Below are 230,686 nucleotides of genomic sequence, written 5' to 3'. Positions count from 1 at the left end.
GCGGTGTCCGAGTCGGGGCCCGGCTGCGGTACGAAGACGGCCTCGCGGTAGTAGCGCAGCTCGGCGATCGACTCGCGGATGTCGGCGAGGGCGCGGTGGTTGCCGTTCTTCTCGGGGCTGTTGAAGTAGGCGCGCGGGTACCAGCGGCGGGCCAGCTCCTTGATCGAGGAGACGTCCACGATCCGGTAGTGGAGATAGTCCTCCAGCGTCGGCATGTCGCGCAGCAGGAAGCCGCGGTCGGTGCCGACGGAGTTGCCGCACAGCGGCGCCTTCCCCGGCTCCTTCACATGCTCGCGGACATAGGCCAGGACCTGCTCCTCGGCGTCGGCGAGCGTCGTGCCGCCGGCGAGTTCGTCGAGCAGACCGGACGCGGTGTGCATCTGACGCACCACCTCCGGCATCGTCTCCAGCGCCGAGTCCGGCGGGCGGATGACGATGTCGACCCCCTCGCCGAGGACGTTCAGCTCGGAGTCGGTGACGAGGGCGGCAACCTCGATGAGCGCGTCGTCGGACAGCGAGAGGCCGGTCATCTCGCAGTCGATCCACACCATGCGATCGTTCATGCGACCACCCTAAAGCGGGCGCTCCCGTTTGGGAGGACCGGTGCCGCCCCCGGCGTACGCCGGGGGCGGTCCGTCGTCATGCTCCGCTGCGCTGGCCGGGCAGGCTCGCCCGGCCGCCGACGTACAGCTCGCGTCCGTGGTCGGCGGACGCGGGCGACCCCACGGAGGCGGGGGTGCGCCGGGTCTGCAGCGGGACCGGTCCGCCCTCCGGGTAGGGGGCGGGCGGCGGGCCCTGCGGGGTGTGGCCGGTGCCGACCGTGGGCTCCGGCTCGGTGGGCCGCTCGCCCTGCGGGCGCCGGGCCCGGTACGCCGCCCGGTACGCGGCCGGCGACGAGCCGAGCTGGCGGCGGAAGTGCCCGCGCAGCGCGACCGGGGAGCGGAAGCCGCAGCGTCCGGCGACCTCGTCGACCGAGTAGTCGGACGTCTCCAGCAGGCGCTGCGCCTGCAGGACCCGCTGGGTGATCAGCCACTGCAGCGGGGCGCTGCCGGTCAGCGAGCGGAACCGGCGGTCGAAGGTGCGGCGGCTCATGTACGCGCGGGCCGCCAGCGTCTCGACGTCGAACTGCTCGTGCAGATGCTCCAGCGCCCAGGCGACGACCTCGGCGAGCGGGTCGGCGCCGATCTCCTCCGGTAAAGAGCGGTCCAGGTAGCGCTCCTGGCCTCCCGTCCGGCGCGGTGGGACGACCAGGCGGCGGGCGAGCGCTCCGGCCGCCTCGTTGCCGTGATCCGTCCGCACGATGTGGAGACAGAGGTCGATCCCGGCCGCCGTACCGGCCGACGTCAGCACGTCGCCGTCGTCGACGAACAGCTCCCGTGGATCGACGTGGACCGACGGATAGCGCTTGGCCAGCGTCGGTGCGTACATCCAGTGGGTCGTCGCCGGACGGCCGTCCAGCAGGCCGGCGGCCGCGAGGACGAAGGCGCCGGTGCACAGCCCGACGATGCGGGCGCCCTCCTCGTGGGCCCGGCGCAGCGCGTCGAGCGCCTCCTCCGGTGGTGGGGAGGTGATCGAACGCCAGGCCGGCACGACGACCGTGCCCGCCCGTGAGATCGCCTCCAGGCCGTGTGGCGCGGTGAGTTCCAGGCCCCCTGTGGTCCGCAGTGGGCCTTCCTCGCCGCCGCACACCAGCAGTCGGTAGCGCGGCACGCCGGCGTCCTGGCGGTCTATACCGAACACCGACAGCGGTATGGAACTCTCGAAGATGGGGCCGCCGCTGAACAGCAGCACCGCGACGATCTCCTTGCGGCGTCGCCCGGAGAGTTTCCGGGCCGCGGCTTCCGGCGCGGCAGTGGAGTCGTGGCTCATCCTGCTAAGCCCCCCTCGGTGGTCGCGGCTCCTCGGTTGTGTCGCTCCTGCACGTTTCCCCTCGGTCCTGCACGAGTCCCCCGCCGTAGACAGTCAAGATCGAATCTACTGTGTCGCGCCGTGCCGCAGTGGCCGGTTCGGCACTCGGCACATTGTCGACTTGGCAACTTGGCGTGAAGCATTCGATCACGAAGCGTTGCACTCCCGCGCCGTGCAGGGAAGTACGCCTTGTGGCAGTGGCCGATCCCCATACGGTGCCCGGGGGCCTCCGGGTCCTTTTCGCGCAGGTGGGGCGGGGGTTGGGGGGTGTGGTGGGCAGGGGATGCCCGCGCAACGGAAGTTGGCCGAAAACCAACGTATGCGTGCGCGGAAACCGGTCAGCCGCCCGGTGTAATCCGTCCCGTGTGGCGTCCACCGCGATGCGCACCGGTCCCGGTGCGATGGTGACGGCCGCGACGGCGCGGGGAGGGGCCGGCGCGCTCCATGTCCCGGGCGCGGGCCGCGCCGCGCTCCGACTGACGCAGCAGCAGGCGGCAGGCGCCGGTGACGGCCGCGAGACCGAGGGCGGTGCCGGTGGCGCCGGCGAACGAGGTGCCGTACCAGAGGAGCACGACGGGGACCAGGACACAGCTGAAGGCCGCCCAGCGGACCACCTCGGTCACGCTGTCCTCGGAGGGGGTGCGGGGTCCGGTCATGCGTGCGTGTGCTCCTGGGGTCCCTGGCGGACGGCTCGCGGTGATCAACGCGGGGACCGGCCGTCGGTCACTGGTGGATGACCGGCTTCTCGCCGGGCGGGGCGGGCACCGGCGCAAACCGCCTGTACACCGCAGCAACCATTGCGTTACGGGCGCACCCTCGTGCATGCTCCCTGGAACCCGTACGGACCGCTGCGGGTATCTGGGCTAAGGAGGAGTGCCGCCGTACCCTTGGGGTATGGGCTTGGGAAGACCATTCCCGGACACCGCTCAGCCACAGACCGCCACATCCGTCAACGAGCTCCGCTCGCGAGCCCGTCCATAAAGGATCACAACGCCGAGACAGCCATGGCCGGTCACGAATTCTTCGAACACGCGGACCGCAAGCGGCCCGTCGCCGATCCCACGGCGGCCGATCCCCTCGCGGCGGAAGAGTCACGCCACCCCTGCGATCCCGCCTTCAAGCACGGCGTCGTGGTGGGCTTCGACGGTTCCACGTCCAGTGAGCGGGCTCTCGCCTACGCCATCGGCATGGCCCATCGCTCCGGGGCGGGCCTGATCATCGTCCATGTCGCCAACCGGCTGCCCACCACGGTGTGGGCGGGCTGCGAGCCGCCGGTCTTCGTCGACGTCCCGGACCACCGCACCGAGGTCCTCGGCCTCGAACTCGCCTGCGCCGACTACCTCGCCGAGGTCCCCTGGATCCTGGTCGAGCGCGGCGGCGACATCTGCCACGAACTCGAGGAGGTCGGGGTGGAGTACGAGGCGGACGCGATCGTCGTCGGCTCCACGCACGGCATCGTCGGACGCCTCTTCGGCTCGGTCGCCGGGCGGCTCGCCAAGCGGGCCAAGCGCCCGGTCGTCGTCATTCCCTGACGCGCCCTCCTCGCCCGGACCTTCGCGCCCTTCGGCGCGCACCGAACCCCTCGCACGCCGTGGCGTCACGAGGGGTTCCGTCGTGTCAGGGGCCGGTCCGGCTACTCGACGGTGACCGACTTGGCCAGGTTGCGCGGCTTGTCGATGTCCCGGCCCAGCGCCAACGCCGTGTGGTAGGCGAGGAGTTGCAGCGGGATGCCCATGAGGATCGGGTCCAGCTCGTCCTCGTTCTTCGGGACCACGATCGTCTGGTCCGCCTTCTCCTGCGGCTGGTGCGCTACCGCGAGGATCTTGCCGCTGCGGGCCTTGATCTCCTCCATCGCGGCGCGGTTCTTCTCCAGCAGGTCGTCGTCGGGGACGATCGCGACCGTCGGCAGGGCGGGCTCGATCAGGGCCAGCGGGCCGTGCTTCAGCTCGGAGGCCGGGTAGGCCTCGGCGTGGATGTACGAGACCTCCTTGAGCTTCAGCGAGGCCTCGCGGGCGACCGGGTAGCCCCGGACACGGCCGATGAAGAGCATCGAGCGGGCGTCGGCGTACTGCTTGGCCAGCTTCTCGATCTCCGCCTCCTGCTCCATGATCTCGGCGATCTGCGCGGGCAGCTTGCGCAGACCCTCGATGATCCGCTTGCCGTCGCGCACGGAGAGGTCGCGGGTGCGGCCGAGGTGCAGGGCGAGGAGCGCGAAGGCCACCGTGGTGTTCGTGAAGCACTTCGTGGAGACCACGCAGACCTCGGGGCCGGCGTGCACGTAGACGCCGCCGTCGGCTTCGCGGGCGATCGCGGAGCCCACCACGTTCACGACGCCGAGGACCCGGGCGCCCTTGCGCTTGAGCTCCTGCACGGCCGCGAGGACGTCGTAGGTCTCACCGGACTGGGAGACGGCGACGTAGAGCGTGTCGGGGTCGACGACCGCGTTGCGGTAGCGGAACTCGGAGGCCGGCTCGGCGTCCGCGGGGATACGGGCCAGCTCCTCGATCATCTGGGCGCCGATCTGCCCCGCGTGGTACGAGGTGCCGCAGCCGAGGATCTTCACGCGGCGGATCTGGCGGGCCTCGCGGGCGTCCAGGTTGAGGCCGCCGAGGTGCACGGTGGAGAAGCGGTCGTCGATCCGGCCGCGCAGCACGCGGTCCACGGCCTCGGCCTGCTCGTGGATCTCCTTGTGCATGTAGGTGTCGTGGCCGCCCATGTCGTAGGAGGCGGCCTCCCACTCCACGGTGGTGGGCTCGGCGGTGGTGCGGGTGCCCTCGGTGGTGTACGTCCGGAAGTCGTCGGCCTTGAGGGTGGCCATCTCGCCGTCGTCCAGGGTGACGATCTGCCGCGTGTGGGCGACCAGCGCGGCGATGTCGGAGGCGACGAACATCTCCTTCTCGCCGATGCCGAGGACGACCGGGGAGCCGTTGCGGGCCACGACGATGCGGTCCGGGAAGTCGGCGTGCAGGACGGCGATGCCGTAGGTGCCCTCGATGAGGCGCACGGTCTCGCGGACCTTGTCCTCCAGCTTCTCCGCCTCGGAGCGGGCGATGAGGTGGACGAGGACCTCGGTGTCGGTCTCCGACAGGAACTCGACGCCGTCCGCCTCCAGTTTGCGGCGCAGGTCGGCGGCGTTGTCGATGATGCCGTTGTGGACGACGGCGACCTTGCCCTCGGCGTCCAGGTGCGGGTGGGCGTTCACGTCGGAGGGGGCGCCGTGGGTGGCCCAGCGGGTGTGGGCGATGCCGGTGGTGCCCTTGAAGCGCGCCGGGACCTTGGCCTCCAGGTCGCGGACCCGGCCCTTGGCCTTCACGGTCTTGAGGCCGGCGGTCTTCGGGGAGGTGACGGCGATGCCCGCCGAGTCGTACCCGCGGTACTCCAGGCGCTGCAGGCCCTCCAGGAGCAGGGGCGCGACGTCACGCTTCCCGATGTATCCGACGATTCCGCACATATGAACAGGTACCCCTAGCCGTAGACGATCCGGCGCAGCTGCCGGAGCGAGAGCTCCGGCGGTGCCACCGCCCGGTATTTCAGGTCCGCCTCGATCCGTTCGAAGATCGTCGCGTTCACCAGGCCCTGGGCCTGGAGCTCGCGGTGGCGGCGACGGACGAACTGCTCGGTCGTCTCGTCGAAGTAGGCGAGCACGTCCTGGATCACCCTCAGCGCCTCGCCCCGGCTCAGGGGCGTGCTGCGGGTCAGATGATCAACGAGGTCGTCGTGCACTCGCTAGATCCTGAGGTATCGGAGATCGCTTCGCAAGAATTCTGCCCGATTTCGGGCAGGCGCGCATCCGCGGCCGAGCCGTCTGCTACAAGCGCTTCAGTACGGCCTGCTTGGCGGCCGTGAACTCCTCGTCCGTCAGGACGCCCGTGCGGTGCAGGTCGCCGAGTTCGCGCAGCCGGCGCAGCAGCACGTCGTGGTCCTCGCCGTCCGCCTGGCGCGGGACGGTGTCCCGGGGCGCGGGTGCGGCCGGATGGGGGATGCGGGCCTGCACGGCCGCCGCGACCAGGGCCATCAGCGGGTCCTTCTTGAAGCCCCACAGCTCCACCGCGTGCGGGTCGTACTTCGGCGGGGTCGTCGCGGACCCGTTGCGCACGACGAAGCGGAGGTGGCCGTTCTCCAGGCCCGCGGCCGGCTGCCACTCGACCGCCCGGACGTCCGTGACCGGGATCGTGCGGGGCCCGCCCGCGGCCTTGGCCTCGTCCGTCTTCCAGTTCCACTCCAGCCGGACCCGCTCCCCGTCGAAGGCGGCCGTGCCGTCCCCGGCGGAGAAGGACAGCGGCAGCGACGGGCCCGGCAGCAGATACCGGTCGACCGGGCCGGCCGGGACCTCGTCCAGCAGCAGCGCGTTGCGGACCTCGTCGACGACGTACTCCGCGACGCCGTACCGGTCGGGCTCCACGAGCAGTTGATACGGGTCGTGGGGCTCGGTCAGCCGGCCGCCCGTGGCGATCAGCAGCGGGTCGGCGCCGTCGCGCAGCCGCAGCCTGAGCCGCCCGGCCCGCTTGCCCTGCTCGAACGAGATCCCCGCCAACGCCTGGATTGGCACGACGAGTTCGCCCAGGGTGGCGCGCAGGAGGGCGACGCCCTTGTCACGGCCGGGGATCAGCCGCAGGGCGTCGCCGTCGAAGATCCACGTGCCGTCCTTCTGGATGATTTCCGCCATGGGGTGGATTGTTCCATCCGGGTCGCGAGAGAGTGGTCCAGACCTCTTGGAGCGTCAACTGCCCATGGAAGGGACGGTTTTGTGAGACACAGAACGCTGCGCCTTCTCGGTTCCCTGGTCCTGGTCGCCCTGGGCGTCTCGGCGACCGGGGCGGCCCCCACCCCCCGCCCGACGCCACCCACCCCGTTCGATCACGTCGTCCCCGCGCCCGCGCACGCCACCCCGGGCGGGCAGCCGTACCGCATCACCCGCGGCACCCACATCCGGGTCGACGGCTCCGGCGAGGCGCGCCGCGTCGGCGAGTACCTCGCCGGCCTCCTGCGCCCCTCCACCGGCTACCGCCTCCCGGTCACCGACCGGGGCGCCGGGGGCATCCGGCTGCGCCTGCACCAGGGCCCCTTCGGCGCCGAGGGCTACCGCCTGGACAGTGGGCCCGCCGGTGTCACCATCACCGCGGCGGCCCCGGCCGGCCTCTTCCACGGCGTGCAGACCCTGCGCCAGCTGCTCCCCGCCGCCGTCGAGAGGGACTCCGTGCAGCCCGGCCCCTGGCTGGTCGCGGGCGGCACCCTCGAGGACACCCCGCGCTACGGCTGGCGCGGCGCGATGCTCGACGTCTCCCGGCACTTCTTCACCGTCGAGCAGGTCAAGCGGTACATCGACCAGCTCGCCCTCTACAAGATCAACAAGCTGCATCTGCACCTCAGCGACGACCAGGGCTGGCGCATCGCCGTCGACTCCTGGCCCCGGCTGGCGGCCTACGGCGGCTCCACCCAGGTCGGCGGCGGCCCCGGCGGCCACTACACCAAGGCGGACTACAAGGAGATCGTCCGGTACGCCTCCTCGCGCTATCTGGAGGTCGTCCCCGAGATCGACATGCCCGGGCACACCAACGCCGCGCTCGCCTCGTACGCCGAGCTGAACTGCGACGGCGTCGCGCCCCCGCTGTACACGGGCACGGCGGTCGGGTTCAGCTCGCTGTGCGCCGGCAAGGAGATCACCTACGACTTCGTCGACGACGTGATCCGCGAGCTGGCCGCGCTGACGCCGGGCCGGTATCTGCACATCGGCGGTGACGAGGCGCACTCCACCAGCCACGAGGACTACGTGGCGTTCATGGACCGGGTGCAGCCCATCGTGGCCCGGTACGGCAAGACGGTGGTGGGCTGGCACCAGCTGACCGGCGCCACCCCGGCGAAGGGCGCGCTCGCCCAGTACTGGGGTCTGGACGGCACGGGCGCCGCGGAGAAGGAACGGGTCGCCGCGGCCGCGCGCAACGGCACCGGGATCGTCCTGTCCCCGGCCGACCGCGTCTACCTCGACATGAAGTACACCGCCGACACCCCGCTGGGGCTGTCCTGGGCGGGCCTGGTGGAGGTGCGCCGGTCCTACGACTGGGATCCGGCCGCGTATCTGCCGGGGGCGCCCGCGTCGGCGATCCGCGGCGTCGAGGCCCCGCTGTGGTCGGAGACGCTGACCCGGTCCGACGAGATCGAGTACATGGCGTTCCCGCGGCTCCCCGGTGTCGCCGAGCTGGGCTGGTCGCCGGCCTCGACGCACGACTGGGACGCCTACAAGGTGCGGCTCGCCGCGCAGGCCGGGCGGTGGGAGGCGCTGGGCATCGACTTCTACCGGTCGCCGCAGGTCCCCTGGCCCTCGGCGTAGGTCCGCACGGCACACGACGACGGGCGCCCCCGGAGGACCGTACTCCGGGGGCGCCCGCCCGTCCGTGGGTCAGAGCCCCGCGAGGGGGTTCTTCAGGGTGCCGACGAGCTGGAGGGCGCCCGCCGGGTCCGTGAGGTCCACCATCTGCCGGTTGTTCCGCAGCTGGAGGCGGTTGAGGCAGGACAGCGCGAACTCGGGGACGAACAGGTCGTACCGCTCGAACTTCTCGGCGAGCTCGGGCACCGACCGCTGGTAGTCGCGGGTCACCTCGGCGACCGTCCCCCAGAAGGCGTCCTCGTCGAGGACGCCCTCGGCGGCGAGGTTCGCCGAGAGGAAGCGGAAGAAGCAGTCGAAGACGTCCGTGAAGACCGACAGCAGTTTGGTGTCCTCGGGCACGTCCACGCGCACCCGCTCGACCGCCGGCGGCAGCACCGCGTCCGGGTCCATGACGGCGATCTCCTCGGCGATGTCCTTGTAGATCGCGCGCCGCACCACCCCGTCCTTCAGGACGAGGATGACGTTCTCGCCGTGCGGCATGTACACCAGGTCGTAGGCGTAGAAGCTGTGCAGCAGCGGGACGTAGTAGGCCCGCAGATAGTGCCGCAGCCACTCCGCCGGGTCCAGGCCGGACCGCTCGATCAGGGCGCCCGCGACCGACGCGCCCTCGTGGTCGACGTGCACGAGCGAGGCCATGGTGGCGAGGGTCTCGCCGTCCTCCAGACGGGCCACCGGGCTCTCGCGCCACAGCGCCGCCAGCATCTTGCGGTACGGCGAGTACCGGTCCGTCGCCGCCTCGTACTCCAGGTGCCGGTAGCCGACGGCGGCCCGCTCCCGGATGATGGACAGCCCCGTCGCGCGCAGCACCGGATCGCCGTCGACGAGCTGGGCCAGCCAGTCGTTGATGGCGGGCGTGGCCTCCATGTACGCGGCCGACAGGCCCCGCATGAAGCCCATGTTGAGGACGGACAGGGCCGTCTTCACATAGTGCTTGTGCGGACTGGTGCTGTTGAAGAACGTCCGGATGGACTGCTGGGCCAGGTACTCGTCGTCGCCCTCGCCCAGCACGACCAGATGCTCCCGGGCGACCTCGGCGGCGAAGGTGACGGCCAGCTTGTTCCACCACTGCCACGGGTGCACCGGGATGAGGAGGTAGTCGCCGGGGTCGAGGTCCCGCGCGCGCAGCACTCCGTGGAACCGCTCGACGGTCTCCGCGCCCAGCTCCTCGCGCAGGAACGACTCGTACTCGACGCCGACGCCGGCCGTGAAGGCGGCGCGCGAGCGGTGGGCCGCCAGCCACACCAGCCGGACCGGGCGCGCGGCCTCCGGGGCGTACTCCATGTACTCGTGGACGCCGAAGCCGAGCCGCCCGTTGTTCGCGACGAAGCAGGGGTGGCCCTCGGTCATCCCGGCCTCGATGGCCTGGAACCCGGACCCAGCCAGCTCGGCGGCCGGGACCTGCGGCTTGGTCAGCTTGTAGCAGGTGCCGGAGAGGGTGGAGGAGATCTCCTCCAGGTACACCGGCAGGATCTCGTCGCTCAGCCCCAGGGACTTCTGCAGCTCGACGAAGAAGTCCAGCGCCTCCAGCGGAAGTTCGGCGTCGTCGCGGTGCCGGGCGATCGAGCCGGCGTCGATCTGCCAGTGGTCCAGGGCGCGCCGCACGGCGGTGAACGTGTACCGGGTGCGCTCGTCGTCGCTGCGGACCGTGTAGCGGCCGTCGCCGGACGGCTCGGGGGTGAGCAGGCGCTCGTGGGAGAACTCGGCGAGCGCCTTGCGGATCAGGAGGCGGTTGGCCCGCGCCCAGCGGTCGGGGGACAGGTGCGCCACGGCGTCGGACAGGCTCATACGGTCGCTCCCCGGGCCGCCTCGAACTGCTCACGGGTGCAGAAGCTCAGCAGCGCCCTCTTCTCGGGCTTCTGGATCTCGCGCTCGGGCACGAACCCCACCGCCGCGTTCAGGGCGTGGACGGCCTTGTTGGCGACGTCCGGCTCCACCACGACCCGCCGGACCGCCGGGTCCTCGAAGAGGTGCTCCATCACGGCGGTGATGACGGCCCGCGTGAAGCCGTGCACGGGACGGTCGGTGGCCGGGGTGAGGAAGTGCATGCCCACGTCGCCCGGCAGCGGGTCGTACAGGCCGACCAGCTCGCGGTGGGCGGGGTCGTACCTCTCCATCAGGAAGGCGGGCGTCCCGTGCTCGTCGAGGCCGAGCAGGGCGTGGTGGTGCTCGTCGGCGGCGATCTCCATGTAGGCGCGCTCGACGTCCTCCAGCCTCGCGTCCCGCATCATCCAGAACGCGGCCTTGGGGTGGGTCACCCAGGAGTGCAGGAGCTCGGCGTCCCGCAGCGGGTCGAGGGGGCGGAAGGTGAAGGTGCGGGTGCTCATACGGCGAACTCCTGGAACGCGATCGTCTTCTCGACGGGGTAGTACTCGGTGCCGAGCAGCTCGCGGATGATGTACGCGTTGCGGTACGGCCCCATGCCCAGGTCGGGGCTGGTGATGCTGTGCGTGTGGACGCCGGCGTTCTGCAGGAAGATCCCGCGGCCGGTGACGTCGACGGCGTAGTTGCGGGCGACGTCGAAGTTGCCCCGGCCGTCGTAGACCAGTCGGTCGCGCACCGGGCGCAGGAACTCCGGCTCGGCGTACCGGTAGCCGGTCGCCAGCACCAGGCCCTGCGACTCGATCGTGAAGTCCTTGCCCTGCTCCTCCTGACGGAAGTCCAGGGTGTACGTGCCGTTCTCGTGGCGCGCGCCGGTGAGGGCGGAGTTGGTGAGCAGCCGGGTGGGGACCGGGCCGCCGAGGCTCTTCTGGTAGAGCAGGTCGAAGATCTCGTCGATCAGATCGCCGTCGATGCCCTTGAACAGGCCCTTCTGCTCGGTGGTGAGCCGGTAGCGGGTGTCCTCGGGCAGCGCGCGGTAGTAGTCGACGTACTCGGGGGACGTCATCTCCAGCGTGAGCTTGGTGTACTCCAGCGGGAAGAACCGCGGGGAGCGGGTGACCCAGTTCAGCCGGTAGCCGTGGACGTCGATCTCGGCGAGCAGGTCGCGGTAGATCTCGGCGGCGGACTGCCCGGAGCCCACCAGTGTGATCGACTCCTTCCGCTGCAGCTCCGCCTTGTGCTGGAGGTAGCGGGAGTTGTGCAGGAAGTCGCCGCCGAGGCCCTCGCACGCCTCGGGTATGTGCGGCGGGGTGCCGGTGCCGAGGACGAGGTGGCGGGCCCGGTAGGTGTCGCCGGCCTCGGTCCGCACGGCGTAGACCCCGTCCTCGTCCTCGTACGTCACCTCGGTGACCGTCGTGCCGAAGCGGACGCTGCTCAGCCGGCTCGCGGCCCAGCGGCAGTAGTCGTCGTACTCGACGCGCAGCGGGTAGAAGTTCTCCCGGATGTAGAACGAGTACAGCCGGCCCTTCTCCTTCAGGTAGTTCAGGAAGGAGTACGGCGAGGTCGGGTCGGCGAGGGTCACCAGGTCCGACATGAACGGCGTCTGGAGGTGGGCGCCGTCCAGGAACATGCCCGCGTGCCACTCGAAGTCGGGCTTCGACTCCAGGAACACGCCGTCGAGTTCGGCGATCGGCTCGGTCAGGCAGGCGAGGCCCAGGTTGAACGGGCCGAGCCCGATGCCCACGAAGTCGTGGATCACGGACGGGTTGTCAGGACGCGCGGTCAAGGGAGTCTCCCAGGTACTGCTCGGCGTGGCCGGCGATCAGGTCGAGGACGGCGGCGATGTCTTCGGTCGTCGTCTCGGGGTTGAGCAGGGTGAACTTCAGGTAGTGGCGGCCGTCGACCTTGGTGCCCGCGACCACGGCGTCGCCGGAGGCGAACAGGGCCTTGCGGGCGTACAGGTTGGCCCGGTCGATCGCGGCCGGGTCGGTGACGGCGGCCGGGATGTGGCGGAAGACGAGGGTGGACAGGCTGGGCTCGACGACCACCTCGAAGCGGGGGTCGGCGGCCAGCATCCGCCAGCCCTCCGCGGCCAGGTCGCACACCTCGTCGAAGAGCTGCCCGATGCCGTCGGCCCCCATGGTGCGCAGGGTCATCCACAGTTTGAGCGCGTCGAACCGGCGGGTCGTCTGGAGGGACTTGTCGACCTGGTTGGGGATGCGCTCCTCGACCATCCGGCGGGGGTTGAGGTACTCCGCGTGGTAGGTGGCGTGCCGCAGGGTCGCGGCGTCGCGGACCAGCACGGCCGACGAACTGACCGGCTGGAAGAAGGACTTGTGGTAGTCGACGGTGACGGAGTCGGCGCGTTCGATGCCGTCGATGCGGTCCCGGTACTTCACGGAGGCGAGCAGGCCGCAGCCGTAGGCGGCGTCGACGTGCATCCAGGTGTCGTACTGCTCGCAGAGCCCGGCGATCTCGGGCAGCGGGTCGATGGAGCCGAAGTCGGTGGTGCCGGCGGTGGCGACGACGGCCATGGGGACCAGGCCGTCCCGGGTGCAGCGCTCCAGCTCGCGGGCGAGCGCGACGGTCTGCATCCGCTGGTCGTGGTCGACGGGGACGGACACCACGGCGTCCGGGCCGAGCCCCAGCAGTTTCGCGGACTTCTTCACGCTGAAGTGGCTGGCCTCCGAGGCGAAGACGCGCAGTTTCGCCAGGTCGCCGGTCTTGGCCTCCTCGCGGGCCAGCAGCAGCGCCTGGAGGTTGGACTGGGAGCCGCCGGAGGTGAACACGCCGTCGGCGGCCGGGCCGAGGCCGATCCGGGCGGCCGTCCAGTCGACGAGCTTGCGCTCGATCAGGGTGCCGCCGGCCGACTGGTCCCAGGTGTCCAGGGAGGAGTTGACGGCGGAGAGTACCGCCTCGCCCACCACCGCCGGGATGACGACGGGGCAGTTGAGGTGGGCGAGGTAGCGCGGGTGGTGGAAGTAGACGGCGTCCCGGAGGTAGACCTCCGCCAGCTCGTCGAGCACCGCGGTGGTGTCGTGCAGCGGGCGGTCGAGGTCGATGGCGTCGACGGCGGGCGCGAGGTCGTCGGCCGTGACGCCGGTGAACGGACGGTCGGTGGCGGCGAGTTGGGCGGCCACCCGCTCGATGCCTTCGGTCACGGAGCGGCGGTACCGCTCCGCGGTCGTGTCGTTGAGCAGGTGCGAGCGCATGGGGAGGTCCTCCGGTGGGGACGGGGCTCTGGGGAGGCGGAGCGTGGTTCAACTTAGGTAAGCCTAACCTAAGTTGGCGTTGCGTATGCCGCGCTGGGACGTGACCGGGGTCACGGGGGGCGCGTGTCGGGCGCCCGAGGGTCACGCCGACGCGCGCAGCTGTTCCTCGCTCATGCCGTGCCGCCAGTAGCCCACGAACGTCACCCGGCGGCGGTCCAGGCCGCGTTCGGCGACGAAGTGCCGGCGCAGCGCCTTCACGCAGCCGGACTCACCGGCGAGCCAGACGTACGGCCGCTCGGCGTCGGGGAGATGGGCCGCCCGGACGGAGTCCAGGGCCAGGGGGGTGCCCTCGGGGTGCGACCGGTCCCGGATCAGCCAGGTGATCTCGGCGTCGGCGGCGGTCGGCAGGTCCTGGACGTCCCCGGCGTCCCGCACCTCCAGCCACACCTGGGCGCGCGTGCCGGCGGGCAGCGTCTCGAGGACGGCGGCGACGGCGGGCACGGCGGTCTCGTCGCCCCACAGGACGACCGGTCCGGTGTCGGCGGGCGGCCGGAAACGGATCGCCCGGTTGTCCGCGATCGCGGGGCCGAGCACCAGCACCCGGTCGCCCGCGGCGGCCCGCGCCGCCCAGGACGAGGCCGGGCCGGCCGGGGTGTGCAGCACGAAGTCGACGTCGATCTCGCCGGCGTCGCGGCGCAGCGCGCGCAGCGTGTACGACCGCATCACCGCCCGTACGCCGTCCGGCAGTTCGCGCCAGCCCTGCCACCAGCCGTCGCCCAGTTCGACGGGGACGCGGGGCTCGCTCTGCCCTGGGTGCGGCAGGAACAGCGACAGGGACTGGTCACGCCCGTCGGAGAGGAAGTGCTCCAGGTCCGCGCCGCCGAAGGTGACCCGGACCAGGGACGGGGTGAGCCGCCGGGTCCGTTCGACGTGGAGCGCGAAGAAGCGGAAGGGGGCTGCGACGGCGGTGGTCATAGGGGGTGACTCCCGGATCGACGTCGGTGTGCCTGCTCAGGGGGTGCGGGGTGACCGGCCGGTACCGGCCCGCGTCCGCCCCGCACCCCGGGTGGCCGCTTCTCAGGCGACCTTCTTGGCCTTCTCGATGGCCTCTGCCAGGTTCGTCAGCAGCGGTGTGCACTTGGCGTACGACAGGATCGGCTCGGGCGAGCGCGGGATGACCTGACCGGCCTTCACGGCGGGCAGCTTCTTCCAGGTGCCCTCGGAGATGTCGGCCGGCTGGATGGTCTGGGTGCGGTCGTCCATCATGATGATGTCGGCCGGGTACTTGTCGACGTTCTCCCAGCTCAGGCTCTCGTACCAGCCGCCGCCCTCCTTCTTGGCGCTCTCCGGCGGCTCCACGAAGTTCACGCCGAGGGCCTTGAAGTACTCCAGGTCGATGGAGAGGTTCGTGCCGGAGACGTAGAAGATGTCCTGGCTGGCGGAGCCGGCCATCACCTTGATCTCCGGGCGGGCCTTGGCGGCCTTGCGCAGACGCTCGGCGGCCGCCTCGAACTCCTTCTTGGCCTGGGCGGCCTTGCCGCTCTTCAGGTCGGCGCCGAGGGACTCGGCCAGCGCCCACACCCGCTCCAGCGGCTGGGTCAGCTGACGGTCGTAGACGGAGACGGCCACGCTCGGGGCGAGCTTGGCGATCTTGTCCTTGGACGCCTCGGGGACGTACCAGAGGGTGCCGGCGCTGTCGAAGGTCGTGGAGATGAGGACCTCGGGGGCGAACGCCGCGTACTTCTCGACGCTGAACTGGTCCCAGACGTTGCCGAACACCGTCAGCTTGCTGACGTCCATGTCGCCGGCCTGGACGTCGGCCTTGCCGTCCTTGGTCTTCGTCGGTCCGAAGACGCCCTCGACCTCGATGCCGTAGTCGTAGAGGGCGGCCGCCACACCGACGAAGGCGACGATCCTCGTGGGGACCTTGTCCAGCTTCACGGTGGTGCCGCGGTCGTCCTCGAACGTCCAGGGACCGGACTTCCCGGCGCCCGCGGCCTCGTTCGACCCCCCGCTCTTGGCGTCGTCGTCCCCGCAGGCCGTGAGCACGGCACCGAGGCCGAGGGCGCCACCGGCGGCGAGGATGCCGCGGCGGGTGAGACGGGTGGCTCTGGCGTTGGACATGGCTACGCTGCTTTCGAACAGGGCTGATCACCGCTGGACAGTTCAAAGGTAGGTTAGCCTAACCTCAGCTGATGTCCAGAGGGTGGGGCGCTCCGAGCGGCCCCGCGCCCGGCCCCGCACGCCGCGAGGCCCAACGCTCCGGCGCTGCCGGGACGTTGAGCCTCGTTCGGTTCGTGGCGCGGCAGGTCAGCCCGCGAGCCCCAGCTCCCGCGCGATCAGCATGCGCTGCACCTCGCTGGTGCCCTCGCCGATCTCCAGGATCTTGGAGTCCCGCCACATCCGGGCCACCGGGTACTCGTTCATGAAGCCGTAGCCGCCGTGGACCTGCGTGGCGTCCCGGGCGTTGTCCACCGCGACCGTGGACGAGTACAGCTTCGCCAGCGCCGCCTCCTTCTTGAACGGCTCCCCGGCCACCAGCCGGGACGCCGCGTCGCGCCACGCGAGGCGGGCCGTGTGCGCCTTCATCTCCATGTCGGCGATCTTGAACTGGATGGCCTGGTTGGAGCCGATCGGACGGCCGAACGCGTGCCGCTCCCTGGCGTACTTCACCGACTCGTCCACACAGCCCTGCGCCAGGCCCGTGGCCAGCGCCGCGATCGCGATGCGGCCCTCGTCCAGGATGCGCAGGAACTGCGCGTAGCCGCGGCCCTCCTGGCCCAGCAGGTTGGCCGCCGGGACGCGGACGTCCACGAAGGACAGCTCACGGGTGTCCGAGGCGTTCCAGCCGACCTTGGAGTAGGGGGCGGCGACCGTGAAGCCCGGGGTGCCGGCGGGCACGATGATCGAGGAGATGAGGGGCTTGCCGTCCGGCTTGCGGCCCGTCACCGCCGTCACCGTCACCAGACCGGTGATGTCGGTGCCGGAGTTGGTGATGAAGCACTTGGTGCCGTTGATCACCCACTCGCCCGTCGACTCGTCGAGCCGGGCCGTCGTCCGGGTCGCGCCCGCGTCCGAGCCGCCGTCCGGCTCGGTCAGGCCGAACGCGCCGAGCATCTCACCGGAGCACAGCTTCGGCAGCCAGGTGCGCTTCTGCTCCTCGGTGCCGAACAGATGGATCGGCATGGCGCCCAGCGAGACACCCGCCTCCAGCGTGATGGCCACCGAGGAGTCGACGCGGGCCAGCTCCTCCAGGGCGATGCCCAGCGCCAGGTAGTCGCCGCCCATGCCGCCGTGCTCCTCGGGGAACGGCAGGCCGAACAGTCCCATGCGGCCCATCTCCCGCACGATCTCGTACGGGAACTCGTGACGCTCGTAGAAGTCGCCGATCTTCGGCGCCACGACGTCGTGGGCGAACGCCTCCACCGTGCGGCGGAGGTCCTCCAGTTCGGGGGAGAGACGGTGGTCCATGGCTCTTTCACTGCTCCTTGTGGGAGAGGGCTCGTACGGTGCGGGAGGGGCTGGGCCGTCCCAGCCGGCCGGCCATCCACTCGCTCGTGGCGACGAGGTGGCCGAGGTCGACCCCGGTGTCGATGCCGAGGCCGCGCAGCATCCACACGAGGTCCTCCGTGGCGAGGTTGCCGGTGGCGGACTTGGCGTACGGGCAGCCGCCCAGACCGCCCGCGGAGGCGTCGACGGTGGTGACGCCGTGCTGGAGGGCGGCGTAGGTGTTGGCGAGGGCCTGCCCGTAGGTGTCGTGGAAGTGCACGCCGATGACGTCGGTCGGCACGCCCTCCTCGTTCAGCAGCGACAGCAGCGCGCGCACATGGCCCGGGGTGGCCACGCCGATGGTGTCGCCGAGGCTCAGCTCGTCGCAGCCCATCGCCACGAGCGCCTTGCACACCCGGACGACCTGGGGGAGCGGCACGGCGCCCTCCCAGGGGTCGCCGAAGCACATCGACACGTACCCGCGCACATGCACGCCCTCGCCCTTCGCGCGCCGCACCACCGGCTCGAACACGGCGAGGGACTCGTCCAGCGTGCGGTTGAGGTTGGCCTTGGCGAACGACTCGGTGGCGCTGGCGAACACCGCGACGCGCCGGGCGCCGAGCGCGAGGGCCCGGTCCAGGCCCCGGTCGTTGGGGACGAGGACCGGCAGCTCGACGCCCTCCAGCCCGGAGACGAGCGGGAACAGCTGCTCGGCGTCCGCGAGTTGGGGGACCCACTTGGGGTGGACGAAGCTGGTCGCCTCGATCGTCGTCAGACCGGCCGCGGCGAGCCGGTGGACGAACTCCGCCTTGACCTCGGTGGGCACGGTCGACTTCTCGTTCTGCAGGCCGTCGCGCGCGCCGACCTCGTGGATGCGCACCCGGGCCGGCAGACCCGGCGCCGGGACGGACATGGGCAGCGTCATCGGTCCTCCTCCGCCGGGGTGACGACCGCCAGGACCTGGTCCATGGCGACCGTCGTACCGGGTGTGACGTCGAGTTCGGCGACGGTGCCGGCGTGCGGGGCGGAGATGACGTGCTCCATCTTCATCGCCTCCACCACGAGCAGGCTCTGGCCCGCCGTCACCTCGTCGCCCACGGCGACCTTCACCACCGTCACCGTCCCCGGCATGGGCGCGGTGAGCGAGTCGGCGCCCGTGTGGGCGGCACCGGTGAGCGAGGCGGCCACCGGGTCGTGGTCGCGTACGTGCCAGGCGTCGCCGTCGCGGCCCAGCCAGTCGGCGGCCCGCTGGAAGGTGTGCCGGACGCCGTCGAGGGTCACGGACACCTCGTCGTCGGTGACGGTCGCCGAGCCGCGCGGGGTGTACTCCACGGGCTCCTGCACGCGCAGGTGGAAGCCCACCGGGCGCGGGGTGCCGCCGAGCCGCCAGCCGCTCGGCACCGAGAACGGGTCGGTCCAGCCGTCGCCCCCCGGGCGCAGCGCGTCGAGGCGGACGGCCGCCGCCGCCTCGTACACCTCCTCGGGCACCTCGGTGGTGACCAGGTCGTCGACCACGCGCTCCACCAGGCCGGTGTCCAGCTCGCCCGCCACGACCGCCGGATGCGCCAGCAGCCGCCGCAGGAAGCCCGCGTTGGTCGGCACGCCCAGCGTGACCGTCCCGGCGAGGGCCGCGCGCAGTTTCCTGAGCGCGGTCGCACGGTCGGGGCCGTACGCGATGACCTTGGACAGCATCGGGTCGTACAGGCTGCCGACCTCGGTGCCCTCGCTGAGCCCGGAGTCGGTGCGCACGCCGTCGCCCTGCGGCTCGCGCAGCCTCAGCACGGTGCCGCCGGACGGCAGGAAGCCGCGCGCCGGGTCCTCGGCGCAGACACGGGCCTCGACGGCGTGCCCGGTGAGCCGGATGTCGTCCTGCCCGAAGGCCAGCCGCTCCCCGGCCGCCACCCGCAGCTGCCACTCCACCAGGTCGATGCCGGTGATGAGTTCGGTGACGGGGTGCTCCACCTGGAGCCGGGTGTTCATCTCCATGAAGTAGTACGACGACGGGTCGCCGCCCGGCACGATGAACTCGACCGTGCCCGCGCCCCGGTAGCCGCAGGAGCGGGCCGCCTGCACGGCCGCCTCGCCCATCGCCGCGCGCGTGGCCTCGTCGAGGAGCACGCTGGGCGCCTCCTCGATGATCTTCTGGTGCCGGCGCTGCAGCGAGCACTCGCGCTCGCCGAGGTGCACGACGTCGCCGTGCCCGTCGGCCAGGACCTGGATCTCGATGTGCCGCGGCCGGTCGATCCACCGCTCCACCAGCAGGGTGTCGTCGCCGAAGGAGGCGCGGGCCTCGCGGCGGGCGGCGGCGATCTCGTCCGCCAGCAGCGCCGCGTCCCGCACCAGCCGCATGCCCTTGCCGCCGCCGCCCGCCGACGGCTTGAGCAGCACCGGCATGCCGATCTCACGGGCCGCGTCGGCCAGTTCGGCGTCGGAGAGTCCGCTGCCGCTGGAGCCCGGTACCACCGGGACCCCGGCGGTCTTCACGGTCTCCTTGGCCCGGATCTTGTCGCCCATCAGGGAGATGGCGTCGGCGGGCGGCCCGATGAAGGCGAGCCCGGCGTCGGCGCAGGCGCGCGCGAAACCGGCGTTCTCCGCGAGGAAGCCGTAGCCGGGGTGGACGGCCTGGGCGCCGGTGCGGGCGGCGGCCTCCAGCAGCCGCTCCACGGACAGATAGCTCTCGGCGGCCGGCGCCGGACCGATGCGTACCGCCATGTCGGCCTCGCGCACATGGCGGGCGTCGGCGTCCGCGTCGGAGAAGACGGCCACCGAGCGCACGCCCAGCGCGCGCAGCGTCCGGACGACCCGGACGGCGATCTCGCCCCGGTTGGCCACGAGTACGGTGTCGAACATGGTCCCCCTCACATCCGGAAGACGCCGAACTGGGGGTCACCCAGGGGCGCGTTGGCACAGGCGGTCAGGGCCAGACCCAGCACCTGGCGGGTCTCCAGCGGGTCGATGACCCCGTCGTCCCAGAGCCGGGCGGTGGCGTAGTAGGCGTTGCCCTGGCGCTCGTACTGCTCGCGCACGGGCGCCTTGAACGCCTCCTCGTCCTCGGCCGGCCAGGTCTCGCCGCGCGCCTCCAGCTGGTCGCGCTTGACGGTGGCGAGGACCGAGGCGGCCTGCTCACCGCCCATGACGGAGATCTTGGCGTTCGGCCACATCCACAGGAAGCGCGGCGAGTAGGCGCGGCCGCACATCGAGTAGTTGCCCGCGCCGTACGACCCGCCGACCACGACCGTCAGCTTCGGCACGCGGGTCGAGGCGACCGCCGTGACCATCTTGGCGCCGTGCTTGGCGATGCCGCCGGCCTCGTAGTCCTTGCCGACCATGAACCCGGAGATGTTCTGCAGGAACACCAGCGGGATGCCGCGCTGGTCGCACAGCTCGATGAAGTGGGCGCCCTTCTGGGCGGACTCCGAGAACAGGATGCCGTTGTTGGCGACGATCCCGACCGGGTGCCCGTGGATACGGGCGAAGCCGGTGACCAGGGTCTGCCCGAACTCGGACTTGAACTCCGCGAACCGGGAGCCGTCGACCACGCGCGCGATGATCTCTCGGACGTCGTAGGGGGTGCGGGAGTCGACCGGCACGGCGCCGTACAGCCCGGACGGGTCGACCTTCGGCTCGACGGCGGGCGTCACCTCCCAGGGGAGGTCGCGGCGGGCCGGGAGGGTGGCGACGATGTTCCGCACGATGCGCAGCGCGTGCGCGTCGTCCTCCGCGAGGTGGTCCGTCACCCCGGACACCCGGGAGTGGACCTCGCCGCCGCCGAGTTCCTCCGCGGTGACGACCTCGCCGGTCGCCGCCTTCACCAGCGGGGGCCCGCCGAGGAAGATCGTGCCCTGGCCGCGCACGATCACGGCCTCGTCGCTCATCGCGGGGACGTAGGCGCCGCCGGCCGTGCAGGAGCCGAGGACCGCGGCGATCTGCGGGATGCCCGCGCCGGACATCCGGGCCTGGTTGTAGAAGATCCGCCCGAAGTGGTCGCGGTCCGGGAAGACCTCGTCCTGCATCGGCAGGAAGGCGCCGCCGGAGTCGACCAGGTACAGGCACGGCAGCCGGTTCTCCAGGGCCACCTCCTGCGCGCGCAGGTGCTTCTTGACGGTCATCGGGTAGTAGGTGCCGCCCTTGACCGTGGCGTCGTTGGCGACGATCACGCACGCACGGCCGCTGACCCGCCCGATCCCGGCGATCACACCGGCCGCCGGGGCCTGTCCTTCGTACATCCCGTCGGCGGCGAGGGGGGCCAGCTCCAGGAAGGGGGAGCCGGGGTCGAGCAAGGTGTCGACCCGGTCGCGGGGCAGCAGCTTGCCGCGCGCGGTGTGCCGGGCGCGGGCCTTCTCACCCCCGCCGAGCCGCACCGCGGCCAGCTTGGCGCGCAGTTCCTCCCCGAGCGCCCGGTGGGCCTCCTCGTTGGCCCGCCAGGTCTCCGACGCGGGATCCGCCGCGCTCTGGAGCTCCGGTGCCTCGTGCATTCTCGCGGTCCCCTCACCTTGTTAATGAGCGTTAACGCATTTCCTTCAGGTTAACGACCGCTAACCTCCCTGTCTAGAATCGTTCCCATGGCCACCAGAACCGACGCCCCCACCCGCCGCGAGCAGATCCTCAAGGAGGCCGCGCGGCTCTTCGCCGAGCGCGGCTTCCACGGCGTCGGTGTCGACGAGATAGGCGCCGCGGTCGGCATCAGCGGCCCCGGCCTGTACCGGCACTTCCCCGGCAAGGACGCGATGCTCGCCGAGCTGCTGGTGGGGATCAGCGGCCGGCTGCTGACGGGCGCGAAGCGGCGTCTGGCGGAGGCGGACGGGGTGCCGGCGGAGGAGGTCCTCGACTCCCTGATCGAGGGCCACATCGACTTCGCCCTCGACGACCGCCCCCTGATCACCCTGCACGACCGTGAGCTGGACCGCCTGCGCGACAGCGACCGCAAGCTCGTGCGCCAGCTCCAGCGGCAGTACGTCGAGCTGTGGGTGGACGTGGTGCGCCGGGTCTACCCAGGGCTCACCGAGCCGGCCGCCCGCTCGGCCGTGCACTCGGTGTTCGGCCTGCTGAACTCCACCCCTCACCTGGGCCGTCCGGGTGCCCTGCCGGGACGCGGGACCACGGCCGGCCTGCTGCACCGGATGGCGCGCGGGGCCTTCGGAGCGGCCGCGGACGGGGCGCGCCCGCCGGGGGAGTGACGAGCGTTACGGTCGTTCCCGGTCGTTCCACCCTGGACGTTCTTCGCTACTCGCCGGTACCTTTGATGAGCAAGCGCTTAGACATGTACCGGTGGAGGTGGACGGCGTGCGCCGTACTGTGTTCAACGAGGACCACGAGGCGTTCCGGGAGACCATCCGCGCCTTCATCGAGGCCGAGGTCGTACCCGTGTACGACGAGTGGTTCGCGGCGGGCCAGGCGCCCCGCGACTTCTACTACAAGCTCGCCGAGCTGGGCGTCTTCGGCATCCGCGTCGACGAGGAGTACGGCGGCGCCGGCATCGACTCGTACAAGTTCGAGGCGATCATGTACGAGGAGACCGCCCGCGCCGGTGTGCAGTTCGGCGGCTCCGGTGTGCACGTGCTGCTCGGCCTGCCGTACCTGAAGATGCTCGCCACCGACGAGCAGAAGAAGCGCTACCTGCCGAAGTTCGTCACCGGCGAGGAGATGTGGGCGCTGGCGATGACCGAGCCGGGCACCGGCTCCGACCTCGCGGGCATGAAGACCACGGCCAAGCTCTCCGAGGACGGCACGCACTACGTCCTCAACGGCGCCAAGACCTTCATCACCGGCGGTGTGCACGCCGACCGGGTGATCGTGTGCGCCCGCACCGCCGCGCCCACCGCCGAGGACCGCCGCCACGGCATCTCCCTGTTCGCCGTGGACACCAAGTCCGAGGGCTACTCCATCGGCCGCAAGCTGGACAAGCTGGGCCTGCGCACCTCCGACACCGCCGAGCTGGCGTTCGTCGACGTCAAGGTGCCCGTCGAGGACCTCCTCGGCGAGGAGAACAAGGGCTTCTACTACCTCGGCCACAACCTCGCCTCGGAGCGCTGGGGCATCGCCTACGGCGCCTACGCCCAGGCCAAGGCCGCCGTCCGGTTCGCCAAGCAGTACGTCCAGGAGCGCACCGTCTTCGGCAAGCCGGTCGCCGCCTTCCAGAACACCAAGTTCGAGCTGGCCGCCTGCCAGGCCGAGGTGGACGCCGCCGAGGCCGTCGCCGACCGCGCGCTGGAGGCCCTGGACGCCGGTGAGCTGACGCCCGCCGAGGCCGCCTCCGCGAAGCTGTTCTGCACCGAGGTCGCCCACCGGGTGATCGACCGCTGCCTCCAGCTGCACGGCGGCTACGGCTTCATGAACGAGTACCCGATCGCGCGTCTGTACGCGGACAACCGCGTCAACCGCATCTACGGCGGGACCAGCGAGATCATGAAGACGATCATCGCGAAGGACATGGGCCTGTAAGGCCCCTGACATTCCCTGCCAGTAGAAAAGGTGCCATGAACGAGGCACTTCAGAGCCTCCTCGATCTGCTCGACCTGGAGCAGATCGAGGTGGACATCTTCCGCGGCCGGTCCCAGTCCGCCGTCGTCCCGCGCGTCTTCGGCGGACAGGTCGCGGCCCAGGCGCTCGTGGCCGCCGGCCGCACGGTGCCCGCGGACCGGCCCGCCCACTCCCTCCACGCGTACTTCCTGCGTATGGGGGACCCGGGCGCGCCCATCGTCTACAACGTCGACCGCATGCGCGACGGGCGTTCCTTCACCACCCGCCGGGTGGTCGCCGTCCAGCACGGCAAGCCGATCTTCGCGCTGTCGGCGTCCTTCCAGGCGTACGAGGAGGGCCTGGACCACCAGGCCCCGATGCCGCCCGCGCCCGACCCGGCGTCGCTGCCCACCTCCGAGGAGCGGCTGCGCGGCTACGGGCACCTCGACCCGGCGGTCGTCGAACGGTTCCTGGAGGCCCGCCGGGCGGTCGATCTGCGCTACGTCGACGAGCCGCCGTACGGCCGCTACGGCGAGCCGCGCGAACCGCACTCCCAGGTGTGGTTCCGCACCAACGGCAAGCTCGCCGACGACCCCTTGCTGCACGTCGTGCTGGCCACGTACGTCTCCGACATGACCCTGCTCGACTCCGTGCTGCTCGCGCACGGGCGGGGCGGCTGGGCCGTCGGCGACGTCGTCGGCGCCTCCCTGGACCACGCCATGTGGTTCCACCGCCCGTTCCGCGCCGACGAATGGCTCCTGTACGACCAGGAGTCCCCGTCCGCCCACGGCGGCCGCGGCCTCGGCCAGGCCCGCATCTACACCCAGGACGGCCGCCTCGCGGTCTCGGTCATCCAGGAGGGCGTGGTCCGCGTCCCGCGCAGCGCCGGCGACTGAATCGCGGGGCCTCCCCCGAGCCGGATACGTGATCTTCGCCTGATGTGGGCAGGGATGCGTCGACGGTCACAGCGACAGGGGGAACCTTGCCCAAAGACGCGAAGGAACTGGTCGACAAGCTGCTGGGCCAGCGGGAAACTCAGAAGAAGAGCAATAAGCCTGGGCCCCATCCCGACGAGATCTCATTGCTCCAGGTCGACGCCCAGCTCGCCCTGGCGAAGAGCAACGTCGAACTCGTCGAGGCGCTGAAGGCGTTCGCCGGTACCGCCGACAAGCACAGCGGAGCGCTCAATAACGCCATCGTCGAGCTGACCGCCAAGGTCGCCGCACTGCGCACACGCTGACGAGGCCGCCGTCACCCGGCCCGTTCGGGGCCGGGTGACGGCGGGAGCCGACCCGGGCGGGCACGCCTCAGGCGTCGGTCAGGCCCGCCTCGGACAGCAGGTACGCCGTCATCGGGTCGTAGTGGCGGGGGCTCGTCACGTGGTCGTCCAGGGGGACCGTGACCTGGAGGGTGCCCTCGGACTCGGCGAGGAACAGGGCCGGGTCGTTGCAGTCGGCGTAGCCGACCGAGTCCACGCCGTGCTGGCCCGCGTAGCCCGCCCAGCCGTGGTCGGCGACCACCAGGTCGGGCAGCGGGCGGCCCTCGCGCTCCAGGCCGGTGAGGATCGCCTTCATCGGGTCGCCGGAGTGCGTGTGCCACAGGGACGCGCCGTGCTCCAGGACGGCGACGTCGGCGAACTGCACGACGTAGCCCTCCTCGGTCTGCAGGCCCTCCGGGATCACGACGATCTCGCAGCCGGCGACGCGCAGCGCGGCGGCCGTCGCGCGGTGGACGTCGAGCAGGCCCCCGGGGTGGCCGGTCGCGAACAGCACCCGCTGCGAGCCGTCGGCCGCCTTGCGCAGCCGGGCCGCCATCCGCTCCAGCGCGGCCACCGTCAGCTCCGGGTCGATGGTGTCCTGGCCGTGCCGGTGCTCGGCGTCGTCGCTCACGCCGACGCGCTCCGCCATCACGGCCAGCACGTCCTGCTCGTCGGTCCAGCGGTCGCCGAGCTCCAGGCCGAGCCAGTAGTGGCGGTTGCCGTTCGCCAGCTGGCGGTAGTGGGAGAGGTTGTTCTCGCGGGGGGTCGCGACGTCGCCCGCGATGCGGGTGCGGACGAGGTGGTCGACGAGCTCGGCGCGGCTGGGTGTCCCGGGTATCGGCATGGTTCCCATTGTGAGGCAGACGACGGTCCGGCAGCCCTGCTCCGGAGCGCGTGCGACGCGGGTCACTGGCCCGAATCGGGCGCTTCGGCATGCCGCAGGGCGAACCACAGCTCCATCCGGACGTCCGCGTCGTCCAGGTCCGCCTCCAGCAGCGCGGCGCACCGGGCGATCCGCTGCCGCACGGTGTTGCGGTGCACGGACAGCGCCACCGCCGTGCGGTCCCAGCTGCCGTGCAGCGACAGCCAGGTGCGCAGGGTGTCCGCGAGGGGACCGGTCAACGGCGCGAGCAGGGCGTGCGCGTGCGCCCGCGCCGCGTCGGCGGACACCAGGTCGGCCAGGGCCGGCCGGTGCGTGCCGTGCCCGGCCAGCGGTGTGCGGGTGGCCCGCGCCCGTGCCAGCGCCCGGGTCGCCTGGGTGTCCGCCACGGGCCACTCCCCGGCCGGCACCGGGGCGCTCACCCCGAGCGTCCAGCCGGGCTGGGCGTCCGGCGGCCGGTCCGCCGGGACGAGGACGCGTACGACGTCCCGCCCCACGTCGACCAGGGGCGAGCCGAGGGCGGCGCCCAGCGCGGACGCGGCCACCGGGTCGCACGGGGGCGTGTCCGGCGCCGCGTGCACCACCAGCCAGGTCTCCGCGCCCAGCAGCGGGGCCACGGTGTGCGGCTCGGCCCCGAGCAGCAGTCGTACCAGCGCGGAGGAGCGGGCCGCCCCCGAGCCGCTCTGGTGCTCACCGGTGAGCAGGGACAGCAGGACGGCGGCGACGGAGGCGACGGTGTGGTCCCCGGACCGGTGCCGGGGCGCGGCCACCCCGAGGACGAAGCCGTGCCCGGCGCCCAGCGCGTAGGCGGCGAGACGGGTGTCGCCCGCCGTGTCGGTGGCGGAGGTGGGCGTGCCGGGCCCCGAGGGCCGTACGACCGCCGCGAGCGCGGCCAGCGCCTGACCGGCCGCCGGGTCCACCGCCCGGCCCGCCGCCGCGACCCGCGTCCCCTCGGGGCCGTACAGGACGGTGTGCCCGCCCACCCGCTGGGCGAGCTGCCGCAGCACCGCCCGCACCGGGTCGGGGCGCGCGGCGGCGGCCGCCAGGCTCTGCTGGGCCTCCGTCACCCGCCGCAGCTCGGCCAGCCGGGCCCGCGCCATGAGCTGCCACACCGCGCGCGCGACCCCGGAGAACGTGGTGCGCGGCGGCACCTCGAGCAGCGGCAGCCCGTGGGCGTCGCACGCCTCGACCAGGGCGCGCGGCACGGTGTCGTGCACGGGCGCGAGCCCGAAGCCGAGGGCGGCGCCGCCGGCCGCGACGATCCGCGCCACGTAGTCGTCGAAGTACGTCCCCGTCCCGGCCGCCTCCGGGACGTGCACGCCCGCCGACAGCAGCAGTTCGCCGCCCAGCAGATAGGGGTACGGGTCGGCCATCTCCGAGGTGTGCGCCCAGTGGATCACCGTGTCCGCGTCCACGGGCCCGGCGATCTGGCGCAGCCCGAGGTCCTCACGGGCCAGGAGCGCCGACAGCGGCACGGGCGGGGTGGGTGGAACCGCGTGGTCCGGCATGGATGGTTCCTCCACTCGCGGCATTCCGAATGGATGAAACGTACACTTCGCAGCCACTTTCCGGCCACCTACTGTCGGTGCAGTCCGGTGGCCGTGGGTACGGGCGGTTGTCCCCGCGGTCCGATGCCGGCGTCCCCACCCCCATCCGCACGACACGCCACCGGGATCAGCGCGAAGGAGGCCCACCATGGCCGTCGACTACACCGTGATCGTCGTCTATCTGGCCGGCATGCTGGCCATGGGCTGGTGGGGCATGCGCCGCGCCAAGTCCAAGAGCGAGTTCCTGGTCGCCGGACGCCGGCTCGGCCCCGCGATGTACTCCGGCACCATGGCGGCGATCGTCCTCGGCGGCGCGTCCACCATCGGCGGCGTCGGCCTCGGCTACCGGTACGGCCTCTCCGGTGCCTGGATGGTCTTCACCATCGGCCTCGGCCTGCTCGCCCTCTCCGTGTTCTTCTCCGCGCGGATCGCCCGGCTGAAGGTCTACACCGTCTCCGAGATGCTGGACCTGCGCTACGGCGGCCGGGCCGGCGTCATCTCCGGTGTCGTCATGTGGGCGTACACCCTGATGCTCGCGGTCACCTCGACCATCGCCTACGCCACGATCTTCGACGTGCTGTTCGACATGAACCGCACCCTCGCGATCGTCCTCGGCGGCTCCATCGTCGTCGCCTACTCGACGCTCGGCGGCATGTGGTCGATCACCCTCACCGACATGGTGCAGTTCGTCGTCAAGACGATCGGCGTGCTCCTGCTCCTGCTGCCCATCGCGGTCGTCAAGGCCGGCGGGTTCGCGGAGATGAAGGCGAAGCTGCCGACCGGATACTTCGACCCGCTGGGCATCGGCGGCGAGACGATCTTCACCTACGTCCTGATCTACACCTTCGGCATGCTCATCGGCCAGGACATCTGGCAGCGCGTGTTCACCGCCCGCAGCGACACCACCGCCAGGTGGGGCGGCACCGTCGCCGGCACCTACTGCCTGGCCTACGCCGTCGCCGGCGCGGTCATCGGCACGGCGGCCAAGGTGCTGTACCCGGACCTCGCGAGCGCCGACGACGCCTTCGCGACCATCGTCAAGGACGAACTGCCCATGGGTGTGCGCGGCCTGGTGCTGGCCGCCGCCCTCGCCGCCGTGATGTCGACCTCCTCCGGCGCGCTCATCGCCTGCGCGACCGTCGCCAACAACGACATCTGGTCGCGGCTGCGCGGGGTGGTCCGCCCGGACGGCGAGGCGCACGACGAGGTGAAGGGCAACCGGGCCTTCATCCTGCTGATGGGCGTCGCCGTGATCGGCACGGCCATCGCGCTGAACAACGTCGTCGAGGCCCTGACGGTCGCCTACAACCTGCTCGTCGGCGGGCTGCTCGTGCCGATCCTCGGCGGGCTGCTGTGGCGCCGCGGGACCGCGCAGGGCGCGCTCGCCTCGGTCGTCGTCGGCGGTGTCGCGGTGATCACGCTGATGGCCACGCACGGCATCCTCGCCAACGAGCCCGTCTACTACGGCCTGCTGTCCTCCCTCGCCGCGTACGTCGCCGTCTCCCTGCTGACGAAGCCCACCGACGAGGCCGTCCTCGCCGTCTGGCGCGAGCGCCTGGCCGGACGGAACCCCCAGGACCCCGAACGCGCGTCCGAACCGGTGCCGACCGGCCAGTAGAGTCATAGGCATATAACCCGCATACGCCATGAAGCGTAGGAAAGAAGGCATTTCCCCATGACCAGCAACGAGACGCCCCGCGGCCCCGTCGACTCCTCCCGCGTCCCGCGGTACGCGGGCCCCGCGACCTTCGCCCGGCTCCCGCGCCTCGACGAGGTCGGCCGCGCCGATGTCGCCGTGGTCGGCGTGCCGTTCGACTCGGGCGTCTCGTACCGGCCGGGCGCCCGCTTCGGCGGCAACGCCATCCGTGAGGCGTCCCGGCTGCTGCGCCCCTACAACCCCGCGCAGGACGCCTCCCCGTTCGCCCTCGCGCAGGTCGCTGACGGCGGCGACATCGCCGTGAACCCGTTCAACATCAACGAGGCCGTCGACACCATCGAGGCCGCCGCCGACGACCTGCTCGGCACCGGCGCCCGCCTGATGACCCTGGGCGGCGACCACACCATCGCCCTGCCGCTGCTCAGGTCCGTCGCCAAGAAGCACGGCCCGGTCGCCCTGCTCCACTTCGACGCGCACCTCGACACCTGGGACACCTACTTCGGCGCCGAGTACACCCACGGCACCCCGTTCCGCCGGGCCGTCGAGGAGGGCATCCTCGACACCTCCGCCCTCTCCCACGTCGGCACCCGCGGCCCGCTCTACGGCAAGCAGGACCTCACCGACGACGAGAAGATGGGCTTCGGCATCGTCACCTCCGCCGACGTCTACCGCCGGGGCGCCGACGAGGTCGCCGACCAGCTCCGCCAGCGCATCGGCGACCGCCCGCTCTACATCTCCATCGACATCGACTGCCTCGACCCGGCCCACGCGCCCGGCACCGGCACCCCCGAGGCGGGCGGCATGACCTCCCGCGAACTGCTGGAGATCCTGCGCGGCCTCGCCTCCTGCAACCTCGTCTCGGCCGACGTCGTCGAGGTGGCGCCCGCGTACGATCACGCGGAGATCACGTCGGTGGCCGCGTCCCACACGGCGTACGAACTGACCACGATCATGTCGCGCCAGATCGCGGCGGCGCGCGAGGAGGACGAGGGCAAGTGACCCACGACCACGACCTGGTACTCCGTCCGACGCGGGAGCAGATCACCGCCGCCCTGAATCCGCCGGCCGGCCGCAACGGCGGAGACCTGGTCGTGGAGACGCTGGCCGGGCTCGGCGCGACGACCGTGTTCGGGCTGCCCGGCCAGCACGCCCTCGGCATGTTCGACGCGCTGCGCCGCAGCGCCCTGCGCTACATCGGGCTGCGCGTGGAGAACAACGCCGGGTTCGCCGCCGACGCCTACGGCCGGATCACCGGCGAGGCGGCCCCGCTGCTGCTGTCCACGGGACCGGGCGCGCTGACCTCGCTGGCCGCGCTCCAGGAGGCCGCGGCCGCCTCGGCGCCGGTGCTCGCGATCAGCAGCCAGATCCCGACGGCGGGCCTCGGCGGTGGCCGGCACGGCTATCTGCACGAACTCCCCGACCAGGCGGCCTCGTTCCGGGGTGTCGTGAAGTCGGTCCACACCGTGCGCACCCAGTCCCAGATCCCGTCCGCGATCGAGGCGGCCTGGAAGTCGGCGCTCACCGCCCCGCACGGCCCGGTGTGGGTGGAGATCCCGCAGGACGTCCTGCTCGCCGCGACCTCGATCCCGGTCGTCACCGGCGGCGACGCCTTCCCCGAGGACCTGGTGCCGCGCCCGGAGCTGACGGCGGTGGCGGCCCACCTGCTGTCCCACGCCGAGCGCCCGGCGATCATCGCGGGCGGCGGAGTGGTCCGCGCGGACGCCTCGAAGAAGCTGCTCCAGCTGGCGGAGACCCTTCAGGCACCGGTGGTCACCACGCCCGGCGGCAAGGGCGCGTTCCCCTGGGAGCACCCGCTGTCGCTCCAGTCGTGGACCGAGGACCGGCACACCACCGACTTCCTGGAGGACGCCGACGTCCTGCTGGTGGTCGGCTCCGGCCTCGGTGAACTCTCCTCGAACTACCACACGTTCAGGCCACGCGGCCGGGTCGTGCAGATCGAGGCCGACCTCGGCAAGCTGGAGTCCAACCATCCCGCGCTGGGCATCCACGCCGACGCCCGCCTGGCGTTGCAGGCGCTCCTGGAGACCGTGTCCGAGCGCCACGACGAGAGCGCCCCCGAGCGGGTGCGCGAGGTGCTGGCCAAGGTGGCCGCCCGGATCGCCGCCCAGGACCTCACCCTGGAGCAGGAGGTGCTGGCGTCCGTGCGCCGGGCCCTGCCCGCCGGGTCCCCGTCCTTCTGGGACATGACGATCCTGGCGTACTGGGCCTGGTCGGCGTTCGACGCCAAGGGCCCCAACCGGATGCACTCCGCGCAGGGCGCGGGCGGTCTCGGCTACGGCTTCCCGGCGGCGCTCGGCGCGGCGGCCGCCGACCCGACCCGCCCGGTGCTCGCGGTGTCCGGCGACGGCGGCGCCCTCTACTCGATCGCCGAGCTCGCCACGGCCCGGCAATATGGGCTCGACGTCACCTGGCTGATCGTCGACGACGGCGGCTACGGCATCCTGCGCGAGTACATGACGGACGCCTTCGGCGAGGCCACGGCGACCGAACTGACGCGTCCGGACTATGTGGCGCTCGCCGAGTCGTTCGGCGTCCCCGGGGTCAGGACCACGCCCGAGGCCCTGGAGGCGGACCTGGCCAAGGCCCTGTCCGAGCCCGGCCCCTCGGTGGTCGTGCTCCCGGCGGTGCTGCGCATGTTCGCGCCGACCCACCTCGGGACGGAGTGATCCGAGGGGCCGCAGGCCGGGGGGCTACCAGATCGACTCGACCCACTCCGGGTGGTCGATGAACGGGTTGCGGTTGCCCTGGTACGACGCGTATATGACGTCGTTGCGGCGCTTCTCGGCGCTGTCCGGCGGGTCCTCGTCGTTCCACTGCTTCAGGACCGACAGGCGCCCGTGGTACGGGACGCTGCCGTTGATGGAGTCGTTGGCCTCCAGGTCGGGCCGGCCGTCGTCGCCCTCGTAGCGGACGGCCATGTAGAGGACCATCCGGGCCACGTCGCCCTTGACGGCGTCGCGGGGTTCAAAGGAGTCCGAGTCGGTCAGGCTGCCACCGGAGTTGGTGAAGCTGCTGCCGCCGTTGTCGAAGTCCTTGTTGCCGCGGATGGAGTTGACCTGGACGTCCTCGGCGCGCAGGTGGTGCAGGTCGGTGCCGGGTCCGGCCGAGGTGCCGAAGTCGCCGTGGGACTGCGCCCAGACGTGCTCGCGGTTCCAGTTGCCGGTGTTGCCGCCGTTCAGCGACTTGCTGCGGGAGATGCCGCTGTAGAGCAGCTTGACGTTGTTGCTGTTGGCCGGGTCCTGGTCGGTGACCTTCAGGGCGTCCCAGACGGCCGAGTAGGACAGCTTCGTCTGCTTGCTGATGATCCCGTGGAGGGCGCTCTTCAGCGCGGGCCCGGTCTTGCCGAGGGCGGCGGAGTAGTACGTGTCGTCGTACGCCGTGGTGGTCGCGGCGGCCGGGGCGGCGGTCAGCGCCGGGGCGGTGAGCCCGGCCAGGAGGGCGGCCGTGGTCAGGGCCACGGACGTCCAGCGCCGGGGGCGTGGGGATGTCGCCGGCATGGGGGGTCTCCTCTCGCGTGTCTACGCGGGTTGAGCGAAGGCGGCATCCGGAGCGTGACATGGGCATGTAGGCGTGTCGAGATCCGTCGTGTGTCCATCAGGTGAAGGAGTGGCGCAATCCGGCGGATAATCAGGCGAGTTGAGGCTCCGGGGCGCCAACTCGGGGTCGTATCCGTACAACCATTCGCACGCCCTCGTCGGTCAACCAGCCATGACTCACGGGACAGCGAGCGAGAACTCCACGGGCGCGGCCAGACGCGCGCGAGCGGTCGTCGCGGCGGGCCTGGGCGCCGGCCTCGTCATAGCACCCCTCGCCACCGCCGCACCGGCCGCGGCGGCGACCCCCACCGTCAGCTGCACCTCGGCCACGTCGGGGCTCGCGGCCAAGCTGAAGCGGGACATCACCGCCGCCCTGGCCAACCGCAAGGGCACCGTCGCGGTCGGCCTCTACGACCGCTCCACGAAGACCACCTGTACGCTCCGCGCGACCAGCGCCTACGACTCGGCCAGCGTCGTCAAGGTCACCGTCCTGGCCACGCTGCTCTGGGACGCCAAGAAGCACAACCGGTACCTCACCGACCGCGAGGCGTCCCTCACCAAGGCCATGATCACCAAGTCGGACAACGCGGCGACCACCACCCTGTGGAAGCAGCTCGGCATGACGAAGATCAAGAACTTCCTCAAGGCCGCCGCCATGACGAAGACCGTCCCCGACGCGAACGGCCACTGGGGGCTGACCCAGATCAACGTCACCGACGAGCAGAAGCTCCTCAAGCTCGTCACCGCCAAGAACTCCGTGCTCAGCGACAACTCCCGCGCCTACATCCTCAAGCTCATGGGCCAGGTCGTCTCCTCGCAGCGCTGGGGCACCCCCTACGGCGTGCCGTCCGGCGTCTCCGTGGCCGTCAAGAACGGCTGGCTGCAGCGCGCCACCCACGGCTGGCGGGTGCACAGCGTCGGCGCCTTCAAGGGCGGCGGCCACGACTACATGATCACGGTGCTCAGCCACGGCAACAGCACCATGAACTACGGCATCGCCACCATCCAGGCCGTCGCCAAGGCCGTCCACAAGGACCTCAAGGCGAGCTGACCGCCCCGCCGCGCCCCCGCCGGATTGTTGCGGCGGGATGAAATCCGAGCTCACCGGCGTTGGTGCCTTCCGGTAGACCAGGACCAACGGGAGGCACGGGCGTGGCAGCGCAGCCAGGATGGGCACGACGACTGTGGGGCTACGCCTGGCGCTACCCGAAGGACGTGATCCTCGCCCTCGGCTCCTCCCTCGGCGGCATGGCCGTCATGGCGCTCGTCCCGCTGATCACCAAGGTGATCATCGACGACGTGATCGGCGGCGAGCGCAGCATGGCCGTCTGGGCCGGGCTGCTGATCGCCGCCGCCGTCGCCGTCTACGTCCTCACCTTCGTCCGGCGCTACTACGGCGGCCGGGTCGCCCTCGACGTCCAGCACGACCTGCGCACCGAGATGTTCCGGACGATCACCCGGCTCGACGGGCGCAAACAGGACGAGCTGTCCACCGGCCAGGTCGTCGGCCGCGCCACCAGCGACCTCCAGCTGATCCAGGGCCTGCTCTTCATGCTCCCGATGACCATCGGGAACTTCATGCTCTTCCTGATCTCGCTGGGCATCATGACCTGGCTGTCGCCGCCGCTGACCCTGGTCGCCCTCGCGGTCGCCCCCGCCCTGTGGTGGATCGCCCGGCGCAGCCGCAGCAGACTCCACCCCTCCACCTGGTACGCGCAGGCCCAGGCCGCGGCCGTCGCGGGCGTCGTCGACGGCGCGGTCAGCGGCGTGCGCGTGGTGAAGGGCTTCGGGCAGGAGGAGCAGGAGACCGGCAAGCTCCGCGAGGTCGGCCGCCGGCTCTACGCGGGGCGGCTGCGCACCATCAGGTTCAACGCCAAGTACACCCCCGCCCTCCAGGCCGTCCCGGCGCTCGGCCAGGTCGCCATGCTCGCCCTCGGCGGCTGGCTGGCGGTCCGCGGGCACATCACGCTCGGCACCTTCGTCGCCTTCTCCACCTACCTCGCTCAGCTGGTCGGCCCGGTCCGCATGCTCGCCATGGTCCTCACCGTGGCCCAGCAGGCCCGCGCGAGCAGCGAACGCGTCCTGGAGCTGATCGACACCGAGCCCTCGATCCAGGACGGCACCCGGACCCTCCCGGCCGACGCCCCCGCCACGGTCGAGTTCGACGACGTCTCCTTCGGCTACGACGAGGAGCGCCCCGTCCTCGACGGGCTCAGCCTGGAGATCCGCGCCGGCGAGACCCTCGCCGTGGTCGGCGCCTCCGGCTCCGGCAAGTCCACCGTCTCCCTGCTCCTCCCGCGCTTCTACGACGTCACCCGCGGCGCCGTCCTCGTCGGCGGCCACGACGTGCGCGAGCTGACCCTGGACTCGCTGCGGGCCGCGATCGGCCTCGTCCCCGAGGACTCGTTCCTCTTCTCCGACACCGTCCGCGCCAACATCGCCTACGGCCGCCCCGACGCCACCGACGAGCAGATCGAGGCCGCCGCCCGCGCCGCCCAGGCCGACCGCTTCATCGCCGACCTCCCCGAGGGGTACGGCACCAAGGTCGGCGAGCACGGCCTGACCCTCTCCGGCGGCCAGCGCCAGCGGATCGCGCTGGCCCGCGCGATCCTCACCGACCCCCGCCTCCTCGTCCTCGACGACGCCACCTCGGCGGTGGACGCCCGCGTCGAGCACGAGATCCACGAGGCGCTCAAGCACGTCATGGAGGGCCGTACGACCCTCCTCATCGCCCACCGCCGCTCCACCCTCGGCCTCGCCGACCGCATCGCGGTCCTGGACGCCGGCCGGCTCGCCGACGTCGGCACCCACGAGGAGCTCCAGGAACGCTCCGCCCTCTACCGGCGGCTGCTCACCGACCCCGACGAGCTCGGCGGGGTCTCGCCCGGCCACACCCAGCCGCCCTGCCCCCAGGAGGACACCTCCGTCCGGGACGAGCTGGACGCCGAGTTCGACGCCGAGCGCGGGGTCACCCCCCGGCTGTGGACCGGCGACCGCGAGCCCAAGGACCTCGCGCTCGCCCAGTCCCCGGCCACCCCGGAACTGCTCGCCCAGGTCGAGGCGCTGCCCCCGGCGCTCGACGTCCCCGACGTCGACGAGGCGAGCGCGGTCCGGCCCGAGCGGTCGTACGGGCTGCGGCGGCTGCTGCGGGGCTTCGGGCGCCCGCTGCTGATCAGCCTCGCCCTGGTCGCCGTCGACGCGGGCATGGGCCTGCTGCTGCCGATCCTGATCCGGCACGGCATCGACGAGGGCGTCGGCCAGGCCGCGCTGGGCGCGGTGTGGGCGGCGTCCCTGCTCGGGCTGCTCGCGGTCGGCGCCCAGTGGGCCGCGCAGATCGGCGAGACCCGGATGACCGGGCGGACCGGCGAGCGGGTGCTGTACGCGCTGCGGCTGAAGATCTTCGCCCAGCTCCAGCGGCTCGGCCTGGACTACTACGAGCGCGAGCTGACCGGCCGGATCATGACCCGGATGACCACGGACGTGGACGCGCTGTCCACGTTCCTGCAGACCGGCCTGGTCACCGCGTTCGTCTCGGTCGTCACCTTCTTCGGCATCATGGGCGCCCTGCTGGTGCTCGACGTGCAGCTGGCGTTCGTCGTCTTCGCGACCCTGCCGCCGCTGATCGTCGCCACGTACTTCTTCCGCAGGGCGAGCGTGAAGGCGTACGAGCTGGCCCGTGAGCGGGTGTCGGTGGTCAACGCCGACCTCCAGGAGTCGGTCGCGGGTCTGCGGATCGTGCAGGCGTTCCGGCGCGAGCGCGACGGCGGCGCCCGGTTCGCGGAGCGCAGCGACAGCTACCGCCAGGCCCGGATCCGGGGCCAGTGGCTGATCTCGATCTACTTCCCGTTCGTGCAGTTCCTGGCGTCGGCGGCGGCCGCGGCCGTGCTGATCGTGGGCGGGGTGCGCATCGACGCGGCCACGCTGACGACCGGCGCGCTCGTGGCGTACCTGCTCTACATCGACCTGTTCTTCGCGCCGGTCCAGCAGCTCTCCCAGGTCTTCGACGGCTACCAGCAGGCCACGGTGTCGCTCGGCCGTATCCAGGAGCTGCTGCGCGAGCCGACGTCGACCCGGGCCGCCGAGAAGCCGCGCGAGGTGCGGGAGCTGCGGGGCGAGATCGCCTTCGAGGGCGTGCGCTTCGCCTACGGCGACGACGAGGAGGCGCTGACCGGCATCGACCTGCGCATCCCCGCCGGGCAGACCGTCGCGTTCGTCGGCGAGACCGGCGCCGGCAAGTCCACCCTGGTCAAGCTGGTCGCCCGATTCTACGACCCGAGCGAGGGCCGCGTCACCGTCGACGGCACCGACGTACGGGACCTGGACCTGACGTCGTACCGGCACCGGCTCGGGGTCGTGCCGCAGGAGGCGTACCTCTTCCCCGGCACCGTCCGCGACGCCATCGCCTACGGGCGCCCCGACGCCACCGACGCCGAGGTCGAGGCGGCGGCACGGGCGGTGGGCGCGCACGAGATGATCGCGACGCTCGACGGCGGCTACCTCCACGAGGTCGCCGAGCGCGGCCGCAACCTCTCCGCCGGGCAGCGCCAGTTGATCGCGCTGGCCCGCGCCGAACTGGTCGACCCGGACGTGCTGCTCCTCGACGAGGCGACGGCCGCCCTGGACCTGGCCACGGAGGCGCAGGTCAACCAGGCCACGGACCGGCTCGCGGGCCGCCGTACGACCCTGGTGGTGGCCCACCGGCTGACGACGGCCGCGCGGGCCGACCGGGTGGTGCTCATGGACCACGGCCGGGTCGCCGAGGACGGCACGCACGAGGAACTGCTCGCGCGCGACAGGCGGTACGCCGAGCTGTGGCGGACCTTCCTCGGGCAGGCCGAGCCGGAGGAGCCGGTCCGCGTGGGCCGCTGAGCCGGTCCCGCGCCCGCGTGACGGCCGTGCAACCATCCGGCATACGCCAGGCGTCCGTACACCAGTACGCTCATCGCCGGTGTGTACGGGGAGGACTTGACAGTGGACAAGGGTGGGATACGCCGACGACTGGCCGTCTGCCTGGCGCTGATGACCGCGTCCGGGCTGCTCGCGATCGCCGCTCCGGCACAGGCGCACGCCGCGCCGAGCCGCTGCGAGGGACGCAAAGTCAGGACGTACCCGTTCTCCACCGGGACGCTGTACGTGTACAGGAAGAACGGCTACGTCTGCGCGATCACGCTGCCGAAGAACCCCGGGCGCAAGCAGCCCATGATGGTCAGCGTGCGGGCCTACCGGGCCAACCCGGTCACGGACGAGGGCCGGTACACCCGCCGGGCCGGACCGGTCACCGTCCACGCCGGGCACCGCTGTGTGTGGGTCAAGGGCAAGGTGGGGAGCGGCTCGGTGAGCAAGGGCTGGATCCTGTGCTGACCCGCGGCGCGGGCCGCCGTCACAGCCGCCGGGCGCAGCCGACCGGCTTCTCGCCGCCCACCTTCACATAGAGGGCGGTCGACGAGGGGCACTGGGACCGCCGGTCCACCGTGCGCGTCACCTTGAAGCCCGGCTCGTGCTCGCCCGTTCCGTCGCAGGCCGTCTCCCGGACCTGCCCGTCGCCCGAGCCGTAGACGCAGTCGCCGACGATCGTGCGGGGGCCGCCCCCGCCTCCGGGATCGCCGGGATGCGGCGGGGTGAGGTTGCGCATACAGGCGTAGCCCTGCGGGACCGCCCCGTCGCCGTCCTCGTCGGAGGTCCGGTCCTGGGCGCTGATGTGCAGGACGAAGTCCGTGGTCCCCGGGCACGGCGGGCCGTCGCGGACCGTGCCGTCGTGCCGGGCCACGACCCGCGCGGCCGCCCGCTCGCTCGTGCACGGCACCTCGGTGAAGCTGGTCCGGCCGAACGAGCTGCACTCGTCCACCGCGAGGAACACCGCGCCGTGCCCGCCGGGCGCCGGCGCGGTGGCGCTCGTGCCCGGCGGGCCGTCCTGCGGGGACGGCGCCGGTCCCTGGCACCCCGTCAGCAGCGCGGCGAGCACCGCGCACACGGCCGCCCCACCTCGTCCTCCACGCATCGCACCCCCCGGTACCCCCGGTCCAGCGTGACCCGCGACCACGGGAACACGCCAGACATACGGGGTCCTTTGCGCCGGTCGGTGACGAGAGCGCCCGTTGTGTGACGTACAGGCGCTACGTCCGATGCGTCAGGAGGTCAATGCCCGCGGTACGACAGCCCGTGGCCGACCGGGAACAGCACCTGGGCCGGGTCGTCCGCGCGCTGCACCGGCACCGGCAGCCTGCCCTGCGGGGCCACCCGCCCGGCGATCACCCGGGCCGCGGCCCGCAGCTCGACGTCCGTCCAGGAGTAGGCGGCCAGGAAGGCCTTCACCCCCGGCAGATGGGCCACGTCGTACGGGTTGCGGACGGCGACCGCGACGACCGGCTTCCCGGTGGCGAGCAGTTGTTCGACGAGTGTCTTCTGCGTACTGGACGCCGTGACGTTGTACGTGCCGACCACCACCGCGTCCGCCTCGCGCGCCGCCTCGACGGCCCGCGCGATCGTCGCCGCGGACGGTGCCGTGCCGGTCGACAGGGCGGTCGCCGTGAAGCCCAGTTCGGTCAGGGCCTGCGCGAGCACACCGGTCGGCGGGCCCGTCGTGCCGGACGGGGAGGCCGGGTCGGCGCCGACGACCAGCACCTTGCGGTGGGACCGGCGCGACAGCGGCAGCAGCGACCCCTCGTTGACCAGCAGGGTCGTGGTGCGCTCGGCGATCCGGTCGGCGGCCTTGCGATGGGCGGGCGTGCCCACGGAGCGGTCCACGCCCGCCTGGCTGACGTACGGGTCGTCCAGCAGCCCGAGCTTCGCCTTCAGGCGCAGGATGCGCAGGATCGATTCGTCGAGCCGTGCCTCGGTCAGCTCGCCGTCCCGCACGGCCTTCAGGACCGCGTTCCACGCCACGTCCAGGTCCGGCGGGTTCAGCAGCTGGTCCACGCCCGCCTTCAGCGCGAGCACCGGGACCCGGTCGTCGCCGTACTTGGTGCGGACGCCCTCCATGCCGAGCGAGTCCGTCACCACCAGTCCGTCGTAGCCGAGTTCCCCGCGCAGGATGCCGGTGAGGATCGGGTGGGAGAGCGTCGCCGGGTCGCCGGAGTCGTCGAGGGCCGGGACCATGAGGTGCGCGGTCATGATCGAGTCGATGCCGGCGCGGACGGCGGCCCGGAACGGCGGCGCGTCCAGCCTCTCCCACTCCTCCCGGCTGTGCGTGATGACCGGGAAGCCGGTGTGGCTGTCGGTGGCGGTGTCGCCGTGGCCGGGGAAGTGCTTGGCGGTCGCCGCGACCTGACGCGCCTGCTGGTACCCGGCGACCTCGGCGGCGACCAGGCCGGCCACCGCGTCCGGCTCGGAGCCGAAGGAGCGCACGCCGATGACCGGGTTCGCCGCGTTGACGTTGACGTCGGCGACGGGGGAGTAGTTCTGCCGGATGCCCAGCGCCCGCAGCTCCTCACCGGCGAGCCGGCCGAGGGTGCGGGCGTCGGAGCGGGAGCCGCCGGCGCCGACGGCCATGGCGCCGGGGAAGAGCGTGGCCGGTTCCCCGACCCGGCACACGATGCCGTGCTCCTGGTCGGTGGAGATGAGCACGGGCAGACCGCGCGGCTGGGCGAGCGACGCCTTCTGGATGCCGTTCGACAGCGCGGCGATCTGGTGCGGGTCGCGGGTGTTGTGCGCCCAGGTGAAGTAGATGATGCCGCCCACCCGGTACTTGGCGAGCAGCTCGGCGGCCGTGCGGACGCCGAGCTCCTGGAGGTTGGCGTCGATGTCCGCCTGGTCCGGGTCGGTCGCGGAGTGGCCGTAGACCCGCATGACGAAGAGCTGCCCGACCTTCTCGGGCAGCGTCATCCGATCGATGAGGGCGCGCAGCCGCCGGTCGTCGTGCGGGGCGGCGTGCGCGGTGCCGCCGAGGGCCAGGGCGCCGGTGATGCCGGCGGTGGCCGCCAATACCAGGCGTCTCGAAGGCGATGCGGTGCTTCCCGTGCTGGTGTCGGGCACGTGCGCTCCTTCCGGAGGTGGCGCGGTGAAGGAAACTTCCAAGGAGTCACCAATATCCGGGAAGTTTCTGCCAGTCAAGGGAATGGACCGTAATCGAAGAGGGGCCGCCATCGGCGCAGTTGGAGGGGGGCGCGCCGATGACGGCGTGCTGCCGGCCGCGGCACGGCTGGAGAGGGTGGTCAGCGATCGCAGCCAGCAGCGAGGCCGACACCGCGCCACGGTGACTCTTCCGGCAGCCTGCCCTTTGGACGACGGGCGAACGGGCTGGGTTCCCGGGAACGGGCCCCGTCCGCGAAGTCGGGACACGGGGGACGGATGGGGCCGACGGGGCGGCCCTCAGTCCTCGGAGCGGACGCCGTCCCGGAGTTCCGGCGTGCTCGCCCCGACGTACGTCACCGCGAGCACGCACAGCAGACCGCCGAGGACGAGGGCGGTCGCCCCGGACGTCCAGCCGGCGACCAGGCCGCCGCGCAGATTGCCGAGGTGCGGGCCGCCCTGGCCGACGACCTGCTCGGCGGCCGTGACCCGGCCCAGCAGGGCGTCCGGGGTCCGGGTCTGGACGATCGTGACGCGGGAGACCACCGACAGGGAGTCGGCGCCGCCCGCCACCACCAGCAGCCCGAGCCCCGTCCACGGATCGCCCACCAGGCCGAACAGGGTCAGCGCCACACCCCAGGTGCCGGCCCCGCACAGCATCACCAGACCGGGGCGGCCCAGCCGGGTGACCGGACCCGACAGCGCCGTCGCCGTGACCCCGCCGACCGCCAGGGCCGACATGAACAGGCCGAGCGTGCGCGGATCGCCGCCGAAACGCTCCTCGTTGACGAGCGGGAAGAGGCTGACCGGCATCGCCAGCACCGTGGCCGCCAGGTCGGTGATCAACGCGCCGCGCACCACGCGGTTCCCGGCCAGGAAGCGCAGACCGTCCAGGACGCCGTGCACCCCGGCCCGCGACGGCTCGCCCTCGGGCGGCAGCGCGGGCAGCCCGAAGGCGCCGTAGAAGGCGAACAGGAAGGTCAGGGCGTCGATCAGATAGCAGGCGCCGACGCCGAGCCAGCCGAGGAACAGACCGCCCACCGCCGGGCCCAGCAGCATCATCGACTGGCCGGCCACCTGGTTGAGGGCGAGGCCCGCCGCCACCTGCTCCTTCGGCAGCAGCCGCGGCACGAACACCCCCGCCGCCGGGCCGCCGATCGCCGCGAAGCAGGAACCGGCGGCCACGAGCACGAGGACCCCGATCACCGGGACATGACCGGTGAAGCCCTGCACCGCCAGCAGCAGCGCGCAGACCGCCTGGCCGACGGTGGCCGTCAGATAGATCCGGCGCCGGTCGCCCCGGTCCACCCACGAGCCCGCGAGCAGCCCCACGACGACCATGGGCACGGCCTGCGCGAGACCGACCGCGCCGCTCCAGACGGCGCTGTGCGTCATGTCCCAGACCTGGTAGAGCACGGTCACCATGGTCATGAAGCCGCCGAGCATGGACACCGTCCGCCCGATCAGCAGCCGCCGGAAGACGGGGGAGGCGCGCAGCGGCCCCACGTCGATCAGGGCACGCGTGAGGCTCATGACGGCAGGGCGGAGTGGGGGGCGGGCTCAGGCACGAGGGGGTACGTTATAGCGCCCCGCAGCCGCCGGCCACCGAATTACGGGCCGGGCGCCCGGCCCGCCCGGCCGCACCTCCGCGGGGCCCGGCGCCCGGCCCGCCGCCGCGCGGCTACGCGGACTCGTTCAGCAGCCGCGACAGATGGTCGCGGCCCGTGTCGAGCAGGCCTTCCAGCGGGGCGGCGTCCTCGTGCCACCGCTTCTCGTACTCCCAGCACAGCCAGCCGTCCCAGCCGTGCCGGGACAGGACCTCCACGCACTCGGCGAGCGGCAGCACGCCGGCGCCGAGCGGCAGCGGAGCCGTGTCGTCGGTGGCCGCGATGTCCTTGACCTGCACGTACCCCAGATGGGGCGCGAGGGCCGCGTAGCTCTCGGCGGGCTGCTCACCGGCCAGCCAGGTGTGCATGACGTCCCACACCGCGCCCACGTTGCGGTGCCCGACCAGACCCAGCACCCGCATCGCGTCGGCGGCCGCCCGGTGCGAGTCGTGCGTCTCCAGCAGGACCCGCACCCCGCTGTCCGCGGCGTACTCCGCCGCCGTGCCGAGCCGCCGCGCGGCGATCGCGTCCGTCGCCTCGGAGGTCTGCTCCGGGTCGGCGCCGGGGAAGACCCGCACATAGGGCGCGCCGATGTCGTGGGCGAGGTCCACGAGCGTGCGGACCTCCTCGATGACCGGCCCGTCGTCCCCGGGCGCCGCGACCCGCGTGTACCCGGCGACGGCCAGCGGCTCCACGCCGGCCGTCTTGAACTCGGCGGCCACGTCCGCCCGTTCACCGGGGCCGAGACCAGGATGCACCGGCTCCTCGGGGTGGGCGCGCAGCTCCACGCCGTGGTAGCCGTGCGCGCTCGCGAGCCGCAGCACGTCGGGCAGGGGGAGACCGGGGACGCCGAGGGTGGAGAACGCCAGCTTCATGTACCTCACCTTGCCAGGGAAACGACGTCCACACCTCCGGGCCGGACCCGCGCCGCGCCGGGGCGCCGGCGGGGTGCGGGGGCGGGGCGGGGGTGCCGCCTCAGCCCCGGGGCACTCCGGAGGACCCCCGCACCATCAGCTCCCCGCGGATCGCCGCCAGGTCGCCCGGGGGCGGCTCCTCACGGCCCATGGCGATCCGGCCCGCGCGGGCGCCCGCGTCGGCGAGCGGCAGGCGGACCGTGGTGAGGGAGGGCACCGCGTCGATGCCGAACGGCAGGTCGTCGAAGCCGGCCACCGACACGTCGTCCGGGACGCGCAGGCCGGCCTCGCGCAGGGCCGCGCAGGCGCCCAGCGCGACGGAGTCGTTCGCGGCGACCACGGCCGTCAGGGACGGGTCGCGGCGCAGCAGTTCCAGCGTCGCCTCGTAGCCCGAGCGCCGGTCGTAGCGGCCGTGCACGATCAGGCGGTCGTCCCCCGGTATGCCCTGCGCCTCCAGCGCGGCCCGGTGGCCCTCCAGCCGGTGCCGGGTGGTCGTGCGCTCCAGGGGTCCCGCGATGTATCCGAGCCGCCGGTGCCCGAGGCCTATCAGATGCTCGGTCAGCTCACGGGCGCCCCCGCGGTTGTCGAAGGCCAGCGCGATCGCGCCGGTGTCCGGCGCGGGCGGCCGCCCGCACAGCACCACCCGGGTCCCGGCGTCCGACAGCCGGCGCAGCTTCGCCGCGACGGCCTCCGCGTGCGGCGCGCTCTCCACGGCACCGCCGGTCAGCACCACCGCGGCGGCCCGCTGCCGCTGCAGCAGGGTGAGGTACGTCAGTTCGCGCTCCGGCGACCCGCCCGTGTTGCAGACGACGGCCAGACGTTCGCCGCCCGCCCGGCCGCCGGGGCCCCCGATCTCCGACTGGATCGCGCTGGCCATGATCCCGAAGAACGGGTCGGCGATGTCGTGGACGAGGATGCCGACCAGGTCGGAGGTGGCGGCGGCCAGCGAGCTGGCGGGGCCGTTCAGCACGTAGTCCAGCTCGTCCACCGCGCGCAGCACCCGCTCGCGGGTGGAGGCGGCGACGGGATAGTTGCCGTTCAGCACGCGCGACACCGTCGCGGGCGAGACCTGGGCGCGGGCCGCCACGTCCGCCAGGGTCACCGTCATCTCGTCGTCCTCCGGTCGAGCATGTCGTGGAACCCCCCATGGGCCGCCCGTGTCCGGGCCGCCCCCTCGTAGACAGGCCGATCGCGGCCGCGGTTCCGTGTGTATGTCGAGCAGACCTTAAGGCCAACCAGCCCTGTTGTTCGTCCCCTCGAACAACTCAACCCCGTCACGGTCTTGTCTCCGCCCCTGCCCACGGCTAGCTTCCCCCTGCGGAAAGCGCTTGCCGTGACGCTGCGCGAGAGAGGGCGTACGCGGTGCGCGCACCCGCGCCGACGCGGCGCACGGCACCTACGGAGGGGACGACGTGACACGCAGGACGGTGCGTATCGCCATGAACGGGGTGACCGGGCGCATGGGCCACCACCAGCACCTGGTCCGCTCGATCCTGGCCCTCCGCGAACAGGGCGGCCTCGACCTGGGCGACGGCACCGTGCTGTGGCCGGAACCGGTCCTGGTCGGCCGCCGCGAACACGCCCTGAAGACCCTCGCCGATCAGCACGGACTGGACCCGGCGCACCTCTCCACCGACCTCGACGCGGTCCTCGCCGACCCCACCGTCGACATCTACTTCGACGCCCAGGTGACGGCCGCCCGCGAGGCGGCCCTGCGCCGGGCGATCGCCGCGGGCAAGCACGTCTACACCGAGAAGCCCACGGCCACCGGGCTCGCGGGCGCCCTGGAGCTCGCCCGGCTCGCGACCGCCGCCGGCGTCCGGCACGGCGTCGTCCAGGACAAACTGTTCCTGCCGGGCCTGCGCAAGCTCAAGCGCCTGATCGACGGCGGCTTCCTCGGCCGGATCCTGTCCGTGCGCGGCGAGTTCGGCTACTGGGTCTTCGAGGGCGACTGGCAGGAGGCCCAGCGCCCGTCCTGGAACTACCGCGCCGAGGACGGCGGCGGCATCGTCGCCGACATGTTCCCGCACTGGGAGTACGTGCTGCACGAGCTGTTCGGCCGGGTCACGAGCGTCCAGGCCCTCGCCGTCACCCACGTCCCACGGCGCTGGGACGAGAACGGCACGCCGTACGACGCCACCGCCGACGACGCGGCCTACGGCGTGTTCGAGGTCGAGGGCGGCGTCGTCGCCCAGATCAACTCCAGCTGGACCGTGCGCGTCCACCGGGACGAACTCGTCGAGTTCCAGGTCGACGGCACCGAGGGCTCGGCCGTCGCCGGACTGCGCCGCTGCCGCGTCCAGCACCGCGGCACCACCCCCAGGCCCGTCTGGAACCCGGACCTCCCGGCCGCGTACTCGTTCCGGGACCAGTGGCAGGAGGTCCCCGACAACGAGGAGTTCGACAACGGCTTCAAGGCCCAGTGGGAGCTGTTCCTGAGGCACGTGTACGCCGGTGCCCCCTACTCCTGGGACCTGCTGGCCGGCGCCCGCGGCGTCCAGCTCGCCGAACTGGGCCTGAGGTCCTCGGCCGAGGGCCGCCGTCTCGACGTACCGGAGGTCACGCTGTGACCCTCCACCTGCCCGGCGCGCACGGCACCCTGCGCGCCTACGAGCCCCGCACCGAGCCGCTCGCCCTCACCCCGGGCGCCCCCTCCCTCTCCCGTACGGTCTTCGCCGCCGCCCACGTCGTCGCCGACCCGTACGCCGACACCGCCCCCGGCTCCCCGGCCGCCGTCGACTGGGACGCCACCCTCGCCTTCCGCCGGCACCTGTGGTCCCACGGGCTCGGTGTCGCCGAGGCCATGGACACCGCCCAGCGCGGGATGGGCCTGGACTGGGCGGGCGCGGCCGAACTGATCCGGCGCGGCGCCGCCGAGGCGCGGGCGGCCGGCGGCCGGATCGCCTGCGGGGCGGGCACCGACCAGCTCACCGGTGGCCCGGCGACCCTCGCCGAGGTCCGCGCCGCGTACGAGGAACAGCTCGCGCTCGTCGAGGAGTCCGGCGCCCAGGCGATCCTGATGGCGTCCCGCGCCCTCGCCGCCATCGCCCGCGGCCCCGAGGACTACCTGGACGTCTACGGCCATCTGCTCCGCCAGGCCGCCGACCCGGTGATCCTGCACTGGCTCGGCCCGATGTTCGACCCGGCCCTGGAGGGCTACTGGGGCGCGGCGGACCTCGACGCGGCCACCGACACCGTGCTGCGCTTGATCGCCGCCCACCCCGGCAAAGTCGACGGCATCAAGGTCTCCCTGCTGGACGCCCGGCGCGAGATCGCGCTGCGCCGCCGCCTCCCGGAGGGCGTCCGCTGCTACACGGGCGACGACTTCCACTACCCCGAGCTGATCGCGGGCGACGGCCACGGCTTCAGCCACGCCCTGCTCGGCGTCCTCGACCCGCTCGGACCACTGGCCGCCGAGGCGCTCCGCGTCCTCGACACCGGCGACCGCGACGGCTTCCGCGCCCTCCTCGACCCGACCGTCGAACTGGCCCGCCACCTCTTCCAGGCACCCACCCGCTTCTACAAGACCGGCGTGGTGTTCCTGGCGTGGCTGGCCGGCCACCAGTCCCACTTCACGATGGTCGGCGGCCTGCAGTCCGCCCGCTCCCTGCCCCACCTCGCCCGCGCCTACGAACTCGCCGACCGCCTCGGCCTGTTCCCCGACCCGAAGCGGGCCGAGGACCGGATGAGGACCCTGCTGGCCCTGTACGGAGTGACGCCGTGAGCGACCTGACCCGCTTCAGCGTCAACCAGATGACCGTCAAGCAGCTCCCGCTCCCCGAGCTGGTCGCCGCCTGCCGCGACCTCGGCGTCCCGGCGGTCGGCCTGTGGCGCGAACCGGTCCAGGAGTACGGCGTGGAGGCGGCCGCCAAGCTCGTCCGGGACGCCGGCCTGACGGTCACGACGCTCTGCAGGGGCGGCTTCCTCACGGCGACCGACCCGGCCGGGCGGGCCCGGGCCCTGGACGACAACCGGCGGGCCGTCGAGGAGGCGGCCACCCTCGGCACGGACGTCCTGGTGCTGGTCTCCGGCGGCCTGCCCGCCGGCTCCCGCGACCTGCCGGGCGCACGGGAGCGGATCGCCGACGCCCTGGCCGAACTCGGACCGTACGCCGAGGCGCACGGCGTGAAGCTGGCCGTCGAACCGCTGCACCCGATGTTCGCCGCCGACCGCTGTGTCGTCTCCACCCTGTCCCAGGCCCTGGACCTCGCCGAACGCTTCCCGGCCCGGCAGGTCGGCGTCACCGTGGACACGTACCACGTCTGGTGGGACGAGGCCGCGCCCGCGCAGCTCGCCCGGGCGGGCGCGGGCGGCCGCATCCACGCCTTCCAGCTCGCCGACTGGACCACCCCGCTGCCCGCCGGCGCCCTGACCGGCCGGGGCCAGCTCGGCGACGGCGCGGTGGACCTGCGCCACTGGCGCGAACTGGCGGATGCGGCCGGCTACACGGGCCCCATCGAGGTGGAGCTGTTCAACGACGCCCTGTGGACCCGCGACGGCCGGGAGGTACTGGCGGAGACGGCGAACCGCTTCATCCGGCACGCGCTCTGAGCGGCGCCCGCTTGCTCTGGGGCGCCGGCACCGCCGCCGGCCCGGTTCACCCGCCACGCCGTCCGAGACACACGTCCACCCGTGGCGTCGGCACCAGCTCTCCGGCACCGGCGTCGCGGGGCCGCGGCCTCAGTGCCCGGTCGCCCGGTGGTCCAGTGCCGTCAGGACCGCCGGGACCACCGCGTTCACCGTCCGGGCCACGGCCGGCCGGGGCAGCCCCGTCCTGGCGGCCACCTCGGTGGTCAGCGGGCCCGCCTCCTCGGCGAGCAGGCCGGCCATCAGACCGCCGGTCGCGGGACCGCCCACGGTGGCCACACCGAGCAGCGGGGCGGCGGGCGGGATGGCGACCGTCTCCGCCTCCCCGGACAGCGCCGCCACGGTCGTGCAGATCACCTGCCGCGCCCCGGTCTCGTCCGTGCCCAGCAGCAGCGCGATGTCCCCGACCGCCTCGTCGCCGAGCTCGTCGAGCACGTCGTCCTGGAGGGACACGAGGGGATTCTCGTCCAGCTCCTGCATACCCCAAACGCTACGTCCGCCCAGGTGGAACGGCATGCCGAGGGCTGGCACGAGCACGCCGTGAAAAATCTTCGGGGAACCGTGCAACCCTCCCCGCACCTCGCGGGTCGTACTTCGCGTCAGGACCTTTGGAGGGGGATCTGGGGGGATCGCGGGGGTTCTGACGGGAGGGGACGCGAGGGGCCCGGTCGACGGACCGGGCCCCTCGAGACGTCCTCCGAGACGTCTTCGTGGACGCTTCAGAAGAAGACGCCGCAGCGCAGCAGCACGTTCGCGTACGGCCGGGCCTCACCCGTGCGCACCACCAGCCGCGCCTCCGCCGTCAGCTCCTTGAGCCGCTCGTGCGGCACCAGCTCCAGCGCGGGACAGGTCTCCGCGAGCAGCGCGGCCGCCTCCGGGTTCGCGTCCCGGACCTCCGTCGCCGCCGTCGCGCCCTCCACCACCAGCTCGGCCAGCAGCCCGTCCAGCACCTCCGCGAACGACGGCACCCCGGCCCGGAACGCCAGGTCCACGACCCGCGGCCCCGCCGGGATCGGCATCCCCACGTCACATACGAGGACGCCGTCGCCGTGCCCCAGCTCGGCCAGCGCCCCGGACAGTTCCCGGTTCAGGATTCCGGCCCGCTTCACAGCGCCTCGACCTCCGCCGCCGTCGGGAACGACACCTGCGCGCCCTCCCGGGTCACCGCCACCGCACCGACCCTGGCCGCGTACGCCGCCGCCTCGGCGAGCGTGGCGCCGGTGCCCAGCCGCCAGGCCAGCGCCGCCGTGAACGCGTCGCCCGCACCGGTCGTGTCCACGGCCCGTACCGTCACCGCCGGCACCCGTACGACCCCCTCGGCGGAGGCCACCAGCGCGCCCTCGGCGCCCAGCGTCACGACCACCGAGCGGGGCCCCTTGGCGAGCAGGATGCGCGCCCAGTCCTCGGGGGAGTCGCCGACCGCTGCGTCACCGAGGATCACCCGCGCCTCGTGCTCGTTGACGATGAGCGGGTCGCAGGCCGCGAGGACGTCGGCCGGCAGCGGCCGGGGCGGCGACGGGTTGAGCACGAAACGGCTGCCGTCCGCCAGACTGCGCACGACCTCCGCGACCGTCTCCAGCGGGATCTCCAGCTGCGTCGAGACGACCCGGGACGCCTGGAACAGGCTCGCGGCGGCCCGTACGTCGGCCGGGGCGAGCCGCCCGTTCGCGCCGGGGGAGACCACGATGCTGTTGTCCCCGGACGGGTCCACGGTGATCAGCGCGACCCCGGTCGGCGCCCCGCCGACCAGCACCCCCACCGTGTCCACGCCGGCCGCGTGCTGCGAGTCCAGCAGCAGCCGGCCGTACGCGTCGTCCCCGACCCGCGCGAGCAGGGCCGTACGGGCGCCGAGCCGGGCCGCGGCGACGGCCTGGTTGGCGCCCTTGCCGCCCGGGTGGACGGCCAGATCGGAGCCGAGCACGGTCTCGCCGGCATCCGGCCGGCGCTCGACACCGATCACCAGGTCGGCGTTGGCCGACCCCACGACCAGCAGGTCGTAGTCGTACATGAGGTTGCTCCCCTGATTCCGGTCCCCGTGATGATGCCGGGACGGGCGGTCGCCACCGGATCCATGCTCCGGCAACGACCGCCCACCCGTGGGACGTTCGGCCGATGTCAGCCCTTGAAGCCGGCCACGTTGTCCTTCGTGACCACCTTCACCGGCACCTTCACCGTCTGCTGGACCTTGTCGCCGTCGAGGGCCTTGAGGGCGTTGTCCACGGCGATCTTCCCGAGCTGGCTCGGCTGCTGGGCGACGGACGCGTACAGCGAGCCGCCCTCCACCGCCTTCAGGCCGTCCGGCGTCCCGTCGAAGCCGACCACGGACACCGACTTCCCGGCCTTCGACCCCAGCGCCTTGATGGCGCCGAGGGCCATCTCGTCGTTGGCGGCGATGACGCCCTGGACGTCCGGGTGCGCCTGGAGCAGGTTCGACATGACGTCGAGACCCTTGGTGCGGTCGAAGTCGGCGGGCTGCTGGGCGACCACCTTGATGCCCGGGAAGGCCTTCAGCCCGGCGGCGAAGCCCTGCGCCCGCTCACGGGCGGCGGACGTGCCGGCCTGGCCCTGCAGGATCACGATCTTGCCCTTGCCGCCCAGCTTCTCGGCGATCGACTTGGCGGCCAGCTCACCGCCGGCCACGTTGTCCGAGGCGACCAGCGTGGCGGTCTTCGCGTTGTTGACCCCGCGGTCGACGGCGACGACCGGGATGCCGGCCTTGTCGGCGGCCTTCACGGAGTTGCTCGCCGCGTCCGAGTCCACCGGGTTGACGACGATCGCGCCGACCCCGGAACTGGTGAAGTTCTGCAGCTGGTTGGCCTGCTGCGAGGCGTCGTTCTGGGCGTCCGTCACGGTCAGGTCCACGCCCAGCTTCTTCGCCTCGGCCTGGGCACCGGCCCGGATCTGCACGAAGAAGGGGTTGTTGAGCGTCGACAGCGACAGCCCGATCCGCTGGTCCGACGCCTTCGAGCCGTCGTGCAGGAACGAGGTCGCGCCGACGATCGCCACGGTGACGACGGCCGCGAGCGCGTACGTCCCCGCCTGCTTGCCCTTGCCGCCGCCCGAACCGGTGCCGGCCGCGAGCGGCGTGGCGCCCGCCTTGCGGCGCAGCGTGTCGAAGAGGACGGCCAGCGCGATGACGACACCGATGACGACCTGCTGCCAGAACGCGGAGACGTTCAGCAGGTTCAGGCCGTTGCGCAGCACCGCGAGGATCAGTGCGCCGATCAGCGTGCCGGACGCCTTGCCGGTGCCGCCCGCGAGGGAGGCACCGCCGATGACGACGGCCGCGATCGCGTCCAGTTCGTAGCCGTCGGCGGCCTGCGGCTGGGCGGAGGACAGCCGGGAGGCGAGCACGACACCCGCGACGGCGGCGAACACGCCGGACAGCGCGTAGATGGCGAGCTTCTGCCGCTTCACCCGCAGCCCGGACAGCCGGGCCGCCTCCTCGTTGCCGCCGATCGCGTACATCGACCGGCCGATGTAGGTGCGGCCCAGCACGAACGCGGCGATCAGGCCCATCACGACCATCACCAGGACCGGCACCGGCAGCCAGCCGCCGAGCGTGTCACCGAGGTGCGACACCGAGTCCGGGAACGGGATCGGCGAACCCTCGGAGATCACCAACGACAGACCGCGCGCCACCGACAGCATCGCGAGCGTCGCGATGAACGGCGGGAGCTTGCCGTAGGCGATGAGGAAGCCGTTGACGAGTCCGGCCGCGACGCCCGTCGCCACCGCCAGCAGCACCGCTATGACGACCGGCACCCCGTGCGAGGTCGCCGACCAGGCCAGCACGGTGGCCGAGAGCGCCGCCACCGAACCCACCGACAGGTCGATGCCCGCCGAGACGATGACGAAGGTGACGCCGAACGCGAGGACGGCGGTCACCGCCGCCTGCACACCGACGTTGAGCAGGTTGTCGGTGGTCAGGAAGTCGCCCGACAGCGCCGACATGGCGATCACCAGGACGATCAGCGCGGTGAGGGCGCCGTTGTCGAGGAGCAGGCGGCGCAGCCCGCCGGTCGCGCCACCGGCGCCCGGGTTCCTCTTGAGCGTGTCAGTGGCCACGAGCGGCCTCCTTGTCGGTCGTGGGGTTGCTGACGGCGAGTGCCATCACGGAGTCCTGGGTGGCCTCGTCGGCGGACAGTTCGCCCGCGATCCGGCCCTGGGCCATCACCAGCACCCGGTCGCTCATGCCGAGCACCTCCGGGAGATCGCTGGAGATCATGAGGACGGCCGCCCCGTTCGCGGTCAGTTCGTTGATGAGCTGGTAGATCTCGACCTTGGCGCCGACGTCGATCCCGCGTGTGGGCTCGTCGAGGATCAGCACCCGGGTGTCGGCGAGCAGCCACTTGCCGATGACGACCTTCTGCTGGTTGCCGCCGGAGAGGGTGCGTACGTGCTGGCCGAGCCCGGCCATCCGCACGCCCAGCTGCTTCGCGATGCGCGCGGCGGCCTCCTGCTGGCCCTTGCGGTCGACGAGCCCCGCGCGCGTGGCGGCCCGCAGGGTCACCAGGCCGAGGTTCTCCTCCACGGACTGGTCGAGGACCAGCCCCTGGCCCTTGCGGTCCTCGGGGATCAGCCCGATCCCGGCCGCCGTGGCGGCGTTCACGTCGTGCCCCTTCAGGGCCGCGCCCGCCACCTTCACGGTGCCCTTGTCGTACGGGTCCGCCCCGAAGACGGCCCGGACGACCTCGGTACGGCCCGCGCCGACCAGCCCGGCGATGCCGACGACCTCTCCGGCGCGCACTTCGAAGCCGACGTCGTGGAAGACGCCGTTCCGGGTGAGCCCCTCGACGGTGAGCAGCGCGGGACCGGCGTCGGCCCGTTCGCGCGGGTACTGCTGCTCGATGGAGCGGCCCACCATCAGCCGCACGAGCTCGTCCTGCGGGGTGGCGGCGGGCACCTGCCCGACGCTCTTCCCGTCCCGGACGACCGTGACCCGGTCGCCAAGGGCGGCGATCTCCTCCAGGTGGTGGGTGATGAAGACGATGCCCACGCCGTCCTCGCGCAGCCGGCGCACGATCGCGAACAGCGTCTCGACCTCCTCGGAGGTCAGCACGGCGGTCGGCTCGTCCATGATGAGCACGCGCGCGTCCAGGCTGAGCGCCTTGGCGATCTCGACCATCTGGAGCCGGGCGATGCCCAGTTCACGCACCCGCGCGCGGGGCGACACGCTGAGGCCGACCCGCTTCAGCAGGACCTCGGCGTCGGCCTCCATCCGGCCCCGGTCGATCATCCCGAACCGGCGCGGCTGCCGCCCCAGGAAGATGTTCTCGGCGACCGTCAGATCGGGGACGAGGTTGAACTCCTGGTAGATCGTGGCGATCCCGAGGCGCTCGGAGTCCTGCGCCCCGTGGATGCGCACCTCCTCGCCGCCGACCAGGATCCGCCCGGCGTCGGGCGTGTACGCGCCGGAGAGCATCTTGATGAGGGTGCTCTTCCCGGCGCCGTTCTCACCGAGGAGCACATGGACCTCGCCCCGGCGCAGGTCGAAGTCGACGCCGTCCAGCGCGACCACGCCCGGGAAGGTCTTCCGGATGCCCTCGATGCGCAGCAACTCCTCGGGGTCGCTCACGACGTGCTCCTTTGCACTGCGGTGGGGTGCGCGCCGCAGGAGCGGCGCACCACGAGTCGGGCGGGCAGGGTGACGGACGCGCCGGCCCGCCCCTCGACCCGGTCGATCAGGGCCCGTACGGCCGCCCGGCCGAGCTCGCCGGTCGGCTGGGCGATGGCGGTGATCGGCGGATCGGTGTGCACGAACCACCGGATGTCGTCGAACGCGGCGAGCGCGATGTCGTCCGGCACGCGAAGGCCCCGCGCGCGGACGGCGTCCAGCGCGCCCAGCACCATCAGGTTGTCGGCGGCGAAGACGACCTCGGGGGGCTCGGGCAGGTCGAGGAAGCCCTCGGTGACCCGGCGTCCGCTCTCGGCCTGGAAGTCGCCCTGCCCGATGTAGGCGTCGGGGAGTTCGAGCCCGAAGGCGGCGAGCGCCTCCCGGAAGGCGTCCACGCGCTCGCGGCCGGTCGTGGTGGCCGCGGGGCCCGCGATGATCGCGAGCCGCCGGTGCCCGAGCGCGTGAAGGTGGGCCACGAGGTCGCGGACGGCCTCGCGTCCGTCGGAGCGCACGACCGGCACGTCCACGCCGGGGATCCAGCGGTCGACGAACACCATCGGCGTCCCCGCGCGGGCGGCGTCCAGCATCAGCGGGGAGCCGCCGTCGGTGGGGGAGACCAGCAGCCCGTCGATACGGCGGTCCAGCAGGGTCCGTACGTGGTGGTCCTGGAGGTCGGGGCGCTCGTCGGCGTTGCCGATGATCACGCTGTACCCGAGCGCCCGGGCCTCCTCCTCGACGGAGCGGGCGAGTTCGGTGAAGTAGGGGTTCAGCACATCGCTGATGACCAGGCCGAGCGTGCGGGTCTGGTCGGTGCGCAGGGACCGGGCGACGGCGTTCGGGCGGTAGCCCAGGGCCGTCACGGCGGCGGTCACGCGCCGGCGGGCGTCCTCGCTGACGGAGGGATGCCCGTTCAGGACGCGCGACACCGTGGCGACGGATACGCCTGCCTCGGCGGCGACGTCCTTGATGCTCGCCATGACCGTTCCACCTCCTCGTGGAATCGATTACACGGAGGATTGGAATCGATTACACGAGCAGAAGCAAGAGGCGGTCGTTGGCCGAAACCAAAGCTTTACCGGCGGGTGGCCGACCCGAGAGCCGGGCCGGCCGCGCGCGTCGGGGGGTGGGCGATGGGCGGTGGGCCGGGCCGCGTCAGGCGGTCGGCCGGGTACGGCCCAGGCGCAGGGCGGAAACGAGGAAGAACACCCCGCCGAGGAAGGCGTATCCGGCGAGGGCGCCCAGTGCGGGATCGGCCTGACCGGCCTGCCCGAAGAACGACGCACCGGCGAGGGTCGAGATCCCGCCACTGGCGATCATGGCCCACTGCCCGCCCATCCGGCGCCGCGAGACCCCCACGAGCAGCTGGACCAGCCCGGCGGTGATCGCCCAGACGCCCCAGACGCGCAGCACGGCGGGGATGCCGGAGGTGGCGGCGACGGCGAGGCCGATGCCGGTGAGGGTGCTGAGCGCGATGTTCACGTAGAGCTGCCGTACGGGGCCGTCGACCGCGCGGGCGGAGCGCAGATCGACGACGGCGCAGGCGACGTCGAAGAGGGGGTAGATCACGAGGAGCGTGGCGGAGGCGGGGGACAGCTCACCGGCGGTCGCGAAGAGGGCGGCGGCCCAGACGGCGGCGAAGGCGAAGCGGAGGAGGTAGAGGCGGCGGAGGTCGGTGGTGGCGGTGGGGGTGGGTGATGCGCCGAGGGTGGTGGTGTCCATGGCGGGGCCTTTCGGGGGCTCACGAGGTGATGGGAGGGGGAGCGCGAGGGAGAACGTTCGGTCTCTTTGATTTCCATCCAAGGCGTGGACGGAGTGATTGTCAAGACCGAACGTTCTCCCTCATCGCTTGGTAGCCTCGGAGCCATGAGTCAGGGCACAGCGAAACGGGGCACGTCGGGTGGCGTGTCGGAGGCGCGGGCGCGGCTGCTCGGCACGGCGACGAAAATCTTCTACGCCGAGGGCATCCACTCCGTCGGGGTCGACCGGATCATCGCCGAGGCGCAGGTGACCCGTGCGACGCTCTACCGGCACTTCACGGGCAAGGAGGAACTGGTCCTGGCGTACCTGGACGTGGCGGACCGGGGGATCCGGTCACAGGTGGCGAACGCGCGCGAGGGCGCGGGGTCCCCGGCGGACGAGGTCCGGGCGGTGGCCGGCGCGATCGCGGACGGCATCCGTTCACCCGGCTTCCGGGGGTGCGCCTTCCTCAACGCGGTGGCGGAGTACCCGGATCCGGCGCACCCGGTCCACCAGGCGGTGCTGGCCCACCGGCAGTGGTTCCTGGAGACGATGACGGAGCTGCTGGCGCAGGCCGGCCACGAGCCCGCCGACGAGGCGGGGCGCCATGTCGTGATGCTGCGGGACGGGGCGATGGCGGCGGGGTGTCTGTTCGATCCGGAGCTGGTGTGTGCGACGTTCCTGCAGGGGGTGGAGGGCGTCCTCAGTCGACGGGCTGAATGAGCCCGTTGCTCCGGTTCCACTCCCAGACCGCGTCCCACCGGTGGTCGTACTCGTGGACGGCGCCGACGCTCCGGATCCGCCGGTACGCCTCGGCGGTACGGGGGTCGTCGCGCAGCGCGAGCCCGTAGCCGGCCTCAAGGAGCGCCACCGGATCGTCGCGGTCGAGGAACCCGGCGAGGGCGTCGGCGACGGCGGGCGAACGGTCGGGGCAGGACGCGAGGAGGGCTGCGGCGGGGGCGTGCAGTTCGGGCTCGGGTTCCTCGGCGAGCAGCAGCAGTTGGGGTACGGCCTCCTGGGCGAGGTCTGCGTCGCTCGCGGCGGTACGGCAGGCGCCGAGCCGTACTTCGGCGTCCGGGTCGCGGAGGAGGGCGCGCAGCGCCTGCCGGGCGTCGTCCCCGAGGGGCAGGAAGAGCGCGGTCACCGCTCGCCGCACCTCCGCATCGGGGTGCGCGGCATGACGCAGCCCTGCGGCCTCCCGCCCGGGGTGATCGAACTCGTCCAGGGCCCGCAGCACCCTCGCGAGCATGTCGGAGTCGGTCTCCTCGGCGGCCCAGGCGCTCGCGAGATCGCCCTCGCTGCGGGCGCGCGGCGAGTCGTCCGCGAGGATGCCGTGGACGCGCAGGTACTCCGCGAGGAAGCGGCGATGCGCCGGGTCGGGGTGGTGTCGGTGGGCGACCAGGGCCGACCAGGTCTCCTCGCTCTGCCGGTCGAGGAGGACCCGTAGGACTTCCCACCGGGTCGCGTGATCCTCGTCGGGTTGGGCGGCGGCCCGGGCGACGAGCTTGTCGACCGGGGTCAGGATCCGGAAGGCCCATTCCAGGGCGGTGAGGATACCGGCGTGACCGTCCCGGACGGTCAGTCCGCCGAGGGAGTGCTGGAGGATGTGGTTGAACTCGCTCTCGTCGTCCGGAACGCGAACCGTCTGCACCGGCTCGGACGCCCCGGTGCGTCGCCGCAACTCCTGCTCCACACCGGTCTCGTGCCAGGCCCGGGCGAGTGCGAGAAGCCGTTCACGCGTCTCCTCAGGGAGCCGCAGCCGGGGCTCGTTCCCGAGGACGGCGGTGACGAGAGCGGGTGAGCCGCTGTCCACGGCCCGCCACAGCGGGGTGGTCCCTTCGGGCAGCACCCGGTCGGGTTCGACCCCGCCCTCCACCAACTCCCCGGCGACGGCGGGGTCGAACGCGGCGATGGCCGCACACAGCTCCTGGACGGTGTCCACCAGCGGTCGGCTCAAGCGGCTCTCCCTCGTGCGTGACGAAACGTCGAGCATCGGCCGCGTTGTGGCGCGGGGCAATTGGTTTTCGTACGGCGGTCAGCCCGCCGCCAGCTCGCACCAGACGTACTTGCCCCGGTTGCCGTCCCGGGCGGAGGGTTGCCACCCCCACACGTCGGCGCAGGCCCGCACGAGGGCGAGACCGCGCCCGTCCTCGTCGTCGGTGGTGTGCGCGAACGCGCGTGGGGGCTGCGGAGGTTCGGGGTCGGCGTCCCAGGCCGCGAGGCGGAGGGTGCCCGGCGGCACCCAGCGGACGCGGAGGGCGGCGGGGCCCTTGGTGTGCCGTACGGCGTTGGAGACCAGCTCGGCGGCGAGCAGTTCGGCGACGTCCACGAGTCCGATGAGCCCGTGCATGGTCAGGATCAGCCGCAGGGTGCGACGACTGACGGTGACGGCACGGAGGTCGTTGGGGAGGTGGAGGGAGTACTCCCAGGGGGCGCTTTCGGGCATGCGGAAGTCCGTCTCGGTGAGGGGTGGTTGCGGCCGGGCCCCGGTGTCATTGCCGCACCGGTCAGGGCATGACGGGGCGGTGCGCTTCCGGAGGCCGGTTTCGCAAGGTGCTCGCTGCGTCACTGACAGTAGATATAAATCTAGAGACGCGGCAAGCCCGTCGCGTAATCTGACCCCGAACGGGTCGCGCTCGAGCGCGCGTTGGTCCAGAGGGCGGTCGAGGCTTTGAGGCGCGAACCAACAGCACGGCAGATGCGGCTGGCGACGGAGCTGCGCCGACTCCGCGAGGCGGCGGGCCTCACGTCACGCCAGGCGGCGGCCCTGCTGGGGGTGAGCCCGGCCCAGATCACCCACATCGAGTCCGCCCTCGCGGGCGTCAGCGAAAAACGACTGCGCCGGCTGGCGGCGCACTACGCCTGCACGGACGAGGAGTTCGTAGACGCGCTGGTGGCGATGGCGACGGACCGGACGCGGGGCTGGTGGGAGGAGTACCGCGGCCTCCTGCCGACGTCGTTCCTGGATCTGTCGGAGCTGGAGCATCACGCTTGCTTCCTGCGCCATGTGGCCATCCTGTACGTGCCAGGACTTCTGCAGACCGAGGACTACTCGCGCGCAGTCTTCTCGTCCCGGCTCCCCGAACTGACGCCCGAGGAACTGGAGCTGCGCATCGAGCACCGGAAGGCGCGCCAGCAGTTCGACATCCCCTACGAGGCAGTGATCCATGAGGCGGCACTCCGCATCCGAGTCAGCGACAGGGAGACCTCAAGAGCACAGCTCGTGCGGCTCCTGGAGCTGTCGGAGGCGTCGCACATCACCGTGCGCGTCATCCCCTTCGACCTGGACGGTTTCGCGACGGCCTCCAGCGCGATGACATACGTCGGTGGGTCCGTGCCCCGGCTGGATACGGTGGCGCGCGACGCCCCTCACGGTGCCATGCTGGTCGACTCGGAGCCTCAACTCCAGCTGTACCGGACCCGTTTCCGTAAGGTAGAAAGCCAATCGCTGGAACCGAGCCGATCACGTGACTTCATCCACACGTTGGCGAAGGAGCTGTGAGCCCCCCATGAACAACTGGCGTAGGTCGACATACTCGGGCGAGGGCGACGGCGACGAGTGCGTGGAGATCGCCAACTCACCCACACATGTGGCAGTCCGCGACTCCAAGGCCCCCCACCGGGCCACCCTCACCTTCCCCAGCCCCGCCTTCTCCGCGTTCGTCGAAGACCTCAAGCGGCGCTGAGGCGCCCCACTGTCACACCCCACCGGTACCGTCGGATCATGGCCAACCAGTCCGGACCGGACGCCGGGGAGCGGCGGCTCGCCACGCTCGAAGGTGTGCTGGAGCGCGTCACCTACGCCAACGAGGAGAACGGCTACACCGTCGCCCGCGTCGACACCGGCAGGGGTGGCAATGACCTGCTCACCGTCGTCGGCGCGCTGCTCGGCGCGCAGGTGGGGGAGTCGTTGCGGATGGAGGGCCGCTGGGGCTCGCACCCGCAGTACGGCAAGCAGTTCCACGTCGAGAACTACACGACCGTCCTGCCCGCCACCGTCCAGGGCATCCGGCGTTACCTCGGCTCGGGCCTGGTGAAGGGCATCGGGCCCGTCTTCGCCGACCGGATCACGCAGCACTTCGGCGTGGACACGCTGCGGATCATCGAGGAGGAGCCGAAACGGCTCATCGAGGTGCCGGGGCTCGGACCCAAGCGGACCAAGAAGATCGCCGACGCCTGGGAGGAGCAGAAGGCGATCAAGGAGGTCATGCTCTTCCTCCAGACCGTCGAGGTGTCCACGTCCATCGCCGTGCGCATCTACAAGAAGTACGGCGACGCCTCCATCTCCGTCGTGAAGAACGAGCCGTACCGCCTCGCCGCCGACGTCTGGGGCATCGGCTTCCTCACCGCCGACCGGATCGCCCAGTCCGTCGGCATCCCGCACGACAGCCCCGAGCGGGTCAAGGCCGGTCTGCAGTACGCCCTGTCGCAGGCCACCGACCAGGGCAACTGCTACCTCCCCGAGGAACAGCTGATCAAGGACGCGGTGAAGCTCCTCCAGGTCGACACCGGCCTCGTCATCGACTGTCTGGCCGAGCTGGCGCAGGTCCCGGAGGACGGCTCGGACCCCGGTGTCGTACGGGAGAAGGTGCCGGGCCCCGACGGCGCCGCCGAGCCGGTGACGGCCGTGTACCTGGTGCCGTTCCACCGGGCCGAACTGTCCCTGTCCGCCCAGCTGTTGCGGCTGCTGCGCACCGACGAGGACCGGATGCCCGGCTTCGGCGACGTCGACTGGGGCAAGGCGCTGGGGTGGCTCAGGGGCCGTACCGGCGCCGACCTCGCGCCCGAGCAGGAGGCCGCCGTCAAGCTGGCGCTGACCCGGAAGGTCGCCGTCCTGACCGGCGGGCCGGGCTGCGGCAAGTCCTTCACGGTCCGCTCGATCGTCGAGCTGGCCCGCGCCAAGAAGGCTAAGGTGGTGCTCGCCGCGCCCACCGGCCGCGCCGCCAAGCGCCTCGCCGAGCTGACCGGCGCCGAGGCGTCCACCGTCCACCGCCTGCTGGAGCTCAAGCCCGGCGGCGACGCGGCGTACGACCGGGACCGGCCGCTGGACGCCGACCTGGTCGTGGTCGACGAGGCGTCCATGCTGGACCTGCTGCTGGCGAACAAGCTGGTCAAGGCCGTACCGCCGGGCGCGCACCTGCTGTTCGTCGGGGACGTGGACCAGCTGCCCAGCGTCGGCGCCGGCGAGGTGCTCAGGGATCTCCTCGCCGACGGCGGCCCCGTCCCCGCCGTCAGCCTCACGCGCGTGTTCCGTCAGGCCCAGCAGTCCGGGGTCGTCACCAACGCGCACCGGATCAACGCCGGGCAGCACCCGGTCACCGACGGCATGAAGGACTTCTTCCTCTTCGTGGAGGACGACACCGAGGAGGCGGGCCGGCTCACGGTCGACGTGGCGGCCCGCCGCATCCCGGCCAAGTTCGGCCTCGACCCGCGCCGGGACGTGCAGGTCCTGGCCCCCATGCACCGGGGACCGGCCGGCGCGGGCGCGCTCAACGCCCTGCTGCAGCAGGCGGTCACACCCGCCCGCCCCGACCTGCCGGAGAAGCGCTTCGGCGGCCGGGTCTTCCGCGTCGGCGACAAGGTCACCCAGGTCCGCAACAATTACGACAAGGGGGAGAACGGCGTCTTCAACGGCACCGTGGGCGTGGTCACCTCGCTCGACCCGGTCGACCAGCGCCTGACGGTGCTGACGGACGAGGACGAGGAGGTGCCGTACGACTTCGACGAGCTGGACGAACTCGCGCACGCCTACGCGGTGACGATCCACCGCTCCCAGGGCAGCGAGTATCCCGCCGTCGTGATCCCCGTCACGACCGGAGCATGGATGATGCTCCAGCGGAACCTGCTGTACACGGCGGTGACCCGCGCCAAGCGTCTGGTCGTCCTCGTGGGCTCGCGCAAGGCGATCGGCCAGGCGGTGCGCACGGTGTCCGCGGGGCGGCGCTGCACGGCGCTCGACTTCCGGCTCGCGGGTGGCTGAACGGGCCGTCCGGGGCCCCTGAGGGCCCTCCGGTGACCTGCGGTTTCATAAGGTCGTGAAAAAAATGATCGATCAAATGAGTCGTGAAGGTCACAGACCACTTCCGGATGGGCAAGACAGGGGGCAGGATGGCAGGTTGGCGGCACTCAGTGCCGTCAATAGGCCCAATGGTCGACCCCGAGTGCACTCTCCTGAGCCGAATGGGGGAGGGTAGAGACAGTCAGGGCAACCTCGAAGATGAGGCACAACGTCGGTGAGGGAAGACGTGAGCGACAACTCTGTAGTAGTGCGGTACGGCGACGGCGAGTACACCTACCCGGTGATCGACAGCACCGTCGGCGACAAGGGCTTCGACATCGGCAAGCTCCGCGCCCAGACCGGTCTGGTGACGCTGGACAGCGGCTACGGCAACACGGCCGCGTATAAATCCGCCATCACCTACCTCGACGGCGAGGCGGGCATCCTCCGCTACCGCGGCTACCCGATCGAGCAGCTGGCCGAGCGCTCCACCTTCCTGGAGGTCGCCTACCTGCTGATCAACGGCGAACTGCCGACGGTCGACGAGCTCTCGTCGTTCAAGAACGACATCACGCAGCACACCCTGCTGCACGAGGACGTCAAGAACTTCTACAAGGGCTTCCCGCGCGACGCCCACCCGATGGCCATGCTGTCGTCGGTCGTCTCGGCGCTGTCCACCTTCTACCAGGACAGCCACAACCCGTTCGACGAGACGCAGCGCAACCTTTCGACGATCCGGCTGCTCGCGAAGCTTCCAACGATCGCCGCGTACGCGTACAAGAAGTCGATCGGCCACCCGTTCGTCTACCCGCGCAACGACCTCGGCTACGTCGAGAACTTCCTGCGCATGACGTTCTCGGTGCCGGCCCAGGAGTACGACCTCGACCCGGTCGTCGTCTCGGCGCTCGACAAGCTGCTGATCCTGCACGCGGACCACGAGCAGAACTGCTCGACCTCCACGGTCCGCCTCGTCGGCTCGTCGCAGGCGAACATGTTCGCCTCGATCTCCGCCGGCATCAACGCCCTGTGGGGCCCGCTGCACGGTGGCGCCAACCAGTCGGTGCTGGAGATGCTCGAGGGCATCCGCGACGCCGGCGGCGACGTCGACTCCTTCATCCGCAAGGTGAAGAACAAGGAGGACGGCGTCCGCCTGATGGGCTTCGGCCACCGGGTCTACAAGAACTTCGACCCGCGCGCCAAGATCATCAAGGCCGCCGCGCACGACGTCCTCTCCGCTCTCGGCAAGTCCGACGAGCTGCTGGACATCGCGCTCAAGCTGGAGGAGCACGCGCTCTCCGACGACTACTTCGTCTCGCGCAGCCTCTACCCGAACGTGGACTTCTACACCGGCCTGATCTACCGGGCCATGGGCTTCCCGACCGAGATGTTCACGGTCCTGTTCGCCCTCGGCCGCCTGCCGGGCTGGATCGCCCAGTGGCACGAGATGATCAAGGAGCCGGGTTCCCGCATCGGCCGCCCGCGCCAGATCTACACGGGCGTCGTCGAGCGCGACTTCGTCCCCGTCGAGGAGCGCTGAGCCGCCCCCTCGGATCCTGGAGCCCCGTGTCCGACCGTCAGGGTCGGGTGCGGGGCTTCCGTGCGTCACGGGGAAGTCTCGGGGACACGTCTCGGGGACAAGGGGACGCGGGCGACAAGAGGTCCGGAAAAGAAGAAGGCGCCCTGGCGGCGGTCCCCCCACGGGCCGACGTCCAGGGCGCCTTCCCATGTCCCGGTGCGGATTCCCCCCACGGGATCCGGCCGGGCGTCTGTGAGGACAGCGCCTGAATCGCTGTTGAGCACAATGAGCAGAACTCGACGTACTCATGTATGCGGTTGTTCTGTGCGGTCTGCCGGGACAGCGCACACTCGGGAGGGCCGCTCAAAGCTTCCCGAGATGCGTGCCCCGGCAACGCAACTCTGAGGAAGTCCCCCAAGACATCCTCAGATGCCAGTGGGCGCCCCCCAAGACGCCGCCTGACATCGTCAACTTAGACCTTCGAACCCCTTCGATGGTTACGTTCACGTCACTGTGATCTGCGTCTCTTGCATATGTCCGTTAGGTGCGCAAGAGAGCAGATACGGCGACTGGGGCTCCAGCGTAAGGATGATGCGTGAGCCTTGTGAAGAGCTTATGTGAGCCTGGCGCCGGACTCCAGGGGGGTCCGGGGTGGTTCTTCCTACGAATTCACCGGAACGTCCGCAGACGCAGGCTGTTGGTCACCACGAACACGGACGAGAACGCCATGGCGGCCCCCGCGATCATCGGGTTCAGCAGCCCCGCCGCGGCCAGCGGCAGCGCGGCGACGTTGTAGCCGAAGGCCCAGACGAGGTTGCCCTTGATGACGGCCAGGGTCCGCCGGGACAGCCGGATCGCGTCCGCGGCCACCCGCAGGTCCCCGCGGACCAGGGTCAGGTCGCTCGCCTCGATCGCCGCGTCCGTGCCCGTCCCCATGGCCAGGCCCAGATCGGCGGTGGCGAGCGCCGCCGCGTCGTTGACGCCGTCACCGACCACGGCCACCGACCGCCCCTCGCGCCGCAGCCGCCGTACCGCCTCGACCTTGTCCTCCGGCAGGACCTCCGCGATCACCTGATCGATACCGACCGCGTGCGCCACCGACTCGGCCACCCGCCGGTTGTCCCCGGTCAGCAGCACCGGGGTGAGCCCCAGCGCGCGCAGCGCCCGTACCGCCTCCGCGCTGCTCTCCTTCACGGTGTCCGCGACCGCGAGGACACCCCGTGCCACCCCGTCCCAGCCGACCACGACGGCCGTACGGCCCTGGCGCTCGGCCTCCTCGGCGGCGCGGGCCAGCTCTGCGGGCAGGGCCGCCGTGTTCTCGGCGAGGCGGCCCACGGCCACCTCATGGCCCTCCACGCGTCCGCGGACGCCCTTCCCCGGCACGTTGGTGAAGTCCTCGACCGCGGGCAGCCGTCCGGCCCGCTCCTCGGCGCCCGCGGCGACCGCGCGGGCCACCGGGTGCTCCGAGGCGTGCTCCACGGCGCCCGCGAGCCGCAGCAGCGTCTCCTCGTCCGTCCCCTCGGCGGCGTACACGCCCTGGAGGGTCATACGGCCCGTGGTGACCGTGCCCGTCTTGTCCAGCAGGACCGTGTCGACCCGGCGCGTGGACTCCAGCACCTCGGGACCCTTGATGAGGATGCCGAGCTGCGCGCCGCGCCCCGTGCCGACCATCAGGGCCGTCGGCGTGGCCAGGCCCAGCGCGCACGGGCAGGCGATGATCAGCACCGCGACGGCGGCGGTGAACGCGGCCGCCGTGTCGCCGGTGGCGCCGAGCCAGACGCCGAAGGTGGCGACCGCGAGGGCGATGACCACGGGCACGAAGACGGCGGAGATCCGGTCGGCGAGCCGCTGCGCCTCGGCCTTGCCGCTCTGCGCCTCCTCCACCAGCCGCGCCATCCGCGCCAGCCGGGTGTCCGCGCCGACCCGGGTCGCCTCCACGACGAGCCGGCCGCCCGCGTTGACCGTCGCCCCGGTGACGGCGTCCCCGACACCCACGTCCACCGGCGCCGACTCCCCGGTCAGCAGGGCGGCGTCCACGGCGGAGGCGCCCTCCACGACGGTGCCGTCGGTGGCGATCTTCTCGCCGGGCCGGACGACGAACCGGTCCCCGACGGCCAGCCGCTCCACCGGCACGCGGACCTCGCGTCCGTCCCGCAGGACGCCGACGTCCTTCGCGCCCAGCTCCATCAGGGCGCGGAGCGCGTGGCCCGCGCGGCGCTTGGCCCGTGCCTCCAGATGGCGGCCGAGGAGGATGAAGGTGATCACCCCGGAGGCGACCTCCAGGTAGATCTGGGAGGCGCCGTCCCCGCGGGACACCGTGAACGAGAAGCCGTCGCGCATCCCGCTCATGCCGGCGTCGCCGAGGAACAGGGCCCACAGCGACCAGCCGTACGCCGCCAGCGTGCCCACCGAGACCAGCGTGTCCATGGTGGCGGCGCCGTGCCGGGCGTTGGTGGACGCGGCCCGGTGGAAGGGCAGTCCGCCCCACACCACGACCGGGGAGGCGAGGGTCAGCGCCAGCCACTGCCAGTTGTCGAACTGCAGGGCCGGGACCATCGACAGCAGGACGACCGGGACGGACAGCAGCGCGGAGACGACGAGGCGCTGCCGGTAGGAGTCCGGCCCGGAGTCCTCCGTGACCTCGGCGGCCCCGGTGGGCTCCTCGGGCGCGGGCCGGGGCGGCTCCGGCTCGCGCGCGGTGTACCCCGTCCGCTCCACGACGGCGATCAGGTCGGCGACGGAGACGTCGGCGGGGTGGCTGACCCGCGCCTTCTCGGTCGCGTAGTTCACCGAGGCGGTCACGCCGTCCATGCGGTTGAGCTTCTTCTCGACGCGGGCCGCGCAGGACGCGCAGGTCATCCCGCCGATGAGCAGCTCGGCCTGCGAGGTGGCGGCCGCCCCGGGAGCGGTCGGGGCCGTGGGGGCGGCCGGGGCCTCGGCTATGGCCGGTTCGCCGGTGGAGGTGCGGGGCATGGCGGGATCAGATCCGGCCGACCAGTTCGAAGCCGGCCTCGTCGACGGCCTCGCGCACGGCGGCGTCGTCCAGCGGGGCGGCCGAGACCACGGTGACCTCGCCGGTCGCGGCGACGGCCTGCACGGAGCTGACGCCGGCCAGCTCGGAGATCTCGCCGGAGACGGCCCCTTCGCAGTGCCCGCAGCTCATGCCGCTCACCTTGTAGACGGCGGTGACGGAACCGGTGGTGTCGGTCTGGGCGGTCATGTCGTTCTCCTCGTCGAGGCGTGTGGGGCCGAGGGGGCTCACGGGGTCCCCTTCCGCATTCAACCGTATACCCCTATGGGGTACTGCTCAAAGAGGGGCCGGCCCTGTCGGTACAGCACGCGTGTTCGGCGGGTACCGCGCCGAGGCGCCGGGATGCGGGGCGCGTCGGAATGCGGCGCGTGTCACGCCGTGGGTGCCGCTCCCGGGGCGTCCGCGTGGCCCATCCGGTCGCCGACCAGCGGCCCGAGGTAGCGGATCAGCACGTTCTTCAGCTCCCGCACGTACGCCTCGCGCTCGGCGCCCTCGTGGGCGAGCACCAGCTCCAGACCCGTCTTGTACAGGCCCAGGCACATCTGGGCGGTGCGGTTGAGCTCGGCCGGGTCCGCGCCGGGCAGCAGCGAGGAGAGCAGGGTCTCGATCCGGCCCAGCAGGGTCGCGTGCAGGGCGTCGTGCTCCTCCGCCATCCGGCCGGGGACGTCCGGGCCGTGCATCAGGGTGAAGAACACCGGGTGCTCGCAGTTGAAGGCGATGAACCGGTCCACGGCCGCGGTGACCGCCTCCTCCAGGGAGGTCGTCGGGTCGACCGGGGCGAGCGCCTCGCCGTAGGTCTCGCGCATCTGCCGCATCAGGCGCCCGCCCAGCTCGATGGCGATCGCCTCCTTGTTCGGGAAGAACTGGTAGAGCGTGCCCGGTGAGACGCCGGCCTCGCGGGCGATGGCGTTGGTGCTGGCCGCCGAGTAGCCGGTGGTCGTGAAGACGGCCGCCGCGGCCTCCAGCAGCTGGGCGATACGGCGCTCACCGCGGGCCTGGCGGCGGCGCGGCTGCTCCTTCTCCTGACTGTCCCGGCCGTCCTGGCTTTTCTGGCTGTCCTGGCCGTCCTGGTTGGCGGACACGCGTCATCCCCAGCTTTCCGAACGCGATTGACAAACGCGAGTCACCGCTCGCATTCTAGAAACGCGAGCGATCGCTCGTGTTTGCCAGTCTATGGCAGTGACGCTTCCATGCTGCCCTCCTTGCGCACAGCCGGATCAGGGTGAAGGGGACACCGCCCATGAAAGACGCCGACAGCTCACCCCGGGTCGGAGGCTGGACCCGCTTCGTGACCGCACGGCCCCGGCTGTCCCTGCTGATGGCCCTGGTCATCACCGCGCTCGCCGTGCTGGCGGGCAGCGGGGTCGCCGACCGCCTGGGCAGCGGCGGCTGGGAGGACCCGGACGCCGAGTCCACCTACGCCACCCGTGCCCTGGAGCGGGCGTTCCCCGCCTCCCAGCCCAACCTGCTCCTCCTGGTGGACGCGGGTGAGGCCTCCGTCGACGATCCCGGGGTCGCCGCCGAGGCCGAGAAGCTCACCACCCGACTGGCACGCGAGAAAGGTGTCGTCGGAGTCGGCTCCTACTGGCAGGCGGACGCCTCCTCGGCCCCCGCCCTGCGCGCCGAGGACGGGCACGAGGCGCTGATCGCCGCCCGCATCACGGGCGACGAGAAGCGGATGGGCGAGACCCTGGACCGCATCGCGCCCGAGCTGCGCGGCGCGCACGGCCCGGTGCAGGTGTCCGTCGGGGGCCCCGTCGCCGTGCGGCACGAGATGCAGACGACGATCCAGGAGGACCTGATCCGGGCCGAGGTGATCGCCCTGCCGATCACCCTCGTCCTGCTCGTGATGGTGTTCGGCAGTGCGGTGGCGGCCCTGCTGCCCCTCGGCATCGGCATCGTCGCCATCCTCGGCACCAACGCGGTACTGCGCGGGCTCACCGAGCTCACCGACGTGTCGGTCTTCGCCATGAACCTCACGACGGCCCTCGGCCTCGGACTCGCCGTGGACTACGCCCTGTTCATCGTCCGCCGCTTCCGCGAGGAGCTGGCCGCCGGGGCGGAACCGCTGACGGCGGTCGGCACCACGCTGCGCACCGCCGGGCGCACCGTCCTGTTCTCGGCGCTCACGGTCGCCGTCTCCCTCGCCGCGATGCTGCTCTTCCCGCAGTACTTCCTGCGGTCCTTCGCCTACGCCGGCATCGCGGTGGTCCTGCTGGCCGCGGCGGCCGCGCTGATCCTGCTCCCGGCGGCCCTGATCCTGCTCGGGCACCGGGTGAACGCGCTCGACCTGCGCCGGCTGTTCCGGCGCGGACGCCGGCCGGAGGCCGCCGAGGCCGCCGCGCGCCCCCAGGGCGGGGCATGGGCGCTCACCGCGCGGGTCGTCATGCGCCGCGCCCCCTTCTTCGCCCTCGGCACCACCGCCGTGCTGGTCCTGCTCGGGCTGCCCTTCCTGGGCGTGAAGTTCGGCACCGCCGACGACCGGCAGCTGCCGTCCGGTGCCGAGTCCCATGTCGTCCAGCAGCACATCCGCGACGGCTTCCCGGGCAGCCCCGGCGGCGGCCTGGAGGTGCTCGCCGAGGGGCGGGCCACCCCGGCCGAGTACGCGGCGTACAAGGAGCGGATCTCCGCGCTGCCGCAGGTGCTCCGGGTCGACGGGCCGCTGGTGCGGGGCGAGACGGCGTACTTCACCGTGCTGCCCGAGGGCGAGGCCGTGGACGACCCGGCCCAGGCCCTCGTGGACGACCTGCGCGCGGCACCGGCGCCGTTCGACACCAAGGTGACCGGCGCCGCGGCGGTCCTCGTCGACTCCAAGGACGCCATAGCCGAGCGTCTGCCGGCGGCGGCCGCCTTCATCGCCGTCGTCACCCTGCTGCTGGTGTTCCTGCTGACGGGCAGTGTGCTGATACCGCTCCAGGCCGTGGTGCTCAACGCGCTCAGCCTCACGGCGATGTTCGGCGCGGTGGTCTGGGTCTTCCAGGACGGGCATCTGTCCGGCCTGCTGGGCTTCACCAGCCCCGGCTCGATCGAGACGACCCTGCCGGTGCTGATGTTCTGCGTCGCCTTCGGCCTCTCCATGGACTACGGCGTGTTCCTGCTGTCCCGCATCAAGGAGGAGTACGACACGACCGGCGACCACGAACAGGCCGTTCGGCACGGGCTGCAGCGCACCGGCGGCCTGATCACCGCCGCCGCCGTGATCCTCGCGGTCGTGATGGTCGCCATCGGCACCTCCCGGGTGACCAACACCAAGATGCTGGGCCTCGGGATCGCGCTGGCCGTGCTGATGGACGCGATGATCGTCCGCAGCCTCCTGGTCCCGGCCGTCATGCGGCTCACGGGCCGGGCGACCTGGTGGGCACCGGGACCGCTGCGACGGTTCCACGCGCGCTTCGGCGTGAGCGAGTCCGACGGCACCCCGGCCGCCGGGCCGGCCATCGGAAAGCCGGACCCGGCCCGGGACAAGGTGACGGCGGGCGGTTAGCGTGACGCGGACCCGCCGGGGAGCGGGACTTGGCGGACGATCCAGGGGCCGAAGGAGTCGGGGATGCGCGCAGTGATGTTCGAGCGGTTCGGGGAGCCGGCCCAGGTGCGGGAGGTACCCGACCCGGCTCCCGCGCCGCACGGCGTGACCGTGCGGGTCGAGGCGACCGGCCTGTGCCGCAGCGACTGGCACGGCTGGCAGGGCCACGACCCGGACATCACGCTGCCGCACGTCCCCGGTCATGAACTGGCCGGGGTCGTCGAGGCCGTCGGCGAGCGGGTGACCGGCTGGCGGCCCGGCGACCGGGTCACCGTGCCGTTCGTCTGCGCCTGCGGATCGTGCGGGGCCTGTGCGGCCGGCGACCAGCAGGTGTGCGAGCGGCAGACCCAGCCCGGCTTCACCCACTGGGGCTCCTTCGCCCAGTACGTCGCCCTGGACCACGCCGACGTCAACCTCGTCGCCGTGCCCGAGGAGATGTCCTTCGCGACGGCGGCCTCCCTGGGCTGCCGGTTCGCCACCGCGTTCCGGGCGGTCGTGCGGCAGGGCCGGGTCGCGGCGGGGGAGTGGGTCGCCGTGCACGGCTGCGGCGGGGTCGGCCTGTCCGCGGTGATGATCGCGGCCGCCGCCGGCGCCCGGGTCGTCGCGGTCGACGTGTCACCCGGCGCCCTGGACCTGGCGCGGAAGTTCGGCGCGGCCGAGTGCCTGGACGCGTCCGGCGTCCCCGACACCGCGGCCGCCGTCCGCGACCTCACCGGCGGCGGCGCGCATCTCTCCCTGGACGCGCTGGGCTCCCCGGTCACCTGCGCCGCCTCCGTCGGCTCGCTGCGCCGCCGCGGCCGGCATGTCCAGGTCGGCCTGCTGCCCTCCGAGTCCGGCACGACCCCCGTCCCCATGGCCCGCGCGATCGCCCTGGAGCTGGAGGTCCTCGGCAGCCACGGCATGGCGGCCCACGGCTACCCGCCGATGCTGGAGCTGGTGCGGTCCGGTGTGCTGCGGCCCGACCTGCTGGTGACGTCGACGATCCCGCTGGACGACGTGCCGGCGGCGCTGGAGGCGATGGGAGCGGCGCCGGGTGCCGGGGTGACGGTCATCGAGCCGTGGAGCCGTACCCGCTGAGCGACGGCGTGCCGGGGAGATCCGGGTGGCCGCGATGGGCCGCCCACTCCTGCTCGAGCACCGCCATCAGCACCCAGTCCAGCCACCGGCCGTCCCGGAAGTCGGCCTCCCGCCGCACGCCCTCCCGTACGAAGCCGGCCTTCTCGTAGACCCGCAGGGCCCGGGCGTTGTGGCCGTACGCCTCCAACTGGATCCGGTGCAGACCGAGTTGCTCGAAGCCGTGGCCGACGATCAGGCGGGTGGCCTCGGTGCCGAGCCCCCGCCCGCGCCCCCGGGGCCCGATGAGCGTGCGGAACGTGCAGCCTCGGGCGCGCGGGTCCCACTCGAACAGCACCACTTCGCCGACGAGTTCACCGGTGGCCCGGTCGGTGACGGCGAGATCGAGCCGGTCGCTCTGCGCGGACCGCGAGCCGTACCAGTCGCGCAGCCGCTCGACCGTCAGCTCGGCGGAGGGCTCGCCGGTGAAGCGGACGACGTCGGGATCCTCGATGATCTCCGCCATGACGGCGGCGTCGTCCTCGGTGAACGGCCGCAGCACGGTCCGTTCGCCGGTCAGTACGGGCTTGACGGAGAAATCGCTCATGGGGACGACTGTGCCCCACGGGGCGCGTGGGGCACAGGTGGTTTTCCGGGGGTCAGTCCGGCCTCAGCCCCCGGTTGCGGGGCCGTGAGGCCACCCAGGCCCGGACGGTGTCGGCGTACCAGAAGGGCTTGCCGCCCTCCACGTGGTCGGGCGGGGGCAGCAGTCCGTGTTTGCGGTAGGAGCGCACGGTGTCCGGCTGCACCTTGATGTGCGCCGCGATCTCCTTGTACGACCAGAGCCTTCGGTCGGTCATCGGTGGCACCTCCTCGCGCGCGCCGCGGTGGCGGCCGGGGGCCGGCCGTCGGGGGGACCGGGCGCTGCGCCTGGCGTTCACAAGCCTGTGTCCGGTCAACGACGCTCCGTGACCACGGGCAGGGCCTGTGCGCCGGGTGTGACGCAGACCCCGCGTACGCGCGACATGCGTGACACGGGGGTGGTCTTTGTGACAGGCGTGCAGCAAAGGCGCACGCGGGCGCGTCGGCGCGGCGCGTTGACAACTCCGTCCGGGCACGGAGACCTCACCAACCCGCCACGGGCACCTCACCAACCCCGCCCGGCGGCAGCCTCGTTCGAATGTCTGGACAAAACATTGACATGCTTCCCGGGGAGGGCTAGAAAGCCGTGGAGGGCCGCATCGCCGCGACCCGCGACCCCGACCCGCTGGTTGTGACGAGGGAGACCGAGGGCACCGATGGCGTACGACGTGATCACCATGGGCCGGATCGGGGTGGACCTCTACCCGCTGCAGACGGGCGTCCCGCTGTCGCAGGTCACGTCCTTCGGCAAGTTCCTCGGCGGCTCGGCGACCAACGTGGCCGTCGCCGCCGCCCGTCTCGGCCGCCGGACCGCCGTGATCACCCGCACCGGCGACGACCCGTTCGGCACCTACCTCCACGAGGCCCTCCAGGGCTTCGGCGTCGACGACCGCTGGGTCACCGCGGTCCCCGGACTGCCCACCCCCGTCACGTTCTGCGAGGTCTTCCCGCCGGACGACTTCCCGCTGTACTTCTACCGGCGGCCCAAGGCCCCCGACCTGGAGATCGACGCCCACGACCTCGACCTCGACGCCCTGCGCGACGCCCGTGTCTTCTGGGTCACCGGCACCGGCCTGAGCGAGGAGCCCAGCCGGACGGCGACGCTCGCGGCCCTCGCCCACCGTGCCCGGTCCGGCGTCACGGTCTTCGACCTCGACTGGCGCCCCATGTTCTGGAAGGACCCGGAGGCGGCCCGCCCGTTCTACGCCGAGGCGCTGAAGCACGCCACCGTCGCCGTCGGCAACCTCGACGAGGTGGAGGTGGCGACCGGCGTCCGCGAACCCGACGCCGCCGCGCGGGCGTTGCTGGACGCCGGGGTCGAGATCGCCGTCGTCAAGCAGGGCCCCAAGGGTGTCCTCGCCGTCGACCGGGACGGCGGCCGGGCGGAGGTGCCGCCGCTGCCCGTGACGGTCCTCAACGGCCTCGGCGCCGGGGACGCGTTCGGCGGCTCCCTCTGCCACGGCCTGCTGGCGGGCTGGGACCTGGAGACGGTGATGCGGCACGCCAACGCGGCCGGCGCCATCGTCGCCTCCCGCCTGGAGTGCTCCTCCGCCATGCCGACGACCGGCGAGATCGAGGCCGCGCTCGCCGCGGGGGCCGTCCGGTGAGCGCCCACGTCGCGGAACGCGTCCGCCCGCACGCCGAGCCCTCGCGGGCCGGCGGCGAGGTCGGCGACGGCCGGGACCGGGCATACGGCAAGTGGGGCCGCCCCGGAGCCGCCGTGACCCCGCCCTGACCACCGACCGGCCGGACGCCGTGCCGCGCGGGCGCGCGGACCGTCCGGCCCCGCACGACCCGCCGGCCGCCCTCGCGGCGCCGGCGCACCGAACGCCTCCGGCGCGGGAGGCCGCTTTGCTTTGGCAGGAGCGAAGAGCGAGCGATGACTCCCCGCCCGCTACGGCCCCGCGCCGGAGGTCCCCCACCCGCACCATCGACTCGTGGGGAGGACATGGCAGTACGCGACCCGCGCGAGGCGCTAGTGCTGTGACCGGAAAAGTCCACCGGCTCGCGGCGAGCCTCCCGGCGAACCTTCCCGCTCACAGCACTAGCCGCCGACACTCCCTCATGTGTCTACATCGGCACCGAAACGGCCGACACTGTGTCGGGCCCGCCGCCCGCGCGAGCCTGGTGGGATGTACCTGTGGCCGAGACCGCGACCCGAGCGTCGGCGGTGGAGGCCCGAGAGCTGTACGAACGGCACGTGTCCTCCCGACGCCGCCATCTGTGAAGGAGTAACCGGGCATGACGAAGATCGTCAACCACTGGATCGGCGGGAAGACCGCCGAAGGCGCGTCGGGAACGTTCGGGCCGGTCACCGACCCGGCGACCGGCGCGGTCACCACGAAGGTCGCCTTCGCCTCGGTCGAGGAGGTGGACGCGGCGGTCGCGGCCGCCAAGGAGGCGTTCCTGACCTGGGGCCAGTCCTCGCTGGCGCAGCGCACCTCGATCCTGTTCAAGTTCCGCGCGCTGCTGGACGCCAACCGCGACGCGATCGCCGAGCTGATCACCGCCGAGCACGGCAAGGTGCACTCCGACGCCCTCGGCGAGGTGGCGCGCGGCCTGGAGATCGTGGACCTCGCGTGCGGCATCACCGTGCAGCTCAAGGGCGAGCTGTCCACGCAGGTCGCCAGCCGTGTCGACGTGTCGTCGATCCGGCAGCCGCTCGGTGTCGTCGCCGGCATCACGCCGTTCAACTTCCCGGCGATGGTCCCGATGTGGATGTTCCCCATCGCCATCGCGTGCGGCAACACCTTCGTGCTCAAGCCGTCCGAGAAGGACCCCTCGGCGTCCATCAAGATCGCCGAGCTGCTCGCCGAGGCGGGCCTGCCCGACGGCGTCTTCAACGTCGTCCACGGCGACAAGGTGGCCGTGGACCGCCTCCTCGAGCACCCGGACGTCAAGGCCGTCTCCTTCGTCGGCTCGACCCCGATCGCCCGGTACATCCACACCACCGCCTCCGCCAACGGCAAGCGCGTCCAGGCGCTCGGCGGCGCCAAGAACCACATGCTGGTCCTGCCGGACGCCGACCTGGACGCGGCCGCCGACGCCGCCGTGTCGGCCGCCTACGGCTCCGCCGGTGAGCGCTGCATGGCCATCTCCGCGGTCGTCGCGGTCGGCGCGATCGGCGACGAACTGGTGGAGAAGATCCGCGAGCGCGCCGAGAAGATCAAGATCGGCCCCGGCAACGACCCCACCTCCGAGATGGGCCCGCTGATCACGGCCGTGCACCGCGACAAGGTGGCGTCCTACGTGAAGGGCGCGGCCGACGAGGGCTGCGAGGTCGTCCTCGACGGCACCGGCTACACCGTCGACGGCCACGAGGACGGGCACTGGATCGGCATCTCGCTGCTCGACAAGGTGCCCACGTCCGCGAAGGCGTACCAGGACGAGATCTTCGGCCCCGTCCTGTGCGTGCTGCGCGCCGAGACGTACGAGGAGGGCCTGGCCCTCATCAACGCCTCGCCGTTCGGCAACGGCACCGCGATCTTCACCCGGGACGGCGGCGCGGCCCGCCGCTTCCAGCTGGAGGTCGAGGCCGGCATGGTCGGCGTGAACGTGCCGATCCCGGTGCCGGTGGGTTACCACTCCTTCGGCGGCTGGAAGGACAGCCTCTTCGGGGACCACCACATCTACGGCAACGACGGCACGCACTTCTACACCCGCGGCAAGGTCGTCACGACCCGCTGGCCCGACCCGGCCGACGCCCCCACCGGCGTCGACCTGGGCTTCCCGCGCAACCACTGACGCCACCTCCGGGGCCGTCCGCATCGCGGACGGCCCCATTTTTCTGTCCGGGTCCGCTGCGGTTCCCGCACCTGCGAAACCCGTGCGGGCATGGGCCTTGATGCGACGTTAACGCGCGAAATCATGATCGCGGACAACTGATTCCGTGGCAGGACACCCATTGACGTGACGGTTTCCGTCGATGTTGCATCCCCCTCGTGACCGACACCCTCACCCCCGCCGAGGCCCCCGCCGTCGAGGCGCCGGACAGCCCCCGGCAGCTCAAGCGCTCCATCGGCGTGGTCGGCGGCACGCTGCTCACGCTCTCCTGCGTGACCCCCGCGTCCACGCTCTTCGTGGTCGTCCCCGACCTGTTCGGCTCGCTCGGCACCGCCACGGCCCTCACGATCGCCGTCGGCTCCCTGCTGTGCGTCGCCGTCGCCTTCTGCTACTCGGAGCTCGGCACCCTCGTCCCGAGCGCCGGCGGCGAGTACGCGATGGTGTCCACGCTCGCCGGACGGCTCGCGGGCTGGCTGGTGTTCGTGCTGTCCCTGCTCGTCGTCATGGTCGTACCGCCCGTGATCGCGATGGGCACCGCCGACTACCTCGCCCCGATCGCCCACCTCGACCCCGCCCTGACCGGCGCCGGCGTCATGCTCCTCGCTACCCTCGCCGGCCTGCTGGACCTGCGCGCCAACGCCTGGATCACCGGCGTCTTCCTGGTCCTGGAGGTCATCGCGGCGGCCGTAGTGGCCGTCCTGGGCTTCGCCCACGCCGAGCGCGGCCCCGCGAGCCTGGCCTCCCTGGAGGTGGCCGGCGCGGACGGCCGCACCGACACGGTGACGGCGCTGCTGGTCGTCTCCGGGCTCGCCATCGCCCTGTTCATCACCCAGGGCTTCTCGACCGCCGTGTACCTCTCCGAGGAGCTGGAGAACCCGCGCCGCAACGTCGCCCGCACGGTCCTGGCCACCCTCGCCATCTCCACCGTCATCATCCTGGTGCCGGTCGTCGCCATCACCCTGGGCGCCTCGGACGTCGCCGAACTGACCGGTGGCGACCTCTCCGCCATGGTCACCGCCTGGTCGAACTCCGCCGTCGGTACCTTCGTCAGCCTCTGCGTGGCCCTCGCGATCATCAACGCGGGCATCGTCATGGTCATCCAGAACTCCCGCGTGCTGTTCGCCTCGGCCCGCGACAAGGCGTGGCCCCGGCCCGTCAACGACGGCCTCGCCCGCCTCGGCCGCTTCGGCTCCCCGTGGGTCGCCACCCTCGCCGTCGGCGTGCCCGGCGCCGCCCTCTGCTTCGTCAACCTGGACACCCTGTACGGCGTCACGGGCGTCTCCGTCACCGGCATGTACCTGCTCGTCGCGGTCGCCGCCCTGCTCGCCCGGCGCGGACAGCACCGCCACTCGTCGGCCTGGCGGATGCCGCTGTGGCCCGCGGTGCCAGTGATGCTGATCGTGGTCCTCGGCTACATCCTCACCCAGCAGGAACCCGTCCATCTGGCGTGGACCGGCGGCATCACCGCCGTCGCCACCCTCTACTGGGCCCTGTACCTGCGCCCGCGCCGCACCACCCGCTGGCTGGTGACCCTGCCGGACGACGCCCGGGACTGACCGGCGTACCGCGCCTGGTGTACGCGCGGGCCACCGTGTACCCCCACAGGAGGTGGCACAGTTCGTCCCCGGTCGACAACGGACCGACAGGTTCCCCCCGTACCGTTGACGTATGGATCTTCGACTGCCCGGACGGGGCGCACCGCGCGGGCCGCGGCGGCTGCTGGCCGCCGCGGCCGCCGCCGTGGTGCTGGCCGGCGCCGGGACCTGGACCGCGGTCGCCTCCGGCGGCGACGCCCCCGAGATACGGCGCGCCGACCGGGTCATGGCCATGGACGGCGGAGTACGCGTCGACACCTCGTACTTCACCGCGCCGGGCGGCGGGCGGCGCCCCGCCGTCCTCCTCGGGCACGGCTTCGGCGGCAGCAAAGACGACATGCGGCGGCAGGCCGAGGATTTGGCGCGGGACGGGTACGCCGTCCTCACCTGGTCCGCGCGCGGCTTCGGTGAGTCCACCGGCGCGATCGGCCTGAACGACCCGAAGGGCGAGGTCGCCGACGTCTCCCGGCTGCTCGACTGGCTCGCCCGGCAGCCCGAGGTCCGCCTCGACAAGCCCGGCGACCCGCGCGTCGGCATGGCGGGCGGCTCCTACGGCGGCGCCATCGCGCTGCTGGCCGCCGGACACGACGACCGCGTCGACGCCATCGCCCCGGCCATCACCTACTGGAACCTCGCCGACGCCCTCTTCCCGAACGGCGTCTTCAAGAAGCTGTGGGCCGGCATCTTCGTCAACTCCGGCGGCGGCTGCGACAAGTTCCAGCCCACGCTCTGCGCGATGTACCAGCGGGTCGCCGAGTCCGGCGTCCCCGACGCCAAGGCCCGCGCCCTGCTGGAGGAACGCTCCCCGTCCGCCGTCGGCGACCGCATAGACGTGCCCACCCTGCTGTTCCAGGGCCAGTCCGACTCCCTCTTCCCGCTCGGCCAGGCCGACGAGGCGGCCCGCGCGATCCGCGCCAACGGAGCCCCCGTGGACGTCGACTGGATCGCCGGCGGGCACGACGTCGGCGACATGGAGGCGACCCGCGTCCAGGCCCGCACCACCGCCTGGTTCGACCGGTACCTCAAGGGCGACAAGGGCGCTGACACCGGCCCCGCCTTCCGGGTCACCCGCACCGGGGGCATCGACTCCACCGACGGCGAGGCCCAGCTGCGGGGCGCGAGCGCCGACGCGTACCCCGGACTGACCGCCGGCGTACGGCGGCTGCCGCTCACCGGCGGTGAGCAGCCCTTCGCCAACCCGGCCGGTGCCAGCCCGCCCGCCGTCTCCGCCCTGCCCGGCCTCGGCGGCTCCGGCGGCCTCGCCCAGCTGTCGTCGCTCGGCGTCGGCGTCTCGCTGGACTTCCCCGGCCAGTTCGCCCGCTTCGACTCCGCGCCCGTCGCCGACAACCTGCACATCACCGGCTCCCCGACGGCCACCGTGCACGTGCGCGCCGACAGCGACGACGCCGTCCTGTTCGCCAAGGTCTACGACGTCGGCCCCGACGGCCGCCGGCAGGTCCTGCCGTCCCAGCTGGTCACCCCGCTGCGGATCACGGACGCCAAGGCCGGCAAGGACGTGCGGATCACCCTCCCCGCCATCGACCACGACGTCGAGAAGGGCCACCGGCTGCGCCTGGTGCTGTCCTCCACGGACCTCGGCTACGCCTCCCCGGCCGCCCCGGCGATGTACGCGGTGGCCCTGAAGAGCGACCTGTCCGTCCCGACGGCCCCCGGCGTCACCAGCGCCGCCGCGCCCCTGCCGTCCTGGGTGTGGTGGCTGCCCGCCGCCGGTGCCGTGCTCGCCCTCGCCCTGCTGCTGACCGCCCGCCGCCGCACCACCGCCCCCGCGCCCGACCCGGAGCTGGCCGAGGTCCCGCTGCGGATCACCGGCCTGAGCAAGCGGTACGCCCGCGCGCAGGACCGGTACGCCGTGCGGGAGTTGTCGTTCCAGGTGGAGAAGGGCCAGGTGCTCGGCCTGCTCGGCCCGAACGGGGCGGGCAAGACGACGACCCTGCGCATGCTGATGGGCCTGATCCGTCCCGACGCCGGGGAGATCCGGGTCTTCGGGCACGCCGTCCGCCCCGGCGCCCCGGTCCTGTCCCGGGTCGGCGCCTTCGTGGAGGGCGCCGGCTTCCTGCCGCACCTGTCGGGCCGGGAGAACCTGGAGCTGTACTGGAAGGCCACCGGCCGCCCGCCGGAGGACGCCCACCTGGACGAGGCCCTGGAGATCGCCGGGCTCGGCGACGCGCTCGCCCGCGCGGTGCGCACCTACTCGCAGGGCATGCGCCAGCGCCTCGCCATCGCCCAGGCCATGCTCGGCCTGCCGGACCTGCTCATCCTCGACGAGCCGACCAACGGCCTCGACCCGCCGCAGATCCGTGAGATGCGCGAGGTGATGATCCGGTACGCGGCCGCGGGCCGCACGGTGATCGTCTCCAGCCATCTCCTCTCGGAGGTCGAGCAGTCCTGCACCCATCTCGTGGTGATGGACCGCGGCCGGCTCGTGCAGGCGGGCCCGGTCGCCGAGATCGTCGGCTCCGGCGACACCCTCCTCGTCGGCACTGCCACGGCCGTCGGCGGACCCGTCGTCGAGAAGGTCGCCGCGCTGCCCGGGGTGGTCTCGGCCGTCCCCGCCGACGACGGTCTCCTGGTCCGGCTCGACGCCGACGGCAGCGCCGAGCAGCTGGTCGCCGAACTCGTCCGGCTGGAGGTGCCCGTCCGGTCGGTCGGCCCGCACCGCCGTCTGGAGGACGCCTTCCTCACCCTGATCGGAGGTTCCGCATGAGCACGCTCACCGAGCGCACCGAGGTGGCCTCCGGCTACCGGGCGGGCCGCACCCTGCCCGTGCGGGTCGAACTGCTCCGCCAGCTCAAGCGGCGCCGCACGATGGTGATGTTCGGCATCCTCGCCGTGCTGCCGTTCGTGCTGGTCGCCGCCTTCGCGATCGGCGGGGAGCCGGACGGGCGCGGCAACCGCGTCACCCTGATGGACACGGCGACGGCCTCCGGCGCCAACTTCGCCGCCGTCAACCTGTTCGTCTCCGCGAGCTTCCTGCTCGTCATCCCGGTCGCCCTGTTCTGCGGGGACACCGTCGCCTCGGAGGCCGGCTGGTCGTCCCTGCGCTATCTCCTCGCCGCGCCCGTGCCGAGGGCCCGGCTGCTGTGGTCCAAGCTGGTGGTCGGCCTCGGTCTGAGCCTGGCCGCGATGATCCTGCTGCCGGTGGTCGCGCTGGCCGTGGGCTCGGCCGCCTACGGCTGGGGCCCGCTCCAGATCCCCACCGGGGGTTCGCTCGCCACGGGCACGGCGGCCCAGCGCCTGCTGATCGTGGTGGCGTACCTGTTCGTGTCCCAACTGGTCACGGCAGGACTGGCGTTCTGGCTGTCGACGCGGACGGACGCCCCGCTGGGCGCGGTCGGCGGCGCGGTCGGCCTCACCATCGTCGGCAACGTCCTGGACGCCGTCACCGCGCTCGGCGACTGGCGCCACTTCCTGCCCGCACACTGGCAGTTCGCCTGGGCGGACGCCGTCCAGCCGCACCTCGAGTGGCCCGGCATGATCCAGGGCACCGCGGTCTCCGTGACGTACGCCCTGATCCTGTTCGCGCTGGCCTTCCGGCACTTCACGCGCAAGGACATCGTGTCGTAGGGCTCCCCGCCCAGGTCCCCGCCAGGTCAACGGAAGATCACCCACCGGTCTCGGCGGGGGCCCGCCGTGCCCTCTTCGAGACCCATCCGCAACGCCCCGTACCGCACGTTCCGGCCCCCCGGCCCGTCACAGTCACAGAAGGCGGCGTCAACGGAACCAGGGGGAACGGACGATGGAGCGACACCGCGTACGACGGCTGAGGGGCGCGCTGCTCGCGCTCACGGCGGGCGGCCTGCTGCTCACCGGGTGCGGCGGGCAGGACGGCGGTCCCTCGACGACGGACCGCAGCAGCGAGGGGCGCGGCTTCCCGGTCGCCCCCGAGTACGACGGCGACGGCTCGGGCGAGCAGAAGAACGGCGACGACGGCGACCGCGAGTTCGCGCCCGAGCCCGACCTCGTCTCCACCTTCGCCCTGGACGTGGACACGGCCTCCTACGGCTACGCCCGCCGCACGCTCGCCGAGGGACGGCTGCCGGACCCCACGACGGTCCGCCCGGAGGAGTTCGTCAACAGCTTCCGCCAGGACTACGACCGCCCCGACGGCAACGGGTTCACGGTCACCGTGGACGGCGCCCGCACCGCGCGCGAGGACTGGTCCCTGGTCCGGGTGGGCCTGGCGACTCGGCCCGCCGAGGACGCCTCCCGCCGCCCGCCCGCCGCGCTCACCTTCGTCGTCGACATCTCCGGCTCCATGGCCGAACCGGGCCGTCTGGACCTGGCGAAGGACTCCCTCGGCGTGATGACGGACCGGCTGCGCGACGACGACTCGGTCGCCCTGGTCACCTTCAGCGACGAGGCCGAGCGGGTGCTGCGGCCGACCCGCGTCGGCGGGCACCGGGACGAGATCCACGACGCCATCGACAGCCTGTCGCCCACCGACTCCACCAACCTCGGCGCCGGCGTGAAGACCGGGTACGAGACGGCCGAGGACGGCCTGCGCAAGGGCGCCACCAACCGGGTCGTGCTGGTCTCCGACGCCCTCGCCAACACCGGCGACACCGACGCGGACACCATCCTGGAACGGGTCTCCTCCGAGCGCCGCGAACACGGCATCACCCTCTTCGGGGTGGGCGTCGGCAGCGACTACGGCGACGCCCTGATGGAACGCCTCGCCGACAAGGGCGACGGGCACACCGTGTACGTCTCCGGGGAGGACGAGGCGCACAAGGTCTTCGCGCAGGACCTGCCCCGCAACGTCGACCTGACCGCCCGCGACGCCAAGGCCCAGGTCGTCTTCGACCCCAAAACGGTGAAGGAGTTCCGGCTGATCGGCTACGACGACCGGAAGGTCGCGGACGAGGACTTCCGCGACGACCGCGTCGACGGCGGCGAGGTCGGCCCCGGCCACACGGTCACCGCCCTGTACGCCGTCCGCACGGCACGGCACGCCGAGGGCCACCTGGCCACGGCGAGCGTCCGCTGGCTCGACCCGCGCACCCGCGCCCCGCACGAGGAGTCCGGCGGTATCGAGGCGGACGCGCTGGAGGACTCGGTGTGGAGCGCGAGTCCCCGCTTCCAGGTCACGGCCACGGCGGCCTACTTCGCGGACGCCCTGCGCGACGGCGGCGACGGCCGGACGGCACTGCCCGGGCGGGGCGGTCTGGGCGAACTCGCCGAGCGCGCGGAGGAGTTGAGTGGGAAGACCGAGGACCAGGACGTGGCCCGGCTCGCCGACGCGATCCGGCAGGCGAGCCGTCTCACCGGCCGGGACTGAGCATGCCGGACCCATTGACCTTTACTTACGCCTGAGTAAGTTTACTCTCCGGTAAGTACGACGTGCACCGGGAGCCGACATGGGCGTACGCAAGGATCTGAAGCGGGCCGCACAACGCACCGAACTGCTGGAACGCGCCGAGGTCGAGGTCGTCACGGACGCCGGGGGCGTGGTGCGCGAGGCCCGCACCCCGGCCCTCGCGTCCCGCCCCACCACCGGCAGCATCGCCGACCTGCCTTACACCAACGCGGCCGAGGCACCGGACGCCGTGGTCCTGCGCCGCCACACCGGCGACGGCTGGCGTCCGGTCACCGCGGCCGAGTTCGCCCGGGAAGTCACCGCCGTGGCCAAGGGGTTCATCGCGGCCGGCCTGGAACCCGGCGGCCGGGTCGCCGTGATGTCCCGCACCCGCTACGAGTGGACCCTGCTGGACTTCGCGGTCTGGGCCGCCGGCGGGCAGACCGTCCCCGTCTACGCCACCTCCTCCGCGGACCAGGTCGAGTGGATCGTCCGCGACTCCGGCGCCCGGCACGTCGTCACCGAGACCGCGCAGAACACGGCCACGGTCACGGCGGCCACCGCGGCGCACGAACAGCCGCCGCGTGTCTGGGAACTGGACGACGACGCCCTCGGCACGCTCATCGCGCTCGGCCGCGACCTGTCCGACGAGGAGGCCGCCAAACGCCGTGCCGCCCTCACCCCCGACACTGTCGCGACGATCTGCTACACCTCCGGCACCACCGGCCTGCCCAAGGGCTGCGTCCTCACCCACGGCAACCTGCACGCCGAGGCCGCCAACACCGTCGAGCTGCTGCACCCCGTCTTCCAGGCCGTCACCGGGCAGACCGCCTCGACCCTGCTCTTCCTCCCGCTCGCCCACATCCTCGGCCGCACCATCCAGATCGCCTGCCTGATGGGCCGGATCGAGATCGGCCACTGGCCCAGCATCAAGCCCGACGAACTGCGGCCCGCGCTGCGGGAGTTCCGGCCCACCTTCCTCGTCGGCGTCCCCTACCTCTTCGAGAAGATCCACGACACCGGCCGGGCCACCGCCGAGAAGCTGGGCCGCGGCGCCTCCTTCGACCGCGCCCACCGCGTCGCCCTCCGCTTCGCCGAGGCCCACCTCGGCCACTTCCTCGGCACCGGCAAGGGCCCCGGCGTGGGGCTCCGGGCCACCTGGGCCCTGTACGACCTGCTGGTCTACCGCCGGGTCCGCAAGGAGCTCGGCGGCCGTCTGCGCTACGCCATCAGCGGCGGCTCTCCGCTCGACCGCGACCTCAACCTGTTCTTCTACGCCGCCGGCATCCTCGTCTACGAGGGCTACGGCCTCACCGAGACCACCGCCGCCGCCACCATCGTCCCGCCGCTCAGGCCACGCCCCGGCACCGTCGGCCGGCCCGTCCCCGGCACCGCCGTCCGGATCGCCGACGACGGCGAGGTGCTCATCAAGGGCGGCATCGTCTTCGGCGCCTACCGGGGCGACCCGGCCGCCACCGACGCCGTGCTGCGCGACGGATGGTTCGCCACCGGCGACCTCGGCGCCCTCGACGCGGACGGCTACCTCACCATCACCGGCCGCAAGAAGGACATCCTCGTCACCTCCGGCGGCAAGAACGTCTCCCCGGCCGTCCTGGAGGACCGGCTGCGCAGCCGCCCGCCCGTCGGCCAGTGCCTCGTCGTCGGCGACGGCCGCCCCTTCGTCGGCGCCCTGATCACCCTCGAACCGGACGCGGTGGCGCACTGGCTCTCCGTACGCGGGCTGCCCGCGGACACCCCGATGTCCGAGGTCGTCCAGGACCCCCGGATGCACGCCGACGTCCAGAAGGCCGTCGACCACGCCAACGAGGCCGTCTCCCGCGCCGAGTCGATCCGCGTGTTCCGGCTCGTCGAGGGGGAGTGGACCGAGGAGAACGGCCTGATCACCCCCTCGCTGAAGGTGAAGCGGCACGCCGTGACCCAGGCGTACGCGGCCGACATCGAGGCGCTGTACGGCAGCTGATGGCCCGTTCGGCGGCGCCCCGATGGTGCCGCCCCGGCGGATATGACTTCCTGTCACTTACAGGGAAGTGCCCGCCGAGGAGGACGCATGGCCCGTGACCGCCGACGGTCCACCCCGAGAGGAACGGCGCTGATCACCGCCGCGGTGATCGCCGCGGCGGCCCTCACCCCGGGCACGGCCCTCGCGGCCGGCTCCGCCTCCCACCCCGACCCGGCCCGCCCGGTCCCCGCCGCCGACCCGGCACCCCTGGCCGACCCGGCACCCCCGGCCGCCTCGCCGCAGCCGCCGCAGGGCGCCCACGCCCCGGCCGGGTCGCCCGCGCACGCGCCCGCGTTCGGGGCGTACCTGCACTACGGGCCCGCCGGGGTGCAGCGGATGCAGCAGCTCACCCGCTGGCTCGGCGGACAGGAACCCCGCGTCGGGCACACCTATCTGCCCGGCGACCTGTGGACCAACATCGAGGGCGGGCACGGCTTCCTCGACAGCTGGGCCGCCTGGCGGCGCGCCAAGTCCGACCGGATGCTCGTGCTCAACGTGCCCATGATGGAACGCAACGAGAGCGGCCTGCCCGACGCGACCGTCCGGACCCTGCTGCGGCGCGCCGCGTCCGGCGCCTTCGACGCGCACTTCCAGGCCCTCGCCGAACGCCTGGTCGCCCTCGGCATCCCGGACACGGTCCTCGTGCTCGGCTGGGAGATGAACGGCATCACCTACACCCACCGCTGCGGCCCGGACCCGGCGAGCTGGAAGCAGTACTGGCGCCGTGTCGTCCGCGTGATGCGCGCGGTCGACGGCCAGCGCTTCCGCTTCGACTTCGCCCCCAGCCGCGGCCGGGACGCCGTCCCCTGGCCCGACTGCTACCCGGGCGACGACGTCGTCGACATCATCGGCATGGACGCCTACGACCAGCCGCGCGGCCTCACCTTCGACGAACAGATCACCGAGCCGTACGGGCTGCAGTACCACGTGGACTTCGCCCGCCGCCACGGCAAGCCGATCTCGTACCCGGAGTGGGGCCTGTTCCGCAACGGCGACAACATCACGTACATGCTGCGCATGCTGGCCTGGATGGACCAGCACAAGCCGCTCTACAACACCATCACCGACTACTGCCCGCACGGCGTGTGGCTGTGCTCCGACAACCCCCGCGCCTCCGCCCTGTACCGCCTCCTGCTGTCCGCCCCGCTGCACTCCCGCCCCCAGCCGGCCCCCGCCACGCCGGACGCCACCGCGTCCCCGGCCACCCCCGACGCCACCGCGTCCCCGGCCACCCTCCCGGCCCCGGCGACACCCCCCACCGCGCCGAGCCCTGCGCCCTCCACCTCGGGGCCCCGCACTGCACCCTGCTGGACCTGGAGAAGTGGCTGGAGCAGCAGCTCGGCGGCCGGCTCTCCGCGTGCCTGAAGTGGGCCGAGCGCTACCGCTGAGCCACCGGCTCGGCGTCCTTGCGCAGCACCTCCTTGGCCCGCCGCCGCGCGGCCGCCTCCGCGAGCGCCGCCCCCAGGAGCGGGGCGGTGCGCCGCCGGGCCAGCAGGAACCGCTGGTTGACGACGGTCGTCGGCTGCCAGCGGTACTTGTACGGCTCCGCGCCCCGCAGCAGGCTCAGCGTGCGCAGCCCGTCCGACCCGAGGTGCCCGGTCGCCCCGTGCAGCAGCATCGTCGCCACGTCCACCCGGCGCTGCCGCAGCCCCGGGTCGAAGCCGTACAGGTACATGCCGGCCAACGCGCCCGACAGCAGCGAGATGTTGACCGCCACCACCGAGCCGTCCAGCACGAACTCCGTCGTCGCCGCCTCCCCGGAACGGGCCAGCGGGACCGCCGCGCGGACCAGGTGCTCCATGAACCGCGGCCGCAGATGCTCGGGCGACACCTGCCGGCCCGCCCACTGCAGCCGGTGCAGCTCCAGGAGCCGGCGCAGCGCGGCCTCCGTCTCCTCGTGCGGCACGACCCGCCACTGCACCCCGAGCCGGGACAGCTGGTTGACCTTGCTGCGGATGCGCCGGGCCCGGCCCGTCGGCAGCCGCCCCACCAGCTCCTCCATGGGGAGCGCGGGCAGCTCCAGGCAGAGCGAGTCACGCAGCCGCTGCCGCGGACCCCGCCAGCACAGGAACACCCGCTCCATCGCGCCGCCCGGCCGCACCTCACGGAAGTCCACCAGCGCCGTACGGGCCAGATCGGCCAGGGCGTCCGCGAGCGCCGCCGCGGCCGGGGCGCCCGCCGACTCGTCGACCAGCACGTCGCAGAAGTCCGTGATGGTGCCGCCGAGCGGCACCAGCGCCGGCAGCGGGCTGTGCACCCGCATCAGCGGCGCCGCCGCCACCAGCTCGCCGCCCCGGCGCACCAGCACCAGCCGCAGCCGGCCCGGCCTGCCGTACGACAGCCACCACGAGTGCAGCCACGCGTGACTCTGGAACGCCGTCGCCGACGGGCACGCCCGGTGCAGCCGGCCCCACGCCTCGGCGAGGCCGGCGAAGGCGCGCTCGTCGGTGCACACCTCCACCGTCAGCCTTCGTACGGACGCCGTCATCCGCGGGTCTCCTGGGCGTCGGCGGCCCCGGCCGGACCCGGCACCGAGGCCCGGCCCAGGTCGTCGTCCGCGCCCGGCCCACCGGACCGCCGGCGCGGCCGGGCCAGCATCGCGAGCCCGCCGAGCAGCCCGCCGGCGCTCGCGCCCACCAGCGCGGTCAGCCCCGGCGACGCCGACGACGGCTCGCCCGGCCGCAGCGCGCGCGACAGGTTCTCCAGCCGGATACCGGTCCGGTCCTTGGCGTAGCCGGCCTCGGTGACCAGCGCGCGGGACACGGCGTTCGCGATGTCCACGGCCTGCCCGGGGCTCGACGAGGTCGCCGAGACCGCGACCATCGGGGCGTCCGGCGACGTCGCCACCTCCACGCTCTCGCGCAGCGTCGACACCGGGACGCCCGCCCACATCTGGGCGTCCCCGAGCACCGCGAGCTGGGTGGCGACCCGGCCGTAGGCCTGCGCGAAGCCCAGCGCGTCCGTGCAGTCGGCCTCGGTCTTGCCGTTCGGCACGGCCACCACGGAACTGGTCGCCGTGTACTGCGGGGGCTTCACCAGCCCGTACACGCCACCGGCCAGGGCGCCGGTCAGGGCCGTGGCGGGCACCAGCGCCCACACGGGCAGCCGTCCGAGCCGGGCACGGGCCCGGTCCCACAGCGGAGCGCGCTCAGCGGGGTTGTCTGTCATGAGGGACTCACTTCCAGGTTCGAGCCGGCCGAAGCGGCCGTGTACAGATCCATCAGCTGCCGCGCGGTCCGCGCGATGTCGTAGTGCCGCACCACGTCCGGGGCGTGCCGCTCGGCGGGCCCGGCCTCCCGCAGCCGCAGCAGTTCCCGCGCGTACGCCCCGGCCCCGCCGACGACCCGCCGCGCACCGGGCACCGCCCGCGCCGGCAGGTCCTCGACGGCCGGGCAGCTCGCATACCGCACGGGCAGCCCGGCGGCCAGCGCCTCCAGCACCGCCAGCCCGAAGGACTCCTCCGGCGACGGCGAGGCGAGCACGTCCATCGCGGACAGCAGGGCGGGCAGGTCGGGCGCCCCGTCGTGCGGGTCGGGCAGATACGGCCGTTCACCGGTCAGCACCAGCCGCCCTGCGACGCCGAGTTCACGCGCCGCGCGGCGCAGCGCCGCCTCCTCGGGCCCGCCGCCGACCAGCAGCAGCCGTACGTCGTCCGGCAGCTGGGCCAGCGCCGCCACCAGCACGCCGAACCGCTTGCCGGGCGCGAGACGCCCCACACCGCCGACGACGTACGCGTCCTCGGGCAGCCCGAAGTACGCCCGCGCCTCCTTGCGGCGCACCTCGTCGTAGGAGAACCGGGGCGCGTCGATGCCGTTCGGGATGACCCGGATGCGCTGCCCCGGCACCCCCCAGCGCCGCAGCCGCTGCGCCACCGTCGGGGAGACGGCGACCGTGACCCGGCCGAGGCGCTCGCCCGCCAGGTACAGCGCCCGCACCCCGGGGCTGTGCGGGCGCCCCTCGAGGCGGGTCGCGCCGATCGAGTGCTCGGTGGCCACGACGGCCCGCACCCCGGCGAGCCGCGCGGCGAGCCGCCCGTACAGGCAGGCCCGGTACAGGTGCGTGTGCACCAGGTCGTAGCCGCCGCCCCGGATCAGCCGGGTCAGCCGCGGCACGACGTCCAGGTCCCGGTTGCCGGCCATCCCGAGGTGGGCGACCCGGACCCCGTCGGCCGCGAGGCCCGCGGCGACCGGGCCGGGGTTGGTCAGCGTCACCACGTCGCAGCGCGCCGGGAGGTGCCGCAGCAGCAGCCGCAGCTGCTGCTCCGCGCCGCCGACGCCGAGTCCGGTGATGACGTGCAGGACCCTCACGCCGCCTCCAGGGACCGGCCGTAGACGCGGGCCAGCCGCCGCTTCAGCTCCAGGCGCAGCGAGCCGTCCGCCTGCCCCATGTGGATCCGGGGCAGCGCGAAGTCCCCCCGGCTGAGCGGGGAGGGCGCGATCGCGCACGCATACCGGTAGCCGGCCCGGCGCACGGCGTCCACGGCCCGCACGTCGTGGTAGCCGTACGGGTAGCAGAACCCCACCACGTCGTCCCCGAGGAGCGCGGCCAGCCGCTGCCGGCTCTCGGCGACCTCCCGGTGCAGCACCTCGTCCGGCGCGCGGGTCAGATCGAGGTGCGTCATCCCGTGCGAGGCGACCTCCATCCCGGCCGCCGCCGCCCCGCGCACCCCGTCCTCGTCCAGCAGCGGCTTGCGGGGACCGGTCGGCTCCCACACGTTCGTGCCGCCCAGCAGGCCGGGCAGCACGAACACCGTCGCCGTGAAGCCGCGGCGGCGCAGCACGGGCAGCGCCTCGGTGACGAAGTCGGTGTAGCCGTCGTCGAAGGTCAGCCCGACCAGGCCGCGTTCGGTGCCCCGGTCCCGCGCGGCGAGCAGCTCGCGCACGCTCACCCCGCGCAGCCCGCGCCCGGCCAGCCAGGCGAGCTGCCGCTCCAGACGGGCCGGGGTGACGGTCACGTTGTACGGGTCGTCGGGGTCCGTGGAGACCGAGTGGTACATGGCCACCCAGGCGGCGGAGTCCCGTCTGCGGCGGCCCCCCACGACGGGCTGGGGCACGGGTTCGGCCACGCGCGGCGCGGCGGAGATGTCAGCGACCATGACGGAGCTTTCGTGTGAGAGGGCTGCGGACGGAATGCGGGACGGGAAGCAGCAGGGAGCGGACGCCCGCCGCGTCGAGGAGCCACGCCAGCGCCACGAACACGGCGCTCGCGCAGGCGCAGCCGGCGGCGGCGGACAGCGCGGGGTCGTCGGCCAGACCGGCGCCGGACAGCCCGGCCAGGCCGGCGCCCACGGCGGCGACCACCGGGCGGGCCAGCGCGCCGGCGACCCGGGGGATCCGCACCGGCACCGACTGCGGGCCCAGCCCGAGCAGCAGGAGCAGCGCGGTCAGGGTGATGCCGGCCGCGTTGGCGGCGGCGATCCCGCGCGCCCCCCACGGCCCCACCGCCCAGGCGCTCAGCCCGATCGTGGCGACCGCGCCGATGCCCATGACGGCCGGCGGGTACCAGCTGGTGCGGCCCGTCGAGAAGTACGACCGCACGAGCGCGCCCACCAGGGTGTGCCCGAGCAGCCCGAGCGCGTACACCCGCATCACGGCGGCGGTCGCGGCGGTGTCCTGGGCGGTGAACGCGCCCCGCTGGAACAGCAGCTGCACGATCGCCGGCGCGCAGGCCACCACGACACTCGTGCCGAACAGCACGACGCAGGCCATCAGCACCAGGTCCCGCTCGACCCGGTCCCGGGCCCGCCGGACATCGCCCTCGGCGACGGCCCGCGCCACCACCGGGAAGGTCACGACGCACACCATCATCGCCAGCGACATCGGCAACTGGGCGACCTTCTGCGCGTAGTTGAGGTGCGAGATGGCACCGGCCGGCAGCCCGGAGGCGAAGTACCGCTCGATGAGGACCTGTGACTGCCGGCCCACCGCGAACAGCAGCACCGCGCACACCAGGCCCACCGTGAAGGCCCGGACCCCGCCCCGGTCCTGACCGGGCGTCCCGCAGGCTCCGGTCCCGTCGGGCCGCCGCGCGAGGCGCCGCCACAGCGACGGCGCCTGTGCGAGCGCCATGGCGCAGCCGCCGAGCGCGACCCCGAGCGCCGCCGCCCGCACACCCCAGCGCGCGGCGAGCACGAACATCGTCGCGATGATGACCGCGTTGTACGCGATGTAGATGGCGCCCGGCGCGAGATAGCTGCGGTGCGCGCGCAGCGCCGCGCTGCAGTACCCGGCCAGCCCGAAGCTCAGCACACAGGTTCCGGTCAGCCGGGTGCAGTCCACCGCGAGCGACGCGTCGGACAGCCCCGGCGCGAGCACCGCCACCAGCAGCGGAGCCCCGAGCACGCACAGCGCGGCCGCCCCGGCCAGGGCCAGGCACAGCCGCGGCAGCGAGGACGCCACCAGGGCCCGCACCGGGTCGGTCCCGGCCGTCTGGCGCCCGCGCCGCGCGAGCGCCAGGCTGAACGCCGGTACGAGCACGAACGCCATGCCGTCCTCGATCAGCAGCGTCGACGCCATCTCCGGGACCGTCCAGGCCACCAGGAACGCGTCGGTCTCCGCCCCCGCGCCGAAGAGATGCGCGAGCGTCTGGTCCCGGCCGAGCCCGAGCACCGCCGCGGCCATCGACAGCGCGGCCGACAGCAGCGTCGCCCGTGCGAGGAAACGGCCCGAGACGGCACCGGGGGAGCGGGGCGCACCGTCCGGCGTGGGACCGGCCGGGCGCGGGACACCGTCGACCGCGGGGGCGTCCGGGCGTTCCGCCGCGCGGGACCTCACCGGGCCCCCGCTTCCCGGGCCGCGTCCCCGGACAGCGCCCACCAGGCGGCCAGCCCGAGGCAGATCGCCGTCAGCACGGTGGACGGCCCGCCGATGTCGGCGTACAGGAAGTTGACCAGCTGCCACAGCAGCAGCCCGCAGGCCGCCAGCGCGCAGTCCCGGACGCCGCCCGCGCCGCGCCGCAGCCGGCGCAGCGCGCACACCAGCAGCGCCAGCCAGCTGCCCGCGACCGTGACCACGCCCAGCAGCCCCTGCTCGCTCAGCAGCAGCAGATACATGTTGTGCGGCGACAGCAGCGGCTGCCGCACGAACGCCTGCCCGGCGCCCTCGGTGTCGCTGCCCGACGACAGCGCCAGCGAGGCGTGCCCGTCGCGGTGCGCGGGGAAGCCCTTCAGGCCCACCCCGGTCAGCGGGTGCGCGCTCCACATGTCCGTCGCGGCCGCCCACATCGTGTACCGGTCGACGACCGACTGGTCCGGCGCGTCGGTGACCTGCGTGATGCTGGTCAGCCGCTCCTCCAGGGCCGCCGCGCCCACCCCGAACCCGCCCACCAGCACCACGGCCGCCGCGACGACGGCGGCGAACACCTTCGCCGCCCGCCGCACCCCGGCCAGCAGCAGGACGACCGCGCAGGTCACCGCCGTGGCGATCCACGCGCCCCGGCTGAACGACACGGCGAGCGGCACCAGCAGCACCGCCGCGCACCCGGCCGTCACCAGCCGCTGCCGCACCGACCGCGCGCCGAGCGCCAGCCCGGTCGCGGCCACCACGCCGAGCGCCACGACGTTCGCCATCCCCATCACGTCCGACGGCCCGAACGTCCCCACGGCCCGGACGAACGCGCCCTGGTACGACGCCCCGGTGCCCGTCAGATACTGCTTGACGCCGATCCCGCCCTGCCACAGCGCCAGGCCGACCAGCGACCACAGCAGCAGCCGCGCCCCGCGCCGGTCGCGCACCAGCAGCGTCACCGCGACCGGGATCAGCACGAACACCTGGAGGTGCCGGGCCAGTCCGGTCAGCGCGTCCCCGGAGGTCGCCGCGCCCGTCGCGGCCAGCGCGATGCCCACCACCGGCAGCCCGAGCACCAGCACGGCCGTCCGGGACAGCGGCCGCCGCCCGCGCACCACCGCCTGCCCGACGGCACACAGCACGGCCAGCGCCGAGGCCGCGTCGGCCGGGGTGACGGAACCGCCCGCCCGGACCGGCAGCCCGAGCAGCACGACGATCGCCACGACCGGCAGGACGGGCAGCAGCGGCAGGACCGGGCGCAGCCTGGGCGGCACCGGCGGCGGGGGCGTGATCCGGGTGAGGACCTCGGGAGACGTCGTCATCGAGGCTCAGCTCCCCGTCGGCCGGACGAACTGGGCCGCCGTGCGCAGCAGGATGCAGACGTCCTGCCACAGCGACCAGTCGTCGATGTAGGCGTTGTCGTAGCGGGCCCGGTCCTCGATCGAGGTGTCGCCGCGCAGCCCGTTGATCTGCGCCAGCCCGGTGATCCCGGTGCGCATCCGGTGCCGCGCCGGATAGCCGGGGTGGGCCTGGCTGAACCGCTCCACGAAGTACGGCCGTTCGGGCCGCGGCCCGACCAGGCTCATGTCCCCGCGGAAGACGTTCCACAGCTGGAGCAGCTCGTCCAGCGAGGTACGGCGCAGGAAGTGGCAGAAACGGCTCATGTCCTGCTGGTTCGCCACGCTCCAGCGGGTCGCCGCCTCGTGCTCGCTGGCGGGCCGGTGCGTGCGCAGCTTCAGCATCGTGAACGGCCGCCCGTCGCGCCCGATCCGCTCCTGCCGGAAGACGACGCCGGGCCCGTCCATGACCCGCAGCACCAGCGCGCACCCCAGCAGCACCGGACCGGTCAGCACCAGCAGCGCGCCCGACAGCAGCACGTCCAGCAGCCGCTTGAGGCCCGCGCCCGGCCGGCGTCCGTCCTCCTGCCGCAGCGGCCTGCGCGGGAACCCGGCCAGATGCCCGGTCCGCCCGCCCAGACCGTACGGCCCGCGGTCGGCGTCCAGCTCCCACAGCGCGCACCCCGACGCGGCCAGCGCCCGCAGCAGCGCCGCCTGCTCCACCCGGGTCGCGGCCCCCACGACCAGCACCGCCCCGACCCCGTCACGGACCACCGCCCGCCGTGCCTCCAGGGCCGACGCACACACCGGCAGCCCCGGCTCGCCGGCCGCGTCACCGCGCTCGTCCGGCCCGTCGGCGACCAGCCCGACCGGCCGCACCCCGCAATCCGGGCGGCGCAGCAGCGCGGCCGCCACCTGCCGTGCCGTCGCCACGGGACCGACGACCAGCGCCGGACACGGCCGCCGCCGCAGCGCCCGGCGCCGCAGCCCCTGCACCACCGCCCGGCCCGCGCACGCCGTCACACCGTGCACGGCGACGACGGCGATCAGGGCCGACGGCGACAGCGACCGCGGCGACAGCGCCGCCACCACCGCCCAGCCGACCGCGATCCGGCCGCAGACGGCCGGCACGTCGTCCAGCGCCCCCCGGACCAGCGAGGTGTCGTACAGCCCCGCCCACCGGTTCAGCGCCAGCACCCCGGCCGCCAGCACGGCGAGGACCAGCGGATCCCGGTGCGCGGCGGGCAGCGTCAGCGCCCCCGCGAGGACCGCGACGCCGTCGGAGAACCACAGCGACAGCCGGGCGTCCGGCCGACGGCGGCGCGGCCCGCGCCCGGCGGCCGGCCCCCGTCCGCCGGGGAGCCCGCCGGGGGCCGGAACGGAGAGGGCGCCCTCGGGCGCCCGGTGCTGCCCCGCGGGCGAGGCGACGAAGCTTTCCGCGGTCATGTGGTGATGCACTTCCTGCCCTCGTAAGGTCCGACGACCGGCGCGGTGGGACCACCGAGCAGCTCGCGGTACACGTCGGTCACGGCATCCGTGGCGCGCCGCAGATCGTGGGCGGCGAGCGTGTGCGCCCGGGCCAGCGCGCCGAGCTCCGCGCGCAGCGGCGCGTCGAGCAGCAGCGCCGTGAGCGCCCGGGCCAGCCCCCCGGGGTCGTCCGGCGGCACCAGGCAGGCCGCGCGCGCAGCGGACGGCAGGCTCTCGCGGGCCCCGTCCACGTCCGTCACCACGACCGGCCGGCCGCACGCCATCGCCTCCAGCGGCGCCAGCGCCATCCCCTCCCAGCGGGACGGCAGGACGACGACGTCGGCGGCCCGGTACCAGGGCGCGGCGTCCGCCACGGCCCCCGCGAACCGCACCGACGCGGGCGCGCCGCGCCGCAGCCGCTCCCCGTCCGGACCGTCACCGACCAGCACCAGCCGGGCGCCCGGCACCCGCCGCACCACCTCCGGCCAGGAGGCGAGGAGCACGTCCTGCCCCTTCTGACGGCACAGCCGGCCCACGCACACCACCAGCGGCCCGCCCTCCGCGTCCGCCCTCCCGCCCTCCGGCCGGAACCGCTCGGTGTCCACCCCGTTGGGGACCACCCGCCACTCGGCCCGGATCCCGTGCCGCCGCCCGGTGCGCCGTTCGGCCTCGCTCACACACACCACCCGCGCCGCCCACCGCGCCCCCCACCGCTCCCAGCCCAGCGCCATCCGGTTCACGACGGGACCGGCGGCCTCGAACGACCAGGCGTGCGGCTGGAACACGGTCGGCAGGGCGCCGCGCACCGCCAGCCGGGCGGCGAGTCCCGCCTTCGCGCTGTGCGCGTGCACCAGATCGGGCCGCAGCTCCCGCACCAGCCGCGCGAGCCGCCCCACCTCCCCGGGCAGCCGGGGCCCCGGAGCACGGGTCGCGTCCCAGCGCCGTACGGCGCAGCCCGACGCGGTCAGTGTGTCCGTCAGGGTGCCGCCGGGCGGAGCGGCCACCGTCACCCGCCAGCCGGCCGCGAGCTGAGCCGCCGCCAGGTCCGCCACGACCCGCGCCACACCGCCCTCGACGGGCTGGGCGACATGCAGGATGTGCGGCACAACGCGCATGACGAGGCTGCCCTTCCGCAGAAAAGAGTCCGAACCAGCAACACGAATGTGTGGCGCGCGTCCCCGCTGTAAGATTCCGCACCTGTTCACCGGTCCCTGTGCTCCAAACGGCCTTTTGGACACATGAGATGAACAGCACCAGCCACTTATCCATATTTATCGCCGATAGGGTCGGCGATCGTGGAGCGGACCCGTTTCCCGAGCGGTTTCCCGTGGCGGACCACCCGTTTGGAGCCGCGCTCCGGATGGTTTACGGCGTCCACCCGATCAGCAGGTCCCGTGCCCTGTTCGGTGCCGCCGAATTCGACAGCCCGGCCGACGGCGGAGACGGTGATCGCACGACCCGAAACTCGCCGGAGGGAAACTCCATTGCGTGCTCCGACCACCCGGCACATCGCCTCCTCGGCCCTGTGCGCGGCTCTCCTTCTGGGGGCGGTGGCGCCCGCCCTCGCCGCCGGCCCCGACGACACCCGCCCCGCCTCCCGGACGGCAGCCACGGACCAGCGGGCGGTGCTGCGGGGGCAGACCGGTGCGCTGGCCGGACTCGGCACCGTCCTGACCCCGGTGACCCGGCTGCTGGACTCCGCGCTCGCCGCGGACGACGACCCGCTCACCGCGGCGGAGGCGAAGAAGCTCGCCGACGCGGCCCGGGAGGCCGTCGCCCAGGCCCGCGAGGAGGCGCTGGCCGAGGCGCGGAAGGAGCTGGCGGCCGCCCGTGAGCAGGCGGAACAGGCCCGCGAGGAGGCCGCGAAGGCACGCGAGGAGGCCCTCGCCGAGGCCGGCGTGGGCACGGAGGCCACCGCCTCGAACCTCACACCGGGCGCCCTCGACGCCCTGGGCAAGGCCGTGGACGACCTCCTGGCCGCCCTGCTGTCGGGCGGGACCGAGCAGGTGGACCCGGCGGCCGACGACGTGGTGAAGAAGCTCGTGGACGTCTCCGTCGCCACCCTGCTCGACCGGGGCCTGCCCGCCGCGCGTCTGCCCGGCCTGCCGCCCGCCGAGACCGAGACCGAGACCGGGACCGGTGCCTGAGGCGAAGCAGCCGCCGATTCCACGGCCCGTCGGACCGGCCCCCGCCGGGCCGACGGGTCTTTTCGTATGAGTTCCAGGAACTTGACGACCGCGGAGTTTCCGCCGAGTTCCCGTGTCGTTAGCCCAGGAGAACGACATACGGATTCACTGGAAAGGCACATGATGAAGAACCTGAAGGCTGCCGCCGTGGTCGCCGGATCGCTCGCGATCGCCGGCGCCGCTGTTCCCGCCTCCGCCGTGAACATGCCGGGGAAGGGAATCGCCGACAACGGCACGGCGGTCACCCGGAGCCTTCCCTCCGCCACGCAGAACGTGCAGCGCACGGCGGAGAAGGTGAAGGCCAATGTCCAGGACTCCGGCGTCGTGAAGACCCCGGTCTTCGGCGGCACCCTGCCGAACCCGGTCGACGGCAAGCTGCTCGGTGGTCTCCCGATCAACAAGTGACGTCGCCGCGTCGTCCGGCGCGACGCGAAGGGGCCGGCTCCGCATCCACGGAGCCGGCCCCTTCGGCATGCAGGGGGAGTACCTGAACACGCCGATGGCGGCCCACCGGAGAACCGGGGACCGCCATCGGACGACGCTGTGCTCAGAACGGACCGCTCAGAACAGCAGGCCGCCCAGGTGCACCGAGTCGCGACCCTGCTCGATCTTTCCGGTGTTGCAGCCGGAGTACTTCGAGTTCGGGGCGATGACGGCGCCGAGGACGGCACCGTTCGACCACGGGGCGATGCAACGGCCGTCCACAGCGGTGCCGTTGAGGACGATGACGCCCTGCTGCGGCTCGTTCACGACGACCGGGGAGGACGAGAAACCGCTGCCGCCCTTGACGGTGGTCGTGTCGTTGTCGGCCGCGGCGGAGCCGGCGGTCGCGAGGACGATGCCCGCGGCGACCGCGGAAATGGCCGTAACCTTGTTGCGCATGTGCTGAGCCTTTCCTGGCTGCGTTGTGGTTTTACCTGCTGCGACGCGGTCGGAGCAGGAGTCAGAAGAGCAGGCCGCCGCCGTGGACGGCCTTGCGGCCCTGCTCGACCTTGCCGGTGTTGCAGCCGACGTAGTGCGAGTCGGGCGCGACGGCGGCCGCGATGACGGCGGCACCGTTGGACCACGGCACGGCGCAGCGAAGGTCGACGAGGGTGCCGTTGGCGATCAGAACGCCCTGCTGCGGCGCGTTCACGACGACCGGCGACGAGGAGAAGCCGCTCCCGCCCTTGACGGTGGTGCTGGAGCTGGTGGAGCCGTCGCCGCCGTAGCTGCCGCCGGCGGAGGCGATGCCGGCGCTGCCGACGACGGTGCTGAGGGCGAGGGCCGTGATGACCGCGAACTTCCTGGGCAACTCGGTTCCTTCCTGAATTCACGGTTGCGCACGCTTACGAAAAGGAAACCCGTATATGCACGCATAAGTCACGGCGAGAACAATCAAACGCGCAGAGATTCCTTCGGATGGCTCAATGAGCGCGCCGTGCGGCACGGACCGCTTTAGGCTCATTCCGGGGCCGTCCGTGCTATTGGCGGAGAGGGTCGAATATGGCTCCGCTCACGGCCCGATGGGCGACACGCGTCCGGCCCACCGGCAAGGGGAGGGCCGGTGGGCCGGAGAGTTGGTTCACGGGGTGCCGGTCGGCCGGCGGCCCGTCGTCCACGGAGCTGGAATTGCGGGTCCGTTTCCAGCGTCCAGGGCCTGCCGCCGCGCTTCGGCCGCCGGGAACCGGATCAGAGTCTCAAAATTTCCGGAGCCGGCTCTCGCCGGCCCGCCGGCGCGTGAGAAGGCCGGGCGGTCACTTCTTGGGAAGCAGCGTGCCGAGTCCGGCGGAGGTCGGCGCCTTCAGCGGGTGCACCTCGACGGAACCGCTGCCCGCCGGGTTCTTCACCGGGATCGTGGGCCGCTTGGCCGCGTTCGGGTCCATGCCGTCCAGGTAGATGCCGGACACCGCACCGGACTTCTGGTCGAACGCGGTGCCGTTGGCGACCTTGCCCTCCTTGGCCAGCCGCGTCACGACATCGGTGGCCGGCAGGACCGCCGGGGACACCTTCGTCGGGGACGCGAGCCCCAGCGGACCCGTGGACGAGCCCGCACCCCCCGTGGCGGCCGACGCCGCGACGGCCGAACCGCCCACAAGACCCGCACCGATAGCCAACGCCGCAGTGGTGAAAACTGCCTTCTTCATGATTCACCTCGCATGAAAGTTCCTCTGATCCAACGGTGGGAGAACATAGCAGTCCCCCTGCGGCAAAAATGCGGCCCGTTGCTCCATACGCGTGAAATCGGTCGGGGTGAAGAATGCAATATGCAGAGGCATTCGGAGGGATTGGCATCTGGTCCGCGAATCAATTCATCGTATGGTGCCCCTAGTTCTGGTACACCACGTGCATGATCGGAAAGCTGAATTTCAGCGCGCTCGCCACCATGATCACCGAGGGTGTCAAGTTCGCGGCACCCCGGACCCCCGAGCGGACCCTCGTCTGGGCTGAGGAGTTCGACGCCCCCATCGACTGGGGCGCCCGATGGGTCGGTGACCGGACCAGCGCCTACCGCTACTGCGACCACAACCCGGACGACAACAAGCTGGACTGGCTCGACCCGCACTGCGTCACCGTCTCCGGCTCGGTGGCGACCTTCGCCGCCGCGCCGTGCGGACGCACCCTGGAGAACGGCCTGCCCGCCTGGCGCACCGGCCTGCTCACCACCGAGTACTCCCAGGAGGGCTTCCAGGTCAGGACCGGCGACCACATCGAGACCCGGGTCCTGCTGCCCTCCGCCACGGGCGCCTGGCCGGCCCTGTGGACCTGGAAGGACGGCGCCAACGAGGTGGACACCTTCGAGTACCACCCGGACAACCCGCATCTGCTGGAGCTGTCCAACCACGTCCGCGACGCCACGAGCTACCACACCGACGGCCGCGCCATCGCCCCGGACACCTGGGTGACCATCGGCACGACCTACAGCGAGCGCTGCGTCGAGTGGTTCGTCGACGGGGAGCGCGTCTACGCCGACGGCACCGGCGTCGGCCCCGACTGGTCGGCGTACCTGGTGCTCAACCTGTCGCTGTGCGCGGGCGAACACCACCCGCCGCCCTGCGGCCCGGCGCCCATCACCTTCGGCGTGGACTACGTGCGCGTCCACCGCTGACCGTGCGGCGTCGCTCGATCGGGCGGCCGGCCCGCACCGGGTCGGCCGCCCGGGTGAGCGCGGGCCGGTCCGCCGCCCGGCCGCCGGTACGGTCGCGCGATGGCCACCGACACGAGGGCGCGCGGCAGCCGCCCGTACGCCCTGCTGCTCGTCCTGTGCGGAGCGGCCGGGCTGCTCGCCTCCTGGGTCATCACGCTCGACGAGTTCAAGCTGCTGGAGGACCCGGACTTCACCCCCGGCTGCAGCCTCAACCCGGTCCTGTCCTGCGGCAGCGTGATGCGGAGCGACCAGGCCCAGGTGTTCGGCTTCCCCAACCCCATGCTGGGCCTGGTGACCTACGGCGTCGTCGTCTGCGTCGGCGTGAGCCTGCTCGCGGGCGCCGCGTTCCCGCGCTGGTACTGGCTGACCTTCGCGGCGGGCTGCCTCTTCGGCGTCGGGTTCGTCTCCTGGCTGCAGTTCGAGTCCCTGTACCGGATCAACGCGCTGTGCCTGTGGTGCTGCCTGGCGTGGATCGCCACCATCACCCTGTTCTGGTACGTCGCGTCCTTCGTCGTCCGCGCCGGCCTGCTGCCCGCGCCCGCCCCGGTGCGGTCCTTCCTCGCCGACTTCACCTGGGTCCTGCCGGTCCTGCACCTCGGCGTCATCGGCATGCTCATCCTGACCCGTTGGTGGGATTTCTGGACAAGCTGACCATTGCTGCACCCGGGGCGACACGGCCCCCCTCAGGCGCCGGAGGTGACCGCGCGGCGACCCGGACTGTTACTCGTACGAACAGCCGAACAGTACGAGGGGTGAGCCATGGAGTTCAGCGCCGGCCAGGAACCGCCGAGGGAACGGCGGACGGACACCTCCGCGACCGGTGAACCGGTGCCACGGACCCGCAGGGAGGCGGGCCGCTGGCTGCTCACCGCCGCCGTCGTGACGCTGGCCCCGCTCATCACCGCGTCCCGCCCCCACCCCACCGGCCCCGACGCCCCCGTGCCCGGCGCCGACGCCCCCTTCGACGAGACCTACCTGGGCCGCCGTATCCGCGGCACTCCGGTCGCCCTCGGCAGCCGGGCCGCGCCCGCCGTCGAATGGCAGGTCACCGTCGACGGGCGCCCCCTGCACCTGATGCGCCGCGCCGACGGCTCCTGGCTCAGCATGGTCGACCACTACGGCTGGTACCGGACCCCGCTGGAGGCGACCCGCGCGGCCGTCGACGAGCTCGGCCCGCGCGGCCGGCTGCGCGACCTCGCCCCCGGCCCCCTCCACGGCGGGCACCCGCACAGGGAGGCACCGCATGGCGTACGTGCGTAAGGACGTCAGCCGGCTGACCCGCACCGAGCGCCGCCGGTTCGTCGAGGCGCTCCTCGAGGTCAAACGGCGCGGTGAGTACGACGACTTCGTACGGCTGCACATCGCGCACTTCGTCGGCGACGGCGACCGCGGCCTGCGCGCCGCCCACATGGCGCCGTCCTTCCTCCCCTGGCACCGCCGGTTCCTGCTCGACCTGGAGAACGCGCTGCGCCGCGTCGACTCCTCCGTGACCGTGCCGTACTGGGACTGGACGCGCGACCGCCGCACCACCGGCGTGCCCTGGACCGACGACCTGCTCGGCGGGAACGGCCGGCCCGGCGACCGGCAGGTGATGACCGGCCCCTTCGCCTACCGCGGCGGCCACTGGCCCATCCGGGCCGGTGTCTCGGACGGCGAGTTCCTCACCCGCGACCTGGGCCGCTCCCGCGGACCGATCGACCTGCCCACGAAGGCCGACCTCCAGCAGGCGCTGGACGACCCGGTCTACGACGTCGCCCCATGGAACTCCACGTCCGCGCGGGGCTTCCGCAACAAGCTGGAGGGCTGGGGCCGCGGCCGGGACTCGTGGCGCAACCACAACCGCGTGCACCGCTGGGTCGGCGGCCACATGGTCGGCGGCGCGTCCGTCAACGACCCCGTCTTCTGGCTGGTCCACGCCTTCATCGACCTGCAGTGGCAGCGCTGGCAGCAACGCCACCGCAAGCACCGCTACCTCCCGGCGAGCCCGCCCGGCAAGGACAGCGACCAGTACCGGCGGATCGTCGCCCGGCACGAGAAGCTGCCGCCGTGGGACGTGACGCCGGACGACCTGGAGGACGTGTCCGCGATCTACAAGTACGCCTAAGGGCTGTCCTGGTCACCGGTCACCGGTCACCGGAAATTCGCTCGGCTCGGCCCCGCCCGGCCCACTAGCCTCCCCGCATGGCCACCGAACCCGACACCGCGGAACAACTCGTCCGGCTGTTCGCCGAGGAGAGCCGGGCCCGCGCCTTCGCGGCCGTGGCACTCGGCGCGTGCACCCCTGACCAGGTGGCGCGGACCGCCGCGCTCTCCCCTCGGGAGACGGCCGCGGCGCTCCGGCGGCTGCGCGAACAGGGCGCGGTCACCACGGGCGACGACGGAGACCTGCGCGTGGCCTACGAGGTGTTCCGCGCGCGGGCCCGAGCGGACGCCCGGCGCGAACGAGGGACGGACGAGCGGGGGACGGACGAGCGGGCGACGGACGAGCGGGGGACGGAACAGACCGACATGGTCCTGCGCACCTTCGTCCGGGACGGCCGGCTCGTACGGCTGCCCGCGCGCTGGACCCGCAAGAAGCTCGTCCTGCGCCACATCGCCGAGCAGACGTTCGAGCCGGGTGTGGAGTACCCCGAGCGCACGATCGACGCGAAGCTGCGCGCCTGGTGCGAGGACAGCGACGAGATCGACCATGTGACCCTGCGCCGCTACCTCGTGGACCTGCACCATCTGCACCGCAGCGAGGGCGTCTACCGGCGCCCGGCCGCACCCCCGCACGACGGGGCCGCGTAACGCCGCCGCCGGGCCGTCCTCACGGAAGCCGCCGCACCGGAGACCCGTCCAGGTAGGCACGGATGTCCTCCACCGCCTGCCCGTAGTACGTGGCGTAGTTGGCCTGCGAGACATACCCGAGGTGCGGGGTGGCGAGCAGCCGGGGAGCCGTGCGCATCGGATGGCCGGCGGGCAGCGGTTCGACGTCGAAGACGTCCACGGCGGCACCCGCGACACGGCCCTCGTGCAGCGCGGCGAGCAGGGCGTCCTGGTCGACGATCGCGGCGCGGGACGTATTGATGAGATACGCCGACCGCTTCATCGAGGCGAGTTCGGGCGCGCCGAGCAGCCCCCGGGTGCGGTCGCTCAGGGCCAGGTGCACGGAGACGAAGTCGCTGTCGGCCAGCAACTCCTCCTTGGACGCGGCGAGATGGACGCCCACCTCGTCGGCGTACTCCTTGGTGAGGTTCTGGCTCCACGCGGTGACCCGCATCCCGAAGGCCAGCCCGACCTGGGCCACCCGGCTGCCGATCTTGCCGAGGCCCAGCAGCCCGAGGTGCCGCCCGTGCAGATCGGCGCCGACCGTGCTCTGCCACGGCCCACCGGTCCGCAGTGCCCCGCTCTCCTCGACGATCCCGCGCGCGAGGCCCAGCAGCAGCGCCCAGGTCAGTTCGACGGGCGGTGCCGAGGAGCTGGCCGTCCCGCACACCGTGACGCCGTGCGCCTCGGCGGCGGCGAAGTCGATCACCGAGTTGCGCATCCCGGACGCGACCAGCAACTTCAGCCGGGGGAGCCGGGCGAGGAGGGAGGCGGGGAACGGGACCCGTTCGCGCAGGGTGACCACGATGTCGAAGTCGGCGAGCGCCTCCGCGAGGGAGTCCTCGTCCGGGAAGTGCGTGGTGAACGGCACGACCTCGACGTCGTCCGCGACCGGCGACCAGTCGGCGATGCCGGTGGCCACGTCCTGGAAGTCGTCGAGCAGGGCACAGCGCAGACGCACGGGGTCACTCCTTCGTCGGTTCCTCTGAGGGACTCTACGGAAGGGGGCCGGTACGGAAGGAGGGCCGATACGGAAGGGGTGCGGTGGCCGGCGGTTGTACGGTGATCATCAGGGAGGGACACCTTGTCACGACGCGTGCTCGTCACCGGAGGCAGCGGCTTCATCGGGGGTCATGTAGCGGCGGCGCTGCGGGACTTGAGGCCGGAAGGGGCTGACGGGCCTGAGGTCCGGCTGCTCCTGCGGAGCACGCGCGGGGACAGACCACCCGGGCTGGAGACGGTACGGGCGGACCTGACCGCCCCGGAGACCCTGCGCGGTGTCTGCGACGGCGTCGACGTCGTCCTGCACTGCGCCTCGCACGTCGGCTCCGACGAACGGCTGACGCGGGCGGTGAACGACCACGGCACGCGCGCGCTCGTCGAGGAGGCGGTGCGGGCCGAGGTGCGGCGGATCGTGTACGTGAGCACGGCCGCGGTGTACGGCCGGGGCCCCTTCACGCGTGCGGTTCCGGCCGAGGTGCCACTGGCCCCGGCGTCCCCGACCAGCCGCGCCCGAGCAGCCGCCGAACGGCACGTCCTCGACGCGGGCGGCATCGTCCTGCGCCCCCACCTCGTGCTCGGCCCCGGCGACCGCTGGGTGGAGCCGGGCCTGGCGGCTCTGCTGAGGGCGCTGTCGGCGGGCCTGAAGGACTGCGAGGCCCGGCACTCGTACGTGGAGGTGACGGCGCTGGCGAGGGCGGTCACCGCCGTGGGCCTCGCGGACGACGCCCTGACAGGCGCCCACCACGTGAACGCCCCGCGCCCGCTGCCGACTTCCGAGCTGCTGCGGAGGGCGTCGAGGCTCGTGACCGTCCCCCTGCCGGGCGCCCCGCTCACGGTGGAGGAGGCGAGGGAGAGACTGCGGGACCAGCCGCGTCTCCTGCACCACCTGGACATGCTGGCGGTGGACCACTGGTTCGTGGACGACGTGGTGGACGAGGACTTCTGGACCCGGCACGGGGTGCCGAGGTGACGGCCGAACGCCCCCTGACGGGCAAGGTGGCGCTGGTGACCGGCGCCGGCCGGGGCATCGGCGCGGCGATCGCCCGACGGCTGGCCCGGGACGGGGCGCTGGTCGCCGTGCACTACGGACACAGCGAGGCCGCGGCACGGGACGTCGTCGCGGGGATACGCGAGGCGGGCGGACGCGCGTTCACGGTGGGCGCGGTGCTGGGGGTGCCGGGGGACGCGGAGGCGGTGTTCGAGGCGTTCGACGCGGGGGTGAGGGGCGAGGAGGGGTCCGGGGCCGGTGGGCTCGACATCCTGGTGAACAACGCGGGGGTGAGCGGGTCGGGCCCGGTGGGGCAGGCGGTGCCCGAGATCTTCGACCGCATGATGGCGGTCAACGCGAAGGCGCCGTTCTTCCTGGTGCAGCAGGCGCTGCCCCGGCTGCGGAGCGGCGGCCGCGTCATCAACATCTCCTCCCTCGCCTCCCGGCGGGCGTTCCCGGAATCGCTGGCGTACGCGATGTTTAAGGGTGCGCTCGACACGATGACGCTGGCCCTGGCGAAGGAACTGGCCCCGCGCGGGATCACGGTCAACGCGATCGGCCCGGGGTTCATCGAGACGGACATGAACGCCCGCCGCAGAACGACCCCCGAGGCCCGCGAGGCCCTGGCCTCCCGCTCCGCCTTCGCCCGCATCGGCACCCCGGCCGACGTGGCGGACGTGGTGGCCTTCCTGGCGTCGGACGACTCACGCTGGGTCACGGGGCAGTATGTGGAGGTGAGTGGGGGGACGGACCTGTGAGCAGCATCTGCCGTGTGCCCGCTGGGCCTTCGGCCACGGGGGCTCCCACACACGGATCGCACCTCATCAGGGTGCTCTCCCTGCGCCGTGATGAGGCGCGGCGCCGTGATGAGGCGCGGAGAACAAGCCATTCCGCATCGCCCTGCAGGACCCCCGCTACAGGTCGAACCACCGTGCTCGCGACAACCGCTGTACGAGCGGCGCCGCTTGCGGCCCCGCGGTCGACCGGGATCCAGTCTGTCGAGGCCGCGCAATCGGTCCTCGAGGGGATGAAGAGGAAGGGCGAAGTAACCGACAGTCTGGTCCTCGAAACCCTGGACTCAGCCCAGGGCGCCCGCTACCAACGGCTGTTGAACAGCGGCACGTTCGATGCGATGTTCCGGGCGGCGGAGCAGAGTACGGAGTTCCGCTCCGACGACGTACGGCTCAGTATCGCGTTGGCCGCCCTGACCACTGATGACTCCGGTGTCGATGAGATCCTCAGCATCACCATGGAGGACGTCACCGACAACACCGAGTGGGAAGAGTCGGAACAGCGCGGTGTGATACGGCCCCGGTGGCAGTTCAACTGGGGGATCGTCACGGGCACCTTGTACCTGAACCGCAAAGAGACGCGGAACGCACGCGACGCCGGATACAGCGTCGGTCTGGCTGCCAGTGCGTGTTCGGCCGGCTTCCCGGTGTGCTACCCCGTTGCTGCCCAAGCCGGGGGCATCGGGATCGCCGCAGGTCGCTACTACGAAGAGGGAAACTGCGTCAAGCTGAAGGTGATCGGCCCTACGCTGAAGCCTGAGCGGCACAAGAAGGGCCAGCGTAACTGCAAGTAGAAGGGAACCGTCGCGGTGCTTGAAGACGTGCTGTCCAACGCCGTGTATGCCCTCATCCTCGGCGCCTGGCTGATGTACCTGGCGCCGAAGGCCTGGCGCCGGTTCGCGTCCGATCCTCATGCCCTCGACCGCGCGGTCCTGCGCCACGCCACGGTCATCGCTGCCGCCCTCGGCGCGGCCGTCGGCGGGACCGTGGCTCTGGCCAGTACCTGGCGCGGCGTCGCGGCGGGTATCGCGGTCTTCGCCTTCGCGAGAATCGTCGTCCCGCGGTACGCCCGGTGGCAGCTGGCGGAGGAAGAGGGGACGCGCGCGGCCTGAGGGGCAGGTGAAGCGGACCCACCGGGTCCCCGGGATACTCCGCTTCCGAGCAGTCAGTCGGCACGGCTCCCGGGACAGTTCGTTCCCGTCTCGGGAGCCGTTCGCTGCCTGCGGCCACGCCGGACTTGAGCGCGATCTACAGGTGGCAGCCTCTCGGGAGGCCGCTCATCGCAGACGCCGGTAATTTGTCTGCACGTACGGCGCCGGTGCGTCAGAGTGCGGACATGGAGTTCTTCTGCTACCACCGCGACCGGGCCGGTTCCACGACGCTGCGCGAAGAGATGCGGGAGGACCACTGGTCCTACATGGACCGGTACGCGAAGGAACTGATCGCCCGCGGCCCGACCTACGTCGGCGACACACCCACCGGCAGCGTCCACATCATCGACCTGCCCGACCCCGCCACCGCCCGCGCGTTCGCCTTCGACGAGCCCACCTACCAGGCCGGTGTGTACCGGGACGTGCTGCTCCGACGGTGGCGCAACCTGCTGGGGCGCACCATGTGGGACTTCCCCGGCGGGCGGACCGGCGGCAACCGCTACCTCGTGCTCGGCCTCGGCTCCGGGCAGCCCGCCGACCTCGCCGTGCCGGCCGACCGGGACGAACTGATCGCCTACGGACCGCTCCTGTCCGACGACGGCACCGCGTGGCTGGGCACGGCTGCGCTGCTCCGGGCGCCGGACCCGGAGGCGGCACGCGCTGTCCTCACCCCTGGCCGGTACGCCGACATCGAGGTCCACGACTGGCAGTTCGGAGGCAGGCCCTCGTGACGCTCAGCCGAAGAATCCGCGGATCGCCGCGACGAGATTGAACACGGCCGGCAGGACGAAGATGCCGCCGACGCCGATCCATAGGAGCCCGGCCGCGCGGTGACCGCGGCTCGGAGGCGCCGGCGGGATGAGCCGATCGGCCGTTCTCATCGTCTCACCCGAGGTGAGCAGGTTACGCCCGGTGCTTCGCTGCCGGCGCCCCAGCCATATGAAGAAGGCAGCGGCCACGGCAGTGAAGGCCGCCAGTTGAAGATGCTCGCCCGGTGTCCCGGCGACAGCGGCGAGCGGTACGGCCAGGTACGGCAAAGCAAAACCCCCCACAAGATCACGACCCGTGCATCACCTCACCCACGGCACAACCGTGTCAAGGGAGTTCCGCACCTGCTGCTGGAAGGCGGAGTCATGGCACTGGTCCGCAAAGGATCACGACGGATCGTCGTCGACGGCACGGCCTATCGCTGGCGGCTGCGCGGCAGACCGACGTACTCCCAGGGGCTGACCTGGTCGCCGTGCACGTTCGCCGTCGAGCACGCGGACACCCCGGGCATGACGCTCGTGGTCACCACCGACCAACCCCATCCGAGCAACTGGCTCACCCTCGAGGCTCGCCCAGTACTGCCGTCCGCCGTTGCCGCCGCTGTTCGCCTTGCCCTGCGCGCGGGTTGGACACCGACGGCACAGGGATCCCCGCTCCACCTCGACCGGTCCGCAGGCTTCACATCCACTGACCTGATCGCTGGCCGCCGATCCGGCTCGTACGGTGCAGGGACGGCCCAGTCTCACCGTGGGTTCCTACCAGCCCTCGCCGAACGAGGGTTGCAGGGTGGACGCCACACCTGACGTGAGGCGAGGATGCCACCCAGGCCGGCCAGGGTGGTGGTCGCGTTCTGGAACAGTTCCTGTCGGAGCCGCGCCCACCGGGCACTCCATGGATGCCTCGAGGCGGTGGCGCCCGGTCGCCTTTGGCGGCCGGGTGGTTGAGTCCCCGTCGCCCCAGATCAACCCGGTCTGAGGGAACTGGTCGAGGAAGACGGTCAGGGCCCGCTGGTGGGCACGTTCTTGGCAGTTCGGCGCGCAGGGCTGCCCGAGGCCGTGAAACCGGCCGCCAGTGTCCAACGGCTACGGCCACCCTTACCGGGTATCCGCTTGAGCATGCTTGCTCTGGTCTATAAGTCGTACGACGCCGCGACCACGGTGGGGGCCTTCGTGGTCGCCGTCCTCATCGTGCTGGCGGTCGGTCTGTACTTCCAGCGCCGGAAGTAGGTTCGGCACCTGCCTTACGGGTTCGATCACGGGGCTGCGCGAGGGGGGGCCGACTGATGACACCGTCCGGAGTCTTGCGGCCTCGCGGCCTCGCGGCCTCGCGACCTCGCGGCCGTGCAGCCCTGTGCAACGCTCACCCTGACCGCACGCCCGTTCAGGCGGTCGTCCCCTCCGCCCGCGAGCCCGAGCCGCTGAAGCGAGTCAGAGCCCGGTGCCCGAGGAACACCGCGCCGAGCCCCAGCGGAACGGCGACAACGGCGCCGACGACTCCGTTGCCGGTACCGGGACCGCCGCTGGCCGTGGCCAGGTGGAGGACCGCGAGGGCCGTTCCAACTGTTCCCACCACGATGGCCGCCCACCCACCGGTGCGTGCGTGGCCGGCACTCGTCCGCCGGCGGCCGACGCGGCTCAGAACCAGCCAGCCGATGGCCAGCCCCAGTGCCCCCGCCCCGAGGGCCAGGTTGGCCCCCGTCCGCCCGTCGCCGATGATCCCGCCCTCGGCGGCCGCGATCAGTACTGCTGAGGCGCTCATGACGCCCTCCTTCGCTTTTGCTCCTCGCCGGTACGGCCGGATGTCCCTCACAGCGTGCTCGCCGCTCGCCGGCGGGTCGTCCAGCAGGCGCGGGCACTTTCCGCTGCCGCCGCCGCGGCATCCGGCTACCGCACCGGCGGCAGGCAGCGGTCGGCTACCGCATCGGTGGTAGCCGACCGCTCGTCCGTGAGCCGGACTCGCTCACCACCCCATCCCGTTACGGTGCATCCATGAAGAGAGGACGGTTCGCTGTCCCAGCCGGCGTCACCGACGGGGCGACCGCCCTGGCCGTGGCGGCGCTGATGCTCGGCACCGGGCTGTCCGGGCCACACCCGTCCGGGGGACGTGAGCTGCTCGGTTCCGTACTGCTGGCGGCCGGAGGTCTGGCACTGGGCGCGCGCCGCCGGGCGCCGCTGGTGGTCCTGGCCATCACGGGACTGTGCGCGGTGGGCTACCTCGGGGCCGGGTTCGAGGCGCTCGCCGTCTCCTACCTGGTCGCCGTCTACACCTCCGTACGAGCCGGGCACCGCTCCGTCACCCTGGCTGTCTCCGTAGGCCTGCTGATCGCGCTCCACCTCACGGCCGGGTTCTCCCACGACTGGGTCGCACGCGAGGTCGTGACGCAGGCCCGGCACACCCTGGAACTGGCCTGGCTGATCGCCGCCTTCGCCGCCGGAGAGGCGGTGCGACAGGCCGAACGGCGAGCGGACGAAGCCGAGCGAACCCGCGAGGAGACCGCGCTCCGCCGTGCCGACGAGGAGCGGTTGCGCATCGCGCGCGAGCTCCACGACTCGCTCACCCACCAGATCTCGGTGATCAAGGTGCAGTCCGAGGTGGCCGTCCACGTGGCCCGGCGCCGGGGCGAGCAGGTGCCAGAGACCCTGCTCGCGATCCAGCAGGCCGGCCGGGAGGCGAGCCGGGAGCTACGAGCGACCCTCGAGGCACTCCGTGACGACGACACCGCCCCGCCCCCAGGACTCGACCACGTCCCCGACCTGGTGAAAAGCTTCCAAGGGACCGGGCTGGAGACGACGCTGACCGTCGAAGGGCATCCGCGCGCGGTGCCGGACGCCGTGAGCCGCACCGCGTACCGGATCGTCCAGGAGTCGCTCACCAACGTCGCCCGGCACGCCTCCGCCACCACGGCCGCGGTGCTCATCGACTACCGGCCGGACGGCCTCCGAGTCCAGGTCGACGACGACGGAAGGAGCACCGTGCACCCGGCACCGACTCCTGGCCTCGGACTGCTCGGCATGCGCGAACGCGTCTCGGCCCTCGGCGGCCGCCTGCGCGCCGAACCGCGCGGCGCGGGCGGCTTCACCGTCCAGGCGGAACTCCCCACGGAGGAAGCGCCGTGATCAGAGTCCTCCTCATCGATGACCAGCCGCTCATCCGCAGCGGGTTCCGCGCGCTGCTCGACCTCGAGGACGACATCGAGGTGGTGGGCGAGGCAGCCGACGGGGGCGAGGGCCTCGCGCTCGTCAAGGAACTACTGCCCGACGTCGCGCTCATCGACATCCGGATGCCCTCCATGGACGGCATCGAAGCCACACGGCGCATCGCCGCGGACCCCGCGCTGGCCGGCGTACACGTCGTCATGCTGACCAACTACGGCATGGACGAGTACGTCTTCGACGCGCTGCGGGCGGGTGCCGCCGGCTTCCTGGTCAAGGACGTCCTGCCGGAGGACTTCGTGCACGCCGTACGCGTGGCGTCCCGCGGCGACGCGCTGCTCGCGCCCGCCCTCACCCGCAAGCTCATCGGCCGGTACATCACCCAGCCGCCGCCCACGCGCCTCGGCAAGGGGCTGGAGATCCTCACCGGCCGCGAACGCGAGGCCGTCGCCCTGGCCGCACAGGGCCTGTCGAACACCGAGATCGCCGACCACCTGTTCATCAGCCCGGCGACCGCGAAGACGCACATCAACCGTGCCATGACCAAACTCCACGCCCGCGACCGCGCCCAACTGGTGGTCCTGGCCTACGAGTCAGGCCTGGTGACTCCCCGCGGCTCGTGACCCGCCCGGCCGTGGAACGTGGAGGGCTGCTGGGGGACGTGAGCCTGCCGATGTCGATGCCGATGCGGAAGCCGATGCCGACGATCAGTGCTGCGAACAGGTGATCCACCCGGACAGCAGCTCCGGAAGAGGCGGCGCGAAGCCGCGGAGGTCTGCCCGACGCAGTGCTGCCACACCCGCCCTGAACAGCAAAAACGCCCTCCCGAGGGAGGGCGGAGACTGGGCGCCCCCGGCAGGACTCGAACCTGCGGCCAAGCGCTTAGAAGGCGCCTGCTCTATCCACTGAGCTACGGGGGCCGGTTGTGGTGGCCTCGTTCGTGGTGCCCGGGTGTGGGCCGTTCCGTGACGTTGCCGGGGACAAGGATAGGGCTCCCGCATCCGTGTCCCTGCCGCTTCGCCTCCGTGGCTCGATGTGGAGGTTCGGTGAAGCGGTCCTGATAATCGCAGGCAGGTACGAATCGTGCACTGCTTTTGGCCTCTCGCGCACCGGGTGTTGTGCACTCGTTATGCCTGGACTATGCCTCTGTCCCGGTCGCCCCTTCCGTCCCTTGTGTCCTATCGGCACGCAGACATGGCCATATGCTTCAGAAATCCCCTAAAATTGGGCATTCTTCGCATGTGGTGACCTTGGACGTACGGCCTCAGCTGCTCGACGCACTTTCCGCCCTGCGCGACCGTGTCGCGGCCGCACGCTTCCCGCTGCCCCTGGCAGGGGCGCCACGCGCGCGTGCCAACCGTGACGAACTGCTCGCCCAGCTCGACGACTATCTGGTGCCCCGCCTCAGAGAGCCCGAAGCGCCGCTCCTGGCCGTGGTGGGCGGGTCCACCGGCGCCGGCAAGTCGACGCTCGTCAACTCCCTCGTCGGCCGGCGCGTGACCGAAGCGGGGGTGTTGCGACCGACGACCCGCACCCCGGTGCTGGTCTGCCATCCGGAGGACCATCACTGGTTCAGCGGAATGCGTGTCCTACCCGACCTCACGCGCGTGTGGGCCCCCGAACAGGACCCGGCCGAGGAGCTGATGCCGCCCGGTGAGGAGGCCGAGCGCGTCCTGCGGATCGAGACCGCGGACACGCTCCCGGCCGGCCTCGCCCTCCTCGACGCGCCCGACATCGACTCCCTGATCGCGGACAACCGCGCCCTGGCCGCCGAGCTCATCTGCGCGGCCGACATCTGGATCATGGTGACGACCGCCGCCCGGTACGCCGACGCCGTGCCGTGGCACCTGCTGCGCACCGCCAAGGAGTACGACGCCACCCTCGTGACCGTCCTGGACCGGGTCCCCCACCAGGTCGTCGCCGAGGTGTCCCGGCAGTACGGCGCCCTGCTCACCAAGGCCGGGCTCGGCGAGGTGCCCCGCTTCACCGTCCCGGAACTGCCCGAGTCGGCCTGGGGCGGCGGACTGCTCCCGGCCACCGCCGTGGCGTCGCTGCGCACCTGGCTCACCCATCAGGTCCAGGACCCGGCGGCCAGGACCCACGCCATGGCCCGTACCGCCAACGGCCTGCTCGACTCCCTCAAGGCCCGCATGCCCGAGCTGGCCGGTGCCGCGGCCGCCCAGTACGCCGCCGCGCTCCGGCTGACCGGCGCGGTCGACGCCGCGTACGACAGCGAGTACGCACGCGTGCGTGGCCGTCTCCAGGCCGGTGCCGTGCTCGCCGGCGACGCCCTGAAGCGGTGGCGGGCCTTCCCCCTCGACTGCACCGCCGGGGAACTCCTCGACTCGCTCGTCGAAAGCCTCAGCACCCTGCTGCTGTGCGCCGTCACCGCCGCCGACGAGCGTGTCGACGACGCCTGGCGGCGCGAACCGGCGGCCGGCGCGCCCGAGCTGACGGCCCGGGACCCCAAGCCCGAGAGCGTGGAGCACCGCATCGGCGTGGCGGTACGGCGGTGGCGCCGGGAGCTGGAGGAGTACGCCGAGGACGAGGTCACCGAGCTCGACCGCAGCGTCGCCCCGGACCCCGAGGTCGTCACCGCGCTCGTCGCCACGGCGCTGCTCGGCGGGCGCCGGGCACGGTCCGCCGGGGAGGGGCTCGCCGAGCGGATCGGGGCCCACGGGGCGCTGCGGCTGCGCGACCGCGCCGGACGGCTGCTCAACGAGCACCTGGACCGGGTCATGCTCAGCGAACGTGAGCGCCGCCTCGCCCCGCTCGACGCCCTGGAGGTCCATCCCGACCCCCAGGCCGAACTCATCGCCGCGTTGTCCGTACTGCAGAAGGAGAGGTGACCGGTGACTGCCGTCACTGACCAGGACCACACGGAACACGCCGATCAGCAGGAGGACGGGGGCCACACCGGCCACGGAGGCCACGGCGTCGCCGGAGAGAGCGCCCCGCGCGGTGCCTCACCGGCGGACGGCCTCCCTGCCGGGGGCACGCGCGCGGTGGACCGGCCCGGTGCGGACGACGCCGGCGGCCAGGAACCGGAGCGGCGCAAGCTCTGGAGGAAGCCCCTGAAGCGGGAGGTCCCGGCGGGCGGCGGGCCCACGGACGACGGCCACACGCGTGTGGCGGCCGACAGCGATCCCGCGCGCGGGATCGCCGTAGAGGCACGGGGTCGTACGGCCGTCGAGACGCCGGAGTCCGAAGGTGCTCCCGGCCAGCCCGTCGGCGTACCCGAGCCCGGGGGGCGGCCGGAGGCAGAACCGACGTCCGCGCGGAGCGAAACCGCGCAGGGTGCCGGCGGATCGTCCTCGGCACACACGGCTGCCGACGGCTCCCCCTCCGGAGCGTCTCCCGCAGGGGGCACGGACTCCTCGACGCCCTGGGACGACGGCCTGATCGCGCGGCGCGTCAACGAGACGACCGGCACCGAGCAGACCGCGATCATGGAGCCCCGCGTCTCCGTGTCGCCGCACGCCGTGACGCCGCTCGCCTACGACGGGCCGCTGCGCTCCCGGCTCGACGCCCTGCGTGAGCTCGTCGGCCTGTCCCGTGCGCGGCTCGACCACCGGACGCTCTCCGAGGCCGGACGGGTCCTCGACGAGGCGGCCGCTCGCCGCAGGCTGTCCGGGCAGCACACGGTCGTCGCCCTCGCGGGTGCGACCGGCAGTGGCAAGTCCCAGCTGTTCAACGCGCTCGCCGGCGTCACGATCTCCGAGACCGGCGTACGGCGGCCGACGACCTCCTCGCCGCTCGCGTGCAGCTGGAGCGACGGCGCGGCGGGGCTCATCGACCGCCTCGGCATCCCGCCCCGGCTGCGCCGCCGGCCCGCGCAGAACGCGGCGGCCGACGGCCAGCTGCGCGGACTCGTGCTGGTCGACCTGCCGGACCACGACTCGGCGGCCGTCCAGCATCGCGAACAGGTGGACCGGGTGCTGGGGCTCGTGGACGCGGTCATCTGGGTGGTCGACCCGGAGAAGTACGCGGACGCCGTACTGCACGAGCGTTATCTGCGGCCCATGGCCGGACACGCCGAGATCATGTTCGTCGTCCTGAACCAGGTCGACCGGCTGCCGGGGGAGGCGACCGACCAGGTCCTCGACGATCTGCGGCGGCTCCTCGACGAGGACGGCATCGCGCTGGGCGAGCACGGGGAGCCGGGTGCCGTCGTGCTCGCGCTCTCCGCGCTGACCGGGGAGGGCGTCGGCGATCTGCGGGACGCGCTCGGGCAGTTCGTGGCGGAACGGGGTGCCGCGGCGCGCCGGATCGCCGCCGACGTGGACTCCGCCGGGTGGCGGCTGCGGCCGGTCTACGCGGCGAGCCGGCGGACGGGTCTCAGCGAGGAGGCGCGGGACGAGTTCTCCGCCCGGCTCGCCGACGCCATCGGAGCCACCGCGGCGGGCGAGGCCGCCGAGCGGGCCTGGCTGCGCCACGCCAACCGCGCGTGCGGGACGCCCTGGCTGCGGCTGTGGCGGTGGTACCAGGACCGGGGCGAGTCGACGACCGGACGGCTCTCCCCGCGCGTCCAGGCGGACGAGGAGGCCACGGCACGTCAGCGGGTCGAGCAGGCGGTGCGGACGGTCGCGGAGCAGGCGTCGGCCGGGCTTCCCACACCCTGGGCGCAGGCCGTGCGTGAGGCGGCCGTACGGGGTGCCCAGGGGTTGCCCGAGGCGCTGGACGACCTCGGGGCGAGGGCCGGACTGCCGCCCGGGCGGCCGCCGCGGCCGGGCTGGTGGCCGGCGGCCGTGCTGGTGCAGGCGTCCATGACGATCCTCCAGGTCGTCGGCGGGCTCTGGCTGGCGGCGCAGATCATCGGCGTCACGGCGCCCAACCTGGGCGTGCCGGTGCTGCTGATGGTGGCCGGCATCATCGGCGGGCCGCTCGTCGAGTGGGGGTGCCGGATGGCGGCCCGCGGACCCGCGCGACGCTACGGCCAGGAGGCGGAACGGCGGTTGCGGGAGGCGGCGGCCGGGTGCGGGCGGGCCCGGGTGCTGGATCCGGTGGCGGCGGAGCTGCTGCGGTACCGGGAGGTCCGGGAGCAGTACGGGAGGGTGATGGGGGTGGGGTCGCCGGCGAGGTGACCCCGGGCGGCTGGGCCGATGGGCGGCGCGGGAGGTCACCCACACGAGTGCCGGAGATATCCACAGCTCCGGCCGTGGTCCACAGGGCTCAGCGGGCTCGGCCCGACGGAGGCAGTCTGGCTCCGCGGCGATCGCGACGGACGAGTTCGGTCGCGATCGGCCGCGGCGCCGGCGGCGTACCCCGGATGTACCGGGGCGTGCCGCCGGCAGGCCGGACGCAGCCGTACGGGACGGGCCCGTACGCGTTTCGGCCCGGCGCACAGGGGCCGGGCCCGGGAGGGGTTCGTGATGAACGAGACGATCATCTGCGCGGTGGGGAACGTGGCGACGCAGCCGGTGTACCGGGAGCTGCCGACGGGGCCGTCGGCGCGGTTCAGGCTGGCGGTGACCTCGCGGTACCTGGACCGGACGAAGAACGAGTGGACCGACGGGCACACCAACTTCTTCACGGTGTGGGCGAATCGGCAGCTCGCGACGAACGCGGCCGCGTCGCTGAACGTGGGGGACCCGGTGGTGGTGCAGGGCCGGCTGAAAGTGCGGTCGGACGTCCGCGAGGGGCAGAGCTGGATGTCGGCGGACCTCGAGGCGACGGCGATCGGACACGATCTCGCGCGGGGCACCTCGGCGTTCCGGCGGGCGTCGAGGCCGGAGCCGGGCGCCGCCACGGCGACCGCGCAGCCCGAGCCGGAGTGGGAGACACCACCGCCCGCGGTGCCGGAGAGTCAACAGGCGGAAGACGCCGTGGCAATGACGTGAGGGCAGTCACAGGCCCGAGCTGACCGGACTGCGGCTTATCGATGAATGCGCGCCGAACGACCCCGGTGGATTTGTCGATAAGCCCTGCCCGCAAAGGATCTTGGCGATAACGATTGCGAGTCGGATCGGCCGTCCGGCGGGATCCCGGGGAAGCGTGGTGCGCCGCGTACCTAGGATGCCGGGCATAGCTCACGGGGCTTCTGATTCTGCTGGTGGGACCGTACCCCCCACGTCAACGGGTCCTGCTCGAAGGGGAATTTAGTGTTTGCTGCGTTCTCCGCGCTGTCGGTGCGCGGGCGAGGGGCGGCCCGTTTCGCCGCCACGACCCTGGTGTCCGGACTGGTCGCCGCCTCCGTGGCGGTCGGCGCCGGCACCGCCGCGGCCGACAGCGCGACGCTGAACCAGGGCGGGGCGACCGCCACCATAGGCGGCCTGAAGACGTACGGTGCCGCGGTCGTGCACACCGACTCCGGTGACCAGCAGCTCTCGGCGGGCCTGTTCGAGATGTCCGTCGACGGCGGTGGCGCCCTCCAGACGTACTGCGTCGACATCCACAACCCCACGCAGCGCGACGCGAGATACCACGAGACCCCCTGGAACAGCACGTCGCTGGGCGCCAACAAGGACGCGGGCAAGATCCGCTGGATCCTGCAGAACTCCTACCCCCAGGTGAACGATCTCGCCGCGCTGGCCGACCGGGCCGGGGTGGACGGCGTCCTCACCCAGCAGGACGCGGCCGCCGGCACGCAGGTCGCCATCTGGCGCTACTCGGACGGTGTGGACGTCGAGGCGGTGGACCCGCAGGCCGAGCGGCTCGCGGACTACCTGGAGGCGAACGCGCGGAACACGGCCGAGCCCCGGGCGTCCCTGACGCTCGACCCGCCCGCGGTCTCCGGTCACCCCGGTGAGCGGCTCGGTCCGGTGACGGTGCACACGGACGCGGCCAGCGTGTCCGTGGCGCCGCCCGCGGATGCCGCGACCAGCGGGGTGCGGATCGTGGACCGGGACGGCGAGGCCGTCACCTCGGCCGTGGACGGCAGCCAGCTGTTCTTCGACGTCCCCGAGGACGCGGCGGACGGTCAGACCGACCTGACCGTGCAGGCCTCGACGACCGTGCCGGTCGGACGCGCCCTGGCGGCGGACAACCGCAGCCAGACGCAGATCCTCGCGGGTTCCAGTGAGTCGACCGTCTCGGCGACGGCGAGCGCGACCTGGGCGAAGACCGGCGCCATACCGGCACTGTCCGCGGTGGAGAACTGCGACAAGGGCGGCGTGGACATCACCGCGTCCAACAAGGGCACCGAGGCGTTCACCTTCGAACTGCTCGGGATCGAGTACACCATCGCGGCCGGCGAGTCGCGCACGGTGACCGTCCCGCTGCAGGAGGACCAGGCGTACGACTTCACGATCCAGGGACCGGGCGGCTTCCAGAAGCGGTTCGCCGGCGTGCTGGACTGCATGACGCGGGCCGGCGAGGCTGACGCGGCGGGCAGCACCACCCAGACCCTGAGCGAGCCGACGCCCGTGACGGTCGGTTCCCCGCCCGACGACACCAACCTCGCCGCGACCGGCGGCTCGGACATGACCCCGCTCATCGCCGGCCTCGCGATCGGCCTGGTCGTGATCGGCGGCACGGTCCTGGTGGTCCTCCGCAAGCGGGAAGCCCGGACGCAGGGCTGAGCCCACAGGCGGCCTGCGGCCCCGCAGGGGAACGCAGGCCGCGGATCGGTCGCGCCGGGTGGATGGGCGCTCCCGAAACCGGGACGCGACCGGGTGCACGGGAGTGGCCTCGCCGGCCAGTCAAAGCTCGGCGTACGGAAGCCGGGTCTCTCCGAAATGCACTGGGCCAGGATCCCCGCCGGGCGAAGCCGTAGCGCAGAGGTCGTCGCGCGCGGTCTCCAAAATCGCGAGGACGCCGGTTCGAATCCGGCCGGCTTCGTCCGTGCCGACATCCCTCCTTGGACACCGTGCTCGCATGACGCCGGAGCCGACGCGAAGACGGCAGCGCTGACGGCAACGACTGCGGACGCCAGCGGCTGGTCGGCTGGCTTGCCGTCGTGACCGATGACGTTGAGACGGTTCCCGAGCGCGACCAACCGCGACCGGCAGTGACACATCTGCCGTCGGGGCGGTGGAAAACTCCCAGGTCAGCGGCGCTCAGCCCTACGCGTTTCCGCACAGGGGTGGCGGTGCGGCAAGATGGGGTGTATCTGCCCACTGCCTGATTTCAAGCTGCCGGACGGTTTCTCTTGGCTGAGTTCATTTACACCATGCGCAAGGCGCGCAAAGCGCACGGCGACAAGGTGATCCTCGACGACGTCACCCTGAACTTCCTCCCTGGTGCGAAGATCGGCGTCGTCGGCCCGAACGGCGCCGGCAAGTCGACGGTTCTGAAGATCATGGCGGGCCTCGAGCAGCCGTCGAACGGTGACGCGTTCCTGTCTCCCGGCTACACCGTCGGCATCCTGCTGCAGGAGCCGCCGCTGAACGAGGAGAAGACCGTCCTGGAGAACGTCCAGGAGGGTGTCGCCGAGATCAAGGGGAAGCTCGACCGCTTCAACGAGATCGCCGAGCAGATGGCGACCGACTACTCGGACGCGCTGCTGGAGGAGATGGGCAAGCTCCAGGAGGAGCTCGACCACGCCAACGCCTGGGACCTCGACGCCCAGCTCGAGCAGGCCATGGACGCCCTGGGCTGCCCGCCCGGCGACTGGCCCGTCGTCAACCTCTCCGGTGGTGAGAAGCGCCGCGTCGCGCTCTGCAAGCTGCTGCTGGAGGCGCCCGACCTGCTGCTCCTCGACGAGCCCACCAACCACCTCGACGCCGAGTCGGTGAACTGGCTGGAGCAGCACCTCGCCAAGTACGAGGGCACCGTCGTGGCCGTCACCCACGACCGGTACTTCCTGGACAACGTCGCGGGCTGGATCTGCGAGGTCGACCGCGGCCGGCTGCACGGCTACGAGGGCAACTACTCCAAGTACCTCGAGACCAAGCAGACCCGTCTCAAGGTCGAGGGCCAGAAGGACGCCAAGCGGGCCAAGCGCCTCAAGGAAGAGCTCGAGTGGGTGCGCTCCAACGCCAAGGGGCGCCAGGCCAAGTCCAAGGCGCGTCTGGCCCGCTACGAGGAGATGGCCGCCGAGGCCGACAAGATGCGGAAGCTGGACTTCGAGGAGATCCAGATCCCGCCGGGCCCGCGGCTGGGCAACGTCGTGGTCGAGGTCAACAACCTCACCAAGGGCTTCGGTGACAAGCTGCTCATCGACGACCTGAGCTTCACGCTGCCGCGCAACGGCATCGTCGGCGTCATCGGCCCGAACGGCGCCGGCAAGACCACGCTGTTCAAGATGATCCAGGGGCTCGAGACGCCCGACTCCGGTTCGATCAAGGTCGGCGAGACCGTCAAGATCTCGTACGTCGACCAGAGCCGCGAGAACATCGACCCGAAGAAGACGCTGTGGGCCGTCGTCTCCGACGAGCTGGACTACATCAACGTCGGCCAGGTCGAGATGCCGAGCCGCGCGTACGTCTCCGCGTTCGGCTTCAAGGGCCCGGACCAGCAGAAGCCGGCCGGTGTGCTCTCCGGCGGTGAGCGCAACCGCCTGAACCTCGCCCTCACCCTGAAGCAGGGCGGCAACCTGCTGCTCCTCGACGAGCCGACCAACGACCTCGATGTCGAGACGCTCTCCAGCCTGGAGAACGCGCTGCTGGAGTTCCCCGGCTGCGCCGTGGTCGTCTCCCACGACCGGTGGTTCCTGGACCGAGTGGCCACGCACATCCTCGCCTACGAGGGCGAGTCCAAGTGGTTCTGGTTCGAGGGCAACTTCGAGTCGTACGAGAAGAACAAGATCGAGCGGCTCGGTGCCGACGCCGCCCGTCCGCACCGCGCCACCTACAAGAAGCTGACCCGGGGCTGATCGATCTTGCGGCACCTCTACCGCTGCCCACTGCGCTGGGCGGACATGGACGCGTACGGCCACGTCAACAACGTGGTGTTCCTCCGCTATCTGGAGGAGGCCCGTATCGACTTCCTGTTCCGCCCGGAGAAGGACTTCCAGCAGGGGTCCGTGGTGGCGCGCCACGAGATCGACTACAAGCGGCAGCTCGTCCACCGGCACACCCCGGTCGACATCGAGCTGTGGGTCACGGAGATCCGGGCCGCGTCCTTCACGCTCACCTACGAGGTGAAGGACGGGGACGTCGTCTACGTCCGGGCGTCGACGGTGATCGTGCCGTTCGACTTCGAGGCGCAGCGGCCGCGCCGGATCACCGCGGAGGAGCGGGAGTTCCTCCAGGAGTACACGGACGACGGCCGGGAGAAGGCCGGCGAGGAGGAGGCCGTCGCCGCATGACGGTGCTCCAGCTCGCCGACGAGGGGGAGGCGGCGGATCTCGCGGCCTTCCTCTCCCGGCTGCTGCACTACGACCGCGGCGCCGCCGTCCGCCTCCAGGCGGCCGGCACGGCCCTCGCCGTGTTCGGGCGGCCGCCCTCCTTCGAGGTGCTGGCGATCCGCGCGGTGCGGCTGGCCAAGCCGTACGAGAACGGCCTGGACGTCACGCTGGACGTGACCGTCTCGGCCGGCGAACTGCTGGAGTCCGTCGACGAGTCGGCGGCGACGGCCGGCGTCCCGGCGGCGGTCACCGGCCCGCCCTGGGCCGGGGTGCTGCCCCCGCGCGGCGGCTGGCGGCACGAGCCGGGGCTGCCGGCGCCGGACTCGCTGCACACGCTGGTGGGCGCGGCGGTCGCCGAGTTCCGCTCCCGCACCGGGGAGTTGCCGCCCGAGCGGCGCACCCGGGCCGAACTCGACCGGATCGGGCGGGACATCTGGTCCCGTACGGTCGGCGACACGGGGCTGCCCGTGCGGGCCGTCCACGCGGCGCAGTCCCTGGGCTTCCTGCGCGGCCGCGCGGACGCACCGGCGCAGGACCAGCCGCCGGTCGGGCTCTTCTCGTCGGGTGCCTGGCTCCGGCTCCGCACGCCCTTCGGGTCGATCGCCGTACGCCGGGCCGGGCTCGGGGCGCTGGACGTCAGCGTCCGCTGATCACGGCGCCCCGGGGCCCCAGGGGCGCGGTCAGCCCGCCGTGTTGACCATGGACGCCGCCGCGTACGTCAGGTATTTCCACAGCGTGCGCTCGTGCTCCTCGGAGAGGCCGAGCTCGTCGACGGCGACCCGCATGTGCTTCAGCCAGGCGTCATGGGCCGCGCGGTCCACGGTGAACGGGGCGTGGCGCATCCGCAGCCGGGGGTGGCCGCGGTTCTCGCTGTACGTGTTGGGGCCGCCCCAGTACTGGATCAGGAACAGGGTCAGACGCTCCTCGGCCGGGCCCAGGTCCTCCTCCGGGTACATGGGCCGCAGCAGCGGGTCCTCGGCCACACCCTCGTAGAAACGGTGGACGAGGCGGCGGAAGGTCTCCTCCCCGCCGACCTGCTCGTAGAAGGTCTGCTCCTGAAGCATGCCGCGCCGAATCTCATTCACATCGTCCATGGTCTCAGACGCGGAGACGGAGGACTCCAGGCTTAGGACCTGCCGTCCGGACGGGCGGGGCGGTCGCCGCCGGGCGGGTTCCGCAGGACAGTGGACTTATGGGCGCGCAGGTTTCCGACGAGGACCTCGACGAGCTGGCCGTCTCGGCGCGGGCCGCGCTGGTGCGCGAGATCGAGCGCAGCGGGGCGTGGGACGCCGACCCGGTGTGGCGGGACGCCTTCGAGCAGGTGCCCCGGCATCTCTTCGTGCCGTACTACTACGTCGGCGTCACCGGCGGCTACGAGCGGCGCTGGGGCGAGAGCCCGGACCCGGCCGCGCGGGCCCGCTGGATGCGCGGGGCGTACGCCGACACCCCGCTCGCGACCCGCCTGCGCGACGGCGAGCTGCTCTCCTCCAGCAGCCAGCCGTCCCTGATGGCGATGATGCTGGTGGCGCTGGGGGTGGCGGACGGGCACCGGGTGCTGGAGATCGGCACCGGCACCGGTTACAACGCCGCCCTGCTCGGGCACCGGCTCGGCGACGACGACCTGGTCACCACCATCGACCTGGAGCCCGAGATCACCGAGTGCGCGCGACGGCATCTGGAGGCCGCCGGCCACCGTCCCGCCGTGGTGACGGGCGACGGGGCGCGCGGGGTGCCCGAACGCGCCCCCTTCGACCGGATCATCGCGACCTGCACGCTGCCGTCCGTCCCGCGGGTCTGGCTCGCCCAGTGCCGCCCCGGCGCGCGCGTCCTGACGCCGTTCGCCACCGGACTGGTCGCGCTGACCGTGGCGGACGCCGGGCACGCCGAGGGGCGCTTCCTGGCGACGCCCGCCTACTTCGTGCCGTTGCGCGGGGCTTCCCGGTCGGAGCCGGAGCCCGTCGAGGTGGGTGGGCTGCCGCGCGGCGCCCGGGACCACGAACTGTTCCGCTTCCTGCTGGCGCTGACCCGGGGCGGGCTCGACCCCCAGGAGGCGTACGCGCTCTGGGAGCGGGAGGACCGGCCGCGGCGCGAGCGGTACGGGATCACCGTGCGCGGCCAGCGCTCGTGGGCCTGGCTGGACGACCCCGAGGGGCCGTACGCCTGGCCGCTGCCCGGCTGAAGCGCGTCCACGGGGCAGGCGGCGGCCGTACAGGGGCGAAGGGGCGCGTACATGACGAAGGGGCGGCCGTACGGCTCGAAGAGGCCGTACGGCCGCCCCTGCGGGCGTGCCGGGCGCGCGGGTCAGCCGCGCCGGATCGTGATCGTCGTCCAGGCCCCGACGTGCACCCGGTCGCCGTCCTGGAGCGGGACGGGGACGAAGGGCTGGATCGGGTCCTCGGAGTTGTTCACCGTGGTGCCGTTCGTCGAGTTCTGGTCGACGACCGCCCAGGTGCCGTCCGGCTGCTGGACGAGCACCGCGTGCTGGTGCGAGACGCCCGGGTCCTCCGGCGGCACCGACAGGTCGATGTCGGGGGACTCGCCGGTGGAGTGCCGGCGGCGCCCGATGGTGACCTGGTTGCCGGTGAGGGTGCGCTGCTGCTCGGGCGAGTACGCGGGCAGGTTCAGACCCGCGGCCTCCGGGCCGGAGCGCTGCATCATCGCCATGAAGTACTCGCGGTCCGGGCCGATGGTCGCCGTCCAGGCCGCCGGCTGCTGCTGGTAGCCGGGACCGGGGGGCGGGGCCTGCCCGGGGCCAGGCTGCGGGTAGCCGTAACCGCCCTGTCCGGGACCGCCCGGCGCGCCCTGTCCGGGGCCGCCCGACGGAGGGGAGATCACCCAGTCGTCCCCGCCGCCGCCGAAGGACGGGCCGCCCTGCTGCGGGCGGTTGCCCTCCTGCGGGAAGCCGGGCGGGGCCTGCGGGGCCGAGGGGCCGGGACCGGCCGGGTGGAACGCCTGCGGGGCGCCACCGCTCGCGCCGGGGCCGGGCTGCGTGGGGGCGGGCGGCGGGGGAGCCTGCCGCGAGGGGTCGCCGAAGCCACCGGGACCACCGGGACCGCCACCGGGACCACCGGGGCCGCCCGGACCGCCACCGAAGCCGCCAGGGCCACCGGGGCCGCCATGGCCGCCGGGACCCCCGGGCCCACCGGGACCGCCCTGGCCGCCGCGGCCCGGGCCGCCCGGCCCCTGCGGGTCCGCGCCGAACGGCGGGATCGGCTCCGCGGGGCGGTTCACCTGGGACGGGCGCGAGCCCTGGTAGTCGTAGGAGTCACCGCCGCCGAACGACGGCGGGGGACCGGACTGCTGCTGGAAGTGCGAGGGCAGGCCGGGGCCGCCGGGCGCCGGGGGGCGCGGGGCGGCGGGCGTGTACGAGGTCGCCGTGTTCGTCAGGAAGTTCCACCGGCACTCCTCGCAGAACGGCGCACCGCCCTCACGGGGCGTGCGGCACTGCGGGCAGAGCTCGGGCTCCGGACGGCCGGGCATGGGCGGGCGCCCACCCTGCTGCTGGCCGGGGTGACCACCGGGGCCGCCGGGGCCACCGGGCGGCGGGAAGCCGTAGCCGCCGGCGGGCGGGGGCGGCGGCGGAGGGGGAGGTACGGCACCGGCCATGCGGTGACCGCAGACCTCGCACCAGTCGTCGGAACCCGACTGGTGTCCGTTCGGGCAGGTCGGCATGTCGGCGCTTCCCCCTCTCCTTTCCGGTCGTTCCCGACCGGATTTCTTCCCACCCCGAGGGGCCAGGCTCGCTGCTTCTACTGGGTCCTGCTGGTCACTTCTTTACACGAACAGTCTTTGTCGACCGCGTCTCGAGTGTCATCTCGTCGGCCTCCGCGACCTTCGCCTTCAGTCGCACAGTACCCGTCGCGACATCGACCACGTCCACCACCTTCGCAAGGAGTTTCGCCGTATCCGCGTTTCCGGAGGCCCCGGCGAGCTGAACGGCGCGGCCCAGTTTGGCCGTTGCTCCATCGATATCGCCCGCTTTACGAAGATCCATCCCTTCCTGGATGGCCTGGGCCAGTTCGGCTTGGCCGGTGTAGTGCGCGACTTGGGGGTTGATCGACGTCGAAGCGGTCATGTCGTCGGTCCAAACCGCCCGTACGAGACCTTGTGCGTCCAGGTTCTGAGCACTTCCGTCCGGTCGGGGCACGACCAGGGAGACCCGTGCGGCCAGCATCTCCCGGCCCAGGCCGGCAGCCGGGACCTCCACGCATACGTGGTAGTCACGGGACTCGTCGCCCCAGGAGCCCGTGGGGTAGTCGCCGGCGCGCGGTCCCGCCTCGGTGCGGCGGCCGGTCAGGTCCTCGACGGTGGGCGCGACCTGCTTCACGAACCGGATCGTGGTGCCGACCGGGGTCCACACCCGCAGCGCGACGTCCGCGACCTCCTTGCCCATCGCGTTCTCCATCATCCGCGTGAAGTCGGCGGCGAGACCGGCGGGGTCGGCGACGATGTCGGCGCTGCCGAGGAGGGCGGAGGCGATCGATGTGACTTCTTTCACTTCCCAGTCGGTGCCCACGCCCCGTGCGTCACAGGTGAACCGCCCGGCACAGGCGTCCAGCGCGGCCCGCAGGTCCTCGGCCGACTCGTGCTCGTTGCGGCCGTCGGTCAGCAGGATGCCGTGCCGGATGGCGACGTCGGCGGAGGACAGGAGCCGGTCGGCGAGGCGCAGCCAGGTGCCGATGGCGGTGCCGCCGCCCGCGTACAGCTTGCGCAGCGCCTGCTTGGCCTGCTCGCGGGTGGTGGCGTCGGCGACGGCGAGCCGGCCGCCGCCCGGGTACACCTCCTTGGCCACATGGGTGCCGCCGATCACGGCGAAGTGGACGCCGTCGCGCAGGGTGTCGACGGCGGCGGCGGTGGCGTCGCGGGCGTTGCGCATCTTGGTCGGCGGGTAGTCCATCGAGCCGGAGCAGTCGACCATGAGCGCGACGGCCGCGTCCGTGTCCGGTCCGGCGGGGCGGGCCGCGGCGGGCGCGCCGGCGAGGGTGCCGCCCCCCGTGGAGGTGACCGTGACGATCGCGTCGACCTGGGTGCCGCCGTCCGGCAGGTACTCGTTCTGGTACACGTCCACCGAGAACCGCGGCACGCTTGGTTTCGAGAAGTTGGCCATTGCTCTCAAATCCCCCTGAACGACCCCGTGCTGGGGTCATGGCTGCCGACGGACCGGTCCCCTCCGGTCCGTCGAGGCCGTCCCCGCGGCAGGCCTCAGGCCGATCCTGCCCCTGCCGGCGGTGCCGGGAACGGCAGGACGGCCACTGTTACGTTGTCGTGCCCGCCGCCGTCGAGGGCGTGCCCCACGAGCACCCGGGCGGCGTGCAGGGGGCGCGTGGCGGCGTCGGCCGGGACGATCTCGGCCATGTGCTCGGCGGCCTCGGCGTAGTTCCACAGGCCGTCCGTGCAGACCACGACGACCCCCGGGCGGTCCGGCTTGAAGGACGCGGTGTGCGGCTCCAGTTCGTACGCGTCCGCGCCCAGCCAGCCCGTGATGGCGTGGGCCCGCTCGTCGGCGTACGCCTCGGCCTCGTTCATCAGGCCCGCCGCGACCATCTGCGCGGCCCAGGAGTCGTCCTCGGTGAGGCGGGCCGGGGGAGCGGAGCGGTCGGCCGGGACCCAGTAGACGCGGCTGTCCCCGACCCAGCCGACGACCAGCAGGTCGGGGGTGACGATCGAGCCGACGATCGTGCACGCCGGGGCGTTCTGGTGGGGGGCCTGCTCGCGGGCCGTGGCCGGTTCGGCGGCGAGCGCGTTCACCGCGTTGGAGGCGGCGACGATCGCCTCCTGGAGGGCCTGCTGCGGATGGGTGCCGCGGGGCAGCGCGGCCAGCAGCGACTCGGTGGAGGCGCGGGCCGCCGCCAGGGAGGCGTCGTCGGGGCGGGTCGCCGAGGACACCCCGTCGCAGACCATGGCCAGGGTCGCCGGACGCCCGTCGGGCAGGGTGGTGCAGGCGACGGCGAACGCGTCCTCGTTGCGGTGGTGGCGCAGCCCGCGGTCGCTGACGGCGGCGACCGGGCCGGCCTCCTGCTCCATGTGGTCCCGTTCGCGGGGCTGGGCGTGGCCGCAGTTCTCGCAGTAGCCGTCGCGGTCGACCCGGCCGGCGCGGCAGGCGACGCACACCTTGACGCCTTCGGGCGGGGTGGCCGCTCCGGCGCTCACCCGGGGGTCGGGGGCCTGCAGGGCGTACGTGTCGGGTTCGGCCGGGCGGTCGAGGCGCACCCCTGAGGACGGCGTCTCGGGGGACTCGGCCGGGACGGGGACGCCGTCCGGCACGGTCGGGGTGCGCGGGGCGGGGTCGCTCTCGCCGGCCTGGGCCGGGAACGGGGGCGGGCCGGGCTCGGGCGCGGTGGGGGCCGGGATGCCGGGCGGCGGCACCGGCGGCGGGGGAGGCGTGCCCGGCGGCAGGTCGTGGCCGCCGGTCCCGGTGCCCGGGGCGGCGGAGCCGTTCAGGGCGATGGTGGGGTGGTCGTCCGGCCGTGCGGGCACGGTGGACAGGTCGTATCCGCACGCACCGCAGAAACGGTCACCCGAGTCGAGCGGCCAGGCGCAGCTCGGGCAGGCGGACAACTGGGGCATCTGCGACATCAACTACACCCACGTCCGGGGGCGGTAACGGTTGGCACGTTCCACCAGGTCGATCCTCTCCTCGCCGCCCGGGGCCAGCCGGGCCAGCATGCGGTACGAGCGCTCCAGGCCGAACCGCAGCCCCCGTTCGTCCAGGCCACTGCCGAGCAGCGTCCGTCCTCCGGGGGCGGACGGGGCGGAACCCTGGCCACCGGAGAGTATCCAGTCCAGCGCCGCACCGAGCACTTCCGCCGACAACTGCTCCCGGCGCGCCGGGTCCAGGCCGTACGCGTCCAGCGCCTCCACCTGCCCCGCCGCGGCCGTCAGGTCGTCCAGGAACGGTACGTCCCCGGCGACCGCGGTGCGTTGACGCAGCCGGGCCCGGACGGCCGCGACGCGGGCCGCCGTGTAGTGGATCGAGCTCTCCGGGACGGACTCCAGGGTCGCCACGGCACCCCGGCGGTCCCCCGTCGCGACCTGGACGCGGGCCAGGCCGAAGGCGGCGCCGACATGGCTGGGGTCGGTCGTCCACACGAGCCGGTAGTACTCGGCGGCGTTGTCCAACTGGCCCAGCACCTCGGCGCACAGGGCGAGCGCCAGCTTCGGGGCGAGCTCCCCGGGGAAGGCGTCGTAGATCGCGTCGAACGCGAGCGCGGCCCCCGCGTGGTCCCCGGTGACCAGCGCGGCCACGCCCCGGTACCAGACGACCCGCCAGTCGTCGGGGTGCTCGTCCTCCAGCTTCAGCAGGGCCTCGTGCGCGGCGGCCGTGTCGCCGCTCTCCAGCCGGGCCCGTACCTGCCGCAGCCGGGACTCCGTCGACGGCGCCGGTACGGCGGCGAGCGCGCCGAGCAGCTCGGCCGGGGCGCTGGTCAGCAGGCCCGCGAGGAAACCGGCGTTGGGGTCCGCGGGGTCGACGCGCGGCACCGGCAGCGCCAGCGCGGCGGCGGGGGCGTCGGCCTCCTTGACGATCCGCGCGGGGGCCGGCGCGGTCACGTCCGGTGTGCGGCGTGCGGCGCTCCCGCGGGCCGGCACCGGGCGCGCCCCCAGCCGGGAGACCTCCCCGGCCGCCTCCGGGAACAGCACGGTGTCGGTGACCCGCACCTCCGGCCCGAACAGGGTGGACAGCGCGGGCCGCGCCCGGCCCGACTGGACCGAGACGACCTCGCGCAGCACCCCCGTCAGCTGCTCCGCCATCTCCTGCGCGGAGGCGAAACGGCGGGCCGGGTCGGGGTCGGTCGCGCGGACCAGGAGCCGGTAGAAGGACTCGTACCGGCGGAACACGTCGATGTGGTCCGGGTCGGGCAGCGAGTCGGCGTAGACGTTCGTGTAGCCCTGGAAGTCGAAGGACAGCACGGCCAGGGTGCGGGCGACCGTGTAGAGGTCCGAGGCGACCGACGGGCCGACCTCCGCGACCTCCGGTGCCTGGTAGCCGACCGTGCCGTAGACGGCCGACTCGTCGTCGTCCATCCTGCGCACCGCGCCCATGTCGATCAGCTTGAGCTGGTCCTCGGTCTGGATGGCGTTGTCGACCTTGAAGTCGCAGTACAGCAGGTTGCGGCTGTGCAGATGCCCGAGGGCCTCCAGGGCCTCGATACCGTACGCGCACGCCTGCTCCACCGGCAGCGGGTCGCGGCGGCCCGCCTCCGTACGGCGCGCGTTCGCTATCTCCTTCAGGGACTTGCCGCCGACGTACTCCATCACGATGTAGCCGTCGAGGGAGCCGGTGCGCTGGTCGAGGTGCTCGACGAAGTTGTAGATCCGCACGATGTTGGCGTGCTCGATCTCCGCGAGGAACCGCCGCTCCGATATCGCCGCCGCCATCGCGTCCTGGTCACCGGTGTCCAGCAGGCCCTTGAGCACCACCCAGCGGTCCGACACCGCCCGGTCCACGGCCAGGTAGATCCAGCCCAGCCCGCCGTGCGCGAGGCAGCCCACGACCTCGTACTGGCCGTGCACGACGTCCCCGGCGCGCAGCTTGGGCACGAACGAGTACGGGTGGCCGCACTTCGTGCAGAACCCCTCGGTGCGGCCCGGCCGGTCGCCGCGGGCCCGGCCGACGGGCGCGCCGCAGTCGGAGCGGGAGCAGAACCGCTTGCGCTCCGGCACCTCCGCCGTCTCCAGCACCATCGCGCGCGGGTCGGGCCGCGGCACGTCCGGCACCTGGACCAGCCCGGCGCCGAGCCGCCCGCGCCCGCTGGAGCCGGACGTGGAACCCGAGCTGCGCACGGACACCGAACGGCCCGTGGACCGCCCGGACACCGCGCGCGACAGCCGCCCGGACACCGAGCGCCGGGACCGCGAGGACCGCGACGTCCGGGAGGACGTGCGCGAGCCGCCCCGGCCGGTGGAGCCCGAACCGCCGCTGCCCGAGGCGCCCTTGCCGCCCGCCGCGACCCCGGTGGGCGGCGAGCCGACCGTGCCGGCCGCCGAGACGACCGGGGCCAGGCCGCAGGTGTCGCAGTACAGCTCGCCACCGCCCATGTCCTCGTACCGCCCGGCGCAGTCCGGGCGCTGACAGGTCTGCCCCGCCTGGCTCATGTGTCCCCCCTGCCCCTCATGTCCCGCTCCCCGCCCCGTCCTCGGGGGTGCGCGGACCCGGGATGCGGCCACCGGCGCCGCCGAGCAGCTCGGCCACCGCCTGCTGGTAGCGCAGGACCGCCTGCTCGGCGACGCGCAGGTCGCAGGGCGCGCTCCACAGCATGCGGCGCGCCGCGTCGTAGCGCTCGACCAGCAGCGGGTCCTCCGCGAGGCCGTGCCGGGCCACCTTCGCCCTGTACGCGTCCAGGCGGCCGCGCAGCTCGGCGCGGACCGCCAGCGGCGCGGTGACCGCCGTCAGCGACTCACGCGCGCGCAGCAGTTCGTCCTCCGCCTTCTGCTCCAGGGACTCCAGCAGCGGGGACAGCCGGTGCCACTGGGCCTGCCTGCGGTACTCGGCGGCCGTCGCCAGCTGCTCCTGGAGCACCGTCGGGGGACCGCTGACGACCGGCACCTCGGTCGCGGCGATCTTCGCCAGCACCTCGCCGCGCGCGGTGCGGGCCTCGGCGAGCGTGCGGTCCGCGCGGGAGAGCACGTCCCGCAGCCGCACCAGACGCTGCTCGGCGTCCTGGCGGACCGTCAGGACCGCGTCGATCTCCCGGCGCACGTCCTCCAGGGCGCGCGCCTCACGGTCGTACACGGTGGTGTCCGGGCGGCCGCCGCCCGGCGCCGAACTGCCCTTCGCCGGCACCCAGTAGGCCAGCGGGTCCGACACCACCTCGGCGCGCAGCCGGGTCAGCGTGCGCGTGATCCGCTCCAGGTCGTCGCCCGCCGGATGCTCGCCGGGGCGCACCCCGACGGAGTGCGCGAGGCGGCGGGTGCGCTGGAGCTCGGCGGCGAGCAGATCGATGCGGGCGGGCAGCGCGGACCAGACGGCGTCGGCGGCCACGACCATGTCCAGCGAGGTCGCGTACAGCCCGTTCATCCGGTCCACGAGCGCGGCCAGGGAGAACCGCTCGCTCAGCAGACCCGGACCGCCCGGCAGGGACGGCGAGTCGGCCACCGTCACACACTCGCCGCGCAGCAGCTCCGTCAGCTCCGCCAGATCCTCGCGGCTGGACCAGCGGCGCCGGGAGCGGATCTCGCGCGCCGAGCGCAGCGCGCCCGTGTAGGCGTCGAAGTACGCCCACAGCAGCGTGATCGACGCCTCCACGGACGTCCAGCGCTCCTTGGTCACGCCGGTCAGCTCGGCCCCTTCGAGGAGTCTGCGGCCCGCGTGGTCCTGGAGGGCGAGCAGCGAGGTCTCGATCGCCTCGTGCTCCTGGCCGAGCCGCGCCAGCGCACGGTCCACCTCGTCCCGGTCCATCACCGGCCCGGCGGGGTCCGTGACGCCCATCGATCACCTCTCGCTGCGTTGAGTTCCGTCAGTCGTCTGTCCGTGCCGTCCCGCGCCCGCGGGCCGCCTACCTGTAGTGGGCCTCCGGCGGGGTCGCCGACGCCGACTTCCCGCCGTCCGTGTCCATGGTCGGGTGGAGCCACTTCTCGTACGACGCCGCCCAGCCGCCGTCCTCGACGTACTCCTCCAGGATCCGGTTGACCCGGCGGACCAGATCGTCGGATCCCCTTTTCATCGCCACTCCGTAGTACTCGTCAGTGAACAGGCCGCCCTTGAGCTCGACGGCCGGATCCTGCGCCGCCTGGCTCGCCGCCAGCGCGCCGTCCGTGACGACCGCGTCGACCTCCCCCAACTGCAGTTTGACCAGGCAGTCGAGCTGGTTGGGGACGGTGGTGCGGATGTCGGTGGAGGCGGGCAGGACGCCTTCCTTCCTGCCCGCTTCGAGGTTGTCGTACGCGGTCGATCCCCGGGCCGAGCACACCTTGCGGTCCGCCAGGGACGCGTCGAAGCCGGTGACCTGCGACGTCTTGGGCGCGAGGACCTGCTGACCGGTCACGAAGTAGGGCGCGGAGAAGGCGACATGGTCCAGCCGGTCACAGGTGATCGTCATGGTGCGCACGACCATGTCGACCTCCCCCTTCTCGATCGCCTCGATCCGCCGGCTGGTCGGGATGGCCTTGAACCGCACCGCGTCCCGGTCGCCCAGGATGTCCTCGGCGATCCGGTGCACCAGATCGATGTCGAACCCCTCCAGCGCGCCCGAGGGGTTGTTCGGGTCGAGGTAGCCCCAGCGGTAGCTGTTGGTGTCGACGCCGACGACCAGACGCCGGTCCTCGCGGGCCTTGATCGCGTCGACGACCGGGGTCTTCCCGCCGCCGGACGGAGACAGGCTCCGGTCCTGCGGGTCCTCGCACTTCCCGGCCGCGGCCTGCCCGGCGTGGGTGACCCCGTGCCCGGTCGGGGCGGTGGAGTCGCCGGCGGACTGGGACAGGGGCAGCAGCAGCGCCGCGGTCACCGCCAGGGCGCACAGGAGGGCCATCGCGCCGACGCCGCCCCAGCCGCGCAGCCCCGCCCGCAGGCGCCGCCACCACCGGGCGGAGCCGGCCCGGGCGCCGGTGTGTGCGTGCATCGTCCTGCCCCCTCTCACCGGTACTCCGACAGCCTGCGGCCGATGCCGAGGACCGCGCCCGCCGCGCCCAGCACCGCGAGGACGGCGGCACCGGCCGGAACGCCCGTCAGCGCGTCCCGGCCATCGCCCGCGGCCCGCCGGAACTCGCCCTGTTCATGGGTGAGCGCGGTCGCCAGCGCCTTGTCGACGTTGTCGAAGCACACGCTCGTCGGCTCCTTCGCGGTGCCGATGACGCGGTCGCGGGCCGCCTGGTAGTTCCCGGAGTCGTTGTCCGCGCGGGCGAGGTCGTGGCGGTCCTTCCAGACCTTCATGAAGCCGTTCGCGTCCCGTACGGGCTTGCTGCCCGCCGCGTCGTCGGCGAGGTCCGCCGCGCGCGCGAGCGCGGTGCGCAGGGCGTCGATCTGGCGGTCGTAGCCCCACTCGTAGGTGTCGACCGAGCTGCCGTCCTCCAGGGTGCGGGTGTCGGCGCCGCGGCGGACCAGGGTGAGGTTCTCGTCGCTGCGGGCGGTCAGGGAGGCGATCCGGGCCTCGTGCAGCACCGTCAGGGAGCGCACGCCGTGCTCGTAGGAGTCGTCGAGGCCCGCGCGGGCCACGGTGTGGCTCACCGTCAGCCACAGCAGGCCGACGGTGGCGGCGGCCGTGGCGGTCACGAGGCCGTGGTTGAGGACCCGGTTGGTGCGCCGGTAGGTGCGGTGCTGGGCCCATCCCAGGGCGGCCAGCGCGAGCACGCCGAGACCGAGCGAGGCCCAGGGGAAGGACCGGGCGTCGGCGTAGTCGGCGCCGAGGCGGCCGTTCTCCGTGCGGTACAGCTTCTCCGCGGCCGGCAGCATCCGCTGCTGCATCATCTCGTTGGCCGCGCGCAGATAGGCGCCGCCGACCGGGTAGCCCTGGCGGTTGTTGGCCCGCGCCGTCTCCACCAGGCCGTTGTACTCGGGCAGCAGCCGGCTCAGCGAGGCGATCGTGCGGGCCGATTCCGAGCCCGGTTCGGAGTTGGCGGCGGCGGTGACGAGCTTGGCGGCGGCCGTGCGGATGTCCCTCTCGTAGCCCGCGCGCATCGCCGGCTTCTCCTGGAGGCCCGCCAGATAGCCGCTGGCCGCCGCGGTGTTCGCGTCGGCCAGGGAGCGGTAGATGTCGGCGGCGTCGGAGCTGAGCGGCTGGCTGCGGTGCAGGACGTCGTCGGCGGCGGCCGTCCGCTCGGTCATCTGCCAGGCGGAGACGGCGCCGAACGCGACGACGAGCAACGCGAGGACGGCACCGAGGATGCGCAGCCGGCCCGGCTCGGTCGTGGCGGCCGCCCGGAGCTGGTCGAAGCCCTCCGCGAACGCGGTGCGGCGGGCCCGCGGGACGGGCGCCGGCGCGGCGGAGGCGGGCGCCGACTCCGGTGCGGGAGGCCCCGGTCGGGGCGGCACGGACGGCAGCGCCGGCACGCTCGGGGCCGGCTCCCGGCCCGGTGGTGGCGGCGCGCTGCCGCCCGGTGTCCGTGTCATGCCGACCTCCCCCATGGCCATCCGTCGCGGGCCGGTATCGCCGCGCGGACCGGCGAACGCACCGGCCCCGACCGATCCTGGTCCGGTCACGGCGGCGGCCCCGGCCCCCGGCACCGCCGAACAAGCCCCCGCACCACCCCCTGCCCATGAGAACGCCGTGGGAATCGGTTCGGTTCCACCTCGTCGCGCCGGGTGTGGGAGGAGTGCGGGGGGCATGTCCGGGGGGCGGGGGCGGCCTACGGCTCGAAGTGCCGCCGCAGCCGGGCGTGCACCTCCTCCGGGGCGCCCACCGCGTCCAGCCCGAGCAGGGCCGCGCCCAGCACCGGACGCGCCGCCACCACCTCCGGTACGGCCTTGGGGGCGCGGGCGGCCAGCAGGTCCCGTATCCCGTCGTCCAGTTGGGGATGCCGGGCCGCCAGGACGCTGCCGCCGAGCAGGACCGGGGTCTCCTCCTCCAGCAGACCGAGCCGGGTCAGGGCGACCGTCGCCATGGTGACCACCTCGTCGGCCAGCCGGTCGACGAGGGACCGCGCGACCGGGTCGCCGGACGCGGCCGTGGCGAAGAGCACCGGTGCCAGCTCGTGCCGGCGCCGCTCCGGGAGGTGTCCCAGATGCAGGGCCTCGATCAGCGCGTACATGGAGGGCAGCCCGAAGTGCGCGGGCAGCGTCTCGGCCAGGGACGTGGCCGCGCCCCGCCCGTCCTCCGCGCGGGCCGCGTGCCACAGCGCCTCCTCCGCCAGGCCCCAGCCGCCGCCCCAGTCCCCGGACAGCCGCCCGAGCGCCGGGAAGCGGGCGGTGCGCCCGTCCGGGGTCATGCCCACGCAGTTGATGCCGGCGCCGCAGACGACGGCCACCCCGCGGGGCTCGGCGACCCCGGCGCGCAGGATCGCGAAGGTGTCGTTGCGGACCTCCACGCGGGCGCCCCACGCGCGTGCGTGCAGCGCGGCCGCCAGGGTCTCCTCCTCCACCGGAAGGTCGGCGTTGGCCAGACAGGCCGACACCTGGTCGGCGGAGGTCACGCCCGCGGCCGTGAACGCCTCCTCGACGGCCCCGGCGAGCGTGTCCATCGCCTGCTCGACGCCCACGGCGGGCGGCCGGAAGCCTCCCGCGCGGGCGGTGGCCAGGACGGTGCCGTCGCCCGCCACGACGGCGACGTCGGTCTTGCTGTTGCCCGCGTCGACGGCGAGGACACGTGCGGTCATGCCCACGCGAGGTGCTCCCGGTTGTGTGCGATCAGCTCGTCGGTGAGCTTCTCGGCGTACTCGAACTGGCCGACGAGGGGGTGCGCGAGGAGCGCCCGGAACACCCGGTCCCGGCCGCCGCGCAGGGCGGCGGACAGCGCCAGGTCCTCGTAGGACGTCACCTGCGCCATCAGACCCGCGTACAGCGGGTCGAGGCGGGGCACGGGCAGCGGCGCCGGGCCGTCCTGGCCGACGGCCGCCTGCACCTCGATCACCGCGTCGTCGGGGAGGAAGGGCAGCGTGCCCCGGTTCAGGGTGTTCACCACCTGGTGGGGGCTGCCGGCGCCGTTCAGCAGGGCGGCCGCGAGGTCCACCGCCGCCTCCGAGTAGTACGCCCCGCCCCGCTTGGACAGCAGCTCCGGCTTCTCGTCGAGCGCGGGGTCGGCGTACAGGGCGAGCAGTTCTCGCTCCATCGCGGCCACCTCGGCGGCGCGGGACGGCTTGGTGCGCATCTCCCGGACGACCGCGTCGTGGGCGTAGTAGTAGCGCAGGTAGTAGGACGGGACGACGCCCAGCCGGTCCAGCAGGACACGGGGCAGATGGAGGTCGGCGGCCAGGGCGTCGCCGTGCTCGGCGAGCAGCTTCGGCAGGACGTCGGCGCCCTCGGGGCCGCCCAGGCGCACCCCGGTCTCCCAGGTGAGGTGGTTGAGGCCGACGTGGTCGAGGTGGAGGTCGGCGGGGGAGGCGCCGAGCAGGGCGGCGAACTTGCGCTGGAAGCCGATCGCCACGTTGCACAGGCCGACCGCCCGGTGCCCCTCCTGGAGCAGGGCGCGGGTGACGATGCCGACCGGGTTGGTGAAGTCGATGATCCAGGCGCCCGGGTTGGCGCGCCGGACCCGCTCGGCGATGTCCAGGACGACCGGCACCGTGCGCAGGGCCTTCGCGAGACCGCCGGCGCCGGTGGTCTCCTGGCCGACGCAGCCGCACTCCAGGGGCCAGGTCTCGTCCTGCTGCCGGGCCGCCTGGCCGCCGACGCGCAGCTGGAGCAGGACCGCGTCGGTCCCGTCGACGGCCGCGTCCAGGTCGGTCGTCGTGGTGATCCTTCCGGCGTGGGCCTGGCGGGCGAAGATACGGCGGGCGAGACCGCCGACCAGCTCCAGGCGGTCCGTCGCCGGGTCCGTCAGGACCAGTTCCTCGATGGGCAGGGTGTCGCGGAGACGCGCGAAGCCGTCGATGAGTTCCGGCGTGTAGGTCGAGCCTCCGCCGACCACGGTGAGTTTCACTTGAGATTCAACCCTTTACTCCGGTGAGCGTGACGCCCTCTACGAACGCCTTCTGGGCGAGGAAGAACACGAGGATCACGGGGGCCATGACCAGGACGGTCGCCGCCATGGTGAGGTTCCAGTCGGTGTGGTGCGCCCCCTTGAACGACTCCAGTCCGTACGACAGCGTCCAGGCGCCCGGGTTCTCGGACGCGTAGATCTGCGGCCCGAAGTAGTCGTTCCAGGCGTAGAAGAACTGGAAGAGGGCCACTGCGGCGATACCCGGTTTCGCCATGGGCAGCACCACCCGCAGCAGGGTGCGCAGTTCGCCGCAGCCGTCGACCTTCGCCGCGTCCAGGTACTCGTCGGGGATGGTGGTGAGGAACTGGCGCAGCAGGAAGATCGAGAACGCGTCCCCGAACGCCATCGGGATGATCAGCGGCCACAGCGTGCCCGACAGGTCCAGCTGCTTCGCCCAGAACAGGTACATCGGGATGATGACGACCTGCGGCGGCAGCATCATCATCGAGATGACCAGCATGAGCGTCAGATTCCGGCCCCGGAAGCGGAACTTGGCGAGCGCGTACGCCACCGGGACGGACGAGACGACGGTGAGGACCGTGCCCAGCCCGGCGTACAGCAGCGTGTTGCGCCACCAGGTCAGGAAGCCGGGGGTGTCGAACACCTGGGCGTAGTTGCCCCACTCCCAGGTCCGCGGGATCAGGTCACGGGTCAGCGCCTGCTGGTCGCTCATCAGCGACGTCAGGACGACGAACACGAACGGCAGGACGAAGAACAGGGCGGCCGCGACGCCCAGGGAGTGCACGGCGATCCACTCCAGCACCGCCCGGCGGCGCGCGGTGCGTTCGGCGGCGGTCGGGGCGGCCGGCGGGGCGGGCCGTTCCAGCACCTGGGTCATGACCGGTCACCTGCCTGGATCAGTCCGCCCCGGCGTCGCATCAGCAGCGCGGTGAACGCCATGGCGAGGGCGAAGAGGACGAGCGCGACCACACAGGCGGAGCCGTAGTCGAAGCGCTGGAAGCCGAGGTTGTAGACGAGCTGGGGGAGGGTCAGCGTCGACTTGTCGGGGTAGCCCGGCTCGAACTGCTGGCCGGAGCCGCCGATGACACCGGAGGCGACCTTCCCGGCGACCAGCGGCTGTGTGTAGTACTGCATGGTCTGGATGACCCCGGTGACGACGGCGAACATCACGATCGGCGAGATGTTCGGCAGGGTCACGTACCGGAACCGCTGCCAGGCCGAGGCGCCGTCGAGTTCGGCGGCCTCGTACTGCTCCTTCGGCACGTCGAGCAGGGCGGCCATGAAGATGACCATGAGGTCGCCCACCCCCCACAGCGCGAGCGCGGTCAGGGCCGGCTTGGACCAGGCGGGGTCGGTGAACCAGCCGGGCGTGGGCAGACCGAGCCCGTCCAGCACGGAGTTGACGGGTCCGGTGCCGGGGTTGAGCAGGAAGACGAAGGCCAGCGTCGCGGCGACCGGCGGGGCGAGGTAGGGCAGGTAGAACAGGGTGCGGAAGACCCCGACGCCGGTCCTGATCTTCGTGATGAGCAGTCCGACGCCCAGCCCGAACACCACCCGGCAGGTCACCATGACCAGCACCAGCCAGAGCGTGTTGCGCAGCGCCGGCCAGAACATCGGGTAGTCCTGGAAGACGTAGGACCAGTTGTCCAGGCCGCGGAACGCGGGGGTGCCGAAGCCGTCGTACCTCATCAGCGAGAAGTACACGGTGGACACCAGCGGATAGGCGAAGAAGACGCCGAACCCGATCAGCCACGGTGACAGGAAGGCCACCGTCCGAAGCGCCGACCTGCGGCGCTTCGCGCGGAGTGTGTACGTCGCCATCGGGGGCTACTTCGCCTGCTCGATGTCGGTGTCGATCTGCTGCGCGGTCTTCTCCAGACCGGCCTTCAGGTCCTTCACCTTGCCGGACTCGTACTGGAAGCCGAAGTCCTGGAGCGTGGTCTGGTACGTGGAGCCGTTGACGGACGCCGGCGGGGTGTTGGAGTGCGGGTTCTGCGCGATGTCCAGGAACGTCTTGAAGCCGGGGTCCACCTTCAGGTCGGGCGACTTCAGCGCCTCGAAGGTGGAGGGCACGTTGTGGATGGCGTTGGCGAAGGACACGACGGCCGCGGTGTCGGTCGTCAGGTACTTCACCAGCTCCCAGGCCGCGTTCTGCTTCTCGCTGCGCGGGGCGATGCCGATGATCGTGCCGGAGAGGAAGCCCTTGCCGTACTCGTCCACCTCGTCGTCGGCGACGGGCAGCGGCGCGGTGCCGATCTCGAAGTCCGCGCCGGCGTCCTGCGCCATGCCGAGCCGCCACTCGCCGTCGAGCTGCATGGCCACCTGGCCGGTGTGGAAGGGGTGCTTGGCGCCCCACTCGTCGCCGAAGGTGTTGCGGTACTTCTCCAGCTTCGCGAAGCCCCCGAGGTCGTCGACGAGCTTCTTCTGGTACGTGAACATCTCGGCGAACGCCGGGTCCTTGGCGATGTTGGACTTGCCGTCCTTGGCGAAGTAGGCGTGGTCCCACTGGGACATGTAGTGGTCCACGACCGTCTCGTAGCCGTGGTACGTCGGCATGAAGCCGAGCTGCTCGTAGCCGTCGCCCTTGGTCTTCGTGAGCTTCTTCGCGACCTCCGCGAACTCCGACCAGGTCTTGGGCGGGGACGTGATGCCCGCCTTCTCGAAGGCGTCCTTGTTGTAGTAGAGCCCGTAGGCGTCGCCGAGCAGCGGCAGCGCGCAGCGGGTGCCCTCGAACTGGGTGTAGTCCAGCATCGGCTTCGGGATCAGCTTGCCGAGGTCGAGCTTCGACTTCTCGATGAAGGGCTCGAGGTCGAGGAAGGCGCCGGAGGAGCAGAACTTGCCGACGTTGGAGGTCGTGAACGACGACACGACGTCGGGTCCGTTCGAACCGCCGGCGCGCAGCGCCTGGTTGAGCTTGTCGTCGTTGATGTTGCCGACGACCTTCACCGTGATGTTCGGGTGGGCCTTCTCGAACGCGTCGACGTTCGCCTGGATCGCCTTCACCTCGGCGGGCGCGCTCCAGCCGTGCCAGAAGGTGATCGTGGTGCGGGCGTTCGGGTCGTCGTGCGCGCCGGCCTCCGAGGAGCCCGTACAGGCCGTGGCGAGCAGGGCCAGGGAGGCGGACGCGGCGAGGGCCGCCGCGGACCGGCGGGGCATCGAGGATATGACGTTCCTGGACTTTCCGGGCATGGCGAGGTCTCCCAAGGGCGGGACGGGGTGGGTGTGGGTGGTGCGGGAGCGGGTGCGGGTCAGCGCGAGGTGTCGAAGACCTCGTCACGGGTGGCGGCGAGGGCGCTCTCCAACGCGCCCCGGAGCACGGGGTGTTCACGGACGTCGCCGACGACGAGCCGGGGCCGGGACGCGGCCAGTTCCTCCAGCTCGTCCTGGACGAGGGTGCGCAGGGTGTCCCCGCCGGCGGTCAGCGAGGCGCCGCTGAGGACGACGAGTTCCGGGTCGAGGACGGAGACCAGGGAGGCCAGACCGGTGGCCAGCCGGGTCGCGTAGGTCTCCAGGAGCTGCCGGTGGGGGCCGTCGTCCCGGGCGGCGGCCCGTTCGACGAGGGCGGCGGCGACCTCGGCGTACGGCCCCGACGGGATGTCCGGGACGCCGAGTTCACGGGCGAGGCGGGGGACGGCCTGGGAGCCGGCCAGCTCCTGGTAGCCGCCGCTGTTGGCCTTGGTCACCTGGCGGACGAGGGGGGCGCCCGGCACGGGCAGGAAGCCGACCTCGCCCGCGCCGCCGGTCCAGCCGCGGTGCAGCCGGCCGCCGAGGACGAGGGCGGCGCCGAGACCGCCCTCGTTCCACAGCAGTACGAAGTCCTCGTGGCCGCGGGCCGCGCCGAGCCGCTGCTCGGCCACCGCCGCGAGGTTGACGTCGTTCTCGTACTCGACGGGCATCGGGAGCGCCGCGGCGAGTTCGTCGAGCAGCGCGGGGGAGTGCCAGCCGGGCAGGTGGGAGGCGTAGCGCAGACGGCCCGTGTTGGGGTCGAAGGCGCCGGGGGTGCCGATGACGAGCCGGTGGACGTCGGCCCGGGTCAGGCCCGCCGCCTTCACGGCCCCGTCGAGGGCGTCGGTGACCTGCCGCACGACCGGCTGGGCCGGGCGTCTGCCGGGGGTGGGCAGTTCGTACGAGCCGACGGTGCGGCCGGTGACGTCGGCCACGGCGGCGAGGACGCGCTCCGGGGTGACGTCGAGGCCGGCGGCGTACGCGGCGCGGGGGTTCACCTCGTAGAGCTGTGCGTTGGGGCCGGGCCGGCCTTCCGTGGTGCCGGTGGCCAGGACCAGGCCGGCGGCCTCCAGGCGGGCCAGCAGCTGGGAGGCGGTCGGCTTGGAGAGGCCGGTGAGCTTGCCGATCCGCGTGCGCGACAGCGGCCCGTGCTCCAGGAGGAGGTCCAGGGCGGCGCGGTCGTTCATGGCGCGCAGGACGCGCGGGGTGCCCGGCGTACCGGCGGTTCCTGCCATGGGGTGCGACACCTGCCTCTCGGCTGCCCAGCTTCCCAGTGATCACCGGGTGACGTCCATCCTGGACGCCCCGCGTGATCACTGTTAGGAAAGTTTCCTATTCGCTGCGGAGGAAACTAAGCCGGTGGGGAAGGCGGAGTCAAGGGATTCCGTCCGGCGAAACGCGCTCGTCACCTGGGGACGTCGGGCCGCCGCGCGTCAGGGGCCGGAGCGCCGGGACGCGGGGCGGCGGGCGTCCGCTCGCGCCAGGGCAGCAGCAGCGGTGTCGCCAGCAGCAGGACACCGGCGAGCGCGATCGCGGCCCGGGGGCCCGTCAGCATCGCCAGCACGCCCCACAGCGCGGTCATCGCGGCCGTCACCGTCTTGCTCGTGACCGACCACGCCGTCAGGGTGCGGGTCACCCGGTCCGGCGGGGTCCCCTCAAGGCGCCGGGTGGCGAGCACCGGGGTGAACACCGCGGAACAGGTGATCAGGCCGAACTCCACGGCCATCACCAGCACCAGACCGGCCGTGCCCGGCCCCACGAAGGCCAGGCCCACCGGCCAGCAGGCGCGCAGCGTGCCGGCCACCAGCAGCACCCGGCGCTGCCCGTGCCGGGCGACCAGCCGCCTCGACAGCCGGGAGCCCAGCAGACCGCCCAGGCACGGCACGGCGAAGGCCAGCCCGTACTGCCAGGGCGTGAAACCGAGGCGGCCCAGCATCAGCACCGCGAGGAGCGGGGACGCCACCATGATCAGGGCGTTCCCCAGCACCGTGTTGAGGAACAGCGGGCGCAGCTCGGCATGGCCGAGGATGTGCCGCCAGCCCGCCCGCAGATCGTCCAGCCGTGACCCTCGCACGCCCTCGGGACGCTCGGGGCGCTCGGGATGCTCCTCGGTCCCGCCGACCGCCCGGAGCCCCAGCGCGGACAGCAGATAGCTCGCCGCGTCCGCCAGGACCGTGGCCACCGGCCCGAACACCCCGATCGCCACACCCCCCAGGGGCGGGCCCAGCGCGGTCGCCGTCCAGGCCGTCGCCTCGAAGCGGCTGTTGGCCGCGAGCAGGTCCTCCGGCGGCAGCAGCGACTTCAGGAACGCCCCGCTCGCCGCGCCGAACGTGATGTCGGCGGCGGCCGTCAGCACCGACACCACCAGCAGCTGGGCAAGGCTCAGCACGTCCAGCGCGTACGCCACGGGCACGCTCAGCAGCGCCGCGCAGCGCAGCAGGTCCGCCCCGACCATCACCGGCCGCTTCGGGCGGAACTCGACCCAGCCGCCGAGCGGCACCGCGAGCACCGCGCCCACCGCGAGGCCCGAGGCCGCCAGCAGGGCCACCTCGGTCGGCCCGGCGTGCAGCGCGAGGACCGCGATCAGCGCGAACGCGTCGAAGGCGAGGCGTGTGCCGAACGCGCTCACCGCGTACGCGGCCCACAGCCAGCCGAAGCGCCGCCCGAGGGACCGCTCGCCCACCGTCTTCACCGCCGCCGCCCGCCCTCCGTCGCCCCCGGCATCCAAGCCAGTCCGGCCCACCGGGGCAAACCGGCCGCTCACACCGCACCGGAAACCGGCCAGGCCGGCGGGCGAGGCGGCCGTCAACGGCAAGCGGCTCGCCCCGGCGCGCGGCGCGGCGCCTGCCGCGGCGGTGGCAGGCCGGTCCCGCGGGCCTGTCCCCCGGGCCGGGGGCACCCGCCCGGGGACGCGGGGGATGCGCCGCGCCCCGCCCGTGGGGCGCTACTTCGTCACGCTGGGGGGCGTCAGGGGGGTGGCCGCCTGGGACTGGGGGGAGCTGGTGCTGGCGTAGGCCGAGGGGGCCGCGACGGTGGCCGTGGGGTCGGGTGCGGGCGCGTCGTCCGGGGCCGGTGCCGGGCGGCCGATGATCGGGATGTCGGCGGCGTCGAAGGCGCGCTTGACGCGCCAGCGCAGCTCGCGCTCCACCGTCACGGACTTGCCCGGCATGGTCTTCGCGGACAGCCGCACCACCATCGAGTCCAGCGACACGCTGTCCAGGCCCAGCACCTCGACCGGCCCCCAGAGGAGCTCGTTCCACGGCTCCTCCTTCGTCATCTTCTCGGCGACCTCGTCGAGGGTGGCCTTGATCTTGTCGAGGTCCTCGTCGGCGCGGACCGTGACGTCCACCGCGGCCATCGACCAGCCCTGCGACAGGTTGCCGATGCGCTTGACCTCGCCGTTGCGGACGTACCAGATCTCGCCGCCGTCGCCGCGCAGCTTCGTCACCCGCAGGCCGACCTCGATGACCTCGCCGGAGGCGACACCCGCGTCGATCGTGTCGCCGACGCCGTACTGGTCCTCCAGGATCATGAAGACGCCGGACAGGAAGTCGGTGACCAGGTTGCGGGCGCCGAAACCGATGGCGACGCCCGCGACACCGGCGGACGCCAGCAGCGGGGCCAGATCGATCTCGAAGGTGCCCAGGACCATCAGGGCGGCGGTGCCCGCGATCAGGAAGCTGGCCACCGACCGCAGCACCGAGCCGATCGCCTGCGAGCGCTGCCGGCGGCGCTCGGCGTTCACCAGCAGACCGCCCAGCGACGAGCCGTCCACCGCCTGTCCGGTCCGGCTCATCCGGTCGATGAGCTTGGTGATCGCGCGGCGCACGACCACTCTCAGGACCGCCGCTATCACCACGATCAGCAGGACGCGCAGACCGATCGCCAGCCAGGTCGACCAGTTCTGCTCGACCCAGGTGGCGGCCTCGGCCGCGCTCTCGTGGGCGTCCCGGATCGAGGGGACCGCCGGGATCGTCGTCTCCGAGGGGGCCGGCGACGGCGTGGAGTCGGCGGCCGGCAGGACGGCGGGCAGGGACACAGCGGGTACCTCCAGTGCAGCGGCCCGCCCCGCCGGCAGTGGTCAAGGTCGGCCAAGGTCACGAAAAGGTCACCGGCGGGGCAGGCCCACCACACTATCGGGGCATCGCGTGCACATCGTCTCCATGTTCGGGGGAGGAAGGCCGCTCACGTGGGGATGAACTGGTGGGATGAACCGTTCATCGCTCTGGGGAGGCATCGGATGTGGTCGAAAACACTCCCAGCCCGTTACCGGGACATGGTGGCGCCATCACCAGGCATGAGGGGAAACTGACTACAGATCGTCCCGGCGCGAGCCACGCGCCGCCGACGCCCAAGGAGGCATCCGTGCCGCATGTCCTGGTCCTCAACGCGTCGTACGAGCCGCTCGGCGTCGTACCGCTCCGCCGCGCGCTCGTCCTCGTCCTCGAGAACAAGGCCGTATGCCTCGAGGAGTCCGGCGCCTATCTGCACAGCGCAACCGTCACCGTCCCCGCACCCAGCGTGGTCCGGCTCAAGCGATTCGTGCGCGTCCCCTACCGGGGGCCCGTTCCTCTCACCCGCAGGGCGCTCTTCGCGCGCGACGGGGGCCGGTGCATGTACTGCGGTGGCGTCGCAACCAGCGTCGACCACGTCATCCCGCGCAGTCGCGGGGGCAAGCACGTCTGGGACAACGTGGTGGCGTCCTGCCGCCGCTGCAACCACGTGAAAGCCGACCGCCATCTGTTCGAGATCGGCTGGCGGCTGCGCCACAAACCGGCTCCGCCGACCGGTCTCGCCTGGCGCATCATCGGCACCGGGCACCGTGACCCGCGCTGGTTGCCGTACTTGCAACCGTATGGGGCGGATGACGCCTTGGCCCGGATCGACGGCATTTCCGCCTGAGGTTCCGGGCCTTCGCGTATCCCGGCGCACGGGGGCGCGGCTCCCTCCTCAGGGAGTTCCGCGCGCCCCCATCGCCGTGTACGCGCCGCCGCCCACGGCGAACAGCACCGCGGCCGTCGCCCACGCGCCGCCGCCGGCACCGGGCTCCAGCAGCCATGCCCAGGCGGGCAGCGCGGTGCCCCGCAGCCCCGAGACCCCCATGTACATCGCGCTGACATAGCCGAACACCGGCAGCCAGCTCAGCCGCGCGCCCAGGACGACCGCCGCGCCCGCCGTCAGGCCGACGCAGCCCAGGACGTTGCGGACCATGGCGGGCGGGCCGAAGGTCTGCGCGCTGGACAGGACGGCGAGCGGAAGCAGCGAGGCGGCCAGCGCCGTCAGGCACAGCAGATGGGTCAGGCGCCGGCGCCACCAGGGGCGCACCGCCGCACGGTCCAGTTCCTCCGAGGCGGAGTGCAGGCCGGCGCCGATGGCCGTCGCGGCCACCAGCGGTGCCAGGGCCACCACCGGCACCCTGCGCTCCGGGTCGAGGTAGGAGTCCAGGGAGTGGGCCGCCCACACCGCGAGCACGGTGGTCGCGGCGAGCGTGGCGACCGTCTGCGGGACGGCCCGGGAGCGGGCGTAGAGGGTGATGCCGGTGCTGGTCACAGGGCCGGCACCCCGCTCGGGTCGCAGTCGCCGGCCGTCGCGAAGTACTCCGACAGCCACTCCCGGCGCTCGTCCCGCGCCATCCCCAGCAGCCGGGCCCGGGCCCGCTGCCCGGCCTTCAGCTCGGCACGGTCGGCCGGGGAGCCCTGGGCGGCCAGGTCGTCGAAGTGCCTCTCCTGCGGGTTCGGGGCCAGGTAGTGCTCCACGGCGGCGTCCGTGCGGGCCACGGCGGGGTCCAGGCGGTCGCAGTCCGCACGGCCGACGAGGGCCATCCCGGCCTCCCACGCGTACTGCTCGGGCTCGGTGAGCTGCCCGCGCACGACCGACCGGCCGAGCGGGACGACCATCGGGAGCTCGGCCTCGCCGGCGCGCGGGCGGCCCGCGCGGTCCTCGAAGCGCACGGGGACGTGGTCCATGCCCTCCAGACGTCCCGTCAACCCGGACAGGGCCTCGGTGATCCGCGGCAGCAGCTTCTCGTACCGGGCGTTCACACACACCTGCGGGGTCGTGGAGGTGTCGCAGACCTGGCGCCCGGCGACCGGGTTGGCGCGGGTCGGCCCGCCGGACTGGACCAGGACCACCGCGGCGGCCGTCGCGCAGGCCAGCGGCACCAGGGCGAGGGCCCGGCGGCGTGCGGTGAGGGCCAGGACCGCGGCGGCGGCGAGCCCGCCGACCCACAGCACCGACACCCACGGCTGCCACCACACCGGCACCCGGTCGACCGGGGTTCCGGTCAGCGGGGACAGCGCGGACCAGGCGTTGTCGTGGTCGTAGGACAGGAAGCCGAGCACGGCGTACCCGGCCGTCGCCAGCACCGGGGCCGCGAGCCGCCAGGCCACGGCCCGGCCCACCACCTGGCCCGCGAGCGCCGCGCCGGCCAGCAGGAGCGAGTCGGTGAGCGGGACGAGCAGGTGGGGGCTGTCCCCGGTGGCGCAGTACCAGGTGGCCAGCAGCGCGCACCCGGCGGCGACGAGGTGCCCCACCGCCACCCAGAGGGCGACCGGCACCGCCGACGCGAGGAAGCGGGGCAGCGCGCCGCGTACGGCGGTCTCCAGCAGGTCGCCGGTCCCGCGCCGGCGTTCCCGTCCGCCCTGCCAGCAGCCCGCGGCCAGCGCCAGCGGGATGCCGAGCAGGACGGCCGCCGCGTGCGTGTGGTCCCGGGTCTCCGCCCAGCCGCCCTGCCAGCTCTCCGCGGGCACGGCGAGGGCGACGGCCAGCGTCAGCAGGACGGCGGCCCCGGCGAGCGGGGCGAAGCCGGTGCGGAACTCAGGGCGCAGGGGAGCGGCCCCGGCGGCCGTCGCGGGCTTCCTCTCCAGGAGCGTGGTCATCGGGCCGCCACCTCCCGGTGGGCGCGCAGGGCCGCCGTGTAGCCGCGCTCGATCGGGTGGTCGCCGACGCCGTCCGAGGCGGCCCCGAGGGCGGTCAGCGCCTCGGGGGTGCCGCGGTAGGCGAGCCGGCCCCCGGCGATGAGCGTGACCTCCGTGCAGGCCGCGGCCACGTCCTCCACCAGGTGCGTGGAGACCAGGACCGTGGCCGACGCGCCGAGTCCGCGCAGCAGCTCGCGGAACTCCACGCGCTGCTCCGGGTCCAGGCCCGCCGTGGGCTCGTCCAGGAGCAGCACCGCCGGGTCGTTGACGATGGCCTGGGCGATGCCGACGCGGCGGACCATGCCGCCGGACAGCGTCCGGATCTTCGCGTCGATCCGGTCGGCCAGCCCCACCCGGGCCACGGCACGCTCCACGGCGGCCGGTGTCCCCGCCGCGGGCATCTCCTTCAGCCAGGCCATGTAGGCGACGAACTCGCGCACGGTGAAGCCGGGGTAGTAGCCGAAGTCCTGCGGCAGATAGCCGAGCCTGCGGCGGACCTCGGTGCGTCCGCGCGGGTCGGCGATGTCCTCGCCGAGCATCCGCACCCGGCCGCCGGTCGGGGCGGCGACCGTGGCGAGCACCCGGATCAGCGAGGTCTTGCCCGCGCCGTTCGGGCCGAGCAGGCCGTGCACGCCCCGGCCGAAGCCGAGGTCGAGGGAGTCGAGGGCGACGGTTTTGCGGTGCCGGACATGCAGACCGGCCACCTGAATGGTGGTCAAGGGAGCTCCAAAGCCTTGAGGAGTGGGGTCAGTGCCGTTCGAGGCGGTCGTACGCCGTGCGCCGGGCCGCCAGCAGGGCCGCGCACAGCGCCGCCGCCACCGCCCAGCCGCCCTGCGCGGCGGCGCCGCCGACGTACAGGGAGAGCCGCTCCGACAGATGCCGGGACACCGCGCCGTCGGGGGCCGCCAGCACCGGGGCGAGGACGGCGCACAGCCAGCCGCCGCCGGTCACCGCCGTCGCCGCGCGCAGCCCCAGCCAGCCGCCCAGGGCCAGCGCGGCCAGCGTCAGCGTGAGCCCGGGCAGCAGCCAGGCGGCGGCGCCCGGCGCCCCCGACGACGGCACGACGACCCCGGCGAGGGTCAGCAGCGGCAGGCTCACCGCGAGGACCACCGCGGTGCGCACCAGCGCCAGCCGCAGCCCCGCCGACGGGGTGGACGCGGCCAGCTCGTGCAGCGGGTCGGCGTGGCGGCCGTACGACAGGGCCACCCCGGCGACCGGGACGACCGGCGCGACGGCCAGCAGCAGGGGGCGGGCCGCCGAGAAGCCGGCGACGTGCGCGAGCAGCACCGCGCCGAGTGCCACGAGCAGGACGGCGGGCAGCCAGGCGCCGCGTACGGCGGGGGCGACGGCCCACAGGAGACGGGGGGCGCGCAGCGGCCGGGGCTCGACCAGTGGAGCCCGTGGTGCCGCGGCCAGTACCGCCTGCCTGAGGTCCGCCAGGACCGGTCCCGCCGCCGTGGCCCGCACCGCCCGCGACACCCGGCCCGCGCAGGAGGCGCAGGACTCCAGGTGCTTCTCCAGGGGCCAGGCGTCGGCGTCGGGCAGGGAGCCGTCGGCGTAGCCCGCGATCAGGTGGTCGGGTGCGTGCCGGCCGGTCATGCCGGGCCTCCCATCGGGGACGGGGCCAACTGGGCGAGCGCGGCCCGCAGTTCGGCGCGGGCGCGGGTCGACCGGGACTTGACGGTGCCCTCGGGGATGCCGAGCAGCCGGGCCGTCTCACGGGTGGTCAGCCCGTCCACCACCGTGGCGCGCACCACGTCCCGCAGCTCCGGGGAGATCCGGGTCAGGGCGGTGCCGACGTCGCCGTACTCCAGCCCCGTCAGCACCCTCTCCTCCGCGGAGGGCGCGGACGGGGCCGGTCCGGCGCCGGCCGGGGTCGCGTCGATCGGCGTGGTCTCCAGCCGTCCGGCCCGCTGCTGCGCCCGGCGCGTGTCGACCAGGCGGCGGGCCGCGATCGTCCACAGCCAGCCGCCCGCCTCCTCGCCGCGGTGCGCCCCGGCGGACCGCCACACGGTGACGAAGGTGTCCTGGAGGACCTCGCGCACCACCTCGGGGTCCGCGCAGCGCCGGGTGAGCCGGGCGTGCAGCCAGCCCGCGTGCCGGTCGTACAGGGTGGCCATCGCCGCCGGATCGCCGGCCGCGACGGCCCGCAGGAGGGCCCCGTCCCCCTCGTCCTTCTCCCGGTGGCCCCCCATGGGGCGGAACAGTCTCACACCCCGTCTATCGACGGCCCCGGCGCCGCCGGTTCGCGAACGGGCGACGGAATGAGATGTGACCCAGGCCACGTTGTCCTGGAGAAGACGTCTGCCCTCGCGCCCGCTGGGTAGGGCTGCCCTATCCCGCCGTCGTACCGAGACCCCAGGAGGCCCCGTGCCCACCGCACCGGCCCTGTCCAAACCTGAGGCGCCCTTCGCGCCCGACACGCACGCCTGTGTCTTCAGCGCCGAGGGCGCCTGCGCCGCCACCCCCCTCACCAGCGAACCACCGCTCCCCGACGCCGAACCCCTCACCAGCGAGCCGCCCCTCGCCGACGCCGTCCCCCTGACGAGTGAAGCCGCCTACTGGGACATGGACGTGGATCCGGGTAGGGACACCGGTATGGACATGGACATGAGCGCCCCGAGGCCGTAGATGACACAGACGCGGTCGGCCGACATCCCTGCCGAAGGGTCCGGACAGCTTCAGGACCCGCCCTCCGACGATCTGTCCCGGCTCGCCGACCTGCACGGCGTCGCCCCCTCCTACCGGCCGGCCCCCGACCGTACGGTCACGGCCTCCGCCACCGCCCTCACCCGCGCGCTGACCGCCCTCGGCGTCGACACCAGCACCCCGGCCGCCGTCGCCGCGGCCCTCGACGCCCGCGAACGCGCCCTGCGCGAGCGCCTGCTGCCCCCGACGGTGGTCTGCTGGAGCGGCACCGCGCCGCGCGCCCTCGACGCGCTGCCGCCCGGCACCCGGCTCACCGTCACCACCGAACAGGGCGAGACCCACGAGGGCACCGCCCGGCTCCCACCCGGTGTGCACCGGCTGACCGCGGCCGCGCCCGACGGCCGCACCGCCCGCAGCCACCTCGTCGTCGCCCCGCCCCGGCTGCCCGCACCCCCCGGACGGTCCTACGGACTCCTCGTCCAGCTCTACTCCCTGCTGTCCCGCCGCTCCTGGGGCATGGGCGACCTCGGCGACCTGGCCGCCCTCGCCGACTGGGCCGGAGGCTCGCTCGGCGCCGGCTTCGTCCAGGTCAACCCGCTGCACGCGGCCGTACCGGGACCGCCCACCGACCCGTCCCCGTACCGGCCCTCCTCCCGGCGCTTCCCCGACCCGGTGCATCTGCGGGTCGAGGACGTCCCCGAGTTCGCCCGGGTCGCGGACCGCGACCGGGTGGCCGCCCTGCTGGAACGGGCCGCCCGCCTGCGCGAAGGGGTGCTGGAGAAGGGCGCGCTGATCGACCGGGACGCCGTCTGGGAGACCAAGCGCGCGGCGCTCGAACTGGTCCTCCAGGTGCCGCTCGACCCCGTCCGGCAGGACGCGTACGCCGCCTTCCTCGCCCGCGAGGGACGGGCGCTGGAGGACCACGCCACCTGGTGCGCGCTGGCCGAGGTCCACGGCCCGCGCTGGCGGCGCTGGCCGGCCGGGCTGCGGGACCCCCGGTCCGCCGAGACCGCCCGCGCCCGGAGTGAACTGGCCGCCCGCGTCGACTTCCACCGCCGGCTCGCCTGGCTCACCGACACCCAGCTGACCGCCGCCCAGCGGACCGCGCGGGAGGCGGGGATGCCCGTCGGGATCGTCCACGACCTGGCCGTCGGGGTGCATCCGGACGGCGCGGACGCCTGGGCCCAGCAGGAGTACTTCGCGGCCGGGATGTCGGTCGGCGCGCCCCCGGACGCCTTCAACGCGCGCGGCCAGGACTGGGGGCTGCCGCCCTGGCGCCCGGACCGGCTGGCCGCGTCCGGCTACGAGCCCTACCGGACGCTGCTGCGCGGTCTGTTCGGGCACGCGGGCGCCCTGCGCATCGACCACGTCATGGGGCTGTTCCGGCTCTGGTGGGTGCCCGAGGGGGAGCCGCCGACCGAGGGCACGTACGTCCGCTACGACGCCGAGGCCATGCTCGCCGTGCTGGTGCTGGAGGCGTCCCGCGCCGGAGCCGTCGTGATCGGCGAGGACCTCGGCACCGTGGAGCCCGGCGTCCGGGAGCGGCTGCGGGCGCGCGGGGTGCTCGGCACCTCCGTGCTGTGGTTCGAGCGGGACTGGGAGGGCGACGGCCGCCCGCTGCCGCCCGAGTCCTGGCGCGCCGACTGCCTGGCCACCGCCACCACCCACGACCTGCCGCCCACCGCGGCCCGCCTCACCGGCGAACACGTCGAACTGCGCGACCGGCTCGGCCTGTCGACCCGCCCGCTGGCGCAGGAGCGCGCGGAGGCGGCGGCCGATGCCGCCGAGTGGCTGGAGCTGCTGTCCCGGCTCGGGCTGACGGACGACCAGGACGGCGAGGACGGGCGGAGTGGCGCAGTCGGTGAGGAGGCCGGCATCCGGGCCGTGCACCGGTTCCTGCTGCGCACCCCGGCCCGGATGGTCGGCGTCTGGCTGCCGGACGGCGTGGGCGACCGCCGCCCGCAGAACCTGCCGGGGACCTGGGACGAGTACCCCAACTGGCGCCTGCCGATCGCCGACGCGGCCGGCCGGCCGGTCACCCTGGAGGAGCTGACGGCCTCGCCGCGGGTCCGCGCGCTGCTGGAGGTGCTCCGCGAGGACACGGCCCGGACCGGCCCCCCGGCCGGCGCCGGAGGCCCGTGACGGCACCCCCGGACGCGCGCGCCCCGGCGGCGTTCGGTACTTTTGGGCCCGTGGACAAGAAGAACGCCCTGCGCGCCGGCGCCCTGGCCTCCGGTACGACGCTGATGATGCTGCTGATGTCGTCCCCCGCCCTCGCGCTCACGCGCGACGACGGCGACGACCCCGGTCAGGGCCTGAGCGTCATCGAGACGCTCTCCCTGTACGTGATCGCCCCGATCGTGATCTTCGCGGTCATCACGGGCCTGGTCATGGTGCTGGACAAGTCGCACAAGAAGAAGGACCCGACCAGCTCCAACATCACCACCAAGGCCGACGCGACGGCCTGACGCGAGCTCTTCCGAGTCCGCCGCGCGCTTGCCGAGGGCGCCGGTCCCGCTCCGGGTACGCATGGGCGTGCGCCGGCCGGGGCCGGCGCCCTCGTGCGTCGGGCCCCGGGTACCGCCGCTACGCCGGGTGCGGGGCGGTCAGGTACCGCTGCACCGTCGGCGCCAGCCAGGCCACGATCTCCTCGGGGGACAGGGCCACCGCCGGCGGGAAGCGCAGCACATAGCGGGTGAGCGCGAGGCCGAGCAGCTGTGAGGACGCCAGCGCGGCCCGCGCCGGGGCCTGCTCGGGGTCGGGGCAGACCCGCCGGGCCAGCGGCAGCAGCTGGCCCGCGAAGATGCCCTGCATCCGCTCGGCCCCGGCCTCGTTGGTCGCGCCGACCCGCAGCAGGGCCGTGAGCACCTCGTTCTTCTCCCACATCGCGAGGAAGTGGGTCACCAGCGCCTGTCCGGCCGTGTCGCGGCTGACGGACGCCGGGTCCGGCAGCTCCAGGTCGATCGCCACGGCCGCCGCGAACAGGCCCTCCTTGTTGCCGTAGTAGCGCATCACCATCGAGGGGTCGATGTTCGCGTCGCGGGCGATGGCGCGGATGGTCGCGCGGTCGTAGCCGTCGGCGGCGAAGCGCTCGCGGGCCGCCTCGAGGATCGCGGTACGGGTCGCGTCGGAGCGGCGGGGGGTCCGGGGCGTGCTCTCGTTCATACCAACAACCGTAGGCCAACATGCATGGGCCAACAAGTGTTGACTTACAAGTCGGCCCGCTCGGCCCCCGCGGAGTGCCTGCGGACCTCGTACAGGAAGCAGCCGTACTCCACGGCCCGCACATGGACGAACTCCACCGCCGGATCGGCGAAGGCCCGCGCGAACGCCGCCTCGAAGGCGCCCGGCTCCACCAGCTCGCCGCCGAGGATCCGCCCGTCCGCCGCGTAGCGGCGCACGACCCGGTGCGCCTGGTCGAAGGGGAGCACGCCGGAGGCGGGGCCGCCGCACTCCCCGGCGTGCACGAACACCGGTCCCTGCTCGTCGTAGGGGCCCGGATCGACGCCCGCGCCGGCCGCCCAGCGGCGCAGCGGGGCGTACGAGACGAGGGCGACGCGCTCGCCGGGCTCGCTGCGGCGCAGGCAGCAGCGCAGGGGCGCGCCGCCCTCGTCGTCCGGCCCGGGAACCGTCCCGCGTCCGGCGTCGTCGATGGAGCGCAGTTCCTTCAGGACCGCCGGACCGATGGCATGGATGAGGAAGGTCGTCATGGGCCCAGCCTGGCGTGCGCGGACCCCGCCCACCGGCGGCCGGCGGACATCGCGTTCCGGCCAGGTCCCATGGAAGGATGGCCGAACCCACACATATCGAGGAGATGACCGCGTGCCTGGCACAAACCTGACCCGCGAAGAGGCACAGCAGCGGGCGAAGCTGCTCACCGTTGACTCGTACGAGATCGATCTCGACCTCTCCGGCGCGCAGGAGGGGGGCACGTACCGGTCCGTCACGACGGTGCGTTTCGATGTCGCGGAGAACGGCGCCGACTCCTTCATCGACCTCGTGGCACCGACCGTCCACGAGGTGACCCTGAACGGAGACCGGCTCGACCCCGGCCAGGTCTTCCAGGACTCCCGCATCACCCTGCCGGGCCTGCTCCAGGGACGCAACGTCCTGCGCGTCGTCGCGGACTGCGCGTACACCAACACCGGCGAGGGCCTGCACCGCTTCGTCGACCCCGTCGACCAGCAGGCCTACCTGTACACCCAGTTCGAGGTGCCCGACGCCCGGCGCGTGTTCGCGTCGTTCGAGCAGCCGGACCTGAAGGCCACCTTCCAGTTCACCGTGAAGGCGCCCGAGGGCTGGACGGTCATCTCCAACTCGCCGACGCCCGAACCGCGGGACAACGTCTGGACGTTCGCGCCGACGCCCCGGATCTCGACGTACATCACCGCGCTCATCGCCGGCCCGTACCACTCCGTGCACAGCGTGTACGAGAAGGACGGCCAGTCCGTGCCGCTCGGCATCTACTGCCGCCCCTCCCTCGCGGAGTACCTCGACTCGGACGCCATCTTCGAGGTCACCCGGCAGGGCTTCGACTGGTTCCAGGAGAAGTTCGACTACGCCTACCCCTTCGAGAAGTACGACCAGCTCTTCGTCCCGGAGTTCAACGCGGGCGCCATGGAGAACGCGGGCGCGGTGACCATCCGCGACCAGTACGTCTTCCGCTCCAAGGTGACCGACGCGGCGTACCTGGGCCGCGCCGAGACGATCCTGCACGAGCTGGCTCACATGTGGTTCGGCGACCTCGTCACCATGGAGTGGTGGAACGACCTCTGGCTGAACGAGTCGTTCGCCACCTACACCTCCATCGCCTGCCAGGCGCACGCCCCCGGCACCCGCTGGCCGCACGCGTGGACGACGTTCGCCAACCAGATGAAGACCTGGGCGTACCGGCAGGACCAGCTGCCCTCCACGCACCCGATCATGGCCGAGATCCGCGACCTGGACGACGTCCTCGTCAACTTCGACGGCATCACCTACGCCAAGGGCGCCTCCGTCCTCAAGCAGCTCGTCTCCTACGTCGGCCAGGACGAGTTCTTCCGGGGCGTGCAGGCGTACTTCAAGCGGCACGCCTTCGGCAACACCCGCCTGTCCGACCTGCTCGGCGCCCTGGAGGAGACCTCCGGCCGCGACCTGAAGACCTGGTCGAAGGCATGGCTGGAGACGGCCGGCATCAACGTCCTGCGCCCCGAGATCGAGACCGACGACAACGGCACGATCACCTCCTTCGCCATCCGCCAGGAGGCCCCGGCGCTGCCCGCCGGCGCCAAGGGCGAGCCCACCCTGCGCCCGCACCGCATCGCGGTCGGCCTCTACAACCTCGACGAGGCGTCCGGGAAGCTCCGCCGCGCCGAGCGCCTCGAACTGGACGTCGACGGCGAGCTGACCGCCGTGCCGCAGCTCACCGGCACGCCCCGCCCGCAGGTCGTCCTGCTCAACGACGACGACCTGTCGTACGCCAAGGTCCGCCTGGACGAGCGGTCCCTCGCCTTCGTCACCGAGCACCTCGGCGACTTCGACTCCTCGCTCGCGCGCGCCCTGCTCTGGGCGTCGTCCTGGGACATGACCCGCGACGGCGAACTCGCCACCCGCGACTACCTCTCCCTCGTCCTGTCGGGCATCGGCAAGGAGTCCGACATCGGTGTCGTGCAGTCGCTGCAGCGCCAGGTGAAGCTGGCCATCGACCTGTACGCCGCCCCGGCCGCCCGCGAGGCGCTGCTCAACCGCTGGACGGACGCCACGCTGGCCCATCTGCGCGCGGCCGAGCCGGGCAGCGACCACCAGCTGGCGTGGGCGCGCGCGTTCGCGGCCACCGCCCGCACCCCCGAGCAGCTGGACCTGCTGGAGGCCCTGCTGGACGGCTCCCAGACGATCGAGGGCCTGACCGTCGACACGGAGCTGCGCTGGGCGTTCGTGGAGCGCCTGGCCGCCGTGGGCCGCTACGACGAGCCGGAGATCGCCGCCGAGTACGAGCGGGACCGCACGGCCGCCGGTGAGCGCCACGCGGCGACCGCCCGCGCCGCCCGCCCGAGCGCCGAGGCCAAGGCCGAGGCGTGGGCGTCCGTCATCGAGTCCGACAAGCTCCCGAACGCCGTCCAGGAGGCGGTCATCGGCGGCTTCGTCCAGACCGACCAGCGCGAGCTGCTCGCCCCGTACACGGAGCGGTACTTCGAGGTCGTCAAGGACATCTGGGACTCCCGCTCGCACGAGATCGCCCAGCAGATCGCCGTCGGCCTGTACCCGGCGCTCCAGGTCTCCGAGGAGACCCTGCGCAGGACCGACGCGTGGCTGGCGGAGGCCCAGCCCAACGCGGCCCTGCGCCGGCTGGTCTCGGAGTCCCGCTCCGGGGTGGAGCGGGCGCTGAAGGCCCAGGCCGCGGACGCGGCGGCCGAGCAGCGGTAACCGCTCCCGCCCATGGCGAAGGGGCGCCCACCGCGACCGGTGGGCGCCCCTTTCCGTGCCGGCGTGGCCGTCAGGCCTTCAGCTCGGCCGCGACCAGCTCAGCGATCTGCACCGCGTTCAGCGCGGCGCCCTTGCGCAGGTTGTCGTTGGACAGGAACAGGGCGAGACCGTGCTCGACCGTCTCGTCCTGCCGGATCCGGCCGACGTACGACGGGTCCTGGCCGGCCGCCTGCAGCGGGGTCGGGACGTCGGTGAGGGCCACGCCGGGCGCGCCCGCCAGCAGCTCCTTGGCGCGCTCCACGCTGATCGGGCGGGCGAAGCGGGCGTTGACCTGGAGGGAGTGGCCGGAGAAGACCGGGACGCGCACACAGGTGCCGGAGACCTTCAGCTCGGGGATCTCCAGGATCTTGCGGGACTCGTGGCGGAGCTTCTGCTCCTCGTCGGTCTCGTGCAGGCCGTCGTCCACGATCGAACCGGCCATCGGCAGCACGTTGTACGCGATCGGCGCCACGTACTTGTTCGGGGCGGGGAACTCCGCCGCCGAGCCGTCGTGGGTCAGCTTCGGCGCGTCGTCGCCGACCTTCTTGACCTGCTCGAACAGCTCGTCCACGCCGGCGAGACCCGAACCGGACACCGCCTGGTAGGTGGCGACCACCAGGGCCTGAAGGCCCGCCTCGGCGTGCAGCGGCCGCAGCACCGGCATCGCGGCCATCGTGGTGCAGTTCGGGTTGGCGATGATGCCCTTGGGGCGGTCCGCGATGGCGTGCGGGTTCACCTCGGAGACGACCAGCGGGACCTCGGGGTCGCGGCGCCACGCGGAGGAGTTGTCGATCACCACGGCGCCCTGGGAGGCGACCTTCGGGGCCAGCGCCTTCGAGGTCGCGCCGCCCGCCGAGAACAGGACGATGTCCAGGCCGGAGTAGTCGGCCGTCGCCGCGTCCTCCACCGTCACGCCGTCCAGGACCGTCCCCGCCGAACGGGCCGAGGCGAACAGGCGCAGCTCGGTGACCGGGAAGTCGCGCTCCTTGAGGATGCTGCGCATGACCGTGCCGACCTGACCGGTGGCTCCGACGATTCCGACCCTCACGGCGACTCCTTCTGAGTGGCTTGTCTGTCTCTGCTGCATGGCCGAGGCCTTTCCATCATGCGTCCGACCTCGGGCGACCTGTCCAATTCTTTGCCCAGGATGCCCACGACATGGGACGCCGCGGGACCGCCGCCCGGCTCCAGTTGTTCCGCTCACACCCGTGCTGAGCTGGAAGAACCGGCCCGGAGGCGGCCCCGCGCCGCAAGCTCGCCTGCCCACCGCCCCCACCGCTACGCGAAGGTGTGACGTACGCCTCTGTTCGGTGCCGGGAAAACGGGGGACCGCGCCGAACGTTTCCGTGCCCTCCGGCGTCATAGGCACAACACGGCGAGGGGAGGGGTGGCTGTGCTGCGCAGAAAGGCCCGCCGCGGCCAGGGGGGCGGTGCCGTCCGGGACACGGACGTCCTGGACGACCCGCTGGACGCGGCCCAGGAACGCCGGGTGCGGGCGGTGCTCGCACTGGGCGGGGTGCCGCAGGCGGACCTGCCGGACGGGGTGCAGCAGGTCCGCCTGCGGCTGCTGGAGCGGGCCGCCGGCGGCCACGAGGCGCCGCGTGACGTGTCCGCGTGGGCGGCGGTCGTCGCCTCCAACCTGGCGATGGACTGGCACCGGGCCCGCAAGCGGCAGGAACGCCTCGGCGAGCGGCTCGCCGCGCTGCGCCAGCCGGTGGCGCACCCCTCCGGCGAGGAGACCAGCCTGCTCTCCCTCGCCGTCGCGCGCGGCCTGGACGAGCTGCCCGACATCCTGCGCCAGGTGGTGGTCCTGCGCTTCTTCGCCGATCTGCCGGTGCGCGGGATCGCCGAGGAGCTCGGCATCCCCGAGGGCACGGTCAAGAGCAGGCTGCACACGGCGGTACGCGCGCTGCGGGCCCGCCTGCACGAGGACGAGGTGGTGTGACGTGTCCGCCGAACACGACGGGGTCGACGCCCTGATGACCGCGATCACCGGCGACCCGCTGCCGCCCGGCGCCCGCGAGGACGCCGCCTTCCTGGCCGAGCACCGGGCCGCCGAAGCCGACCTGGCGGTGCTGCGCGAACAGCTCGGCGTCATCGGCCGCGCCCTCGCCGAACCGCCCCCTGTGGCCCCGGCTCCCGCCCCCGCCCCCGCCCCCGTACGGCCCGTGCGCGCACCCGCCCGGCCCCGGCGCCGGGCGTTCACCCTGGCTCTCGGCGGGCTGGCGGTGACCGCCGCCGCCTCGGTGATGGCCGGCCTGGGCTGGCTGATCGCCGGCGGGGCGGGCGAGGGCGACAGCGCGAGCGCGGACGCCGGCTCGGCGGCGGAGAAGCAGTCCGACGCGGCCGCCGCCCCGGCCTTCGGCAGCCCCCGCTACCTGGCCTGCTCCCGGCTGGTCGCCGAGGGCGAGGCCACGGCCGTCGAACGGCTCCCCGGGACGAGCACGGTGCGGATCACCCTGCGCCTGACCCGCACCTACCACCCGGACGGGGACGCGCCGGGAAAGGAGCCCGACCCCGAGCAGGTGTTCGTGGTGGACGACAGCGTCGTCCCCGGCCTCCGCGCCGGCGACCCGGTGCTCGTCGGCGTCCCGCGCGACGCCCGGCAGCCGGACTTCTGGGCCGTCGGCGAGCGGGACATCGCCCCGGAGCGGGCGGGGATCACCGCCGCGCTGCCCGAGGCCCGCGGGCTGGTCTGCGGATGACGAAGGGGCGGGCGCCCTGGTGGACGCCCGCCCCGGATGGCCCTGCCCCGTGGTTACGGAGTGACCTTCTCGATCTTCACGCTGGCCACGCCCGCGGCGGTGCCGCGCGCGTTCAGCAGCCGCACCTGGCCGAAGAACTCACGGCCGGCCGGCGCCTCCGCGGCCGCGGTGACCGTGGCGTCGACGTCGACCGAGGCACCCGTGGCGAGCTTCACCGGCGCCGACCCGTCCACCGTGACGGTGCCGAGGGAGGCGGAGAAGAACACGTCCAGGTAGTCGTACGCCGTCGTGCCGCTCGGCACCGAGTAGCCGTCCACCTCGATGGTGTACGTGCCGGCGGCCGGCTTCGGGATGGAGACGGCCTCCTCGGAGTCGCCGTCCGCGGAGCTGGCGACCTTGGTGCCGGACGCGTCGTAGACGGCCAGGTCGAGGTCGGCGGCCGTGTCGGACACGTTGCCGATGGAGACGTCCAGCGACGCGGCGCCCGCGGGCACCTCGACCGTGGTGGTCTGCGTGTCGCCCTCGGTGATCGACGGACGCGCCGACTTCGAGGAGCCGAGCGGACCGCCGGCCAGCTTGCCGTCGATCGCGGCGTACTTGTTCGTCACCTTCCAGGAGGCGGTGGCCGGCGTGCCGACCTTCGCCTCGGGGATGGTCACGGTCGCCGGGTCGAACGCCGCGCCGAGCACGGTGACGTCCAGCTTGTACGGGTTGTCGAGCAGCGGCGAGGTGCGGCGCGCCTCGACCTCGATCTCCCAGACGCCGGGCTGCGGGTCGGCGTACGCGCGCACGTCCGGCTTGCAGCCGTTGCCGTCGAGGTAGTTGTTGTAGCAGTACGGGGTGCCCGTGTTGTCCGACGGGACGCCGTAGGGGTGGATGGCGATGAACCGGGTCTGGCTCTTGTCCTTCAGCCCGCCGATCGCGACCTCCAGCGACTTGGCGCCCTCGGGCACGGTCACGAAGTAGGACGCGGTGCTGTTGCGCTGGACCGAACCGGACACCGCCTGGGTGTACTTCAGCGGCGCCGAGACCACGACCGTGTTGAGGACCAGCTTGTCGGTGCCCTCGGTGCGCGGGTCGTCGACCTCGAGGATCGCGCTCTTGATGCCGGCCGAGGACGGCTTCGCCTCGATCTTGACGGTGACCGGCTTGTTCAGGCCGAGACGGACCTCGTCCGAACCGACGATCCTGAAGGTGCCCCCGGCGTTGTTCTCCAGGTGCAGCTCGTGCCGGATCGCCTTGTCCTCACCGGACGTACGGGTGAGGGTGACGTCGTACGTCTTCTTCTGGCCCGCCTTGAGGCCGCCCTCACGGTCGTAGATGCCGGTGCCGTAGCCCGGCGTCTTCAGGAACTCGTCGATCGCGGTGTCGACCGGCGCCTTGACCGTGTACTCGTGGGCGGTGGCGCCCTTCTTGATGGACTTCCAGGCGTCCACGATGTTGATGAGGCCGGCACCCTCCTCGTACGCCTGCACACCCTTGATGTGGTCGGCGGTCGAGGTCAGCGCGGTGCGCAGCTTCGCCGGGGTGAGGGCGATGCCGTTCTGCTTGGCGGCGCTCAGCAGCAGCGCCGAGGCGCCGGCGGCCTGCGGGGACGCCATCGAGGTGCCCTGCAGCATCGAGTAGCCGGCCGGCAGCGCGTAGCCCGCCTCGGCGACCGGGCCGCCGGGCAGCCAGGTCTGCGTGGTGTTGATCGCGGCACCCGGGGCGGAGAGCGTCGGGGTGAAGCCGCCGTCCTCACGCGGACCGCGCGAGGAGAAGGGCATCATCTGGTACTTGGTCTTCACCTCGGAGCCGTAGTTGGCGGCCCAGGTGTCCTTGGAGATGGTCGCGCCGACCGAGATGACCTTGTCGGCCAGGCCCGGGTCGCCGATGGTGTTCGCGCCGGGGCCGGAGTTGCCCGCGGAGATCACCAGCTGCACGCCGTAGGTGTCGATGAGGCGCGTGTAGAGCTCGGCGCGCGCGTTGTTGCCGTCGTTCAGCGCCGGGAGGCCGCCGATGGACATGTTGACGATGTCCACGCCGCGGTTGACGACGAGGTCGATCATGCCCTCGGTCAGCGCCACGTTGGTGCAGCCGCCGGACCAGGTGCAGGCGCGCGAGGCGACCAGCTTGGCGCCGGGCGCCGCGCCGTTCATCTTGCCGCCGAACAGGCCGTTCGCGGCGGTGATGCCGGCGACGTGCGTGCCGTGCTCCGACTCGATGACGCCGATGTTGACGAAGTCGACCTTCTTGCCGACCCAGTCGCCGCCGTACGGGTCCATCGGCACGTCCTTGCGGATCTGCACGACGAACGGCTGGCGCTCCACCACGTCCGTGGACGGGTTGTCGGTGCCGAAGTACCCGATCTGGTAGCCGTCCTTGTACGGCTTCATCGGGGTGTCGTCACCGAAGTCGCCGTTGTTGTTGAGGTCGACGCGGACCGTGCCCTTCGCGGGGTCGTACAGGACGCCCCACGTGTCGGTCGTGTCGCCGTCGCGGTTGGCGTCGCCCGCGGCGTCGCCGCCGACGGTGTACGACTCCGCGAAGGTGCTCACCTGGTACGAACCGGCGGGCGCCTTCCAGGTCTTGCCGCCGTAGGTGAAGGAGGGCCCGGAGACCGAGGTCGTCATCGGGCGCCAGGTGCGGTCGCCGTCGACGATCGGGTCGGTCGCGGTGACCCAGTCGACGATCTTGCGCTCGCCGGTGGTGGTCTTCTGCAGCGCGGGGTGACCCAGGTCGATGCCGGAGTCCAGGATGCCGATGGTGATGCCGCGGCCGTCCGCCTTCGGGTTCTTCTTCACGAAGTCGACGGCGCCCGTCTCGAAGGACGGGTTGTACGGGTTCTCCGCGGGGGTCTTCTTGCCGGGGCCGGGGTACTTGGCCGCCGAGGCCGTCGACTTCTTCGTCGAGACGGCCGGGTCGTCCAGCGGGATCTCCTGGCGCAGGTCGATGCCGTGCACGGAGGAGAGCTTCGTCGCGGCGGCGATCGCCGCGTCGGCCTTGCGGGTGGGGACCGTCGCGCGGACGTAGCCGAGCTTGTCGTAGCTCTGGCCCACCGAGCCGACCGCGTCCAGCTGCTCGGCGACCTTCTCGGTCTGGCCGGGCGCGGTCGCGACCATCATGGTGACGTACTTCTCGCCGTTCGCCTTGGCCTCGGCCAGGCGGTCGGCGTCGTCCGAACCGAGCTTGTCGTGCGCGGACTTCACACTGGGGTCCGCCGTCGCGGGAGCGGTGTCGGCCGCGACGGCGAGGGGTATCGGCCCTGCCGCGGAGAGCGCGGCGACCAGGCCGGCGGCCACGGCTATGCGCACCGCGCGTCTCGCGCCCGGCTTCGGTTCGCGCTGGGGGCTGTTGATCATCGGCATCCCTTGGAGGTAAAGGAGCATCGGGCGCCCGGAATGTGATCCCGGACGATCGCACAGCCTTATGCAAGGGAAGGGCGATAGGGAAGAGTTGACCGAATCGAAATGGACTGATGGGGAAAACCCCCTATGACTTTGCGGGTGATCAGCGGTTAAAGGGGGCAAGCCGCGCGAGGGGCCCCGGCACGTCTCCGCCGGGCCCGCCGGCCGCCCCCAGAACCCCCGTCGTCAGTCCTCGGAAGGCCGCTCCACTGGCCGCCCGACGTGCAGGTCCCCGTGCTGGACGGCGTACACGGCGCCCCGGTCCCGGGCGGTGTTCGTCTGCCGCCACGAGCGCTCCCCGGGTCCGTCGGCCGGGGCGTCCCCGACGAGGCGGACGAGGGCGGCGCGGCACGACGGGTCCTGCCGCAGCAGCGCCGCCAGTTCCTGCGCCCAGTAGCCGTACAGTGCCCGGCGCGTCTCGTCGGGGGCGGGGGCGTCGCGCACCAGCTCCGCGCCGCCGTCGAGCCGGGTGGCCACCGCGGCACGGCGGCCCCGGCGGAACAGCCCGGCGACGGCGTCCCGGGTCTCCTGCCAGGTGTCGGTGGCCATCGCCGTGACCAGCGCGGCGGCACCGGCCTGGGCCAGCAGGGTCAACTCGTCGCCCACGGCGTCTCCTTCACGCGTGCCGGGTGATACGGACGTGCAGGTCGCCGTTCTGCGCGGCGTTGACGACGCCGTTGCCCGACGCCCTGTTGTTCATGGTGGTGGGACCCGGCACGGCACGGTCGCGGTCGCGGGCCTTCCGGCCGCTCTTCCCCCGGCCCGTCCTCCCCGGCTTCCGCGGGGGCGTCCACCCCGGCGTGTGCAGCCAGGCGTCCGCGGTGAGCTCCTTCACCGTGAAGCCCACCTCGTGGAAGGTGTCCGGATCGATGCCCTCGTAGCCGTGCCGGACGGTGTCGTCGTAGAAGTGCCGGGACATCAGCAGCGCGACCGGCACGGTCCGCGGGGCCCGCTCCAGCGCGGCGCGCAGCGGTGGGGCGTCGAGCAGCCGGGCCAGCGTCTCCAGCGGCGCTCCGACGACGTCGCCGTCCGCCGTGAGCCCGACCTCCCCGGCGTGCAGCGCCATCCGGACCCGCAACCGCGTCGCCGCGTCCCGGTCCTCGGCGTTGTGGGCGCGCAGCAGGCCCGCCAGCTCGTCCACGAGCGGATGCACCAGAGCGGCCTTGCGGGTACCGGCGGGTGCCGTCACCCGCAGTCCGTCGCCCAGATCGTGCCGGGCGCACGCCTGCCAGTCGACACCACCGCGTTCGAACGCCGTCTCCAGCAACCGCCGCAGCGTCCGGCGGTTCTCCATCAGCGCCGTGTTCCCCCGGCCGGACGACTTCTCGATGTCGACGGCCAGGACGGCCCGGTACTCCCACGGTGTCTCCATACGGCCTTTCCTCGCGTACGACGGTGGGGCGGCACGGCGCGGAACGCGATGAGGGCTCCGCGCCGCGGCTCCCCCGCACCACTGTGCCCGCTGGGCCGCGCCGACAACGCGTAGGAATACAGGGTTCGGTGGGGACCGTGTGCGTACCGGGGGCGGACGGCCCACACGGCCGGGCCCGCCGCAGCACACTGGACCGGTCGAGGCGGCCGGGACGGGGAGAGGTGGGCCATGGGGAGCAGAGGCGCGCGCCACGGGGAGCAGGGGCACCGGCGGCCCGGCGACGGAGACTGGCCGGCGACCAGCCCGGTGGGCCGGCTCGGCCCCGCCGACCGCGCCCATCTGCTCGGCCTGGGAGTGCCGGTGACGCACCCCGCCGACCGGGTGCTCATGCGGGAGGCGGAGCGCACCGACCATGTGCTGATCCTGCTCGACGGCCTGGTCAAGGTCACCGGGCACGCCGACGACGACCGGGCCGCCCTGCTGGCCGTGCGCATGCGCGGCGACCTGCTCGGCGAACTCGCGGCGCTGGACGGCGGACCCCGCTCGGCCACGGTGACCACGTGCGGGCCCGTGCGCACACGGACCGTCTCACGGGCGGACTTCCTGCGCTGCATGCGGGAGCGGCCCGCCATCGCGCACGCCGTCAACCAGTCCGTGGTGGCCAAGCTGCGCGCCGCCAACACGCATCGCGTCAACTTCGTCGGCTGCGACGCGGCCACCCGGCTGGCCCGGGTCCTGCACCACCTCGCCGTGACGTACGGGGAACGGGACGGCGACAGCGTCGTGCTGCGCTTTCCCCTCACCCAGCCCGAACTCGCCACGCTGGCCGGCGCGTCCGAGCCGAGCGCGCAGAAGGCGCTGCGCCGGCTCCGGCACGACGGCGTCCTCAGCACGGGCTACCGTTCGATCCGGGTCGACTCCTTCGCACGTCTGATCGCCTTCGCCTACCCGGACGAGTAAACAACTCGCCGCTGAGACAGGTGAGTTGAATCCGCATGTGTGCGGCACGTGGTGAAGATGGAGGGGCCCTCCGCAAAACCGTAATTGGACGGTGAGTCCATAGGCCGCGCTGGTTAGCGTGACGCCCGCACGGACGGGACACGATCACGAGACCACGGGGTGGGCATGGCCGGCACGGGCGACGACGAGACACAGGCCGGGAACCGCGTCGACATCGACGGGGACGCCACGGGACCGGTGATCGCCGGGAACTACAACGTGGTCGTCGACGCACAGCACGGCTCCACGGTGACCGTCCTCATGGACGGCCGGCGGCCCCGCCCCAGACGCCGCGACCGCATCCGGCTCCTCCCACGCCGGCAGGGCACGCCCCTCGGCCGGGACGCCGACCTCGCCGCGATCGCGGCCGCGCTGCGCGGCGGCGACTCCGTCCAGCTGTGGGGGCCGCCCGGCGTCGGCAAGTCCGCGCTGCTGCGGCACGCGGCCCGCACCCTGGACGCCGGCGGCGACGGGGTGGTGTTCCTCGACGCCGCGCGCCGCGAACCCGAGGACCTGGCCCAGGACATCTTCGAGGCGTGCCACAGCACCGGCGGCTACGCCCCCTCCCGGGCCGAACTGCCCCAGCTGATGGAGGGCGTCGAGGCGACCGTCTACATCGACAACGCCGACTACACCGCCGACCAGCTGCGCACCGTCATGGACGCGGCCCCGGACGCGCTCTTCGTCTTCGCCGGGCGCGAGGGCACGCTGCAGGGCGCCGACGGCAGGGCGCACCGCGTCGAGGGCCTCACCCGGGACGCCGCCGCCGCGCTGCTGGCCCGCGAACTCGGCCGTCCCGGCGACCCGGACGTCGTCGCCGCCCTGTGGGAGGCCGCCTCCGGCACCCCGCTGCTGCTCCTGCGCGCGGCCGCCGTCGCCCGGCTGGACCCCACGGGCGCGGCGGGACTGCCCCGGCCCGGAGCGGTGCGGGAACTCCTCCACCCGCTGTTCGACCGGCTCGACGAGCCGTCGCTGCGCGCCCTGCACCTGCTGGGGACCTTCCGCGACGCCGAACTGGACCCGGAGCACATCGGCGCCCTCAGCGGGACGCCGGACGCCGCCGCGCTCTGCGCGGGCCTCGCCGGACTCGGGCTGACCGAGGAGACGCAGCTGGGGTACCGCGTGGCGGACGGCGTCGTCGCGGCCCTGCGGGAACGCCCGGGCCTGCGGCCGTACTCGCTCGAACGGCTCTGCGCGTACTTCGCCGACTGGGCCGCCCGCCCGGAGACCCCGGCGGCCCGGGTCGCCGGGCACGCCCGGGCGCTGGAGGTGCTGGCGGAGCTGGCCGAGGAGTCGGGGCGGGCGGACCTCGTGGTCCGGGTCGTCCGCGCGGCCTCGCCCGCCCTCGCCCGGTCCCTGCGCTTCGGCGTCTGGGGACGGCTGCTCGACCAGGGGCTGCCGGCGGCCCAGCGGGCGGGGGACCGCCGTGCCGAGGCCTACTTCACCCACGAGCGCGGCATCCGTGCCGTCCTCACCGGCAACCGGGTCCTGGCCGGCGTCCTCCTCGCGGAGGCGGGCGTCCTGTGGCACCAACTGGGCGACACCCAGGCGGCGGACGCGGCGGCGAACGCCCAGCAGTACGTTCCGCAGGACGCGGGTCCCTCCGGGGGCGGGCCGCCCGACGGCGGGCCGTCCGAGGGGCCGGGGGAGGGAGTCACGGACTCTCCCGCGGACGGCGGTTCGGATCTCGGCTCGTCGGGCCCGGACGCGGGGTCCCTCCAGGACCCGGCCGTCGGCACCGCTCCCGGCACACCGTCCCCGGACCCGGCTCCTACGCCGGAGACCGGCGCCTCCATGCCCCCCGACCCCGGCTCCACCGCGCCCGACACGCCGATGGTGCCGTCGGACCCCGGCACGTCCGCAGGCGGTATGCCGGTCGACCCGGGAACGGGGGCGTCGTCCATGACGGGTACCCCGCCGACCGGGATCGGGGAAGCGAGCGGGGCCGTCGCCTCGTCCGCAGGGGCCGGCGGAGCCGGAGCCGCGGTGGCCCTCAAGGTCGCCGCGGTCATCGCCGCCGTCGTCATCGGAGCCGTCGCCGTCCAGCAGAACCGGAGCTCGTCGGAGTCCGCGTCCGACACCCCCGCCGTCAGCATCCCCACGCCGACCGTGGAATTCGCCGCCCCGACGGATCTCGTGGACGCGACCACCGACGAGCCGGAGCCGGAGCCCGAGCCGGAGCCGACCGGCCTGGCGGGTACGTGGAACGGCAGCGACGGGGATACGTACGTGTTCACGGACGCGGGATTCGGGACCTACACGATGGCCGACGAGGACGGTTGCGGTAACCCGACCTTGACGGAGTTCACCGGCAGCGGCGACACCTACAGCGCCACGGCCCCGGGATACGCCCGCGAACCGTGCGACCTCGTCCTGGGCCAGATCCGCACGACGATCACCCTCGACGAGGACGGGGACACGGCCCAGGTCACCCAGGAGGTGGTGTCCGTGGTGGACCGGTCGGCGCGATGCACCACCTGCCAGTCCTTCACCCTGACCCGCGCCTCCTAGCCCCCCACCCCCCCCGAACCCGGAGCCCCCATGTCGAACACACCCCCCAGCCACAACGAGATCCACATCGGGCACAACGCGTCCGGCCCCGTCGTCGCCGGGGACAACAATCGCGTCAAGGTCACCCGGCCCGCCGAGCCCACCCAGACCAACACGGCACGGGACGACGGCACCCTCTACGCCGCCGCCAACGGCGACATCCACGTCCACCACGACGCGGCGGACGAGGAGCCGGCCGAGGACTGAGCGACCGAAACACGCTCAACCCCCGGCCCCCGCTCAACTCCCGCCGCACGCACCCGGTCCCTCCTCCCGACCGCGCTCGACGTGAGCGCGACGAAGGGGGAGACATGGACGTACGGACGACTCGCACGGCCCTCGTGGCGGCCACGGCGGTGGCACTGTCGGCGGCCCTGGTGGCGCCGGCGGTGGCGGCCCCGGCCGGGACCGGGCACGAGCACGCCGCCACGCGCGCTGCCGCCGAGGCCGTCGTCGAGGCGGGCGTGCCGGGCGTGACCGTGACCGCCAGGGACGGCCGGGGCACCTGGTCCGCGACGCCGGGCGTCGGCCGGATCGGGACGGGGAAGCCGCGGTCGGCCGACGACCGGTACCGGGTCGGCAGCATCACGAAGACGTTCGTCGCGACCGTGCTGCTCCAACTGGAAGCCGAGGGGCGGCTGTCACTGGACGACAGGGTGGAGAAGTGGCTGCCGGGTCTCGTGCGGGGCAACGGCCACGACGGGCGCCGCATCACTTTGCGGCAGCTCCTCAACCACACCAGCGGCGTCCACGACTACACGACGGACGACGGCTTCGTCCGCGACCACTTCATGAAGGACGGCTTCTTCGCGCACCGCTACGACACGAAGAAGCCCCGGGACCTGGTCGCCGTCGCCATGCGGCACGAGCCGGAGTTCGCGCCCGGCGCGGGGTGGAGCTACTCCAACACCAACTACGTGCTCGCCGGCCTCGTGATCGAGAAGGTCACCGGGCACCCGTACGGCACCGAGGTCGAGCGGCGGATCATCCGGCCGCTGCGGCTGACGGCGACCTCCGTGCCCGGCACCCGCGTGACCGTGCCGCGCCCCAGCAGCCGCGCCTACGGCAAGCTGGCCGAGACGGCGACCGGGCCGACGTACGACGTCACCGAGCTCAACCCCTCGATCGCGTACGCGGCGGGGGAGATGATCTCCGACTCGAAGGACCTCGACCGCTTCTACACCGCCCTGCTGCGCGGCCGGCTCCTTCCGCGCGAGCAGCTGAACGAGATGACCACGACCGTGCCCGCCTTCGCGAACATCCGGTACGGGCTGGGCCTGATGCGCGTCGAGCTGTCCTGCGGGGTCACGGTCTGGGGCCACGGCGGCGGCATCCACGGCTCGGTCTCCGACGTGGCCGTCACCCGGGACGGCCGGCACGCCGTCGCCCTCAACCTCAACGGCGACTGGGCGGGCGGCACCGAGGGGGTCGTCGAGGCCGAGTTCTGCGGCGAGGCCACCGGGGCGACGGCCACCGGGGCGACAGCAATCGGGCGCCTCCACTAGCGGGGCAGCACCACGACGTACGCGGCCGGGTCGCGGTCGACCGCCGCCATCAGGGCCGTGCGGACCACCGCGGCCTGCTGCTCCATCGCGTGCCGCAGCTTCTTCGGGGTGATGTGGACGACCGTGATGCCGAGCCGCTCCAGCGTCTCGCGCTTGCGGGCGTACTCGGACCACTGACCGTCGTCGTCGCCCTGGCGGGGCGCGCGGGTGTCCAGTTCGACCGCCACCGAGTGCTCCGGCCAGAAGGCGTCCAGGCCGCCGAGGTGGGGGCCGCCGGGCAGCCGCAGGTCCACGTTCCACACCGGGTCCGGCAGGCCGTGTTCGCGGACCATCGTGTAGAGCAGGTCCTCCGCGCGGGCCCGGCCCTCGGCGAGCAGGGAGTCCACCGCGTCCACCACGTGCGGGCGGTTCAGCAGCTTGGCCTGCGTCAGCTCCCGTACGACGGCCGCCGGTTCGCAGTGGCCGCCGCGCACGGCCTCGGTGAGCAGCCGGCGGACCGCGCGGGCGTCCTTCAGCTCCGCCACCGCGTCGGCCAGCGCGCGCGGCACCGGCGCCACCGGCAGCCCGGTCACCTGCTCCGGGACGGGCAGGGCGGCCGTGCGCAGGACACGCGCGCAGCCCGTGGAGCGCAGCCGGCGCATCCGCGGCACCAGGACGTCGACGGTGTCCAGCGCGGTGAGCGGCGGGGTGGCCGAGAAGCCGTGCAGGGTCAGGGCGGCGAGCCCGGTGATCATCGCCTCGGCGTAGGCGGGCGCGGCGGGCGCCTCGCCGCCGCTGGGCTGGGCGGGCACCCCGGCCGTCCGCTCCCGGGCGGCGTACATCAGCACCGCGTGCAGCCGCTCCTCGCTGGTGGGCGGCCCGGGGTGGAGCAGGTACACGCCGGGCAGGAGCTGCTGCCAGGGGCCGCCGGGCCGGCACTGCTCGTTCGTCTCGGCGGCGGAGACCCCGTGGGCCTTGAGGCGGGCGGCCGTCATGACCCGGCGGTGGACCTCGGAGAGGTGGTGCAGGGGGCGGGGGGAGAGGGGGGAGAGCGGGGTGTTGTGGTTCATGACCCGGAGGCTTCCGCGTCCGATGAGCGCTTTAACCGCTGTTACACGTCCGTCGACAAATGCGGACAACACCGCACTAAAGGACGGGTGTTCGGATGCCGACTAGGCGCGGAAAACCCCTGGTCCGTTCGGGTGGGACCAGGGGTTACGGCTGCTATTGCCTGAATTCCGTAACGGTCACGGACCGCCGTGATCGTTGGCCAAAGGTGTCAGTCGGTTGACGCCGTCGCGTCGCACGCCTGCGCCCGCAGCGCCCGCGCCAGATCGTCCCGCGACTCCAGCACCAGCCGCCGCAGCGCCGGCGCCGCGTCCTCGTGGGCCGTGAGCCACGCGTCCGTCGCGTCCAGCGTGGCCGGCGACTGCTGGAGCGCCGGGAACAGGCCCCGGACCACGTCCATGCCGATCTGGATGGACCGCTCCCGCCACACCCGCGCGATCGCCGCGAAGTACTTCTCCGTGTACGGCGCGATCAGCTCCCGCTGCGACCCCTGTGCGAACCCGCCGATGGTGGCCTCGACCAGCGCGTTGGACAGCGCGTCCGACTCCACGACCTGCGCCCACGCCTGCGCCTTCACCGCCTCCGAGGGCCGCGCGGCCAGACAGCGCACCTGGTGGCGCTTGCCCGACGCCGTGTCGTCGCGGGCCAGTTCGTCCGCCAGCTCCGACTCGCCGACCACGCCGTGCGCGGCCAGCGGCTCCAGGAACGCCCAGCGCAGCTCCTGGTCCACCACGAGCCCCTCGACGGACCGCTTGCCGTCCAGTAGACCCGACAGCAGCTCCAGCCCCTGCTCGTCGGTGACCCGGGCGAAGAACCGCGCCCACGCCAGCTGCTGCTCGCTGCCCGGGCCGGCCGCGTGCAACTGCTGCGACGCGCCCTCGGTCAGCAGCCGCGCACCCTGCTCACGCCATTCGGGCGCCGCGTAGTGCGTCAGCGCCGAGTCGGCCCACGCGTGCAGCATCTGCAGCACGCCGATGTCCGACTCACGGCCGCCGAACCGCAGCACCAGGCCGATGAACTCCCGGGCCGGCAGCAGCCCGTCCCGCGTCATGTTCCACAGCGCCGACCAGCACAGGGCACGCGCCAGCGGGTCGGTCAGCTCGCCCAGCGCCTCCCGCAGGGTCGCGAGCGACGTCTCGTCGAACCGGGTCTTGCAGTACGTCAGGTCGTCGTCGTTGACCAGCACCAGGTCCGGCGCCTCGGCCCCGGCCAGCTCGGCCACGACCGTCCGCGGCCCGTCGACGTCCGTCTCGGCGCGCGCGTAGCGCTCCAGCGCCCCGTCCGCGCCCCGCCGGTACAGGCCCACCGCCACGCGGTGCGGACGCAGCTCGGGGTGCGACTCGGCCGCCTCCTGCACGACCGCCAGCTCGTCGACGCGGCCGTCGGCGTCCAGCAGCACCTGCGGGGTGAGCGCGTTCACGCCCGCCGTCTGGAGCCAGGAGCGCGCCCAGGCGCCCATGTCCCGGCCGCTGGTCTCCTCCAGCACCGCCAGCAGGTCGCCGAGCCGCGTGTTGCCGTACGCGTGCCGCTTGAAGTAGCGGCGGGCGCCCTCCAGGAAGGCGTCCTGGCCGACGTACGCCACGAGCTGCTTGAGCACGCTCGCGCCCTTGGCGTACGTGATGCCGTCGAAGTTGAGCTTGGCGTCCTCCAGGTCACGGATGTCGGCCGTGATCGGGTGCGTGGAGGGCAGCTGGTCCGCGCGGTACGCCCACGCCTTGCGGCGGTTGGCGAAGGTGATCCAGGCGTCCTTGAAGCGGGTCGCGCCGACGTTGGCGAACGCGCCCATGAAGTCCGCGAAGGACTCCTTCAGCCACAGGTCGTCCCACCACTCCATGGTGACGAGATCGCCGAACCACATGTGCGCCATCTCGTGCAGGATCGTGTTGGCGCGTCCCTCGTACGACGCCCGCGTCACCTTCCCGCGGAAGATGTACTCCTCCCGGAACGTCACCAGGCCCGGGTTCTCCATCGCGCCCAGGTTGTACTCGGGCACGAACGCCTGGTCGTACTTCCCGAAGGGGTACGGGTAGTCGAAGTGGTCGTGGAAGAAGTCCAGCCCCTGCTTGGTGATGAGGAAGACGTCGTCGGCGTCGAAGTGCGGGGCGAGACCCTTGCGGCACATGGCGCCCAGCGGGATCTCCAGCCGGCCGCCGTCGGGGAGCTCCCGCGTGTAGGAGTCCGTCACATAGTGGTACGGGCCCGCCACGACACAGGTGATGTACGTCGAGATCGGCTTGGTCTCCGCGAACCGCCAGACGCCGTCCGTGAGTTCACCCGCGCCGTTGCTCCATACCGTCCACTGCTCGGGCGCCCGCACCTCGAACCGGAACGGGGCCTTGAGGTCCGGCTGCTCGAAGTTGGCGAAGACGCGGCGCGAGTCGGCCGGCTCGTACTGCGTGTAGAGGTAGACCTCGCCGTCCTCCGGGTCGACGAAGCGGTGCAGGCCCTCGCCGGTGCGGGAGTACGCGCACTGGGCGTCGACGACCAGCTCGTTCTCGGCGGCCAGGTCCTCCAGGGCGATCCGCGAGCCGTCGAAGACCTCGCTCGGGTCCAGGTCCCGCCCGTTGAGGGAGACGGACGTCACACTCGGCGCGATCAGGTCCGCGAAGCTCGACGCGCCGGGCTCGGCGCAGCGGAAGCGGATCGTGGTGACCGAGCGGAAGGTGCGCGGCTCACCGTCCCCGGGCCCCTCGCCGAGGGCGGACCGCACGTCGAGGGACACCTCGTACCCGTCGACGGCCAGCAGGGCGGCCCGCTCCCGGGCCTCGTCGCGGGACAGATTCTCACCGGGCACGCGTGGCACTCCCTTGTGTCGTGGATACGGCCGGACCGCGGACGGCTCCGGCTCCGGCTGAACAGGACCGATCCTGCCATGCGCCCCTGACACGGGGCAGCCGGGAATGGGCGGGCGGACCGGGGTTGTTCCCGTGGGAAACGTTTCCGCTTGAGGAGAGACATGTCGGACAAGACCCCCGTCGACTTCTGGTTCGACCCGCTGTGCCCCTGGGCCTGGATGACCTCCCGCTGGGTCCTGGAGGTGGAGAAGGTCCGTGACATCGAGGTGCGCTGGCACGTGATGAGCCTCGCGGTGCTCAACGAGGACAAGCTCGACGAGCTGCCCGAGGAGTACCGCGACATGCTCGCCACCAAGGCGTGGGGTCCCGTCCGTGTCGTCATCGCCGCCCAGGAGGAGCACGGCGCCGACGTTCTCGGGGACTTCTACACCGCGCTCGGCACCCGCATCCACAACAAGGGCGAGGGCCCCGGCCGGGAGACCGTCGCCGCCGCCCTGAAGGACGCCGGGCTGCCGGACTCCCTCATGGAGCACTGGGACGACACCCCCTACGAGCCGCAGCTGCGCGCCTCCCACAAGGAGGGCATCGACAAGGTCGGCCAGGAGGTCGGCACCCCGGTCATCGCCGTCCCCGGCGACGACGGCGAGCAGATCGCCTTCTTCGGTCCCGTCGTCACCCCCGCCCCGAAGGGCGAGGACGCCGCGCGCCTGTGGGACGGCACCCTCGCCGTGGCCTCCGTGCCGGGGTTCTACGAGATCAAGCGGACCCGGACGAAGGGCCCGGACTTCAGCAACCTCTCATAGGGCTCACGCCGACTCCGGGGCGGCGGCCGGGATCTTCAGCTCCTCCGGGAGCAGGCCGCCGTCCCCCTGCTTGTACCAGGGCTGGTACCAGCGGCAGCCCTCGGCCGTGCAGCGCCACAGGTCGTGGGTGTACGAGTGCCTGTCCTTGACCGCGGCGCGCTCGCCCGGCTCGAGCCGGCGGAACACCTGCCCGCTGCCGCAGGTCGGGCAGTTCTTGTCACGGAAAAACACTCAGTCCCTCCTCGCCATCACCGCCAGGTCCGGGAAGTCGGTCACCACCGCGTCGACCCCCAGTCCGTAGTACAGCGCGTACTCGGCGAAGGCGTCCCCGAAATCGTTCGGTCCGGTTCCCCGCCGCAACTCCGCCGGAAGGAACTGGTTCTCCGCGCGGAAGGTGTACGCCCCGACCCGCAGCCCCGCCGCGTGCGCGTCCGCGACGAGGGACGTCCCCGCCACCGAGGACTTGTCGGGCCCGATCCAGCCGGCGTACTCCGCGATCCGGGCGAGCCCGGCCGGCGTCATCATGTCCCGGTACGTCGTCGGGTCCCCGGCCGACACCAGGTCGTACGGCCCTCCCGTGGTCCCCAGCGCCTGCCACAGCTCCAGCCCCAGCCGCGCCTCCGCGATCCGCTTCAGGCTCGTCGGCTCGAACGACTGCACCACGCACTCGCGCCGGCCCAGCCGGTCGCGCCGTACCGCCTCCACCAGCTTCGGCTCCAGCGGCAGCCCGATCGAGCGGAAGTAGGTGGGGTGCTTGGTCTCCGGGAAGACGGCGATCGTCCGGCCGTGCTCCTTCGACAGCCGGCGCGCCAGGTCGACGACCTCCTGGAAGGTCGGGACCTCCTCGCGTCCGTCGAAGACGGTGTTGCGGTTGCGGACCTGCGGCAGCCGCTCGACCGCCCGCAGCGTCTTCAGCTCCGCCAGCGTGAAGTCCTCCGTGAACCAGCCGGTGACCGCCCGCCCGTCCACCGTCTTCGTCGTCCGGCGGTCCGCGAACTCCGGGTGCGCGGCCACGTCCGTGGTCCCCGAGATCTCGTTCTCGTGCCGGACCACCAGCACATGGTCCTTCGTCGGCACCAGGTCCGGCTCGATCCAGTCGGCCCCGGCCCGCACCCCGTACGTGTACGCGGCCGCCGTGTGCTCCGGACGCCAGCCGGCCGCGCCCCGGTGGCCGATGACGAGGGGCCGGCGCGGGGGCGCCGGGGCGGCGGAGGCGGAGGCGGGCACGGCGGCCACCGCCGGGCCGGCGGCCGCGGCGAGCAGCAGCGATCGACGTCTCACAGGCATGGGGATCCCTTTCCTGGTGGGGGAGTTGCCGAGCCGTTCCGATGGGCGAAGGGGGAGTCAGGCGCGCGCCCGCCGCCGGGCCACCGCCAGCCGTTCCAGGTGCTCCTCGTACGCCCGCGCGTAGTACGCGGCGCGCTCCGCGTCGGGTTCGATCACCGAGGTCGGACGGGTCCAGGCCGCCGTGTCCAGCGGCACCCCGCACCGCCCGGCCGCCGCGAGCACCGCGCCCCGCGCCCCGACCTCACCCTCGACGACCCGCAGCGGCCGCCCGAGGACGTCGGCCAGCAGCCGCGTCCAGGCGGGGCTGCGGGTGCCGCCGCCGCAGACGGCCAGCGTGCCGGTGAGCCCGGCCGCCGCCAGGCAGTGCCGGGCCGCGAAGCCGATGCCCTCACAGGTCGCCCGGATCAGATCGGCGGGCGTCGACTCCAGCGAGACACCGGTCAGTTCGGCGCGCAGCCGGGGCTCCACGAACGGCGCCCGCTCCCCGGACGGCGCGAAGTACGGCAGGACCCGCACGCCGTGCGCCCCCGGCGGGGTCGCGGCGAGCAGCCCGTCGACCTCCTCGTGCCGTACGCCGGTCGTCGTCAGCACCCAGTCCAGTGCCGCCGTGCCCACCATCGCCGGCATCGCCCGCAGCCAGTGCCCGGGGCGGTCGGTGCCGATGTACAGGCCGGCCGGCTCACCGCCGAGGTCCAGTTCCGTGGTGGCGACCAGCGCGGCCAGGCACGTCCCGACGATCAGCAGACCGTCGCCGGGCGCGGTCGCCCCCGCGCCCAGCGCGCACGCCGGCAGGTCGTACGGCCCGTTGACGACCCGTGTCCCGGCGGGCAGCCCCTCGCCGAGCGCCGGGGCCGTCGCCACCGGGTCGCTGACGGGGGCGAGCAGCCCGCGCCGGTGGGTGAGCCCCAGCAGCTCCACCACCTTGTCGTCGTAGGCGCGGGTCACCGGGTCGAGGAACGGCATCGACGCGTCCGAGACGTCCGTCGTCGCGTCCGCGCCCGTCAGCCGCCGGAACACCATGTCCTTGCAGTACAGCGCGACGGCCGCGGCGTCCAGCGCCTCCGGCTCGTGGGCGTCCAGCCACGCCAGCAGCGGCCCCGGCGACCCAGGGAACATCGCGCCGCCCGTCCGCCGGAACACCGCCTCGGCCGTGCCGTCCGCCAGCCACCGGCCGAGCAGTTCGTGCGCCCGGCCGTCCATCCAGGAGGCCGCGGGCCGCACCGGCCGCCCCCGCCCGTCGACCAGCCACACCCCGTCGCCCTGCCCGGTGAGCCCGGCCAGCTCGACCGGCTCCGGGACCCGGGCGGTCAGCTCCCGAAGGACGGCGACGACCGCCCCGTACACCTCGTCCATGTCCTGCTCGACGACGCCCTCGCGCAGGGTCAGCCGCACCGGGCGGGCCGCCACGCCCCGTTCGCGTCCGTCGCCGTCGAAGGCCGCCGCCTTCACCATGGACGTGCCCACATCGATACCGACGTACATGTCAGCCTCCTCGGGTCCCGTCACGTCAGGCGGTGCGCGAGCGGCTCGCCGCGCACCCAGCGCCCCACCTCCGCCGCGGCGATCGCCGCCGCCTTCTCCGCCACCGCCCGGGACGCGCCGCCCAGGTGCGGGGTGAGCACCACCCGGTCGGTGAGCGCGCGCAGCCGGGAACGGGCGGGCAGCGGCTCGGTCGCGTACGTGTCCAGGGCCGCCGCCGACACCTGGCCGCTCTCCAGCGCGTCGCACAGCGCGTCCTCGTCGAGGAGCGGGCCGCGGGCCGCGTTCACCACGACCGCGCCCCGGGGCAGCAGGGCCAGCTCGCGGGCGCCGAGCAGCCCGCGGGTCTCGTCGGTGAGCCGGGCGTGCAGGGTGACCGCCCGCGAGGCCCGCAGCAGCTCGTCGAGGGAGGCGACCCGCAGGCCGTGGATCTCGCCCCGCACGTACGGGTCGTGCACCAGCACCCGGGCGCCGAACGCGCACAGCGCGCGGGCGACCCGGCTGCCGACGGCCCCGTAGCCGACCAGGCCGACCGGCAGGTCCTCCAGCTCCAGGCCGCTGTGCGCGTACGTGTAGTAGGTCGCCCCCTCCCAGCTGCCCCGGTGGGCGAGGAGGTCGTGGGCCTGCGGGATGCGGCGCAGCGCGGACAGCAGCAGGCCGACGGTGAACTCGGCGGTGGCGGCGGCGTTGCGGCCGGGCGCGTAGCAGACGCGGACGTCGTGCCGTTTCGCCGCGTCCAGGTTGACGTTGACCGGGCCGCCCCGGCACACCACCACCAGCCGCAGGGCGGGGCAGGCGGCCAGGACCCGTTCGGTCACCGGGCCCATCTGGGTGACCAGCACCTGGGCGCCGGCGAGCGCGGCGATCAGCTCGTCCTCGGCGTCGCTGGCCTCCGTCACCTCGGCCACCGGGCCGAACGGCTCCAGCGGCCAGCCGAGGGTCAGTTCGGCCGTCTCGCAGTCGACCTCCCGGGCCAGGGCCTCGCGGATCAGGGACGGCAGGATGAAGTGGTCGCCGGCGGCCACCACACGCACGCGGTTCCCGGGGGTCATCGCAGGGCATCTCCTGTCTCGGCGTCGAAGACATGGGTGCGGCGGGGGTCGGCGGTGACCCGGACGCGGTCGTCGTGGGCGAGGCGCACCTCGGGGCCCGTCAGGACCACCAGGGGCCGGTCGACCCCCTCGACGGCGAGCGTGGCGAGGCCCGACTCCAGCAGCGGTTCGTGGGCGACGACCCGTGCGGCGAGGCCGTCCTCGCCGCCGAGCGCCAGGTCCTCCGGGCGGACGCCGACCACCACCTCGCGGCCCGCCGCGACCGGCACCGGCAGCGCGATCCGGGCCGTGGCCGACAGCCGGGCGTGGCCGTCGGCGGTCGCCGTGCCGGGGAGCAGGTTGACGGCGGGTTCGCCGACGAAGTCCGCGACGAAGACGGTGGCGGGGCTGTCGTAGATCTCGTACGGGGTGCCGAGCTGCTGGATCACGCCGTCCTTCATCACGGCGATCCGGTCGGCCAGCGACAGGGCCTCCTCCTGGTCGTGGGTGACCAGGATGGTGGTGTGGCCCAGGTCGCGCTGGATGCGTTTGAGTTCGCGGCGGGTGGTGTCCCGCTGGGCGGCGTCGAGATGTGACAGCGGCTCGTCCAGGAGCAGCACGTCGGGTTCGCGGATCAGCGCGCGGGCCAGGGACACCCGCTGCTTCTGGCCGCTGGACAGCCCGGCCGGGCGGGCGTCGAGCACGTCCGTCAGGTCGACGCGTTCGGCGATCTCCTTCACCCGGCGGGCCACGTCGGCCCGGTCGGCGCCCCGGCGGGCCCGCAGCCCGAACGCCAGGTTCTCCGCGACCGTCAGCGGCGGGTACAGCGCGTAGTTCTCGAAGGCGACCCCGATGTTGCGCCGCTGCGCGGGCAGGCCCGTCACCGACACGCCGCCGACCAGGATGTCCCCGCCGGTCACCGTCTCCAGCCCGGCGATCATCCGCAGCGTCGTGGACTTGCCGCAGCCGGACGGGCCCAGCAGGCCGAGGAGTTCACCCGGGCGCAGGGCCAGGTCGATGCCGCGGACGGCGGGCACGGGCTCGCGGCCCCGCGCCCGGTAGGTCTTGCGCAGGTCACGTAGCTCCAGCTCGGTCATCGCCGCCCCTCGTCGCGGTCGAAGTGCACACCTCGTAGCGGACCTTGTGCTCGTCCAGGTCCCGCAGGGCCTCCGCCGACGCCCCGTCGTCCACGAGGAGCAGGTCGAAGCGGGACAGCGGGACCACCCGGTGCAGGGCGGCGCGGGCGAGCTTGGTGTGGTCGATCAGCAGGACGTTGCGCGCGGCCGCGTCGAGCATGGCGCGCTTCACCGACACGATGTGCTGCTCCTGGTGGTAGGCGTAGCCGCCGCGCACGGCCGACGTGGAGGCGAAGCACACGTCGACGCGCAGCTGCTCGATCGCCTCGACGCAGGACACGCCGAGGAAGGACGAGTGCAGCGGGTCGTAGTCACCGCCCAGGGCGATCAGATGGATGCCGCGCCGGCCGGCGAGCAGGTTGACGGCCTCCAGGAAGTTGGTGACGACCGTCAGCGGGGTGATCTCACCCAGCCGCAGCCCGCGGGCTATCTCCAGGGTGGTCGTGGAGTCGTCCAGCATGACCGCCATGCCGGGCTCGACGAGCTTCAGGGCCCGCTCGGCGACGGCCGCCTTCTCGGCGCGCATGGTCTTCAGCCGGTACTGCACATTGGACTCGAACACGCCGGAGGGCTGCGCGGTCACACCGCCCCGGAACTTGCGGACGACGCCCTGCCGTTCGAGCTCGTCCAGGTCCCGGTGGATGGTCATGAGGCTCACCCCGAACCGCTCGGCCAGGTCGGCGGCGGTCGCCGTCCCGTCGGCGAGGACCTGCTCGGCCATCGCGGCCTGACGGGCGGCGGGGCCCTGCTGTGCGTGGTTCATGGTCCGATCCTTCGTCCTGGACGCTCCGGCCGGTCGGCCTCGAACAGCAGCAGGTTCTCAGGCCGGACCGACAGTCGTACCGGATCGTCGGGACGAAGACCGGCCGCCTCGCCGCGCGGGACGACGAGCGCCACATGCTGCTCGCCGAGCCGGACGGTGACCTCCACCGAGCGGCCCAGCACCTCGGTGACGTAGACCGTGCCGGTGAGCGGGTGACCGGGGCCCGCGCCCAGGGTGAGATCGCGGGGCCGGACGCCGGCCAGCACCTCGGTGCCCGGTGCGGCCTCCGCCCGCAGGTCCAGTTCGACCGCGCCGTCCGCCGACCGGAAGCCGCCGCCGGGTGCGACCGTGCCGGGCAGCAGGTTGATCCGGGGCCGGCCGAACGCCCGCGCCACCTCCGTGTCGTGGGGCCGGTACCAGATCTCCTCGCGGGTCCCGGTCTGCACGATCCGCCCGTCCCGGATGACGCCGATCCGGTCGCCGAGCGCCAGCGCCTCCACCGCGTCGTGGGTGACGTACAGGGTGGTGGTGCGGCGCACCGACCCGATCGCCTTCAGCTCGGCCCGCATCCGCTGGCGCAGCTTGGCGTCGAGGTGGGAGAGCGGCTCGTCCAGCAGGAAGGCCCGGGCGGGGCGGACGAGGACCCGGCCGAGCGCGACCCGCTGGCGCTGCCCGTTGGACAGCTGCCCGACCGGCCGGTCCAGCAGGCCCGCGATGCCCAGCAGTTCCGCCACCTCCCCGATCCGCTCGCGCGCCCGGGCCGCGGGGAGGCGGTGGCGCGGCGAGCGGAGCGGGAAGGCGAGGTTGTCGTACACCGACTTGTGCGGGTACAGGGCGTAGCTCTCGAAGCACATGGCCACGCCCCGGTCGTACGGCTCGACCCCGCGCTGGTCCCGGCCGTCGAGCTCGACGGTCCCGGCGTCGGGGAGCTCCAGCCCGGCGACGGTCTTCAGCGCGGTGGTCTTCCCGGCGCCGGACGGGCCGAGCAGGCAGAAGAACTCGCCCTCGCGCACCTCCAGGTCCAGCCCGTCGAGCGCCCGGACCGCGCCGAACGCCTTGGCGACGCCCCGCAGCCGGATCACGACTTCACCGCCCCGAACGACAGCCCCCGCACCAGGTACCGCTGGATGGTCAGCGCGAGCAGCAGCGGCGGGACGACGGAGACGAGCGCGGCGGCGGCCGTCAGGTTGTACTTGGGCCGGTCGCCGCCGAGGAACGACAGCGCGCCGACGGTCACCGTCTGGGCCTCGCTGGAGGTGAGGATGAGCGGGAAGACGAAGTTGTTCCAGGCGAAGATGAAGGCGAGCAGCGACACGGCCGCCACCCCCGGCTTGACCAGCGGCAGCGCCACCTTCACGAACGCCTGCTTACGGCTGTAGCCGTCGAGCAGGGCCGCCTGTTCGAGTTCGGGCGTGAGATCGGCGAAGTACGAGCGCATGATCCACACGATCAGCGGCAGCGTGACCAGCTGGAGCACCCACACCATGCCGACGTACGTGTCGAACAGCCCGAGCTTCTGGTACAGCACGAACAGCGGGATGATCACGGTGAGTTCGGGCGCGAACCGGAACGACAGCAGCGTGAACATCAGGTTCTCGGAGCCCTTGAACCGCCAGCGCGCCGAGGCGTACGCCGCCGGCAGCCCCACGAGGAGCGACAGGAGCACCGCGCCCACCGACACCACCAGGCTGTTGACGAAGAACCGCACGAACGGGATGCCCTCGCTGTCGCCGAGGACCGTGCGGTAGCCGTCGAGGGTGGGGGAGAAGGAGAAGTAGGTGGAGAACAGCTGGTTCGCCGGCTTCAGCGACAGGATCACCATCCAGGCGACGGGGAACAGCGCGAAGACGAAGTAGAGGATCAGGGCGGCGTCGGCCAGCCACCCCAACAGGCGCTTTCTCATGGTCATTTCACCTCCGCCGCCTTCCGCTGGATCTTCCCGAGGTGCTTCACCAGCACCATCGCCGCGAGGTAGACCACGGCCCAGAGCACGATCGTGTAGCTGATGCCGAACGAGTAGCGCTGGAAGCGGATCGCCTCCAGATAGGCCCGGATCTGCAGGACGACGGTCGAGTCGCCCGGCCCGCCCTCGGTGAGGGCGTAGATGATGTCGAACACCTTCAGCGAGTCCATGAACCGGAAGATCACCGCGACCAGCACGTACGGCCACAGCATCGGCAGGGTCAGCCGGCGGAAGGTGTACCACCGGCCCGCCCCGTCGACGGCCGCCGCCTCGAACGGCGAGGTGGGCAGGGAGCGCAGCCCGGCCAGCGCGAGGATCGCCACGAACGGGGTGTAGACCCAGACGTCCACGGCGATGGACGACAGCAGGGCCCCGGCCGGGGTGTCCGTCCACTGCACGCCGCCCAGCCCGACAGGCCGCAGCAGATGGTTCACCACGCCCACCGACGGCTGGAGCATCAGCTTCCAGATGATCGCCGCGATCACCGGCGCGATCATCAGCGGCAGGATGAGGATCTTCTCCAGCACCCGCCCGACGAGGGACGACCGGTGCAGCAGCAGGGCGACGGACACCCCGAGGACCGTCTCGGCGGCGGCCGCGCCGACCGCGTACAGGACCGTCACCCAGGCCGAGTTCCAGAACGCCCCCTGGGTGAAGACGGTCGTGTAGTTCTCCAGCCGCACCAGGTCCGGCTGCGGCTTGCTCGCCGAGAAGTCGAACAGCGTGTAGTACAGGCCGAGCCCGAACGGGTAGAGGATCCCGCAGGTCAGCAGCAGGGCGGGCACGATCAGGAGGTACGGGCGCAGGGCGGGCCGCCATCCCATCGGCTAGCCCACCTTGCCGGCGAGGTCGCCCGCCAGGCCGTTCAGCACCGACTCGGCGTTCTCGCCGCCGTAGATCTCCTGGAGGGCGGCGGCCCAGCTGGTGGTGGCGTCGAAGAACTGCTCCTGCGGGGTGAACTGGATCTTCGTCTGGTCGACGACCGTCTCGAAGGTGTCGAGGAAGCCGGGCAGGTGCCGCATCTTGTCCTTGTAGGCGGGGTCGTCGGCGATCGACCTGCGCACCGGATCGATGTGGTGGTGCCGGATCGCGCCTTTGCGCAGATGCTCCTTGCCGGTCGCCCACTGCAGGAACAGCCAGGCGGCGCTCTTCTTCCTGCTCCTGGCGTTCATGCCGAGCGACCAGATCCACATGTTGGTGGCCAGCGAGCCGTCCGGCCCCTTCGGGCCGGGGTGGAAGGCGATCTTCCCGGAGGCCGGGCCGGCGCCCTCGACCGCCTGGAAGTAGGCGGCGGTGTCCGCGTCGAACAGCATCCCGGCCTTCTTCGCGCCGAGGTCGCTGGAGCACTGGTACCAGGTGTACGACGTCCACGACGGCGGCCCGCCCTGCTTGACCATGGCGGCCCAGTCCCGGGTGAACGCGACGGCCTCGGGGCTGTTCATCGCCGGTGTGAGCTTCCCGCCCTCCACTGTGAAGTCCTTCAGCCCGTTGCGGGCGTACATGGTCATGAAGCCGGGGTGGATCGTCGCCCAGCTCCGCGAGCCGCGCACGGCGATCCCGTACATGCCGTCGAACCCGGCGCCCGGCGCCTTCCGCTTGATGGTCCCGGCGATGTCGCGCAGCTCGTCGAAGGTCTCGGCGGGCCGCAGGCCCAGCTTCTCGAACACGTCCGTGTTGTAGGCGACGACGTTGGTCTCCCAGCCCCACGGCAGCGCGTACTGCCCGCCCTGCCCGAGCGGGGCGCCCGCCTTCAGGGACCACTGGTCGGCCTGGAGGAGGTTGGGGAAGAAGTCCGCCTGGTCCCATTCGGCGGCCGTGGCCGAGGAGTTGCGCATCCAGGGGCCGAGGTCCTCCAGCCAGCCGGGCGGCCCGTACTGCCACACCATGTACGCGCCCAGCATGAAGACGTCGTAGGAGGCGCGTCCGCTGGACAGGTCGACGGTGAGCTTGTCGAAGTAGTTGTCCTCGGGGAAGACGTCGTACTCGACCTCGATCCCCGTCCGCTCGGTGAACGACTTCAGGTCGGCGATCAGGGCGTCCGTGTACGGGTGCTTGTTCAGCAGGGCCTTGACGGTCGTGCCCTTCTCCCGCTTCCAGTCGAAGGAGCCGGTGACGTCGTCCGCCGCCGAGCCGTCGCTCTTGCCGTCCCCGCCGCCGAACCCGGTCCCGCAGGCGCTCAGCAGGGGAGTGGCGGCCAGGGCGGCGCCCAGCGCCAGGAAGCGCCGGCGATCGTGCGCGTGCGTGTCCATCCGTGACCTCCACGTGGGGTTCGGGTCATCAAGGGGGCTGACACGGCGAGTCGACTCGTCAACAGAGGGTGGAACCGCGGAAGTTGGGCGTCAATCCCTCGCGCACGGGAAAATATCGGTGCAGAGTGAGAAGTTAACGTTCCCAACTGTGCGGGAGACCGGATGGCGGACCACGACGACGTGGCCTGGCTCGGGATCGACCTGGGCACCCAGAGCGTGCGCGCCCTGCTCGTCACCGGGGACGGCACGGTCCTCGGCGGCGGCTCGGCACCGCTGACCGGCCGCCGCGACGGCGTCCGGCACGAACAGGACCCGGCCTCCTGGTGGGACGGCCTGTGCACCGCCACCCGCGCCGCCCTGCGCGGCCGGGCCGGCACCCCGGTCGGCGGGCTCGCCCTCTGCGGCACCTCCGGGACCGTCCTGCTCACCGACGGCGCCGGCCACCCCACGAGCCCCGCGCTCATGTACGACGACGCCCGCGCGGCGCACCAGGCGGCGCGGGCGCGCGCGGCGGGCCTCGCCGTCCAGGACACCTGGGCGCTGCCGAAGGCGCTGTGGCTGACCGAGACCCACGGCCCGGGCCGCGTCACCCACCAGCCCGACCTGATGGTCCTGCTCCTCACCGGCGCACTGCCCCCGGCCGACTCCAGCCACGCCCTGAAGACCGGCTACGACCCGGAGCGCGACGCCTGGCCGGACGGGCTGGCCCGGCTCGGGCTGCCCGACGAGGCGGTCCCGGACGTCGTGCCGCCCGGCACCCGGCTCGGCGAGGTGTCCGCGTCCGCCGCCGAGGCCACCGGCATCCCCGCCGGCACCCCCGTCGTCGCCGGCATGACCGACGGCTGCGCGGCCCAGATCGCCTCCGCCGCGCTGCGCCCCGGCGCCTGGAACTCGGTCCTCGGCACCACCCTCGTCCTCAAGGGCGCGTCCCCCACCCCGGTCCGCGACCCGGCCGGCGTGGTCTACAACCACCGCGCGCCGGGCGGCGGTTGGCTGCCCGGCGGCGCCTCCAGCGTGGGCGCGAGCGTCCTCACGGCCGCGTTCCCCGGCGCCGACCCCGCCGCCATGGACGAGCGGGCCGCCGCCCACGAGCCGTCCGGCGCCGTCACCTACCCGCTGGTCTCGCCCGGCGAACGGTTCCCGTTCCTGGCTCCCGGCGCCACCTCCCTCGTCCTCGGCGAACCCGCGTCGGACGCCGACCTGTGGGCCGGGCTCCTCCAGGGCGTCGCCTTCGCCGAACGCCTCTGCCTGGACTACCTGCACCACCTCGGCGCCCCGGTCGACGGCCCGCTCACCTTCACCGGCGGCGCCGCCCGTAGCCCCTACTGGAACCAGCTGCGCGCCGACGTGCTGGGCCGCCCCGCCCGGGTGCCCCGCCAGACCGAACCGGCCCTCGGCATGGCCGCGCTGGCGGCGTACGGCACGGGCGCGGCGCCGGCGCTCACGGACGCGGCGGAGGCCATGGTCCGCCTCGGCCCGCCCGTCGAGCCGCGCCCCGGGCGCACCGCCCTCTTCGCCGAGCCCTACGCGCGCCTGGTCGACGAGCTGAGCGCCCGCGGCTGGCTCCCCGCGCCGGTCGCGGCGCACGCGTACGCCCGCCTCGACAGAGATACTGCCGACTCATGACGACGCCCACGAGCACGACGCTGCTGCTGGCCCGGCACGGGCAGACGATCTGGCACGCCGAGAACCGCTACGCAGGGGTCAGCGACGTGCCGCTCACCGACACCGGGCGGGCCCAGGCCGAGGCGCTGGGCCGGTGGGCCGCCGGCCACCCGGTCGACGCGATCTGGACCTCACCGCTGTCCCGCGCCGTCGTCACCGCCGAGCCCGCCTGCCGCGCCCTCGGGCTGACGCCCCGGCGCGAACCGGGCCTGCGCGAATGCGACTTCGGTGTCCTGGAGGGCCGTACGCTCGCCGAGTTCGCCGCCGAGGACCCGGCCGCCGCGGAGGCGTACCGCGCGGACCCGGTGGCGCACCCGTTCCCGGACGCCGAGGACCCGACGGCCGCCGCCCACCGCGGAGTCACCGCCCTGCGCGGCATCGCCGCCGCGCACCCCGGCGAACGGGTGCTCGTGGTCGCCCACAACACCCTGCTGAGGCTGGTCCTGTGCACCCTGCTGTCCATCCCGGCACGCGAGTACCGCCGGGTGCTCCCACGCCTGCGCAACACGGCCCTCACGGAACTGCGCCTGACTCCCGGGGGCCAGGCGGCACTTCTCTCCCTGAACGTCCCCTGCGAACCGGACCCGCGTAGCACGATGACCCCATGACGGAGATCGACACCTCGGTACCGCATGCAGCCCTTGGGGGGTGTCTTGTCGGTCCCGCTGGTCCTGACCCACGCCCGGACCCTGCTCACGTCCACCGAGGAGGGCGTGACCGCGTACGAGGACCTGCGTCTGTACGAGCCGGAGAAGATCCTCGACGCGGCCTCCCGCACCCTGGACCTGTCCCGGCCTCGGCCGGCACGGCGGACTCGCCCGCACGCCCTGACGACGCCGGAGGTCCCCGCGAGTCACGTCCTCGCGGGGGCCTCCGTCCTTCCGCCTGCCCTGTGAAAGGTGAGAAGACGATCACGAGGCAGGACGACTCACGGGGTCAGGGGGCGAGCAGCAGCACATCGGCGCGGGAGCGGGCGGCCGTGTAACGGGCGGCGACGTCCTGCCAGTTCACGACCTGCCACATCGCCTCGATGAAGTCCACCTTCTGGTTGCGGTACTGCAGGTAGAACGCGTGCTCCCAGGCGTCGAAGACCAGGATCGGAGTGGCGCCCTGGCCGACGTTGCCCTGGTGGTCGTAGACCTGCTCCACGATCAGCCGGCCGCTCAGCGGCTCGTACGCGAGCACCCCCCAGCCGGAGCCCTGTGTGGTCGCGGCCGCCTTGGAGAGCTGCGCCTTGAAGCGGGCGAAGGAACCGAACGACTCGGCGATGGCGTCGGCCAGCTCGCCCACGCCGTCCTTCTCCAGCGGCTCGCCGCCTCCGTCGCCGGACATGTTCCGCCAGTAGATGCTGTGCAGGATGTGCCCGGAGAGGTGGAAGGCCAGGTTCTTCTCCAGGCCGTTGATCGACCCCCACGTCTCCTTGTCCCGCGCCTCGGCCAGCTGCTCCAGCGTGTCGTTGGCGCCCTTCACATAGGCCGCGTGGTGCTTGTCGTGATGCAGCTCGATGATCTCGGGGCTGATCACGGGCGCGAGCGCGGCGTAGTCGTAGGGCAGGTCCGGGAGTGTGTAGACGGGCATGGAGGTCCCCTTGGCTCTCTTGTTGCAAGTAGCTTGCAATAACAAGCTAACAGCAAAAAGCCCCCGTGTGGATCACACGGGGGCTTCGCGGGGAGTCGGACCGGTCAGGTCCTGGCGCGCGACCGCTGCCAGGCGTACCCGGCCGCCGCCAGGGCCAGGGTCATCCCGCCCGTCGAGTACAGCTGCACCCGGGTGTCGGGCTCGCGGGCCATCAGTACGAAGATCGCGGCCATCCCGGCCAGCGCCACCCACGTCAGCACCGGGAACGCCCACATGCGCACGACCAGCTTCTCCGGGGTCTCGCGCTCCAGCCGGCGGCGCAGCCGCAGCTGGGAGACCGCGATGAAGATCCAGACGACCAGGATGACCGCGCCGATCATGTTCAGCAGCCACGGGAAGACGTCGTCCGGACGCCAGTACGACAGGACGACGCACACGAAGCCGAAGACGGACGACGCGAGGACCGCGATCCGCGGCACCCCGCCCGCCACCCGGCCAAGCGCCGCCGGGCCCTGGCCCCGCTGGACGAGGGAGTAGGCGATGCGCGACGAGCCGTAGATGTTGGCGTTCATCGCGCTCAGCAGGGCGACCAGGACCACCACGTTCATCAGCTGCCCGGCGCCGGGGATGCCCAGCCGGTCGAGGGTGGCCACGTACGGGCCCTTCTCGACGACCGCCGCGGAGTCCCAGGGCACCAGGGTGACCACGACCGCCATCGAGCCGATGTAGAACAGGGCGATCCGCCACATGGCCGTGCGCACCGCGCGCGCCACCCCGCTGACCGGGTCCTCCGACTCGGCCGCCGCGATGGTGACCGTCTCCATGCCGCCGTAGGCGAACACCGACGCCAGCAGGCCGATGATCAGTCCCTCGGTGCCGTTCGGCAGGAAGCCGCCCTCACCGGTGAGGTGCGCGGTCCCGGGCGCGTCCGTGCCGGGCAGCAGACCGGCGATGGCCAGCCCGCCCAGCACCAGGAACAGCGCGATCGCGCCGACCTTCAGCGCGGCGAACCAGAACTCGAACTCGCCGAAGTTCTTCACCGCGGCCAGGTTCGCGCCGCAGAACACCACCATGAACAGGGCCACCCACGCCCACTCCGGGGTGCCGGGCAGCCAGCCCGTGACGATCTTCGCCGCGCCGATGCCCTCCAGTCCGACGGCCGTGCACAGCAGGACCCAGAAGGACCAGCCGGCGGTGAACCCCGCCCAGGGGCCGATCGCCCGCTCGGCGTGCGCGGAGAAGGAACCGGAGGAGGGATACGCGGCCGACATCTCGCCGAGCATCCGCATCACCAGCATCACGAGGAGGCCGGAGACGACATAGGCGACGACGATCGAGGGCCCGGCGGCGGCGATCCCCGCCCCGGACCCCACGAACAGGCCGGCGCCGATGACACCGCCGAGGGCGATCATCGACAGATGGCGCTGCTTGAGGCCGTGGGACAGGGGAGCGCCGGCCGCCTTCGGGGGCGACGGCTCGGTGGTGCTGTTCTGCATGGGCGCGGCTCGTCCAATGCGTGAGAGGGCAAAAAACCCCCACAGCATGGGCGGCCTCTCCGCTCAGAAGGAGAGGCCGCCCACTATGCGGACACTCGCCGCACCCTGTGTGATTCCTGTGTCACGCCGCGACGGCCGTGTAGTGCGAGGCGTCCCCCTCGATCGAGTGGCTCGCCTTGCCCTCGATGCCGACCGGCACGTCACCGGCGACGGTCACCCGGTGCAGCCGGCGCGGCAGACCGTCGTAGTTGTCGACGGCGTAGTGCTGCGTGATCCGGTTGTCGAAGACGACCAGCTGGTTCTCCGACCAGCGGTGGCGCAGGATGTTCTCCGGCCGGGTGACGTACGCCTGGAGCAGGTCGAGGATCCTGCGGGACTCGCCCGGTGACAGACCCACGATCCGCTGCGCGAACCCGCCGATGAACAGCCCGCGTTCACCGGTCAGCGGGTGGACGCGCACCACCGGGTGGACCGTGCGGTACGTGATCGAGGTGAACTGGGCGCGCTGCGCGGCCTGCCGCTCGTCGATCTCCTCGTCCGGCGCCGCGTAGTCGTAGTCGTTGGTGTGCTCCGCCCACAGGGTGTCCGCCAGCCTCCGCAGCGGTTCCGGCAGTTGGCGGTAGGCGGCCGCCGCGTTCGCGATCAGCGTCTCGCCGCCGTACGGCGGAAGGGTGATGCTGCGCAGGGTCGTGGCCTGCGGCGGGTTCAGGACGAACGTGACGTCGGTGTGCCAGTGGTTGGCGGCCCGGCCCCGCTCGCTGTCCACGGGCAGCACGTTGGGGGCGCCGGCGATCGAGGAGACCGTCGGGTGGGCGGTGGTGACGTCGCCGAAGTGCCGGACGAAGTCCTGGTGGGTGGCGTCGTCCAGGTTCACGTCGTCGATCACGAGCGCCTTGTGGACGTTGAGGGCCTCGCGCAGCGCGGTGACGGTCTCCCCGTCGAGGGGCCGGGAGATGTCGACGCCGGACACCCGGGCGCCGATGTGCGCGGTGATCTTCTGGATCTCGAGGTCTGACACGGGCGGTCCTTCCGGTTCGGGTCTGCTTCAGACGAGGGCGTTCTCGCGGACGGTGTACTGGTTGGCGGGGCGCGGCAGGCCGTAGCGCTCGCGCAGCGTGCGGCGCGGCCCGTACGCGGTGCGCAGCAGGCCGCGCTCGCGCAGGATCGGCACCACGTGGTCGACGAAGGCGTCGAGCCCGGACGGCAGCACCGGCGGCATGATGTTGAAGCCGTCGGCGGCGCCTTGCGTGAACCACGTCTCGATGGCGTCGGCGACCTGCTCGGGGGTGCCGGCGAAGGTGAGGTGGCCGCGCCCGCCGCCGAGCCGCCCGATCAGGTGCCGGACCGTGAGGCGTTCACGCCGGGCCAGTTGCACGACGAGCGTGTAGCGGCTCTTGGCGCCCTCGACGGCGTCCTCGGACGGCAGGTCGGCGGGGAGCGGACCGTCCAGCTCCAGGGTGCCGGGCTCCAGCTGCAGCAGGCTCTCCAGCCGGGCCACGCCGTGCGTGTGCACGATGTGGCCCTCCAGCTCCCGCTCGGCCGCCCGCGCCTCGGCCTCGGTCGAGCCGATCACCGGGACGATGCCCGGCAGCACCTTGATGTGGTCGGGGTCCCGGCCCGCCTCGGCGGTACGGGCCTTGAGGTCGGCGTAGAAGGCCCGCGCGTCCTCGATGGTCTGCTGCGCGGTGAACACGGCCTCCGCGTGGCGCGCGGCGAACCGCTTGCCGTCCTCGCTCGACCCGGCCTGCACGAGCAGCGGGTAACCCTGCGGGGTGCGCGGGACGTTGAGCGCCCCCTCGACCCGGAAGTACGTCCCCCGGTGCCGCGGCGGATGGATCTTGCTGTCGTCGCCCCAGACGCCGGCCGTCTTGTCGGCGACGATCGCGTCGTCCTCCCAGCTGTCCCACAGCTTCCGGGCCACGTCCAGGAACTCGTCGGCCCGGGCGTACCGCTCGGCGTGCGCGGGCTCCGCGTCCAGGCCGAAGTTCCGGGCGGCCTCGGCACCGGCCGTGGTGACGATGTTCCAGCCGGCCCTCCCGCCGCTGACGATGTCCAGCGAAGCGAACTTGCGGGCCAGGTTGTAGGGCGAGTTGTAGGACGTGGAGGCGGTGGCGATCAGCCCGATGTGCTCGGTGGCCGTCGCCAGCGCGGTCAGCAGCGTCAGCGGCTCCAGGGCGCCGGCGGGCCGCTGCGCGAGGTTGCTCCACAGCTGGGGGCCGTCGGCGAGGAACAGCGAGTCGAAGGTGCCGCGCTCGGCGGTCCGGGCGAGCCGCACGTAGTGGCCGAGGTCGACGTGCGCGTACGGATCGCTCTCCGGGAGCCGCCAGGAGGCCTCGTGGTGGCCGGTGTTCATGAGGAACGCGTTGAGGTGGAGCTGTCGGGTCATGGGAGTCCTCGGTCGGGGGGAGAGGCGGGGGGAGAAGGGGGTGCGGTCGCCGGGTCCCGCGGTCACCTCGGGTCCTCGGTCACGCCGAGCGCCGCGAGCAGCCGTTCGCGGTACGCCGAGCGGGGCGTGTCCCGGTCGATCGTCACGTCGAGCGCGATCCGGCCGTGCTCCAGGACGAGCACCCGGTCGGCGAGCACGATCGCCTCGTCGACGTCGTGGGTGACGAGCAGGACGGACGGGCGGTGGCGCTCCCACAGCTCCCGCAGCAGGTTGTGCATCCTGATCCGGGTCAGGGCGTCCAGCGCCCCGAACGGCTCGTCGGCAAGGAGCAGTTCGGGCTCGCGGACCAGGGAGCGCGCCAGCGCGGCCCGCTGCGCCTCACCGCCGGACAGCTCGTTCGGCCAGGCCCGCTCCCGGCCCTTCAGGCCGACCTCGGCGAGGGCCTCGCGGCCCCGCTCCGCCGCGTCCTTGCCGTCGAGACCGAGGAGGACGTTGTCCAGGACCCGGCGCCAGGGCAGCAGCCGGGAGTCCTGGAAGACCACGGACACCCGCTCCGGCGCGGTCAGCTGCCCCGATCCGGTGACCTGGTGGTCGAGGCCGGCGACGGCCCGCAGCAGCGTGCTCTTGCCGGAGCCGCTGTGCCCGAGCAGGGCCGTGAACTGGCCGGCGGGCAGATCGAGGTCGATGCCGTCGAGGACGGTCCGTCCGTCGAAGGACCGGGTCAGGCCGCGCAGTTGCACGGCGGGACGGGTCAGCTGCTCAGTGTGCGGCGCCACGACAGCACCCTCCGTTCGATGAGGCGGACCGCGCTGTCGGAGACCAGGCCGAAGACGCCGTAGACGACGAGGCCGACGAGGATGACGTCCGTCTGGCCGTAGTTCTGCGCCTGGAACATCATGTAGCCGAGGCCGCTGGTGGCGTTGATCTGCTCCAGCACCACCAGGCCCAGCCAGGACCCGGTCACGCCGAGCCGCAGCCCGACGAAGAAGCCGGGCAGCGCGCCCGGGACGACGATCTGCCGGATGAAGCGGACCCGGTTCAGGCCCTGCACCTCGGCGAGTTCCACGAAGCGGCTGTCGATGCCGGACAGCGCGGCATGGGTGTTCAGATAGATCGGGATGTAGACGACGATGGCGATGATCGCGATCTTGAAGGTCTCGCCGATGCCCAGCCACAGGATGAACAGCGGGATGAGACCCAGCGTCGGGATGGCCCGGTTGAGGTTGACCGTTCCGTCGATCAGCGCCTCACCGGTCCGGGTCAGCCCGGACGCCAGCGCGAGGACGACACCCGCGACGAGCCCGAGGGCGAACCCGGTCGCGGCCCGCCGCAGCGACGTCAGGATGTCGTCCGGCAGGGTCCCGTCCGTCCACAGGTGGGCGCCGGTCTCGACGACGGTCCAGGGCGCCGGGATCGCGCCGGGGTCCAGCGCTCCGGCGGCGGAGGCGGCGGCCCACAGCACGACGAGCAGCAGGGGACCGGCGAGCCGGGCGGCGGGCAGACGCCTGCCGGGGGTCAGGGGACGGCGCCGGCGGACGCGGCGGTCCGGTCCGGCCAGGGGCGGTGCCTCGGCGACGGTCGTGGTGGTCGTGGTGGTCATGGCGGTCACCTCCGGTATTCCGCGGGCACGGCCTTGGCCGCGATGCCCTCGAAGCGGTGGTCGAAGAGCTCGCCGACGTCGAACTTCTTCACGAAGCCGCCCTCCGCGAGCAGATCGGCGGTCTCCTGCTCCCACTCGATGGCCTCGCGCCAGCTCGGTGGGAACAGCGGCTTGTTGGCGAGCTCCGTGATCGCCTCGGCCTGCGCGAGGGACAGGTTCTGCGTCTTGACGTAGAACTCCCGGTTCCAGACGTCCGGGTGCTCGTACGCCCACACCTGGCCCTTGGCCCAGTACGGGATGTACGCGGCGACCGCGGCGGCCTTCGCCTTGTCGTTCAGCACCGACACCGGCGCCCACAGCAGGCTGAGCAGGTCGACGACGTCGGTGACGACCGTGCGGGCGCCCTTGCCCTCGTACTGCTTCAGATAGGCGGGGGCCTGGCTGTTGGCGAGCGGGGCGATGTCGACCTGGCCGGACTGCAGGGCCGTGAGGAACTGGTTGCTGGTCAGCGGTACCAGCTCCACGTCGTCGTACTTCACGCCGGCCTTCTTCAGGGCCCGCAGCAGGACGACGCCCTGCGCCTGGCCCTGCGAGAACGCCAGCCGCCTGCCCTTGAAGTCCGCGACCGTCCGGATGTCGCTGCCGGGCTTGGTGGCGAAGAGGTAGTTGGGCTTGCGGGTGATGTTGATCGCCACGATCTTCGCGTCGAAGCCCTGGTAGTGCGCCTGGATCGGCGGGATGCCCGCGTTGTTGGCCACGTCCAGCGAGCCGGAGCGGAAGGCGTTGATGACGTCGGGACCCGCCCCGATGTTCAGCCAACCGCCCACCTCGAACGGTGGATCGCCCAACTTGGCCAGCTTGAACTGGAGTTGCTGGGTGTTCTGGTAGGAGGCGATCTTCAGGGAGGTGCCCGCGGGCACCGTGGCGGCGAGCGGGGCGGTCGAGGCGCCCTCGCTTCCGGCGGCGGCGCTGCCGGCGCAGCCGCTGAGGCCCGCGACACCGGCCGCGGTGCCGAGCACCGAGGTGAGGAAGAGCCGTCGGTCGATGCCGGACACGGGGGAGGAAGGCATGGGAGAACTCCGGAGGGAGATGGAAAGGAAAACTGGAAAAAGAGCATGCGGAATTCAGGAAGCAGGCCGGAAAAAGACCGGGAAAAGAGAATTCACACAGGGGAGGATGAGCGCTTCACACGCGGCGACGTGTCAGCAACAGTGGGTGCGACAGCTCACGAACAGGCTCATGACCAGCATGTTCCCGGTCGCGGGTGATCCCTGTCAATATTCGGAGTTTCTGAATTAAATAGCCTCAGGTGACACGCCCGCGGACGCGCCCAGAGGGTCCCGGTAGAGGACGTCCAGAGCCACCGAACCACCCGCAGTCGCCAGTACGGAATCCGGGAAACTCGACGGCACGACCGACGCCGCGCGCGCGTCGCCCACCCCGGCGCGCAGCGCGCCGAGACAGTCCTCCCGGCTGAGGACACCGATCTCCGTGACGACCACGGTCTCCGGGTTCAGCACGTCGAGCAGCAGCCCCACCGCCCGGCCCGTCGTCCGCGCCCGCTCCGTCAGCAGCCGCACGGCCACCGGGTCCCCGTCGCGCGCGGCACGCACCACATGCCGCGGGTTCGTGCCGCCGATGACCCCGGCCGCCCGCGCCCGGCGGCACAGCGTCCGCTCGCTCAACTCCGCCTGGAGGCACCCGGTCCGGCCGCACGCGCACCGCTCCGTGCCGCCCGGCACCGGCAGATGCGCGATCGCGCCGGCCTGCGAGCGGGGACCGTGGTGCACCTCGTCGTTCGTCGCGAACGCCGCGTCGACCACGTTGCCGACGAACAGGTGCAGCACACTGCGGCTGCCGCGCACCCGCCCGAACAGCCGCTCCGCGTTCACCAACGCCCGCGCGTGGCCGTCCACATGGACCGGCAGCCCGGTGCGTGCGCCGAGCACGTCCCGCACCGGCACCTCGCGCCAGCCCAGCAGCGGATGCTCGACGACGACCCCCGAGGCCCGGTCCACCCAGCCCCCGGCGGCGAACCCGACACCGAGCGGCCGGACACCGGGCCGCGCGCCGAGCAGCCCGGCCAGCGCGCCGGCCGCCGCGTCCAGGACGTCGTACGGATCGACCGCACCGGAGTGCGGCACCTCCCGCCGCGCCACGACCCGGCCACGCAGATCGAGCAGCGCCACCGTGGTGTACGGCACCGCCACATGCACCCCGCCGACCACGAGCCGCGAGTCGTCCAGGTCGACCGGTACGTGCGGGCGCCCGACCCCGCCGGACGACCGGGGCGCCGCCGCCTCGCGGATCAGCCCCAGCCCGGTAAGCCGGGCGCAGTGGCCGGTCACCGACGCCGGGGACAACCCGGTCAGCCGGGCGATGGTGCTGCGCGCCACGGGCCCGTGCTCCAGCACCGACCGCAGGACGACGCTGGCACTGGTCCGGCGCCGGTCGCGGTCGGCGACACGGGGGATCGGGGACGAAAGAGTGGGTGCCGCGGTACGGGGCATGGGGGAACTTCCTCGGGATCCGGTCCGACACTGCGCCGTGCTGAACGGCGAGCCGGGCCGGGTCACCCGGGCCGGCTCACCCCGGACGGCGACAGGCGGTGGCGCCCACGCGTCGCAGGTCGACGTGGCGACGCGACGTGAAGTTCCGGGACTGGGCGACCATGCGTTCGAAGCTAGCAAAGCGGGCCCGCGCTGCCCAGACGGCGACCGACGGGCGAGACGCTTCTTCATGCGCGGGCAACATGATTGGTGGAACCCTACAGACGTCCCAGGCCCCGCCCTTGTGAGCGGAACGTCCCTGCCTCAGTGACCGGCGTCACCCCGCACGGGGTGTACCGCACCGCCTTTGTCCGGAGCCCACCAAGCCCATGATCCCGCCTTTGTCGACCACTGACGGTGAGGGACCGCGACACCCTGGGATAGCGTCGCAGCGTCCCGTACCGCCCTCACCTCGCGGAGTCCCCATGAGCACCGCTGCCGCAGCCCCCGCACGCTCCGGGCAGGTCCTCGCCGATCTGCTCCCCGCCTCCCGCGTCCGCGACATCGCGCTCGTCGCCGGCGGCGCCGCCCTCACCGGCCTGGCCGCCCAGATCTCCGTGCCCGTGCCGGGCTCCCCGGTGCCGGTGACCGGCCAGACCCTCGCCGTGCTGCTCGTCGGCACCGCGCTCGGCGCCGGCCGCGGCTTCCTCTCGCTCGCGCTGTACGCGCTGGCCGGCATGGCGGGCGTGCCGTGGTTCGCGCAGGGCACCTCCGGCGCCGCCGCCCCGTCCTTCGGCTACATCCTCGGCATGATCCTCGCCGCGACCGTCGTCGGCGCCCTGGCCCGCCGCGGCGCCGACCGCACCGCGCTGCGCACCGCCGGCGCGATGCTGCTCGGCGAGGCGATCATCTACGCCGTCGGCGTGCCCTACCTGGCCCTCGCCACCGGCATGTCGGCGTCCGCCGCGATCGCGGCCGGCCTCGTGCCGTTCCTGATCGGCGACGCGGTGAAGGCGGCGCTGGCGATGGGCGCGCTGCCCACGGCGTGGAAGTTCCTCAACCGCTGACACGACGTCACGTTCGGCAAGAGGTTCGCCGGTCGCACACGACCGGCGAGCCTCTGCCTTTTTCTGCTAGCTCCTACTCGGGCTGGGGCCGCCGCAACCGGGACCACCACAGCCCGGCCGCGCCGGCCGCGAGCAGGGCCGCCCCGGCCGCGCCCAGCGGCAGGACGTCCCGGCCGAGACCGGTCTTGGGCAGCTCGTCGGGGCCCGGCGCCACCGGCTTGTTGTCGGTACCGAGCAGCAGCGGTGTGGCCGGGGCGTCCGGCGACGGGTTCGTCGTGCCGAACGGCACCGGGCCCTGCTGCCAGTACGTCTTCTTGCCGTCACCGGTCTGGACGGGCAGGCAGATCTTGCCCTCCTTGCGTACGTCGAACGTCGCGTCCACGGCGTAGGACTTCGACCCACCCGCGGGGAGATTGTCGAGAGGGCAGGCGAAACCGCTGTTCGAACCCTCGGGGAGGTTTGCCTGGTCGATGGCCGAGCAGCCCTCGACATTCTTTACCGTCAGGCCGTCGAACCCGACGACCAGAAGCTGGATCTTTCCGCTGTCCTTGGTCCCTTCGTTCTTGACGGTGGCAGTGATCTCGGTTTTCCGCGAACTGTTGTCCACCGAGATTTTCTCGGGCAGTTCGGTGGTGAGCTTCACTCCCGCCGGTGCCTCGTCGATGACCTTTCCCCCCTTGCTGCTGCCGGGTCCCTGGTCATCCGCACTGGCGGTGAAGGAGAAGATCATCACTGCCGAGAAAGATGTCGCGACCAGCGATCCCGCGATTGCCGTCGTGCGACGAGAACTCATGTTCGTCCCCCTTGCCTGCGCCTGAATTCGCAGTACTTGAAGAGCTACCACAAGATTTCTCCGCACTATGCTGATACGGACTGAAGTGTGACCATTGTGTTTCAATGGCGGATGTCCGATGTGGCATCGAGGGGGTGCAGCGGATTGCCGGGGAATACGCGAAGCGGTGGGGTTCCGGGTTTACTGGTGACGGGACGCTACCGATTGGTCGAGAGTATCGGCCAGGGGGGAATGGGGCGTGTGTGGCGGGCGGTCGACGAAATGCTCGACCGGCTGGTCGCCGTGAAGGAAATGCGGATAGACGGCCTCGACCCCGAGGACACCCGCACCCGCCGTGAGCGCACCCTGCGTGAGGCGCGGGCGACCGCCCGGATCGACCACCCGCACGTCGTCCGGGTCTACGACGTCGTCGACGAGGGTGAACACCTCTGGATCGTCATGGAGTTGGTGGCCGGCCGCTCCCTGGAGCGCATCATGGCGGAGGACGGCCCGCTGGGCCCCGCCGAGACGGCCCGGATCGGCCTCGGCCTGGTGGCGGCCCTGCGTCAGGTCCACGCGCGCGGGGTGCTGCACCGGGACATCAAGCCGGGCAACGTCCTCGTGGAGACGGAGGCCGTGCGCGGGCGCGGGCGGGTCGTGCTGACGGACTTCGGCATCGCGGCCATCCAGGACGCCAAGGCCCTCACCATGGTGGGCATGCTCGTCGGCTCGCCCGACTACATGGCGCCCGAGCGGATCTCCGGGCGCCCGCAGGGACCGCCGTCGGACGTCTGGTCCCTCGGCGCGACCCTGTGCGCCGCCCTGGCGGGCCGCTCCCCCTTCTCCCGTGACACAACCCTGGCGACGCTGCACGCGGTTCTGTACGAGGAGCCCGAACTCCCGCCCACCGCGGGCCCTTTGCGCCCCACCCTCGCCGCCCTCCTCCAGAAGGACCCATCCTCCCGCCCGGACCTCGACACCCTGGAAACCTCCCTGCAACGGGCGGCGTCCCCACCTCCGACCCCGACGATCCCGGTCCCCGTAACCCCCACGCCGGCCCCACACCCCCTCCCCGAAACAGAACCGGGCACGCCGGCACCGGACCCCCGCGTCCGGCCAGAGGCCCACGACGCGGCTCCGCCGCACCAGGCGCCCACCCACCCGGAAGCCGGAACGACCACCGCCCATCCCGAAGCCGCAACGGCCGCCGGTCCCTCCCATCCCGAGCCGTCGGCCTCCCCCTCCACAGCGCTGACACCTCACCCACCGCGCCACCGGCCCCCTCCGGCACGCCCGCCCCCGACCCGTCACCCACCGGGCCCGAGCCCGGCCCGCTGCCCACACCCTGGCCCGGGCCCACGCCGTCCTCCCTCCCAGCCTCCTCACCTGCCGGAACGCCAGTTCCTGATGCGTCGCCCGCCGGCACGGCCGGCCCCGACCCGTCGCCCGCGCCCGTTCCCGGCGGCCCGACGCCGCCCCAGTCCCCCGGCGGCACGGCCACCCCCGGCCCGTCGCCCGCCGCTACGGCCGACTCCGGCCCGCCGCCCACGCCCGGCCCGGCGGCTCCGCCCCGTCAGCGTTCTCTGACCCCACACCCGCCGGCACGACCGCCCCAGGCCGGTCGCCCACGCCTTCGCCCGCCGGCCCCACGCTGCCCTCGGGCCCGCCTGGTGGCACGGCCGACCGTGGCCCGCTGCCCGCGCTCCGGCCGGGCGGCACGCCGGGCCCGCTCCCAGGTCCCGCACCAGCCGGAACGGAGGACCAGTCGCCCACGCCTTCGCCCGGCGGCCCCACGCCGCCCTCCGGCCCACCTGGTGGCACGGCCGACCGTGACCCGCTACGCGCGCCCCGACCGGGCGGCACACCGGACCCGCTCCCGGGCCCCGCACCAGCCGGAACGGAGGCCCACGACCAGTTGCCCGCGCTCCGGGCCGGCGGCCCCACGCCGTCCCCGCTCCCAGGCTCCGCACCGGCCGGGGCGGCCGACCGCGACCGGTCGCCTGCGCCATCGCCCGGCGGTGCCACGGGGCCCCACAGTCTCCCGTCCGCCGGACCGGCCGACCACGAGCCGTCTCCCGCTGGGAAGACCGATCGTGGCTCGCTGCCCGCGCCCCGGCCGGGCGGCCCCACGCCGTCCCCGCTCCCCGGACCGGCACTTGCTGGGACCGCCACCCCCGGCCCGTCGCCCGCCGATACAGCTGACCCTGGCCAGCGGCCCGCCCCCCGACCTGGCACCCCGTCGCCCGAGTCCTCGCCCAGCGGCCCCACCCGGCCCCCGCTCCCCGGCCCCGCGCCCGCCGGAACGGCCGACCCCGGCCAGCGGCCCGCGCCCTCCCCGGGCGACCTCTCACCCGGCAGCCCTACGCCGCCCCTACTCCCGGACCCCTCACCGAGCGGGACGACCCCCCGCTCCCACACCCCCTCACCCCTACCCCCCGGCATCTCCTCATCCCACTCCGAGGCGGTCACTCAGCGGCGGGTCGACAACCCCCTGCATGAGTCACCCCGGCCCCGGCCCCGGCGCCGCCGCCTCGCCGTAGGGGGCGCCCTCGCTGCCGTCCTCGTCGCCGGGGCCGTCGTCGCCGGGGTCCTGCTGAACGGCGGCGGGTCGCCCGGCGGTGGGAAGGCCGGGGCCGGGTCGTCGGCCTCCGTGAGCGTGTCCTCCTCGCCGACCGTGGAGGGAACCTCGCGGCCGCCGAGCCTGCCGCCCGGTGCCCACCGGGAGGCGGGCGGGTTCGCCTGGGCGACCCCCGAGGGGTGGAAGCGGGACGTCAAGACCGGTGCCGAGGTGCACTACACCGCACCCGACGGCACCCAGGAACTCGCCGCCAAGTCGTCCCTCGCGCGCGGCGACCTCATGGACTCCTGGGAACAGTCCGAGCAGGACGCCCGCCAGGGCGCCGACTACCGCAAGATCCGCCTGGAGCGCACCACGTTCCGCGACCACCCGGCGGTCGTCTGGGAGTACTCCTTCACCCTCCAGGGCGAGCCCTGGCACGCCCGCCTGCTGGGCTTCACCGTGGACGGCAGGTCGTACCAGATCAACACCTGGTACCGCCCCGAGGCCGAGGAGCAGGCCCTCAAGACCTACGGCCGGGTCAGGGACAGCTTCACGGTGCTGTGACCGGCCGCCCACGGCAGCGAAAAGGGGAGGGGCGGCGGGCGCGCCTCAGCGCGTCCAGCCGCCCCTCCCCGGGGCACTCGGCGTCGTGGCTTACGGGCGTCAGCCCGTGGTGACCTCGTCCAGCGGAGCGTCCTCCGCGTCCTCCGCGTCCTCCGCGTCCTCCGTGTCAGCGGCAGCGCCCCCGCGCCCGCCGCCGACCTTCTCCTTCACGAAGGCCACGACCAGCACCAGCGCCGCCACCAGCAGCGACAGCAGCACCGTCTGGCGGCCGTCGTGCTCCGTGTCGGTGAGCATGTAGCCGAGGACGAAGACGATCAGCGCGGCCGTCGCCCACGTCAGATACGGGTACAGCCACATCTTCACGACGAGCTTCTCCGGCGCCTCGCGCTGGATGATCCGCCGCATCCGCAGCTGCGAGAAGCAGATCACCAGCCAGACGAACAGGGCGACGGCCCCGGACGAGTTGACGAGGAAGAGGAAGACGGAGTCCGGGAACTTGTAGTTGAAGAACACGGCCACGAACCCGAACGCCACCGACGCGAGGATCGCCGTGCGCGGCACGCCGTTGCCGGTCGTGCGGCCGAAGCCCTTCGGCGCGTCCCCGCGCTGGCCGAGCGAGAAGGCCATGCGGGAGGCGGTGTACAGACCGGAGTTCAGGCAGGACAGCACCGAGGTCAGCACGATGAAGTTCATGATCTGACCGGCGTGCGGGATGCCGAGCGAGTTCAGCGCGGCGACATAGGACCCGTCGTCGGCGATCGCCTTGCTGTCCCAGGGCAGCAGCGACACCACGACGAGGATCGAGCCCAGGTAGAAGACGGCGACCCGCCAGATGATGCTGTTGGTGGCCTTGGTGACGGCCTTCTGCGGGTTCTCCGACTCACCGGCGGCCAGCGTGGCGATCTCGCTGCCCATGAAGGAGAAGACGACCAGCAGCACACCGGTCAGGATCGCCCCCGGACCGTGGGGCAGGAAGCCGCCGTGCCCGGTGAGGTTGCCGAACCCGGCCTGGTCGCTGTCGACGCCCGGCAGCACACCGAAGATCGCCAGCAGGCCGACGACGATGAAACCGGCGATCGCGACTACCTTGATCCCGGCGAACCAGAACTCGAACTCGCCGTACGACCCGACGGACACCAGGTTCGTCGCGGTCAGCACGATCATCACGATGAGGGCCCAGGCCCACTGCGGGACGGCCGGGATCCAGCCCTCCAGGATCACCGCGCCGGCGGTCGCCTCGACCGCCAGCACGACCACCCAGAAGAACCAGTACAGCCAGCCGATGGAGAAGCCGGCCCAGCGCCCGAGCGCCCGGTCGGCGTGGGCGGAGAAGGAACCCGAGGTCGGGTTGGCCGCGGACATCTCGCCGAGCATGCGCATCACCAGCACCACGAGCGTGCCGACGAGCGCGTACGAGAGGAGGATGCCGGGTCCTGCCGTGGCGATACCGGAGCTGGACCCGACGAAGAGTCCGGCGCCGATGACACCGCCGATCGCGATCATGGAGAGGTGGCGGTCCTTGAGCCCGGCCTGCAGGCCGTGGCCGCCGACAGCCGGTGCGGCCGTCTTCTTTGTCGGCTGCGAAGTCATGGAACGGAATTTCCTTTGCGCCGTGGGGAGCGGTCCTCGTACGGAACGGATCACGTCGGCGTACGAGCCGGACCAGTGAATCGGAGGAGAACCGATTCGGGAACCTTTGATTCGGGATTGTTACTTGAGGTTTCCTTGAGGTTCCATAGTGCATGTCACATTCTCAAGGGATGACCACCCGACGCTGCTGCCCCACGGCGGCCGTGTCACACTCGTGGCATGCGCGTGTATCTCGGCTCCGACCATGCGGGCTTCGAACTCAAGAACCACCTCGTCGACTGGCTGAAGGCCGCCGGTCACGACCCGGTGGACTGCGGGCCCCACATCTACGACGCCCAGGACGACTACCCGCCCTTCTGCCTCCGCGCGGCGGAGAGGACGGCCGCGGACCCCGAGGCCCTCGGCATCGTGATCGGCGGCTCCGGAAACGGTGAGCAGATCGCCGCGAACAAGGTGAAGGGCGTCCGCGCGGCGCTCGCCTGGAGCGAGGAGACGGCCGCGCTCGGCCGCCAGCACAACAACGCCAACGTCGTGGCCGTCGGCGCGCGCATGCACACCACCGAGGAGGCGACGAAGTTCGTCGAGACCTTCCTCGGCACCCCGTACTCGGGTGAGGACCGTCACACCCGCCGGATCGACATGCTCAGCGTCTACGAGACGACGGGCGAGCTCCCCCCGATCCCGGCCCACCACCCGCAGCAGGAGCAGTAACGCCGACCGGTGGCCGGGGGAGCACCACCCCCGGCCGGACCGGACGGACCGGTCCCGGGAGACGACGAAGGAGCCACCGTGCCTGAGGGGCACACCATCCACCGGCTGGCCCAGGACTACGCCGCCGCCTTCCGCGGCACGTCACCCCGGGTCACCAGCCCCCAGGGCAAGTTCTCCGACGCCGCCGCCCTCCTGGACGGCGCCGAGCTCACCCGCACCGACGCCCACGGCAAGCACCTCTTCCTGGGCTTCCGCGACACCGACTGGGTCCACATCCACCTCGGCCTCTTCGGCAAGGTCGCCTTCGGGCCCGCCCCCGCGCCCCCGCCCACGGACACCGTCCGGCTGCGCCTCGCGAACCAGACCGCCCACGTCGACCTGCGCGGCCCCACCACCTGCGCCCTGATCACCGGCACCGAGAAGCAGGCGATCCACGACCGCCTCGGCCCCGACCCGCTGCGCGACGACGCCGACCCGGGCGAGGCGTACCGGCGGATCTCCCGCAGCCGTACGTCGATCGCCGCCCTGCTCATGGACCAGAAGGTCATCGCCGGCGTCGGCAACGTCTACCGGGCCGAGGTCCTCTTCCGGCACGGCATCGACCCCTACCGCGCCGGCCGGGACATCACCCCGGCCCAGTGGGACGCGATCTGGGCGGACCTCGTCGCGCTCATGCGCGAGGGCGTGCGCACCAACCGCATCGACACCGTCCGCCCCGAGCACACCCCGGAGGCCATGGGCCGCCCGCCCCGCGTCGACGACCACGGCGGCGAGGTCTACGTCTACCGCAGGGCGAACCAGCCCTGTCATCTGTGCGGCGGCGAGATCCGCACCGCAGGCCTCGCCGCCCGCAACCTGTTCTGGTGCCCCGGCTGCCAGACGCCGTGACCGCGGGGGCGGCCCGTCAGAAGCCGTGCGGCAGCCAGGGCGCCACCGTGGAGGCGAAGCCCGTCGCCGCCTCGTCCAGCGCCCCGCGCCGCAGCTCCCGCACCCGTCCGGCGGCGCCCAGCGCCCGCAGGCTCACCCCACCGAGATAGGCCGCCCCCAACTCCCGTACGGACAGGGCGAGATCGGCCGCGTCCGTCGTACGCCCGCACGACGCGCCCTTGGCGTCGCCGCTGAGCCGCCAACGCCCCGTGTTCCAGGGGCAGAAGGCGTCCTCGACCTCGAACACCACGTCCACCGGGGCCTGATAGGTCCGCGCCTCCAGCGCGGCGCCCACGTCCACCAGACGGACGTGCAGGGCGTCCTTCACGCGGATCCCGCACCGCCGGATGTCCGAGACCTGGTACTGCCACGCCTCGTCCACCGCCCGCGACCGCGTCACCAGCTTCGACGTCAGGTCGATCTCGAACAGGAACCGCCACAGCGCCGACTCCGCCGCCGGGTCCAGGGCCTGGAGGTCCCGCAGCCGCACGATCCCGTCGGGCCCGCCGTGCCCCCACTCCGGCTGCACGCTGAACCGCGCGTACCCGACGACCGTGCCGTCCCGCTCCGCCACCACGCACTGCAGCGGCGAGCCGCCCCCGCGGTCGCTCTCGGGGTCCAGGATCCCGAGCCGCTCCCAGCCGGGCAGCCGCGCCATCATCCCCGGCCGCCGCGGCACCCCGGCCGCGTACACCGCCTCGCACGCGTCGAGGACGTCGGCCGGCGCCGCGTACCGCAGCCGTACGTCATCGGTGCCGGGCGGCACCGACAGCCGTACCCGGGAGGTGTCGATCTCGGCGCTCGCCGCGAACGTGCCGACGCCGTAGCCGAACCGGCCGTAGATCGCCGGTTCCGAAGCGGTCAGCACGGCGAGGGAACGGCCCGACGCGTGGACGTCGTCCAGCTGCCGGCGCATCATCGACGTCAGCACCCCGCGCCGGCGGTGCGTGGCGGCGACGCCCACCATCGTGACGCCCGCCGCGGGCACGGACGCCCCGCCCGGCACGGTCACCCGGAAACTGAACGCGCCGGCCGTGCCCACGACCGCGTCGCCGTCCCAGACGCCGAGGGAGTGCTCGACCTCGGTCAGGGACCGGAACAGCTCCCGCTCCTCGGCCGCCTCCGGCACTCCGCCGAAGGCGCGCACCAGGGAGTCGTACCAGATGTCCCACTCGTCCTGCCGCAACGGCCGTGGCCGAAGTCCGCCCGCGTCACCCGCGCTCTCTTTCACCATGGACCATGCGTACCAGCGCGGTGCGGGCGGGGCGAGGCAATTTTCCGGTGACGGCGACGCGACGGCCATGCGTGAAGTTCACTGTGAAGTTGAACCTCGGACGGGGGACAAGTGGGACCTCCCGTGCCAAGCGACTGGTCCGATGGATAGGGTCCCGAACTGATGGCAGCAGGACGAGAGCGGCGCACGGCGGCCGAGACGTTCACGGCCCGGTCGAAGATGCAGTGGCACCGGGTCCGCACCGCCCTGCGCAGAAGCGCCGTGGACTACTTCCGCGGCGACGGCTCGGACTGGGTCGCGCTCGCCCTGCTGCTCGTGACCGTGCCGCTGATCTGCTCGGCCACGATGATGAACCCGGTGTGGTTCTCCCCGGCCGCGCTGGTCCTGCCGATCGTGGCGGGCGGGGTGCTGCTGCGCCCCGCGAGCCTGCTCGGCCTGTACGCGGCGGCGGCCACCGCGCTCATCGTCGAGTCCGTCCAGCTCGGCCCGTACACCGAGGGGCCGTCGCGGGTCACCCCGGGCGTCGTCCTGGTGGTGGCCGCGTGCGGTTTCTTCGGGCTGCTCATCGCGCAGTTCCGCAGCCGGGTCGGCGTGCCCTGGCGGCGCGGCGGCACCATGCTCTTCGACCTGCGCGAACGCATCCGGGTGCAGAGCAAGCTGCCCCAACTGCCGCACGGCTGGCACCGCGAGATGGCCCTGCGCCCGGCCGGCGGCCAGTCCTTCTCCGGGGACTTCGTCGTCGCGGCCCGCACCAACGGCGGCCGCACGCTGGAGGTCGTGCTGACCGACGTCTCCGGCAAGGGCATGGACGCCGGTTCCCGCGCGCTGCTGCTGTCGGGCGCCTTCGGCGGCCTGCTGGGCAGCCTGCCCCCGCACGCGTTCCTGCCCGCCGCCAACGGCTATCTGCTGCGCCAGGACTGGGACGAGGGCTTCGCGACCTCCATCCACCTCGTCCTGGACCTCGACTCGGGCGACTACGAGCTCTACTCGGCCGGGCACCCGCCGGGCCTCCAACTCAGCGCGGGCAGCGGGCGCTGGGAGGAGAAGGCCGCCGAGGGCCCGCTCCTCGGCGTGTACGACGGCGCCCAGTTCGACCCCGTGAAGGGCTCGTTGCGGCCCGGCGACGTCCTGATGCTGTTCACGGACGGTCTGGTCGAGACGTCCGACCGGGACATCGCCGAGGGCATCGACCGGCTCACCGGGGAGGCCGACCGGTATGTCGCGGGCGGGTTCCACGGCGCCGCCTGGCACCTCATCGAGGCGGTCGCCAAGGACGTCAACGACGACCGGGCGCTCCTGCTCATCTGCCGCGAGGGACCGACGGCTTCGGCGGCGCTCTGAGCGGCAATCGGGGAGCGGCACACCGGGGATGCGGCACACCGGGGAGCGGCACACTGTGGGGGTGACCGAGACACCGCGGGACACCCCGCAGCCCACGCTGTCCCTCGCCGAGGTGGAGGCCGTCGCCCGCGCCGCGCACGCGGAGCAGACCGACAAGGCCGGGCGGCCGTACAGCGAGCATCTGAGCGCCGTCGCGGAGGGCGTCCGCGCGCGGGGCGGCGACGAAGACCAGATCGCGGCCGCCTGGCTGCACGACGCCGTGGAGGACGACGCGCTGTCCGGGGAGTGGCTGGAGCGGGCCGCGCTGAGCCGTCGTACGAAGGACGTCGTGCGGGCCGTCACCAAGCGGGCGGGGGAGCCGCCCGAGGAGTACGCGGCCCGCATCCTCGCCACCCCGGGCGCGCTGCTGGTGAAGGAGGCCGATCTGGCGCACAACGCCGATCCGGCGCGGCTCGCGGTCCTGGACGAGGGGACCCGGAGACGACTGACCGAGAAGTACACGCGGATGCGCGCACTCCTCGGTCTGTCCGGAGCGTGAGCCCCTGGGTCAGGCGTCGACCTTCTCGCGGGCGGCCGAGCCCTCCCGCCGCTCGCGGGCGCGGGCCAGTTCGGCCGCGTCCCGCTTGAACGCCCACTCCATCTTCGGCTCCATGGCGAACCGGAAGACGCGGCGCACGGGCGCGGTGCACAGCAGCGTGACGCCGACCGCCGCGAGGACGGTGACGAAGATCTCGCCGAGCGGGCGGTGCAGCCAGGCCGCCTCGAACCAGCCCTGGTAGTCACCGGCCTTCACGACGAAGCCGTGCAGCAGATAACCGCAGAGCGTGCCGGCGCCGAGCGTGGTGAACCACATCCGCCGGCGCGGCACCCAGGCGAAGAAGCAGGCCGTCAGCAGCAGCGAGCAGCCGAACATCGCCAGCACCATGACCGGGCCGGTCCACCACGGGGCGGCGAGCTCCTGCGCGGCGTCGCGGTGGTAGAACCACGCGGTGTTCATGCGCGGCACCGCCCAGTAGGCGAACAGGAGCGTCACCACGCCGATGGGCAGCGACAGCAGCCGCGTGGTGCGCGTGCGCACCATGTGGAAGTGCTCCGGCTTCATGATCAGGCCGAGCACGAAGTACGGCAGGAACTGCAGCACCCGCTGGAGGTCGAGGTCGTCGCCGATCTCCGGGGTGACGGTCGCCATCATGGCGAGGCCGAGCGCGATGGGCAGCGGCCAGCGCACGATCTTCCACAGGGGCGTGGTCAGCCGCCAGATGAACAGCGCGCACAGGAACCAGGTGAGGTACCAGGGGTCCAGGATGCTGATGTCCTGGCCGGGGTCGTCGTCGATCCAGCGCTTGAAGAGCGGGTAGGCCGTCTCGAAGACGATGTACGGCACCGCGACACCGGTGATCAGCCGCTTCATACGGCTGGGGCTGGCGTCGAAGCTGCGGGAGAAGAAGCCGGAGATGATGATGAACGCCGGCATGTGGAACGTGTACACGACCGTGTACAGCGTCTCCAGGATCCGGCTGCCGCCCTTGATCGGCTCCCAGGAATGTCCTATGGCGACAAGGACGATCGCCAGGTACTTGGCGTTGTCGAAGAACGCGTCGCGCTGCTTGGCGCCGCTCGACGCGGCTCTGGTGGTGTCCTGAGCCTTCCTGCTCTGCGGAGAGCGCGGACTCGGCACTCCGTCCGCCGGCTGCTGGGCCGGGGGGAGTGGCGCTCTGTTGTGGCCGTGCGGTCGCAGCGAGTCCGTCACAGACCCTCCCGCCGGAAACCGGGGGAGAGGATCCCGGACCGCGCTGCGCATGCGGGGGACGAGGCAGCGTGGAACATCTGAGGCACCCTAGCGTTGTCTGAGTGATTTCGTAAAACCCGCGAGGTCATTAACGTTTTAATGTGCGCAACCTCGCACGGTGCGGCTAACGGGCCCCTGGCAGACCCCTGTTGGGCGCCCGCCTTGTCCTGATTCATGCTGACAAGGCGGGCCATATGGCCAGGAGATGTCGCCGATGAAACGATCAACCCTCCATGAATTCGAAATAGCTGCGAACACCTTGTGTGGCGATGGAAACGATCCCGCCGAATTGGCTCCGCGAGTGTCTCCTCGAAATGCTGTACGGGTAGTGCGGGGAGGAGCGTTCACCCCTCGGGGCGGCGGCACGCCCGGCACGCGTGTGGCGAACGAAACGTCACGTGCCGCATAGGCGGGCCCGGTTGGTGGCACGATGGTTCTGGCGGGGGTGCGCGGGGTCGCGTCCCCGGGCCGGGAGAGCGGACCGACCGAGGGTGTGATCTGTTGTGGCCATTTCGCTGTCAGTGGTGCTGCTGTTGGCGATCGTGCTGGTGGTACTGATCCGAGGCGGATCCCTGAAGGCCGGTCCCGCCGTCGTCGCCGTGCTGTTCGGCTTCTTCCTGGCCTCGACGGGCATGGCCGACGACATCCAGCGGTTCCTCAACTCGATAGCGGAGACCATCAACTCCATCCAGTTCTAAGGGTCGTCGCCCTGCCGCGCCGTCGCGCCCAGGGCCCGTCGGGCCGCCCGGACACCTACGGATACCCTCGTTCGAGATCGTCGAACGGTGCGGAACGGGGGGACGTACGGCATGGCGCTGCGCGAGACCGACCCGGCGGAGGTCGGCGGTTACGCGATCGAGGACCGCCTCGGCGCCGGCGGCATGGGCGTCGTCTACCTCGCCCGCTCCGCCTCCGGCCGCCGGCTCGCCCTGAAGGTCGTCCACGCCCAGTACGCCGACGACGACGAGTTCCGCACCCGCTTCCGCCGTGAGGTCGCGGCGGCCCGCCAGGTCAGCGGCGCCTTCACCGCCCCCGTCGTGGACGCGGACGCCGACGCGGCCCGCCCCTGGATGGCCACGCTCTACATCCCCGGCGAGGACCTCGGCACCCACGTCCGCCGCCACGGCCCGCTCCCCGCGCCGAAGTTGCGCGAACTCGCCGCCGGACTCGCGGAGGCCCTGCGCGACATCCACCGCGCCGGGATGGTCCACCGGGATCTGAAACCGGCCAACGTGATGCTCGCCGAGGACGGGCCCCGCGTCATCGACTTCGGCATCTCACGCGCCACCGAGTTCGGCGCCTCCGACGTCCTCACCCAGACCGGCCGCGTGATGGGCACCCCGCCCTTCATGTCCCCCGAGCAGTTCTCCTCCCCGCAGGACGTCGGCCCCGCCGCCGACGTCTTCTCCCTCGGCTCCGTCCTGGTGTACGCCGCCACCGGCCACGGCCCGTTCGACAGCCCGAGCCCCTACGAGACGGCCCTGCGGGTCGTCGACGGCACCCCCGAACTCGACGGCGTACCACCCGAACTGCTCCCCTTCGTCCGGTCGTGCCTGGAGAAGCGCCCCGCCTCCCGCCCCACCACCGGCGAACTCCTCGCCCTCCTGTGCGACGGCCGCCTGCCCGACCCGCGCCCCGGCGACGCCACCGGGCCCGCGCCGCGGGACGCGTCCCCGCCCCGCCGTCGCGGACGCCCCTGGCTCGCCCCCGCCGCGGGCGCCCTGGCCCTGGCCGCCCTCGCCGCCCTCACGTTCACCCTCACCTCCGAGGAGGCCGCCCCCGGCGACCTGCCCGCCGGCTGGCAGCCCTGGAGCGGCAGGTCCAAGGACCCCGGAGTCGACAAGGAGCCGACCGCCCCCGACGGCCCCTTCACCCGCTGCGCGGCCACCGGCGCCTCCCTGGTCTGCGCCGGCGACGACGTCATGGCGACCCGCTTCGCCCTCGCCGACGGCCGCAACACCTGGGCCCGCCCCGTCGACGCGACCCCCGACGAGCTCGGCCTCGGCGACCAGGGCACGATCCTCGCCGCCCGCGCCGGCCGCGTCTTCGTCTACGGCTCCGACGACCGCACCGTCGGCGACGAGAACCACTACCGCCACACCGTCCAGGCCCTCGACGCCGACAGCGGCGAGGTCCTCTGGTCCACGGTCACCGGCGACGGCCCCGAGGCGTCCGAACCCAACAGCGAACTCGGCTACGCCGTCGCCGTCCCCGCCGGCATCGTCGCCGTCGACGGCCCGAAGGGACAGCAGTACGCCCTGCTCGACGCCGACGACGGCGAGGTCCGCTGGAAGCGCCCGCTCCCCGACCCAGACGGCCGGGTCTGCCTGCTGCGCGGCGCCGGCGGCGAGGCGTACCTGGTCTGCCAGAACTGGTCCCTCGACAACGAGGACGTCAGCGCCACCAGCGTCGCCCAGCTCGACCCGGCCACCGGGGAGCCCCGCTGGACCGTACGGCTCGACGGCGACCAGGACATCGTCGGCGAGACCGGCGGACGCCTGGTCCTGCTCCCCACGACGGGCGCCCACCGCACCCTGACCCTCATCGACACCGCCTCGCACATCGTGACCACCGTGCGCCTGTCCGAGGCCCAGCCCGAGACCTCCACGCCCACCCTGCTCGGCGGCCGGCTCCTGTACACCCGCCCCAGCGGCAGCGTCCGCGCCTTCGCCCCGGAGGACGGACGCCGGCTCTGGGCGAGCAACTCCAGCGTGGAGTCCCCCGGCCCCCCGGTGGCCTCCGCCACCCACCTCTACCTGGCCTCCCCGAGCGGCCGCCTCGCCGCCCTCGACCTGCGCACCGGCAGGGTCACCGCCACGCTCCAGGGCCGCGACGACGGCGGCAGCGCGGACGCCGCCGCGGGCGCCCCCCTGACCCTCGTCGGCGACGCCCTGTACGTCCCGTACGGCGTCCGCTCCGTCTACAGCGTGGACGTCCGCGCCCTGTGAAAAAAGCGCCGGGCCACGCCCCGGCCTCTGGCATCCTGCGGGCCCATGACAACCGCACAGGTCCCCGAGCCTGCCCGCGCCGCCCTCACGCTCGACGGGCGCCGCCTCTCCTACCTCGACTTCGGCGGCCCGGGGCGGCCCCTGCTCGCGCTGCACGGCCACTTCAACGAGGGCCGCACGTTCGCCCACCTGGCACGGGCACTGTTCCCGCACTGGCGCGTGATCGCCCCCGACCAGCGCGGGCACGGCTTCTCCGACCGGGGACCGGACTTCTCCCGGGAGGGCTACGTCGCCGACGCCACCGCTCTGATCACCCACCTCGGCCTGGACCGGCCGGTGGTGCTCGGCCACTCGCTCGGCGGGGTCAACGCCTACCAGCTCGCCGCCCGCCACCCGGAACTGGTGAGCGCGCTCGTCATCGAGGACATCGGCACCGAGATCGACGACGACCTGTCCTTCTGCCTGTCCTGGCCGCACCGCGCACCCAGCCGTACGGCCCTGGTCGAGGGGCTGGGCGACTCGGCCCGCTATCTCACCGGCGCCCTGCGCGAGTACGCCGACGGCTGGGGCCTCGCCTTCCGCCCCGAGGACATGGTCACCTCCGTCGGCCACGTCAACGGCGACCACTGGGCCGACTGGCTCGCCACGGACTGCCCCGCCCTCCTCATCCACGGCACCCGGAGCGACACCCTCACCGAAGCCCACGCCAAGGACCTGGCCACCCGCCGCCCTCACACCACCCTCGTCCACCTCCCCACCGGCCACACGGTCCACGAGACGGACCCCGAGGGCTACGCGGCCACGGTGAGCGCGTTTCTCGCCACCCTCAGGGACTGACGGCCGCGCGGGGCCTGTGCCAAGATCACCGGATGCTGCGACTGACCGATTTCATCATCGACTGCCCGGACACGATGAAGCTCGCGTCCTTCTACTCCGAGGTGACCGGCCGTCCGGTCAAGGACGGCAGTACCGAGGAGTGGGCCGGAATCCGGTTCGGCGAGATCGAACTGGCGTTCATCAGGGTCGACGACTACCGCGCCCCCCAGTGGCCCGACACCGAGCACCCCAAACAGTTCCACCTCGACTTCGAGGTGGACGAGATCGAGCCGGAACAGCGCCGCGTCCTCGCCCTGGGCGCCAAGCTCCGCAAGGACTTCATCGGCCCCGACGGCTACGGCTGGCAGGTCTACACCGACCCGATCGGCCACCCCTTCTGCCTGTGCCGCAACAAGGGCGTCGTCTGGACCGACGAGGGCCCGACCTGGCCGGGCCGCGCCTGACCGAGGGGTACGGCCCCGGAAAACGACCAGGGCCAGGCGGAGGAGGAACCCTCCGGCCTGGCCCTGAGCCGTACAGAGCGGGCGACGGGAATCGAACCCGCGTAGCTAGTTTGGAAGATCGCGTATGCGGGTGGTCGCTGACCTGGCAAGGCGCTGACCTGCCTGTCTCTTGCCGAGTCCCCGTGGTTTACCGTGCTGCCCCCTCGGGTGCTGCTGTATCGGGCACGCAGCGGGCACGCTCAGTCGTCGGCCTGTTGATCTTCCTGGCTTCGAGGAAGGGTCAGTGAGATAGACCACATAGCGGCCAGCATGCCGAAGCCATAAGGCAAACCGTCCCACGGCTGCGGCAGAGACTTCTGGAGCCATGTGGTCGCCGCGCAGATGAGCACGAGTGCCAGGATCAGCAAAGGGCGCCGGATGACGTGCCTGACTATCGCGATGAACGATGCGCCGAACTGCGTCAGTCTCCCGGGCTTCATGTCCGGGACTGTAGCGCCGCATCCGTTACCTTCACCACGTACACAACCCACGACTCACCCAGCTCCCATCCCGTCCGCCGTCGACCCACACACCGTGGAGCGGGCGTGGTTCCTGGCGTCCAGGTGGAGCGCGCCACTGTACGAACGACCTGGACGCCAGGGGCCGCGTCTGCTCGGCTCTGCCTGGGTCGGCGGTGGACGGGATGGGAGCACCCCACGCACGCCCCTACGGGCCCGCGGTCGGGAACGGCGCCCCCTCCATCCCGGTGTCGGCCGATCCCCCGCCGGAGGCATCATCTTGTGGTCGCGGATGACCTCCTGCCTTTGCCCGCATGCACGCAGCGCGCCGCCGGGCGCGGCCAGCCGGGGCGCAGACAGGAGGCAGGCCGCGCCGCAGAGGCGGCGCGCGCCCGCGCCGTGCGCGGGCACTTGATGAGGTAGAGAAACCTGTAACGACTACGCTTCCGGCGAGCTTTGGAGGCGCGCATGTTTCTTTGCTGTACAGCCGCTGATCATGTAGGCGAACGCGGGCGGTGGTCGATCCTGGACGTGTCAGGCGACGCCGAAGCTGTGCTTGGAAGCGGACGCTGTCCCATGTGCCCTGAGCAGACGGTGGCGCGCCATGCGGACCGATTGCCGTCGTGCCCGTGCTGTGGCTCGACGTGGGCAACCGACGACGAGTCCGCTACATGCCTCCCTGGACCGTCCACCAAGTTCATCAATGGCTGACTCGCGACAGCTCTTCAGCTTCGCTACCCTTGTAGAGGAGTACAAGGGAGACGGTATGAACATCGATGCAACTAGTGACCGCCCGGTCTTCAAGCAGATCGCGGACCACTTCCGGAACGAGATCAACACGGGCGCTCTGGCTGCCGGTGAGCCACTGCCGAGTGAGTCCCAGATGGTGAAGACCTTTGGGGTCTCTGGTGGGACCGTCCGTCGGGCCTTGGACCTTCTGCGAGCAGAGGGGCTGATCGTCACTGAGCACGGCAGAGGGACGCGGGTGCGTGAACGAGCACCGGTGCTGCGACTTGCTTCGCAGCGCTTGACCCGCGCGAATCGCGCCGCTGGGCTCGGTGGCTTCGCTGCCGACATGCGAGCGCTGGGCCTGGAGTACAAGCAGGAAGTGCTGCACCTTGGCAACGTGCCGGCGCCGCAAGAGGTCTCCGAGCGCCTTAACCTGCCTGCGGCCTCCGAAGTGTTTGTACGTCGCCGCCGTATGTGGGGAGGAGGCGTCCCGATGCAGTTGGCGGATAGCTACTACCCTCTCGACCTCGTCGAAGGCACTCCTATCGTCGAGGAGAGTGCGGGGCCGGGCGGCAGCTATGCCCGTCTCGAGGAGCGAGGGCATCGTCTCGCTTCCTTCCGCGAGGAGTTGCATGCGCGGATGCCCTCGGAGGAGGAGAAAAAGGCGCTGCGGCTCCTCCCGGGCGTGCCGGTCGTTTCCTTGATCCGCACGGCAATTGACGTTGGAGGCAGGGCTGTCGAGGTCTTCGTATCGGTCGTAGCGGCCGACAAGCACGTCTTCCAGTACGACTTCTCGGCAGAGTGATGAAGGTAGGCCCCTGAGCCCCGGTTCTCGATGAGGGCCGGGGCTTTCCACTGCCCTTGTACTCATGTATAAGTGTACCTAGGTAGAGGAGAGCTGGTTTCTGGGAGGCAGTCATGTCCGTAGTCATGCTTGAGGGGATTGCAGTAGGCACCGCGCCGCTCTCGGCCCCGCTGTCCCGGCGCGATGACGCCACTGTTGTTCCAGCGCCGTGCCAGTCGTGTGGCGTCCGGGTCCTGCATTTCGGATGGGTCAACCTCGACGGTGTCGGCGTCCTCTACCACGATGACGTGGACGGCTCCGAGCCGTGCCCGGTGGCGGTGCCCTTCGACTGGGCAACAGGCAAGCGTCTCGCCCTGGTCGATGGGGGGCTGGCGTGACCAACCTGCCTGTTTCCACGGCTGCCGTCTCTGGCGTGGCGGCAGCTGTGGGAACCGATCCGCTCACCCTGGCCGACTTACTCCGGGTCGCCAACACGCCTGGCTTTGACCGCTGGCAGGAGCAGATCCGCCGCACGGGCGGCTGCTCCAACCCGATCCACCTGCAAGGCTCGACGGTCACTCGCGATGCCAGGACCGGCGACGTCTTCTACTCCTACTCCACCGACCAGGAGCCGGGCGGACGGCTTCGGGTGGCCTGCGGCAACCGGCGTGCCTCGCGGTGCCCGGCCTGCGCCTGGACCTACGCGGGCGACGTGTACCACCTGATCCGTGCCGGGATCACCGGTGACAGCCGTATGGGCATCCCCGGTCGGGTGCGTCACCACCCTGGCGTGTTCGCCACTCTCACCGCGCCCTCGTTCGGCCCGGTTCACAACCGCCCCGCCTCGGGCCGTTGCCGGTGCGGCGCCCAGCACCCTGCCGACGATCCGGCCCTCGGTACCGCCCTGGACCCCGAGTCGTACGACTACGCGGGGGCGGTGCTGTGGAACAACCATGCGGGGGACCTGTGGCGGCGCTTCACCATCTACCTGCGTCGGGAGGTCGCCGCCCGCGCGGGCATCACCCAGGCCGTCCTGCGGGAGACCTGCCGGGTCTCCTTCGGCAAGGTCGCCGAGTTCCAGAAGCGGGGCGCGGTGCACTTTCACGCCGTGGTGCGCCTCGACGGCCCGGAAGGTCCCGACGCCCCGCCCCCGGCCTGGGCCACCGTCGCTCTCCTCGAGGCGGCGATCCGGGCGGCGGCTGCTCGGGTCGCGGTGCCCGTCCCGTCCGCCGGCGCTTTTGCCGGGCGCGTTCTGCGGTGGGGATCGCAGGTCGACGTCCAGGCGATCGGCGGCATGGACGGGGTGGAGCTGACGGATCAGGCGGTCGCCTCCTACGTCGCCAAGTACGCCACCAAGGCCGCCGAGGCCACCGAGACCGTGGACCGCCGTATCGGGGAGCTCTCGGAGCTGGACAAGCTGGCCTTGCCCGCGCACACCCGGCGCCTGATCGAAGCCTGCCGGGACTTGGACGATGCCTACCCGGACCGGCTGCTGTGGCGCTGGGCTCACATGCTCGGCTTCCGCGGCCACTTCATGACCAAGTCCCGTGCCTACTCGACCACGCTCACCGAGCGGCGCCAGGTCCGAGCCGACTACCGAGCCCGCCAGGAACGCCGCGAACGTGGCCTGCCCGACCCGGACGACACCGAGGGCAGCACGCTCACCCTCGCGCACTGGACCTACGCGGGGCACGGCCACAGCCCCGGTGAATCCTGGCTCGCCGCGACCATCGCCCGGGACATCCGCCTCAACCGAGAGACAGCACGCGAAGCCCTGACCGAGCTGCAAGACCGAGAGACCACGGGGGAGTGGTGACCATGGAACGCCTTCTCGACGTGCACCAGGTGGCCGAGCTGCTCGGCACCACCGTCCGCTTCCCTCGGCGCCTGATCGAGGAACGGCGGATCGCCTTCGTCAAGATCGGTCGGCACGTCCGTATCCCGGAGAGTGCCGTTGCGGCCTTCATCGCCGAGAACACCGTTCAGCCGGTCACCGCTCGTCCGGGGACGTTCAGGAGGGCTGCCTGATGGCTGCGAAGCGCCGACCGTTCGGCCGTGTGCGCAAGCTCCCGTCCGGCCGCTACCAAGCCCGGTACGTCGGCCCTGACGGCGTCCTGCGGCCTGCCCCGGACACCTTCCGCACGAAGAGGGACGCGGACGCCTGGTTGGCTGACAAGCAGACCGAGATGCGGCGCGGCGACTGGCACGACCCGGATGCCGGGAGGGTGCCGTTCGGCCCGTACGCCGCCGCGTGGATCGCTGAGCGGGAGCTGACGAACACCACGCGCCAGCTCTACGGCTCGCTGCTGCGGCACCACCTGGAGCCGACCTTCGGGAACGTCAACGTCACCGACATCTCGCCCCCGTTCGTGCGGCGCTGGCGTGCGGACAAGCTCGCCTCCGGGACCGGCCCGACCACGGTCGCCAAGGCGTACGCCCTGCTGAGGGCGATCCTGGGCACGGCGGTCGCCGACCAGATGATCCGGCGCAACCCCTGCACGATCCAGGGCGCCAGCACGGTGCACACCCCGGAGCGCCCCACCGCCACGGTCCAGGAGGTCTACGACCTGGCCGACGCGATCCAACCGCGCTACCGGGTGCTCGTGCTGATGGCCGGGTTCCTCGGTCTGCGCTGGGGCGAGCTGATCGGGCTCCACCGCCGGGACCTCGACCTGGAGGCCGGCGCCCTGCGGGTCCGCCGCGCGGTCGCGGAGCTGAACAACGGCGAGCGTGAGATCAAGGCACCCAAGAGCGCCGCTGGCAAGCGGACAGTTTCGATCCCGGCCGTCATCGTGCCGGACATCCGTGATCACCTGGAGCGCTACGCCGAGCCTGGAGCGGACGGCCGCGTCTTCATCGGGGCCAAGGGCGCGACCCCGCGTCGGAACCACTTCAATCGGCTATGGCGCCAGGCGTGCGAGGCTGCGGGGATCAAGGGACTGCACTTCCATGATCTTCGGCATACGGGCAACACCCTGGCGGCGTCCACGGGAGCCAGCACGCGTGAGCTGATGGCGCGAATGGGCCACAGCACGGCGCGGGCCGCGCTGATCTATCAGCACGCGAGCGCCGACCGTGACCGGCTGATCGCCGAGGCGCTGAGCGGCCTGGTCGACAGGGGGCGCAGACCGAAGGGGCACGCAGGGGGCACGGCGGGCTGAACACCGCCCCGCAAAACGACCAGGGCCAGGCGGAGGAGGAACCCTCCGGCCTGGCCCTGAGCCGTACAGAGCGGGCGACGGGAATCGAACCCGCGTAGCTAGTTTGGAAGACTAGGGCTCTACCATTGAGCTACGCCCGCACAGCGTCGCGCCGCAGGTCAGTGACCGCGGCACTGGAGGCATCGTAGCGGGTCGGCCCCCCTCGTCGCACACCCCGGCAATGCGGAGGCCGTGTCAGCTGCGGGCATGTAGCCTACGTGTCGCACCAGCACGGGGTGTGGCGCAGCTTGGTAGCGCGTCCGCTTTGGGAGCGGAAGGCCGTGGGTTCAAATCCCGCCACCCCGACCACGACCGGTCACCGCCGGCCTCCGCACGGCCACCTCGTGTGATCGCGGCCGATGATCGCCTTTGGGGCGCGTCCCTCGCTGCCGTTACTATGCAAGCTGCACGCCCGTGTGTCTCTCCGTACGAAGTCACGAAGTCCTCCCGGGCGGCGAATCCGCCGGACCGTTCTGGTCCCGGCAGAACCCGAGAAGTCAGCCACAAGGAGACCGAACCGTGAAGAGCGCCGTGGAGACCCTGAACCCGACCCGGGTTCGGCTCACTGTCGAGGTGCCCTTCGAGGAGCTCAAGGACAGCCTCGACGCGGCGTACAAGAAGATCAACCAGCAGGTCACGGTGAAGGGCTTCCGCAAGGGCAAGATCCCGGCCCGCGTCATCGACCAGCGGTTCGGCCGTGGCGCCGTGCTGGAGGAGGCCGTCAACGACGCGCTTCCGAAGTTCTACACCGAGGCCGTCAACGAGGCCGAGATCGACGTCCTGGGCCAGCCCGAGGTCGACATCACCGAGCTGAAGGACGGCGAGACGCTGAACTTCACCGCCGAGGTCGACGTCCGCCCCGCCATCGAGATCCCGGACTTCTCCGGCATCGAGGTCGAGGTCGACGCCGTCGAGGTCACCGACGAGGACGTCGAGAAGTCCGTCGAGCAGCTGCGCGAGCGCTTCGCGTCGACCTCCCCGGTCGAGCGCGCCGCCCAGGACGGCGACGTCGTCACCATCGACCTGGAGGCCAAGGTCGACGGCGAGGTCCTCGAGGACGGCATCGCCAGCGGTGTCTCGTACACCATCGGCTCCGGCGAGCTGCTGGACGGCATCGACGACGCCGTGAAGGGCCTGGAGGCCGGTGGCGAGGCCACCTTCACCTCCGAGCTCAAGGGCGGCTCGGCGGCCGGCAAGGAGGCCGAGGTCACCGTCAAGGTCACCCAGGTCGCCGCCCGCGAACTGCCCGAGCTGGACGACGAGTTCGCGCAGCTCGCCTCCGAGTTCGACACCCTCGACGAGCTCAAGGCGGACAGCCGCAAGCGCCTCGAGAACATGAAGCAGTACGACCAGGCCACGCAGGCCCAGGAGCGCGTCCTGGAGAAGCTGCTGGAGCTGGTCGAGGTGCCCGTCCCCGAGAAGCTCCTCGAGGACGAGATCAACACCCGCAAGCACAACCTCGAGCACCACCAGCTCGGCCAGATGGGCCTCGACCTCGCGAAGTACCTGGAGATCCAGGGCAAGACCGAGGAGGAGTTCGACGCCGAGACCAAGGAAGCCGCGGTCAAGGGCATCAAGACGCAGTTCGTCCTCGACGAGCTCGTCAAGCAGGAGAAGCTGAACGTCAACCAGGAGGAGCTCACCGAGCACCTCATGCGTCGCGCCGCCTCCTCCGGCATGTCCCCCGACCAGTTCGCCCAGGCGGTCGTCGAGGGCGGCCAGGTTCCGCTCCTGGTCGGCGAGGTCGCCCGCGGCAAGGCCCTGGCCGTCGTGGTCGAGAAGGCCACCGTCAAGGACACCAACGGCGAGATCGTCGACCTGGACGACGAGGACGAGGTCGAGCAGGCCACGGAGACCGTCGAGGCCGCCGAGGGCACCGCCGACGAGGCCGCCGAGGAGAAGTCCGAGGGCTGATCCGGCGACAGCGCCAGTACACCTGGGAAGGGCCCGGAGGATCACATGATCCCCGGGCCCTTCCGGCATGTTCCCGGCGCGCCGCCGCGCGCCGCGCACCCCGTGGCGCTACGCCCCCGGCGAACACCTGCCGCTCCGGGATTCCCCGAAGGGACCAGCGCGTTAGGGTCCATGAGTATGAGGGCAGGGGAGTCCCCGTTGCCCACGCAGGACACGTGAGACGGCCCGGCGCCGTCGTAAGACGAGCAGGTGGATACGTGACGAATCTGATGCCCTCCGCCGCCGGTGAGCCTTCCATCGGTGGTGGCCTCGGTGACCAGGTCTACAACCGGCTGCTCAACGAGCGGATCATCTTCCTCGGCCAGCCGGTCGACGACGACATCGCGAACAAGATCACCGCGCAGCTGCTGCTCCTTGCCGCGGACCCCGACAAGGACATCTACCTCTACATCAACAGCCCCGGCGGCTCGATCACGGCCGGCATGGCGATCTACGACACCATGCAGTTCATCAAGAACGACGTCGTGACGATCGCCATGGGTCTCGCGGCCTCCATGGGGCAGTTCCTGCTCAGTGCGGGCACCCCCGGCAAGCGCTTCGCGCTGCCGAACGCCGAGATCCTGATCCACCAGCCGTCCGCCGGTCTGGCCGGTTCCGCCTCGGACATCAAGATCCACGCCGAGCGGCTGCTGCACACCAAGAAGCGCATGGCCGAACTCACGTCCCAGCACACGGGACAGTCGGTCGAGCAGATCACCCGCGACTCGGACCGCGACCGCTGGTTCGACGCCTTCGAGGCCAAGGAGTACGGCCTCATCGACGACGTCATCCCGACGGCCGCCGGGATGCCGGGCGGCGGCGGCACCGGGGCGGCCTGACGGCCCCCTGCGCAGCCCCCAGCCGACCGCCACAGCCCCTAGGAGACAGACAGTGAACGACTTCCCCGGCAGCGGCCTGTACGCCCGCACCGAGGCCGAGTACACCGGCCCGCGCGCCGAGTCCCGCTATGTGATCCCGCGGTTCGTCGAGCGCACCTCGCAGGGCATCCGCGAGTACGACCCGTACGCGAAGCTCTTCGAGGAGCGCGTGATCTTCCTCGGCGTCCAGATCGACGACGCCTCCGCCAACGACGTCATGGCGCAGCTGCTGTGCCTGGAGTCGATGGACCCCGACCGGGACATCTCGGTCTACATCAACAGCCCGGGCGGCTCCTTCACCGCGCTCACGGCCATCTACGACACGATGCAGTTCGTGAAGCCGGACATCCAGACGGTCTGCATGGGCCAGGCGGCCTCCGCCGCCGCGATCCTGCTGGCCGCCGGTACGCCCGGCAAGCGCATGGCGCTGCCCAACGCCCGCGTGCTGATCCACCAGCCCTACAGCGAGACCGGCCGGGGCCAGGTCTCCGACCTGGAGATCGCCGCCAACGAGATCCTCCGGATGCGGTCGCAGCTGGAGGAGATGCTGGCCAAGCACTCCACCACGCCGATCGAGAAGATCCGCGAGGACATCGAGCGCGACAAGATCCTCACGGCCGAGGACGCGCTGTCGTACGGGCTGATCGACCAGATCATCTCCACCCGGAAGATGAACAACAGCGACGTCCGCTGACGCGGACCGGGTATTGTCTGCTGCCCCTTGGCACGGTTTGGGATGGTGCACGTCAAAGTGAACCGCGCCAAGGGGGGCCCGAACGAGGGCCCAGGCAAGGTACCGTCGACATAAGGCAGCACCAGGAGCCGCTGGACGCGATGTCCAGTCGTCTCCACGGCGAAGGGGAAGCACACCGTGGCACGCATCGGTGACGGCGGCGATCTGCTCAAGTGCTCGTTCTGCGGCAAGAGCCAGAAGCAGGTCAAGAAGCTCATCGCAGGCCCTGGTGTGTACATCTGCGACGAGTGCATCGATCTCTGCAACGAGATCATCGAGGAAGAGCTCGCGGAGACCAGTGAGGTCCGCTGGGAGGAACTCCCGAAGCCGCGCGAGATCTACGAGTTCCTCGAGGGGTACGTGGTCGGCCAGGAAGCGGCCAAGAAGGCGCTCTCGGTCGCCGTGTACAACCACTACAAGCGCGTCCAGGCCGGCGAGAACGGCGGCGGTCAGAACCGCGAGGACGCCATCGAGTTGGCGAAGTCCAACATCCTGCTGCTCGGCCCGACGGGCTCCGGCAAGACGCTCCTCGCGCAGACGCTGGCCCGCATGCTGAACGTCCCCTTCGCCATCGCCGACGCCACGGCGCTGACGGAGGCCGGGTACGTCGGCGAGGACGTCGAGAACATCCTGCTGAAGCTGATCCAGGCGGCCGACTACGACGTCAAGAAGGCCGAGACCGGGATCATCTACATCGACGAGATCGACAAGGTCGCGAGGAAGAGTGAAAACCCCTCCATCACGCGCGACGTGAGCGGCGAGGGCGTCCAGCAGGCCCTGCTGAAGATCCTCGAGGGCACGACGGCCTCGGTGCCGCCGCAGGGCGGCCGCAAGCACCCGCACCAGGAGTTCATCCAGATCGACACGACGAACGTCCTGTTCATCGTGGGCGGCGCGTTCGCCGGACTGGAGAAGATCATCGAGTCGCGGGCCGGCGCCAAGGGCATCGGCTTCGGCGCGACGATCCGCTCGAAGCGGGAGCTGGAGTCCAAGGACCAGTTCGAGGACGTCATGCCCGAGGACCTGGTCAAGTTCGGCATGATCCCCGAGTTCATCGGCCGCCTCCCCGTCATCACCTCGGTCCACAACCTGGACCGCGAGGCGCTGCTCCAGATCCTGGTCGAGCCGCGCAACGCGCTGGTGAAGCAGTACCAGCGCCTCTTCGAACTCGACGGCGTCGAGCTGGACTTCGAGCGCGAGGCGCTGGAGGCCATCGCCGACCAGGCCATTCTCCGGCAGACCGGCGCGCGCGGCCTGCGCGCCATCATGGAGGAGGTCCTGATGTCGGTGATGTACGAGGTCCCGTCCCGCAAGGACGTGGCCCGCGTCGTCATCACGGCGGACGTCGTCCACTCGAACGTGAACCCCACCCTGATCCCCCGAGACGCCCGCCGCGGCCCGGGCGAACAGAAGTCGGCGTAACCGCCACCACGGAACGACAAGCGGAAGGGCCCGGTCGAAAGACCGGGCCCTTCCGCTTGTACCGCCGCTGCCGCGTCAGGCCTTGACGCGTACGTCCTTGCGGAGCTTGGCGGCCAGGTCCGCGGTTTCCGCGACCGAGCCGCCGTCACCGGTGGCGAAGGACGCGAGGTCGAAGACGGTCACGATGGCCACCGTGCTGTGGTCGCCCCACACGCACATCGGCATCTTGATCGCCTTCGCCGAGGCGGACGACGCGGTGCTGCTGACCTCGGCGACCTGGCACTTCATGACGCCGTTCTCGAAGCCGGACGGGGAGACCTCCTCCGGGCTGCCGAGCAGCTTGCCCTGGGTGGTGTCGCCGCTCTGGTCCTTCTCGGACTCGGTCTTCATCTTGGCGAACATCGCGTCCACGACGGCCCCGGGGTCGTCGATGGTGCCGTAGACGCCGTGGAACGAGAGGTTCTTGGCGCTGAGGCCGGAACCCTTCTGGTAGGTGGCGCCGACGTCCGTGGGGTTGTCCACCCCCCACTTCTCGAACTCCGACTTGTCGCTGTCGGTCATCGAGTCCGCGGCGCCCGCGCTCTCCGACTTCTTGTACTCGCCGTTCAGGACGTTCGCGGGCGTCTCCAGCTTGTGTGCGCCGTCGTCCGCCACGTCGGACGAGCCGCCGCCACCGCCCCCGCCCACAACGAAGTACGCGCCGACCGCGATCGCCGCCACCACCGCCACCGCGCCGATGATCAGGCCGGTCTTCTTGCCGCCGCCCGACGGCTGCGGGGGCTGGGGCATGCCGTACGGCTGCTGGCCGTAGGGGGGCTGCTGCGGGGGGACACCCTGGGGAGCCTGCTGCGGGTAGCCGTAGCCCGGCTGGGGCGGCGGCGTCTGCTGCGGGTAGCCGTAACCGGGCTGGGGTGCCTGCGGCTGCTGCTGGCCGTATGGACCCGGCTGACCGTACGGACCGGGCTGCTGGGGCTGCCCGCCGTACGGGCCCGGCTGGTTGTAGCTCATTTCTGGGTTCCCCTCCAGATGCTTATGTGTTCCTGACATCCTGGCGCAGACTCGTCGGTCCCACGGCATCGGGGTGCCCACCGTTACAGAACAAAGGCGTTTCGGGACACGCCCGCAACACCCCTAAACTGACCTCGTGACCGAGAACGCTCAGCAGCAGCCACCAGCGCCCGACACCGAACTGCCGACCCAGTACGCGCCGGCCGATGTAGAGGGGCCGCTGTACGAGCGCTGGGTAGAGCGCGGTTACTTCGAGGCGGACGAGAAGAGCGACAAGCCGCCCTACACGATCGTCATCCCCCCGCCGAACGTCACCGGCAGCCTGCACCTCGGGCACGCCTTCGAGCACACGCTCATCGACGCCCTGACCCGCCGCAAGCGCATGCAGGGCTTCGAGACGCTGTGGCAGCCCGGCATGGACCACGCCGGCATCGCCACGCAGAACGTCGTCGAGCGGGAGCTCGGCAAGGAGGGCAAGTCCCGCCACGACCTCGGCCGTGAGGCGTTCGTCGAGCGCGTCTGGCAGTGGAAGGGCGAGTCCGGCGGCCAGATCTCCGGCCAGATGCGCCGCCTCGGCGACGGCGTCGCCTGGTCCCGTGAGCGCTTCACCATGGACGAGGGCCTCTCCCAGGCCGTCCAGACCATCTTCAAGCGCCTCTACGACGACGAGCTGATCTACCGCGCCGAGCGCATCATCAACTGGTGCCCGCGCTGTCTGACCGCGATCTCGGACATCGAGGTCAACTACCAGGAGGACGACGGCGAGCTCGTCTCCATGAAGTACGGCGAGGGGGACGACACCATCGTCGTCGCCACGACCCGCGCCGAGACGATGCTCGGTGACACGGCGGTCGCCGTCCACCCCGACGACGAGCGCTACAAGCACCTGGTCGGCAGGCTCATCAAGCTGCCGCTGACCGACCGCTCGATCCCGGTCGTCGCCGACACCCACGTCGACCCCGAGTTCGGCACGGGTGCCGTCAAGGTCACCCCGGCCCACGACCCGAACGACTTCGAGATCGGCCAGCGTCACGACCTGCCGGCCATCACGATCATGGACGAGCACGCGGTCATCACCGCCCACGGCCCCTTCCAGGGCCTGGACCGCCTCGAGGCCCGCTCCGCCATCGTCGCCGCGCTGCGCGCCGAGGGCCGGATCGTCGCCGAGAAGCGCCCTTACGTCCACTCCGTCGGCCACTGCTCGCGGTGCAGCACCACCATCGAGCCGCGGCTGTCCATGCAGTGGTGGGTCAAGGTCGGCCCGCTCGCCAAGGCCGCCGGTGACGCGGTCCGCGACGGCAAGGTCAAGATCCATCCGCAGGAGATGGAGAAGCGGTACTTCGACTGGGTCGACAACCTCCACGACTGGTGCATCTCGCGGCAGTTGTGGTGGGGGCACCGCATCCCGGTCTGGTACGGGCCGAACGGCGAGGTCGTCTGCGTCGGCCCCGACGAGGAGCCGCCCACCGGTGAGGGCTGGCGTCAGGACACCGACGTCCTCGACACCTGGTTCTCCTCCGGCCTGTGGCCGTTCTCCACGCTCGGCTGGCCCGAACAGACCGAGTCGCTCGCGAAGTTCTACCCGAACTCCGTCCTGGTCACCGGCTACGACATCCTCTTCTTCTGGGTCGCCCGGATGATGATGTTCGGCCTGTACGCGATGGACGGCACCCCGCCGTTCCACACCATCGCCCTGCACGGCATGGTCCGCGACCAGTTCGGCAAGAAGATGTCGAAGTCCTTCGGCAACGCGGTCAACCCGCTGGACTGGATGGACAAGTACGGCTCCGACGCGCTCCGCTTCACCCTCGCGCGCGGCGCCAACCCGGGCGTCGACGTCCCGATCGGCGAGGACTGGGTCCAGGGCTCCCGGAACTTCGCCAACAAGATCTGGAACGCCACGCGCTTCGCGCTGATGAACGGCGCGACCGTCGAGGGCCCGCTGCCGGACGCGTCGAAGATGTCCTCCACGGACCGCTGGATCCTCTCCCGCCTCAACTCGGTCGTCGCCGAAGTCGACGCGTTCTACGACGACTTCCAGTTCGCCAAGCTGTCCGACGCCCTGTTCCACTTCGCGTGGGACGAGGTCTTCGACTGGTACGTCGAGCTGTCCAAGACGACGTTCCAGGCGGGCGGCGAGGCGGCCGAGGTCAGCAAGCGCGTCCTGGGCGAGGTCCTCGACGTCACGCTGCGGCTGCTGCACCCCGTGGTCCCGTTCGTCACCGAGACCCTGTGGACCACGCTGACCGGCGGCGAGTCCGTCGTCATCGCCGACTGGCCGGCCGACAGCGGCTTCCGCGACGAGGGCGCCGAGCGGGAGATCGAGTCCCTCCAGTCCGTCATCACCGAGGTCCGCCGCTTCCGCGCCGACCAGGGCCTCCAGCCCGGCCAGCGGGTCCCGGCCCGGCTGACCCTGGACGGCACATCCCTCGCCGCGCACGAGCCGGCCATCCGCCAGCTCCTGCGCCTCCAGCCGGAGGGCGACGCCTTCACGGCGACGGCGACGCTGCCGGTCGCGGGCGCGGAGGTCGCGCTCGACCTGTCCGGCGTGATCGACGTCGCGGCCGAGCGCAAGCGCCTGGCCAAGGACCTCGCCGCCGCCGAGAAGGAGAAGGCCCAGGCCACGGCCAAGCTCGGCAACGAGGCGTTCCTCGCGAAGGCCCCCGACCAGGTGGTCGACAAGATCCGCGGCCGCCTCGCGAAGGCGGACGAGGACATCGCCCGCATCACCGCCCAGCTGGAGCGCCTGCCGCAGGCGTAGGCGGTACGACGGCCAGGAGGCCCCCGGTGCCCTCGGGCACCGGGGGCCTTGCCGTACGCCGGGCCGCGGGCCTCCGTAGACTGGCCCCGTGAGCGACCAGAACGAGCCCGACCCCCTGGACCTCTTCGACGAGATCATCGCGGAGGAGACCGACCGCGACCCCGACCTCGCCGTCATCGAGGCCGGCAGCCGCACCCTGCGCACCCAGGGCGGCCCTCAGCAGGCGGACGTGCCCGCCCGCCCCGAGGACCCCGAGGTCGACAAGGCCCTGCGCGAGGTCGAGGCGGAGCTGGCGACCCGCTGGGGCGAGACCAAGCTGGAGCCCTCGGTCGCCCGGATCGCCGCGCTCATGGACGTCCTGGGCGAGCCCCAGCGGTCGTACCCGTCGATCCACATCACCGGGACCAACGGCAAGACGTCGACCGCCCGCATGATCGAGGCCCTGCTGGGCGCCTTCGAGCTGCGCACCGGCCGCTACACCTCGCCGCACGTCCAGTCGATCACCGAGCGGATCAGCCTGGACGGCGCCCCGATCTCCGCCGAGCGCTTCATCGAGACGTACCAGGACATCCGCCCGTACATCGAGATGGTCGACTCCTCGCAGGAGTACCGCCTGTCGTTCTTCGAGGTGCTCACGGGCATGGCGTACGCGGCCTTCGCGGACGCGCCCGTCGACGTCGCCGTCGTCGAGGTCGGCATGGGCGGCTCCTGGGACGCCACCAACGTCATCGACGCGGACGTCGCCGTCGTGACGCCGATCGACCTCGACCACACCGACCGGCTCGGCAGCACCCCAGGCGAGATCGCCGGGGAGAAGGCCGGGATCGTCAAGCAGGACGCCACCGTGATCATGGCCCAGCAGCCGGTGGACGCCGCCCAGGTGCTGCTGAAGAAGGCTGTCGAGGTCGACGCCACCGTGGCCCGTGAGGGACTGGAGTTCGGCGTCGTCGCCCGCCAGGTCGCCGTCGGCGGGCAGCTGGTCACCCTGCGCGGCCTGGGCGGCGAGTACCCCGAGGTCTACCTCCCGCTGCACGGCGCCCACCAGGCGCACAACGCCGCCGTCGCCCTCGCCGCCGTCGAGGCGTTCTTCGGGGTGGGCGCCGCCCGCGCCGAACCGCTGGACATCGACACCGTCCGCAAGGCGTTCGCCGCCGTCTCCTCCCCGGGCCGTATGGAGGTCGTCCGGCGCTCCCCGACCGTCGTGCTGGACGCCGCCCACAACCCGGCGGGCGCCCGCGTGACCGCCGAGGCGATCGGTGAGGCGTTCGACTTCAGCCGGCTGATCGGCGTGGTCGGCGCGAGCGGCGACAAGAACGTCCGGGGCCTGCTGGAGGCGTTCGAGCCGATCTTCGCGGAGATCGTCGTCACCCAGAACACCTCGCACCGCGCCATGGACGCCGACGCGCTCGCGGCCATCGCCGTCGAGGTGTTCGGCGACGAGCGCGTCCAGGTCGAGCCGCGGCTGCCGGACGCCCTGGAGGCCGCGATCACGCTGGCCGAGGAGGAGGGCGAGTTCACCGGCGGCGGTGTCCTCGTCACCGGCTCCGTCATCACGGTCGGCGAAGCCCGGCTGCTGCTCGGGAAGGGCTGAGTCCGCCATGCGTACGCTCTGTTCGTCGACGCTGATCGGCGAGTTCTTCGTCATCGGCTTCGCCGGTCTGGTCGCCATGAAGGACCCGGACCTGTCCATGGCGACCGTGTGGACGGTCAGCGGCGTCGCGATGTTCCTGTGCGTGCTGCTGTGCGGCCTGGTGACCCGCCCCGGCGGGGTGGCGCTCGGCTGGGCCCTGCAGATCGCGCTGATCGCGTCCGGCTTCATCGTGCCCATGATGTTCGTCCTGGGCGTGATCTTCGCGGCGCTGTGGTGGGCCTCCGTGCACTACGGCCGCAAGGTCGACGAGGCGAAGGCGAGATTCGCCGCGCAGGCGGACTCCTCCTCCACACCTGACGCTGCGTAACGGGCGCCTGGACACGCCCTGTAACCTCTTCCCACCGCACCCCGCAGTACGCAGTAAGAAGGAGCCCTCCCGTGACCCAGCGCACCCTCGTCCTGCTCAAGCCCGACGCCGTCCGGCGGGGCCTGACCGGCGAGATCATCAGCCGTATCGAGCGCAAGGCCGGCTGGCGGATCACGGCGCTGGAGCTGCGCACCCTGGACCAGGACACGCTGGAGCAGCACTACGGCGAGCACAAGGGCAAGCCCTTCTACGAGCCGCTGGTCGAGTTCATGGCGTCCGGTCCGGTCGTCGCCCTGATCGTCGAGGGCGAGCGGGTCATCGAGGGCGTGCGGGCGCTGGCCGGGCCGACCGACCCGATCGCCGCCGCGCCCGGTTCGATCCGCGGTGACTACGGCGTCATCGTGCGGGAGAACCTGATCCACGCCTCCGACTCAGAGGAGTCCGCCGAGCGCGAGGTGAAGATCTTCTTCCCCGGCCGAGCCTGATCCCTCCGGCCGCTCCCCAAGAGGGGCGGCCCCAGGTAATCTGCCGCCCGTGGCATATGCCGGGCGATCGGGGGAACGAGTGCCCCCGATGGCCCGTCTCCACAAGCGGGGCGCCTCGCCATCTGCTGACAATGGCGGAGACCCTCCCGCAGTGTTCGTGCAGGCGCGTCTACGATGGAAGCCTTCACGTCACAGCACCCACTTCGCCGACCTGAAATGCCGTCAAACGCTCCCAGGAAGGCCAGACGAATCCTGATGGGGAACTCAATGTCGTTCATCGGCCGTGACATGGCTGTCGACCTCGGGACCGCCAACACGCTGGTGTACGTCAGGGGTCGCGGGATCGTACTCAACGAGCCGTCCGTCGTCGCGATCAACACCAACACCGGTGGCATCCTCGCGGTCGGCGCCGAGGCGAAGAAGATGATCGGGCGCACGCCGGGCAACATCGTCGCCGTGCGGCCGCTGAAGGACGGCGTGATCGCCGACTTCGAGATCACCGAGCGGATGCTCCGCTACTTCATCCTGAAGATCCACAAGCGGCGGTATCTGGCTCGTCCGCGGGTCGTCGTCTGTGTGCCCTCGGGCATCACGGGCGTCGAGCGCCGCGCCGTCATCGAGGCGTCGTCCCAGGCCGGCGCCCGTCAGGTGCACATCATCGAGGAGCCCATGGCCGCGGCCATCGGCTCCGGCCTGCCGGTCCACGAGGCCACGGGCAACATGGTGGTGGACATCGGCGGCGGCACCACGGAGGTCGCGGTCATCTCCCTCGGCGGCATCGTCACCGCGCAGTCCATCCGGGTCGCGGGCGACGAGCTGGACAACGCGATCATTCAGCACATCAAGAAGGAGTACTCCCTTCTGCTGGGTGAGCGCACGGCCGAACAGATCAAGATCACGATCGGCTCGGCGTACGACCTCGACTCCGACGAGCACACCGAAATCCGCGGCCGGGACCTCGTCTCCGGGCTGCCGAAGACCGTCGTCATCTCCGCGGCCGAAGTGCGCAAGGCCATCGAGGAACCGGTCAACGCCATCGTGGACGCCGTCAAGACGACCCTCGACAAGTGCCCGCCGGAGCTGTCCGGCGACATCATGGACCGGGGAATCGTCCTGACCGGCGGCGGCGCCCTGCTGCGCGGCCTCGACGAGCGGCTGCGCCGCGAGACGGGCATGCCGATCCACATCGCCGAGGACCCGCTGGACAGCGTGGCGCTCGGCTCCGGCAAGTGCGTCGAGGAGTTCGAGGCGCTGCAGCAGGTGCTCGACGCCCAGCCGCGCAGATGACGTAACTCTTTCGTTCCGCCGTACGAGATGATCTCCTCTCGTGCGGCGGATCGTTGGTTCGCAGGCTTAAGCTCCCGCATATGCCTCCGCACAGCTGAACACCCCAACCCCCGCACATTCCAATGAGGAAGGGCACGGCCGCCGCACGTGAGGGACACACGAGAGAGCCGGCTGCTCCTGGTGCTGCTGGTCGCCATCGCGTTCGCACTGATCACGGTGGACATCCGCGGCGGTGAGGACTCCCCGGTCGACGGTGCCCGCCAGGCCGCCGCCGCGGTCTTCGGCCCGGTCGAGGACGGTGTGTCGGCCGCGGTGAACCCGGTCGGCAACGCCGTCTCCGCCATCCGGGACTCCGGTGAGCGTCACGACCGGCTCGCCCGGCTCGAGCAGGAGAACGCCGCCCTCAAGGCGAAGCTCGGCAGCGACGACCGCAGCCGCAGCCGCCTCAAGCAGCTCGACAAGATGCTGAAGGTCGCGGGCGAGGGCCAGTACGGCATCAAGGGCGCCCAGGTCATCGCGATAGGAGCGGCCCAGGGCTTCTCCTGGACCATCACCATCGACGCCGGCGCCAACGACGGCATCCAGCGCGACATGACCGTCCTGAACGGCGACGGGCTGGTCGGCCGCGTCACCACCGTCGGCCCGAACACCGCGACGGTCCTGCTCGCCAACGACCCCGACTTCACCGTCGGCACCCGCATGGAGGCCAGCGACGAGCTCGGCTTCGCCTCCGGCCAGGGCGACCGCCCGCTGCGGGTCGAACTCCTCAACGGCAAGGCCGAGGTGAAGAAGGGCGACCGGCTCGTCACCTTCGGCTCGCAGGCCGACAAGCCGTTCGTGCCCGGCGTCCCGGTCGGCGTCGTCTCCCGTGTCGACCCGTCCGGCGGCGGCCTGACCCGCACCCTGTACGTCACGCCCTACGTCGGCTTCTCCAAGCTCGACGTCGTCGGCGTCGTCGTCCAGGCGCCGAAGAAGGACCCGCGCGACACGGTGCTGCCCGCCAAGCCGAAGCCGAAGCCCACGCCGACCGTCACGGTGACCGTGACGCCGGGTGCCGACGGGCAGGACGGCGGCGGGCAACAGCAGCAGGGCGACGCCCAGGACCAGCCCCTCGCCGGGGGCCTGCGGCCCCGCGCCGACGACCTGTACCAGTACGAGCAAGACCAGTAGGAGCTGAGCCCTCATGCGCGTCAACCGGATCCTGCTCTCCACCTCCCTGGTCGTCGTCGCCCTGGTCGTCCAGGTCAGCGTCCTCGCCCGGCTCCATCTGCCCGGCGCCGTACCGGATCTGCTGCTCCTGACCGTCCTCGGCCTCGCCCTCGTCTACGGCCATGTCGGCGGCGCCCTCGTCGGCTTCGGCGCCGGTCTGCTCGCCGACCTCGCGCCGCCCGCCGACCACGCCGCCGGGCGCTACGCGCTGGTGCTGTGCGTCATCGGCTATCTCGCCGGCCTGTTCAAACCGGACAACGGCAAGCTCAGGTCGGCCACCGGGCCCATGGTCGTCGTGGTCGTCGCCGCGGTCGGCACGACGCTGCTGTACGCGGGCGTCGGCGCCCTCGTCGGCGACACCACGGCCCGCCATGTCGGGCTCGGCGGCCTGCTGTTCACGGCGGCCCTGTACGACCTGCTGCTCGCGCCGTTCGTCGTCCCCGGGATCATGGCGCTCGCCCGCCGCGCGGAGAACGACCCGCTCGCCGAGACCGGCGGCCAGACGAAGAAGACGGACATCTCCTCCGGCTGGCTCTCCGGCGGCACCGGTCTGCGGATCGGCGGCCAGCGGGGCGGCCTGAAGGTCAGGACGGTCCGGGCGCGTACGGCACGCGCCGGGCGCATCAAGGGGGTCAAGCGCCTGTGAGGCCAGCGGAGTTCACCCGGACGGGTGAGCCGGGAGGGAACCCGGGCTCGCCGGCGGGACGTTCCACACTCGTACACGCACAGCCGTGCGGACGATCCGCACAGACGTCCGTCCCTGGGTCCGTCGGGTTCCTTGAGCCCCGCGTCTCCTGGGACCGGCCCGCGTGCACCGGCACACACACCGAGAGGGGGAGGCAGCCGCAGTGAGCAACATTCCCGAGACCGGCCGGACGCCCCGCGTCCAGATCCGGCTCGTCGTCATCCAGATCCTCGTCCTCTCCCTCCTGGGCACCCTCGGCGGACGCCTGTGGTACCTCCAGATCCGTGAGGGAGAGGCCTACGCCAAGGAGGCGTCGGGCAACCACGTCCAGCAGGTCGTCCAGCCCGCCGTCCGCGGCTCCATCCTGGACGCCCGCGGCGTGCCCCTCGCCGACAACGAGACCCGCCTCGTGGTCTCCGCCTCCCGCACCGACCTGCTGAAGATGCCGGACGACGGCAAGGCCGTCCTCACCAAGCTGGCCGGTGTGCTGGGCATGAAGCCCGCCGAGGTCATGGAGAAGGTCCGGCTCTGCGACGCCAAGACCCCCCAGCCCTGCTGGAACGGCTCGCCCTACCAGCCCATCCCCATCACCGACGAGGCCACCCCGAAGCAGGCCCTCCAGATCCGGGAGCGCGCCGAGGACTTCCCCGGCATCACCGCCGAGCCGCAGGCACTGCGCCGGTACCCGAGCCCCGGCGGCGCCAACACCGCCCAGGTCCTCGGCTACCTCTCCCCGGTCACCGACGAGGAGCTCCAGCAGGCCCAGGACACCGACTCCCCGTATCTGCGCTCCGACCAGGTCGGCCGCTCCGGCCTGGAGCGCCAGTACGACAAGGCGCTGCGCGGCAAGGCCGGCGTCACCCGCTACGAGGTCGACAACCTCGGCCGGGTCATCGGCGAGGCCGAGGCCGACCCGGCGCAGCCCGGCGCCAACCTCGTCACCAGCATCGACGCCCGCGTCCAGCGGGTCGCCGAGTACGAGCTGAGCGAGGCGATGAAGGAAGCCCGCAAGGAGTGGGACCACAACACCAACGAGCCGTACAAGGCCGACTCCGGCGCGGTCGTCGTCATGGAGGCCAAGACCGGCCGCATCGTCGCGATGGCCTCCAACCCCACCTACGACCCCAACGCCTGGGTGGGCGGCATCTCCGCGAAGGACTACAAGAAGCTGACGGGCAAGTCCTCCAACTACCCGCTGCTCAACCGCGCGATCCAGGGCCAGTCGGCGCCCGGCTCCATCTTCAAGGTCATCCCGACGGCCGCCGCCGTCAACGCCGGCTACTCCTTCGACGGCCCCTACGAATGCTCCAGCTCGTACTCCATCGGCAACCAGGTCTTCAAGAACTTCGAGTCCCAGGGATACGGCGGCATCAGCCTCGGCCGGGCCCTGGAGGTCTCCTGCGACACCGTCTTCTACCGCCTCTCCCACGAGGAGTGGAAGCGCGACGGCGGCAACAAGCCCAAGAAGAACGCCAAGGACTGGTTCTACAAGACGGCCCACCAGTTCGGCCTGGGTTCCGAGACCGGTATCGACCTGCCCAACGAGGTCACCGGCCGTATCCCGGACCGCAAGTGGAAGCAGGACTACTGGAAGGCCAACAAGGACGCCTGGTGCAAGTACGGCAAGAAGGGCGGCTCCTACGCCGAGCAGATCGCCTACGAGAACTGCCTCGAAGGCAACCGGCTGCGCGCGGGTGACTCCGTCAACTACTCCATCGGCCAGGGCGACACCCTCGTCACCCCCATCCAGATGGCCACGATCTACGCGGCCATCTCCAACGGCGGCACGCTCTACGACCCGACCGTCGGCAAGGCTGTCGTCAGCCCCGACGGGAAGAGCGTCGAGGAGATCAAGCCCAAATCGCACGGCAAGCTGCCGATAAGCCGTCAGACCCTCGCCCGGATGGACGACGCCCTCGCCGGAGTCGCCACCCGCGGCACCGCCGCCTGGCGCTTCGCCGACGTCGGCTGGCCCCAGGACAAGATCCCCATGCACGCCAAGACCGGTACCGCCGAGGTCTACGGCAAGCAGACCACCTCGTGGTTCGCGACGTACACCAAGGACTACTCGGTCGTCATGACCATCTCCCAGGGTGGTACGGGTTCCGGCGCCTCCGGCCCGGCCGTGCGCAACATCTACGACGCCCTGTACGGCGTCTCCGACGACGGCACCATCAACAAGAAGAACGCGCTGCTGCCCACCCCGCAGAAGAAGCTGCCGAAGGTCCGCACCGACGGCACCATCACCTCGCCGAAGGTCTCCAAGGACCCGGCGAAGGAGCAGCGCGCCACCCAGAAGAACGAGGCCGACCCGGACCCGCAGCAGCTCGCCGGGACCGTGTCGACACAGTCCCCGGAGAACCG

General features: G+C 72.5%; 200 protein-coding genes, 4 tRNA genes and 4 pseudogenes (2 of these 208 running past the window's edge). 101 read left to right on the top strand and 107 right to left on the bottom strand.

From position 1 onward, the window contains the following. The 3 genes from orn to F8R89_RS13125 form a co-directional block, all read right to left on the bottom strand. Positions 1-563: the 5' portion of an oligoribonuclease gene (gene orn, locus F8R89_RS13135; RefSeq protein ID WP_151784154.1), read on the bottom strand. 40 nt of this gene lie to the left of the window's left edge; the window shows 563 of its 603 coding nt (coding positions 1-563); its start codon is at positions 561-563; its stop codon lies beyond the left edge, outside the window. A 76-nt stretch (positions 564-639) separates the two neighbouring features. After that, on the bottom strand, positions 640-1,869 hold the full coding sequence (locus F8R89_RS13130) for a helix-turn-helix domain-containing protein (protein WP_151784153.1): 1,230 nt from the start codon (positions 1,867-1,869) through the stop codon (positions 640-642). A 377-nt stretch (positions 1,870-2,246) separates the two neighbouring features. Continuing rightward, complete coding sequence (locus tag F8R89_RS13125) at positions 2,247-2,564, bottom strand: hypothetical protein (RefSeq protein ID WP_151784152.1); 318 nt, start codon at positions 2,562-2,564, stop codon at positions 2,247-2,249. Between the two features lie 348 nt (positions 2,565-2,912). On the opposite strand from F8R89_RS13125, the gene F8R89_RS13120 reads away from it, so the two are divergent. Beyond that, complete coding sequence (locus F8R89_RS13120) at positions 2,913-3,440, top strand: universal stress protein (RefSeq protein ID WP_151784151.1); 528 nt, start codon at positions 2,913-2,915, stop codon at positions 3,438-3,440. 101 nt (positions 3,441-3,541) lie between these two features. Here F8R89_RS13120 and glmS read toward each other — a convergent pair whose 3' ends face one another. From glmS to F8R89_RS13105, 3 genes are all read right to left on the bottom strand, one after another. Then, the gene (glmS, locus tag F8R89_RS13115) at positions 3,542-5,359 is read right to left on the bottom strand and encodes a glutamine--fructose-6-phosphate transaminase (isomerizing) (protein WP_151784150.1); all 1,818 of its coding nucleotides are present in this window, start codon (positions 5,357-5,359) and stop codon (positions 3,542-3,544) included. A gap of 14 nt (positions 5,360-5,373) precedes the next feature. After that, positions 5,374-5,631 (bottom strand): hypothetical protein, encoded by a 258-nt coding sequence (locus F8R89_RS13110; RefSeq protein WP_151784149.1) that lies wholly within the window; start codon positions 5,629-5,631, stop codon positions 5,374-5,376. A gap of 85 nt (positions 5,632-5,716) precedes the next feature. Continuing rightward, complete coding sequence (locus F8R89_RS13105) at positions 5,717-6,574, bottom strand: DUF4429 domain-containing protein (RefSeq protein WP_151784148.1); 858 nt, start codon at positions 6,572-6,574, stop codon at positions 5,717-5,719. An 81-nt stretch (positions 6,575-6,655) separates the two neighbouring features. Here F8R89_RS13105 and F8R89_RS13100 point away from each other — a divergent pair, with 81 nt between their 5' ends. Continuing rightward, positions 6,656-8,236 carry a beta-N-acetylhexosaminidase gene (locus F8R89_RS13100; protein ID WP_151784147.1) on the top strand — a complete coding sequence of 527 codons (1,581 nt, stop codon included), beginning with the start codon at positions 6,656-6,658 and terminating at the stop codon, positions 8,234-8,236. Positions 8,237-8,305: 69 nt separating this feature from the next. Here F8R89_RS13100 and F8R89_RS13095 read toward each other — a convergent pair whose 3' ends face one another. The 10 genes from F8R89_RS13095 to F8R89_RS13050 form a co-directional block, all read right to left on the bottom strand. Next, positions 8,306-10,078 (bottom strand): IucA/IucC family protein, encoded by a 1,773-nt coding sequence (locus F8R89_RS13095; RefSeq protein ID WP_151784146.1) that lies wholly within the window; start codon positions 10,076-10,078, stop codon positions 8,306-8,308. Continuing rightward, a complete protein-coding gene (locus F8R89_RS13090) occupies positions 10,075-10,617 on the bottom strand; it encodes a GNAT family N-acetyltransferase (RefSeq protein ID WP_151784145.1) in 543 nt (180 codons plus the stop codon). The genes F8R89_RS13095 and F8R89_RS13090 overlap by 4 nt, the downstream gene beginning before the upstream one ends. Then, complete coding sequence (locus F8R89_RS13085; protein WP_151784144.1) at positions 10,614-11,897, bottom strand: lysine N(6)-hydroxylase/L-ornithine N(5)-oxygenase family protein; 1,284 nt, start codon at positions 11,895-11,897, stop codon at positions 10,614-10,616. Before F8R89_RS13085 ends, F8R89_RS13090 begins: the two co-directional genes overlap by 4 nt. Next, positions 11,881-13,323: a lysine decarboxylase DesA gene (gene desA / locus F8R89_RS13080; protein ID WP_151784143.1), complete on the bottom strand. Its 1,443-nt coding sequence runs from the start codon at positions 13,321-13,323 to the stop codon at positions 11,881-11,883. The genes F8R89_RS13085 and desA overlap by 17 nt, the downstream gene beginning before the upstream one ends. Positions 13,324-13,464: 141 nt before the next feature. Continuing rightward, entirely contained in the window at positions 13,465-14,298 is an 834-nt protein-coding gene (locus tag F8R89_RS13075; protein ID WP_151784142.1) for a siderophore-interacting protein, read from the bottom strand. Positions 14,299-14,400: 102 nt separating this feature from the next. Then, positions 14,401-15,447: an ABC transporter substrate-binding protein gene (locus F8R89_RS13070; RefSeq protein WP_151784141.1), complete on the bottom strand. Its 1,047-nt coding sequence runs from the start codon at positions 15,445-15,447 to the stop codon at positions 14,401-14,403. 186 nt (positions 15,448-15,633) lie between these two features. Further along, positions 15,634-16,794 (bottom strand): acyl-CoA dehydrogenase family protein, encoded by a 1,161-nt coding sequence (locus F8R89_RS13065; protein ID WP_151784140.1) that lies wholly within the window; start codon positions 16,792-16,794, stop codon positions 15,634-15,636. A 7-nt stretch (positions 16,795-16,801) separates the two neighbouring features. Next, on the bottom strand, positions 16,802-17,737 hold the full coding sequence (locus F8R89_RS13060) for a hydroxymethylglutaryl-CoA lyase (protein ID WP_151784139.1): 936 nt from the start codon (positions 17,735-17,737) through the stop codon (positions 16,802-16,804). Further along, the gene (locus F8R89_RS13055; protein ID WP_151784138.1) at positions 17,734-19,662 is read right to left on the bottom strand and encodes an acetyl/propionyl/methylcrotonyl-CoA carboxylase subunit alpha; all 1,929 of its coding nucleotides are present in this window, start codon (positions 19,660-19,662) and stop codon (positions 17,734-17,736) included. The genes F8R89_RS13060 and F8R89_RS13055 overlap by 4 nt, the downstream gene beginning before the upstream one ends. Positions 19,663-19,670: 8 nt before the next feature. After that, on the bottom strand, positions 19,671-21,287 hold the full coding sequence (locus F8R89_RS13050) for a carboxyl transferase domain-containing protein (RefSeq protein ID WP_151784137.1): 1,617 nt from the start codon (positions 21,285-21,287) through the stop codon (positions 19,671-19,673). A gap of 87 nt (positions 21,288-21,374) precedes the next feature. Between F8R89_RS13050 and F8R89_RS13045 the strand changes: the two genes are divergently transcribed. From F8R89_RS13045 to F8R89_RS13030, 4 genes are all read left to right on the top strand, one after another. Beyond that, positions 21,375-21,989 (top strand): TetR/AcrR family transcriptional regulator, encoded by a 615-nt coding sequence (locus F8R89_RS13045; RefSeq protein WP_151784136.1) that lies wholly within the window; start codon positions 21,375-21,377, stop codon positions 21,987-21,989. A gap of 106 nt (positions 21,990-22,095) precedes the next feature. Beyond that, a complete protein-coding gene (locus F8R89_RS13040) occupies positions 22,096-23,253 on the top strand; it encodes an acyl-CoA dehydrogenase family protein (protein WP_151784135.1) in 1,158 nt (385 codons plus the stop codon). A gap of 35 nt (positions 23,254-23,288) precedes the next feature. Then, a complete protein-coding gene (locus tag F8R89_RS13035) occupies positions 23,289-24,167 on the top strand; it encodes an acyl-CoA thioesterase (protein WP_151784134.1) in 879 nt (292 codons plus the stop codon). Positions 24,168-24,253: 86 nt separating this feature from the next. Then, complete coding sequence (locus tag F8R89_RS13030) at positions 24,254-24,511, top strand: hypothetical protein (protein WP_151784133.1); 258 nt, start codon at positions 24,254-24,256, stop codon at positions 24,509-24,511. A gap of 67 nt (positions 24,512-24,578) precedes the next feature. On the opposite strand, the gene F8R89_RS13025 is transcribed toward F8R89_RS13030, so the two are convergent. Both F8R89_RS13025 and F8R89_RS13020 read right to left on the bottom strand, forming a co-directional pair. Next, positions 24,579-25,373 (bottom strand): phosphatase, encoded by a 795-nt coding sequence (locus F8R89_RS13025; RefSeq protein WP_151784132.1) that lies wholly within the window; start codon positions 25,371-25,373, stop codon positions 24,579-24,581. Positions 25,374-25,435: 62 nt separating this feature from the next. Further along, positions 25,436-26,917, bottom strand: coding sequence for a PucR family transcriptional regulator (locus tag F8R89_RS13020; protein WP_151784131.1), 1,482 nt, complete (start codon positions 26,915-26,917; stop codon positions 25,436-25,438). A gap of 187 nt (positions 26,918-27,104) precedes the next feature. On the opposite strand from F8R89_RS13020, the gene F8R89_RS13015 reads away from it, so the two are divergent. From F8R89_RS13015 to F8R89_RS13005, 3 genes are read left to right on the top strand one after another with little or no spacing between them, the layout of a single operon-like run. Beyond that, entirely contained in the window at positions 27,105-28,574 is a 1,470-nt protein-coding gene (locus F8R89_RS13015; protein WP_151784130.1) for a sodium:solute symporter, read from the top strand. Between the two features lie 57 nt (positions 28,575-28,631). Continuing rightward, positions 28,632-29,612 (top strand): agmatinase, encoded by a 981-nt coding sequence (speB, locus tag F8R89_RS13010; protein WP_062670203.1) that lies wholly within the window; start codon positions 28,632-28,634, stop codon positions 29,610-29,612. Next, positions 29,609-31,300, top strand: a complete 1,692-nt coding sequence (locus F8R89_RS13005) for a thiamine pyrophosphate-binding protein (RefSeq protein ID WP_151784129.1) — start codon at positions 29,609-29,611, stop codon at positions 31,298-31,300. Before speB ends, F8R89_RS13005 begins: the two co-directional genes overlap by 4 nt. Before the next feature lie 24 nt (positions 31,301-31,324). Here the strand turns inward: F8R89_RS13005 and F8R89_RS13000 are convergent, their stop codons facing one another. Beyond that, a complete protein-coding gene (locus F8R89_RS13000; RefSeq protein WP_151784128.1) occupies positions 31,325-32,131 on the bottom strand; it encodes an endonuclease I family protein in 807 nt (268 codons plus the stop codon). Positions 32,132-32,342: 211 nt separating this feature from the next. Between F8R89_RS13000 and F8R89_RS12995 the strand changes: the two genes are divergently transcribed. The 3 genes from F8R89_RS12995 (at position 32,343) to F8R89_RS12985 (ending at position 37,531) form a co-directional block, all read left to right on the top strand. Further along, positions 32,343-33,221: a serine hydrolase gene (locus tag F8R89_RS12995; protein ID WP_151784127.1), complete on the top strand. Its 879-nt coding sequence runs from the start codon at positions 32,343-32,345 to the stop codon at positions 33,219-33,221. Between the two features lie 101 nt (positions 33,222-33,322). Further along, complete coding sequence (locus tag F8R89_RS12990; protein WP_151784126.1) at positions 33,323-37,039, top strand: ABC transporter ATP-binding protein; 3,717 nt, start codon at positions 33,323-33,325, stop codon at positions 37,037-37,039. A gap of 102 nt (positions 37,040-37,141) precedes the next feature. Beyond that, a complete protein-coding gene (locus F8R89_RS12985) occupies positions 37,142-37,531 on the top strand; it encodes a hypothetical protein (protein ID WP_151784125.1) in 390 nt (129 codons plus the stop codon). A 19-nt stretch (positions 37,532-37,550) separates the two neighbouring features. On the opposite strand, the gene F8R89_RS12980 is transcribed toward F8R89_RS12985, so the two are convergent. The 5 genes from F8R89_RS12980 to F8R89_RS12960 all read right to left on the bottom strand — a co-directional run bounded on the left by F8R89_RS12980 (position 37,551) and on the right by F8R89_RS12960 (position 43,806). Next, on the bottom strand, positions 37,551-38,168 hold the full coding sequence (locus F8R89_RS12980; RefSeq protein ID WP_151784124.1) for a hypothetical protein: 618 nt from the start codon (positions 38,166-38,168) through the stop codon (positions 37,551-37,553). A 137-nt stretch (positions 38,169-38,305) separates the two neighbouring features. Beyond that, positions 38,306-40,141, bottom strand: a complete 1,836-nt coding sequence (locus F8R89_RS12975; RefSeq protein WP_192806110.1) for a glycoside hydrolase family 3 protein — start codon at positions 40,139-40,141, stop codon at positions 38,306-38,308. A gap of 336 nt (positions 40,142-40,477) precedes the next feature. Further along, the gene (locus tag F8R89_RS12970; RefSeq protein WP_151784122.1) at positions 40,478-41,710 is read right to left on the bottom strand and encodes an MFS transporter; all 1,233 of its coding nucleotides are present in this window, start codon (positions 41,708-41,710) and stop codon (positions 40,478-40,480) included. Positions 41,711-41,858: 148 nt separating this feature from the next. Continuing rightward, a complete protein-coding gene (locus F8R89_RS12965; RefSeq protein ID WP_151784121.1) occupies positions 41,859-42,659 on the bottom strand; it encodes a sugar phosphate isomerase/epimerase family protein in 801 nt (266 codons plus the stop codon). Between the two features lie 100 nt (positions 42,660-42,759). Continuing rightward, a complete protein-coding gene (locus F8R89_RS12960; RefSeq protein WP_151784120.1) occupies positions 42,760-43,806 on the bottom strand; it encodes a LacI family DNA-binding transcriptional regulator in 1,047 nt (348 codons plus the stop codon). A gap of 304 nt (positions 43,807-44,110) precedes the next feature. On the opposite strand from F8R89_RS12960, the gene F8R89_RS12955 reads away from it, so the two are divergent. The 3 genes from F8R89_RS12955 to F8R89_RS12945 are packed head-to-tail and all read left to right on the top strand — an operon-like array spanning position 44,111 to position 47,249. Further along, positions 44,111-45,268: a Gfo/Idh/MocA family protein gene (locus F8R89_RS12955; RefSeq protein ID WP_151784119.1), complete on the top strand. Its 1,158-nt coding sequence runs from the start codon at positions 44,111-44,113 to the stop codon at positions 45,266-45,268. After that, positions 45,265-46,422, top strand: a complete 1,158-nt coding sequence (locus F8R89_RS12950) for a dihydrodipicolinate synthase family protein (RefSeq protein ID WP_151784118.1) — start codon at positions 45,265-45,267, stop codon at positions 46,420-46,422. The genes F8R89_RS12955 and F8R89_RS12950 overlap by 4 nt, the downstream gene beginning before the upstream one ends. Further along, positions 46,419-47,249 carry a sugar phosphate isomerase/epimerase family protein gene (locus F8R89_RS12945; RefSeq protein ID WP_151784117.1) on the top strand — a complete coding sequence of 277 codons (831 nt, stop codon included), beginning with the start codon at positions 46,419-46,421 and terminating at the stop codon, positions 47,247-47,249. The genes F8R89_RS12950 and F8R89_RS12945 overlap by 4 nt, the downstream gene beginning before the upstream one ends. Positions 47,250-47,378: 129 nt before the next feature. On the opposite strand, the gene F8R89_RS12940 is transcribed toward F8R89_RS12945, so the two are convergent. The 7 genes from F8R89_RS12940 to F8R89_RS12910 all read right to left on the bottom strand — a co-directional run bounded on the left by F8R89_RS12940 (position 47,379) and on the right by F8R89_RS12910 (position 54,621). Further along, entirely contained in the window at positions 47,379-47,765 is a 387-nt protein-coding gene (locus F8R89_RS12940; RefSeq protein WP_151784116.1) for a hypothetical protein, read from the bottom strand. A 239-nt stretch (positions 47,766-48,004) separates the two neighbouring features. After that, complete coding sequence (rbsD, locus tag F8R89_RS12935; RefSeq protein WP_151784115.1) at positions 48,005-48,394, bottom strand: D-ribose pyranase; 390 nt, start codon at positions 48,392-48,394, stop codon at positions 48,005-48,007. Next, entirely contained in the window at positions 48,391-49,293 is a 903-nt protein-coding gene (locus tag F8R89_RS12930) for a ribokinase (RefSeq protein ID WP_151784114.1), read from the bottom strand. Before F8R89_RS12930 ends, rbsD begins: the two co-directional genes overlap by 4 nt. A gap of 107 nt (positions 49,294-49,400) precedes the next feature. Next, positions 49,401-51,353 (bottom strand): substrate-binding domain-containing protein, encoded by a 1,953-nt coding sequence (locus F8R89_RS12925; protein ID WP_151784113.1) that lies wholly within the window; start codon positions 51,351-51,353, stop codon positions 49,401-49,403. Then, on the bottom strand, positions 51,343-52,863 hold the full coding sequence (locus F8R89_RS12920) for a sugar ABC transporter ATP-binding protein (protein ID WP_151784112.1): 1,521 nt from the start codon (positions 52,861-52,863) through the stop codon (positions 51,343-51,345). Before F8R89_RS12920 ends, F8R89_RS12925 begins: the two co-directional genes overlap by 11 nt. Continuing rightward, positions 52,860-53,879, bottom strand: a complete 1,020-nt coding sequence (locus F8R89_RS12915) for a LacI family DNA-binding transcriptional regulator (protein WP_151784111.1) — start codon at positions 53,877-53,879, stop codon at positions 52,860-52,862. Before F8R89_RS12915 ends, F8R89_RS12920 begins: the two co-directional genes overlap by 4 nt. A gap of 175 nt (positions 53,880-54,054) precedes the next feature. After that, positions 54,055-54,621 carry a hypothetical protein gene (locus F8R89_RS12910; RefSeq protein ID WP_055623484.1) on the bottom strand — a complete coding sequence of 189 codons (567 nt, stop codon included), beginning with the start codon at positions 54,619-54,621 and terminating at the stop codon, positions 54,055-54,057. 144 nt (positions 54,622-54,765) lie between these two features. On the opposite strand from F8R89_RS12910, the gene F8R89_RS12905 reads away from it, so the two are divergent. Continuing rightward, positions 54,766-55,362, top strand: a complete 597-nt coding sequence (locus F8R89_RS12905; RefSeq protein ID WP_151784110.1) for a TetR/AcrR family transcriptional regulator — start codon at positions 54,766-54,768, stop codon at positions 55,360-55,362. Here F8R89_RS12905 and F8R89_RS12900 read toward each other — a convergent pair. Both F8R89_RS12900 and F8R89_RS12895 read right to left on the bottom strand, forming a co-directional pair. Beyond that, positions 55,343-56,596, bottom strand: a complete 1,254-nt coding sequence (locus F8R89_RS12900; protein ID WP_151784109.1) for a hypothetical protein — start codon at positions 56,594-56,596, stop codon at positions 55,343-55,345. The two genes, F8R89_RS12905 and F8R89_RS12900, sit on opposite strands and share 20 nt — an antisense overlap. A 78-nt stretch (positions 56,597-56,674) precedes the next feature. Then, positions 56,675-57,085 carry an ATP-binding protein gene (locus F8R89_RS12895; protein ID WP_151784108.1) on the bottom strand — a complete coding sequence of 137 codons (411 nt, stop codon included), beginning with the start codon at positions 57,083-57,085 and terminating at the stop codon, positions 56,675-56,677. 252 nt (positions 57,086-57,337) lie between these two features. On the opposite strand from F8R89_RS12895, the gene F8R89_RS12890 reads away from it, so the two are divergent. The 4 genes from F8R89_RS12890 to F8R89_RS12875 all read left to right on the top strand — a co-directional run bounded on the left by F8R89_RS12890 (position 57,338) and on the right by F8R89_RS12875 (position 62,174). Then, positions 57,338-58,141, top strand: coding sequence for a helix-turn-helix domain-containing protein (locus F8R89_RS12890; protein ID WP_151784107.1), 804 nt, complete (start codon positions 57,338-57,340; stop codon positions 58,139-58,141). Positions 58,142-58,148: 7 nt separating this feature from the next. Further along, on the top strand, positions 58,149-58,325 hold the full coding sequence (locus F8R89_RS12885) for a DUF397 domain-containing protein (RefSeq protein ID WP_151784106.1): 177 nt from the start codon (positions 58,149-58,151) through the stop codon (positions 58,323-58,325). A 38-nt stretch (positions 58,326-58,363) separates the two neighbouring features. Then, positions 58,364-60,619 carry an ATP-dependent RecD-like DNA helicase gene (locus F8R89_RS12880; protein WP_151784105.1) on the top strand — a complete coding sequence of 752 codons (2,256 nt, stop codon included), beginning with the start codon at positions 58,364-58,366 and terminating at the stop codon, positions 60,617-60,619. Positions 60,620-60,884: 265 nt separating this feature from the next. Further along, a complete protein-coding gene (locus F8R89_RS12875; RefSeq protein ID WP_151784104.1) occupies positions 60,885-62,174 on the top strand; it encodes a citrate synthase in 1,290 nt (429 codons plus the stop codon). Positions 62,175-62,822: 648 nt separating this feature from the next. Here the strand turns inward: F8R89_RS12875 and F8R89_RS12870 are convergent. The 3 genes from F8R89_RS12870 to F8R89_RS12860 form a co-directional block, all read right to left on the bottom strand. Continuing rightward, complete coding sequence (locus tag F8R89_RS12870) at positions 62,823-65,126, bottom strand: heavy metal translocating P-type ATPase (protein ID WP_151784103.1); 2,304 nt, start codon at positions 65,124-65,126, stop codon at positions 62,823-62,825. 7 nt (positions 65,127-65,133) lie between these two features. Beyond that, positions 65,134-65,373 carry a heavy-metal-associated domain-containing protein gene (locus tag F8R89_RS12865; RefSeq protein WP_151788103.1) on the bottom strand — a complete coding sequence of 80 codons (240 nt, stop codon included), beginning with the start codon at positions 65,371-65,373 and terminating at the stop codon, positions 65,134-65,136. Between the two features lie 182 nt (positions 65,374-65,555). Beyond that, complete coding sequence (locus tag F8R89_RS12860) at positions 65,556-66,266, bottom strand: TetR/AcrR family transcriptional regulator (protein ID WP_151784102.1); 711 nt, start codon at positions 66,264-66,266, stop codon at positions 65,556-65,558. Between the two features lie 158 nt (positions 66,267-66,424). Between F8R89_RS12860 and F8R89_RS12855 the strand changes: the two genes are divergently transcribed. Continuing rightward, complete coding sequence (locus tag F8R89_RS12855; RefSeq protein WP_151784101.1) at positions 66,425-68,668, top strand: MMPL family transporter; 2,244 nt, start codon at positions 66,425-66,427, stop codon at positions 68,666-68,668. Positions 68,669-68,731: 63 nt separating this feature from the next. After that, positions 68,732-69,784 carry a zinc-dependent alcohol dehydrogenase family protein gene (locus F8R89_RS12850; protein WP_151784100.1) on the top strand — a complete coding sequence of 351 codons (1,053 nt, stop codon included), beginning with the start codon at positions 68,732-68,734 and terminating at the stop codon, positions 69,782-69,784. Here the strand turns inward: F8R89_RS12850 and F8R89_RS12845 are convergent. Both F8R89_RS12845 and F8R89_RS12840 read right to left on the bottom strand, forming a co-directional pair. After that, entirely contained in the window at positions 69,756-70,367 is a 612-nt protein-coding gene (locus tag F8R89_RS12845) for a GNAT family N-acetyltransferase (protein ID WP_151784099.1), read from the bottom strand. The two genes, F8R89_RS12850 and F8R89_RS12845, sit on opposite strands and share 29 nt — an antisense overlap. Before the next feature lie 52 nt (positions 70,368-70,419). Beyond that, a complete protein-coding gene (locus F8R89_RS12840) occupies positions 70,420-70,620 on the bottom strand; it encodes a helix-turn-helix transcriptional regulator (protein WP_062670143.1) in 201 nt (66 codons plus the stop codon). A gap of 438 nt (positions 70,621-71,058) precedes the next feature. On the opposite strand from F8R89_RS12840, the gene iolC reads away from it, so the two are divergent. The 11 genes and pseudogenes from iolC to F8R89_RS12790 all read left to right on the top strand — a co-directional run bounded on the left by iolC (position 71,059) and on the right by F8R89_RS12790 (position 84,482). After that, positions 71,059-72,009, top strand: a complete 951-nt coding sequence (iolC, locus tag F8R89_RS12835; protein ID WP_151784098.1) for a 5-dehydro-2-deoxygluconokinase — start codon at positions 71,059-71,061, stop codon at positions 72,007-72,009. Further along, on the top strand, positions 72,006-72,137 hold the full coding sequence (locus F8R89_RS37105) for a hypothetical protein (RefSeq protein ID WP_264158885.1): 132 nt from the start codon (positions 72,006-72,008) through the stop codon (positions 72,135-72,137). The genes iolC and F8R89_RS37105 overlap by 4 nt, the downstream gene beginning before the upstream one ends. Before the next feature lie 70 nt (positions 72,138-72,207). Beyond that, positions 72,208-72,282: pseudogene (locus F8R89_RS36690) on the top strand (5-deoxy-glucuronate isomerase); the annotation flags it as partial. Positions 72,283-72,443: 161 nt separating this feature from the next. Continuing rightward, a pseudogene (locus F8R89_RS36685) lies at positions 72,444-72,629 on the top strand (hypothetical protein); the annotation flags it as partial. A 14-nt stretch (positions 72,630-72,643) separates the two neighbouring features. Further along, positions 72,644-74,146 (top strand): CoA-acylating methylmalonate-semialdehyde dehydrogenase, encoded by a 1,503-nt coding sequence (gene mmsA, locus F8R89_RS12820; RefSeq protein ID WP_151784097.1) that lies wholly within the window; start codon positions 72,644-72,646, stop codon positions 74,144-74,146. A gap of 197 nt (positions 74,147-74,343) precedes the next feature. After that, positions 74,344-75,741 carry an APC family permease gene (locus F8R89_RS12815; RefSeq protein ID WP_151784096.1) on the top strand — a complete coding sequence of 466 codons (1,398 nt, stop codon included), beginning with the start codon at positions 74,344-74,346 and terminating at the stop codon, positions 75,739-75,741. A 112-nt stretch (positions 75,742-75,853) separates the two neighbouring features. After that, on the top strand, positions 75,854-78,505 hold the full coding sequence (locus tag F8R89_RS12810) for an alpha/beta fold hydrolase (protein WP_192806109.1): 2,652 nt from the start codon (positions 75,854-75,856) through the stop codon (positions 78,503-78,505). After that, the gene (locus F8R89_RS12805; protein WP_151784095.1) at positions 78,502-79,365 is read left to right on the top strand and encodes an ABC transporter permease; all 864 of its coding nucleotides are present in this window, start codon (positions 78,502-78,504) and stop codon (positions 79,363-79,365) included. Before F8R89_RS12810 ends, F8R89_RS12805 begins: the two co-directional genes overlap by 4 nt. A 172-nt stretch (positions 79,366-79,537) precedes the next feature. Continuing rightward, positions 79,538-81,079 (top strand): vWA domain-containing protein, encoded by a 1,542-nt coding sequence (locus F8R89_RS12800; RefSeq protein WP_151784094.1) that lies wholly within the window; start codon positions 79,538-79,540, stop codon positions 81,077-81,079. Positions 81,080-81,158: 79 nt separating this feature from the next. Then, the gene (locus tag F8R89_RS12795; RefSeq protein WP_151784093.1) at positions 81,159-83,078 is read left to right on the top strand and encodes an AMP-dependent synthetase/ligase; all 1,920 of its coding nucleotides are present in this window, start codon (positions 81,159-81,161) and stop codon (positions 83,076-83,078) included. A gap of 87 nt (positions 83,079-83,165) precedes the next feature. Beyond that, positions 83,166-84,482 (top strand): glycoside hydrolase family 26 protein, encoded by a 1,317-nt coding sequence (locus F8R89_RS12790; RefSeq protein ID WP_413251251.1) that lies wholly within the window; start codon positions 83,166-83,168, stop codon positions 84,480-84,482. A gap of 13 nt (positions 84,483-84,495) precedes the next feature. Here the strand turns inward: F8R89_RS12790 and F8R89_RS12785 are convergent, their stop codons facing one another. From F8R89_RS12785 to F8R89_RS12750, 8 genes are read right to left on the bottom strand one after another with little or no spacing between them, the layout of a single operon-like run. After that, positions 84,496-85,605: a GNAT family N-acetyltransferase gene (locus F8R89_RS12785; RefSeq protein WP_151784092.1), complete on the bottom strand. Its 1,110-nt coding sequence runs from the start codon at positions 85,603-85,605 to the stop codon at positions 84,496-84,498. Further along, positions 85,602-86,285, bottom strand: a complete 684-nt coding sequence (locus F8R89_RS12780) for a lipopolysaccharide biosynthesis protein (RefSeq protein WP_151784091.1) — start codon at positions 86,283-86,285, stop codon at positions 85,602-85,604. The genes F8R89_RS12785 and F8R89_RS12780 overlap by 4 nt, the downstream gene beginning before the upstream one ends. After that, positions 86,282-87,424, bottom strand: coding sequence for a glycosyltransferase (locus F8R89_RS12775; RefSeq protein WP_151784090.1), 1,143 nt, complete (start codon positions 87,422-87,424; stop codon positions 86,282-86,284). The genes F8R89_RS12780 and F8R89_RS12775 overlap by 4 nt, the downstream gene beginning before the upstream one ends. Continuing rightward, positions 87,421-88,212: a polysaccharide deacetylase family protein gene (locus F8R89_RS12770; protein ID WP_151784089.1), complete on the bottom strand. Its 792-nt coding sequence runs from the start codon at positions 88,210-88,212 to the stop codon at positions 87,421-87,423. The genes F8R89_RS12775 and F8R89_RS12770 overlap by 4 nt, the downstream gene beginning before the upstream one ends. Further along, positions 88,202-89,890 (bottom strand): lipid II flippase MurJ, encoded by a 1,689-nt coding sequence (locus F8R89_RS12765; RefSeq protein WP_225994380.1) that lies wholly within the window; start codon positions 89,888-89,890, stop codon positions 88,202-88,204. The genes F8R89_RS12770 and F8R89_RS12765 overlap by 11 nt, the downstream gene beginning before the upstream one ends. Continuing rightward, positions 89,887-91,224 carry an O-antigen ligase family protein gene (locus F8R89_RS12760; RefSeq protein WP_151784088.1) on the bottom strand — a complete coding sequence of 446 codons (1,338 nt, stop codon included), beginning with the start codon at positions 91,222-91,224 and terminating at the stop codon, positions 89,887-89,889. The genes F8R89_RS12765 and F8R89_RS12760 overlap by 4 nt, the downstream gene beginning before the upstream one ends. 6 nt (positions 91,225-91,230) lie before the next feature. Continuing rightward, positions 91,231-92,685, bottom strand: coding sequence for a sugar transferase (locus F8R89_RS12755; protein ID WP_151784087.1), 1,455 nt, complete (start codon positions 92,683-92,685; stop codon positions 91,231-91,233). Then, on the bottom strand, positions 92,682-93,821 hold the full coding sequence (locus tag F8R89_RS12750; RefSeq protein WP_151784086.1) for a glycosyltransferase: 1,140 nt from the start codon (positions 93,819-93,821) through the stop codon (positions 92,682-92,684). Before F8R89_RS12750 ends, F8R89_RS12755 begins: the two co-directional genes overlap by 4 nt. A 369-nt stretch (positions 93,822-94,190) precedes the next feature. Between F8R89_RS12750 and F8R89_RS12745 the strand changes: the two genes are divergently transcribed. Further along, a complete protein-coding gene (locus F8R89_RS12745; protein ID WP_151784085.1) occupies positions 94,191-94,853 on the top strand; it encodes a hypothetical protein in 663 nt (220 codons plus the stop codon). Positions 94,854-95,015: 162 nt separating this feature from the next. Further along, complete coding sequence (locus tag F8R89_RS12740; RefSeq protein ID WP_151788100.1) at positions 95,016-95,297, top strand: hypothetical protein; 282 nt, start codon at positions 95,016-95,018, stop codon at positions 95,295-95,297. Between the two features lie 156 nt (positions 95,298-95,453). On the opposite strand, the gene F8R89_RS12735 is transcribed toward F8R89_RS12740, so the two are convergent. The 3 genes from F8R89_RS12735 to F8R89_RS12725 all read right to left on the bottom strand — a co-directional run bounded on the left by F8R89_RS12735 (position 95,454) and on the right by F8R89_RS12725 (position 97,018). Continuing rightward, a complete protein-coding gene (locus F8R89_RS12735) occupies positions 95,454-95,774 on the bottom strand; it encodes a hypothetical protein (RefSeq protein ID WP_151784084.1) in 321 nt (106 codons plus the stop codon). Between the two features lie 61 nt (positions 95,775-95,835). Next, positions 95,836-96,186 (bottom strand): hypothetical protein, encoded by a 351-nt coding sequence (locus tag F8R89_RS12730; RefSeq protein ID WP_062666111.1) that lies wholly within the window; start codon positions 96,184-96,186, stop codon positions 95,836-95,838. Between the two features lie 442 nt (positions 96,187-96,628). Beyond that, a complete protein-coding gene (locus F8R89_RS12725) occupies positions 96,629-97,018 on the bottom strand; it encodes a hypothetical protein (protein ID WP_225994379.1) in 390 nt (129 codons plus the stop codon). Positions 97,019-97,221: 203 nt separating this feature from the next. Here F8R89_RS12725 and F8R89_RS12720 point away from each other — a divergent pair, with 203 nt between their 5' ends. The 5 genes from F8R89_RS12720 (at position 97,222) to F8R89_RS12700 (ending at position 100,809) form a co-directional block, all read left to right on the top strand. Further along, positions 97,222-97,980 (top strand): beta-glucanase, encoded by a 759-nt coding sequence (locus F8R89_RS12720; protein WP_413251250.1) that lies wholly within the window; start codon positions 97,222-97,224, stop codon positions 97,978-97,980. Between the two features lie 99 nt (positions 97,981-98,079). Next, a complete protein-coding gene (locus tag F8R89_RS12715) occupies positions 98,080-98,670 on the top strand; it encodes a vitamin K epoxide reductase family protein (RefSeq protein ID WP_151784083.1) in 591 nt (196 codons plus the stop codon). A 108-nt stretch (positions 98,671-98,778) separates the two neighbouring features. Beyond that, positions 98,779-99,279: a tyrosinase family oxidase copper chaperone gene (locus F8R89_RS12710; protein WP_151784082.1), complete on the top strand. Its 501-nt coding sequence runs from the start codon at positions 98,779-98,781 to the stop codon at positions 99,277-99,279. Next, positions 99,263-100,123: a tyrosinase family protein gene (locus F8R89_RS12705; protein ID WP_151784081.1), complete on the top strand. Its 861-nt coding sequence runs from the start codon at positions 99,263-99,265 to the stop codon at positions 100,121-100,123. The genes F8R89_RS12710 and F8R89_RS12705 overlap by 17 nt, the downstream gene beginning before the upstream one ends. Before the next feature lie 77 nt (positions 100,124-100,200). Continuing rightward, the gene (locus F8R89_RS12700) at positions 100,201-100,809 is read left to right on the top strand and encodes a DUF2087 domain-containing protein (protein WP_151784080.1); all 609 of its coding nucleotides are present in this window, start codon (positions 100,201-100,203) and stop codon (positions 100,807-100,809) included. Positions 100,810-100,828: 19 nt separating this feature from the next. Here the strand turns inward: F8R89_RS12700 and F8R89_RS12695 are convergent, their stop codons facing one another. Next, positions 100,829-101,788: a D-2-hydroxyacid dehydrogenase family protein gene (locus F8R89_RS12695; RefSeq protein ID WP_151784079.1), complete on the bottom strand. Its 960-nt coding sequence runs from the start codon at positions 101,786-101,788 to the stop codon at positions 100,829-100,831. Between the two features lie 123 nt (positions 101,789-101,911). Here F8R89_RS12695 and F8R89_RS12690 point away from each other — a divergent pair, with 123 nt between their 5' ends. The 5 genes from F8R89_RS12690 to F8R89_RS12670 all read left to right on the top strand — a co-directional run bounded on the left by F8R89_RS12690 (position 101,912) and on the right by F8R89_RS12670 (position 105,490). Next, positions 101,912-102,799: an NAD-dependent epimerase/dehydratase family protein gene (locus F8R89_RS12690; protein WP_151784078.1), complete on the top strand. Its 888-nt coding sequence runs from the start codon at positions 101,912-101,914 to the stop codon at positions 102,797-102,799. Further along, positions 102,796-103,575, top strand: coding sequence for an SDR family NAD(P)-dependent oxidoreductase (locus F8R89_RS12685; protein ID WP_192806108.1), 780 nt, complete (start codon positions 102,796-102,798; stop codon positions 103,573-103,575). Before F8R89_RS12690 ends, F8R89_RS12685 begins: the two co-directional genes overlap by 4 nt. A 173-nt stretch (positions 103,576-103,748) precedes the next feature. Further along, on the top strand, positions 103,749-104,402 hold the full coding sequence (locus tag F8R89_RS12680) for a hypothetical protein (protein WP_151784077.1): 654 nt from the start codon (positions 103,749-103,751) through the stop codon (positions 104,400-104,402). Between the two features lie 15 nt (positions 104,403-104,417). Further along, positions 104,418-104,720 carry a hypothetical protein gene (locus F8R89_RS12675; RefSeq protein ID WP_151784076.1) on the top strand — a complete coding sequence of 101 codons (303 nt, stop codon included), beginning with the start codon at positions 104,418-104,420 and terminating at the stop codon, positions 104,718-104,720. A gap of 224 nt (positions 104,721-104,944) precedes the next feature. Further along, complete coding sequence (locus F8R89_RS12670; protein WP_151784075.1) at positions 104,945-105,490, top strand: YciI family protein; 546 nt, start codon at positions 104,945-104,947, stop codon at positions 105,488-105,490. A gap of 3 nt (positions 105,491-105,493) precedes the next feature. Here the strand turns inward: F8R89_RS12670 and F8R89_RS12665 are convergent, their stop codons facing one another. Further along, positions 105,494-105,796: a hypothetical protein gene (locus tag F8R89_RS12665; protein ID WP_151784074.1), complete on the bottom strand. Its 303-nt coding sequence runs from the start codon at positions 105,794-105,796 to the stop codon at positions 105,494-105,496. Positions 105,797-105,892: 96 nt separating this feature from the next. Between F8R89_RS12665 and F8R89_RS36680 the strand changes: the two are divergent. Then, positions 105,893-106,213: pseudogene (locus F8R89_RS36680) on the top strand (hypothetical protein); the annotation flags it as partial. A gap of 694 nt (positions 106,214-106,907) precedes the next feature. Here F8R89_RS36680 and F8R89_RS12655 read toward each other — a convergent pair. Continuing rightward, positions 106,908-107,285 (bottom strand): DUF6223 family protein, encoded by a 378-nt coding sequence (locus tag F8R89_RS12655; RefSeq protein WP_151784073.1) that lies wholly within the window; start codon positions 107,283-107,285, stop codon positions 106,908-106,910. Positions 107,286-107,515: 230 nt separating this feature from the next. On the opposite strand from F8R89_RS12655, the gene F8R89_RS12650 reads away from it, so the two are divergent. After that, positions 107,516-108,643 (top strand): sensor histidine kinase, encoded by a 1,128-nt coding sequence (locus F8R89_RS12650; RefSeq protein ID WP_151784072.1) that lies wholly within the window; start codon positions 107,516-107,518, stop codon positions 108,641-108,643. Then, positions 108,640-109,302, top strand: a complete 663-nt coding sequence (locus tag F8R89_RS12645; RefSeq protein WP_151784071.1) for a response regulator — start codon at positions 108,640-108,642, stop codon at positions 109,300-109,302. Before F8R89_RS12650 ends, F8R89_RS12645 begins: the two co-directional genes overlap by 4 nt. A 224-nt stretch (positions 109,303-109,526) precedes the next feature. On the opposite strand, the gene F8R89_RS12640 is transcribed toward F8R89_RS12645, so the two are convergent. Further along, positions 109,527-109,599: transfer RNA gene (locus tag F8R89_RS12640), tRNA-Arg, on the bottom strand. 321 nt (positions 109,600-109,920) lie between these two features. Here F8R89_RS12640 and F8R89_RS12635 point away from each other — a divergent pair. The 8 genes from F8R89_RS12635 (at position 109,921) to F8R89_RS12600 (ending at position 119,557) form a co-directional block, all read left to right on the top strand. Beyond that, positions 109,921-111,528: a dynamin family protein gene (locus F8R89_RS12635; protein ID WP_151784070.1), complete on the top strand. Its 1,608-nt coding sequence runs from the start codon at positions 109,921-109,923 to the stop codon at positions 111,526-111,528. 3 nt (positions 111,529-111,531) lie between these two features. Continuing rightward, positions 111,532-113,763, top strand: coding sequence for a YfjP family GTPase (locus F8R89_RS12630; protein ID WP_151784069.1), 2,232 nt, complete (start codon positions 111,532-111,534; stop codon positions 113,761-113,763). A gap of 288 nt (positions 113,764-114,051) precedes the next feature. Continuing rightward, a complete protein-coding gene (locus F8R89_RS12625; protein ID WP_151784068.1) occupies positions 114,052-114,519 on the top strand; it encodes a single-stranded DNA-binding protein in 468 nt (155 codons plus the stop codon). Between the two features lie 261 nt (positions 114,520-114,780). Then, entirely contained in the window at positions 114,781-116,199 is a 1,419-nt protein-coding gene (locus tag F8R89_RS12620; RefSeq protein WP_151784067.1) for a Cys-Gln thioester bond-forming surface protein, read from the top strand. A gap of 184 nt (positions 116,200-116,383) precedes the next feature. Beyond that, positions 116,384-116,458: transfer RNA gene (locus F8R89_RS12615), tRNA-Trp, on the top strand. Between the two features lie 310 nt (positions 116,459-116,768). Next, positions 116,769-118,433, top strand: a complete 1,665-nt coding sequence (ettA, locus tag F8R89_RS12610; RefSeq protein WP_151784066.1) for an energy-dependent translational throttle protein EttA — start codon at positions 116,769-116,771, stop codon at positions 118,431-118,433. Positions 118,434-118,439: 6 nt separating this feature from the next. Beyond that, positions 118,440-118,868, top strand: a complete 429-nt coding sequence (locus F8R89_RS12605) for an acyl-CoA thioesterase (protein ID WP_151784065.1) — start codon at positions 118,440-118,442, stop codon at positions 118,866-118,868. Continuing rightward, a complete protein-coding gene (locus F8R89_RS12600) occupies positions 118,865-119,557 on the top strand; it encodes a hypothetical protein (RefSeq protein WP_151784064.1) in 693 nt (230 codons plus the stop codon). Before F8R89_RS12605 ends, F8R89_RS12600 begins: the two co-directional genes overlap by 4 nt. A gap of 30 nt (positions 119,558-119,587) precedes the next feature. Here the strand turns inward: F8R89_RS12600 and F8R89_RS12595 are convergent, their stop codons facing one another. Continuing rightward, positions 119,588-120,001, bottom strand: a complete 414-nt coding sequence (locus F8R89_RS12595) for a globin (RefSeq protein ID WP_151784063.1) — start codon at positions 119,999-120,001, stop codon at positions 119,588-119,590. A gap of 98 nt (positions 120,002-120,099) precedes the next feature. On the opposite strand from F8R89_RS12595, the gene F8R89_RS12590 reads away from it, so the two are divergent. Beyond that, on the top strand, positions 120,100-121,086 hold the full coding sequence (locus F8R89_RS12590; protein WP_151784062.1) for a methyltransferase domain-containing protein: 987 nt from the start codon (positions 120,100-120,102) through the stop codon (positions 121,084-121,086). 122 nt (positions 121,087-121,208) lie between these two features. Here the strand turns inward: F8R89_RS12590 and F8R89_RS12585 are convergent, their stop codons facing one another. The 15 genes from F8R89_RS12585 to F8R89_RS12515 all read right to left on the bottom strand — a co-directional run bounded on the left by F8R89_RS12585 (position 121,209) and on the right by F8R89_RS12515 (position 141,698). Next, on the bottom strand, positions 121,209-122,579 hold the full coding sequence (locus F8R89_RS12585; protein ID WP_151784061.1) for an FHA domain-containing protein: 1,371 nt from the start codon (positions 122,577-122,579) through the stop codon (positions 121,209-121,211). Between the two features lie 94 nt (positions 122,580-122,673). Then, on the bottom strand, positions 122,674-124,014 hold the full coding sequence (locus F8R89_RS12580; RefSeq protein WP_151784060.1) for a VWA domain-containing protein: 1,341 nt from the start codon (positions 124,012-124,014) through the stop codon (positions 122,674-122,676). A gap of 95 nt (positions 124,015-124,109) precedes the next feature. Further along, the gene (locus tag F8R89_RS12575) at positions 124,110-125,483 is read right to left on the bottom strand and encodes a PP2C family serine/threonine-protein phosphatase (RefSeq protein ID WP_151784059.1); all 1,374 of its coding nucleotides are present in this window, start codon (positions 125,481-125,483) and stop codon (positions 124,110-124,112) included. Positions 125,484-125,486: 3 nt separating this feature from the next. Then, on the bottom strand, positions 125,487-128,000 hold the full coding sequence (locus F8R89_RS12570) for a serine/threonine-protein kinase (RefSeq protein ID WP_151784058.1): 2,514 nt from the start codon (positions 127,998-128,000) through the stop codon (positions 125,487-125,489). A 16-nt stretch (positions 128,001-128,016) separates the two neighbouring features. After that, complete coding sequence (locus F8R89_RS12565; RefSeq protein WP_151784057.1) at positions 128,017-129,333, bottom strand: hypothetical protein; 1,317 nt, start codon at positions 129,331-129,333, stop codon at positions 128,017-128,019. Between the two features lie 67 nt (positions 129,334-129,400). Next, on the bottom strand, positions 129,401-130,462 hold the full coding sequence (locus F8R89_RS12560) for a glutamate ABC transporter substrate-binding protein (protein WP_151784056.1): 1,062 nt from the start codon (positions 130,460-130,462) through the stop codon (positions 129,401-129,403). Between the two features lie 14 nt (positions 130,463-130,476). Further along, positions 130,477-131,949, bottom strand: a complete 1,473-nt coding sequence (locus tag F8R89_RS12555; RefSeq protein WP_151784055.1) for a hypothetical protein — start codon at positions 131,947-131,949, stop codon at positions 130,477-130,479. A gap of 236 nt (positions 131,950-132,185) precedes the next feature. Next, complete coding sequence (locus F8R89_RS12550; RefSeq protein ID WP_151784054.1) at positions 132,186-133,157, bottom strand: N-acetylglucosamine kinase; 972 nt, start codon at positions 133,155-133,157, stop codon at positions 132,186-132,188. Then, on the bottom strand, positions 133,148-134,413 hold the full coding sequence (locus F8R89_RS12545) for a 6-phospho-beta-glucosidase (protein WP_151784053.1): 1,266 nt from the start codon (positions 134,411-134,413) through the stop codon (positions 133,148-133,150). The genes F8R89_RS12550 and F8R89_RS12545 overlap by 10 nt, the downstream gene beginning before the upstream one ends. Positions 134,414-134,420: 7 nt before the next feature. Then, positions 134,421-135,311 (bottom strand): carbohydrate ABC transporter permease, encoded by an 891-nt coding sequence (locus tag F8R89_RS12540; RefSeq protein ID WP_151784052.1) that lies wholly within the window; start codon positions 135,309-135,311, stop codon positions 134,421-134,423. Next, positions 135,308-136,255, bottom strand: coding sequence for a carbohydrate ABC transporter permease (locus tag F8R89_RS12535; RefSeq protein WP_151784051.1), 948 nt, complete (start codon positions 136,253-136,255; stop codon positions 135,308-135,310). The genes F8R89_RS12540 and F8R89_RS12535 overlap by 4 nt, the downstream gene beginning before the upstream one ends. Before the next feature lie 6 nt (positions 136,256-136,261). Further along, positions 136,262-137,590, bottom strand: a complete 1,329-nt coding sequence (locus F8R89_RS12530; protein ID WP_151784050.1) for an ABC transporter substrate-binding protein — start codon at positions 137,588-137,590, stop codon at positions 136,262-136,264. A 92-nt stretch (positions 137,591-137,682) separates the two neighbouring features. Next, complete coding sequence (locus F8R89_RS12525) at positions 137,683-138,894, bottom strand: ROK family transcriptional regulator (RefSeq protein ID WP_151784049.1); 1,212 nt, start codon at positions 138,892-138,894, stop codon at positions 137,683-137,685. A gap of 170 nt (positions 138,895-139,064) precedes the next feature. After that, positions 139,065-140,342: an MFS transporter gene (locus F8R89_RS12520; RefSeq protein ID WP_151788096.1), complete on the bottom strand. Its 1,278-nt coding sequence runs from the start codon at positions 140,340-140,342 to the stop codon at positions 139,065-139,067. A 261-nt stretch (positions 140,343-140,603) separates the two neighbouring features. Next, positions 140,604-141,698 (bottom strand): mechanosensitive ion channel family protein, encoded by a 1,095-nt coding sequence (locus F8R89_RS12515; protein WP_151784048.1) that lies wholly within the window; start codon positions 141,696-141,698, stop codon positions 140,604-140,606. A gap of 326 nt (positions 141,699-142,024) precedes the next feature. On the opposite strand from F8R89_RS12515, the gene F8R89_RS12510 reads away from it, so the two are divergent. Continuing rightward, positions 142,025-142,561, top strand: coding sequence for an HNH endonuclease (locus tag F8R89_RS12510; protein ID WP_019760491.1), 537 nt, complete (start codon positions 142,025-142,027; stop codon positions 142,559-142,561). 48 nt (positions 142,562-142,609) lie between these two features. On the opposite strand, the gene F8R89_RS12505 is transcribed toward F8R89_RS12510, so the two are convergent. From F8R89_RS12505 to F8R89_RS12485, 5 genes are read right to left on the bottom strand one after another with little or no spacing between them, the layout of a single operon-like run. Continuing rightward, positions 142,610-143,209, bottom strand: coding sequence for a hypothetical protein (locus F8R89_RS12505; RefSeq protein WP_151784047.1), 600 nt, complete (start codon positions 143,207-143,209; stop codon positions 142,610-142,612). Then, the gene (locus tag F8R89_RS12500; RefSeq protein WP_151784046.1) at positions 143,206-144,537 is read right to left on the bottom strand and encodes a hypothetical protein; all 1,332 of its coding nucleotides are present in this window, start codon (positions 144,535-144,537) and stop codon (positions 143,206-143,208) included. The genes F8R89_RS12505 and F8R89_RS12500 overlap by 4 nt, the downstream gene beginning before the upstream one ends. Then, the gene (locus tag F8R89_RS12495) at positions 144,534-145,295 is read right to left on the bottom strand and encodes an ABC transporter ATP-binding protein (protein WP_225994378.1); all 762 of its coding nucleotides are present in this window, start codon (positions 145,293-145,295) and stop codon (positions 144,534-144,536) included. Before F8R89_RS12495 ends, F8R89_RS12500 begins: the two co-directional genes overlap by 4 nt. A 28-nt stretch (positions 145,296-145,323) precedes the next feature. After that, positions 145,324-146,175 carry a zf-HC2 domain-containing protein gene (locus tag F8R89_RS12490; RefSeq protein WP_151784045.1) on the bottom strand — a complete coding sequence of 284 codons (852 nt, stop codon included), beginning with the start codon at positions 146,173-146,175 and terminating at the stop codon, positions 145,324-145,326. Next, complete coding sequence (locus tag F8R89_RS12485; RefSeq protein WP_151788094.1) at positions 146,172-146,771, bottom strand: RNA polymerase sigma factor; 600 nt, start codon at positions 146,769-146,771, stop codon at positions 146,172-146,174. The genes F8R89_RS12490 and F8R89_RS12485 overlap by 4 nt, the downstream gene beginning before the upstream one ends. A 175-nt stretch (positions 146,772-146,946) precedes the next feature. Between F8R89_RS12485 and F8R89_RS12480 the strand changes: the two genes are divergently transcribed. The 3 genes from F8R89_RS12480 to F8R89_RS12470 are packed head-to-tail and all read left to right on the top strand — an operon-like array spanning position 146,947 to position 149,693. Continuing rightward, positions 146,947-147,207, top strand: a complete 261-nt coding sequence (locus tag F8R89_RS12480) for a hypothetical protein (protein WP_151784044.1) — start codon at positions 146,947-146,949, stop codon at positions 147,205-147,207. After that, entirely contained in the window at positions 147,208-149,367 is a 2,160-nt protein-coding gene (gene malQ, locus F8R89_RS12475; protein ID WP_151784043.1) for a 4-alpha-glucanotransferase, read from the top strand. It abuts the gene before it with no gap. Between the two features lie 50 nt (positions 149,368-149,417). Then, positions 149,418-149,693 carry a hypothetical protein gene (locus tag F8R89_RS12470; protein WP_151784042.1) on the top strand — a complete coding sequence of 92 codons (276 nt, stop codon included), beginning with the start codon at positions 149,418-149,420 and terminating at the stop codon, positions 149,691-149,693. Between the two features lie 118 nt (positions 149,694-149,811). Here the strand turns inward: F8R89_RS12470 and F8R89_RS12465 are convergent, their stop codons facing one another. Together F8R89_RS12465 and F8R89_RS12460 are read right to left on the bottom strand one after the other, a co-directional pair. Then, positions 149,812-150,390 (bottom strand): TetR family transcriptional regulator, encoded by a 579-nt coding sequence (locus tag F8R89_RS12465; RefSeq protein WP_151784041.1) that lies wholly within the window; start codon positions 150,388-150,390, stop codon positions 149,812-149,814. Between the two features lie 44 nt (positions 150,391-150,434). Further along, positions 150,435-150,935, bottom strand: a complete 501-nt coding sequence (locus F8R89_RS12460) for a DUF1203 domain-containing protein (protein WP_151784040.1) — start codon at positions 150,933-150,935, stop codon at positions 150,435-150,437. Between the two features lie 112 nt (positions 150,936-151,047). On the opposite strand from F8R89_RS12460, the gene pepN (F8R89_RS12455) reads away from it, so the two are divergent. Continuing rightward, positions 151,048-153,627 carry an aminopeptidase N gene (pepN, locus tag F8R89_RS12455; RefSeq protein ID WP_151784039.1) on the top strand — a complete coding sequence of 860 codons (2,580 nt, stop codon included), beginning with the start codon at positions 151,048-151,050 and terminating at the stop codon, positions 153,625-153,627. Between the two features lie 70 nt (positions 153,628-153,697). On the opposite strand, the gene F8R89_RS12450 is transcribed toward pepN (F8R89_RS12455), so the two are convergent. After that, positions 153,698-154,714 (bottom strand): aspartate-semialdehyde dehydrogenase, encoded by a 1,017-nt coding sequence (locus F8R89_RS12450; protein ID WP_151784038.1) that lies wholly within the window; start codon positions 154,712-154,714, stop codon positions 153,698-153,700. 339 nt (positions 154,715-155,053) lie between these two features. Between F8R89_RS12450 and F8R89_RS12445 the strand changes: the two genes are divergently transcribed. Both F8R89_RS12445 and F8R89_RS12440 read left to right on the top strand, forming a co-directional pair. Further along, positions 155,054-155,611, top strand: coding sequence for an RNA polymerase sigma factor (locus tag F8R89_RS12445; protein ID WP_383652308.1), 558 nt, complete (start codon positions 155,054-155,056; stop codon positions 155,609-155,611). 1 nt (position 155,612) lies between these two features. After that, positions 155,613-156,371, top strand: a complete 759-nt coding sequence (locus F8R89_RS12440) for a hypothetical protein (RefSeq protein WP_151784036.1) — start codon at positions 155,613-155,615, stop codon at positions 156,369-156,371. Positions 156,372-156,424: 53 nt separating this feature from the next. Here F8R89_RS12440 and F8R89_RS12435 read toward each other — a convergent pair whose 3' ends face one another. The 3 genes from F8R89_RS12435 to F8R89_RS12425 all read right to left on the bottom strand — a co-directional run bounded on the left by F8R89_RS12435 (position 156,425) and on the right by F8R89_RS12425 (position 161,129). Then, positions 156,425-159,712, bottom strand: a complete 3,288-nt coding sequence (locus F8R89_RS12435) for a S8 family serine peptidase (protein WP_151784035.1) — start codon at positions 159,710-159,712, stop codon at positions 156,425-156,427. Between the two features lie 231 nt (positions 159,713-159,943). Beyond that, the gene (locus F8R89_RS12430) at positions 159,944-160,363 is read right to left on the bottom strand and encodes a hypothetical protein (protein WP_151784034.1); all 420 of its coding nucleotides are present in this window, start codon (positions 160,361-160,363) and stop codon (positions 159,944-159,946) included. Between the two features lie 10 nt (positions 160,364-160,373). Continuing rightward, on the bottom strand, positions 160,374-161,129 hold the full coding sequence (locus F8R89_RS12425; RefSeq protein WP_151784033.1) for a hypothetical protein: 756 nt from the start codon (positions 161,127-161,129) through the stop codon (positions 160,374-160,376). A 228-nt stretch (positions 161,130-161,357) separates the two neighbouring features. Between F8R89_RS12425 and F8R89_RS12420 the strand changes: the two genes are divergently transcribed. From F8R89_RS12420 to F8R89_RS12405, 4 genes are all read left to right on the top strand, one after another. After that, on the top strand, positions 161,358-162,089 hold the full coding sequence (locus tag F8R89_RS12420) for a Crp/Fnr family transcriptional regulator (RefSeq protein ID WP_151784032.1): 732 nt from the start codon (positions 161,358-161,360) through the stop codon (positions 162,087-162,089). A 165-nt stretch (positions 162,090-162,254) separates the two neighbouring features. Next, positions 162,255-164,639 (top strand): ATP-binding protein, encoded by a 2,385-nt coding sequence (locus F8R89_RS12415; RefSeq protein ID WP_151784031.1) that lies wholly within the window; start codon positions 162,255-162,257, stop codon positions 164,637-164,639. A gap of 30 nt (positions 164,640-164,669) precedes the next feature. Further along, positions 164,670-164,885: a hypothetical protein gene (locus F8R89_RS12410; RefSeq protein WP_151784030.1), complete on the top strand. Its 216-nt coding sequence runs from the start codon at positions 164,670-164,672 to the stop codon at positions 164,883-164,885. 104 nt (positions 164,886-164,989) lie between these two features. After that, positions 164,990-166,183, top strand: coding sequence for a serine hydrolase domain-containing protein (locus F8R89_RS12405; protein ID WP_192806107.1), 1,194 nt, complete (start codon positions 164,990-164,992; stop codon positions 166,181-166,183). On the opposite strand, the gene F8R89_RS12400 is transcribed toward F8R89_RS12405, so the two are convergent. Both F8R89_RS12400 and pepN (F8R89_RS12395) read right to left on the bottom strand, forming a co-directional pair. Continuing rightward, positions 166,180-167,232 (bottom strand): hypothetical protein, encoded by a 1,053-nt coding sequence (locus F8R89_RS12400; RefSeq protein WP_151784029.1) that lies wholly within the window; start codon positions 167,230-167,232, stop codon positions 166,180-166,182. The genes F8R89_RS12405 and F8R89_RS12400 overlap by 4 nt on opposite strands. A gap of 209 nt (positions 167,233-167,441) precedes the next feature. After that, positions 167,442-170,024 (bottom strand): aminopeptidase N, encoded by a 2,583-nt coding sequence (gene pepN / locus F8R89_RS12395; RefSeq protein ID WP_151784028.1) that lies wholly within the window; start codon positions 170,022-170,024, stop codon positions 167,442-167,444. Between the two features lie 162 nt (positions 170,025-170,186). On the opposite strand from pepN (F8R89_RS12395), the gene F8R89_RS12390 reads away from it, so the two are divergent. Next, the gene (locus tag F8R89_RS12390) at positions 170,187-170,828 is read left to right on the top strand and encodes a DsbA family protein (RefSeq protein WP_151784027.1); all 642 of its coding nucleotides are present in this window, start codon (positions 170,187-170,189) and stop codon (positions 170,826-170,828) included. Between the two features lie 3 nt (positions 170,829-170,831). On the opposite strand, the gene F8R89_RS12385 is transcribed toward F8R89_RS12390, so the two are convergent. The 10 genes from F8R89_RS12385 to F8R89_RS12340 are packed head-to-tail and all read right to left on the bottom strand — an operon-like array spanning position 170,832 to position 180,736. Next, on the bottom strand, positions 170,832-171,059 hold the full coding sequence (locus tag F8R89_RS12385; protein WP_151784026.1) for a hypothetical protein: 228 nt from the start codon (positions 171,057-171,059) through the stop codon (positions 170,832-170,834). Further along, positions 171,060-172,115 carry a glycerophosphodiester phosphodiesterase family protein gene (locus F8R89_RS12380; protein ID WP_192806106.1) on the bottom strand — a complete coding sequence of 352 codons (1,056 nt, stop codon included), beginning with the start codon at positions 172,113-172,115 and terminating at the stop codon, positions 171,060-171,062. A gap of 57 nt (positions 172,116-172,172) precedes the next feature. After that, entirely contained in the window at positions 172,173-173,597 is a 1,425-nt protein-coding gene (locus F8R89_RS12375) for an FGGY-family carbohydrate kinase (protein WP_151784024.1), read from the bottom strand. Positions 173,598-173,617: 20 nt separating this feature from the next. Beyond that, positions 173,618-174,646: a 2-hydroxyacid dehydrogenase gene (locus tag F8R89_RS12370; RefSeq protein ID WP_151784023.1), complete on the bottom strand. Its 1,029-nt coding sequence runs from the start codon at positions 174,644-174,646 to the stop codon at positions 173,618-173,620. After that, on the bottom strand, positions 174,643-175,722 hold the full coding sequence (locus F8R89_RS12365; protein WP_151784022.1) for an ABC transporter ATP-binding protein: 1,080 nt from the start codon (positions 175,720-175,722) through the stop codon (positions 174,643-174,645). The genes F8R89_RS12370 and F8R89_RS12365 overlap by 4 nt, the downstream gene beginning before the upstream one ends. Continuing rightward, a complete protein-coding gene (locus F8R89_RS12360; RefSeq protein ID WP_151784021.1) occupies positions 175,700-176,524 on the bottom strand; it encodes a DeoR/GlpR family DNA-binding transcription regulator in 825 nt (274 codons plus the stop codon). Before F8R89_RS12360 ends, F8R89_RS12365 begins: the two co-directional genes overlap by 23 nt. Then, on the bottom strand, positions 176,521-177,606 hold the full coding sequence (locus F8R89_RS12355) for an ABC transporter ATP-binding protein (RefSeq protein WP_151784020.1): 1,086 nt from the start codon (positions 177,604-177,606) through the stop codon (positions 176,521-176,523). Before F8R89_RS12355 ends, F8R89_RS12360 begins: the two co-directional genes overlap by 4 nt. Continuing rightward, the gene (locus F8R89_RS12350) at positions 177,603-178,427 is read right to left on the bottom strand and encodes a carbohydrate ABC transporter permease (RefSeq protein WP_225994377.1); all 825 of its coding nucleotides are present in this window, start codon (positions 178,425-178,427) and stop codon (positions 177,603-177,605) included. Before F8R89_RS12350 ends, F8R89_RS12355 begins: the two co-directional genes overlap by 4 nt. Positions 178,428-178,429: 2 nt before the next feature. Further along, positions 178,430-179,311: a carbohydrate ABC transporter permease gene (locus F8R89_RS12345; RefSeq protein ID WP_151784018.1), complete on the bottom strand. Its 882-nt coding sequence runs from the start codon at positions 179,309-179,311 to the stop codon at positions 178,430-178,432. 3 nt (positions 179,312-179,314) lie between these two features. Next, on the bottom strand, positions 179,315-180,736 hold the full coding sequence (locus F8R89_RS12340) for an ABC transporter substrate-binding protein (protein WP_151784017.1): 1,422 nt from the start codon (positions 180,734-180,736) through the stop codon (positions 179,315-179,317). Positions 180,737-180,898: 162 nt separating this feature from the next. Here F8R89_RS12340 and F8R89_RS12335 point away from each other — a divergent pair, with 162 nt between their 5' ends. The 3 genes and pseudogenes from F8R89_RS12335 to F8R89_RS12325 form a co-directional block, all read left to right on the top strand. After that, positions 180,899-182,362, top strand: a complete 1,464-nt coding sequence (locus F8R89_RS12335; protein WP_151784016.1) for an FGGY-family carbohydrate kinase — start codon at positions 180,899-180,901, stop codon at positions 182,360-182,362. After that, on the top strand, positions 182,359-183,009 hold the full coding sequence (locus F8R89_RS12330) for a histidine phosphatase family protein (RefSeq protein WP_151784015.1): 651 nt from the start codon (positions 182,359-182,361) through the stop codon (positions 183,007-183,009). Before F8R89_RS12335 ends, F8R89_RS12330 begins: the two co-directional genes overlap by 4 nt. Before the next feature lie 54 nt (positions 183,010-183,063). Beyond that, positions 183,064-183,198: pseudogene (locus F8R89_RS12325) on the top strand (SAM-dependent methyltransferase); the annotation flags it as partial. A gap of 139 nt (positions 183,199-183,337) precedes the next feature. On the opposite strand, the gene F8R89_RS12320 reads toward F8R89_RS12325, so the two are convergent. From F8R89_RS12320 to F8R89_RS12285, 8 genes are all read right to left on the bottom strand, one after another. Further along, positions 183,338-183,979, bottom strand: coding sequence for a superoxide dismutase (locus F8R89_RS12320; RefSeq protein WP_151784014.1), 642 nt, complete (start codon positions 183,977-183,979; stop codon positions 183,338-183,340). A 104-nt stretch (positions 183,980-184,083) separates the two neighbouring features. Next, positions 184,084-185,475 (bottom strand): amino acid permease, encoded by a 1,392-nt coding sequence (locus F8R89_RS12315; protein ID WP_151784013.1) that lies wholly within the window; start codon positions 185,473-185,475, stop codon positions 184,084-184,086. Between the two features lie 121 nt (positions 185,476-185,596). After that, complete coding sequence (locus F8R89_RS12310) at positions 185,597-186,493, bottom strand: TauD/TfdA dioxygenase family protein (RefSeq protein WP_151784012.1); 897 nt, start codon at positions 186,491-186,493, stop codon at positions 185,597-185,599. Between the two features lie 27 nt (positions 186,494-186,520). Continuing rightward, positions 186,521-187,861 (bottom strand): LLM class flavin-dependent oxidoreductase, encoded by a 1,341-nt coding sequence (locus F8R89_RS12305; RefSeq protein ID WP_151784011.1) that lies wholly within the window; start codon positions 187,859-187,861, stop codon positions 186,521-186,523. 62 nt (positions 187,862-187,923) lie between these two features. Beyond that, positions 187,924-188,637 (bottom strand): ABC transporter ATP-binding protein, encoded by a 714-nt coding sequence (locus F8R89_RS12300; protein ID WP_151784010.1) that lies wholly within the window; start codon positions 188,635-188,637, stop codon positions 187,924-187,926. Next, a complete protein-coding gene (locus F8R89_RS12295; protein WP_151784009.1) occupies positions 188,613-189,461 on the bottom strand; it encodes an ABC transporter permease in 849 nt (282 codons plus the stop codon). Before F8R89_RS12295 ends, F8R89_RS12300 begins: the two co-directional genes overlap by 25 nt. Before the next feature lie 5 nt (positions 189,462-189,466). Next, the gene (locus F8R89_RS12290) at positions 189,467-190,531 is read right to left on the bottom strand and encodes an ABC transporter substrate-binding protein (protein ID WP_151784008.1); all 1,065 of its coding nucleotides are present in this window, start codon (positions 190,529-190,531) and stop codon (positions 189,467-189,469) included. A gap of 225 nt (positions 190,532-190,756) precedes the next feature. Continuing rightward, positions 190,757-191,971: an ROK family transcriptional regulator gene (locus F8R89_RS12285; RefSeq protein ID WP_151784007.1), complete on the bottom strand. Its 1,215-nt coding sequence runs from the start codon at positions 191,969-191,971 to the stop codon at positions 190,757-190,759. A gap of 464 nt (positions 191,972-192,435) precedes the next feature. On the opposite strand from F8R89_RS12285, the gene F8R89_RS12280 reads away from it, so the two are divergent. After that, positions 192,436-193,017 carry a biotin transporter BioY gene (locus F8R89_RS12280; protein WP_151784006.1) on the top strand — a complete coding sequence of 194 codons (582 nt, stop codon included), beginning with the start codon at positions 192,436-192,438 and terminating at the stop codon, positions 193,015-193,017. 73 nt (positions 193,018-193,090) lie between these two features. On the opposite strand, the gene F8R89_RS12275 is transcribed toward F8R89_RS12280, so the two are convergent. Next, positions 193,091-193,810, bottom strand: a complete 720-nt coding sequence (locus tag F8R89_RS12275; RefSeq protein ID WP_151784005.1) for an LPXTG cell wall anchor domain-containing protein — start codon at positions 193,808-193,810, stop codon at positions 193,091-193,093. A gap of 231 nt (positions 193,811-194,041) precedes the next feature. Between F8R89_RS12275 and F8R89_RS12270 the strand changes: the two genes are divergently transcribed. Further along, positions 194,042-195,376, top strand: a complete 1,335-nt coding sequence (locus F8R89_RS12270) for a serine/threonine-protein kinase (protein ID WP_264158884.1) — start codon at positions 194,042-194,044, stop codon at positions 195,374-195,376. Between the two features lie 1,063 nt (positions 195,377-196,439). Then, on the top strand, positions 196,440-196,913 hold the full coding sequence (locus F8R89_RS12265) for a hypothetical protein (RefSeq protein WP_192806105.1): 474 nt from the start codon (positions 196,440-196,442) through the stop codon (positions 196,911-196,913). Between the two features lie 99 nt (positions 196,914-197,012). Here F8R89_RS12265 and F8R89_RS12260 read toward each other — a convergent pair whose 3' ends face one another. Further along, positions 197,013-198,503 (bottom strand): amino acid permease, encoded by a 1,491-nt coding sequence (locus tag F8R89_RS12260; RefSeq protein WP_151784004.1) that lies wholly within the window; start codon positions 198,501-198,503, stop codon positions 197,013-197,015. 219 nt (positions 198,504-198,722) lie between these two features. Here F8R89_RS12260 and F8R89_RS12255 point away from each other — a divergent pair, with 219 nt between their 5' ends. After that, positions 198,723-199,214 (top strand): ribose-5-phosphate isomerase, encoded by a 492-nt coding sequence (locus F8R89_RS12255; RefSeq protein WP_151784003.1) that lies wholly within the window; start codon positions 198,723-198,725, stop codon positions 199,212-199,214. A gap of 78 nt (positions 199,215-199,292) precedes the next feature. Then, a complete protein-coding gene (locus tag F8R89_RS12250) occupies positions 199,293-200,102 on the top strand; it encodes an Fpg/Nei family DNA glycosylase (protein ID WP_151784002.1) in 810 nt (269 codons plus the stop codon). A 16-nt stretch (positions 200,103-200,118) separates the two neighbouring features. Here F8R89_RS12250 and F8R89_RS12245 read toward each other — a convergent pair whose 3' ends face one another. Beyond that, on the bottom strand, positions 200,119-201,375 hold the full coding sequence (locus F8R89_RS12245) for a GNAT family N-acetyltransferase (RefSeq protein WP_151784001.1): 1,257 nt from the start codon (positions 201,373-201,375) through the stop codon (positions 200,119-200,121). Between the two features lie 162 nt (positions 201,376-201,537). Between F8R89_RS12245 and F8R89_RS12240 the strand changes: the two genes are divergently transcribed. Both F8R89_RS12240 and F8R89_RS12235 read left to right on the top strand, forming a co-directional pair. Further along, on the top strand, positions 201,538-202,716 hold the full coding sequence (locus tag F8R89_RS12240; protein WP_151784000.1) for a PP2C family protein-serine/threonine phosphatase: 1,179 nt from the start codon (positions 201,538-201,540) through the stop codon (positions 202,714-202,716). 61 nt (positions 202,717-202,777) lie between these two features. Then, on the top strand, positions 202,778-203,254 hold the full coding sequence (locus F8R89_RS12235) for an HD domain-containing protein (protein ID WP_225994375.1): 477 nt from the start codon (positions 202,778-202,780) through the stop codon (positions 203,252-203,254). A 9-nt stretch (positions 203,255-203,263) separates the two neighbouring features. On the opposite strand, the gene F8R89_RS12230 is transcribed toward F8R89_RS12235, so the two are convergent. Further along, positions 203,264-204,466, bottom strand: a complete 1,203-nt coding sequence (locus F8R89_RS12230; protein ID WP_151783998.1) for an acyltransferase family protein — start codon at positions 204,464-204,466, stop codon at positions 203,264-203,266. Positions 204,467-205,008: 542 nt separating this feature from the next. On the opposite strand from F8R89_RS12230, the gene F8R89_RS12225 reads away from it, so the two are divergent. From F8R89_RS12225 to F8R89_RS12210, 4 genes are all read left to right on the top strand, one after another. Then, entirely contained in the window at positions 205,009-205,203 is a 195-nt protein-coding gene (locus F8R89_RS12225; protein ID WP_004001285.1) for a hypothetical protein, read from the top strand. Positions 205,204-205,314: 111 nt separating this feature from the next. Then, entirely contained in the window at positions 205,315-207,453 is a 2,139-nt protein-coding gene (locus tag F8R89_RS37100) for a serine/threonine-protein kinase (RefSeq protein ID WP_151788092.1), read from the top strand. A 45-nt stretch (positions 207,454-207,498) separates the two neighbouring features. Then, complete coding sequence (locus F8R89_RS12215) at positions 207,499-208,290, top strand: alpha/beta fold hydrolase (protein ID WP_151783997.1); 792 nt, start codon at positions 207,499-207,501, stop codon at positions 208,288-208,290. A 32-nt stretch (positions 208,291-208,322) separates the two neighbouring features. Further along, positions 208,323-208,733 carry a VOC family protein gene (locus F8R89_RS12210; RefSeq protein WP_151783996.1) on the top strand — a complete coding sequence of 137 codons (411 nt, stop codon included), beginning with the start codon at positions 208,323-208,325 and terminating at the stop codon, positions 208,731-208,733. 239 nt (positions 208,734-208,972) lie between these two features. Here F8R89_RS12210 and F8R89_RS12205 read toward each other — a convergent pair whose 3' ends face one another. Beyond that, entirely contained in the window at positions 208,973-209,212 is a 240-nt protein-coding gene (locus tag F8R89_RS12205) for a hypothetical protein (RefSeq protein WP_151783995.1), read from the bottom strand. A gap of 784 nt (positions 209,213-209,996) precedes the next feature. Here F8R89_RS12205 and F8R89_RS12200 point away from each other — a divergent pair. From F8R89_RS12200 to F8R89_RS12180, 5 genes are all read left to right on the top strand, one after another. Further along, entirely contained in the window at positions 209,997-210,764 is a 768-nt protein-coding gene (locus F8R89_RS12200) for a GntR family transcriptional regulator (RefSeq protein WP_151783994.1), read from the top strand. A gap of 113 nt (positions 210,765-210,877) precedes the next feature. Next, positions 210,878-211,141, top strand: coding sequence for a hypothetical protein (locus tag F8R89_RS12195; RefSeq protein WP_151783993.1), 264 nt, complete (start codon positions 210,878-210,880; stop codon positions 211,139-211,141). 35 nt (positions 211,142-211,176) lie between these two features. Next, positions 211,177-212,559 carry a replication initiator protein RepSA gene (gene repSA, locus F8R89_RS12190; protein WP_225994374.1) on the top strand — a complete coding sequence of 461 codons (1,383 nt, stop codon included), beginning with the start codon at positions 211,177-211,179 and terminating at the stop codon, positions 212,557-212,559. Between the two features lie 2 nt (positions 212,560-212,561). Continuing rightward, positions 212,562-212,771 (top strand): excisionase family DNA-binding protein, encoded by a 210-nt coding sequence (locus F8R89_RS12185; protein WP_086868652.1) that lies wholly within the window; start codon positions 212,562-212,564, stop codon positions 212,769-212,771. Next, positions 212,771-213,904 (top strand): tyrosine-type recombinase/integrase, encoded by a 1,134-nt coding sequence (locus tag F8R89_RS12180; protein ID WP_151783991.1) that lies wholly within the window; start codon positions 212,771-212,773, stop codon positions 213,902-213,904. Before F8R89_RS12185 ends, F8R89_RS12180 begins: the two co-directional genes overlap by 1 nt. Positions 213,905-213,973: 69 nt before the next feature. Here F8R89_RS12180 and F8R89_RS12175 read toward each other — a convergent pair. After that, a tRNA-Gly gene (locus F8R89_RS12175) sits at positions 213,974-214,044 on the bottom strand. A gap of 131 nt (positions 214,045-214,175) precedes the next feature. Here F8R89_RS12175 and F8R89_RS12170 point away from each other — a divergent pair. From F8R89_RS12170 to clpX, 5 genes are all read left to right on the top strand, one after another. Further along, positions 214,176-214,252: transfer RNA gene (locus F8R89_RS12170), tRNA-Pro, on the top strand. Positions 214,253-214,462: 210 nt separating this feature from the next. Continuing rightward, entirely contained in the window at positions 214,463-215,857 is a 1,395-nt protein-coding gene (gene tig / locus F8R89_RS12165) for a trigger factor (RefSeq protein ID WP_151783990.1), read from the top strand. 269 nt (positions 215,858-216,126) lie between these two features. Beyond that, positions 216,127-216,735: an ATP-dependent Clp protease proteolytic subunit gene (locus tag F8R89_RS12160; RefSeq protein ID WP_055570713.1), complete on the top strand. Its 609-nt coding sequence runs from the start codon at positions 216,127-216,129 to the stop codon at positions 216,733-216,735. Positions 216,736-216,787: 52 nt separating this feature from the next. Further along, the gene (locus F8R89_RS12155) at positions 216,788-217,468 is read left to right on the top strand and encodes an ATP-dependent Clp protease proteolytic subunit (protein ID WP_151783989.1); all 681 of its coding nucleotides are present in this window, start codon (positions 216,788-216,790) and stop codon (positions 217,466-217,468) included. A 177-nt stretch (positions 217,469-217,645) separates the two neighbouring features. After that, positions 217,646-218,929, top strand: coding sequence for an ATP-dependent Clp protease ATP-binding subunit ClpX (gene clpX, locus F8R89_RS12150; protein WP_062669900.1), 1,284 nt, complete (start codon positions 217,646-217,648; stop codon positions 218,927-218,929). Between the two features lie 75 nt (positions 218,930-219,004). On the opposite strand, the gene F8R89_RS12145 is transcribed toward clpX, so the two are convergent. After that, a complete protein-coding gene (locus F8R89_RS12145; RefSeq protein WP_151783988.1) occupies positions 219,005-219,937 on the bottom strand; it encodes a hypothetical protein in 933 nt (310 codons plus the stop codon). A gap of 136 nt (positions 219,938-220,073) precedes the next feature. Here F8R89_RS12145 and F8R89_RS12140 point away from each other — a divergent pair, with 136 nt between their 5' ends. From F8R89_RS12140 to mrdA, 8 genes are all read left to right on the top strand, one after another. Next, positions 220,074-222,698: a valine--tRNA ligase gene (locus tag F8R89_RS12140; protein WP_151783987.1), complete on the top strand. Its 2,625-nt coding sequence runs from the start codon at positions 220,074-220,076 to the stop codon at positions 222,696-222,698. A gap of 88 nt (positions 222,699-222,786) precedes the next feature. Further along, positions 222,787-224,289 (top strand): bifunctional tetrahydrofolate synthase/dihydrofolate synthase, encoded by a 1,503-nt coding sequence (folC, locus tag F8R89_RS12135; protein WP_151783986.1) that lies wholly within the window; start codon positions 222,787-222,789, stop codon positions 224,287-224,289. 7 nt (positions 224,290-224,296) lie between these two features. Then, positions 224,297-224,656, top strand: a complete 360-nt coding sequence (locus F8R89_RS12130) for a DUF4233 domain-containing protein (RefSeq protein ID WP_151783985.1) — start codon at positions 224,297-224,299, stop codon at positions 224,654-224,656. A gap of 71 nt (positions 224,657-224,727) precedes the next feature. Next, on the top strand, positions 224,728-225,141 hold the full coding sequence (gene ndk, locus F8R89_RS12125; protein ID WP_151783984.1) for a nucleoside-diphosphate kinase: 414 nt from the start codon (positions 224,728-224,730) through the stop codon (positions 225,139-225,141). 267 nt (positions 225,142-225,408) lie between these two features. Next, complete coding sequence (locus F8R89_RS12120; RefSeq protein WP_004001297.1) at positions 225,409-226,428, top strand: rod shape-determining protein; 1,020 nt, start codon at positions 225,409-225,411, stop codon at positions 226,426-226,428. 147 nt (positions 226,429-226,575) lie between these two features. Next, positions 226,576-227,598, top strand: a complete 1,023-nt coding sequence (gene mreC / locus F8R89_RS12115; RefSeq protein ID WP_151783983.1) for a rod shape-determining protein MreC — start codon at positions 226,576-226,578, stop codon at positions 227,596-227,598. Between the two features lie 13 nt (positions 227,599-227,611). Further along, positions 227,612-228,283 (top strand): rod shape-determining protein MreD, encoded by a 672-nt coding sequence (mreD, locus tag F8R89_RS12110; protein ID WP_151783982.1) that lies wholly within the window; start codon positions 227,612-227,614, stop codon positions 228,281-228,283. 202 nt (positions 228,284-228,485) lie between these two features. Beyond that, a protein-coding gene (mrdA, locus tag F8R89_RS12105; protein ID WP_151783981.1) for a penicillin-binding protein 2 crosses the window boundary here: on the top strand, positions 228,486-230,686 show its 5' portion. It continues 61 nt past the right edge of the window; only the first 2,201 of its 2,262 coding nucleotides appear in the window; its start codon is at positions 228,486-228,488; its stop codon lies off the right edge, out of view.

It is taken from the genome of Streptomyces sp. SS1-1 (assembly GCF_008973465.1).
Classification (GTDB): domain Bacteria; phylum Actinomycetota; class Actinomycetes; order Streptomycetales; family Streptomycetaceae; genus Streptomyces.
Note: the sequence above shows the minus strand (reverse complement) of the source record. Positions and strands in the feature narration are given on the sequence as shown.

Coding starts and splice junctions, on each gene's coding strand:
- F8R89_RS13130 (WP_151784153.1), bottom strand. CDS start 1,869: ATGAGCCACGACTCCACTGCCGCGCCGGAAGCCGCGGCCCGGAAACTC.
- F8R89_RS13125 (WP_151784152.1), bottom strand. CDS start 2,564: ATGACCGGACCCCGCACCCCCTCCGAGGACAGCGTGACCGAGGTGGTC.
- F8R89_RS13120 (WP_151784151.1), top strand. CDS start 2,913: ATGGCCGGTCACGAATTCTTCGAACACGCGGACCGCAAGCGGCCCGTC.
- glmS (WP_151784150.1), bottom strand. CDS start 5,359: ATGTGCGGAATCGTCGGATACATCGGGAAGCGTGACGTCGCGCCCCTG.
- F8R89_RS13105 (WP_151784148.1), bottom strand. CDS start 6,574: ATGGCGGAAATCATCCAGAAGGACGGCACGTGGATCTTCGACGGCGAC.
- F8R89_RS13095 (WP_151784146.1), bottom strand. CDS start 10,078: ATGAGCCTGTCCGACGCCGTGGCGCACCTGTCCCCCGACCGCTGGGCG.
- F8R89_RS13090 (WP_151784145.1), bottom strand. CDS start 10,617: ATGAGCACCCGCACCTTCACCTTCCGCCCCCTCGACCCGCTGCGGGAC.
- desA (WP_151784143.1), bottom strand. CDS start 13,323: ATGCGCTCGCACCTGCTCAACGACACGACCGCGGAGCGGTACCGCCGC.
- F8R89_RS13075 (WP_151784142.1), bottom strand. CDS start 14,298: ATGACCACCGCCGTCGCAGCCCCCTTCCGCTTCTTCGCGCTCCACGTC.
- F8R89_RS13070 (WP_151784141.1), bottom strand. CDS start 15,447: ATGTCCAACGCCAGAGCCACCCGTCTCACCCGCCGCGGCATCCTCGCC.
- F8R89_RS13065 (WP_151784140.1), bottom strand. CDS start 16,794: ATGGACCACCGTCTCTCCCCCGAACTGGAGGACCTCCGCCGCACGGTG.
- F8R89_RS13060 (WP_151784139.1), bottom strand. CDS start 17,737: ATGACGCTGCCCATGTCCGTCCCGGCGCCGGGTCTGCCGGCCCGGGTG.
- F8R89_RS13055 (WP_151784138.1), bottom strand. CDS start 19,662: ATGTTCGACACCGTACTCGTGGCCAACCGGGGCGAGATCGCCGTCCGG.
- F8R89_RS13050 (WP_151784137.1), bottom strand. CDS start 21,287: ATGCACGAGGCACCGGAGCTCCAGAGCGCGGCGGATCCCGCGTCGGAG.
- F8R89_RS13045 (WP_151784136.1), top strand. CDS start 21,375: ATGGCCACCAGAACCGACGCCCCCACCCGCCGCGAGCAGATCCTCAAG.
- F8R89_RS13035 (WP_151784134.1), top strand. CDS start 23,289: ATGAACGAGGCACTTCAGAGCCTCCTCGATCTGCTCGACCTGGAGCAG.
- F8R89_RS13025 (WP_151784132.1), bottom strand. CDS start 25,373: ATGCCGATACCCGGGACACCCAGCCGCGCCGAGCTCGTCGACCACCTC.
- F8R89_RS13020 (WP_151784131.1), bottom strand. CDS start 26,917: ATGCCGGACCACGCGGTTCCACCCACCCCGCCCGTGCCGCTGTCGGCG.
- F8R89_RS13015 (WP_151784130.1), top strand. CDS start 27,105: ATGGCCGTCGACTACACCGTGATCGTCGTCTATCTGGCCGGCATGCTG.
- speB (WP_062670203.1), top strand. CDS start 28,632: ATGACCAGCAACGAGACGCCCCGCGGCCCCGTCGACTCCTCCCGCGTC.
- F8R89_RS13000 (WP_151784128.1), bottom strand. CDS start 32,131: ATGCCGGCGACATCCCCACGCCCCCGGCGCTGGACGTCCGTGGCCCTG.
- F8R89_RS12995 (WP_151784127.1), top strand. CDS start 32,343: ATGACTCACGGGACAGCGAGCGAGAACTCCACGGGCGCGGCCAGACGC.
- F8R89_RS12980 (WP_151784124.1), bottom strand. CDS start 38,168: ATGCGTGGAGGACGAGGTGGGGCGGCCGTGTGCGCGGTGCTCGCCGCG.
- F8R89_RS12970 (WP_151784122.1), bottom strand. CDS start 41,710: ATGAGCCTCACGCGTGCCCTGATCGACGTGGGGCCGCTGCGCGCCTCC.
- F8R89_RS12965 (WP_151784121.1), bottom strand. CDS start 42,659: ATGAAGCTGGCGTTCTCCACCCTCGGCGTCCCCGGTCTCCCCCTGCCC.
- F8R89_RS12960 (WP_151784120.1), bottom strand. CDS start 43,806: ATGACGGTGACCCTGGCGGACGTGGCGGCCCGCGCCCAGGTCTCGCCC.
- F8R89_RS12940 (WP_151784116.1), bottom strand. CDS start 47,765: ATGCAGGAGCTGGACGAGAATCCCCTCGTGTCCCTCCAGGACGACGTG.
- F8R89_RS12930 (WP_151784114.1), bottom strand. CDS start 49,293: ATGTACGACTACGACCTGCTGGTCGTGGGGTCGGCCAACGCCGACCTG.
- F8R89_RS12915 (WP_151784111.1), bottom strand. CDS start 53,879: ATGGCGAGCATCAAGGACGTCGCCGCCGAGGCAGGCGTATCCGTCGCC.
- F8R89_RS12910 (WP_055623484.1), bottom strand. CDS start 54,621: ATGGACACCACCACCCTCGGCGCATCACCCACCCCCACCGCCACCACC.
- F8R89_RS12905 (WP_151784110.1), top strand. CDS start 54,766: ATGAGTCAGGGCACAGCGAAACGGGGCACGTCGGGTGGCGTGTCGGAG.
- F8R89_RS12895 (WP_151784108.1), bottom strand. CDS start 57,085: ATGCCCGAAAGCGCCCCCTGGGAGTACTCCCTCCACCTCCCCAACGAC.
- F8R89_RS12890 (WP_151784107.1), top strand. CDS start 57,338: ATGCGGCTGGCGACGGAGCTGCGCCGACTCCGCGAGGCGGCGGGCCTC.
- F8R89_RS12885 (WP_151784106.1), top strand. CDS start 58,149: ATGAACAACTGGCGTAGGTCGACATACTCGGGCGAGGGCGACGGCGAC.
- F8R89_RS12880 (WP_151784105.1), top strand. CDS start 58,364: ATGGCCAACCAGTCCGGACCGGACGCCGGGGAGCGGCGGCTCGCCACG.
- F8R89_RS12870 (WP_151784103.1), bottom strand. CDS start 65,126: ATGCCCCGCACCTCCACCGGCGAACCGGCCATAGCCGAGGCCCCGGCC.
- F8R89_RS12865 (WP_151788103.1), bottom strand. CDS start 65,373: ATGACCGCCCAGACCGACACCACCGGTTCCGTCACCGCCGTCTACAAG.
- F8R89_RS12855 (WP_151784101.1), top strand. CDS start 66,425: ATGAAAGACGCCGACAGCTCACCCCGGGTCGGAGGCTGGACCCGCTTC.
- F8R89_RS12850 (WP_151784100.1), top strand. CDS start 68,732: ATGCGCGCAGTGATGTTCGAGCGGTTCGGGGAGCCGGCCCAGGTGCGG.
- F8R89_RS12845 (WP_151784099.1), bottom strand. CDS start 70,367: ATGAGCGATTTCTCCGTCAAGCCCGTACTGACCGGCGAACGGACCGTG.
- F8R89_RS12840 (WP_062670143.1), bottom strand. CDS start 70,620: ATGACCGACCGAAGGCTCTGGTCGTACAAGGAGATCGCGGCGCACATC.
- iolC (WP_151784098.1), top strand. CDS start 71,059: ATGGCGTACGACGTGATCACCATGGGCCGGATCGGGGTGGACCTCTAC.
- mmsA (WP_151784097.1), top strand. CDS start 72,644: ATGACGAAGATCGTCAACCACTGGATCGGCGGGAAGACCGCCGAAGGC.
- F8R89_RS12810 (WP_192806109.1), top strand. CDS start 75,854: ATGGATCTTCGACTGCCCGGACGGGGCGCACCGCGCGGGCCGCGGCGG.
- F8R89_RS12805 (WP_151784095.1), top strand. CDS start 78,502: ATGAGCACGCTCACCGAGCGCACCGAGGTGGCCTCCGGCTACCGGGCG.
- F8R89_RS12800 (WP_151784094.1), top strand. CDS start 79,538: ATGGAGCGACACCGCGTACGACGGCTGAGGGGCGCGCTGCTCGCGCTC.
- F8R89_RS12795 (WP_151784093.1), top strand. CDS start 81,159: ATGGGCGTACGCAAGGATCTGAAGCGGGCCGCACAACGCACCGAACTG.
- F8R89_RS12790 (WP_413251251.1), top strand. CDS start 83,166: ATGGCCCGTGACCGCCGACGGTCCACCCCGAGAGGAACGGCGCTGATC.
- F8R89_RS12785 (WP_151784092.1), bottom strand. CDS start 85,605: ATGACGGCGTCCGTACGAAGGCTGACGGTGGAGGTGTGCACCGACGAG.
- F8R89_RS12780 (WP_151784091.1), bottom strand. CDS start 86,285: ATGACAGACAACCCCGCTGAGCGCGCTCCGCTGTGGGACCGGGCCCGT.
- F8R89_RS12770 (WP_151784089.1), bottom strand. CDS start 88,212: ATGGTCGCTGACATCTCCGCCGCGCCGCGCGTGGCCGAACCCGTGCCC.
- F8R89_RS12760 (WP_151784088.1), bottom strand. CDS start 91,224: ATGACGACGTCTCCCGAGGTCCTCACCCGGATCACGCCCCCGCCGCCG.
- F8R89_RS12755 (WP_151784087.1), bottom strand. CDS start 92,685: ATGACCGCGGAAAGCTTCGTCGCCTCGCCCGCGGGGCAGCACCGGGCG.
- F8R89_RS12750 (WP_151784086.1), bottom strand. CDS start 93,821: ATGCGCGTTGTGCCGCACATCCTGCATGTCGCCCAGCCCGTCGAGGGC.
- F8R89_RS12740 (WP_151788100.1), top strand. CDS start 95,016: ATGAAGAACCTGAAGGCTGCCGCCGTGGTCGCCGGATCGCTCGCGATC.
- F8R89_RS12735 (WP_151784084.1), bottom strand. CDS start 95,774: ATGCGCAACAAGGTTACGGCCATTTCCGCGGTCGCCGCGGGCATCGTC.
- F8R89_RS12725 (WP_225994379.1), bottom strand. CDS start 97,018: ATGAAGAAGGCAGTTTTCACCACTGCGGCGTTGGCTATCGGTGCGGGT.
- F8R89_RS12720 (WP_413251250.1), top strand. CDS start 97,222: ATGATCGGAAAGCTGAATTTCAGCGCGCTCGCCACCATGATCACCGAG.
- F8R89_RS12715 (WP_151784083.1), top strand. CDS start 98,080: ATGGCCACCGACACGAGGGCGCGCGGCAGCCGCCCGTACGCCCTGCTG.
- F8R89_RS12710 (WP_151784082.1), top strand. CDS start 98,779: ATGGAGTTCAGCGCCGGCCAGGAACCGCCGAGGGAACGGCGGACGGAC.
- F8R89_RS12705 (WP_151784081.1), top strand. CDS start 99,263: ATGGCGTACGTGCGTAAGGACGTCAGCCGGCTGACCCGCACCGAGCGC.
- F8R89_RS12700 (WP_151784080.1), top strand. CDS start 100,201: ATGGCCACCGAACCCGACACCGCGGAACAACTCGTCCGGCTGTTCGCC.
- F8R89_RS12670 (WP_151784075.1), top strand. CDS start 104,945: ATGGAGTTCTTCTGCTACCACCGCGACCGGGCCGGTTCCACGACGCTG.
- F8R89_RS12655 (WP_151784073.1), bottom strand. CDS start 107,285: ATGAGCGCCTCAGCAGTACTGATCGCGGCCGCCGAGGGCGGGATCATC.
- F8R89_RS12650 (WP_151784072.1), top strand. CDS start 107,516: ATGAAGAGAGGACGGTTCGCTGTCCCAGCCGGCGTCACCGACGGGGCG.
- F8R89_RS12625 (WP_151784068.1), top strand. CDS start 114,052: ATGAACGAGACGATCATCTGCGCGGTGGGGAACGTGGCGACGCAGCCG.
- F8R89_RS12600 (WP_151784064.1), top strand. CDS start 118,865: ATGACGGTGCTCCAGCTCGCCGACGAGGGGGAGGCGGCGGATCTCGCG.
- F8R89_RS12595 (WP_151784063.1), bottom strand. CDS start 120,001: ATGGACGATGTGAATGAGATTCGGCGCGGCATGCTTCAGGAGCAGACC.
- F8R89_RS12590 (WP_151784062.1), top strand. CDS start 120,100: ATGGGCGCGCAGGTTTCCGACGAGGACCTCGACGAGCTGGCCGTCTCG.
- F8R89_RS12585 (WP_151784061.1), bottom strand. CDS start 122,579: ATGCCGACCTGCCCGAACGGACACCAGTCGGGTTCCGACGACTGGTGC.
- F8R89_RS12580 (WP_151784060.1), bottom strand. CDS start 124,014: ATGGCCAACTTCTCGAAACCAAGCGTGCCGCGGTTCTCGGTGGACGTG.
- F8R89_RS12575 (WP_151784059.1), bottom strand. CDS start 125,483: ATGTCGCAGATGCCCCAGTTGTCCGCCTGCCCGAGCTGCGCCTGGCCG.
- F8R89_RS12570 (WP_151784058.1), bottom strand. CDS start 128,000: ATGAGCCAGGCGGGGCAGACCTGTCAGCGCCCGGACTGCGCCGGGCGG.
- F8R89_RS12565 (WP_151784057.1), bottom strand. CDS start 129,333: ATGGGCGTCACGGACCCCGCCGGGCCGGTGATGGACCGGGACGAGGTG.
- F8R89_RS12560 (WP_151784056.1), bottom strand. CDS start 130,462: ATGCACGCACACACCGGCGCCCGGGCCGGCTCCGCCCGGTGGTGGCGG.
- F8R89_RS12555 (WP_151784055.1), bottom strand. CDS start 131,949: ATGACACGGACACCGGGCGGCAGCGCGCCGCCACCACCGGGCCGGGAG.
- F8R89_RS12540 (WP_151784052.1), bottom strand. CDS start 135,311: ATGACCCAGGTGCTGGAACGGCCCGCCCCGCCGGCCGCCCCGACCGCC.
- F8R89_RS12535 (WP_151784051.1), bottom strand. CDS start 136,255: ATGGCGACGTACACACTCCGCGCGAAGCGCCGCAGGTCGGCGCTTCGG.
- F8R89_RS12530 (WP_151784050.1), bottom strand. CDS start 137,590: ATGCCCCGCCGGTCCGCGGCGGCCCTCGCCGCGTCCGCCTCCCTGGCC.
- F8R89_RS12525 (WP_151784049.1), bottom strand. CDS start 138,894: ATGGCAGGAACCGCCGGTACGCCGGGCACCCCGCGCGTCCTGCGCGCC.
- F8R89_RS12500 (WP_151784046.1), bottom strand. CDS start 144,537: ATGACCACGCTCCTGGAGAGGAAGCCCGCGACGGCCGCCGGGGCCGCT.
- F8R89_RS12490 (WP_151784045.1), bottom strand. CDS start 146,175: ATGACCGGCCGGCACGCACCCGACCACCTGATCGCGGGCTACGCCGAC.
- F8R89_RS12485 (WP_151788094.1), bottom strand. CDS start 146,771: ATGGGGGGCCACCGGGAGAAGGACGAGGGGGACGGGGCCCTCCTGCGG.
- malQ (WP_151784043.1), top strand. CDS start 147,208: ATGACACAGACGCGGTCGGCCGACATCCCTGCCGAAGGGTCCGGACAG.
- F8R89_RS12465 (WP_151784041.1), bottom strand. CDS start 150,390: ATGAACGAGAGCACGCCCCGGACCCCCCGCCGCTCCGACGCGACCCGT.
- F8R89_RS12460 (WP_151784040.1), bottom strand. CDS start 150,935: ATGACGACCTTCCTCATCCATGCCATCGGTCCGGCGGTCCTGAAGGAA.
- F8R89_RS12435 (WP_151784035.1), bottom strand. CDS start 159,712: ATGATCAACAGCCCCCAGCGCGAACCGAAGCCGGGCGCGAGACGCGCG.
- F8R89_RS12425 (WP_151784033.1), bottom strand. CDS start 161,129: ATGGAGACACCGTGGGAGTACCGGGCCGTCCTGGCCGTCGACATCGAG.
- F8R89_RS12420 (WP_151784032.1), top strand. CDS start 161,358: ATGGGGAGCAGAGGCGCGCGCCACGGGGAGCAGGGGCACCGGCGGCCC.
- F8R89_RS12415 (WP_151784031.1), top strand. CDS start 162,255: ATGGCCGGCACGGGCGACGACGAGACACAGGCCGGGAACCGCGTCGAC.
- F8R89_RS12410 (WP_151784030.1), top strand. CDS start 164,670: ATGTCGAACACACCCCCCAGCCACAACGAGATCCACATCGGGCACAAC.
- F8R89_RS12405 (WP_192806107.1), top strand. CDS start 164,990: ATGGACGTACGGACGACTCGCACGGCCCTCGTGGCGGCCACGGCGGTG.
- F8R89_RS12400 (WP_151784029.1), bottom strand. CDS start 167,232: ATGAACCACAACACCCCGCTCTCCCCCCTCTCCCCCCGCCCCCTGCAC.
- F8R89_RS12390 (WP_151784027.1), top strand. CDS start 170,187: ATGTCGGACAAGACCCCCGTCGACTTCTGGTTCGACCCGCTGTGCCCC.
- F8R89_RS12380 (WP_192806106.1), bottom strand. CDS start 172,115: ATGCCTGTGAGACGTCGATCGCTGCTGCTCGCCGCGGCCGCCGGCCCG.
- F8R89_RS12375 (WP_151784024.1), bottom strand. CDS start 173,597: ATGTACGTCGGTATCGATGTGGGCACGTCCATGGTGAAGGCGGCGGCC.
- F8R89_RS12370 (WP_151784023.1), bottom strand. CDS start 174,646: ATGACCCCCGGGAACCGCGTGCGTGTGGTGGCCGCCGGCGACCACTTC.
- F8R89_RS12365 (WP_151784022.1), bottom strand. CDS start 175,722: ATGACCGAGCTGGAGCTACGTGACCTGCGCAAGACCTACCGGGCGCGG.
- F8R89_RS12360 (WP_151784021.1), bottom strand. CDS start 176,524: ATGAACCACGCACAGCAGGGCCCCGCCGCCCGTCAGGCCGCGATGGCC.
- F8R89_RS12350 (WP_225994377.1), bottom strand. CDS start 178,427: ATGAGAAAGCGCCTGTTGGGGTGGCTGGCCGACGCCGCCCTGATCCTC.
- F8R89_RS12345 (WP_151784018.1), bottom strand. CDS start 179,311: ATGGGATGGCGGCCCGCCCTGCGCCCGTACCTCCTGATCGTGCCCGCC.
- F8R89_RS12340 (WP_151784017.1), bottom strand. CDS start 180,736: ATGGACACGCACGCGCACGATCGCCGGCGCTTCCTGGCGCTGGGCGCC.
- F8R89_RS12335 (WP_151784016.1), top strand. CDS start 180,899: ATGGCGGACCACGACGACGTGGCCTGGCTCGGGATCGACCTGGGCACC.
- F8R89_RS12330 (WP_151784015.1), top strand. CDS start 182,359: ATGACGACGCCCACGAGCACGACGCTGCTGCTGGCCCGGCACGGGCAG.
- F8R89_RS12320 (WP_151784014.1), bottom strand. CDS start 183,979: ATGCCCGTCTACACACTCCCGGACCTGCCCTACGACTACGCCGCGCTC.
- F8R89_RS12315 (WP_151784013.1), bottom strand. CDS start 185,475: ATGCAGAACAGCACCACCGAGCCGTCGCCCCCGAAGGCGGCCGGCGCT.
- F8R89_RS12305 (WP_151784011.1), bottom strand. CDS start 187,861: ATGACCCGACAGCTCCACCTCAACGCGTTCCTCATGAACACCGGCCAC.
- F8R89_RS12295 (WP_151784009.1), bottom strand. CDS start 189,461: ATGACCACCACGACCACCACGACCGTCGCCGAGGCACCGCCCCTGGCC.
- F8R89_RS12290 (WP_151784008.1), bottom strand. CDS start 190,531: ATGCCTTCCTCCCCCGTGTCCGGCATCGACCGACGGCTCTTCCTCACC.
- F8R89_RS12285 (WP_151784007.1), bottom strand. CDS start 191,971: ATGCCCCGTACCGCGGCACCCACTCTTTCGTCCCCGATCCCCCGTGTC.
- F8R89_RS12280 (WP_151784006.1), top strand. CDS start 192,436: ATGAGCACCGCTGCCGCAGCCCCCGCACGCTCCGGGCAGGTCCTCGCC.
- F8R89_RS12275 (WP_151784005.1), bottom strand. CDS start 193,810: ATGAGTTCTCGTCGCACGACGGCAATCGCGGGATCGCTGGTCGCGACA.
- F8R89_RS12270 (WP_264158884.1), top strand. CDS start 194,042: ATGGGGCGTGTGTGGCGGGCGGTCGACGAAATGCTCGACCGGCTGGTC.
- F8R89_RS12260 (WP_151784004.1), bottom strand. CDS start 198,503: ATGACTTCGCAGCCGACAAAGAAGACGGCCGCACCGGCTGTCGGCGGC.
- F8R89_RS12255 (WP_151784003.1), top strand. CDS start 198,723: ATGCGCGTGTATCTCGGCTCCGACCATGCGGGCTTCGAACTCAAGAAC.
- F8R89_RS12245 (WP_151784001.1), bottom strand. CDS start 201,375: ATGGTGAAAGAGAGCGCGGGTGACGCGGGCGGACTTCGGCCACGGCCG.
- F8R89_RS12240 (WP_151784000.1), top strand. CDS start 201,538: ATGGCAGCAGGACGAGAGCGGCGCACGGCGGCCGAGACGTTCACGGCC.
- F8R89_RS37100 (WP_151788092.1), top strand. CDS start 205,315: ATGGCGCTGCGCGAGACCGACCCGGCGGAGGTCGGCGGTTACGCGATC.
- F8R89_RS12215 (WP_151783997.1), top strand. CDS start 207,499: ATGACAACCGCACAGGTCCCCGAGCCTGCCCGCGCCGCCCTCACGCTC.
- F8R89_RS12210 (WP_151783996.1), top strand. CDS start 208,323: ATGCTGCGACTGACCGATTTCATCATCGACTGCCCGGACACGATGAAG.
- F8R89_RS12205 (WP_151783995.1), bottom strand. CDS start 209,212: ATGAAGCCCGGGAGACTGACGCAGTTCGGCGCATCGTTCATCGCGATA.
- F8R89_RS12200 (WP_151783994.1), top strand. CDS start 209,997: ATGAACATCGATGCAACTAGTGACCGCCCGGTCTTCAAGCAGATCGCG.
- F8R89_RS12195 (WP_151783993.1), top strand. CDS start 210,878: ATGTCCGTAGTCATGCTTGAGGGGATTGCAGTAGGCACCGCGCCGCTC.
- F8R89_RS12185 (WP_086868652.1), top strand. CDS start 212,562: ATGGAACGCCTTCTCGACGTGCACCAGGTGGCCGAGCTGCTCGGCACC.
- F8R89_RS12180 (WP_151783991.1), top strand. CDS start 212,771: ATGGCTGCGAAGCGCCGACCGTTCGGCCGTGTGCGCAAGCTCCCGTCC.
- F8R89_RS12160 (WP_055570713.1), top strand. CDS start 216,127: ATGCCCTCCGCCGCCGGTGAGCCTTCCATCGGTGGTGGCCTCGGTGAC.
- F8R89_RS12145 (WP_151783988.1), bottom strand. CDS start 219,937: ATGAGCTACAACCAGCCGGGCCCGTACGGCGGGCAGCCCCAGCAGCCC.
- F8R89_RS12130 (WP_151783985.1), top strand. CDS start 224,297: ATGCGTACGCTCTGTTCGTCGACGCTGATCGGCGAGTTCTTCGTCATC.
- F8R89_RS12120 (WP_004001297.1), top strand. CDS start 225,409: ATGTCGTTCATCGGCCGTGACATGGCTGTCGACCTCGGGACCGCCAAC.
- mreD (WP_151783982.1), top strand. CDS start 227,612: ATGCGCGTCAACCGGATCCTGCTCTCCACCTCCCTGGTCGTCGTCGCC.